Annotated in this window: 211 protein-coding genes, 28 tRNA genes, 6 rRNA genes, 4 pseudogenes and 1 riboswitch (1 of these 250 cut by a window edge); of the genes and pseudogenes, 184 read left to right on the top strand and 65 right to left on the bottom strand. The window is 37.2% G+C overall.

From position 1 onward, the window contains the following. The first annotated feature begins 71 nt into the window (after positions 1–71). From B5P37_RS02620 to fabZ, 25 genes are all read left to right on the top strand, one after another. Positions 72–1,505 (top strand): aldehyde dehydrogenase family protein, encoded by a 1,434-nt coding sequence (locus B5P37_RS02620; protein ID WP_085236776.1) that lies wholly within the window; start codon positions 72–74, stop codon positions 1,503–1,505. 282 nt (positions 1,506–1,787) lie between these two features. After that, complete coding sequence (gene rho, locus B5P37_RS02615; RefSeq protein WP_085236775.1) at positions 1,788–3,101, top strand: transcription termination factor Rho; 1,314 nt, start codon at positions 1,788–1,790, stop codon at positions 3,099–3,101. Positions 3,102–3,224: 123 nt separating this feature from the next. Further along, entirely contained in the window at positions 3,225–3,479 is a 255-nt protein-coding gene (locus B5P37_RS02610; protein WP_016426439.1) for a type B 50S ribosomal protein L31, read from the top strand. Between the two features lie 244 nt (positions 3,480–3,723). Then, complete coding sequence (locus tag B5P37_RS02605; RefSeq protein ID WP_085236774.1) at positions 3,724–4,326, top strand: thymidine kinase; 603 nt, start codon at positions 3,724–3,726, stop codon at positions 4,324–4,326. Beyond that, positions 4,326–5,402, top strand: coding sequence for a peptide chain release factor 1 (gene prfA, locus B5P37_RS02600; RefSeq protein ID WP_085236773.1), 1,077 nt, complete (start codon positions 4,326–4,328; stop codon positions 5,400–5,402). The genes B5P37_RS02605 and prfA overlap by 1 nt, the downstream gene beginning before the upstream one ends. Further along, positions 5,392–6,237 (top strand): peptide chain release factor N(5)-glutamine methyltransferase, encoded by an 846-nt coding sequence (gene prmC, locus B5P37_RS02595; protein WP_085236772.1) that lies wholly within the window; start codon positions 5,392–5,394, stop codon positions 6,235–6,237. Before prfA ends, prmC begins: the two co-directional genes overlap by 11 nt. A gap of 196 nt (positions 6,238–6,433) precedes the next feature. Further along, positions 6,434–7,486: an L-threonylcarbamoyladenylate synthase gene (locus B5P37_RS02590; RefSeq protein WP_085236771.1), complete on the top strand. Its 1,053-nt coding sequence runs from the start codon at positions 6,434–6,436 to the stop codon at positions 7,484–7,486. Further along, positions 7,483–7,908 (top strand): low molecular weight protein arginine phosphatase, encoded by a 426-nt coding sequence (locus B5P37_RS02585; protein WP_085236770.1) that lies wholly within the window; start codon positions 7,483–7,485, stop codon positions 7,906–7,908. Before B5P37_RS02590 ends, B5P37_RS02585 begins: the two co-directional genes overlap by 4 nt. Positions 7,909–8,025: 117 nt before the next feature. Beyond that, positions 8,026–8,553, top strand: a complete 528-nt coding sequence (locus B5P37_RS02580) for a TIGR01440 family protein (RefSeq protein WP_085236769.1) — start codon at positions 8,026–8,028, stop codon at positions 8,551–8,553. A gap of 20 nt (positions 8,554–8,573) precedes the next feature. Beyond that, entirely contained in the window at positions 8,574–9,809 is a 1,236-nt protein-coding gene (locus tag B5P37_RS02575; RefSeq protein WP_085236768.1) for a serine hydroxymethyltransferase, read from the top strand. A gap of 36 nt (positions 9,810–9,845) precedes the next feature. Beyond that, a complete protein-coding gene (upp, locus tag B5P37_RS02570; RefSeq protein WP_085236767.1) occupies positions 9,846–10,475 on the top strand; it encodes a uracil phosphoribosyltransferase in 630 nt (209 codons plus the stop codon). A gap of 22 nt (positions 10,476–10,497) precedes the next feature. Continuing rightward, a complete protein-coding gene (gene wecB / locus B5P37_RS02565; protein WP_085236766.1) occupies positions 10,498–11,637 on the top strand; it encodes a non-hydrolyzing UDP-N-acetylglucosamine 2-epimerase in 1,140 nt (379 codons plus the stop codon). Between the two features lie 165 nt (positions 11,638–11,802). Then, the gene (locus B5P37_RS02560; RefSeq protein WP_085236765.1) at positions 11,803–12,156 is read left to right on the top strand and encodes an ATP synthase subunit I; all 354 of its coding nucleotides are present in this window, start codon (positions 11,803–11,805) and stop codon (positions 12,154–12,156) included. A 36-nt stretch (positions 12,157–12,192) separates the two neighbouring features. Next, complete coding sequence (gene atpB / locus B5P37_RS02555) at positions 12,193–12,915, top strand: F0F1 ATP synthase subunit A (RefSeq protein WP_085236764.1); 723 nt, start codon at positions 12,193–12,195, stop codon at positions 12,913–12,915. Between the two features lie 41 nt (positions 12,916–12,956). Continuing rightward, positions 12,957–13,169, top strand: a complete 213-nt coding sequence (atpE, locus tag B5P37_RS02550; RefSeq protein ID WP_014613343.1) for a F0F1 ATP synthase subunit C — start codon at positions 12,957–12,959, stop codon at positions 13,167–13,169. Between the two features lie 166 nt (positions 13,170–13,335). After that, the gene (locus B5P37_RS02545; RefSeq protein ID WP_085236763.1) at positions 13,336–13,851 is read left to right on the top strand and encodes a F0F1 ATP synthase subunit B; all 516 of its coding nucleotides are present in this window, start codon (positions 13,336–13,338) and stop codon (positions 13,849–13,851) included. Further along, positions 13,851–14,390, top strand: coding sequence for a F0F1 ATP synthase subunit delta (locus tag B5P37_RS02540; RefSeq protein WP_085236762.1), 540 nt, complete (start codon positions 13,851–13,853; stop codon positions 14,388–14,390). Before B5P37_RS02545 ends, B5P37_RS02540 begins: the two co-directional genes overlap by 1 nt. A 26-nt stretch (positions 14,391–14,416) precedes the next feature. Then, positions 14,417–15,928 (top strand): F0F1 ATP synthase subunit alpha, encoded by a 1,512-nt coding sequence (gene atpA / locus B5P37_RS02535; RefSeq protein ID WP_085236761.1) that lies wholly within the window; start codon positions 14,417–14,419, stop codon positions 15,926–15,928. A gap of 37 nt (positions 15,929–15,965) precedes the next feature. Next, the gene (atpG, locus tag B5P37_RS02530) at positions 15,966–16,832 is read left to right on the top strand and encodes an ATP synthase F1 subunit gamma (protein WP_085238403.1); all 867 of its coding nucleotides are present in this window, start codon (positions 15,966–15,968) and stop codon (positions 16,830–16,832) included. A gap of 24 nt (positions 16,833–16,856) precedes the next feature. Then, entirely contained in the window at positions 16,857–18,269 is a 1,413-nt protein-coding gene (gene atpD / locus B5P37_RS02525; protein WP_085236760.1) for a F0F1 ATP synthase subunit beta, read from the top strand. Between the two features lie 22 nt (positions 18,270–18,291). Further along, positions 18,292–18,696 (top strand): F0F1 ATP synthase subunit epsilon, encoded by a 405-nt coding sequence (locus tag B5P37_RS02520; protein ID WP_085236759.1) that lies wholly within the window; start codon positions 18,292–18,294, stop codon positions 18,694–18,696. A gap of 371 nt (positions 18,697–19,067) precedes the next feature. Then, on the top strand, positions 19,068–19,298 hold the full coding sequence (locus B5P37_RS02515) for a DUF1146 family protein (RefSeq protein ID WP_085236758.1): 231 nt from the start codon (positions 19,068–19,070) through the stop codon (positions 19,296–19,298). A 111-nt stretch (positions 19,299–19,409) separates the two neighbouring features. Continuing rightward, positions 19,410–20,675 (top strand): UDP-N-acetylglucosamine 1-carboxyvinyltransferase, encoded by a 1,266-nt coding sequence (gene murA / locus B5P37_RS02510; RefSeq protein WP_085236757.1) that lies wholly within the window; start codon positions 19,410–19,412, stop codon positions 20,673–20,675. Continuing rightward, positions 20,668–20,865 (top strand): DNA-directed RNA polymerase subunit beta, encoded by a 198-nt coding sequence (locus B5P37_RS02505; RefSeq protein ID WP_240622349.1) that lies wholly within the window; start codon positions 20,668–20,670, stop codon positions 20,863–20,865. Before murA ends, B5P37_RS02505 begins: the two co-directional genes overlap by 8 nt. After that, positions 20,865–21,308 (top strand): 3-hydroxyacyl-ACP dehydratase FabZ, encoded by a 444-nt coding sequence (gene fabZ / locus B5P37_RS02500; protein WP_085236755.1) that lies wholly within the window; start codon positions 20,865–20,867, stop codon positions 21,306–21,308. The genes B5P37_RS02505 and fabZ overlap by 1 nt, the downstream gene beginning before the upstream one ends. Before the next feature lie 267 nt (positions 21,309–21,575). On the opposite strand, the gene B5P37_RS02495 is transcribed toward fabZ, so the two are convergent. After that, on the bottom strand, positions 21,576–22,010 hold the full coding sequence (locus tag B5P37_RS02495; protein WP_085236754.1) for a YwpF-like family protein: 435 nt from the start codon (positions 22,008–22,010) through the stop codon (positions 21,576–21,578). A gap of 188 nt (positions 22,011–22,198) precedes the next feature. Here B5P37_RS02495 and B5P37_RS02490 point away from each other — a divergent pair, with 188 nt between their 5' ends. From B5P37_RS02490 to yidC, 6 genes are all read left to right on the top strand, one after another. Beyond that, positions 22,199–22,549: a single-stranded DNA-binding protein gene (locus B5P37_RS02490; RefSeq protein ID WP_240622350.1), complete on the top strand. Its 351-nt coding sequence runs from the start codon at positions 22,199–22,201 to the stop codon at positions 22,547–22,549. Between the two features lie 510 nt (positions 22,550–23,059). Beyond that, a riboswitch (TPP riboswitch) is annotated at positions 23,060–23,162 on the top strand. 68 nt (positions 23,163–23,230) lie between these two features. After that, positions 23,231–23,917 (top strand): thiaminase II, encoded by a 687-nt coding sequence (tenA, locus tag B5P37_RS02485; RefSeq protein WP_085236753.1) that lies wholly within the window; start codon positions 23,231–23,233, stop codon positions 23,915–23,917. Further along, a complete protein-coding gene (gene thiD, locus B5P37_RS02480; RefSeq protein WP_085236752.1) occupies positions 23,914–24,720 on the top strand; it encodes a bifunctional hydroxymethylpyrimidine kinase/phosphomethylpyrimidine kinase in 807 nt (268 codons plus the stop codon). Before tenA ends, thiD begins: the two co-directional genes overlap by 4 nt. A 1-nt stretch (position 24,721) precedes the next feature. Further along, on the top strand, positions 24,722–25,525 hold the full coding sequence (gene thiM / locus B5P37_RS02475; protein ID WP_085236751.1) for a hydroxyethylthiazole kinase: 804 nt from the start codon (positions 24,722–24,724) through the stop codon (positions 25,523–25,525). Then, the gene (gene thiE / locus B5P37_RS02470; protein WP_085236750.1) at positions 25,515–26,153 is read left to right on the top strand and encodes a thiamine phosphate synthase; all 639 of its coding nucleotides are present in this window, start codon (positions 25,515–25,517) and stop codon (positions 26,151–26,153) included. The genes thiM and thiE overlap by 11 nt, the downstream gene beginning before the upstream one ends. An 88-nt stretch (positions 26,154–26,241) precedes the next feature. After that, on the top strand, positions 26,242–27,108 hold the full coding sequence (gene yidC, locus B5P37_RS02465; protein ID WP_085236749.1) for a membrane protein insertase YidC: 867 nt from the start codon (positions 26,242–26,244) through the stop codon (positions 27,106–27,108). 89 nt (positions 27,109–27,197) lie between these two features. Here the strand turns inward: yidC and B5P37_RS02460 are convergent, their stop codons facing one another. Then, the gene (locus B5P37_RS02460; protein ID WP_085236748.1) at positions 27,198–27,851 is read right to left on the bottom strand and encodes an HD domain-containing protein; all 654 of its coding nucleotides are present in this window, start codon (positions 27,849–27,851) and stop codon (positions 27,198–27,200) included. Between the two features lie 19 nt (positions 27,852–27,870). Further along, positions 27,871–29,361 (bottom strand): cardiolipin synthase, encoded by a 1,491-nt coding sequence (gene cls / locus B5P37_RS02455; protein WP_085236747.1) that lies wholly within the window; start codon positions 29,359–29,361, stop codon positions 27,871–27,873. 128 nt (positions 29,362–29,489) lie between these two features. Here cls and csoR point away from each other — a divergent pair, with 128 nt between their 5' ends. The 8 genes from csoR (at position 29,490) to B5P37_RS02420 (ending at position 35,734) form a co-directional block, all read left to right on the top strand. Next, a complete protein-coding gene (gene csoR / locus B5P37_RS02450) occupies positions 29,490–29,777 on the top strand; it encodes a copper-sensing transcriptional repressor CsoR (protein WP_085236746.1) in 288 nt (95 codons plus the stop codon). Positions 29,778–29,789: 12 nt separating this feature from the next. Then, positions 29,790–30,035: a putative copper chaperone CsoZ gene (gene csoZ / locus B5P37_RS02445; RefSeq protein ID WP_085236745.1), complete on the top strand. Its 246-nt coding sequence runs from the start codon at positions 29,790–29,792 to the stop codon at positions 30,033–30,035. After that, the gene (locus B5P37_RS02440; protein WP_085236744.1) at positions 30,016–30,222 is read left to right on the top strand and encodes a cation transporter; all 207 of its coding nucleotides are present in this window, start codon (positions 30,016–30,018) and stop codon (positions 30,220–30,222) included. Before csoZ ends, B5P37_RS02440 begins: the two co-directional genes overlap by 20 nt. 93 nt (positions 30,223–30,315) lie before the next feature. Then, entirely contained in the window at positions 30,316–32,499 is a 2,184-nt protein-coding gene (locus B5P37_RS02435) for a heavy metal translocating P-type ATPase (protein ID WP_085236743.1), read from the top strand. Positions 32,500–32,585: 86 nt separating this feature from the next. Next, entirely contained in the window at positions 32,586–32,732 is a 147-nt protein-coding gene (locus tag B5P37_RS11895) for an Lmo0850 family protein (RefSeq protein WP_169710763.1), read from the top strand. 874 nt (positions 32,733–33,606) lie between these two features. Further along, positions 33,607–33,912 (top strand): hypothetical protein, encoded by a 306-nt coding sequence (locus tag B5P37_RS02430; RefSeq protein ID WP_085236741.1) that lies wholly within the window; start codon positions 33,607–33,609, stop codon positions 33,910–33,912. Between the two features lie 44 nt (positions 33,913–33,956). Beyond that, complete coding sequence (locus tag B5P37_RS02425; RefSeq protein WP_085236739.1) at positions 33,957–34,982, top strand: trypsin-like serine peptidase; 1,026 nt, start codon at positions 33,957–33,959, stop codon at positions 34,980–34,982. Positions 34,983–35,002: 20 nt separating this feature from the next. Continuing rightward, positions 35,003–35,734 (top strand): LPXTG cell wall anchor domain-containing protein, encoded by a 732-nt coding sequence (locus B5P37_RS02420; RefSeq protein ID WP_085236737.1) that lies wholly within the window; start codon positions 35,003–35,005, stop codon positions 35,732–35,734. A 52-nt stretch (positions 35,735–35,786) separates the two neighbouring features. Here B5P37_RS02420 and B5P37_RS02415 read toward each other — a convergent pair whose 3' ends face one another. Continuing rightward, positions 35,787–36,992: an FtsW/RodA/SpoVE family cell cycle protein gene (locus B5P37_RS02415; RefSeq protein WP_085236735.1), complete on the bottom strand. Its 1,206-nt coding sequence runs from the start codon at positions 36,990–36,992 to the stop codon at positions 35,787–35,789. 153 nt (positions 36,993–37,145) lie between these two features. On the opposite strand from B5P37_RS02415, the gene B5P37_RS02410 reads away from it, so the two are divergent. The 3 genes from B5P37_RS02410 (at position 37,146) to cshA (ending at position 41,496) form a co-directional block, all read left to right on the top strand. Continuing rightward, positions 37,146–38,216, top strand: a complete 1,071-nt coding sequence (locus tag B5P37_RS02410) for a D-alanine--D-alanine ligase (protein ID WP_085236733.1) — start codon at positions 37,146–37,148, stop codon at positions 38,214–38,216. A gap of 11 nt (positions 38,217–38,227) precedes the next feature. Next, positions 38,228–39,595: a UDP-N-acetylmuramoyl-tripeptide--D-alanyl-D-alanine ligase gene (locus B5P37_RS02405; protein ID WP_085236731.1), complete on the top strand. Its 1,368-nt coding sequence runs from the start codon at positions 38,228–38,230 to the stop codon at positions 39,593–39,595. A 413-nt stretch (positions 39,596–40,008) separates the two neighbouring features. Beyond that, on the top strand, positions 40,009–41,496 hold the full coding sequence (cshA, locus tag B5P37_RS02400) for a degradosome RNA helicase CshA (RefSeq protein ID WP_085236728.1): 1,488 nt from the start codon (positions 40,009–40,011) through the stop codon (positions 41,494–41,496). A gap of 70 nt (positions 41,497–41,566) precedes the next feature. Here the strand turns inward: cshA and B5P37_RS02395 are convergent, their stop codons facing one another. After that, entirely contained in the window at positions 41,567–42,886 is a 1,320-nt protein-coding gene (locus B5P37_RS02395) for an ISL3 family transposase (protein WP_085238400.1), read from the bottom strand. A gap of 342 nt (positions 42,887–43,228) precedes the next feature. On the opposite strand from B5P37_RS02395, the gene B5P37_RS02390 reads away from it, so the two are divergent. The 11 genes from B5P37_RS02390 to sigB all read left to right on the top strand — a co-directional run bounded on the left by B5P37_RS02390 (position 43,229) and on the right by sigB (position 50,545). Continuing rightward, entirely contained in the window at positions 43,229–43,702 is a 474-nt protein-coding gene (locus B5P37_RS02390; RefSeq protein ID WP_085236725.1) for a PH domain-containing protein, read from the top strand. Further along, positions 43,668–45,197: a PH domain-containing protein gene (locus tag B5P37_RS02385; protein ID WP_244898629.1), complete on the top strand. Its 1,530-nt coding sequence runs from the start codon at positions 43,668–43,670 to the stop codon at positions 45,195–45,197. Before B5P37_RS02390 ends, B5P37_RS02385 begins: the two co-directional genes overlap by 35 nt. Beyond that, on the top strand, positions 45,194–45,712 hold the full coding sequence (locus tag B5P37_RS02380; RefSeq protein WP_085236719.1) for a PH domain-containing protein: 519 nt from the start codon (positions 45,194–45,196) through the stop codon (positions 45,710–45,712). The genes B5P37_RS02385 and B5P37_RS02380 overlap by 4 nt, the downstream gene beginning before the upstream one ends. Then, positions 45,709–46,059: a holo-ACP synthase gene (gene acpS / locus B5P37_RS02375; protein ID WP_085236717.1), complete on the top strand. Its 351-nt coding sequence runs from the start codon at positions 45,709–45,711 to the stop codon at positions 46,057–46,059. Before B5P37_RS02380 ends, acpS begins: the two co-directional genes overlap by 4 nt. 33 nt (positions 46,060–46,092) lie before the next feature. After that, positions 46,093–47,241 (top strand): alanine racemase, encoded by a 1,149-nt coding sequence (gene alr / locus B5P37_RS02370; RefSeq protein ID WP_085236715.1) that lies wholly within the window; start codon positions 46,093–46,095, stop codon positions 47,239–47,241. An 84-nt stretch (positions 47,242–47,325) separates the two neighbouring features. Next, entirely contained in the window at positions 47,326–47,496 is a 171-nt protein-coding gene (mazE, locus tag B5P37_RS02365; RefSeq protein WP_085236713.1) for a type II toxin-antitoxin system antitoxin MazE, read from the top strand. Next, positions 47,497–47,850 carry a type II toxin-antitoxin system PemK/MazF family toxin gene (locus B5P37_RS02360; protein WP_019169266.1) on the top strand — a complete coding sequence of 118 codons (354 nt, stop codon included), beginning with the start codon at positions 47,497–47,499 and terminating at the stop codon, positions 47,848–47,850. 56 nt (positions 47,851–47,906) lie between these two features. Beyond that, entirely contained in the window at positions 47,907–48,911 is a 1,005-nt protein-coding gene (locus B5P37_RS02355) for a SpoIIE family protein phosphatase (RefSeq protein ID WP_085236711.1), read from the top strand. Positions 48,912–48,989: 78 nt separating this feature from the next. Then, on the top strand, positions 48,990–49,316 hold the full coding sequence (locus B5P37_RS02350; protein WP_085236708.1) for an anti-sigma factor antagonist: 327 nt from the start codon (positions 48,990–48,992) through the stop codon (positions 49,314–49,316). A gap of 4 nt (positions 49,317–49,320) precedes the next feature. After that, complete coding sequence (rsbW, locus tag B5P37_RS02345) at positions 49,321–49,800, top strand: anti-sigma B factor RsbW (RefSeq protein WP_085238401.1); 480 nt, start codon at positions 49,321–49,323, stop codon at positions 49,798–49,800. Further along, positions 49,775–50,545, top strand: a complete 771-nt coding sequence (gene sigB, locus B5P37_RS02340; RefSeq protein WP_085236706.1) for an RNA polymerase sigma factor SigB — start codon at positions 49,775–49,777, stop codon at positions 50,543–50,545. The genes rsbW and sigB overlap by 26 nt, the downstream gene beginning before the upstream one ends. A gap of 50 nt (positions 50,546–50,595) precedes the next feature. On the opposite strand, the gene B5P37_RS02335 is transcribed toward sigB, so the two are convergent. Continuing rightward, a complete protein-coding gene (locus B5P37_RS02335; RefSeq protein WP_085238400.1) occupies positions 50,596–51,915 on the bottom strand; it encodes an ISL3 family transposase in 1,320 nt (439 codons plus the stop codon). Positions 51,916–52,250: 335 nt separating this feature from the next. Here B5P37_RS02335 and B5P37_RS02330 point away from each other — a divergent pair, with 335 nt between their 5' ends. From B5P37_RS02330 to rrf (B5P37_RS02300), 7 genes are all read left to right on the top strand, one after another. Then, entirely contained in the window at positions 52,251–54,401 is a 2,151-nt protein-coding gene (locus B5P37_RS02330) for a Tex family protein (RefSeq protein ID WP_085238399.1), read from the top strand. Further along, complete coding sequence (locus B5P37_RS02325; protein ID WP_085236704.1) at positions 54,394–54,852, top strand: SprT family protein; 459 nt, start codon at positions 54,394–54,396, stop codon at positions 54,850–54,852. Before B5P37_RS02330 ends, B5P37_RS02325 begins: the two co-directional genes overlap by 8 nt. A 754-nt stretch (positions 54,853–55,606) precedes the next feature. Then, positions 55,607–55,689, top strand: a tRNA-Leu gene (locus B5P37_RS02320). Positions 55,690–55,726: 37 nt separating this feature from the next. Further along, positions 55,727–55,800: transfer RNA gene (locus B5P37_RS02315), tRNA-Gly, on the top strand. 139 nt (positions 55,801–55,939) lie between these two features. Then, positions 55,940–57,491: ribosomal RNA gene (locus tag B5P37_RS02310) — 16S ribosomal RNA — on the top strand. Positions 57,492–57,718: 227 nt separating this feature from the next. Continuing rightward, positions 57,719–60,638, top strand: a 23S ribosomal RNA gene (locus B5P37_RS02305). Between the two features lie 79 nt (positions 60,639–60,717). Beyond that, positions 60,718–60,832 (top strand): 5S ribosomal RNA (rrf, locus tag B5P37_RS02300). Together the 16S, 23S and 5S rRNA genes with 2 tRNA genes alongside form the textbook arrangement of a ribosomal RNA operon. A 225-nt stretch (positions 60,833–61,057) precedes the next feature. On the opposite strand, the gene ilvA is transcribed toward rrf (B5P37_RS02300), so the two are convergent. The 9 genes from ilvA to ilvD are packed head-to-tail and all read right to left on the bottom strand — an operon-like array spanning position 61,058 to position 71,855. Beyond that, entirely contained in the window at positions 61,058–62,326 is a 1,269-nt protein-coding gene (gene ilvA / locus B5P37_RS02295) for a threonine ammonia-lyase IlvA (RefSeq protein WP_085236702.1), read from the bottom strand. Positions 62,327–62,338: 12 nt separating this feature from the next. Further along, positions 62,339–62,911: a 3-isopropylmalate dehydratase small subunit gene (gene leuD / locus B5P37_RS02290; protein WP_085236700.1), complete on the bottom strand. Its 573-nt coding sequence runs from the start codon at positions 62,909–62,911 to the stop codon at positions 62,339–62,341. Between the two features lie 2 nt (positions 62,912–62,913). Next, positions 62,914–64,284 (bottom strand): 3-isopropylmalate dehydratase large subunit, encoded by a 1,371-nt coding sequence (leuC, locus tag B5P37_RS02285; protein WP_085236698.1) that lies wholly within the window; start codon positions 64,282–64,284, stop codon positions 62,914–62,916. A gap of 3 nt (positions 64,285–64,287) precedes the next feature. Then, complete coding sequence (gene leuB / locus B5P37_RS02280) at positions 64,288–65,337, bottom strand: 3-isopropylmalate dehydrogenase (RefSeq protein WP_085236696.1); 1,050 nt, start codon at positions 65,335–65,337, stop codon at positions 64,288–64,290. Beyond that, a complete protein-coding gene (locus tag B5P37_RS02275; RefSeq protein ID WP_085236694.1) occupies positions 65,327–66,865 on the bottom strand; it encodes a 2-isopropylmalate synthase in 1,539 nt (512 codons plus the stop codon). The genes leuB and B5P37_RS02275 overlap by 11 nt, the downstream gene beginning before the upstream one ends. A gap of 20 nt (positions 66,866–66,885) precedes the next feature. Then, the gene (ilvC, locus tag B5P37_RS02270) at positions 66,886–67,890 is read right to left on the bottom strand and encodes a ketol-acid reductoisomerase (protein WP_085236692.1); all 1,005 of its coding nucleotides are present in this window, start codon (positions 67,888–67,890) and stop codon (positions 66,886–66,888) included. Positions 67,891–67,923: 33 nt separating this feature from the next. Then, positions 67,924–68,397, bottom strand: a complete 474-nt coding sequence (gene ilvN, locus B5P37_RS02265) for an acetolactate synthase small subunit (protein ID WP_085236690.1) — start codon at positions 68,395–68,397, stop codon at positions 67,924–67,926. Further along, entirely contained in the window at positions 68,394–70,148 is a 1,755-nt protein-coding gene (ilvB, locus tag B5P37_RS02260) for a biosynthetic-type acetolactate synthase large subunit (protein WP_085236688.1), read from the bottom strand. The genes ilvN and ilvB overlap by 4 nt, the downstream gene beginning before the upstream one ends. 18 nt (positions 70,149–70,166) lie before the next feature. After that, entirely contained in the window at positions 70,167–71,855 is a 1,689-nt protein-coding gene (ilvD, locus tag B5P37_RS02255; RefSeq protein ID WP_085236685.1) for a dihydroxy-acid dehydratase, read from the bottom strand. A gap of 522 nt (positions 71,856–72,377) precedes the next feature. Between ilvD and tsaE the strand changes: the two genes are divergently transcribed. Genes tsaE through tsaD form a run of 4 tightly spaced genes read left to right on the top strand, consistent with a single transcriptional unit; the run spans position 72,378 to position 74,937 of the window. Continuing rightward, complete coding sequence (tsaE, locus tag B5P37_RS02250) at positions 72,378–72,836, top strand: tRNA (adenosine(37)-N6)-threonylcarbamoyltransferase complex ATPase subunit type 1 TsaE (protein WP_085236683.1); 459 nt, start codon at positions 72,378–72,380, stop codon at positions 72,834–72,836. Further along, positions 72,817–73,473, top strand: a complete 657-nt coding sequence (tsaB, locus tag B5P37_RS02245; RefSeq protein ID WP_085236680.1) for a tRNA (adenosine(37)-N6)-threonylcarbamoyltransferase complex dimerization subunit type 1 TsaB — start codon at positions 72,817–72,819, stop codon at positions 73,471–73,473. Before tsaE ends, tsaB begins: the two co-directional genes overlap by 20 nt. 23 nt (positions 73,474–73,496) lie before the next feature. Beyond that, positions 73,497–73,922: a ribosomal protein S18-alanine N-acetyltransferase gene (gene rimI / locus B5P37_RS02240; protein WP_206168696.1), complete on the top strand. Its 426-nt coding sequence runs from the start codon at positions 73,497–73,499 to the stop codon at positions 73,920–73,922. Next, positions 73,915–74,937, top strand: a complete 1,023-nt coding sequence (gene tsaD, locus B5P37_RS02235) for a tRNA (adenosine(37)-N6)-threonylcarbamoyltransferase complex transferase subunit TsaD (protein WP_085236676.1) — start codon at positions 73,915–73,917, stop codon at positions 74,935–74,937. Before rimI ends, tsaD begins: the two co-directional genes overlap by 8 nt. Before the next feature lie 506 nt (positions 74,938–75,443). Here the strand turns inward: tsaD and B5P37_RS02230 are convergent. Then, complete coding sequence (locus tag B5P37_RS02230; protein ID WP_085236674.1) at positions 75,444–77,402, bottom strand: ABC-F family ATP-binding cassette domain-containing protein; 1,959 nt, start codon at positions 77,400–77,402, stop codon at positions 75,444–75,446. Positions 77,403–77,554: 152 nt separating this feature from the next. On the opposite strand from B5P37_RS02230, the gene B5P37_RS02225 reads away from it, so the two are divergent. Beyond that, positions 77,555–78,202 carry a redox-sensing transcriptional repressor Rex gene (locus B5P37_RS02225; RefSeq protein ID WP_085236672.1) on the top strand — a complete coding sequence of 216 codons (648 nt, stop codon included), beginning with the start codon at positions 77,555–77,557 and terminating at the stop codon, positions 78,200–78,202. A gap of 579 nt (positions 78,203–78,781) precedes the next feature. Then, a complete protein-coding gene (locus B5P37_RS02220) occupies positions 78,782–80,269 on the top strand; it encodes a sucrose-6-phosphate hydrolase (protein ID WP_085236670.1) in 1,488 nt (495 codons plus the stop codon). Positions 80,270–80,436: 167 nt separating this feature from the next. Here B5P37_RS02220 and agrA read toward each other — a convergent pair whose 3' ends face one another. The 4 genes from agrA to B5P37_RS02200 are packed head-to-tail and all read right to left on the bottom strand — an operon-like array spanning position 80,437 to position 83,190. Further along, positions 80,437–81,153 (bottom strand): quorum-sensing response regulator AgrA, encoded by a 717-nt coding sequence (agrA, locus tag B5P37_RS02215; RefSeq protein ID WP_085236668.1) that lies wholly within the window; start codon positions 81,151–81,153, stop codon positions 80,437–80,439. Continuing rightward, positions 81,134–82,459: a quorum-sensing sensor histidine kinase AgrC gene (gene agrC, locus B5P37_RS02210; RefSeq protein WP_085236666.1), complete on the bottom strand. Its 1,326-nt coding sequence runs from the start codon at positions 82,457–82,459 to the stop codon at positions 81,134–81,136. The genes agrA and agrC overlap by 20 nt, the downstream gene beginning before the upstream one ends. 28 nt (positions 82,460–82,487) lie before the next feature. Then, positions 82,488–82,622, bottom strand: coding sequence for an AgrD family cyclic lactone autoinducer peptide (locus tag B5P37_RS02205; RefSeq protein ID WP_085236664.1), 135 nt, complete (start codon positions 82,620–82,622; stop codon positions 82,488–82,490). A gap of 1 nt (position 82,623) precedes the next feature. After that, positions 82,624–83,190, bottom strand: coding sequence for an accessory gene regulator AgrB (locus tag B5P37_RS02200; protein WP_085236662.1), 567 nt, complete (start codon positions 83,188–83,190; stop codon positions 82,624–82,626). Positions 83,191–83,581: 391 nt separating this feature from the next. Between B5P37_RS02200 and B5P37_RS12315 the strand changes: the two genes are divergently transcribed. Beyond that, positions 83,582–83,662 (top strand): delta-lysin family phenol-soluble modulin, encoded by an 81-nt coding sequence (locus tag B5P37_RS12315; RefSeq protein ID WP_145951851.1) that lies wholly within the window; start codon positions 83,582–83,584, stop codon positions 83,660–83,662. 376 nt (positions 83,663–84,038) lie between these two features. Here B5P37_RS12315 and B5P37_RS02195 read toward each other — a convergent pair whose 3' ends face one another. Beyond that, positions 84,039–84,854, bottom strand: coding sequence for a carbon-nitrogen family hydrolase (locus B5P37_RS02195; protein WP_085236660.1), 816 nt, complete (start codon positions 84,852–84,854; stop codon positions 84,039–84,041). A 268-nt stretch (positions 84,855–85,122) separates the two neighbouring features. Here B5P37_RS02195 and B5P37_RS02190 point away from each other — a divergent pair, with 268 nt between their 5' ends. Continuing rightward, on the top strand, positions 85,123–86,310 hold the full coding sequence (locus B5P37_RS02190; protein WP_169710761.1) for an SdrH family protein: 1,188 nt from the start codon (positions 85,123–85,125) through the stop codon (positions 86,308–86,310). Positions 86,311–86,714: 404 nt separating this feature from the next. Here B5P37_RS02190 and mroQ read toward each other — a convergent pair whose 3' ends face one another. Continuing rightward, entirely contained in the window at positions 86,715–87,482 is a 768-nt protein-coding gene (gene mroQ, locus B5P37_RS02185) for an intramembrane glutamic endopeptidase MroQ (protein ID WP_085236656.1), read from the bottom strand. 168 nt (positions 87,483–87,650) lie between these two features. Here mroQ and groES point away from each other — a divergent pair, with 168 nt between their 5' ends. Together groES and groL are read left to right on the top strand one after the other, a co-directional pair. Next, entirely contained in the window at positions 87,651–87,938 is a 288-nt protein-coding gene (groES, locus tag B5P37_RS02180) for a co-chaperone GroES (protein ID WP_085236653.1), read from the top strand. Between the two features lie 46 nt (positions 87,939–87,984). Beyond that, positions 87,985–89,604, top strand: a complete 1,620-nt coding sequence (gene groL / locus B5P37_RS02175) for a chaperonin GroEL (RefSeq protein ID WP_085236651.1) — start codon at positions 87,985–87,987, stop codon at positions 89,602–89,604. A gap of 114 nt (positions 89,605–89,718) precedes the next feature. Here the strand turns inward: groL and B5P37_RS02170 are convergent. The 8 genes and pseudogenes from B5P37_RS02170 to B5P37_RS12100 form a co-directional block, all read right to left on the bottom strand. Further along, positions 89,719–90,360 (bottom strand): annotated as a pseudogene (locus B5P37_RS02170) (tyrosine-type recombinase/integrase); the annotation flags it as partial. A gap of 156 nt (positions 90,361–90,516) precedes the next feature. Beyond that, a complete protein-coding gene (locus B5P37_RS02165; RefSeq protein WP_085236649.1) occupies positions 90,517–90,942 on the bottom strand; it encodes a hypothetical protein in 426 nt (141 codons plus the stop codon). Continuing rightward, positions 90,943–91,728: pseudogene (locus tag B5P37_RS02160) on the bottom strand (SAR2788 family putative toxin). A gap of 81 nt (positions 91,729–91,809) precedes the next feature. Further along, a complete protein-coding gene (locus B5P37_RS02155; RefSeq protein WP_244898628.1) occupies positions 91,810–92,463 on the bottom strand; it encodes a S8 family peptidase in 654 nt (217 codons plus the stop codon). A 125-nt stretch (positions 92,464–92,588) separates the two neighbouring features. Then, a pseudogene (locus B5P37_RS11785) lies at positions 92,589–92,738 on the bottom strand (IS110 family transposase); the annotation flags it as partial. A gap of 12 nt (positions 92,739–92,750) precedes the next feature. After that, positions 92,751–93,880 (bottom strand): IS3 family transposase gene (locus B5P37_RS02150; protein WP_103322067.1). Its coding sequence is split into 2 segments (ribosomal slippage): positions 92,751–93,634 and positions 93,634–93,880, totalling 1,131 coding nucleotides; the frame shifts between segments, so codons are not numbered across the junction. A gap of 72 nt (positions 93,881–93,952) precedes the next feature. After that, positions 93,953–94,249, bottom strand: a complete 297-nt coding sequence (locus tag B5P37_RS12105; protein ID WP_244898627.1) for an IS110 family transposase — start codon at positions 94,247–94,249, stop codon at positions 93,953–93,955. 122 nt (positions 94,250–94,371) lie between these two features. Continuing rightward, entirely contained in the window at positions 94,372–94,935 is a 564-nt protein-coding gene (locus B5P37_RS12100) for an IS110 family transposase (protein WP_244898626.1), read from the bottom strand. Between the two features lie 224 nt (positions 94,936–95,159). On the opposite strand from B5P37_RS12100, the gene B5P37_RS02140 reads away from it, so the two are divergent. From B5P37_RS02140 to B5P37_RS02115, 6 genes are all read left to right on the top strand, one after another. Further along, on the top strand, positions 95,160–95,717 hold the full coding sequence (locus B5P37_RS02140) for a CPBP family intramembrane glutamic endopeptidase (RefSeq protein WP_085236647.1): 558 nt from the start codon (positions 95,160–95,162) through the stop codon (positions 95,715–95,717). A 13-nt stretch (positions 95,718–95,730) separates the two neighbouring features. Next, on the top strand, positions 95,731–96,171 hold the full coding sequence (locus B5P37_RS02135; protein WP_085236645.1) for a hypothetical protein: 441 nt from the start codon (positions 95,731–95,733) through the stop codon (positions 96,169–96,171). Beyond that, positions 96,161–97,390 carry a radical SAM/SPASM domain-containing protein gene (locus tag B5P37_RS02130; protein ID WP_085236643.1) on the top strand — a complete coding sequence of 410 codons (1,230 nt, stop codon included), beginning with the start codon at positions 96,161–96,163 and terminating at the stop codon, positions 97,388–97,390. Before B5P37_RS02135 ends, B5P37_RS02130 begins: the two co-directional genes overlap by 11 nt. 174 nt (positions 97,391–97,564) lie before the next feature. Continuing rightward, positions 97,565–98,386: an ABC transporter ATP-binding protein gene (locus tag B5P37_RS02125; RefSeq protein WP_085236641.1), complete on the top strand. Its 822-nt coding sequence runs from the start codon at positions 97,565–97,567 to the stop codon at positions 98,384–98,386. A 14-nt stretch (positions 98,387–98,400) separates the two neighbouring features. Further along, complete coding sequence (locus tag B5P37_RS02120; RefSeq protein WP_085236638.1) at positions 98,401–99,150, top strand: hypothetical protein; 750 nt, start codon at positions 98,401–98,403, stop codon at positions 99,148–99,150. A gap of 11 nt (positions 99,151–99,161) precedes the next feature. Then, positions 99,162–99,797 carry a Crp/Fnr family transcriptional regulator gene (locus tag B5P37_RS02115; protein ID WP_085236636.1) on the top strand — a complete coding sequence of 212 codons (636 nt, stop codon included), beginning with the start codon at positions 99,162–99,164 and terminating at the stop codon, positions 99,795–99,797. A gap of 494 nt (positions 99,798–100,291) precedes the next feature. On the opposite strand, the gene B5P37_RS02110 is transcribed toward B5P37_RS02115, so the two are convergent. From B5P37_RS02110 to B5P37_RS02100, 3 genes are all read right to left on the bottom strand, one after another. Continuing rightward, positions 100,292–101,524, bottom strand: a complete 1,233-nt coding sequence (locus B5P37_RS02110; RefSeq protein WP_085236634.1) for an acetylornithine deacetylase — start codon at positions 101,522–101,524, stop codon at positions 100,292–100,294. Continuing rightward, a complete protein-coding gene (locus tag B5P37_RS02105; protein ID WP_085236631.1) occupies positions 101,524–102,027 on the bottom strand; it encodes a methylated-DNA--[protein]-cysteine S-methyltransferase in 504 nt (167 codons plus the stop codon). Before B5P37_RS02105 ends, B5P37_RS02110 begins: the two co-directional genes overlap by 1 nt. A 174-nt stretch (positions 102,028–102,201) precedes the next feature. Further along, positions 102,202–103,491, bottom strand: a complete 1,290-nt coding sequence (locus B5P37_RS02100) for an aminotransferase class I/II-fold pyridoxal phosphate-dependent enzyme (protein ID WP_085236629.1) — start codon at positions 103,489–103,491, stop codon at positions 102,202–102,204. 213 nt (positions 103,492–103,704) lie between these two features. Here B5P37_RS02100 and B5P37_RS12095 point away from each other — a divergent pair, with 213 nt between their 5' ends. The 4 genes from B5P37_RS12095 (at position 103,705) to pmtD (ending at position 106,272) form a co-directional block, all read left to right on the top strand. Next, positions 103,705–103,836: a Trp-rich small protein gene (locus tag B5P37_RS12095; protein ID WP_420852983.1), complete on the top strand. Its 132-nt coding sequence runs from the start codon at positions 103,705–103,707 to the stop codon at positions 103,834–103,836. 220 nt (positions 103,837–104,056) lie between these two features. Further along, positions 104,057–104,233: an SE1626 family protein gene (locus tag B5P37_RS11890; protein ID WP_169710760.1), complete on the top strand. Its 177-nt coding sequence runs from the start codon at positions 104,057–104,059 to the stop codon at positions 104,231–104,233. A 438-nt stretch (positions 104,234–104,671) separates the two neighbouring features. Beyond that, the gene (gene pmtC / locus B5P37_RS02095; RefSeq protein ID WP_085236626.1) at positions 104,672–105,544 is read left to right on the top strand and encodes a phenol-soluble modulin export ABC transporter ATP-binding protein PmtC; all 873 of its coding nucleotides are present in this window, start codon (positions 104,672–104,674) and stop codon (positions 105,542–105,544) included. Next, positions 105,544–106,272 (top strand): phenol-soluble modulin export ABC transporter permease subunit PmtD, encoded by a 729-nt coding sequence (pmtD, locus tag B5P37_RS02090; protein WP_085236623.1) that lies wholly within the window; start codon positions 105,544–105,546, stop codon positions 106,270–106,272. The genes pmtC and pmtD overlap by 1 nt, the downstream gene beginning before the upstream one ends. A gap of 274 nt (positions 106,273–106,546) precedes the next feature. Here pmtD and B5P37_RS02085 read toward each other — a convergent pair whose 3' ends face one another. Further along, positions 106,547–107,104, bottom strand: coding sequence for a thioredoxin family protein (locus tag B5P37_RS02085; RefSeq protein ID WP_085236621.1), 558 nt, complete (start codon positions 107,102–107,104; stop codon positions 106,547–106,549). A gap of 171 nt (positions 107,105–107,275) precedes the next feature. On the opposite strand from B5P37_RS02085, the gene B5P37_RS02080 reads away from it, so the two are divergent. Together B5P37_RS02080 and B5P37_RS02075 are read left to right on the top strand one after the other, a co-directional pair. Next, on the top strand, positions 107,276–107,839 hold the full coding sequence (locus tag B5P37_RS02080) for an HAAS signaling domain-containing protein (RefSeq protein WP_085236619.1): 564 nt from the start codon (positions 107,276–107,278) through the stop codon (positions 107,837–107,839). Beyond that, positions 107,836–108,678 carry a DUF4097 family beta strand repeat-containing protein gene (locus B5P37_RS02075; RefSeq protein WP_085236617.1) on the top strand — a complete coding sequence of 281 codons (843 nt, stop codon included), beginning with the start codon at positions 107,836–107,838 and terminating at the stop codon, positions 108,676–108,678. Before B5P37_RS02080 ends, B5P37_RS02075 begins: the two co-directional genes overlap by 4 nt. Before the next feature lie 244 nt (positions 108,679–108,922). Here B5P37_RS02075 and B5P37_RS02070 read toward each other — a convergent pair whose 3' ends face one another. Beyond that, entirely contained in the window at positions 108,923–109,966 is a 1,044-nt protein-coding gene (locus B5P37_RS02070) for a C45 family autoproteolytic acyltransferase/hydrolase (RefSeq protein ID WP_085236615.1), read from the bottom strand. 690 nt (positions 109,967–110,656) lie between these two features. Beyond that, positions 110,657–111,043: a hypothetical protein gene (locus tag B5P37_RS02065; RefSeq protein ID WP_085236613.1), complete on the bottom strand. Its 387-nt coding sequence runs from the start codon at positions 111,041–111,043 to the stop codon at positions 110,657–110,659. A gap of 163 nt (positions 111,044–111,206) precedes the next feature. On the opposite strand from B5P37_RS02065, the gene B5P37_RS11885 reads away from it, so the two are divergent. Together B5P37_RS11885 and pglS are read left to right on the top strand one after the other, a co-directional pair. Further along, positions 111,207–111,383 (top strand): hypothetical protein, encoded by a 177-nt coding sequence (locus B5P37_RS11885; protein ID WP_169710749.1) that lies wholly within the window; start codon positions 111,207–111,209, stop codon positions 111,381–111,383. Between the two features lie 344 nt (positions 111,384–111,727). Further along, entirely contained in the window at positions 111,728–112,777 is a 1,050-nt protein-coding gene (pglS, locus tag B5P37_RS02060) for a 6-phosphogluconolactonase (RefSeq protein WP_085236610.1), read from the top strand. An 81-nt stretch (positions 112,778–112,858) separates the two neighbouring features. Here the strand turns inward: pglS and B5P37_RS02055 are convergent, their stop codons facing one another. The 4 genes from B5P37_RS02055 to B5P37_RS02040 form a co-directional block, all read right to left on the bottom strand. Then, on the bottom strand, positions 112,859–114,238 hold the full coding sequence (locus B5P37_RS02055) for an aldehyde dehydrogenase (protein ID WP_085236608.1): 1,380 nt from the start codon (positions 114,236–114,238) through the stop codon (positions 112,859–112,861). Positions 114,239–114,568: 330 nt separating this feature from the next. Then, on the bottom strand, positions 114,569–114,853 hold the full coding sequence (locus B5P37_RS02050) for a GNAT family N-acetyltransferase (protein ID WP_085236605.1): 285 nt from the start codon (positions 114,851–114,853) through the stop codon (positions 114,569–114,571). A gap of 30 nt (positions 114,854–114,883) precedes the next feature. Beyond that, positions 114,884–115,810 carry a manganese-dependent inorganic pyrophosphatase gene (locus tag B5P37_RS02045; protein WP_206168694.1) on the bottom strand — a complete coding sequence of 309 codons (927 nt, stop codon included), beginning with the start codon at positions 115,808–115,810 and terminating at the stop codon, positions 114,884–114,886. 57 nt (positions 115,811–115,867) lie between these two features. Next, positions 115,868–116,419 (bottom strand): cysteine hydrolase family protein, encoded by a 552-nt coding sequence (locus B5P37_RS02040; RefSeq protein ID WP_085236601.1) that lies wholly within the window; start codon positions 116,417–116,419, stop codon positions 115,868–115,870. An 80-nt stretch (positions 116,420–116,499) separates the two neighbouring features. Here B5P37_RS02040 and B5P37_RS02035 point away from each other — a divergent pair, with 80 nt between their 5' ends. Then, on the top strand, positions 116,500–117,606 hold the full coding sequence (locus tag B5P37_RS02035) for a glycosyl hydrolase family 28-related protein (protein WP_085236599.1): 1,107 nt from the start codon (positions 116,500–116,502) through the stop codon (positions 117,604–117,606). Between the two features lie 35 nt (positions 117,607–117,641). On the opposite strand, the gene B5P37_RS02030 is transcribed toward B5P37_RS02035, so the two are convergent. Then, positions 117,642–118,448 carry a prephenate dehydratase gene (locus B5P37_RS02030; protein WP_085236597.1) on the bottom strand — a complete coding sequence of 269 codons (807 nt, stop codon included), beginning with the start codon at positions 118,446–118,448 and terminating at the stop codon, positions 117,642–117,644. Positions 118,449–118,491: 43 nt separating this feature from the next. Further along, positions 118,492–119,562, bottom strand: a complete 1,071-nt coding sequence (locus B5P37_RS02025; RefSeq protein ID WP_085236595.1) for a nitric oxide synthase oxygenase — start codon at positions 119,560–119,562, stop codon at positions 118,492–118,494. A gap of 217 nt (positions 119,563–119,779) precedes the next feature. Between B5P37_RS02025 and B5P37_RS02020 the strand changes: the two genes are divergently transcribed. From B5P37_RS02020 to B5P37_RS01975, 10 genes are all read left to right on the top strand, one after another. Then, the gene (locus B5P37_RS02020; RefSeq protein ID WP_085236593.1) at positions 119,780–121,276 is read left to right on the top strand and encodes a nicotinate phosphoribosyltransferase; all 1,497 of its coding nucleotides are present in this window, start codon (positions 119,780–119,782) and stop codon (positions 121,274–121,276) included. Continuing rightward, entirely contained in the window at positions 121,248–122,078 is an 831-nt protein-coding gene (gene nadE / locus B5P37_RS02015; RefSeq protein WP_085238398.1) for an ammonia-dependent NAD(+) synthetase, read from the top strand. Before B5P37_RS02020 ends, nadE begins: the two co-directional genes overlap by 29 nt. A gap of 60 nt (positions 122,079–122,138) precedes the next feature. Beyond that, the gene (locus B5P37_RS02010) at positions 122,139–122,708 is read left to right on the top strand and encodes a DUF2179 domain-containing protein (RefSeq protein WP_085236591.1); all 570 of its coding nucleotides are present in this window, start codon (positions 122,139–122,141) and stop codon (positions 122,706–122,708) included. Next, positions 122,698–122,886: an NETI motif-containing protein gene (locus tag B5P37_RS02005; RefSeq protein ID WP_085236589.1), complete on the top strand. Its 189-nt coding sequence runs from the start codon at positions 122,698–122,700 to the stop codon at positions 122,884–122,886. Before B5P37_RS02010 ends, B5P37_RS02005 begins: the two co-directional genes overlap by 11 nt. 602 nt (positions 122,887–123,488) lie before the next feature. Then, on the top strand, positions 123,489–124,784 hold the full coding sequence (gene purB, locus B5P37_RS02000) for an adenylosuccinate lyase (RefSeq protein WP_085236586.1): 1,296 nt from the start codon (positions 123,489–123,491) through the stop codon (positions 124,782–124,784). A 67-nt stretch (positions 124,785–124,851) separates the two neighbouring features. After that, positions 124,852–125,154: a YerC/YecD family TrpR-related protein gene (locus B5P37_RS01995; RefSeq protein WP_085236584.1), complete on the top strand. Its 303-nt coding sequence runs from the start codon at positions 124,852–124,854 to the stop codon at positions 125,152–125,154. A gap of 228 nt (positions 125,155–125,382) precedes the next feature. Beyond that, positions 125,383–126,072: a heptaprenylglyceryl phosphate synthase gene (pcrB, locus tag B5P37_RS01990; RefSeq protein WP_085236582.1), complete on the top strand. Its 690-nt coding sequence runs from the start codon at positions 125,383–125,385 to the stop codon at positions 126,070–126,072. Next, positions 126,072–128,264, top strand: coding sequence for a DNA helicase PcrA (gene pcrA, locus B5P37_RS01985; protein WP_085236580.1), 2,193 nt, complete (start codon positions 126,072–126,074; stop codon positions 128,262–128,264). Before pcrB ends, pcrA begins: the two co-directional genes overlap by 1 nt. A 4-nt stretch (positions 128,265–128,268) precedes the next feature. Continuing rightward, entirely contained in the window at positions 128,269–130,272 is a 2,004-nt protein-coding gene (ligA, locus tag B5P37_RS01980) for an NAD-dependent DNA ligase LigA (RefSeq protein WP_085236579.1), read from the top strand. Positions 130,273–130,283: 11 nt separating this feature from the next. Beyond that, positions 130,284–131,486 (top strand): CamS family sex pheromone protein, encoded by a 1,203-nt coding sequence (locus tag B5P37_RS01975; protein ID WP_085236578.1) that lies wholly within the window; start codon positions 130,284–130,286, stop codon positions 131,484–131,486. Positions 131,487–131,572: 86 nt separating this feature from the next. Here the strand turns inward: B5P37_RS01975 and putP are convergent, their stop codons facing one another. Next, a complete protein-coding gene (putP, locus tag B5P37_RS01970; RefSeq protein WP_085236576.1) occupies positions 131,573–133,126 on the bottom strand; it encodes a sodium/proline symporter PutP in 1,554 nt (517 codons plus the stop codon). Positions 133,127–133,494: 368 nt separating this feature from the next. Between putP and gatC the strand changes: the two genes are divergently transcribed. The 11 genes from gatC to dinB all read left to right on the top strand — a co-directional run bounded on the left by gatC (position 133,495) and on the right by dinB (position 146,657). Then, complete coding sequence (gene gatC, locus B5P37_RS01965) at positions 133,495–133,797, top strand: Asp-tRNA(Asn)/Glu-tRNA(Gln) amidotransferase subunit GatC (protein ID WP_085236574.1); 303 nt, start codon at positions 133,495–133,497, stop codon at positions 133,795–133,797. Positions 133,798–133,799: 2 nt separating this feature from the next. Continuing rightward, positions 133,800–135,260, top strand: a complete 1,461-nt coding sequence (gene gatA, locus B5P37_RS01960; RefSeq protein ID WP_085236572.1) for an Asp-tRNA(Asn)/Glu-tRNA(Gln) amidotransferase subunit GatA — start codon at positions 133,800–133,802, stop codon at positions 135,258–135,260. Positions 135,261–135,273: 13 nt separating this feature from the next. Next, positions 135,274–136,701, top strand: a complete 1,428-nt coding sequence (gene gatB, locus B5P37_RS01955) for an Asp-tRNA(Asn)/Glu-tRNA(Gln) amidotransferase subunit GatB (protein WP_085236570.1) — start codon at positions 135,274–135,276, stop codon at positions 136,699–136,701. Positions 136,702–137,367: 666 nt separating this feature from the next. Then, positions 137,368–138,300 (top strand): diacylglycerol kinase, encoded by a 933-nt coding sequence (locus B5P37_RS01950; RefSeq protein WP_085236567.1) that lies wholly within the window; start codon positions 137,368–137,370, stop codon positions 138,298–138,300. A gap of 171 nt (positions 138,301–138,471) precedes the next feature. Continuing rightward, the gene (rlmD, locus tag B5P37_RS01945; protein ID WP_085236564.1) at positions 138,472–139,836 is read left to right on the top strand and encodes a 23S rRNA (uracil(1939)-C(5))-methyltransferase RlmD; all 1,365 of its coding nucleotides are present in this window, start codon (positions 138,472–138,474) and stop codon (positions 139,834–139,836) included. A gap of 284 nt (positions 139,837–140,120) precedes the next feature. Next, positions 140,121–140,870: a hypothetical protein gene (locus B5P37_RS01940; protein WP_085236550.1), complete on the top strand. Its 750-nt coding sequence runs from the start codon at positions 140,121–140,123 to the stop codon at positions 140,868–140,870. Positions 140,871–140,921: 51 nt separating this feature from the next. Further along, positions 140,922–141,965 carry a YcaO-like family protein gene (locus B5P37_RS01935; RefSeq protein WP_085236547.1) on the top strand — a complete coding sequence of 348 codons (1,044 nt, stop codon included), beginning with the start codon at positions 140,922–140,924 and terminating at the stop codon, positions 141,963–141,965. Positions 141,966–141,975: 10 nt separating this feature from the next. Then, positions 141,976–143,166 (top strand): MFS transporter, encoded by a 1,191-nt coding sequence (locus B5P37_RS01930; protein WP_085236544.1) that lies wholly within the window; start codon positions 141,976–141,978, stop codon positions 143,164–143,166. Positions 143,167–143,179: 13 nt separating this feature from the next. After that, positions 143,180–144,556: an ATP-binding cassette domain-containing protein gene (locus B5P37_RS01925; protein ID WP_169710759.1), complete on the top strand. Its 1,377-nt coding sequence runs from the start codon at positions 143,180–143,182 to the stop codon at positions 144,554–144,556. Between the two features lie 388 nt (positions 144,557–144,944). After that, entirely contained in the window at positions 144,945–145,484 is a 540-nt protein-coding gene (locus B5P37_RS01920; RefSeq protein ID WP_085236538.1) for a metalloprotease family protein, read from the top strand. A gap of 102 nt (positions 145,485–145,586) precedes the next feature. After that, positions 145,587–146,657: a DNA polymerase IV gene (dinB, locus tag B5P37_RS01915; RefSeq protein WP_085236535.1), complete on the top strand. Its 1,071-nt coding sequence runs from the start codon at positions 145,587–145,589 to the stop codon at positions 146,655–146,657. Here dinB and B5P37_RS01910 read toward each other — a convergent pair. Together B5P37_RS01910 and B5P37_RS01905 are read right to left on the bottom strand one after the other, a co-directional pair. Next, the gene (locus tag B5P37_RS01910; protein WP_085236532.1) at positions 146,652–147,209 is read right to left on the bottom strand and encodes a 3'-5' exonuclease; all 558 of its coding nucleotides are present in this window, start codon (positions 147,207–147,209) and stop codon (positions 146,652–146,654) included. The two genes, dinB and B5P37_RS01910, sit on opposite strands and share 6 nt — an antisense overlap. A 255-nt stretch (positions 147,210–147,464) precedes the next feature. Then, on the bottom strand, positions 147,465–147,968 hold the full coding sequence (locus B5P37_RS01905; protein WP_085236529.1) for a ferritin: 504 nt from the start codon (positions 147,966–147,968) through the stop codon (positions 147,465–147,467). A gap of 202 nt (positions 147,969–148,170) precedes the next feature. Here B5P37_RS01905 and murT point away from each other — a divergent pair, with 202 nt between their 5' ends. From murT to B5P37_RS01880, 5 genes are all read left to right on the top strand, one after another. Further along, entirely contained in the window at positions 148,171–149,481 is a 1,311-nt protein-coding gene (gene murT, locus B5P37_RS01900; RefSeq protein WP_085236526.1) for a lipid II isoglutaminyl synthase subunit MurT, read from the top strand. A gap of 1 nt (position 149,482) precedes the next feature. Then, the gene (gene gatD / locus B5P37_RS01895) at positions 149,483–150,211 is read left to right on the top strand and encodes a lipid II isoglutaminyl synthase subunit GatD (RefSeq protein WP_085236523.1); all 729 of its coding nucleotides are present in this window, start codon (positions 149,483–149,485) and stop codon (positions 150,209–150,211) included. Positions 150,212–150,885: 674 nt separating this feature from the next. Next, positions 150,886–152,007, top strand: coding sequence for a Gfo/Idh/MocA family protein (locus tag B5P37_RS01890; RefSeq protein ID WP_085236521.1), 1,122 nt, complete (start codon positions 150,886–150,888; stop codon positions 152,005–152,007). A 37-nt stretch (positions 152,008–152,044) separates the two neighbouring features. Beyond that, positions 152,045–153,493: an MFS transporter gene (locus tag B5P37_RS01885; RefSeq protein ID WP_085236514.1), complete on the top strand. Its 1,449-nt coding sequence runs from the start codon at positions 152,045–152,047 to the stop codon at positions 153,491–153,493. Then, the gene (locus B5P37_RS01880) at positions 153,490–154,995 is read left to right on the top strand and encodes a sialidase family protein (RefSeq protein ID WP_244898625.1); all 1,506 of its coding nucleotides are present in this window, start codon (positions 153,490–153,492) and stop codon (positions 154,993–154,995) included. Before B5P37_RS01885 ends, B5P37_RS01880 begins: the two co-directional genes overlap by 4 nt. A gap of 177 nt (positions 154,996–155,172) precedes the next feature. Here B5P37_RS01880 and B5P37_RS01875 read toward each other — a convergent pair whose 3' ends face one another. After that, entirely contained in the window at positions 155,173–156,171 is a 999-nt protein-coding gene (locus B5P37_RS01875; RefSeq protein WP_085236510.1) for an FUSC family protein, read from the bottom strand. Between the two features lie 95 nt (positions 156,172–156,266). Here B5P37_RS01875 and map point away from each other — a divergent pair, with 95 nt between their 5' ends. From map to vraR, 5 genes are all read left to right on the top strand, one after another. Then, the gene (map, locus tag B5P37_RS01870) at positions 156,267–157,031 is read left to right on the top strand and encodes a type I methionyl aminopeptidase (protein ID WP_085236508.1); all 765 of its coding nucleotides are present in this window, start codon (positions 156,267–156,269) and stop codon (positions 157,029–157,031) included. Positions 157,032–157,129: 98 nt separating this feature from the next. Then, positions 157,130–157,519 carry a hypothetical protein gene (locus B5P37_RS01865; RefSeq protein WP_085236506.1) on the top strand — a complete coding sequence of 130 codons (390 nt, stop codon included), beginning with the start codon at positions 157,130–157,132 and terminating at the stop codon, positions 157,517–157,519. Positions 157,520–157,531: 12 nt separating this feature from the next. Beyond that, the gene (vraT, locus tag B5P37_RS01860) at positions 157,532–158,233 is read left to right on the top strand and encodes a cell wall-active antibiotics response protein VraT (protein WP_085236504.1); all 702 of its coding nucleotides are present in this window, start codon (positions 157,532–157,534) and stop codon (positions 158,231–158,233) included. Beyond that, positions 158,230–159,273: a sensor histidine kinase gene (locus tag B5P37_RS01855; protein ID WP_085236502.1), complete on the top strand. Its 1,044-nt coding sequence runs from the start codon at positions 158,230–158,232 to the stop codon at positions 159,271–159,273. The genes vraT and B5P37_RS01855 overlap by 4 nt, the downstream gene beginning before the upstream one ends. Next, the gene (gene vraR / locus B5P37_RS01850) at positions 159,263–159,892 is read left to right on the top strand and encodes a response regulator transcription factor VraR (RefSeq protein WP_085236500.1); all 630 of its coding nucleotides are present in this window, start codon (positions 159,263–159,265) and stop codon (positions 159,890–159,892) included. The genes B5P37_RS01855 and vraR overlap by 11 nt, the downstream gene beginning before the upstream one ends. A gap of 242 nt (positions 159,893–160,134) precedes the next feature. On the opposite strand, the gene B5P37_RS01845 is transcribed toward vraR, so the two are convergent. From B5P37_RS01845 to B5P37_RS01830, 4 genes are all read right to left on the bottom strand, one after another. Next, a complete protein-coding gene (locus B5P37_RS01845; protein WP_085236498.1) occupies positions 160,135–160,716 on the bottom strand; it encodes a beta-class carbonic anhydrase in 582 nt (193 codons plus the stop codon). Positions 160,717–160,744: 28 nt separating this feature from the next. Beyond that, on the bottom strand, positions 160,745–162,067 hold the full coding sequence (locus B5P37_RS01840) for a YihY/virulence factor BrkB family protein (RefSeq protein ID WP_085236496.1): 1,323 nt from the start codon (positions 162,065–162,067) through the stop codon (positions 160,745–160,747). 216 nt (positions 162,068–162,283) lie between these two features. Continuing rightward, entirely contained in the window at positions 162,284–162,571 is a 288-nt protein-coding gene (locus tag B5P37_RS01835; protein ID WP_085236494.1) for a YtxH domain-containing protein, read from the bottom strand. A 7-nt stretch (positions 162,572–162,578) separates the two neighbouring features. After that, positions 162,579–163,037: a low molecular weight protein-tyrosine-phosphatase gene (locus tag B5P37_RS01830; protein ID WP_085236491.1), complete on the bottom strand. Its 459-nt coding sequence runs from the start codon at positions 163,035–163,037 to the stop codon at positions 162,579–162,581. Between the two features lie 132 nt (positions 163,038–163,169). Between B5P37_RS01830 and B5P37_RS01825 the strand changes: the two genes are divergently transcribed. From B5P37_RS01825 to B5P37_RS11880, 4 genes are all read left to right on the top strand, one after another. Then, complete coding sequence (locus B5P37_RS01825) at positions 163,170–163,373, top strand: DUF1128 family protein (protein WP_085238397.1); 204 nt, start codon at positions 163,170–163,172, stop codon at positions 163,371–163,373. 21 nt (positions 163,374–163,394) lie between these two features. Next, positions 163,395–164,627, top strand: a complete 1,233-nt coding sequence (locus B5P37_RS01820; protein WP_085236489.1) for an aminopeptidase — start codon at positions 163,395–163,397, stop codon at positions 164,625–164,627. A 39-nt stretch (positions 164,628–164,666) separates the two neighbouring features. Then, positions 164,667–165,164 carry an acyl-CoA thioesterase gene (locus tag B5P37_RS01815; protein WP_085238396.1) on the top strand — a complete coding sequence of 166 codons (498 nt, stop codon included), beginning with the start codon at positions 164,667–164,669 and terminating at the stop codon, positions 165,162–165,164. Between the two features lie 205 nt (positions 165,165–165,369). Further along, entirely contained in the window at positions 165,370–165,522 is a 153-nt protein-coding gene (locus tag B5P37_RS11880; protein WP_169710758.1) for a hypothetical protein, read from the top strand. Between the two features lie 4 nt (positions 165,523–165,526). Here B5P37_RS11880 and yfkAB read toward each other — a convergent pair whose 3' ends face one another. Next, positions 165,527–166,696: a radical SAM/CxCxxxxC motif protein YfkAB gene (gene yfkAB / locus B5P37_RS01810; RefSeq protein WP_085236487.1), complete on the bottom strand. Its 1,170-nt coding sequence runs from the start codon at positions 166,694–166,696 to the stop codon at positions 165,527–165,529. 114 nt (positions 166,697–166,810) lie between these two features. On the opposite strand from yfkAB, the gene B5P37_RS11875 reads away from it, so the two are divergent. Together B5P37_RS11875 and B5P37_RS01805 are read left to right on the top strand one after the other, a co-directional pair. Further along, positions 166,811–166,972 carry an SE1561 family protein gene (locus B5P37_RS11875; protein ID WP_169710757.1) on the top strand — a complete coding sequence of 54 codons (162 nt, stop codon included), beginning with the start codon at positions 166,811–166,813 and terminating at the stop codon, positions 166,970–166,972. A 73-nt stretch (positions 166,973–167,045) separates the two neighbouring features. After that, positions 167,046–167,558 (top strand): type 1 glutamine amidotransferase domain-containing protein, encoded by a 513-nt coding sequence (locus B5P37_RS01805; protein ID WP_085236485.1) that lies wholly within the window; start codon positions 167,046–167,048, stop codon positions 167,556–167,558. Between the two features lie 186 nt (positions 167,559–167,744). Here the strand turns inward: B5P37_RS01805 and B5P37_RS01800 are convergent, their stop codons facing one another. Further along, the gene (locus B5P37_RS01800) at positions 167,745–169,490 is read right to left on the bottom strand and encodes a pyruvate oxidase (RefSeq protein WP_085236483.1); all 1,746 of its coding nucleotides are present in this window, start codon (positions 169,488–169,490) and stop codon (positions 167,745–167,747) included. A gap of 189 nt (positions 169,491–169,679) precedes the next feature. Between B5P37_RS01800 and sgtB the strand changes: the two genes are divergently transcribed. From sgtB to B5P37_RS01775, 5 genes are all read left to right on the top strand, one after another. Then, positions 169,680–170,486 (top strand): monofunctional peptidoglycan glycosyltransferase SgtB, encoded by an 807-nt coding sequence (sgtB, locus tag B5P37_RS01795; RefSeq protein ID WP_085236481.1) that lies wholly within the window; start codon positions 169,680–169,682, stop codon positions 170,484–170,486. Positions 170,487–170,698: 212 nt separating this feature from the next. After that, positions 170,699–171,502, top strand: coding sequence for a recombination regulator RecX (recX, locus tag B5P37_RS01790; protein WP_085236479.1), 804 nt, complete (start codon positions 170,699–170,701; stop codon positions 171,500–171,502). Then, positions 171,495–171,809 carry a YfhH family protein gene (locus B5P37_RS01785; RefSeq protein ID WP_085236476.1) on the top strand — a complete coding sequence of 105 codons (315 nt, stop codon included), beginning with the start codon at positions 171,495–171,497 and terminating at the stop codon, positions 171,807–171,809. Before recX ends, B5P37_RS01785 begins: the two co-directional genes overlap by 8 nt. A gap of 15 nt (positions 171,810–171,824) precedes the next feature. After that, positions 171,825–173,354, top strand: a complete 1,530-nt coding sequence (locus B5P37_RS01780) for an ATP-binding cassette domain-containing protein (RefSeq protein ID WP_085236473.1) — start codon at positions 171,825–171,827, stop codon at positions 173,352–173,354. An 81-nt stretch (positions 173,355–173,435) separates the two neighbouring features. After that, positions 173,436–174,152 carry a teichoic acid translocation permease gene (locus B5P37_RS01775; protein ID WP_244898624.1) on the top strand — a complete coding sequence of 239 codons (717 nt, stop codon included), beginning with the start codon at positions 173,436–173,438 and terminating at the stop codon, positions 174,150–174,152. Between the two features lie 132 nt (positions 174,153–174,284). Here B5P37_RS01775 and B5P37_RS01770 read toward each other — a convergent pair whose 3' ends face one another. Then, positions 174,285–175,262, bottom strand: a complete 978-nt coding sequence (locus B5P37_RS01770) for a metal-dependent hydrolase (protein WP_085236469.1) — start codon at positions 175,260–175,262, stop codon at positions 174,285–174,287. A gap of 90 nt (positions 175,263–175,352) precedes the next feature. Between B5P37_RS01770 and mutY the strand changes: the two genes are divergently transcribed. The 4 genes from mutY (at position 175,353) to B5P37_RS01750 (ending at position 180,928) form a co-directional block, all read left to right on the top strand. Then, positions 175,353–176,405 (top strand): A/G-specific adenine glycosylase, encoded by a 1,053-nt coding sequence (mutY, locus tag B5P37_RS01765; protein WP_085236467.1) that lies wholly within the window; start codon positions 175,353–175,355, stop codon positions 176,403–176,405. Between the two features lie 61 nt (positions 176,406–176,466). Further along, positions 176,467–177,009 carry a nucleoside tri-diphosphate phosphatase gene (ntdP, locus tag B5P37_RS01760; RefSeq protein ID WP_085236464.1) on the top strand — a complete coding sequence of 181 codons (543 nt, stop codon included), beginning with the start codon at positions 176,467–176,469 and terminating at the stop codon, positions 177,007–177,009. 336 nt (positions 177,010–177,345) lie between these two features. Next, complete coding sequence (locus B5P37_RS01755) at positions 177,346–179,082, top strand: ABC transporter ATP-binding protein (RefSeq protein WP_085236462.1); 1,737 nt, start codon at positions 177,346–177,348, stop codon at positions 179,080–179,082. 253 nt (positions 179,083–179,335) lie between these two features. After that, positions 179,336–180,928, top strand: a complete 1,593-nt coding sequence (locus B5P37_RS01750) for an FMN-binding glutamate synthase family protein (protein WP_085236460.1) — start codon at positions 179,336–179,338, stop codon at positions 180,926–180,928. A 137-nt stretch (positions 180,929–181,065) separates the two neighbouring features. On the opposite strand, the gene B5P37_RS01745 is transcribed toward B5P37_RS01750, so the two are convergent. Both B5P37_RS01745 and B5P37_RS01740 read right to left on the bottom strand, forming a co-directional pair. Beyond that, entirely contained in the window at positions 181,066–182,160 is a 1,095-nt protein-coding gene (locus tag B5P37_RS01745) for an FUSC family protein (protein ID WP_085236458.1), read from the bottom strand. A gap of 93 nt (positions 182,161–182,253) precedes the next feature. Next, positions 182,254–183,540, bottom strand: a complete 1,287-nt coding sequence (locus B5P37_RS01740; protein WP_085236456.1) for a glutamate-1-semialdehyde 2,1-aminomutase — start codon at positions 183,538–183,540, stop codon at positions 182,254–182,256. A gap of 82 nt (positions 183,541–183,622) precedes the next feature. Between B5P37_RS01740 and bcp the strand changes: the two genes are divergently transcribed. From bcp to perR, 3 genes are all read left to right on the top strand, one after another. Further along, positions 183,623–184,081 (top strand): thioredoxin-dependent thiol peroxidase, encoded by a 459-nt coding sequence (gene bcp, locus B5P37_RS01735; protein WP_085236454.1) that lies wholly within the window; start codon positions 183,623–183,625, stop codon positions 184,079–184,081. Positions 184,082–184,087: 6 nt separating this feature from the next. Beyond that, positions 184,088–185,038 carry a phosphoglycerate dehydrogenase gene (locus tag B5P37_RS01730; RefSeq protein ID WP_085236452.1) on the top strand — a complete coding sequence of 317 codons (951 nt, stop codon included), beginning with the start codon at positions 184,088–184,090 and terminating at the stop codon, positions 185,036–185,038. Positions 185,039–185,119: 81 nt separating this feature from the next. Then, positions 185,120–185,578 (top strand): peroxide-responsive transcriptional repressor PerR, encoded by a 459-nt coding sequence (gene perR, locus B5P37_RS01725; RefSeq protein WP_085236449.1) that lies wholly within the window; start codon positions 185,120–185,122, stop codon positions 185,576–185,578. A gap of 44 nt (positions 185,579–185,622) precedes the next feature. On the opposite strand, the gene B5P37_RS01720 is transcribed toward perR, so the two are convergent. After that, on the bottom strand, positions 185,623–186,942 hold the full coding sequence (locus tag B5P37_RS01720; protein WP_085238395.1) for an ISL3 family transposase: 1,320 nt from the start codon (positions 186,940–186,942) through the stop codon (positions 185,623–185,625). An 872-nt stretch (positions 186,943–187,814) separates the two neighbouring features. Here B5P37_RS01720 and B5P37_RS01715 point away from each other — a divergent pair. The 29 genes from B5P37_RS01715 (at position 187,815) to B5P37_RS01575 (ending at position 195,050) form a co-directional block, all read left to right on the top strand. Beyond that, positions 187,815–189,366, top strand: a 16S ribosomal RNA gene (locus B5P37_RS01715). A 103-nt stretch (positions 189,367–189,469) separates the two neighbouring features. Next, positions 189,470–189,546 (top strand) — tRNA-Ile (locus B5P37_RS01710). Positions 189,547–189,567: 21 nt separating this feature from the next. After that, positions 189,568–189,643: transfer RNA gene (locus tag B5P37_RS01705), tRNA-Ala, on the top strand. 137 nt (positions 189,644–189,780) lie between these two features. Beyond that, a 23S ribosomal RNA gene (locus B5P37_RS01700) occupies positions 189,781–192,702 on the top strand. Between the two features lie 79 nt (positions 192,703–192,781). Continuing rightward, positions 192,782–192,896: ribosomal RNA gene (gene rrf, locus B5P37_RS01695) — 5S ribosomal RNA — on the top strand. Positions 192,897–192,908: 12 nt separating this feature from the next. After that, positions 192,909–192,984 (top strand) — tRNA-Val (locus B5P37_RS01690). A 21-nt stretch (positions 192,985–193,005) separates the two neighbouring features. Continuing rightward, positions 193,006–193,081, top strand: a tRNA-Thr gene (locus B5P37_RS01685). A gap of 5 nt (positions 193,082–193,086) precedes the next feature. After that, positions 193,087–193,162, top strand: a tRNA-Lys gene (locus B5P37_RS01680). A 1-nt stretch (position 193,163) separates the two neighbouring features. Further along, a tRNA-Leu gene (locus B5P37_RS01675) sits at positions 193,164–193,245 on the top strand. Positions 193,246–193,248: 3 nt separating this feature from the next. Further along, positions 193,249–193,323: transfer RNA gene (locus B5P37_RS01670), tRNA-Gly, on the top strand. A gap of 6 nt (positions 193,324–193,329) precedes the next feature. Further along, positions 193,330–193,418: transfer RNA gene (locus B5P37_RS01665), tRNA-Leu, on the top strand. An 11-nt stretch (positions 193,419–193,429) separates the two neighbouring features. After that, positions 193,430–193,503: transfer RNA gene (locus B5P37_RS01660), tRNA-Arg, on the top strand. A 13-nt stretch (positions 193,504–193,516) separates the two neighbouring features. Then, positions 193,517–193,590 (top strand) — tRNA-Pro (locus B5P37_RS01655). Between the two features lie 21 nt (positions 193,591–193,611). After that, positions 193,612–193,687: transfer RNA gene (locus B5P37_RS01650), tRNA-Ala, on the top strand. A gap of 27 nt (positions 193,688–193,714) precedes the next feature. Continuing rightward, a tRNA-Met gene (locus tag B5P37_RS01645) sits at positions 193,715–193,788 on the top strand. A gap of 24 nt (positions 193,789–193,812) precedes the next feature. Next, a tRNA-Ile gene (locus tag B5P37_RS01640) sits at positions 193,813–193,886 on the top strand. Positions 193,887–193,894: 8 nt separating this feature from the next. After that, positions 193,895–193,987: transfer RNA gene (locus tag B5P37_RS01635), tRNA-Ser, on the top strand. Positions 193,988–194,001: 14 nt separating this feature from the next. Further along, positions 194,002–194,075, top strand: a tRNA-Met gene (locus B5P37_RS01630). 11 nt (positions 194,076–194,086) lie between these two features. After that, positions 194,087–194,163, top strand: a tRNA-Asp gene (locus B5P37_RS01625). A 10-nt stretch (positions 194,164–194,173) separates the two neighbouring features. Then, positions 194,174–194,246: transfer RNA gene (locus tag B5P37_RS01620), tRNA-Phe, on the top strand. 8 nt (positions 194,247–194,254) lie between these two features. Then, positions 194,255–194,330 (top strand) — tRNA-Thr (locus tag B5P37_RS01615). Positions 194,331–194,336: 6 nt separating this feature from the next. Next, positions 194,337–194,420: transfer RNA gene (locus B5P37_RS01610), tRNA-Tyr, on the top strand. A 7-nt stretch (positions 194,421–194,427) separates the two neighbouring features. After that, positions 194,428–194,501: transfer RNA gene (locus B5P37_RS01605), tRNA-Trp, on the top strand. Between the two features lie 2 nt (positions 194,502–194,503). Next, positions 194,504–194,576: transfer RNA gene (locus tag B5P37_RS01600), tRNA-His, on the top strand. A gap of 15 nt (positions 194,577–194,591) precedes the next feature. Continuing rightward, a tRNA-Gln gene (locus B5P37_RS01595) sits at positions 194,592–194,663 on the top strand. Positions 194,664–194,671: 8 nt separating this feature from the next. Further along, a tRNA-Cys gene (locus tag B5P37_RS01590) sits at positions 194,672–194,746 on the top strand. Between the two features lie 13 nt (positions 194,747–194,759). Continuing rightward, a tRNA-Gly gene (locus tag B5P37_RS01585) sits at positions 194,760–194,834 on the top strand. A 24-nt stretch (positions 194,835–194,858) separates the two neighbouring features. Continuing rightward, positions 194,859–194,932 (top strand) — tRNA-Gly (locus tag B5P37_RS01580). A gap of 34 nt (positions 194,933–194,966) precedes the next feature. Next, positions 194,967–195,050, top strand: a tRNA-Leu gene (locus B5P37_RS01575). 104 nt (positions 195,051–195,154) lie between these two features. Here the strand turns inward: B5P37_RS01575 and B5P37_RS01570 are convergent. From B5P37_RS01570 to B5P37_RS01560, 3 genes and pseudogenes are all read right to left on the bottom strand, one after another. Continuing rightward, positions 195,155–196,495: an ISL3 family transposase gene (locus tag B5P37_RS01570; protein WP_085238394.1), complete on the bottom strand. Its 1,341-nt coding sequence runs from the start codon at positions 196,493–196,495 to the stop codon at positions 195,155–195,157. 103 nt (positions 196,496–196,598) lie between these two features. Next, complete coding sequence (locus B5P37_RS01565; RefSeq protein WP_085236447.1) at positions 196,599–198,146, bottom strand: SAP domain-containing protein; 1,548 nt, start codon at positions 198,144–198,146, stop codon at positions 196,599–196,601. Between the two features lie 259 nt (positions 198,147–198,405). Continuing rightward, a pseudogene (locus B5P37_RS01560) lies at positions 198,406–199,008 on the bottom strand (IS3 family transposase); the annotation flags it as partial. A gap of 77 nt (positions 199,009–199,085) precedes the next feature. Between B5P37_RS01560 and B5P37_RS01555 the strand changes: the two are divergent. Next, positions 199,086–200,215, top strand: a protein-coding gene (locus tag B5P37_RS01555) for an IS3 family transposase (RefSeq protein ID WP_103322067.1) whose coding sequence is annotated in 2 segments (ribosomal slippage) — positions 199,086–199,332 and positions 199,332–200,215 — 1,131 coding nt in all. Because the reading frame shifts where the segments join, the coding sequence is not laid out codon by codon here. On the opposite strand, the gene B5P37_RS11775 is transcribed toward B5P37_RS01555, so the two are convergent. Together B5P37_RS11775 and B5P37_RS01550 are read right to left on the bottom strand one after the other, a co-directional pair. After that, positions 200,187–200,438: an IS3 family transposase gene (locus tag B5P37_RS11775; RefSeq protein WP_142382186.1), complete on the bottom strand. Its 252-nt coding sequence runs from the start codon at positions 200,436–200,438 to the stop codon at positions 200,187–200,189. The genes B5P37_RS01555 and B5P37_RS11775 overlap by 29 nt on opposite strands. 47 nt (positions 200,439–200,485) lie before the next feature. Further along, positions 200,486–200,773, bottom strand: coding sequence for a transposase (locus tag B5P37_RS01550; protein ID WP_085236441.1), 288 nt, complete (start codon positions 200,771–200,773; stop codon positions 200,486–200,488). 1,802 nt (positions 200,774–202,575) lie between these two features. Between B5P37_RS01550 and B5P37_RS01540 the strand changes: the two genes are divergently transcribed. From B5P37_RS01540 to B5P37_RS11870, 8 genes are all read left to right on the top strand, one after another. Continuing rightward, positions 202,576–203,955, top strand: a complete 1,380-nt coding sequence (locus B5P37_RS01540) for an MAP domain-containing protein (protein WP_085236437.1) — start codon at positions 202,576–202,578, stop codon at positions 203,953–203,955. A gap of 232 nt (positions 203,956–204,187) precedes the next feature. Continuing rightward, positions 204,188–205,246, top strand: coding sequence for a PTS sugar transporter subunit IIC (locus B5P37_RS01535; RefSeq protein ID WP_085236436.1), 1,059 nt, complete (start codon positions 204,188–204,190; stop codon positions 205,244–205,246). A 205-nt stretch (positions 205,247–205,451) separates the two neighbouring features. After that, positions 205,452–206,912 (top strand): ABC transporter substrate-binding protein/permease, encoded by a 1,461-nt coding sequence (locus B5P37_RS01530; protein ID WP_085236435.1) that lies wholly within the window; start codon positions 205,452–205,454, stop codon positions 206,910–206,912. Next, positions 206,905–207,636, top strand: a complete 732-nt coding sequence (locus B5P37_RS01525; RefSeq protein ID WP_085236434.1) for an amino acid ABC transporter ATP-binding protein — start codon at positions 206,905–206,907, stop codon at positions 207,634–207,636. Before B5P37_RS01530 ends, B5P37_RS01525 begins: the two co-directional genes overlap by 8 nt. A 175-nt stretch (positions 207,637–207,811) precedes the next feature. Then, a complete protein-coding gene (gene queG, locus B5P37_RS01520) occupies positions 207,812–208,942 on the top strand; it encodes a tRNA epoxyqueuosine(34) reductase QueG (RefSeq protein WP_085236433.1) in 1,131 nt (376 codons plus the stop codon). After that, positions 208,942–209,412: a tRNA (uridine(34)/cytosine(34)/5-carboxymethylaminomethyluridine(34)-2'-O)-methyltransferase TrmL gene (gene trmL / locus B5P37_RS01515; protein ID WP_085236432.1), complete on the top strand. Its 471-nt coding sequence runs from the start codon at positions 208,942–208,944 to the stop codon at positions 209,410–209,412. Before queG ends, trmL begins: the two co-directional genes overlap by 1 nt. A 168-nt stretch (positions 209,413–209,580) precedes the next feature. Continuing rightward, positions 209,581–210,183 (top strand): 6-phosphogluconolactonase, encoded by a 603-nt coding sequence (locus tag B5P37_RS01510; RefSeq protein ID WP_085236431.1) that lies wholly within the window; start codon positions 209,581–209,583, stop codon positions 210,181–210,183. An 18-nt stretch (positions 210,184–210,201) separates the two neighbouring features. Next, the gene (locus tag B5P37_RS11870; RefSeq protein ID WP_169710756.1) at positions 210,202–210,366 is read left to right on the top strand and encodes an SAS053 family DNA gyrase inhibitor; all 165 of its coding nucleotides are present in this window, start codon (positions 210,202–210,204) and stop codon (positions 210,364–210,366) included. A gap of 235 nt (positions 210,367–210,601) precedes the next feature. Here B5P37_RS11870 and B5P37_RS12310 read toward each other — a convergent pair whose 3' ends face one another. Further along, positions 210,602–210,697, bottom strand: coding sequence for a hypothetical protein (locus tag B5P37_RS12310; protein ID WP_169710755.1), 96 nt, complete (start codon positions 210,695–210,697; stop codon positions 210,602–210,604). A 446-nt stretch (positions 210,698–211,143) separates the two neighbouring features. On the opposite strand from B5P37_RS12310, the gene B5P37_RS01505 reads away from it, so the two are divergent. The 4 genes from B5P37_RS01505 (at position 211,144) to B5P37_RS01490 (ending at position 217,060) form a co-directional block, all read left to right on the top strand. Next, complete coding sequence (locus tag B5P37_RS01505; protein WP_085236430.1) at positions 211,144–211,578, top strand: hypothetical protein; 435 nt, start codon at positions 211,144–211,146, stop codon at positions 211,576–211,578. A gap of 309 nt (positions 211,579–211,887) precedes the next feature. Then, entirely contained in the window at positions 211,888–213,273 is a 1,386-nt protein-coding gene (fumC, locus tag B5P37_RS01500; RefSeq protein WP_085236429.1) for a class II fumarate hydratase, read from the top strand. 21 nt (positions 213,274–213,294) lie between these two features. Next, a complete protein-coding gene (ppx, locus tag B5P37_RS01495) occupies positions 213,295–214,821 on the top strand; it encodes an exopolyphosphatase (protein ID WP_085236427.1) in 1,527 nt (508 codons plus the stop codon). 97 nt (positions 214,822–214,918) lie between these two features. After that, complete coding sequence (locus B5P37_RS01490; protein WP_085238393.1) at positions 214,919–217,060, top strand: RNA degradosome polyphosphate kinase; 2,142 nt, start codon at positions 214,919–214,921, stop codon at positions 217,058–217,060. A gap of 262 nt (positions 217,061–217,322) precedes the next feature. Here the strand turns inward: B5P37_RS01490 and B5P37_RS01485 are convergent, their stop codons facing one another. Then, positions 217,323–218,153 (bottom strand): RluA family pseudouridine synthase, encoded by an 831-nt coding sequence (locus B5P37_RS01485; protein WP_085236425.1) that lies wholly within the window; start codon positions 218,151–218,153, stop codon positions 217,323–217,325. Between the two features lie 142 nt (positions 218,154–218,295). Here B5P37_RS01485 and B5P37_RS01480 point away from each other — a divergent pair, with 142 nt between their 5' ends. Continuing rightward, entirely contained in the window at positions 218,296–219,444 is a 1,149-nt protein-coding gene (locus tag B5P37_RS01480) for a GAF domain-containing sensor histidine kinase (protein WP_085236423.1), read from the top strand. After that, complete coding sequence (locus B5P37_RS01475) at positions 219,419–220,045, top strand: response regulator (protein ID WP_085236421.1); 627 nt, start codon at positions 219,419–219,421, stop codon at positions 220,043–220,045. The genes B5P37_RS01480 and B5P37_RS01475 overlap by 26 nt, the downstream gene beginning before the upstream one ends. A 92-nt stretch (positions 220,046–220,137) precedes the next feature. Here the strand turns inward: B5P37_RS01475 and B5P37_RS01470 are convergent, their stop codons facing one another. Continuing rightward, on the bottom strand, positions 220,138–221,010 hold the full coding sequence (locus tag B5P37_RS01470) for a cation diffusion facilitator family transporter (protein WP_085236419.1): 873 nt from the start codon (positions 221,008–221,010) through the stop codon (positions 220,138–220,140). 389 nt (positions 221,011–221,399) lie between these two features. Continuing rightward, positions 221,400–222,689 (bottom strand): dicarboxylate/amino acid:cation symporter, encoded by a 1,290-nt coding sequence (locus B5P37_RS01465; protein ID WP_085236417.1) that lies wholly within the window; start codon positions 222,687–222,689, stop codon positions 221,400–221,402. Positions 222,690–223,631: 942 nt separating this feature from the next. Between B5P37_RS01465 and xdrA the strand changes: the two genes are divergently transcribed. From xdrA to yhaM, 6 genes are all read left to right on the top strand, one after another. After that, entirely contained in the window at positions 223,632–224,096 is a 465-nt protein-coding gene (gene xdrA / locus B5P37_RS01460; RefSeq protein ID WP_085236415.1) for an XRE family transcriptional regulator XdrA, read from the top strand. 178 nt (positions 224,097–224,274) lie between these two features. Then, a complete protein-coding gene (locus tag B5P37_RS01455; protein WP_085236412.1) occupies positions 224,275–225,405 on the top strand; it encodes a DUF445 domain-containing protein in 1,131 nt (376 codons plus the stop codon). 84 nt (positions 225,406–225,489) lie between these two features. Beyond that, positions 225,490–225,834 (top strand): YlbF/YmcA family competence regulator, encoded by a 345-nt coding sequence (locus B5P37_RS01450; RefSeq protein ID WP_085236409.1) that lies wholly within the window; start codon positions 225,490–225,492, stop codon positions 225,832–225,834. 186 nt (positions 225,835–226,020) lie between these two features. Beyond that, complete coding sequence (locus B5P37_RS01445; protein WP_085236407.1) at positions 226,021–227,208, top strand: metallophosphoesterase family protein; 1,188 nt, start codon at positions 226,021–226,023, stop codon at positions 227,206–227,208. A 3-nt stretch (positions 227,209–227,211) separates the two neighbouring features. Beyond that, positions 227,212–230,136, top strand: a complete 2,925-nt coding sequence (locus tag B5P37_RS01440; RefSeq protein ID WP_085236405.1) for an AAA family ATPase — start codon at positions 227,212–227,214, stop codon at positions 230,134–230,136. Between the two features lie 19 nt (positions 230,137–230,155). Then, positions 230,156–230,686 carry the 5' portion of a 3'-5' exoribonuclease YhaM gene (gene yhaM / locus B5P37_RS01435; protein ID WP_085236403.1) on the top strand. Its footprint extends 411 nt past the window's final position, so the window shows 531 of its 942 coding nt (coding positions 1–531); its start codon is at positions 230,156–230,158; the stop codon falls past the right edge of the window.

Genomic DNA, 230,686 nt, shown 5'->3' with positions numbered 1-230,686 from the left:
CGTCTGAGCGTTTAAAAAAATAATGAAGTGGTATGATAAGGGCAGGACATTAAATGAAGGAGTGTTGGTTTATGAGAGATCAAACAAAACAATTTATCAATGGGGAATGGGTTGAAAGTCATAGTGGAGAAACGATTGACGTGATTAATCCAGCCACAGAAGAAGTTATCGGTCGAATTGCAAAAGGTGATCAAGCGGACGTAGATCGTGCGGTTCAAGCGGCACATGATGTCTATCTTTCATTTCGTCACACTTCTGTTGAAACACGTCAAGCTTTACTAGACCGTATCGTAAAAGAATATGAAAATCGTAAAGCCGATTTAATAGAAGCCATTACTTTAGAACTTGGCGCACCAGTAACAAAATCTGAAATGGTTCATTATCAAATGGGATTGAAACATTTTCAGGCAGCACGTGATGCACTTAACGACATGCGTTTTGAAGAACGCCGTGGTAAAAATTTAATTTTGAAAGAAGCCATTGGTGTTGCAGGATTAGTCACACCGTGGAACTTCCCAACGAACCAAACATCATTAAAACTCGCAGCAGCATTTGCAGCGGGAAGTCCAGTTATACTCAAACCTTCTGAGATGACGCCATTTGCTGCCATCATATTAGCAGAGATATTTGAAAAAGCCGGTGTTCCTAAAGGTGTATTTAATTTAGTGAATGGTGACGGTGAAGGTGTAGGTACACCACTGAGCGAACATCCAGATGTACGTATGATGTCATTTACAGGTTCAGGCCCAACAGGTACAAAAATCATGGAGAAAGCGAGTCAAGATTTTAAAAAGGTTTCTCTTGAATTAGGTGGAAAATCGCCTTTCATCATATTAGAAGATGCTGATATTGAAGAAGCCGCGAAGGCAGCAGTCATGAAAGTGGTCAACAACACGGGACAAGTTTGTACTGCTGGTACACGGACATTGATACCTGAAAGCTTTAAGGATGCCTTTATTGCTGAAGCGAAAAAGCAAATGGCGCAAGTGAAAGTAGGAGACCCACAAAAGAGTGAGACACAAGTTGGACCGTTAGTAAGTGAGAAACAATTCAATCAAGTTCAATCCTATATTCAAAAAGGAATTGATGAAGGCGCAACGCTATACTATGGTGGACCAGGAAAACCTGAGGGTCTAGATAAAGGTTATTTTGCAAAACCTACAATTTTTGTCGATGTAGATAATGCAATGACGATTGCGCAAGAAGAGATTTTTGGTCCTGTTATGTCGGTTATCACTTACAAAGATTTAGATGAAGCCATTGCGATTGCTAATGATACAAAATATGGTCTGGCAGGCTATGTATTTGGAAAAAACAGAGACGATTTAATTCGTGTTGCACGCTCGGTTGAAGCCGGAACAATAGAGATTAATGAGGCAGGTCGAGCAGCGGATTTACCGTTCGGTGGTTACAAGCAATCTGGACTTGGTCGTGAATGGGGAGATTATGGAATTGAAGAATTTTTAGAAGTGAAATCTATAGCAGGTTACTATGAAGGTGAATAACCTCAACTGACCTGTGTGGATGATACTATAAAATGACAACGTGCATCAGTCATTCTTTCTTGTAAAAAAGCCGAGGACACCTCGGCTTTTTGTATGCAAAATCAATCAATCCGTTGTTGTAATGAACTAGAATCGTCTGCTGTTGAGGTTGCATTGTATACGAAATTTAAAATTTTGCCTAAAATTTTTATGATATTTTGTCATAACGCATAATATTTGATATAGTAAGGTTTAATCGTAACATTTGCGATTAAAGACTTTATAATGAAATGAGTGTTTAACATGACAAGGGAAAGAACATCTCCGCAATATGAATCTTTTCATGAATTATATAAGAATTATACAACAAAGGCCCTCACTGAAAAGGCAAAGTCTCTTAAACTTGTTAACTATAGTAAATTAAACAAAAAAGAACTTGTCCTTGCAATTATGGAAGCGCAAATGGAACAAGACGGCAATTATTATATGGAAGGCATTCTTGATGATATACAGCAAGACGGTTATGGCTTTTTAAGAACTGTTAACTTTTCAAAAGGGGAAAAAGATATCTATATATCCGCAAGCCAAATTCGTCGCTTCGAAATAAAATTAGGCGATAAGGTAACTGGTAAAGTACGGAAGCCTAAAGAAAACGAAAAATATTACGGATTACTTCAAGTTGACTTTGTTAATGATCACAATGCAGAAGAAGTCAAAAAACGTCCTCACTTTCAAGCGTTAACACCTTTATATCCAGATGAACGTATCCGATTAGAAACGGAACCCCATAACTATTCAACCCGTGTCATGGACTTAATCACGCCGATTGGATTAGGCCAACGTGGTTTGATTGTTGCACCACCTAAAGCAGGTAAAACCTCTTTACTCAAAGAAATTGCTAATGCGATTGTTATGAACAAACCCAACGCTAAACTTTTCATATTACTTATTGGAGAAAGACCGGAAGAAGTGACTGATATTGAACGCTCCGTTGATGAAGCAGAAGTGGTTCATTCCACATTTGACGAGCATCCAAAACATCATGTCAAAGTAGCAGAATTATTGCTCGAACGCGCCAAACGATTAGTCGAAATTGGCGAAGATGTGATTATTTTAATGGACTCCATAACGCGATTGGCACGTGCGTATAACCTTGTTGTGCCACCGAGTGGACGTACTTTATCAGGAGGATTAGACCCCGCATCTTTGCATGGACCAAAGACCTTTTTTGGTGCGGCAAGAAATATCGAAGCAGGCGGGAGTTTGACGATTTTAGCGACTGCATTGGTCGATACGGGTTCGCGTATGGATGATATGATATATGAAGAATTTAAAGGAACAGGGAATATGGAGTTACATCTCGATAGACGCCTTTCTGAAAGACGAATTTTCCCAGCGATTGATATTTCTAGAAGTTCTACGCGCAAAGAAGAACTATTAATTCCAAAAAGTGAACTCGATAGTCTATGGCAATTACGAAATATGTTTTCAAACTCACCTGACTTTACAGAACGATTCATCCGTAAATTAAAGAAAACGAAATCGAATGCAGAATTTTTCGAAGTTTTACAACAAAGTGCAGTAGAAAGCAGTAAAACAGGGAAACCTATTATTTAAATACGATGAATTTAAGATGTGGGGTTGCAATTTAACGTTATGCCCGCTATAATGTTTAAGTATTGGGTAAAAACTCACAAATAACTCTGTTCCAGATGGTTCAGGGCAAAGGAGCTGAAAATGATGAAACAAGGCATTCATCCGGAATACCGTAAAGTGATCTTTTTAGATACAACAACTGATTACAAATTTTTAAGCGGTTCAACTAAATTTTCTAATGAAACAATGAAATGGGAAGATGGTAATGAGTACCCAGTTATTCGTTTAGATATCTCATCTGACTCACATCCATTCTATACAGGACGTCAAAAATTTGCTGCGGCAGATGGGCGTGTTGAACGTTTCAACAAAAAATTTGGTCTTAAATCAAATAATTAAAAAACCGATTCAAGTGGGTGGTGAGACATCCACTTATTTTTTTGCGCAAATTATTAAAAAGTGTTATCCATATGTGTGTAAATGAAGGGATTGCATCCGGTTAAGTCAATGTTTTAAATTAAGTACAATTCATCAATATGTTCTAAAAATATAGACTTTCATGGACATGTGGATAACATCAACGAACCCTTCTATTTTATGATATAATGAAGTGATTTTGATTTGAAAAAAGGTGGAAAGAGTCATGTATGAAGCGTATCATTCAGGTTGGATAGAATGCATTACTGGAAGTATGTTTAGCGGTAAATCAGAAGAACTGATTAGACGTTTGCGTCGAGGCGTTTTTGCTAAACAAAAAGTGGTTGTATTTAAGCCGGTTATTGACGATCGCTACCACAAAGAGAAAGTTGTATCTCACAATGGTAATGAAATAGAAGCGATTAATATTTCAAAAGCGAGTGAAATATGGCAGCATGATTTGACAGGCGTTGACATTATCGGAATAGACGAAATTCAATTTTTTGATCAAGAAATTGTACACGTTGCTGAAATGCTTGCTGAAAAAGGTTATCGTGTGATTACTGCTGGACTTGATATGGATTTTAAAGGCGAACCTTTTCACCCTGTTCCTGAAATGCTCGCAGTGAGTGAACATATTACAAAGTTACAAGCCGTATGCGCAGTGTGTGGGGCTTCATCAAGTCGGACACAGCGTCTTATTGATGGTAAACCGGCTAAAGTAGACGATCCCATTATCTTGGTAGGTGCAGACGAACGCTATGAACCCCGTTGTCGGGCACATCACGTTGTTGCACCAAGTGAAAATAAAAAGGAGGCGTTAGAATAATGTTTGATCAGTTAGACATTGTTGAAGAGCGTTATGAACAGTTGAATGAATTGTTGAGTGATCCAGAAGTCGTCAGCGATTCTGATTTGCTTAGAAAATATTCCAAAGAACAATCGGAACTACAAAAAACTGTAGAAGTTTACAGACATTATAAACAAGTAAAAGAGGATGTTGAGGAAATCGAACTCATGCTATCAGAAACAAATGATGCGGATGAGGTTGAAATGTTAAAAGAGGAAGCTTCAACGCTAAAAACAGAAATTCCTGAACTTGAAGAAAAGCTCAAACTTTTATTAATTCCTAAAGATCCTAATGATGAGAAAGACGTTATCGTTGAAATTCGTGGTGCAGCAGGTGGCGATGAGGCTGCTATTTTTGCGGGTGATTTGTTCCGTATGTATGCTAAATTTGCAGAGTCTCATCAATTTAAACTTGAAGTTGTTGAAGCGACTGAAAGCGATCATGGTGGCTATAAGGAAATCAGTTTTTCGATTTCAGGTGATGGGGCCTATAGTAAATTGAAGTTTGAAAATGGTGCGCATCGTGTGCAACGTGTACCTGAAACTGAATCGGGAGGACGTATTCACACTTCCACTGCAACAGTGGCGGTATTACCTGAAGTAGAAGATGTAGAAATTGAAATTAGGAATGAAGACTTGAAAATCGATACATATCGATCAAGTGGTGCTGGGGGTCAGCATGTCAATACGACAGACTCAGCTGTAAGGATTACACACATCCCTACAGGGGTGATTGCAACATCATCTGAAAAATCACAAATTCAGAACCGTGAAAAAGCAATGAAAGTATTGAAAGCGCGACTTTATGATATGAAATTGCAAGAAGAATTACAAAAATATGCCGCGCAACGTAAGTCGGCAGTTGGGACTGGAGATCGTTCAGAACGGATTCGTACTTATAACTATCCACAAAGTCGTGTTACAGACCACCGAATTGGTTTAACATTACAAAAACTCGACCAAATTATGGAAGGGAAGTTGGATGAAATCGTTGATGCTTTGACGATGCATGAACAAACTGAAAAATTGAAAGAGCTTAATACTGGTGGATTATAAGACGTGGCGGCAACAAGCAGAACAACAGATGCAATGGAAGGGGTATGAGGCAACCTCTGTGAAATGGTTGATCATGGATACACTTCAGTGGTCAAGTGCGCAAGCAGTCATGCATGAAATGGATTCGATTCCAGAGAAGACGATGCGATTGCTTGATGAACGATTGCTACAACTGTTATCGGGTAGACCCGTACAATACGTTGTGGGACAAGCGGCGTTTTACGGTCGTCAATTTAAAGTAACCCCCGATGTATTAATCCCGCGTCCAGAAACTGAAGAGGTCGTACAATATTTCTTGAGCAAAATGAAGCAACCTGGGACAGTGGCTGACATTGGTGTAGGAAGTGGTGCCATTGCTGTAACTTTAAAAGCAGAAAATGAGGCGCTTGAAGTCATTGCGACGGATATCTCTGCTGAGGCTTTAGAAGTGGCACGGGACAACGCTCGCGCACACCAGCAGCACATCACTTTTTATGAAGGTGATGCTTTGCAACCGCTGATAAACAATGCCATTCGCTTAGATGGTTTGATTTCCAATCCGCCATATATTGGCGTGAATGAACGTGAATGGATGGATGCACATGTCATTGCCCATGAACCACATGTTGCGTTGTTTGCTGACAATGAAGGTTTTCAAGTTTATGAGTCGATTTTGCGAGATTTACCTAAAGTGATGCGTGAAGGGGCACCGGTTGTTTTTGAAATTGGTTTTCAACAAGGAAAGGCGTTGACGACATTAATGGCCTCATGGTATCCACACATTGCGACAGAAGTTTTGGAGGATATTAACGGTAACGCACGTATGTTTTATTTTAATTGGACGTCATCGTCGTAAGGCTACTTATTAAAGTATGATCGGAAGAACAGGTTAGACGATGGCTTAACATTGTAAGAAAATTACTTTAATGCAAGTGATTGCAAATCAATCCATAATGGGTGTAAGACGAGGTCAAAGTGTTACTCTGATGACTCAAGTCATACACCCATTTTTCACTTTGTAGTAAAATAAAAGAGAAGGAGAGGTGGATGTCATGCGAAATACACAAATTTGGGATGTTCGCGCATATACAACACGTTTAGCAGAATATCCGAAATTGGCTGAAATCATTCAAACGTTTCAAGAGGGTGGCGTGGTTGTGTTTCCAACAGAAACGGTCTATGGTTTAGGTGGAAATGCAACAGATGATACAGCGATAAATAAAATATACGAAGCAAAAGGACGTCCTTCTGATAATCCGTTGATTGTGCATATCCATGATACGGAGCAATTAAAAGATTTTGTTGAAGAGATTTCAGAATCTACACAAAAATTAATGGAGGCTTTTTGGCCAGGACCAATCACATTTATTTTGCCTCTAAAAAAAGGGGGATTGAGCAAACGCGTGACTGGAGATTTGAATTCAGTTGCAGTGCGTATGCCGAGTCATCCGGTGGCACTTGCATTGTTACAAGCAGTCAATCTTCCAATTGCCGCTCCAAGTGCAAACTTAAGCGGCCGCCCATCTCCAACCACTTTTGAGCATGCGTTTCAAGATTTAAATCAACGGGTCGACGGCATCATACAATCGACGCAAAGTGATGCGGGCTTAGAAAGTACTGTGGTCGACTGTACATCGTTTCCATTTCGTATTGCACGTCCAGGAACGATTACGCGACAAATGCTGAACGAAATTTTACCACAATCAGTAGAATCATATCACCAGGTTAATGATGAAAAACCCATCGCGCCCGGAATGAAATATCAACATTATGCACCGTCAACACCACTTAAAATGGTGCAACAATTAAATGGTCCCGTACGTCGTGATGCACATGAAGATTGGTCTAAAATTGCGTTCATCGTACCGGAAACTAAAGTCTCATTGCTACCGAAAGAGGCACAAGTGATTATCATCAGTCAGAGCGAGACAGACATTCAAGGTGCGAATTACAACTTGTATGCGGTGCTGCACGATCTTGATTATTTAGAGCAAATAGAAATGGCATATATTTATGGTTTTGAAGAGCATCATGATACCGAAGCTTTAAGAAATCGAATGCTCAAAGCGGTCAACCAACAAATTGTAAAGGATGAGGCGCTATGAGGATTATTTTTGTCTGTACAGGGAACACTTGTCGAAGCCCGCTAGCTGAAGGGATTGCACACCGTTTAATGCCAGATTTTGATATTCAATCTAAAGGACTGATGGCACAAACAGGACAACCGATTTCAACACATAGTCGTGAATTATTAGACCGCCATCAACTTTCAGGACCGGATACAGCGCGCCTCTTTGATGAAAGGGATGCTACGGCAGATTTGATTTTAACAATGACGTCGGCGCACCAACAAATGATTCAAGCCATGTATGGCACAAAGGTTAATGTGCATACATTAAATCAGTACGTCAATGAAACGGGGACCGTAGTGGATCCATATGGAAGTGGGTTTGAAACGTATGAAAAAGTATTTGATCAGTTGAGCCGGTTGATTGAAAAACTTAAGGAAAAATTAGTCATTGAATAATTGTATAATCAGTATAAGTTCATGAAAAAATGCGTTATAATAAAGGACGTATAGCATGTTTCGTAGTTCTTTGAATTTTGTTTTCTGATGCATGCGTATGTCAAGGGGGTTAACCATATGCAAGAATTAAATCAATTATTAAAAGAACTTAAAGCGCAATCGTTTTTTTTGCCGGGAGAGATATGTGTCATAGGATGTTCGACTTCAGAAGTTCAAGGAGAACAAATAGGAACGACTGGGTCAATGGCGGTTGCCCAAGTCATATTCGAAGCACTTGTACAATTGCAACAGGAGACAGGTGTTTCGTTTGCATTTCAAGGTTGTGAGCATATTAACCGTGCTATTACAATTGAACGCAAAGACTTTGACCCTTATCTCATGACTGAAGTGTCAGTCGTTCCAGACGTGCATGCAGGGGGATCCTTATCTACATATGCATATCGTCATATGACGCAACCCATGGTCATTGAACATATTCAAGCAGATAAAGGAATCGATATCGGTCAAACATTGATTGGTATGCACATCAAACACGTCGCGGTTCCTGTGCGCACGACAGTGAAACAAATTGGCCAAGCAATTGTAACTGTTGCGACATCTCGACCTAAAAAAATCGGTGGCGAACGTGCTAAATATCAACTTTAATAGAAAAGAGGGAATTGCCTATGTCATTTCTTGCAAAGCAAGATCAGTCTGTATTTGAAAGTATCCAGCAGGAATTTCATCGCCAAAATAATAACATTGAATTAATCGCATCAGAAAATTTTGTTTCGGAAGCAGTTATGGAAGCACAAGGTTCTGTCATGACAAACAAATATGCAGAAGGTTACCCTGGGCGACGTTACTACGGTGGATGTAAATTTGTAGACCAAACAGAACAACTTGCCATCGATAGAGCGAAAGCACTTTTTAATGCCGAGCATGTTAACGTTCAACCACATTCAGGTTCACAAGCCAACATGGCCGTTTATCTTGTTGCACTTGAGCATGGGGATACGGTTTTAGGTATGAATTTAAGTCATGGTGGCCATTTGACACATGGGGCACCTGTCAACTTTAGCGGCAAGTTTTATAACTTTGTCGAATACGGTGTATCAAAAGAAGAAGAGCGCATTGATTATGAAGAAGTGCGTCAGCTTGCGCAAAAGCATAAGCCTAAATTGATTGTTGCAGGTGCATCAGCATACTCTCGTGAAATCGATTTTAAAAAGTTTAAAGAAATCGCTGATGAAGTCGGTGCGAAATTGATGGTCGATATGGCACACATTGCGGGGCTTGTCGCAGCTGGACTTCATCAAAACCCAGTTGACTATGCAGACTTTGTAACGACGACAACACATAAAACGCTACGGGGTCCTCGTGGAGGAATGATTTTATGTAAAGAAGAATACAAAAAAGAGATAGATAAAACAATTTTCCCTGGTATTCAAGGTGGTCCACTTGAGCATGTGATTGCTGCGAAAGCCGTTGCGTTTGGCGAAGCGTTACAACCAGAATTTAAAACGTATCAGCAACAAGTGATTAAAAATGCACAAGTACTTGCAAAAACGTTACAAGACAATGGATTCAGAATCGTTTCAGGTGGAACAGATAACCATCTTGTTTCTGTAGACGTAAAAAAATCAGTGGGTATTACTGGTAAAGTTGCTGAAGAAACTTTGGATGAAATTGGAATTACATGTAATAAAAATACAATTCCATTTGATCAAGAAAAACCGTTTGTGACAAGTGGCGTACGTTTAGGTACACCGGCAGCCACAACACGTGGATTTGATGAACAAGCATTTGAAGAAGTCGGTCGCATTATTAGTGATGTACTTAAAAACCATGAAGATGAAAAAGTTTTAGCAGATGCGAAATTACGTGTGAAAAAATTGACTGAACAGTACCCTTTATACTAATAAATAGAACAATATAGAGCAAACGGAGGCAAGACTATGGGTAAAGTACATGTATTTGATCACCCTTTAATTCAACATAAGCTGAGCTATATTCGAGATGTAAATACTGGTACAAAAGCTTTTAGAGAGCTTGTGGATGAAGTAGGTATGCTGATGGCTTATGAAGTGACACGTAATTTAGAATTACAAGATGTTGAAATTGAAACACCTGTGACAAAAGCGATTGCCAAGCGTTTATCAGGTAAAAAGTTGGCATTTGTTCCTATTTTACGTGCAGGTTTAGGTATGACAACAGGTATTTTAAACCTCGTGCCTGCCGCGAGAATTGGTCATGTAGGTTTATATCGTGACCCTGAAACACTCGAAGCCATTGAATACTTTGTCAAGTTGCCACAAGATATTGAGGAACGTGATATCATTGTTGTGGATCCTATGTTAGCAACAGGCGCATCAGCGATTGAAGCCATCAACTCATTGAAAAAAAGAGGTGCAAAGCATATTCGGTTTATGTGTTTGATTGCTGCGCCTGAAGGGGTTGAAAAACTTCAAGCTGCACATGAAGATGTGGATATTTTTATTGCCGCATTAGATGAAAAATTAGATGAAAATGCCTATATCACTCCAGGTCTCGGTGATGCGGGAGACCGTCTATTCGGTACAAAATAATTCATACAAGGGGCGCATAGAGATGAAAAGGATTATGACGATTTTTGGTACTAGGCCTGAGGCAATCAAAATGGCACCGCTCGTATTACAACTTAAAAAAGAGACATTACTCGAGCCTATTGTTGTTGTCACTGCACAACATCGTGAAATGTTAGATTCTGTATTAGATACATTTGGTATTGAACCAGATTATGATTTAAATGTAATGAAGCAGGGCCAATCGCTCTCAGAAGTCACTTCGCGAGTGATTTTAGGGTTAGAGGATGTCATCCAACAGGCACAACCCGATATGATATTAGTACACGGAGATACAACGACGACTTTTGCCGGTAGTCTTGCTGCTTTTTATAATGAGATTAGTATTGGGCATGTCGAAGCGGGGTTACGAACTTGGAATAAGTATTCTCCTTTTCCAGAAGAAATAAATCGTCAAATGACCGGTATTATGGCTGATTTACATTTTGCTCCAACTGAACAGGCGCAAAAAAACTTGTTACAAGAAAATAAAGCGCCTGAGAAAGTTGTTATCACGGGTAATACAGCAATTGATGCCATGCATACGACGGTTGATCCTCAATACCATTCTGAAATTATTCAACGTCATAAAGGACAACGCATTATCTTGTTAACTGCACATCGAAGAGAAAATATTGGAACGCCAATGCACCATATTTTTAAGGCAGTGAGAAGAATTGTTGAAGAATTTGAAGATACAGTCATCGTCTATCCAATGCACAAAAATCCTAAAGTACGTGAAATCGCCTATCAACATTTAAGTGATCACGAACGCATTGAATTAATTGAACCGCTAGAAGTGGTGGATTTCCACAATTTCGCACATCAAGCACATTTTATTTTGACAGATTCTGGCGGCGTTCAAGAAGAGGCGCCATCACTTGGTAAGCCTGTGCTCGTATTAAGAGATACAACGGAGCGTCCTGAAGGGGTTGCAGCAGGCACATTGCGTCTTGTTGGTACAGCAGAAGTAGATGTATATGAAGCAACAAAAACGTTGTTAACAGATGAATCGCTGTACAATGCAATGAGCGTTGCGCAAAACCCTTATGGTGATGGTCATGCCTCGGAACGCATTTGTGAAAACATTAAATATTATTTTGGTTTAATTCAAGATAAACCAGATTCTTTTAAAGTGAAAAGTTAAAAAGTATAAAGTCGGGCTAAATGTGTCTAAATTGTGTCGGTATTAAAGACAAAAAACAACCCTTTTCACTGTGCAATTGACACACTTTTCGCCCTATATTATTATGAAAGTTGTATGTGTGGAACGGCTTTCAAATTGTGTCTTAAGGCAGAAAAGAGGCTCAATATGAATTGTTTTCGCAAAATGTTTCAGCCGTTTTTATCATATTACGCTACGATTTTAGCAGGGCTGTTAATCCTTTATTTTTTTGATGTACAGCAACGAATAGTACTCGGACTGATTATAGGAATGATTGCATCAATTATGAATACATGCATTTTTGAATATTATTTATGGCGTTCTAAACGTGACGATGAACATGTGATTTCAACAGGTAACGGTTGGCGCTATTTAGTTGCGATCATTGCATGTACCATTTGGGCATTTAATCAGTCTCACATCCATATTCTAGGTGTACTGATAGGATTAATGGTTTCATATGTGTTAATGGTTTTTAGGCCTTGGTTAAAAAAGGCGTAACAATGAATGTTATTTTGAAAAGAGGTGAAATCAAGAATGGATCACAAACATCCCGTGGTGACTTGGAAATTTCTTGGAGTAGATATTAATTTCAATTTATCTACTATTATGATGTTGTTGATTACAGCAGTAATAGTGTTTGTTATTGCAGTCTTATGTACACGCAATCTCCAGAAAAGACCTAAAGGGGCACAGAACTTCATCGAATGGGTTTTTGACTTTGTTCGTGGCATCATCGAAAGTAATATGGCGTGGTCAAAAGGTGGACAATTTCACTTCTTAGCTGTCACATTAATACTCTTTATTTTTGTGGCTAACATGCTAGGGCTTCCCTTACAATTTGTAAATGGTGAATATCTATGGTGGAAGTCACCAACAGCAGATGCACATGTCACATTGACTTTAGCAACGATGATGGTTCTTTTAACGCATTATTATGGTGTTAAAATCCGTGGTACAAAATCATACCTTAAGGCTTATGGAAAACCGTATCTCGCACTTTTGCCTATTAATATCTTTGAAGAGTTCGCATCGACATTGACATTAGGGTTACGTTTATACGGTAATATCTATGCCGGTGAGATTTTATTAGGTTTACTTGCATTAGTGACAACTCATGTTACTTTCGGTTTCCTAATCGGGATACCTGGACTTATCATTTGGCAAGGATTTTCAATTTTTGTTGGTTCAATCCAAGCTTATATTTTTATCATGTTAACAATGGTTTATATGTCACATAAAGTCGCTGACGACCATTAAAATAAAACGAAAAATTAACAATAATTAGGAGGATTTATAGAATGAATTTAATCGCAGCAGCAATCGCAATCGGTTTATCAGCATTAGGTGCAGGTATTGGTAATGGTTTAATCGTTTCTAGAACAGTTGAAGGTGTAGCACGTCAACCAGAAGCACGTACACAATTAATGTCAATCATGTTTATTGGTATTGGTTTAGTTGAGGCACTTCCTATCATCGGCGTCGTTATTACATTCATCGTATTATTCATTTAATACGCCTAACTCGGTAAGGAATTATGACGTAATCAAGACATTTGTTCTTTTCATATCTTTTACATACGAAAAACATTTGTCACGGCGAGGTCTAGTGTTGATAGGCTTTCGCCATTCGTTTTTATTGTTTGAATAGATGAAATGGTTGAAAGGAGTGTACAGCATAGTGACTGCTAATTTATTTACCTTTGCAGCAGGTAGTGGTGTAAATATTGGAGATATCGTTGTAACAATGGCAACTTTCCTCATTTTACTCGCACTGCTTAAGAAGTTTGCATGGGGCCCACTAAAAAAAGTCATGGACGATCGTGAGCGTTCAATTAATCAAGATATTGATGATGCTGAACGTGCAAAAATGAATGCTCAACGTTTAGAAGAAGAAAATAGACAAAAACTAAAAGAAACGCAAGATGAAGTTCATAAAATTCTTGAAGACGCGAAGTTACAAGCGATGCGTCAACAAGAAGAAATTATTCATGAAGCAAATAGACGTGCAAACGGTATGCTTGAAACAGCACAAAGTGAAATTAAGAGTGAAAAAGAACGTGCATTAGCAGAAATTAATAATCAAGTTTCTGAACTCTCAGTACTGATCGCATCAAAAGTATTGCGTAAAGAAATTTCTGAACAAGATCAAAAAGCGTTAGTTGAAAAGTACGTTAAAGAGGTAGGGGATAAGTAATGGCAAACGTTGCTCAAAAATATGCCCAAGCACTTTACGATGTCGTTTCGACACAAAACGTGTTGTCTGAAGTATATGAAGAATTCACTGAAATCAATGCTGCTGTAGCGCGTCAAATGAACGATTTGAAAAGCATCGATTACGAACCAAAGATTACGATGACGGCGAGACACCAAATCGTAGAAAATGTTTTTTCAGGTGTACAACCTTTTTTAATGAACACTTTAAAAATTGTTGCGGGACACCGCCATTTATATTTATTGCCTGAGATTTTTAAGGCATTTGAAGCGCAGTATTATGCTGATCAAAGTTTAGCAGATGCGTATCTTGAATCAGCTTCTGTATTGGATGAAGAAGAAGTGATGCAAGTGAAAGAAGCATTAATCAAACGTACAGGACTTAAAGATTTAATCATTCATGCTACAGTGAACGAATCACTTATCGGTGGCGTGCGCGTGAAAATCGGAACAAAAGTGTATGATGGCAGTATACAGAATGATTTAAATCAACTCGTTAAGAAATTTAACAGAGCACATTAATTAGATTAAATGGAGGAGTGACATAGATGGCCATAAAAGCTGAAGAAATTAGTGCATTACTTCGCTCACAAATTGAAAACTATGAGTCAGAAATGTCTGTAACGGATGTAGGTACAGTTATTCAAATTGGTGACGGTATTGCATTAGTTCACGGATTGAACGACGTTATGGCTGGTGAATTATTAGAATTCCATAACGGTGTACTTGGACTGGCACAAAACTTAGAAGAAACAAACGTAGGTGTCGTAATTTTAGGACCTTACGATGATATTACAGAGGGCGATGAAGTAAAACGTACAGGTCGTATTATGGAAGTCCCTGTAGGTGAAGAACTTATCGGTCGTGTTGTGAATGCTTTAGGACAACCTATTGATGGCCAAGGCCCATTGAACACAACAAAAACGCGACCTATCGAGAAAAAAGCAACAGGTGTGATGGCGCGTAAATCTGTTGATGAACCATTGCAAACAGGGATTAAAGCCATCGATGCGTTAGTTCCTATTGGACGTGGTCAACGTGAATTGATTATTGGTGACCGTCAAACAGGTAAAACAACAGTCGCTATCGATACAATTTTGAATCAAAAAGACCAAGATATGATTTGTATCTATGTTGCTATCGGTCAAAAAGAATCGACAGTACGTTCTGCTGTTGAAAAATTACGTCAAGCGGGTGCGTTGGATTACACAATTGTTGTTTCTGCATCAGCAGCGCAACCAGCACCTATGCTTTACATTGCACCTTATGCAGGTGTATCCATGGCTGAAGAGTTCATGTTCAATGGTAAACATGTCTTAATCGTATATGATGATTTAACGAAGCAAGCGGCTGCGTACCGTGAGCTCTCATTATTGTTACGTCGTCCACCAGGCCGTGAAGCTTACCCAGGTGATGTATTCTATCTACATAGTCGTTTGTTAGAACGTGCGGCTAAGTTGAATGACGATTTAGGTGGCGGTTCTATTACTGCTTTACCATTTGTTGAGACACAAGCAGGCGATATTTCAGCTTACGTGCCAACAAACGTTATTTCAATCACAGATGGACAAATCTTCTTACAATCTGATTTATTCTTCTCTGGTATCCGACCAGCAATCAACGCGGGACTTTCAGTATCACGTGTAGGAGGTTCGGCACAAATCAAAGCGATGAAAAAGGTTGCGGGGACGTTACGTCTTGACTTAGCTTCTTACCGTGAACTTGAATCATTCGCACAATTTGGATCAGATTTAGATGAAGCAACGGCGAGCAAACTTGAACGTGGTAAACGTACAGTTGAAGTTTTAAAACAAGATCAAAACAAACCACTTCCTGTTGAACACCAAGTATTGATTATTTATGCATTAACACGTGGCTATTTAGACGATATTCCAGTTGTAGATATTACACGTTTCGAATCAGAAATCATTGAATGGACAAAAGTGAATGCGAATGACATCTTCACTGAAATTCGTGAAACAGGCGGACTTCCTGCAGATGAGAAATTTGAAGCAGCGATTAATGAGTTCAAGAAAGGCTTCAAAGTTTCTGAAGCATAATAAAACAGACGATCAAAATAGATAAGGTGGTGAGATGGTGGCTTCATTAAAAGAAATTGATTCTCGTATTAAATCGACCAAGAAGACAAAGCAGATTACCAATGCGATGAACATGGTTTCGAGTTCTAAATTGCGCAAAGCCGAAAAAAATGCATTAACTTTTCGCCCATACATGGAGAAAATGAAAGATGCGATTACAGCAATTGCAGGTGCAAATAAAACGGCAACACACCCAATGCTTAATGAACGTCAGGTCAAACGTGTAGGTTATATGATCATTACTAGTGATCGTGGACTAGCCGGTGCGTATAGTGCAAATGTATTAAAGAAAATGATTCGTGACATTGAACAACGACATAACAGTCCCGAAGAATATAAATTAATTGTATTAGGACAAATCGGTGCGACTTTTTTGCGGAATAGAGGTTATAAGCTCGAAAACACATTAACTGACATTCCAGATCAGCCTTCGTTCAAAGCCGTTCAAGCGATTGGCAAACGAGCTGTCGATTTATACGTCGACGAACAAATCGATGAATTACACATCTATTATAGCCATTACTTGAGTGTAATCGAAAACAAGCCGAGCAGTAAAAAGTTGTTACCATTATCTCCAGAGGATTCAAGTTTAGGTCACGGTGCCATGTCATCATATGAATTTGAGCCGGATAAAGATGCGATATTAGAGGTGTTGTTACCTCAGTACATCGAAAGCTTGATTTATGGAACAATTCTTGATGCAAAAGCGAGTGAACACGCATCACGTATGAATGCGATGAAGAATGCCTCAGATAATGCAACAGAAATGATTGACGATTTATCATTACAATATAACAGAGCGCGACAAGCAGCCATTACCCAACAAATCACTGAAATTGTTGGTGGTTCAGCAGCGTTAGAATAATTTTTATTATAAGGAGGAAGAAACATGGGATTAGGCCGTGTAACTCAGGTCATGGGGCCAGTAATTGATGTGCGCTTTGAACATAATGAAATTCCAAATATTAACAACGCATTGACAATTGAAGTGCCAAGAGATGGTGAAACTGAGAGCTTAACTTTAGAAGTCGCACTTCATCTAGGCGACGATGTTGTACGTACAATTGCTATGGACTCTACTGATGGTGTGCAACGTGGTGCGGAAGTAACAGATACGGGAGCAGCAATTAGTGTGCCTGTAGGTGACGCAACATTAGGTCGTGTATTTAATGTATTAGGTGAACATATTGACTTGGAAGCACCGATTGATGCAACAGTACGTCGTGACCCTATTCATCGACAAGCGCCTCAATTTGATGAACTTTCTACAGAGGTAGAAATTTTAGAAACTGGGATTAAAGTTGTCGATTTATTAGCCCCTTACATTAAAGGTGGAAAAATTGGTTTATTCGGTGGTGCCGGTGTCGGTAAAACGGTATTAATCCAAGAATTAATCAATAATATTGCCCAAGAACATGGTGGTATTTCAGTTTTTGCCGGTGTCGGTGAACGGACACGTGAAGGTAACGACTTATACTATGAAATGAAAGACAGTGGCGTTATTGCTAAAACAGCAATGGTATTCGGACAAATGAACGAGCCACCTGGCGCACGTATGCGTGTTGCACTTTCAGGTTTAACAATGGCTGAATATTTCCGAGACGAACAAGGACAAGATGTATTGTTGTTCATCGATAATATTTTCCGCTTCACACAAGCAGGTTCTGAGGTATCTGCCCTATTAGGACGTATGCCTTCAGCCGTAGGTTATCAACCAACACTTGCGACTGAAATGGGTCAATTACAAGAACGTATTACATCAACAAACAAAGGTTCAGTTACGTCGATTCAGGCTGTTTTCGTACCTGCCGATGACTATACTGACCCAGCACCAGCTACTGCATTTGCGCACTTAGATGCAACAACAAACTTGGAACGTAAACTAAGTGAAATGGGGATTTATCCAGCGGTAGATCCATTAGCATCAACATCACGTGCATTAGAGCCTACGATTGTAGGACAAGAGCATTATGATGTGGCGCGTCAAGTTCAGTCAACATTACAAAAGTACCGTGAATTACAAGATATTATTGCCATCTTAGGTATGGACGAATTATCTGAAGAAGATAAGAAAACCGTTGAACGTGCGCGTCGTATTCAATTCTTCTTATCACAAAACTTCCACGTTGCAGAACAGTTTACAGGACAAAAAGGATCTTATGTCCCAGTTAAGCAAACAGTTCAAGACTTTAAAGCGATTTTAGAAGGCAAGTACGACCATATTCCGGAAGACGCATTCCGTTTAGTGGGCGGTATTGATGATGTGATTGCTAAAGCTAAAGACATGGGTGTAGAAGTTTAATTCTAATTAGGAGGCCTGGATAATGAACACATTAACCTTAGATATCGTCACTCCTAATGGTTCTGTTTACAAAGAAGACAATGTTGAAATTGTTGTCTTACAAACGACAGCAGGCGAGATGGGTGTGATGTACGGTCACATTCCGACGGTTACACCATTAAGAATTGGTCATATAAAAGTGACTAAAAATGGAAAATCGGATTATATAGCTGTAACAGAAGGGTTTGCTGAGATTCGCCATGAAAAAGTCAATATTCTTGCACAAGCTGCTGAATCAGCGGATGATATTGATTTGGAACGTGCTAAATCAGCAAAACAACGTGCAACATTTTATCTTGAAGGTGACAAAGCAGATACGGATTTAAAACGTGCGGAACGTGCATTAAAGCGCGCAGAAAATCGTATCGAAGTTGCTAAATTTAAATAATATATGTGAGTTAAAAGCTCGGTTTGTCGACACGACAGACCGAGCTTTTATTATGACAACTTCGAATTGAATTTTGCATTTTCTCATTAAACGATAACTTGTACGAGATACGTCACATTCTTCCCATGTTTTTCTTAAGGACTGTTATGAGCTTATAAAATGACTGAAAGGGATTAAACGTAACGGGCTTTTCTTCAATATGTTCATGTTTGATGATCATAATAATGGGATACATGTGGATGACTGTTAAAGGTATAGGCCTAGAAAAAACATATAATCAAAAATTGTATTATTTTAAGTCACTTATAGTATGATTTAACTTATAAATCATGTAAAATTAATAGAGAGATGATAAGTGAAGGAGCAATAAAATGGATTACATCGGACAATTTGCGATTGCAAATATTGTGATGCATGTAATATGTATTTGTACCGCATACTGGGGACTTAATGCAATCCGGTTGGACCAATTTTTTAAAAAAGGTTTTCCATTACAAGTACAAGTCATCATGATATTTTTGGCAATACTCATCGGTACAAGTGTGAGTCGTTTTATTATTGATTTATTACGATTTTCCACACAAATAAAATACTTATTTTAATACAAAAAATGTTTAGTTATCATAAAATAAGTTAATAGTCATGGGTAGACTGATTAAGTTTTTGAAGAGATAAAAAGAATAGAGCTGTAAACATAGTGGAGGATTAATGAGATGGATAGAATTATTGTTAAAGGTGGAAATACACTTAAAGGTGAAGTCGGCGTAGAAGGAGCAAAAAATGCAGTTTTACCCATATTAACAGCTTCTTTGTTAGCAAGTCATGGGAAAAGCGAATTAGTGAATGTGCCAGCTTTAAGTGATGTTGAAACAATTAATAATGTGTTAAGTGTATTAAATGCAAAAATTAAATATAGTGAAAAGCGTCAATCTGTGACAGTAGATGCATCAAAAAATTTAAAAGAAGAAGCGCCCTATGAATATGTGAGTAAAATGAGAGCGAGTATATTGGTCATGGGCCCATTGCTAGCACGTTTAGGCCGTGCAAAAGTGGCATTACCTGGAGGATGTGCAATTGGGTCTCGTCCAATTGAACAGCATTTAAAGGGATTAGAGGCACTCGGTGCGCACATTCATCAAGAAGCTGGTTTTATATTTGCGGAAGCCCCACAAGGCTTGGTTGGTAACGATATCCATTTTGATTTTCCGAGTGTCGGTGCAACGCAAAACGTCATGATGGCAGCATCATTAGCGAAAGGACGTACGGTTATTGAAAACGTGGCAAGAGAACCCGAAATTGTTGATTTAGCAAACTACATCAATGAAATGGGTGGCGATATCAAAGGTGCAGGGACAGACACGATTATTATTCATGGTGTGGACAATTTAAAAGGCGTTAAACATGCCATTATCCCTGATCGAATAGAAGCGGGGACGCTGATGATTGCCGCAGCGATTACACGTGGAGATGTGTTGGTCAAAGGTGCAATCAAAGAGCACATGACAAGCTTAGTATATAAATTAGAAGAAATGGGTGTGAATTTGGAATATACTGAAGAAGGTATACGTGTTACGGCGCCAGAGCAGCTTCAGCCCGTCGATATCAAAACATTACCGCACCCAGGTTTTCCAACTGACATGCAATCTCAAATGATGGCTTTACTTTTAACGGCAGAAGGGCATAAAGTGATAACAGAGACCGTTTTTGAAAATCGCTTTATGCATGTTGCAGAATTTAGACGTATGAATGCGAAAATATCTGTTGAAGGGCGTAGCGCAAAAATTGAAGGCAAAAGTGCTTTGCAAGGTGCACAAGTGAAAGCGACCGACTTACGTGCCGCCGCTGCATTAATATTGGCGGGACTTGTTGCGGACGGTGAAACAATTGTCACAGAATTAAAGCATCTTGACCGTGGTTATGTAAATTTTCATGGAAAGCTGAAGTCTTTGGGAGCGGCTATTGAAAGAATTAATGACTAAATGGAAACAACTTGTACAAACAATGATCGTTTCAGTGAGCTTTAAATTAACGCTTTTTGTACTGGTAACGATAATGATGTTTATCATAGGCGTCATGGTAGGTTTTATTATTAATCATGATAACGTGCTTAACGCGTTTAGTTTTAAGTTTTGGCATCGTATCATTGAAACAATTGGAGGCAATAATTAATGGAAACGATTTTTAATTACAATGAAATCAAAAATATTATCCCGCACCGACAACCTTTTTTGTTAATTGACAAAGTGGTTGAATATGAACCTGGCAAACGTTGTGTAGGGATTAAACAAGTATCTGGAAATGAACCGTTTTTCCAAGGTCATTTTCCAAATTATGCAGTTATGCCTGGGGTACTTATTACAGAAGCTTTAGCACAAACAGGTGCAGTAGCGATGTTGAACAGCGAAGCACACAAAGGAAAGTTAGCTTTGTTTGCAGGGATTGATAAATGTCGTTTTAAAAAGCAAGTCGTACCGGGTGATACATTAAAGTTAGAAGTAGAAATTACAAAAATTAAAGGGCCTATTGGTAAAGGAACGGCAGTGGCTACTGTAGATGGTCAAATCGCATGTAGTTGTGAGTTGACATTTGCACTCCAAGACCCCAATGCATAGGTACTGAGAATAAGGAAGTCAAGTGTTGTTTCATAGAGATGAAATGGCTTAAATGCCCCTAAAAACAGAAGTTTTTTAGGGGCATTTTGTATTGAATCGGGTTAGACGTGACAGGATTCAGTACTTGATGGCCAGCTTAGCTTTATGCGCACAACATTCAATGTAGTCCTCAATTGACTTTTCAAGGTGATGAGAAGGAAGAAAAGATACTGTTGATTCGACGTGATGTATGACAACGCGTGATAATCATTCAACACAGCCTATTGTTTATTGTCGTTCGTCTTTTAAACGTGGTTTAGATTTCATCATACGATTAAACGTCGTAATGAGTTGTTGACCTTGCAATCCTTCGTTAACAAGTTGTTCTAGTAAATTTTCTGCATAGACTTGTCGCAATGTGTATATATGACATTCAAAAACAACTGAAATGGCGTCAGTTAAAGGAGTAATATGTTTGATCGTTGCATCAAAAAGTGCAGGATCATTTGAAGGACGAGTGATAACGACACGAATATCCAGTAACGCCTCCGCTTCCATGTAAGTTTCCATTTGTTCCTGATGTATATCTGAAATCACAATTTCCAACAACCAACCCGTACCGCTATTTTCTTTATTGATAATCACACCATCTAAAAGTTCATATTCAGTAACGCTACTATGGTCTGATACAATTTGAAAACGCACTGCTTTAAAAGTTTTCATCAGCGTCGCCTCCTTCACATTAAAAACTTTACGAATCATTTTATGATATCCCTTATTATAGCGCAATTTTTAAAATAATTCTCGGATTGCATGATTTCCTGTGCGTGTCTAATGACGATTTTTTCATGATTGGTAGTTTGTTATTCTTTCTTGAAAGCGATATAGTATGCGTACAGGAGGTGAACCACATGAATCATTTTCAGATTGTCGGTCATATTCAGCGCCCGCCGAAGTTCTATGAAAATGAAGCGCGTTACTTTATTATTTTTACTGTCGCAGTCACTAGAAATGATTTAAGTAAAAGTCCAAAACCCATCACGGATTACTTAAATTGTAAAGCGTTCGGTAATATTGCGCTTCAAATTAACGAAACGATAACTGAAGGAATGACTGTAGCAATGAGCGGGCAAATACAATCAAGGCGTTTTTATCAAAATGACGAAAAACGCTATGCTACAGAATTGCTCGTTTCAGAAATTTCTCCTATTTTGGCATCATCACCCACAATAAGGATTGACACACATCCAACTCAAGAGTAAACGTGTGTCGAATAATTTATTATTGGATATCCCACCAATAATGCAAACCACCTTCTCTAAGTATATTCTCCAAATAAAATAATTTGATTTATCTCACATTATCCTTTTATTCTTCAAAATTTTTATCAATCATCACATTTTTAAAAGCGGCAATAGCCAAATGAAAAATTTAAATGATGCGGCATGTTAAAATGTTGGCGCAAGTTGTTCTTAAATATTGAAAAATATTTAAGGGCAACTGCCGCTTTTGATCGTTAATGTTTCCATCATAATGATGACTTTTATTCACCATTGATATTGAGAACTACGATACATAATTTTTGATTCATTTGAATAAGAATGCATCTATTTATAAAACCCGTCGACGCATGATTACGATAACAAAGGCCTCCTGTTCATACAGGTGAGATGCCATAAACAGATAATAGAGTTACCGATTCGCTTGCTAACAGACGTTCAGTTAATTGAACTTATGACTGGTTTTTGATACATTAAAAGTAAATATTAATGAAGGACTACTAGGGGTGCCAATATTGGCTGAGATGAATGTGAATTCAGACCCTCAGAACCTGATTTGGGTGAAACCAACGTAGGGAAGTAGCGTGTAACACGTGAGGCTTTTGATGTGTTGACTAGGCTGCTTTTGGGAGTAGTCTTTTTTCATATCAAAGGAGAATGATGATGCAGTTTACAGAACAATTAAAACAAGAAGCGAAACCATTAATTAATCAAATCTATCAAGATAAATTTATCCAAGGCATGTTGAGTGGGGAAATATCGAAAACGGCGATTTGCCATTATTTACGTGCAGATTCACGTTATTTAAATGAATTCGCTAAAATTTATGCTTTATTAATTCCAAAAGTGAACACAAAAGAAGAAATTCAATTTTTAACTGAACAAATTCAATTTGCCAGTTCGGGTGAGGTTGAAGCTCATCATATTTTGGCGCAATATGTAGGAAGTGATTACCAAGAGATTATTAAAGATGGAGATTGGTATCCTTCAGCAGACCATTACATTAAACATATGTATTATAATGCCTATGCTTATGATAACGTTGCATACACGATTGCGGCGATGGCACCGTGTCCATACGTGTATCAGCAAATTGGTAAAATGGCGATTGAAAATCATGACTTTCCAGCGCAGCATCCATTAAAAGATTGGTTTGCTTTTTATGCGAAAGAAATGGATACGCTCATGTCTTATATTGCACGTTGGCTCGATACGTATGCAAATAATAGCACACCAGAAGTTCGAGAAATACTTAAAAATAATTTTTTACAAAGTACAATTCATGAGAGACGCTTTTTTAATATGTCTTATCAATTAGAACAATGGGAATTTGGGGGAGAAAACAAATGAAGAAGCCAAAAATCGCTTTAACAATCGCTGGTACAGATCCGAGTGGTGGTGCAGGTGCCATGGCCGATTTAAAATCATTTCATTCTTGTGGGGTTTACGGGATGGCAGCAGTGACGAGCATTGTTGCACAAAATTCAATGGGTGTTCAACATATCCATAATTTAGAAGCAAGCTGGTTAGAGGAACAGTTAGAAAGTGTTTTTAGTGATGAGATGCCACATGCGATGAAAACGGGGATGATACCTACACCTGAAATGATGGCTGTCATTCGTCGTTTTTTAGAAAAAATCAACATACCTTATGTGATTGATCCGGTGATGGTTGCAAAAAGTGGTGATTCTTTAATGGATCAACAAGTGCGGAAACAGTTAAAAGAAACACTCTTACCATTTGCTGATGTTGCAACACCTAATATACCTGAAGCTGAAGAAATTACAGGTCTCGTCATCGATTCTAACGAAAAAATTCATCAAGCGGGTCAGTTTTTTATTAAAGAGATTGGTTCTAAGGGCGTTGTCATTAAAGGGGGCCACCTTGAAGGGGATGCAGTCGATCACTTATTTACGAGGGAAGCACATTATGAATTTAAAAGTGACCGCTACCCTACAAAACATACGCATGGGACAGGATGTACATTTTCAGCTGTTATTACTGCAGAATTGGCGAAAGGTAAAACAGTGTATGATGCTGTTGCGAAAGCGAAGCACTATATTTCATTAGCAATAAAAGAAACACCAGAAATTGGAAAAGGGCGCGGTCCGGTCAATCATTTTGCATATGAAAAATTAAAAGGATGGGATTAAGATGAGTTATTTGACTGAAGTAAGAAAACAACACCCGCTTGTTGTATGTTATACCAATGATGTTGTGAAAAATTTCACAGCAAATGGTTTACTCAGTTTAGGTGCAAGTCCAGCTATGAGTGAGGCACCTGAAGAAGCAGAAGATTTTTTTAAGATGACACAAGCGTTGTTAATCAATATTGGAACGTTGACAGTACAAAATAGTCGGGATATGCTTGCGATTGCAAAAACGGCCAATCGTATGAATGTTCCTATCGTGTTTGATCCTGTCGCAGTGGGGGCTTCACAATTCCGTAAAGATTTCTGTAAGCAATTTTTAGATGAAGTTGATGTGGCAGTCATTAAAGGTAATGCTTCAGAAATCATGACGTTGGTGGATGCAACAACAACTATGAAGGGAACGGATAGTGCGACGGATATGGATGCTGTGTCCATTGCGCAACAAGCGTATCAAAAGTATCAAACCGCAATTGTCATATCTGGCAAAGAAGATGTGGTGATACAAAACAATCAAATTACCGTCTTATCTAATGGAACGCCTTTATTAACACGAATTACAGGTGCAGGTTGTTTGCTTGGCGCTGTCATTGCAAGTTTTCTGTTAGGTGCACAACGACCAACGCTTGAGCAGCTTGTGGAGGCGGTATCGTTTTATAATATTGCTGCTGAACAAGCAGAAATGCGGGAGGGTGCTGATTTACCAGGAACATTTTTAATGGCATTTATCGATGCATTAAATCAAACATCAACGGAATCTTATTTATTAGAGATTAAAAAGAGAGAAGTGAGTCGAGATGGGTTTTGATAGAAAACAGTTACGTGTGTATTTTATTGCGGGTACACAAGATATCAAAAAAGGGGATTTAGAATCCATTTTAACAGCGGCTTTAGAGGCCGGTATTACAATGTATCAATTTCGTGAAAAGGGCCCTTCATCATTAAAGGGAGAAGATAAAAAAGCGATGGCGATACGTCTCAGAGATATTTGTCGTGCGTATCACGTGCCTTTTATAGTCAATGACGATATTGATTTAGCGATTGAAATTGATGCTGACGGGGTTCATGTGGGTCAAGATGATGCAAAGATTTCAAGTTTTAAGCATTTATTAAAAGGTAAAACGATAGGGCTTAGTGTTGGTAGTTTTGAAGAATATGATCAATCTGATTTAACTGATGTGGACTACATCGGCGTAGGCCCGGTATATGAAACGCGGTCTAAAAGTGATGCGAAAAGACCTGGTGGTATTCAATTAATTCGACGTATGCGTGAGTATGATGCGCATATTCCAATGGTTGCTATTGGAGGAATCACAGAAGAAAATGTTGCGTCCCTAATTAAAAATGGAGCGGATGGTATCGCAACGATTTCCTCCATTACACACAGTGCGAATATTGAAAACTCTGTGAAGCGTTATTTGCAGTATTTCAAATAATGTCATTTTTATGTTGGAATATATTTCCACCAAAAGGATTTGTATGTTAAAATATCATTTATGTGAATATGACATTAGAGGTGGAAAAATGAAGAACAAAGCGTTATTGACAATGCTTGTAGGTGTCGTCTTTCTTCTAGCTGGTTGTGATTATAGTAAACCGGAAAATCGGGATGGATTCTTTTTTAATACATTCGTTCAACCGATGGACAGATTAATACACTGGTTAGGGGATCATCTGAATAACAATTATGGTTTAGCGATTATCATCATCGTATTGGTTGTACGTATCGTGTTATTACCATTTATGTTATCAAACTATAAAAACATGCACATGATGCGTGAAAAAATGAAAATTGCAAAGCCTGAAATATCAGAAGCACAAGAAAAAGTGAAACGTGCACGTACGCAAGAAGATAAGATGGCAGCAAATCAAGAAATGATGCAAGTTTATAAAAAATATGATATGAATCCAATGGCAAGTATGTTAGGTTGTTTGCCACTTATCCTGCAAATGCCAATTGTTATGGGTCTATTCTTTGTCTTGAAATATCCTTCAGACGGAGGAATTACGAAATATTCGGATTTCATGTGGTTCCAACTTGATAAACCAGATATTTGGATCACAATCATTGCCGGTGTACTTTACTTTATCCAGGCTTATGTATCAAGTGCAAATATGCCTGAAGAACAACGTCAAATGGGTTACATGATGATGATTGTATCGCCAATCATGATTGTCTGGATTTCATTTAGTTCAGCGGCGGCACTAGGTTTATACTGGTCTGTTTCAGCGGCATTCCTTGTGGTTCAAACGTATTTAGCGAATGTGGTGTATGGTAAAAAAGCAAAAGAAGAAGTTGCACCATTAATCAAAAAGTTTGAAGCAGAAAAAAACGGCAAAAATACAGGCAAAAACACACAAGTTGTCAGTAAAAAGAATAAAAAGAAATAATTCAATGATGTTAAATTGACTTAAAACGAGAGGTGTGCCACTACAAAAGTGGTAGACCTCCCGTTTTTTAATTTGGATACTAGCTTGATTTAGGAAGAAGGGGATGAGGTGTCCCATTCGTCAAAAAATTGAAGTAAAAAATGTTCTAAAAAAGTATGACGCTGTTCAGCAACTTGTCGGGCTTCTGGTGTATTGATATGCGCCTTTAAGTGCAATAGCTTTTCAAAAAAGTGTTTGATTGCTGAAGGAGGAAGTGCATGCATATCCACAAGTTGTTGCATGTCATGAAGTGTATGTGTCCCGGTCCACATCGGTTCATTAAAATGGCCTGCAAATTGAAAGGTTCTTGCGATACCGATTGCACCTAAAGCATCTAAACGATCGGCATCTTGAACGATTTGCGCTTCAATCGTCTGCAAAGTTCCGACGTTTTGAGTTTTTCGATAACTGATATTTTCAATGATATATAAAATCGCTTGTTGATCATCAGGCGTTATTTGCTGTTTTTTGAAAAACGCAATTAATGCATTTCGTGCAGTGGTCATTTCTACTAATTTATCATCAATTGTGTCATGTAACAGGGCTGACATTTCAATGTGAAATAAGTTCGCATCGGGATAGTGTTGTGCGATGACTAGTGCCTGTTTTCTTACACGCAATACGTGTGCAATATCGTGTCCACTTTGGTCTTGTGCATGGCAATGTCGCATATATTGTTCAGCGGCCTTAATGTGTTGCTTCATTTAGTTTCCCTCTTTTCTATTATAAAATAGGTGCGAGCAATTGGCTGACTGCTTCTTTAAATTTAATCCATACCCCTCTTTGTGCATAACGGTCTTTTGTTAACTCCGAACATGCTTTTAAATCCTCTTCAAAGCTTTCACGTACTTCTTGAGCTAATTTTTCATTATAAACGAATGCATTGACTTCAAAATTTAAAGTAAAGCTGCGATGATCCATATTCGTTGTCCCTATGCTTGTAATTTCATCATCTATTGTTAAGGTTTTGGCATGTAAAAAGCCGTTATCGTATAAGTAGACATGTGCGCCTGCTTCAAGAAGGCTTGCAACGTTTTTAAAAGTGGCCCAGTACACAAATGGGTGATCTGGCTTTGATGGAATCATGATATTCACATGGACACCGCCTAATGCTGCAATTTTTAATGCATCCATAAAGGCATCATCAGGAACAAAATAAGGCGTTTGAATATAAATTTCTTTTTTGGCCATCGAAATCATTTTTAAATATCCATATTTCACTTGTTCCCAAAACTCGTCTGGTCCACTCGAAGCGATTTGAATCCCGATATTGCCAGCTTTATTTTCTTGATGACGTGGAAAATACTGACTACTGTAAGTGATATTGTCGCGATGTGCCTGTGAATTCCAATCTAAAATAAAGCGGAGTTGAAGCGCACTGACAGCCTGACCTTGAATACGTAAATGCGTATCTCGCCAATAACCGAACTTTTTAGATAAACCGAGATATTCATTTCCGACATTAAAGCCTCCTACATAACCGATATAACCATCGATGACAACAATTTTTCGGTGATTTCGGTTGTTCATCCGCAAATTAATGAGCGGCAACTTGGAAGGGAAAAAGGATTCGACATGTCCCCCTTTTTGTTTAAATCGTTTGAAATCACGTAATGTTAAACTTCGAGAGCCCATATCGTCATACAGCATTTTAACTTCTACACCTTGTTCGAGTTTCTCTTCTAATAATGCTAATATACTTTTTCCTAATGTATCATGTTTAAAAATATAATATTGGATGTGGATATAAGATTTTGCATTTCGAATATCTTCTTTGAGGCTGTTAAATTTTTGGTGTCCATCTGTAAAAAGCGTGATTTCATTGTTATTCGTGTAAAAAGCAGCGTTGTTATACAGTAGCATTTGAATCATACGGCTGTAATTTTGAATATGCGGATTGTCAGCTTCAAATTGATTGTTTTTAAGTGCATGTAGTTGTTCATTGACAATGGCTTCTAAGCCCATCTGATCACGTTGATTTAACTTAAAGATGGATTTTCGTTGGATTTGTCGACCGAATAATAAATACAAAATAAATCCAAGGAGTGGAAAGAGACCGAGTACAAATATCCACGCCCATATTGAACTGGCACTGCGTCTTTCCATAAAGATAATAGTAAAGATAAAAATTAGGTTTAATAAAAATGCACCTATAAATATGTAATTGAGTAATACATTTTGATTATAAAGAATGGAATATAAGAACTCGGGCATATGATATAACTCCTTCTTGTAAAGTGTTTTTATTGTATCATGATTAAGACTTTTAAGTGATTTTTAGACATTGACATATACCTGTATAGGGTATAATATGGAAGTATAGAATATGAGGGGGATGTGAAATGACAGAACATGCACATCATTCTGAAGAGATTAAGAGAAATTTGAAATCACGTTTAAATCGCATTGAAGGTCAAGTTAAAGCGATTAATCGTATGATTGATGAGGATGTCTATTGTGATGACATCTTAACACAAATTAGAGCTACACGTTCGGCATTAAATAGTGTTGCATCACGATTACTTGATCACCATATGAAAGGATGTATCATGCATAAAATTGAAGCAGGACATCAAACTGAGGCAATGGAAGAATTACTCGTGACATTTCAAAAACTGATGAAAGATTGAAGAGGTAAAGTGATGGAAATCGGTTACGTTAAAATTGATCAACTGACAACAGAGCACCAACAAAATGAATTGGAAACACGCTTGTTGACGTTGATTGGTGTTGAATCAGTAGTAGTTGATATTGCAGCACATCTAGTGAAACTCACTTTTCAAACACCAGCGAATCTCAACACAATAGAAAAAGAAATTTATGATGCAGGATTTCCTGTAATCGAATCATACAAAGGAGTGTCAAACGATGGTAAAACACACAATTAAAGTAGAAGGAATGACTTGTGATCATTGTAAAGCGGCAGTTGAAGATGCAGTCAAAGAAAATGCGCATGTGACACATGTAGAAGCTTTCCCTGCAAAAGATATAGTGGAAGTTGAAGTGAATGAAGATACAGCGTTAGATGATATTAAACAACGTATTTATGAGCAAGGGTACGATGTGGTGTCATAAGATAGCGAGTGGGCTTAAATTTCATGAAAGTGTGAGATTGAGCCCTCATTTTATAAAAAGAATATACCCTCTATAGGTATAGGAGATGAAAAGATGACACGAGAAGAAACTTTTAAAATTTCAGGTATGACATGTGCAGCTTGTTCTGCACGTATTGAAAAAGTACTTAATCGTCAAGAAGGTATTGATAATATCAGTGTGAACTTAGTCATGGAAAATGGCACGGTGAAGTACGACCCGTCGAAAATTACTATTGATGAAATATATGAACGTGTGGCAAAGATTGGATACGAAGCCTTTCCAATGGAGACACAAGCTGAAACTGAAAAACGTAAAAGTAGTGAATTAAAGCGGCAAAAGTATAAGTTTATTATTTCGCTGATACTTTCATTACCATTGTTGTATACGATGTTTGGTCATTTTGCATTTCTCAGTTTTATCCCGGTGCCTAATCTCTTCATGAATGGTTGGTTTCAATTTATTTTAGCTACACCTATTCAATTTGTATTAGGAGGGCAATTCTATGTCGGTGCGTATAAGTCGCTCTCCAACAAAAGCGCCAATATGGATGTACTTGTCGCGATGGGGACATCAGCTGCCTATTTTTACAGTATTTATTTAATGTTAACACACATTAATTCAACGCATCATGTTGCACTTTATTTTGAGACAAGTGCCGTATTAATTACTTTAATTTTGTTAGGTAAATATTTTGAGATGCGGGCGAAAGGACATGCCAGTGATGCAATTAGTAAATTAGCAGCACTACAAGTTAAAGATGCTGAAGTTGAACGCAATGGAGAGACAGAGCGGGTATCAATTGATGATGTACGGGTGGGAGATGTTCTGTGGGTGAGAAGTGGTCAACAAATCCCTTTAGATGGTGAAATTGTGGATGGTGCTACGACAATCAATGAAGCCATGTTAACTGGAGAAAGTATGCCTGTTGAAAAGAAAATAGGTGACACTGTTATTGGTAGTACATTGAATGAAACGAATTTTATTAAAGTTAAAGTGACTCAGGTTGGTGAAGACTTAGTATTAAATCAAATCATTAAAGTCGTTGAAGCGGCACAAAATGATAAACCACAAATACAAAGACTTGCTGATAAAATTTCAAATATTTTTGTACCCACTGTTGTGGCTTTGGCTCTAATTGCCTTTGCGGTATGGTATTTTATCATCAGTCCATTTCGATTTACAGAGAGCTTTGAAATTTTTATCTCAGTCATCGTGATTGCATGTCCATGTGCTTTAGGTTTAGCAACGCCAACGTCTATCATGGTCGGTTCAGGACGTGCAGCAGAAGCAGGGGTTTTGTTTAAAACAGCAGAATCACTCGAACAAGCACAAAATGTCGATACCATTGTCTTTGATAAGACAGGGACGATTACAAATGGCAAGCCGATCGTAGTCGATAAAATTTATTATAATGAAAACTGGCCGATTGGTGCTTATATTAAGAGTCTAGAACTTCACTCTGAACATCCTTTGTCTAAAGCGTTATTAGATGCATATGCACAAGAAGAGACTCTACCAGTAGAACAGTATGAGACACATATCGGTCACGGTATTTCAGGACGAATTAATGACCAGGTTGTTCGTATAGGCTCGGTTCGATTCATCACCGGAACAGATGCGCTATCATCTACACAACAACACAAAATTCATGACCTTGAACAACAGGGGGCTACGGTCATTGGAGTGGCCATTGACGACTGTTTTGTAGCAGTAATCGCTTTGCGTGACGAACCAAAAGTTGATGCCAAAGTGGTATTACAGCAATTAAAAAAAGACTATCGCCTAGTCATGTTAAGTGGTGACAGTGAACGTACAGCACAAGCGATTGGACAAGCACTTGGATTTACAACAGTGATATCAGAAGTCAAACCGGATGAAAAATCTGACGTCATTAGTGAATTACAGCAACAGGGTCACCGTGTCATGATGGTGGGTGATGGTGTGAATGATGCACCAGCATTGATGAAAAGTGATATGGGTGTGGCGATGGGTTCAGGATCTGATATTGCATTAGATTCTGCTGATATTGCGTTAGTCAATGGTCATTTGACAGGAGTTGTAGAGGCATTAAAGCTAAGTCGTTTAACAATAAAAAATATAAAACAAAATTTATTTTTTGCATTTTGTTATAATTTGATTGGAATCCCTATTGCAGCAGCAGGTCTTTTAGCGCCATGGGTTGCCGGTGCAGCAATGGCATTTAGTTCAGTTTCAGTTGTATTAAATGCATTACGATTAAAAAATGTGAAGAAATAATTTTTATGAAATGTCATTTTGATATAGTAAAGCACTGAACTTTAGGGTATGATAAGTGTAGTAGATAGCAGATACGGGGTGATTAAATGGCGAAAAAGAATGATAAGCTTCAAAATGTGGTCCAAATGTTATCTTCACTCGGTGTCAAAGTAAAAAAAACGAAGCCCCGAATAGATATCATGCGATCATTACCGAAACCTAACCCTGCAACTGAGAAACTCAAACCTTATTAAGTATGTTTGAGAAGCACTTAGATGTTGACTGATGTCACATCTAGGTGCTTTTTTCGGTTGTTAAACACTTCGTTGAGTATCTTCGATTTTGTAATCGGGGAAGTTATAGAAATATCATTGATTTTGTTGATTGCTCCTCTTTGGCCTTGCTTTCCTAGGGGACTTGCCTTAACTAAATTCGGCTTGATTGGAGTGAGCATTGGATGGAGGCCGAATTGGATTTTCGGCTGCGTCTAATCCCTCAGGAGTCTCGGCCAGTTCCGCAATCCAAAATCAACATATGTTTAAGAGAGAACCCGATCACAAAATCGAAGTGTACACAGTGGTGAAAATAACAAGGTAGATGTGGTAATATCAACATCAAAATTGCCTATTATATAAATTTATATGTGATTCGTATTTGATGACCTGTTCTATCAGTTTTATCTAAAGAGAAATACCGGGTGACAATAATAATTAATTTTAAGAAATATTGATTAGTTTTTAATAGGATAGAATTACTTACGAAGGCTACATAATAATGAAGATTATGTATATCTATCCCTATTGGTTTTTAAAGACTTAATTAGTAATATATAAAAATTATTAATTATTTATGATTATATTTAAATATAATTATAAAATATATGATTATTATTTTTGCGATGGTAAAAACGAATTATATTAATGCTAAAAACTAAATAATATATAATATTTAAATGTAATAAAAATAAATTGTAAAATACACAAAGCATTGTTGAACATAATTGGTTTTATTATGTATACTTGAATAAGATAGCTAAATCGTGTTTTGGAAATGCTTAGGCCACTGTGACTACTATAAAGAAAGGAGTAAAAATTGTAGTTCAGATTAAGATTAAGTGAGGGATAAAAATTGAAATTCAAATTTAGTTTAGTATTATTAAGCTCTGTTTTAATATTGTTTTCATTGATTAACTATAAATCTGTCGCTTTGGCCGAAGAAGCTTATATTGCTAGTGATGAAATAGTTGAAAATCAAGAATATCCTGAAATATCATCAATAAACTCAGAAATATTACCAATTGAATCGACAGAAGAACCTATTTCAGGTGATATAGAAATAGATCAAAGCAAAGTTATACCTATTGAATATTTGTATGGTAATATCAATGAAAGAATTTTTGGGAAAGATCAAAGAAAAGTAGTAGATAATTATTAGATAATTATTTATCTTCACCATATAAACAAGTTGTATTCTTAAATATGACATATTCTGATGGTAAGATTTATAGTGGTTCTGGAACGATGATTGGTGAAGATACTGTACTTACTGCAGCACATAATGTTTACTCTTCTAAATTAGGATGGGCTACTGAGGTTACTGTTTATGCAGGTAAAAAGGGACCAAAGTATACAATTGGTAAAGCTAAATCAAAGAAAATGTTAACCTTTAAAAAATGGAAGGATACATCTGATCAAGATTATGATTTAGCAATTATTAAATTAGATTCAAAATTAGGAAAGAAAACTGGAACATTGGGCCTAACATCAAAAGTAAGTAAAAATGAGGAAATTGAAACATCTGGCTTTCCTGGAGATAAATCAGGGGAGGTTCAGTACAAATCCATCGGGAATCTTAAAAAAATAACTGATAATATTTTGTATTATCAGTTAGATACATTTTTTGGACAAAGTGGTAGTAGTGTGCGAAATAAACAAAACAAGATCATTGCCGTTCATTCATTTGGTGCTTCGGATTATAACGGCGGAGTGAGACTTAATGCTTTAAAAATAGATTACATTAAACATTGGATGGGAACGCCTATTGCACATCATTTTGGAAAATTTGTACAAATAGATAAAAAAGATATTAAGCTTTGGTCTAATTTAGAATTTTCAATGAGTAAAGATACTAAAAGAATTAAAATAGGTGATGCATATCAAGCAAAGTATGTATATAATCATCCAAATGGTCAAAAATATTACTCATTATACAATTCTGAAAATAAATGGATTGGATACATTAACAGCAGATCTGTAACTTTTCTTAAAGTTCCAAATGCACACAAATACAATAAGAATATCGTCATTAATAAAGGTAAAATTGTTGTTTGGAAAAATTTAGACTTTAGTAAAAAAGCAGATATGAAAAACATTAAGGTTGGTAAGGAATACACTGCAAAGTACGAGTATTATCACCCAAATGGTCAAAAATATTATTCATTATACGACAATAAGGATAAATGGATGGGTTATATTAATACGCGCTCAGTTACAGTGAAAAAATAATTTTAAAGGGATGAATTCATATGTTAAAAAAATTAGTGGTTACAGGTTTAATTGTTACAGCGGCGACGCAAGTTTATGCGCATGACATACAAGCGGCGGAAAAGGATGCTGCGGATGCTCCGAAAGTAATGGTTAAGGATGAGGCGAAAAAAGATGCGACACCGACAATTCATAAACCTACGTACATTTATCCGCATTTAGAAGGTGAAGATGATGCTGCATATTTAAAACGTATGGCAACCAATCCACCAGAAGGCGCCGTTCCATACGCTGTGTTGCATAAAGATGGATCGATTACAGATGCGAATACGGATCCATACTTCGATATTTTAAAAGTTGAAGATCCAAATGCGATGAAAGATTTGGGTAATACATCGGCAGATGATCAAGATAAGGTAGCGAGTGATTTACAATTTGAACCGCCAGCATTGGTAGGACCAAGTGTTAAACACATTGATGCTACAGGAGATGCCAAATCTAGTGGTGACTCAAAAGCAACAAAATCTTCAAAAGCGTCAGCACAAGATATGAAGAAAAAAGATGTAACAGCGCAAACTGCACAACCAAAAGCAGATAAAAACATGGCGTTTACAAAAGTAACACCAGTGAAACAGCAAGATAAAGCAACAAAAATGTTGCCGGCAACAGGGGAATCACAAGTGAATGCAATCGGTCAAACAGCACTTGCACTTTCAATGATTGCATTAGGTGTCATCGCGTTCTTCACACGACGACGCAAAACAAATCAATAATAAAAAAAGAGGTTGGGGAAACGACATTGTTCCTCAGCCTCTTTTTCAATCATTATGTTGTACGTTTTTGTGTACGTGCTTCATCGTTATACTTTTTCGGTGTATGATAATGAATGCTCAAGATAACGCCGATACCTGCCATTAAACTCCACAACGCACTACCTCCGTAACTGATGAATGGCAATGGGATACCAGTAATCGGTAACAGTTGAATGGTCATCCCTATATTTTGGAAAATATGAAAGAGTAACAGGCTGACGTAACCAATAATAAAAGATTTATTAAATAAGTCGTCAGAAGCTGTTGCCATTCGGATGAAGTGAAGGAGTAATAATAAAAACAACCCTAATAATACTACAGAACCAAGGAAACCGAATTCTTCACCGATAACCGAAAAAATAAAATCGGTATGGTTTTCAGGGATATAAACTTCGCCGTTGTTCAACCCTTTTCCAATAAGTTGCCCAGAGCCAATGGCCTTTAATGATTCTGTTAAGTGAAAGCCATCTCCTGTGCTGTACGTATACGGGTCTAACCAGGAATTGATACGACCTAATTGATACGTTTTAATGCCGGCGACATTTTCAATTAAGGTCGGTTTATAAATAATTGAAAGGATAATTCCTCCACCCAATAAGATGGCGCTACCGAATAAGGGCGCAAGAATTTTCCACGTCACACCACTTACGATGACAATCCCAGCAATAATCGCTAAAAATACGAGTGTCGTTCCTAAATCATTTTGTAATAAAATGAGTACAATTGGGATGAAACTCACAACGGCAATCTTCAATAGTAACATCATATCGGTTTGTAATGACTTGTTGAATGTAAATCGATTGTGTTGTGCCACGACTTTCGATATGACGAGTATGAGTACAATTTTCATAAACTCTGAAGGTTGAATGCTAATTGGACCAAAGCGGTACCAACTTTTGGCACCATTAATCACTGGTGTAATTGAAGATTCTGGTAGGATGATGAGGCCTAATAATAAAACAATAAAAACAATATATATCACATAGGTGTAGTGTCGAATTTTTTTAGGTGAAAATAACATGATAATCAACGCAATGATGCCACCAAGTATGTAATAAAAAATTTGTCTTACCCCGAAATCAAGACTGTATTGACCGCCTCCCATTGCTGAGTGAATGGTAACCACGCTGATGAGACATAAAATAAATATAATGCTGAGAAGTGGCCAATCTAAGCGGCGCAAAAACGATTTTTGCGTTTGTTGTCGTGAAGATACCATGACAATCTCCTTTACAGATAAATTCTTTAATGTCATTATATACCGATTTTACATAAGTTGTAATCAAATTGCTAATATCTCAATAAAATAAATGCAATACAAATAACAGTCATGGTAATATGAAGAATAGATAAAAAACAGGGAGGCGGAGTTATGTCGAAAGAGGCATTATGTATCATTTATGGAGGTAAAAGTGCTGAGCATGACGTATCCATATTAACTGCCCAAAATGTGCTCAATGCAATTGATAAAACGCGATATTATGTAGACATCATTTATATTACCAATGAAGGTCAGTGGAAGAAAGTTGAGAATATTACCGATGAGATCAAGGATGTTGAAGCATTGCGTATCGATCAAGTAGAGGCTGGAGATATTTCAGTTTTGCTGTCACAAAGTGGTTTAGGAGCGCGCTACGATGCAGTGTTTCCGTTATTGCATGGGCCTAATGGAGAAGATGGCACGATTCAAGGTCTATTTGAAGTGTTGGATATCCCATACGTTGGGAATGGTGTGTTAGCGGCATCAAGTTCTATGGATAAACTCGTCATGAAACAATTATTTGCATACAGAGGCTTACCGCAATTACCGTATGTAAGCTTTTTAAGAAGTGAGTATGATAAGTATCGTAAAAACATTATCAAACTTGTAAATGATAAATTAGAGTTTCCAGTTTTCGTAAAACCAGCCAACTTAGGTTCAAGTGTAGGGATTAGTAAATGTGACAATGAAGCAGAGCTCATTCAAGGCATTGAAGAAGCATTTCAATTTGACCGTAAGCTCGTCATTGAACAAGGCATTGAAGCTCGAGAAATCGAAGTGGCCGTGTTAGGCAATGATTACCCAGAAACAACATGGCCGGGAGAAGTCGTTAAAGACGTCGCGTTTTATGATTATAAATCGAAATATAAAGACGGCAAAGTGCAACTTGCTATTCCCGCTGATCTTGATCAAGACGTTCAAATGACATTGCGTAACATGGCAGTAGAAGCATTTAAAGCAACGGACTGTTCTGGATTATTGCGTGCAGACTTTTTTGTAACAAATGATAATCAAATCTTCATTAATGAAACAAATGCGATGCCTGGATTTACAGCGTATAGCATGTATCCTAAGTTATGGGAAAATATGGGTGTTTCTTATTCGGAATTGATTACAAAATTGATTGATCTCGCAAAAGCGCGCTATGAAGATAAGCAAAAAAATAAACACCGACTTGATTAGGAGTTTTGACTATGATAAAAATAACGCTTAAACAATTAACAGAATGGATAGCGTGTGACATAGATCCTCAGTATTTAGATGTTGAAATTCATGGTGTAACGATTGATTCACGGAAAATTCAACCGGGACAATTGTTTATTCCGTTCAAAGGCGAAAACGTCGATGGTCATCAATATTGTGCGCAAGCGTTAAAGGATGGGGCAAATGCCACTTTCTTTCAACAGGATGCTGCTACAACGCCTCCCGAATCAGGTCCTGTGATTTATGTGAAAGATACATTGGTTGCCCTTCAACAGTTAGCTCAGGCGTATTTACAATATGTGGCACCAACTGTGATTGCTGTGACAGGTTCTAACGGTAAAACAACAACTAAAGATATGTTAGAAAATGTGTTATCTGCACAATATCGTGTTCAAAAGACACAAGGAAATTATAACAATGAAATCGGGATGCCACTGACGATTTTAGAACTTGATGTGAATACGGAAGTTTCAATTTTAGAAATGGGAATGTCGGGATTTCATGAAATTGAGTTGCTCACAAATATTGCACGACCAGATTTTGCAATTATTACAAATATTGGTGAATCACACATGCAAGATTTGGGATCAAGAGCAGGCATTGCACAAGCAAAATTTGAAATTGTGTCTGGTTTAAAAGACACAGGCTATTTGATTTATGATGGTGATGAACCTTTATTACAACCGCATGTTGCCACATTGGATACGACACATGTAATCAGTGTTGGCTTAGGCGCTGCAAATGACATGCAATGTAAAATGATTGCGCATGATGAAACAGGGATGACGTTTACAATCAATGATGAAGCCACTTATACCCTGCCTATTTTAGGTGAACATAATATACGTAATGCCACAATTGCGATCACTGTGGCACAATTGTTAGGACTCGATCAGGCGATAATCCAACAACAATTGTCACAACTCCAATTGACAGCCATGCGTATGCAAAAATTCACAACAGCCAATGGGGCGATAGTGATTAATGATGCGTATAACGCAAGTCCTACAAGTATGAAAGCAGCGATTGATACGCTTGAATTAATGCCTGGTGATAAAATCTTGGTACTCGGTGATGTCTTGGAATTAGGTGAACATTCTGAGCAACTCCATACAAGTATCGGTGCATATCTTGAAGGCAAAACAATTGACCAATTGTACACTTATGGAGATAATGCGAAAGCAATCCATGATAAAGGGAAGCGCTTTGTTCGTGAAGCCATTCATTTTGATACGAAACCGGACATGATTCGTCACCTCACATCTGTCGTAAAGGCAAATCATGCGGTGTTGGTTAAAGCATCTAGAGGGATGCGTCTAGAAGAAGTTGTTGATGCACTCGTACAATCGGAAGTATAGCGATATAAAATTAAGACGTTTCATCAATGATAAAAAGCCGAGATTCCTCGGCTTTTTATCATGTTTACTTTTAAGTCATGTCGTCTACGAAACACATTCAATTTTGCAAAACGAAAATATTTCATATTGTCAATTTTTTTATTTTTATATTTTTTTATTTTTTCATTAGTTGGCGTTGAGATATGTAAGATGAATCGGTATATCGTACGTTATCAGTACACTGGCTGTCGACAAAACATTCAAAGAAATATGTAACAAAATGATTTAAACTCATGGGAAATCTAAAAGTATTTGAATCATAATGAAATTTCGTTTATTGCGGTATTGTGACGAAAATGGTAATATGTAGAAGTTAGATTAAACTTATTTGACAAAAATATATAAGAATGATGATTCAAAAAAGGAGAATTACTTTGCAAAAATTTACAGATTTAGGCGTTTCAGAACGTACAGCTGAAACCCTAGAGGCAATGGGATTTGCGGAACCGACACCGATTCAAAAAGACAGTATCCCATCAGCACTCGAAAATAAAGATATACTTGGTCAAGCGCAGACCGGCACAGGAAAAACAGGTGCATTCGGCATTCCATTGATTGAAAAAGTCGTTGGACAAGAAGGCGTACGTGCGTTAATTTTAGCACCTACACGTGAATTAGCGATGCAGGTCGCTGAACAATTGAGAGAATTTAGTCGTGGTCAAAAAGTACAAGTGGTGACAGTATTTGGTGGGATGCCTATCGATCGTCAAATCAAATCATTAAAACGCGGTCCCCAAATTGTCGTAGGTACACCGGGACGTGTGATTGATCACCTTAATCGCCGAACATTAAAAACACATGACATCGAAACGCTTATTTTAGATGAAGCGGATGAAATGATGAACATGGGCTTTATTGATGATATGCGTTATATTATGGACAAACTCCCATCTGAAAATCGTCAAACGATGCTGTTTTCAGCAACGATGCCGAAAGCGATTCAAGAATTAGTACAAAAATTTATGAAGTCGCCTAGAATTATTAAAACGATGAATAATGAAATTTCAGATCCTCAAATTGACGAATATTATACGATTGTCAAAGAACTTGAGAAATTTGATACATTTACAAACTTCTTAGATGTACATCAACCAGAATTAGCCATTGTCTTTGGACGAACAAAACGTCGTGTCGACGAGTTGACAAGTGCACTATTGTCAAAAGGATATAAGGCAGAAGGTCTACATGGTGATATTACACAAGCAAAACGTTTAGAAGTATTGAAAAAATTTAAAAATGATCAAATCGACATTTTAGTTGCGACTGATGTTGCAGCGCGTGGTCTGGATATTTCTGGTGTGAGCCACGTTTATAACTTTGATATCCCACAAGATACGGAAAGTTATACGCACCGTATTGGTCGTACAGGTCGTGCAGGTAAACATGGTATCGCAGTGACATTTGTGAATCCAATAGAGATGGATTACATTCGTCAAATCGAACAAACCAACCGTCGTCAAATGCGTGCATTAAGACCACCGCATCGTAAAGAAGTATTAAAAGCGCGTGAAGAGGATATTAAGAGTAAAGTACAAAACTGGATGGATGCCGCTAAAGAGCCACGCGTTGAAAACATTGCTAAACAACTTTTAGAAACTTATGATGAGACAGAACTTGTGACAGCGTTATTACAAGAGTTGGTAGAATCAAATGACGAAGTGGAAGTACAATTAACATTTGAAAAACCGTTATCACGCAAAACAAGTCGTTCTCCAAAAGGAAACCGTAAAGGTGGCGGCAATAAGCGTCATTCAAAACCGGCACGTAATCATAAGCCTACTGGGAACAAAAAAGGAAACTTCAAACATAAAAGAGAAACGAAAGTGAAAAAGGGCCGTACTTTTGCGGATCATCAAAAGTAAGCCACATTTCATCGAATAAAGCAGTATCTTTAGGCTCTTTGTCAACGTCGGTTGGTGAAGAAATATCGTACTAAGTGGCAATTTTTTGTTGCTTAGTACGTTTTTTATATTCACTTACGTATAACCTTGAAATAATTAAAATCCTATTTCTAAAGTTATAAAAATTTCTATAACCATAAGAGACACGCTTAATAAGCTTTATTTTATTGTTAATACCTTCAATTGGACCATTGGTCAAATGAGGATTTTGAATCGTATTTGAAATATAAGGTATATATTTTATGAGTGTGTTAATAACACGTTTGAGTCCATTTGAAATATTTAAACTCTTCGAACGTTGTAATGCTTCCTCTAATTGTTCAATGTTATTTGATCTTAGGGTTTCTAGAATATGATGTCCTGCTTCATACGTTAATTGGAATTCTTCATCAAAAGTTAACAAGAATTGTACTAAACTATACTGACTATGCCATGTATTAAAAAGTCTGAACGAGTGATAATGGACTCTGTCTAATTCAATTGGAGATTTTAATAAAAGCTTCCAATACCGTTTTAATTTATTGTACTTGGGTTTTTCTTTAGTCTTAAAACTATTCATTGTTTTAACGCGACTGTGATTGATTTCACGGTTAACCGCTTGAACAATATGAAAACGGTCTAAGATAATATCTGCATTGGGAAATAATGATTGAATTAGCGACATGTATGGTGGATACATATCAATAGAAACACTTTTAACTCCTTCACGCTGCTTTCTTGAGAATCTTAAAAAGTATTCTTCCAACTTGAACTTACGTCGATCTGGCAAGATATCAATAATATCATGCGTGATACTATCACAGTATATAAAGCTCATAGAGCTGTCGACATCATTAGTTGACTTAAATTCATCAAAGGATAAATGTTGGGGCAATATATCACTAGGTTGTGTTTTTACTGCTTCCCCTAGGTCTTTCAAATACCGATGAACAGTTGAAGGTGAAACTAAAACACTATTCGCTATATCTTTTTCAGATATGACAGTGGCGAGCTTTCTCGTCACCATTAGTTTTACGTCATTAGAAATTGTACAACGCGGTTCTATATATGGTGTTTTAGCCGTAAAAGTTTGACCACAAGCTTTACAATAGAAGCGTTGCTTTTTTAACACAAGATAACTAGGCCTTTCAAGAATAAGCCCCATATACACTCTTGTACTGCGAAAGCCATTTTTAATAACTGTGTGTTGCTCATTCTTGATACCACAACACTCACAACCTTTAGGTTGATAAGTTAAAACCCCTTTATAAAACAATGATTGAACGTTCTTGAAGGTTTGAATACCTAAACATTCAGTGATTTTTAAATTTGATACTTTTATTCCAATCATTTCTGATATATCATTATACATAGGCACGAATATCTCTCCTTAATTTGTTGGTTTTGTCACTTACAATTATAGAGATATTTGTGCTATTTTTGTATTTAAAACAAAAATAACGGCCAGTGAAAAACTCACCAACCGTTAAAAGTATAGAACCTATCTTTATTAATATGAACCAATCATAAAAGCTAATTTCTATTTAATTGAATAGAGATTAGCTTTTTTCAATTTGTGTGCAGTGATAGATTCGCCATTAAACATGCTTTAATCGCACTTCAGTGTACAACTGAATACGGCTGTGAGATGCCGATTCAAGGGCTGAATTTATGGTATAATATTGCTAAATATACGAAGGGGTGATTGCTCACAATGCATAGTACGTTTCAACGAAGTCCAAAAGCAACATATGCATATTTAAAACAAGTGTACTTCCTAAAGTTGTTGTTCATTTTAGCTGTGCTCTCCGTTTTTACCATTGTGTGGCTCTATTTCGAATGGCCGATGTATGGCGTTTATTTTATGATCGGGATTGCGGTGATTGTGGTGCTTTACTGCTTTATTCATCCGATGCTCATTTATCATTTCTATCATTATTGTGTGACAACACATGTGATAGAAATTAAAAAGAATTGGTGGTTTAACAAACATGACGTGATTAAAATTGAACGGATTCAATATGTAGAACGTAAAACTGGGCTTTTGATGAGACGACATCGGCTGAGTCGATTGATTTGTTTTACAGCAGGACATAATATCGCATTTCCAGTCCTTTTTGAAGAAGAAGTACAATACATTGAAAGTCATTGTCTTGAACAGATTAAAGGCGGTGATAGTGATGTATGAGCCACAAAGGTTACATCCAATTTCTTACGTATTAAGTATTGTTGATACAATCAAAAGGAACTTTTTCTTTATTATCATATTTGTCTTTTTTCAATGGGATTCATTTGATTATACAAAGCCTTCAAATTTGATTTGGCCAGGATTTTTAACAATCGCTTTTGTCGTAGGTTTTGTTAATCGGACAATTGAAATTTATCGCACACGCTATTGGATAGAAAATGAGTATTTTGTGGTCACATCGGGGTTGTTTAATTTAGAGCGTAAAGAACTCAATATTCAACGTATTCAGTCTATGGATACGTTACAACCTATCGTTCATCTCCTTGTTGGTGGCGTTAGACTTGTTATTAAAACGCCGAGTGATGGTGTGACATTAGATATGGTGACGAAAAAACAAAGTCAATGGATTCAACAGGAGATAGAAAAGGCAAAAGTGATGCAGGCAGCAACGGATGCAATTGATGTTGGTGATCAACTGAATGAAGCGGCGTCTCATACGCATCAGGAGGTTGGCAATTCTGCACCGAAAGAAGTGATTTATCGAATGTCTATGAAACACCTGTTATTAATGGGGATGACGAGCGGCGCTTTATTTATTGTATTAGGTTCTTTCTGGTCATTATTAGGATCTTTTGCAGAATGGATTCCGTGGAATAAAATGTTTTCTCAGGTTGAAGGTTGGATTAAAGATGTCACTGTTTTAGTAGCTGTCATATTCGTCTTGGTACTGTTTATTTCCTATATTGTGGGAATCTGTATGACGATATTAAGATATTATGGCTTTACATTAACCCGAAATGGTGATTTTTTAAATGTTCGTTACGGTTTGTTCAAAGTGACAAACTTAACAGTACCTCTTCATAAATTACAGGCGATTGAAGAAAAGAAGTCCTTTTTTAGGCATTGGTTAGGCTATACGTCTTATCGGTTTGTAATCACAAGTGATATGGATGTGGATTTTGCAGATGACTTTGCGACGGGTAAAATTAACGTTTTGCCATTTGTTCAGCGGCGTCAAGGTCAAGAGATGATCAAGACGTTGGTGTCATTCAATACGTTGTCGACAACGGATATAGGACTTCCGTGGCGTGGGTTTCAGCGGCGCTTTTGGTTAATCGGTTTATTGTTGTTGGCTGTGGGTGGCGTGAGTCATTATTATGTTAGTAAATGGGTCTGGATTCCGATTGGGGTGGTATTGATATATCTTATTGTTCATAGTTTCATTGCAACACGATGGTCCGGGCGTACGTTTACGGACGAGGAAGCCGCCATACGTGTCGTGTCGCTATTTGGTTTTAAAACAATGACGTTTAAAAGAGATAAAATACTAGGATTTCAACAACGCGCACACCCATTGATGCGACGTGGCAACCTTTCTCATTTTCATTTTACAATTGCAAGAGGTAGCATATACGAAAACATAGGGATGCGGTTTGAAGATCATTCAAAAGTTGAAAATTATAAAAAATGGTATATAGAAGGAGGCGGACGATGAATAGGATGAGTTCAAAAGGTATTAAGGTGATGCGTGTCGCAGCGAGTCTAGTGATGTTCGCTTGCTGTCTATGTACCCTCATCATGGTGATTTTAGGTTATTTTTTTGATTGGCATGTATGGATGATAACGTTGATGATTGTATTTGGATTGGTCGCACTCGTTCAAGGGGTTTTATTTGTTTGGCTCAGACCTGTTTATTTATATCGAACTTTTCGTTATCGATGTGAGCCGCATTTAGTGACGGTAAGAAAAGGTTTTATCTTCATTAAGCAGCAACGCATACCTATGTTTAGAATACAAGGTGTAGATATTAATGAAGGTTGGCTGATGCGAAAATATCAACTGGCTTCATTAAAACTCCTCACTGCTGGAGGGAACACGACAATTACATTGATTGACAAAGCAATGGCGCAAGAAATGATGCGTTTTATTAAACAGCACAACAATTCGCAACCAACGATGGTGGACAAAGAAACATTGACGGAAGACGATAATAATGAGGGACAATTATGATATATGGTATTGGAATAGATTTAGTAGAGATTGATCGCATAACGACTACTGTTGCGCGTCAACCGCGATTTCCACAACGAATTTTATCAGAACAAGAATTTTTGCGATATCAAAATTATAAAACTGTGCAACGTCAAATGGAATTTTTAGCGGGTCGCTTTGCAGTGAAAGAAGCCTTTAGCAAAGCTATGGGGACTGGGATTGGCCAGGAAGTGACATTTCAACAAATCCATTGTGATAACAACGCGTTAGGTCAACCGACCATTTGTTGGGAAGGCTTTAAAGTACACGTTTCAATCACGCATACTGAACATTATGCGGTTGCACAAGTCATATTAGAACAATGAAGTTGCTAAGAGTGAACAAGGAGGAAGACTGTGATGTCAGAAAAATATTATCGCGCTACCGTCATGAGGGTGGACTTAGATGCAATCACACAAAATGTCGAGGCGCTATCGAAATTACAACCGAATAAAATGATGATGCCTGTCGTAAAGGCGAATGCATATGGTTTAGGAAGTGTACATGTGGCACAACACTTGAGTGAACTGGGGATGTCGTTTTTTTGTGTCGCCACTTTAGATGAGGCAATTGAATTGAGAATGCACGGTGTGAAAGAGAAATTATTAGTTTTATCGAGTATTCCACCAGAAGCGATTAATAAAGCAATTCAACATCGATTGGCGATTACTGTGACGTCTAAGGATTGGCTTGAAGCGGCTATAGCCGAAATGGATGATGACAATGAAAAGACACTCTGGTTACATATTAAAATTGACACAGGAATGAATCGTCTTGGTATCAAAGATATTCAAACTTATCATGAAATAATCTCCTTAATTCACGCTCAAAAACATCTTGTATTTGAAGGCGCATTTTCACATTTTCACTCTGCGGATGAAGAGAATGATTCAGCACAACTTCAATATGAACGTTTTGAAGAAATCATAGAAAGCACGACGCATCCAACATATATTCATATACAAAATTCAGCGGGGACGTTAAGGTTTAATCCTTCGTTATGTAATGCATATCGACCGGGCATTGCCGTATACGGATACTATCCATCGGCCTTTATTGAAACGTTAGCAACTGCGAAATTGAAGCCAGCTGTGACCCTTGTGACAGAGGTCATGCAAATCAAGTCATTGGTTAAAGGTGAGTCCATTGGGTATGGTCATACTTATACTGCGACTGAAGATATGACCATTGCATTACTCCCTATTGGTTATGCAGACGGCTATTTACGTGCCATGCAAGGGGCGTCGGTACGTATGGGACGTAATGAATGTGAAATCGTAGGACGCATTAGTATGGACCGAACAGCGATACGTGTATCGAAACATGCGCAGGTGGGTGACGAAGTTGTACTGATCGATCATCAAGGGCATACATCACAATCATTAGAAAGTGTGGCGAGACAACAGCAAACGATTAATTATGAAGTGTTATGTAATATCAGTAGAAGAGTGCCGCGTGTCTATCAAATACAACAAAAAAGTGAAATTTCTAACGAATTATTAAAATAGTATGGAGATTCGACTTTGTTTTTGTTATGATGAACTTAATAAAAATAATCATTGATATGTTGTATTGATATGGAGGTCCTATTTATGCTAGCATTCAATCAAATTAGGTATAAAAATATCGAACAATCATTAAAAGAAGGTTATGTTCAGATGGCAGATGTAAATCTCTCCCTAGCGACTGAAGCATACTCAGTTGAATGTGAAGCTTGCGATTGTAATGAATCACACTTGATATCTGACTATAAGGAAGACTAGATGAAGCGCGGAGATGTTTATTTAGCAGATTTATCACCAGTTCAAGGGTCCGAACAAGGGGGAGTAAGACCCGTAGTCATTATTCAAAATGATACTGGAAATAAATATAGTCCCACAGTGATTGTTGCCGCGATTACCGGACGGATTAATAAGGCAAAAATACCAACGCATGTCGAAATTGAAAAAAATAAATATAAGCTCGATAAAGATTCTGTTATATTACTTGAACAAATTCGGACAGTCGATAAAAAAAGGCTGAAAGAAAAGTTGACTTTTTTGTCTGATAAGAAGATGAAAGAAGTAAACAATGCAATTGGTATTAGTTTAGGACTGCACATGAATCATCATAAATAGGCTTTAGGATATGCTCCTAAAGCCTTTTATAGTTTTAAGTGGAAGGGGAACATTGAATGGCAAATCAGAATGAATCGCAATACTTTCAACTTGTTGATCAATTTTTAAGTAGTGAAAGTAAATCAAACGTTTTAAATCAGGCGCATTCTTTTTCTGAAAAATTATCTGATGATGCTTTAATACCAGAAGATTTTGTTGCGATACATAAAACCTATGTAGAAAGCCGTGATCTTTCACATACTGATATGATTGCATGTTTAGATGTTTTAAAAGCAGTCATTGGTAGTTTTGGATATGATTATGCGGATTATAAAGCATTAGTCAATCGAATGGAAAGACACGATAAGGAATTAGACGTGGCCTCACGATTACAACAAACGATGTTGAAAACAGATATACCTCAATTTGACAGTATTCAAATCGGTGTGATTTCTGTTGCTGCACGTCATGTCAGTGGAGATTATTTTAACTTAATCGATCATAAAGATGGAACGATGAGCTTTGCAGTAGCAGACGTCATTGGTAAAGGGATTCCAGCAGCCTTAGCGATGAGTATGATAAAGTTTGGAATGGATTCTTATGGTCATTCCCAATTGCCTAACGATGGTTTGAAACGATTGAATCGCGTTGTAGAAAAAAATATTAATCAAAATATGTTCGTAACGATGTTTTATGGACTTTATGAAGATATCAATCATATCCTTTACTGTAGTTCAGCTGGCCATGAACCTGGATATGTTTTTCGAGCGGCGTCCAATACGTTCGAGGAGATTGCTGTTCGTGGCCGTGTGTTAGGAGTCAGTCCTCATGTTAAGTATCAACAACAAGAATTGGCGATTAATATTGACGATATGATTATCGTTTTTACTGATGGCGTGACTGAAATCAGACAAGAAAATGGCGAATTTATTGATACACGTTATTTACTTGATTTCATACTTCAATATAAGCAGTTACATCCACAAGATATTGTACAACTTTTGTACGAAGAATTGCTCAGGTTACAAAGAACCGGTAAACGTGACGACTTGACCATTTTAATTATTAAACGTGTACATTAAAGTCAAATATAGAGATTATTTTGGGTTGAAATAGGGTAAAAAAGATAAGTAGAGAATAAAGTAGGAGTGTAATCAATCATGAACCTTAATATAGAAACGCAAGCGCATGAAACATATTATGATGTCGCAGTAGCGGGTGAGTTGGATGTTGCAACTGTTCCAGAGCTTGAAAAAGTATTAGTTCCTATTCGTCAAGCAGGCACACATGATATTTATGTCAATTTAGAAAAATTAACTTATATGGATTCTACAGGATTAGGGCTCTTTGTAGGGACATTAAAAGCATTAAACCAACATGAAAAGTCATTATACATTCTTGGTGTCAATGACCGTATTAAACGTCTTTTTGAAATTACTGGTTTGAACGACTTAATGCATGTCAATGAAGGAACGGAGGTTGAATGAAATTATGATGCAATCGAATGACTTCATTGAGATGCGCGTCCCAGCTTCAGCAGAATATGTGAGTTTAATTCGTTTAACGTTGTCGGGCGTTTTTACACGTGTAGGGGCACATTACGATGATATTGAAGATGCAAAGATTGCCGTAAGTGAAGCGGTCACAAATGCAGTAAAACATGCATATAAAGGAAAAAAAGAAAAAGGCTACATTCATGTTTGTTTTGAAGTTTCATCAAATCGTATTAAAATAGTGGTATCAGATCAAGGTGATAGTTTTAATTATCAGGAGACAAAACAAAATTTAGGACCTTATCAAGACAACGAGAATATTGATTTTTTAAGAGAGGGTGGCCTCGGTTTATTCTTAATAGAATCTTTAATGGATGAAGTGACGGTCGATAAAGAGGCGGGTGTTACAATAAGCATGATTAAGTATATCAAAAAAGAGCAGGTGCGAAATAATGACGAAAGAGTCGAAATCAGCTAGTGCTGTTTCACCTGAGCAAATCAACCAATGGATTCAAGCATATCAAGCAGATCAAAATAACGACGCACAAGAAAAACTTGTTAAACATTACGAGAAATTGATAGAATCCTTAGCTTATAAATACTCAAAAGGTCAATCACATCATGAAGATTTAGTACAGGTTGGTATGGTAGGACTGATTGGTGCAATTAATCGATTTGATATATCATTTGATAGGAAATTCGAAGCGTTTTTAGTCCCGACTGTTATAGGTGAAATCAAGCGATATTTACGGGATAAAACATGGAGTGTCCATGTGCCACGAAGAATTAAAGAAATAGGACCAAGAATTAAAAAAGTAAGTGATGCACTCACCAATGAATTAGAACGATCACCGACAATTAGTGAAATTGCGCAACGTTTGGAAGTGACAGACGAAGAAGTATTAGAAGCTATGGAGATGGGACAAAGTTATAACGCTTTAAGTGTAGATCACTCTATAGAAGCAGATAAAGACGGTTCGACTGTGACGCTTTTAGATATTATGGGTGAGCAGGATGATAATTATGAGTTAACAGAAAAGCGTATGATTTTAGAACGTATCCTTCCGATATTGAGTGATCGTGAACGAGAAATTATACAATGTACGTTTATCGATGGTTTGAGTCAAAAAGAAACAGGCGAACGAATTGGTTTAAGTCAAATGCATGTTTCAAGATTACAAAGAACAGCGATAAAAAAATTACAAGAAGCTGCGAAAAAATAAGTATAAAAGATTGGCTCTTTGTCAACGTCGGTTGGTGAAGAAATATCGTACTAAGTGGCAATTTTTTGTTGCTTAGTACGTTTTTTATATTCACTTACGTATAACCTTGAAATAATTAAAATCCTATTTCTAAAGTTATAAAAATTTCTATAACCATAAGAGACACGCTTAATAAGCTTTATTTTATTGTTAATACCTTCAATTGGACCATTGGTCAAATGAGGATTTTGAATCGTATTTGAAATATAAGGTATATATTTTATGAGTGTGTTAATAACACGTTTGAGTCCATTTGAAATATTTAAACTCTTCGAACGTTGTAATGCTTCCTCTAATTGTTCAATGTTATTTGATCTTAGGGTTTCTAGAATATGATGTCCTGCTTCATACGTTAATTGGAATTCTTCATCAAAAGTTAACAAGAATTGTACTAAACTATACTGACTATGCCATGTATTAAAAAGTCTGAACGAGTGATAATGGACTCTGTCTAATTCAATTGGAGATTTTAATAAAAGCTTCCAATACCGTTTTAATTTATTGTACTTGGGTTTTTCTTTAGTCTTAAAACTATTCATTGTTTTAACGCGACTGTGATTGATTTCACGGTTAACCGCTTGAACAATATGAAAACGGTCTAAGATAATATCTGCATTGGGAAATAATGATTGAATTAGCGACATGTATGGTGGATACATATCAATAGAAACACTTTTAACTCCTTCACGCTGCTTTCTTGAGAATCTTAAAAAGTATTCTTCCAACTTGAACTTACGTCGATCTGGCAAGATATCAATAATATCATGCGTGATACTATCACAGTATATAAAGCTCATAGAGCTGTCGACATCATTAGTTGACTTAAATTCATCAAAGGATAAATGTTGGGGCAATATATCACTAGGTTGTGTTTTTACTGCTTCCCCTAGGTCCTTCAAATATCTATGAACAGTTGAAGGTGAAACTAAAACACTATTCGCTATATCTTTTTCAGATATGACAGTGGCGAGCTTTCTCGTCACCATTAGTTTTACGTCATTAGAAATTGTACAACGCGGTTCTATATATGGTGTTTTAGCCGTAAAAGTTTGACCACAAGCTTTACAATAGAAGCGTTGCTTTTTTAAAACAAGATAACTAGGTCTTTCAAGAATAAGCCCCATATACACTCTTGTACTGCGAAAGCCATTTTTAATAACTGTGTGTTGCTCATTCTTGATACCACAACACTCACAACCTTTAGGTTGATAAGTTAAAACCCCTTTATAAAACAATGATTGAACGTTCTTGAAGGTTTGAATACCTAAACATTCAGTGATTTTTAAATTTGATACTTTTATTCCAATCATTTCTGATATATCATTATACATAGGCACGAATATCTCTCCTTAATTTGTTGGTTTTGTCACTTACAATTATAGAGATATTTGTGCTATTTTTGTATTTAAAACAAAAATAACGGCCAGTGAAAAACTCACCAACCGTTAAAAGTATAGAACCAAAAGATTGGGATGCTTCGGTCATCTCAGTCTTTTTTACGTGTCGACGTATTTTTGGAATTTTGTGTATAGGTCGCAATATTTCATGTAACAGAGCCGATAGATTTTAGACATATGAAAGGTGTCAGTGTATATTGAAAAGGAGACGTATCATGTGACAACTATGTTTATACGGTATTTAAAAGTATGAGAAAGCGGTGAAGATTTTGACAAACGATTTAGTGCAAGCAATACATAAGCAACATCATTATTCCGTTCAACATATTGAGGCGGTATTGAAATTATTGGAAGAGAAAAATACAGTCCCATTTATTGCACGTTATCGTAAAGAGGTAACCGGTGGATTAAATGAAGTAGAGATAAAACAAATTGCAGATGCTTATCACTATATGGAACAACTTCAAAAACGAAAAGATGAGGTGTTGCATCAGATTGACCAACAAGGGTTATTAACAGCTGAACTAAAAAAGGACATTTTGAGTCAAACTAAATTACAACGTGTGGAAGATTTATATCGCCCATACAAGCAGAAGAAAAAAACACGGGCAACCGAAGCAAAGCGAAAAGGGTTAGAACCATTAGCAGAATGGATTTATCAACAGCAACCCAATCAAAACCATGAAGATAAAGCAGCCACGTTTTTGAATGAATCAGTGGAGACAATATCAGATGCGATTCAAGGCGCACAAGACATTATTGCAGAAAAAATTGCCGATCATCCCCAGTACCGCCAGCTCGTATTAAAAATGGTGATGAAAGAAGGGCTGTTTGTCACTCAGAAAAAGAAAAATGCTGAAGATGAGAAAGCGGTTTTTGAAATGTATTATAATTATCAAGAGCCGATTCATCATATTGCGCATCATCGTATATTGGCGATGAATCGTGGTGAAAAAGAAAAAGTTTTACAAATAAAAATTGAGATGGATAAAACGGCATTAACACAGCCGATTAAAAAACAGGAATTACAAGGCCAACATGTACTTTCAAAAATAGTAGAACAAGCTATTGATGATGCGATGAAGCGACTTATTTTCCCTTCAATAGAAAGAGAAATACGAGCTGACTTAACAGAACGTGCCGAATCACAAGCCATCACTGTATTTAGCGAGAATTTAAAAAATTTACTTTTACAACCCCCATTAAAAGGGAAGCAAATTTTAAGTATTGATCCAGCGTTTAGAACTGGTTGTAAATTAGCAGTCATCAACCCGTACGGTACTTTTGTTGCCAAGTCAGTCATGTATCCTCATCCACCGATGAGCAAAGTAGCTGAGGCAGAACAATTGTTTTTGAAAATGGTGAAAACATATCAAATTAATCTTGTGGCCATTGGAAATGGAACAGCGAGTCGAGAAACAGAGCATTTTGTGGCACGCATGATTCAAACCCATCATCTGGACTTGCAATATTTGATTGTTAATGAAGCGGGTGCATCAGTCTATTCGGCATCAGACATTGCACGTTCTGAATTCCCAGATTTTCAAGTTGAAGAACGCAGTGCCGTATCTATTGGGCGACGTGTGCAAGATCCTCTAAGTGAATTGGTTAAAATTGAACCGAAGTCGATTGGGGTGGGACAATATCAACATGATGTGAATCAAAAAGCATTAAGCGATGCATTGAATTTTGTCGTTGAAACAGCGGTTAACCAAGTAGGAGTGGACGTCAATACTGCATCAAGCACATTGTTACAACATGTGGCAGGCTTAACACGTCAAATTGCAGATAATATTGTCAAGTATCGAGAAGCAAACGGTGTAATCCGTCATCATCGTCAATTAAGTGAAGTGAAACGACTAGGGGCGAAAACATTTGAACAAAGTATTGGTTTCCTACGTATTACTCAAGGAGAAGAGCCGCTTGATAATACGGCCATTCACCCTGAAAGTTATTCAGTCACGTACGAATTATTAAATCAACTGGGATTTGGCATTTCAGATATCGGGACTGCTCAACTTGCAACCACTTTATCCAAATTAGATTTAAAACAATACGCGGCAAAGCTCGCTGTAGGTATACCGACATTAGAGGATATTGTAAAGTCTTTAATTGCACCCAATCGTGATCCTCGCGATGATTATGAAACGCCACAATTGAAATCAGATGTCATTTCTATTGAGGACTTATCAGTAGGTATGAAATTGAATGGAACGGTCAGAAACGTTGTTGATTTTGGTGCGTTTATTGATATCGGCATTAAACAAGATGGGCTTGTACATATCTCTAAACTCGCCAAAAAATTTGTGAAACACCCAATGGATATTGTTAATGTGGGTGACATCGTGGAAGTATGGATTGAAAATATTGACGATGTGAAAGGAAAAGTCGCTTTAACAATGATAGATCCTCATGAATGATCAAATGTTACAGCAATTAACAGAAGAAATCGCCATAGCATCTTTTGGACAGCCGTTCAGACATCAAGCGTATTTTAATAAGCGTTTACGCACAACAGGTGGAAGATATTTGTTGCAATCACATGATATTGAAATCAATCCAAAGCAATTTGAACATTTTGGTGAGAAAGCGTTGATAGAGATTATTAAACACGAATTATGTCATTATTTTCTACATTTAAGCGGTAAAGGGTATCAACATAAAGATAGAGATTTTAAATTGTTATCCGAAAAAGTTCAAGCCCCTCGCTATTGTCAACCGATAGAAAAGTATGAGCAAAGAGCAAAATATGAATATGTTTGCCAATCCTGTGGCACATGTTATAGACGAATTAAACGCGTGAACGTCACACAAATGCGTTGCGGTCGATGTAGAGGGAAAATCGAACTGAAAAATCACAACGTAGACTGAAAATAATTTTGAATCAACAGATGATAAAATGGTATTACAACGATGAAAATCTGTATCAAAGGCGTCCAACTTTGCATTTGAGACGTCAAGTTAAGATGTGAATATAGGGATGAAGTATTCATCTTGTCCATGGAAAAGTTGAGATTTTGTCTCAGCTTTTTCTATGGGGGAGTGAAACACGGCACTTTACATTGGAACAAGAACATAATTAAAAGTGCGTTTAATTTGAGGAAGAAAGTTGCTTTAGACGGGTAAGTATTCGAGTTGAATATCGATTCACGTCATTTAGGTTGATCATGCAATCTTATGTCTGTACATATCAAAGCATCGGATAACTTCATCGAGGCGTATACAGACTTAGTGTTCTAAATCTATGAAAAAATGTCTTGAATGCAAAGAAACATGAGTGAATGGATTTGATTGAAAGACGTCATCATGATGTGAGCGTCAATGATAATTTGCGTCATTAATTTGTGCATTATAAAATGAGTCGTTTTGGAGTGTGCAAGAATGAATAAAAATATTGACAAGTTATATGAGACTAGATATAATAACAAAGTCGTCAAAACTTCGATTGCTTAGAAGTGATAAGATTTGACATTTAAAACGTTAGGGTGTATTCTAGAATACGTTCTGAAAATAAGAGTATTAAGTACTGGTTACAAACATTAAATTTATATTAAAAAAGTGTTGACAGTTTTAATCGCCTATAATATAATAAATATCGTTCTGAAAATACTTATGATTTATCCGAGCGGTCGTGGCGGAATGGCAGACGCGCTAGGTTGAGGGCCTAGTGGGAGAAATCCCGTGGAGGTTCAAATCCTCTCGGCCGCATCAACCATATATAATAAGAAAGAGAACGCTATCATACGCGGGTGTAGTTTAATGGCAAAACCTCAGCCTTCCAAGCTGATGTTGTGGGTTCGATTCCCATCACCCGCTCCATTAAATCCTGAAATAAATGTGAACATTGAAAACTGAATGACAATATGTCAACGTTAATTCCGATAATTTTGAGTACTTCAACAGTACTTTCGAGAGTGATTGACTTAAACAATCAATGAGCTATATCAAGCTTACTTCTTTTATGGAGAGTTTGATCCTGGCTCAGGATGAACGCTGGCGGCGTGCCTAATACATGCAAGTCGAGCGAACAGATGAGGAGCTTGCTCCTTTGACGTTAGCGGCGGACGGGTGAGTAACACGTGGGTAACCTACCTATAAGACTGGAATAACTCCGGGAAACCGGGGCTAATGCCGGATAATATGTTGAACCGCATGGTTCAACAGTGAAAGACGGTTCTGCTGTCACTTATAGATGGACCCGCGCCGTATTAGCTAGTTGGTGAGGTAACGGCTCACCAAGGCGACGATACGTAGCCGACCTGAGAGGGTGATCGGCCACACTGGAACTGAGACACGGTCCAGACTCCTACGGGAGGCAGCAGTAGGGAATCTTCCGCAATGGGCGAAAGCCTGACGGAGCAACGCCGCGTGAGTGATGAAGGTCTTCGGATCGTAAAGCTCTGTTGTTAGGGAAGAACACATGTGTAAGTCACTATGCACATCTTGACGGTACCTAACCAGAAAGCCACGGCTAACTACGTGCCAGCAGCCGCGGTAATACGTAGGTGGCAAGCGTTATCCGGAATTATTGGGCGTAAAGCGCGCGTAGGCGGTTTTTTAAGTCTGATGTGAAAGCCCACGGCTCAACCGTGGAGGGTCATTGGAAACTGGAAAACTTGAGTGCAGAAGAGGAAAGTGGAATTCCATGTGTAGCGGTGAAATGCGCAGAGATATGGAGGAACACCAGTGGCGAAGGCGGCTTTCTGGTCTGCAACTGACGCTGATGTGCGAAAGCGTGGGGATCAAACAGGATTAGATACCCTGGTAGTCCACGCCGTAAACGATGAGTGCTAAGTGTTAGGGGGTTTCCGCCCCTTAGTGCTGCAGCTAACGCATTAAGCACTCCGCCTGGGGAGTACGGTCGCAAGACTGAAACTCAAAGGAATTGACGGGGACCCGCACAAGCGGTGGAGCATGTGGTTTAATTCGAAGCAACGCGAAGAACCTTACCAAATCTTGACATCCTTTGACCGCTCTAGAGATAGAGTTTTCCTCTTCGGAGGACAAAGTGACAGGTGGTGCATGGTTGTCGTCAGCTCGTGTCGTGAGATGTTGGGTTAAGTCCCGCAACGAGCGCAACCCTTGAACTTAGTTGCCATCATTCAGTTGGGCACTCTAAGTTGACTGCCGGTGACAAACCGGAGGAAGGTGGGGATGACGTCAAATCATCATGCCCCTTATGATTTGGGCTACACACGTGCTACAATGGACAATACAAAGGGCAGCGAAACCGCGAGGTCAAGCAAATCCCATAAAGTTGTTCTCAGTTCGGATTGTAGTCTGCAACTCGACTACATGAAGCTGGAATCGCTAGTAATCGTAGATCAGCATGCTACGGTGAATACGTTCCCGGGTCTTGTACACACCGCCCGTCACACCACGAGAGTTTGTAACACCCGAAGCCGGTGGAGTAACCATTTTGGAGCTAGCCGTCGAAGGTGGGACAAATGATTGGGGTGAAGTCGTAACAAGGTAGCCGTATCGGAAGGTGCGGCTGGATCACCTCCTTTCTAAGGATAATTACGGAATATCACCAATAGGTGATAGCGGATTAACGTGACATATTGTATTCAGTTTTGAATGCTCATCCATTTGAGGATTCAGAATGATTTGTACATTGAAAACTAGATAAGTAAGTATTGATTTTACCAAGCAAAACCGAGTGACAAGCGTTTAAAAGCTTGAAACAAAAAATGAATCGCTAGTCGTTGAAAAACGACTCACATAATTAATAACAGATTAAGTTATTAAGGGCGCACGGTGGATGCCTTGGCACTAGAAGCCGATGAAGGACGTTACTAACGACGATATGCTTTGGGGAGCTGTAAGTAAGCGTTGATCCAGAGATTTCCGAATGGGGAAACCCAGCACGAGTTATGTCGTGTTATCTGCATGTGAATACATAGCATGCAAGAAGGCAGACCCGGAGAACTGAAACATCTTAGTACCCGGAGGAAGAGAAAGAAAAATCGATTCCCTGAGTAGCGGCGAGCGAAACGGGAAGAGCCCAAACCAACAAGCTTGCTTGTTGGGGTTGTAGGACACTCTATACGGAGTTACAAAAGAATTTGTTAGACGAATAACCTGGAAAGGTTAATCAGAGAAGGTAATAATCCTGTAGTCGAAAACAAATTCTCTCTTGAGTGGATCCTGAGTACGACGGAGCACGTGAAATTCCGTCGGAATCTGGGAGGACCATCTCCTAAGGCTAAATACTCTCTAGTGACCGATAGTGAACCAGTACCGTGAGGGAAAGGTGAAAAGTACCCCGGAAGGGGAGTGAAAGAGAACTTGAAACCGTGTGCTTACAAGTAGTCAGAGCCCGTTAATGGGTGATGGCGTGCCTTTTGTAGAATGAACCGGCGAGTTACGATCTGATGCAAGGTTAAGCAGAAAATGTGGAGCCGTAGCGAAAGCGAGTCTGAATAGGGCGAATGAGTATTTGGTCGTAGACCCGAAACCAGGTGATCTACCCTTGGTCAGGTTGAAGTTCAGGTAACACTGAATGGAGGACCGAACCGACTTACGTTGAAAAGTGAGCGGATGAACTGAGGGTAGCGGAGAAATTCCAATCGAACTTGGAGATAGCTGGTTCTCTCCGAAATAGCTTTAGGGCTAGCCTCAAGTGATGATTATTGGAGGTAGAGCACTGTTTGGACGAGGGGCCCCTCTCGGGTTACCGAATTCAGACAAACTCCGAATGCCAAATAATTTAACTTGGGAGTCAGAACGTGGGTGATAAGGTCCATGTTCGAAAGGGAAACAGCCCAGACCACCAGCTAAGGTCCCAAAATATATGTTAAGTGGAAAAGGATGTGGCGTTGCCCAGACAACTAGGATGTTGGCTTAGAAGCAGCCATCATTTAAAGAGTGCGTAATAGCTCACTAGTCGAGTGACACTGCGCCGAAAATGTACCGGGGCTAAACATATTACCGAAGCTGTGGATTGTCCTTTGGACAATGGTAGGAGAGCGTTCTAAGGGCGTCGAAGCATGATCGCAAGGACATGTGGAGCGCTTAGAAGTGAGAATGCCGGTGTGAGTAGCGAAAGACGGGTGAGAATCCCGTCCACCGATTGACTAAGGTTTCCAGAGGAAGGCTCGTCCGCTCTGGGTTAGTCGGGTCCTAAGCTGAGGCCGAAAGGCGTAGGCGATGGATAACAGGTTGATATTCCTGTACCACCATGATTCGCTTTAAGCGATGGGGGACGCAGTAGGATAGGCGAAGCGTGCTGTTGGAGTGCACGTCTAAGCAGTGAGATTGAGTGTTAGGCAAATCCGGCACTCTTAAGATTGAGCTGTGATGGGGAGAGGAACTTGTTCCTCGAGTCGTTGATTTCACACTGCCAAGAAAAGCCTCTAGCTAGAATCAGGGTGCCCGTACCGCAAACCGACACAGGTAGTCAAGATGAGAATTCTAAGGTGAGCGAGCGAACTCTCGTTAAGGAACTCGGCAAAATGACCCCGTAACTTCGGGAGAAGGGGTGCTCTTTGGGGTTCACGCTCTGAAGAGCCGCAGTGAATAGGCCCAAGCGACTGTTTATCAAAAACACAGGTCTCTGCTAAACCGTAAGGTGACGTATAGGGGCTGACGCCTGCCCGGTGCTGGAAGGTTAAGAGGAGTGGTTAGCATCTGCGAAGCTACGAATCGAAGCCCCAGTAAACGGCGGCCGTAACTATAACGGTCCTAAGGTAGCGAAATTCCTTGTCGGGTAAGTTCCGACCCGCACGAAAGGCGTAACGATTTGGGCACTGTCTCAACGAGAGACTCGGTGAAATCATAGTACCGGTGAAGATGCCGGTTACCCGCGACAGGACGGAAAGACCCCGTGGAGCTTTACTGTAGCCTGATATTGAAATTCGGTACAGTTTGTACAGGATAGGTAGGAGCCTGAGAGACGTGAGCGCTAGCTTACGTGGAGGCGTTGGTGGGATACTACCCTCATTGTATTGGATTTCTAACCCGCAGCACTTATCGTGCTGGGAGACAGTGTCAGGCGGGCAGTTTGACTGGGGCGGTCGCCTCCTAAAGAGTAACGGAGGCGCTCAAAGGTTCCCTCAGAATGGTTGGAAATCATTCATAGAGTGTAAAGGCATAAGGGAGCTTGACTGCGAGACCTACAAGTCGAGCAGGGTCGAAAGACGGACTTAGTGATCCGGTGGTTCCGCATGGAAGGGCCATCGCTCAACGGATAAAAGCTACCCCGGGGATAACAGGCTTATCTCCCCCAAGAGTTCACATCGACGGGGAGGTTTGGCACCTCGATGTCGGCTCATCGCATCCTGGGGCTGTAGTCGGTCCCAAGGGTTGGGCTGTTCGCCCATTAAAGCGGTACGCGAGCTGGGTTCAGAACGTCGTGAGACAGTTCGGTCCCTATCCGTCGTGGGCGTAGGAAATTTGAGAGGCGCTGTCCTTAGTACGAGAGGACCGGGATGGACATACCTCTGGTGTACCAGTTGTCGTGCCAACGGCATCGCTGGGTAGCTATGTATGGACGGGATAAGTGCTGAAAGCATCTAAGCATGAAGCCCCCTCGAGATGAGATTTCCCAACTTCGGTTATAAGATCCCTCAAAGATGATGAGGTGAATAGGTTCGATGTGGAAGCGTAGCGATACGTGGAGCTGACGAATACTAATCGATCGAAGACTTAATCAAAATGATGTTCATTAGGTTTTATTGATAAATACGATACTTACTATCTAGTTTTGAATGTATACACATTCAATATGATGAATCTGGTGCCAATGGCAAAGAGGTCACACCTGTTCCCATGCCGAACACAGAAGTTAAGCTCTTTAGCGCCGATGGTAGTCGGACTTACGTTCCGCGAGAGTAGGACGGTGCCAGGTTATCGAAAGCTCCAAAGTAATGGTTCAGGTTTACTATTACTTTGGAGCTTTTTTTTGATACAAAGCGATCCATAAAATTACATTTCCAGTGGGTACGCCATACTTTGCTACAAAGGGTAAAAAAGTGCTGTGAAGCAATGAATGTCGATTCATTGCTTCACAGCACTTTTAATCATAATATTGAAGTGTTCAATATGGGACATTGTATCCAAGTCCATGTTTCTTTTATATCAACAAGGAATACAGCATTTTATTCTCGTTAATATAGATGTTTTTGGGATCAAACTGATTGACATGTTTAATCAATTGCTTTAAATCGTTTCTATTCTGTAATTGAATGCCGATAATGACTGTACCTGTATTTTGAGAACTCTTTTTTAAATACTCAAATTTCGTGATGTCATCATGTGGACCGAGAACTTCATTTACAAATTGACGTAATGCCCCTGGACGTTGTGGAAAGTTTAGAATAAAATAATGTTTCATTTCTTCATAAAGCAGCGACCGTTCTTCTATTTCTTTCATCCGGTTGATGTCATTATTGCCGCCTGATACAATACAAACAACATTTTTCCCTTTAATTTGATCTTGATATTGCTCTAATGCACTGACACTCAATGCGCCAGCTGGCTCGGCAACAATGGCTTGTTTTGAATACATATCTAAAATGGTTGAACAAACGGCACCTTCATCCACCTGTATATAGTCGTGAAGCATACGCTGACATATGTTGTAAGTCAGTTCACCGACACGTGCAACAGACGCACCGTCGACAAATTTATCAATGTTTTCTAACGTCACAATATGACCGGCTTTAACGGATTGATACATACTGCTAGCGCCCAAAGGTTCTACACCAATCAGTTGAGTGGAAGGGGAGTGCGCTGCGAAATATGTTGCAACACCAGACATGAGACCTCCGCCTCCGATAGCGCCAAATACATAATCAAAAGCGACCTGTTCTGCGTTTGCACTTTCGATAATTTCCTTTGCAAGGGTACCTTGTCCTGCAATGGTATGGACGTTATCAAATGGATCAATAAAAGTCATATTTTGAGCTTCGGTAAATTGAAGTGCAGCTTTGAGGCAGTCATCAAAAGTGTCGCCTTGTAATTGAATATCAACATTATCTCCACCAAAAAACTGAACTTGATTAATTTTTTGTTTAGGCGTCGTCACTGGCATAAAAATAACGGCATGTAAATTGAGATGTTTCGCTGTGAATGCGACACCTTGCGCATGGTTTCCAGCGCTTGCACATGTAATGCCTTTGTTTCTTTTTTCTTCGGATAATACAGCGATGGCATTATAAGCGCCACGTAATTTAAACGAACGCACCCATTGTAAATCTTCTCGTTTTAAATACACGTTACAATCGTATTTCAACGATAAATAATGATCCTTTTCTAATGGTGTTTCTTTTACGAGATGATGGAGACGTAAAAAGGCGTCCTCCACATCTTGCACTTGAACTGGTGTCGTTAAATCAGACATACGTTCCACTCCTTAAATATGTTTAAGTTCATACGCTTTGATTTTCGCTTCATATTTCAATGTAATGGCAATATCATCTAACCCATGAACAAATTTATCTTTCCATGTTTTATCTATTTCAAAGTCATACGTTTTCTCAGGCGTTTGAACCGTTTGTTGTGGTAAATCAATCGTGATTTCATCATAGCGTGCAATTGCTTCACATACTTGACGGTCAAGTTGAATCGGCAACAGTGCATTTTTAGTACAATTCATATAAAAAATATCACTAAAACTTTCAGCAATGATCACTTGAAAACCAAAATCTTTTAATGCCCATGCCGCATGTTCACGACTTGAACCACAACCGAAATTATCTCCTGTAATCAAGATGGATGCCCCTTGATATTGAGGTTGGTTTAACACAAAGTCGGGATTGTCCGAACCATCTTCTAAATAACGCCATTCATCAAATAAAAATGGACCATAACCCGTTTTTGAAATTCGCTTTAAGTGAACTTTTGGAATAATTTGATCCGTATCGATGTTGTCATGAAATAGGGATACCGTCTTTCCCGTATATTGTGTAATAGGTTGGATTTTCATTGTCATTCAACCTCCTTTCTGACATCAATGAAGCGTCCGTGAATTGCGGCAGCCGCTGCCATTGCTGGAGATACGAGGTGGGTTCTTGCGCCTTTCCCTTGGCGACCTTCAAAGTTACGGTTACTTGTTGACGCACAGTGGACACCTGATGGGACTTGGTCAGGATTCATTCCAAGGCACATGCTACATCCCGGTTCACGCCATTCGAAACCTGCCTCTTTAAATATGACATCTAAACCTAATAATTCGGCTTCTTTTTTCACCTGTCGTGAGCCTGGAACGACAATAGCAGTAATCGCTTCATGAACTTGTTGGCCTTTTACAATTTGACTGGCTTCGATTAAATCTGATAGACGCGCATTTGTACAAGAACCTAAAAACACATAACCTAACGGAATATCGGATGCACGTTGTCCAGGTTTTAAATCCATATAACGATACGCACGTTCATCATTTTTATTTTGAATTTCTGGAAATGGTGTATTAAAGCTTACGCCCATCTCAGGACTCGTTCCCCAAGTCACTTGTGGTTCTAAAGTTGTGACATCGAGATGAATCACTTTATCAAAATGTGCATCTGGATCGCTGTATAGTTCACGCCATTGCGCTATTTTCTGTGTGATATCTTGCGCATATGGACGACCTTGAAGGTAACGAAAAGTCGTTTCATCAGGGCGAATTAATCCATATTTGGCACCAGCTTCAATCGCCATATTACAAATCGTCATTCGACCTTCCATTGATAATTGTGCAATCGTTTCGCCTGTGAATTCCAAAGCATAGCCAGTCCCAAAGTCTACTCCATATTGATTGATTAAATAGAGTATAATGTCCTTCGCATAGACCCCTTTAGAAAGCTGTCCGGTCACTTCAATTTTTAAATTTTTTGGTTTTGTTTGCCATAACGTTTGTGTTGCGAAAACATGTTCAACTTCACTTGTCCCAATTCCAAATGCAATGGCTCCGAATGCCCCATGCGTTGCAGTATGAGAATCACCACAGACAATTGTTTTTCCTGGTTGTGTTAACCCCATTTCAGGACCGACCATATGAACGATACCTTGTTCATCTGAGCCCATATCGAAGAGGGTGACATTGAAGTCTTTACAATTTTGTTGTAATGCTTGAATTTGTTTGTTGGCGATGTCGTCTTTAATGTTAAAAATATCAATCGTCGGTACATTATGATCCAACGTTGCAAAAGTGAGGTCAGGTCGTCTCAATGTTCGGTTTTGCATTCGTAATCCTTCAAAAGCTTGAGGTGAAGTGACTTCATGAATGAGATGCAAATCTATATATAATAGCTGAGGCTCACCTTGCTGTCCAGTAAGGGTATGTTGGTTCCATATTTTATCGAATAATGTTTGTCCCATCCGTTATGCCTCCTTAATTAAAGCTTTGAAATGATTAAAAATGTCAAGTGTACGATAATGCCCACCTAAATCTGCTGTTGTGATACCTTTTGCGATTAACGCATCCACTGTTCTTTCAATCACTTGTGCCATCTCTTCTTGATTTGCGGATTCCCGCAGACACATCGCAAGTGATAAAAGCATGCCAAATGGATTCGCCTTATTTTGACCAGCAATATCAGGTGCAGAACCGTGAATGGGCTCATAAAGTTTAGGGCCTTGATCACTAAAACTCGCAGAAGGGGATAGACCGAGCGAACCTGGTAACATGGAAGCTTCATCACTTAAAATGTCGCCGAATAAATTTTCAGTAATAATAACATCAAAATCGGTTGGCCGTTTGATTAAGTGCATACTACATGCGTCAACGAGCAGATGCTCGACTTCTACATCAGGATAATTTTGAGCGACTTCATTAACTGTACGACGCCACAATTGACTACTCGCTAATACGTTTTCTTTGTCGACGGAAGTCACCTTTTTTCGACGTGACTGTGCCAATTTAAATCCGACATGGGCGAGACGCGCAATTTCTTCCTTTGTGTAAGTGAGAGAATCAAGTGCGTCTGTTTCATGACAAAAACGAGGTTCTCCGAAATAAATTCCGCTTGTCAGTTCACGAACAATGACCAAATCTGTATGCTGGACAATCTCCGGCTTCAACGGTGATAAATGTGCCATATCCGCTGTTACACGTGTAGGGCGAATATTCGCGTATAAATTCAGTGATTTCCGTAATTTAAGTAAGCCTTGTTCCGGTCGACATTGTGGATCTTGCCATTGAGGTCCACCAATTGCGCCAAGTAAAATGGCATCTGCGTTTTGACACGCTTTTAATGTTGTATCGGGGAGGGGCTGACCGTAGTGGTCAATTGCACAGCCCCCGATGTCATAACTTTCAACACGATAATCGAACTGAAACTTTTGAGCGAGTTCAGTTAAACAACTTAATGTTCCGGATAATATTTCAGGACCGATACCATCGCCGGGTAAAGCAACAATTTTAAAGCTCATCAGATTCACCGCCTTTACTTTCTTGTTGAACGGCTTTGCCCACCGCTTCCACATAGGCTTTACAAGAAGCATAGAGAATATCATGATCAAATCCGATACCGACATAGGTACGTTGGTTGATTTGCACTTGAACGTGAACTTCTGCTTGTGCGTCAGACCCTTCAGTCACGGCGTCAATGCGATAGTCTAACAGCTCAGTGTCGACTTGGAAAATGCGATCTACTGCGTTATAAATAGCGACGATTGAGCCAGTGCCAATGGAGGAATCTTGGTAGCGATGGCCTGCTTTATCTTTAATGACGACTACCGCACTTTGCAAACCATTCGACACAAATTGAAGTTGTAACGTTTCGAGTTGATAACTCACATGTTTATCGTGTTCCGTACCTTGAATAAGCGCATGAATATCGCGGTCAGTCACTTGCTTCTTCTTATCAGCGATGGCTTTAAATGCTTTGAACAGTACTTTTTGTTCTTCTAAATCAATGTCATAACCCAATTGCTTTAGTTTATCTTGGAAGGCATGTTTTCCAGACAATTTTCCAAGTGGGAGTTCAGTTTTCTTCACACCTACGAGTTGAGGGGTCATGATTTCATAGGTTTCAGGATTTTTCAAAAAGCCATCTTGATGGATGCCAGATTCATGGCTGAAGGCATTTTTCCCTACAATTGCTTTATTGCGCGGCACTCTTAAACCAGCATAACGTGCAATCATATCAGATGTTTGTTTCGTGAGTTCGAGTTGAATTTTAGTTTGAAGCGGATAATGATCTTGGCGAACGTACAAACCGAGTGCGACCTCTTCTAATGCAGTATTGCCTGCACGTTCTCCAATACCATTAACAGTTCCTTCAATGCGAGTGGCACCATTTTCAATCGCAGCCATACTGTTTGCAACTGCTAACCCTAGATCATCATGACAATGTGCACTAAATGTAATCGGAACGTCTGAGTGAATTTCAGTTGTTAAAGTTCTAAAAATGTTGCCATATTCTGATGGATACGTATAGCCCACTGTATCCGGTATATTGATGATCGAAGCGCCGGCATCCACCGCAGCCTGCACACTTTTAATTAAGAAAGGGAGGGGGGTTCTCGTCGCATCTTCAGGTGAAAATTGCACGTTTTGAAACCGTGATTTTGCATAGCGCACGTGTGTTGTAATGGATTCTAGTACTTCCTCTTCTGTCATTTTTAATTTTGACTTTAAATGAATGGGACTTGTCGCAATAAAGACATGAATGGAAGGGGAAACCGCTTCTTTTGTAGCCTCATATACGGCATCAATATCAGACTTTAAACAACGTGCCAAACCTGTGACTGTCGTATGCTTTAACGTCCGTGCAATTGCTTGAACAGAGTCGAAACTACCTTGACTTGAAGCAGGGAATCCTGCTTCAATCACGTCAACGCCCCATTTTTCTAATTGTTTTGCAATTTTTAAGCGTTCTTCAAAAGAAAAGCTAACGCCAGGTGTTTGTTCGCCGTCTCTTAACGTAGTATCAAAAATTTGAATATGACTAGACATTTCATTCACTCCTTAGAAAATTACTTTTGAATGCTTTTTGATTTAATAAATGGCATCATATCACGCAAAGATTTCCCAACTTCTGTGATTTGATGACCTTGTTGTGCTTCACGCATTTCTTTAAATGATTTGAATCCTGCTTCATTGTCTTTAATAAATCGATTGCTGAATGTCCCATCTTGAATATCTTTTAATACGGCTTTCATATTGTTTTTTGTTTCGTCTGTAATTACACGTGGTCCTGAGACATAGTCACCAAATTCAGCTGTATTAGAAATAGAATAACGCATGTTTTCAAGTCCACCTTCATACATAAGGTCTACGATTAACTTCATCTCATGTAAGACTTCAAAATAAGCAATTTCAGGTTGATAGCCTGCTTCTACTAACACCTCAAAGCCACTTTGAATCAGACGAGTGACACCCCCACAAAGGACTGCTTGTTCACCGAATAAATCCGTTTCAGTTTCTTCTTTAAATGAAGTTTCTAATACGCCGGCACGTGTTGCTCCAATCCCTTTTGCATAACTGAGTGCGAGTTGATGTGCGTCACCCGTCGCATCTTGGTATACAGCAAATAAAGCAGGGACAGCTGACCCTTCTACAAACGTCCGTCTAACGAGGTGTCCTGGCCCTTTAGGTGCCACTAAAAATACATCAACATCAGCTGGAGGTTGAATCACATTGAAATGAATGTTGAACCCATGTGCGAATGCGAGTGCATTGCCTGCATCGAGATGTGGTGCAATTTCGTTTTGATAAACCGTACCTTGAATTTCATCAGGTAAGAGAACCATGATGACGTCGGCTTGTTTAACCGCTTCATCCACTGGGAACACATCAAATCCATCTTTTTCAGCTTGATTAAATGAGTTGCCCGGACGGATTCCGATAATCACATCATAGCCGTTGTCTTTTAGGTTTTGTGCGTGTGCATGTCCTTGAGAGCCATAGCCTACGACAGCGACTTTTTTTCCTTCTAATGCATCTTTTTCTACAGATTGGTCATAATAAACTTTTGTCATTTTAAAATTCCTCCAAATTGTTTTTTTGATTATTCAAATAATTGCGGCTGAACCAGTGCGTGAAACTTCTTCGATTTGAAATGATGATAGATCTTCTAAAAGATGATTTAAAGTATATTGTGGACCTGTCGCTTGTAAGTACAAGTATTGCCCATTTTCTTTTAGTACTGAAACCAGCGCATCATAAGGTTGGATTATTTTTTGAAAATCCTCCTGAACAATCGGCTTTTTTAACTTTATGAGTAACAGCTCGCGATTAAAGGTATTGATATTCGTTATATCTTCAACACTTAATGTGTTCACTTGTTTAATCAGTTGTTGCGTAATCGTACGCTTTTTTTCATTGTCTGGCACTTCAGCAACGAAAGTGATTTCAGTAATGCCTTCTTCTAATGTAGGTGAAGCATTTAAACTAATGATATTGATTTGGCGTCTCACAAATAAACTGGTTAAACGATTGAGTGTTCCGGCTTTGTCGAAAACGCGTAACTTGAATGTCCGTCTCATAATAGTCCCTCCATCTCATGATTCGCTTTACCACTAGGTACCATCGGCAATACGGCTTCTACAGGAGATATTCGAATTTCGATGAGGGCAGGACCTTGATGTAGAAAAGCCGCATCGATTTGTGACTCTAACTTTTTAGGATGATCTACTAAAAACCCTTTAACCCCATAAGCTTCACTCATTTTCATAAAATCAGGTTGATCATTAAATACGGAATGTGAGAATCGCTGATTGAAAAACTTGTCTTGCCATTGTTTCACCATGCCTAATGTGCCATTATTGATAAGGACAATTTTGATATTTAAATTGAATTCATTCAGTAATGCCATTTCTTGGTTCGTCATTTGAAAACCACCATCACCTACAAATGCAACGACGGTTGCTTTAGGGTGTGCAAATTGAGCACCGATTGCAGCGGGAATTCCAAATCCCATCGTCCCTAGACCACCACTCGTAATCAACTGACCGTATTTTTCGAAAGGATAAAATTGTGCCACCCACATTTGATGTTGTCCTACATCAGTGGCAATGTATGCTTTTCCATTTGTAATCTCACCGATATATTCAATGGCACGTTGTGGTTTACAAAAAGTTTGTGTGTCATCCTCTACATATTTGAAAGGGTGCTTTTCTTGATAAGCTTTCACAGTTTCGAGCCATTCTAGATGCTTCACTTTAGGTGGATCATATTTTAACAATGCTGTAAGGACATTCTTAACATCGGCGACGATGCCGAGGTCTGTTTTAATAATTTTGTCAATTTCAGATGGGTCAATATCGACATGAACAATGGTTGCATTTGGGGCAAATTCATCAGGATGACTTGCCAGACGATCGTCAAAACGTGAGCCGAAGTTGATTAATAAATCGCATTCAGTTAAAGCCATGTTACTTGCATAAGATCCATGCATTCCTCCCATACCTAAAAATAGGGGATGTCGATATGGAATTGCCCCGAGCCCATGTAACGTTGTGACGACAGGGATTTGATTTTGTTCTACCCATTTGAGCAATAAATCATTAGATTGTGAAAAATGAATCCCTGCGCCTGCTAAAATGACAGGACGTTTTGAAACTTGTAAATAATGATTAAGCTTTTGAACTTCATCAACATCAGGATGTGTATTGATGAAGTAGCCAGGTGTATTGACTGTATTATCTTTCGTTGTATCAGTGGCTAAGACGCCCATATCTTTAGGGAAGTCAATCACGACAGGGCCTTTACGTCCAGAATTAGCGACATGAAACGCTTCTTTTACAATACGTGGAATCTCCTTAATATCATTAATTTGATAATTATGTTTAGTAATGGGTGTGGTCATCGATAAAATGTCAGCCTCTTGAAACGCATCTTTACCGATACCCGGAGTGGCAACTTGACCCGTGATGACAACGAGAGGTAATGAATCGCTATAAGCATCCGCAATGCCTGTTATTGCATTTGTTGCACCTGGACCACTAGTGACAACGACAACACCTGTTTTACCACTGGCACGTGCATAACCTTCTGCAGCATGGGTTGCACCTTGTTCGTGTCGACAAAGAATGTGTTTGATTTGCCCGTTGTAGAATGTGTCATAAAGGGGCAATACTGCGCCACCTGGATAACCGAAAATATAGGTGACATCTTCTTCCAAAAACGCTTCGACTAACAATTCAGCACCTGATTTTAAAAGTTGTGGATCAGGCTGAAGTGATGCGTCAAGCAGTGTCTCTTGTTTCGAGACATCAGTGTGGTTTGTATGCGTCATTTTTAATCCCTCCATTAATTAAAGTAAATCTTCGGGTACTTGCATAACGCCTCCAGTATTTGCACTTGTTACAAGTGCCGTATAGCGTGCTAAATAACCGGATTTCACCTTAGCTTTAAAAGCTTTTTGATGTGCTTGTCGTTCAGAAAGTTCGCTCTCAGAGACATGAAGTGTTAACTCTCGATGGATTAAGTCAATTGTTATGCGGTCACCATCTTCAATTAGGCGAATTGGTCCACCTGCCGCAGCTTCAGGGGAAATGTGCCCCACTGCAATGCCTCTTGTTGCGCCAGAGAATCGTCCATCAGTAATCAATGCAACATCTTTTCCAAGTCCACGTCCGACAATTGAAGAAGTAGGGGCTAACATTTCTGGCATCCCCGGTCCACCTTTTGGTCCTTCATAGCGAATAACAACAACATGTCCCGCGCGTACGGTGTGATTATCAATGGCTGCAACAGCTTCATCATGACTATCAAAACAAATGGCTTTTCCTGTAAATTGTTTGATTTCTGGGTCGACGCCTCCGACTTTGATGACAGCGCCATCAGGTGCGATGTTTCCGTATAGAATAGAGAGACCGCCTTGGTGATCGTATGGATTTTGAAGGCGACGAATCACAGTATCGTTTGTAATTTCTTTACCTTGGTTATTTTCACGAAGGGTTTTTCCAGTTACAGTGATACGATCTGGGTGGAGCACGCCATCTTTTTTCATCAGTTCATTAATAATCGCAGGTACACCGCCAGCTTGATGCACATCCTCCATTGAATAAGAAGAGCTTGGTGCGATTTTTGACAAATATGGTGTTTTTTTAGCAATCTCATTAATACGCGTCAAATCGTAATCAATGCCCGCTTCATTTGCAATGGCTAAAGTATGTAGAACCGTATTCGTTGAGCCACCCATAGCCATATCCAGTGCAAAAGCGTCATCGATTGCTTCTTTTGTAATAATGTCACGCGGTTTTAAATCATTTTTGACATTTTCAACTAACTGTTTTGCTGCAGCGCGAATCATTTCACGACGTTGATCACTGACCGCCAGTGCTGTCCCATTGTATGGAAGTGCTAATCCTAAAACTTCCATTAAACAGTTCATGGAATTAGCAGTAAACATGCCTGAACAAGAGCCACATGTCGGACAAGCATTTTGTTCCATTTCAAGAAATGCTTCTTTTGTGATGGCCCCTTCTTTAAAAGCGCCGACTGCTTCAAACATTGAAGAGAGGGTGAGTGCTTTACCTTGAGAGGATAAACCGGCTTTCATTGGACCACCAGAGCAAAAGATGGCGGGGACATTTGTTCTTACTGCCGCTAACATCATACCGGGTGTAATTTTGTCACAGTTAGGAATGTAAAAGACGCCATCAAACCAGTGCGCATTAATGACTGTCTCAGCCGCATCGGCAATAATCTCACGGCTTGGTAACGAATAACGCATGCCAATGTGTCCCATCGCAATGCCATCATCAACGCCAATCGTATTAAATTCAAAAGGAATTGCACCCGCTTCTCGAATCGCTTCTTTCGCTATATCGCCTAATTCCCGAAGGTGTACATGTCCAGGGACAATATCAATATAGGAATTACAAATGGCTATAAAAGGTTTATTCATATCGGTAGGTGATTGAATTTGTCCGGTTGCATGGAGTAAACTTCTTGCCGGTGCTTGTTGATCTCCTTTTTTAATCATGTCACTTCTCATCTCAAATGCCTCCTCAATTTCAGAAAATAAAAAAGATACGCCCCAAATTGAATTCGGGACGTATCTTTTAAGTCCCATTCAATCAGAAATAGGACTTAAGCTTTTAGTCATGTTGCGACTAAAGCTCCAGTCCTAAGCGTAATAATAAAATGATAATATGATTTTGTTGTTGATGCGTTGCGACTGTATGGGTTTTCATCATTAATACGCTCCTTTTCTTCTTAGAATGGTGAACGGAAGACGAACGAATAGGTATCGCCATGTCTCCAGTTTATCGTTTATCAGTTCATTATAATCCTTAATGTTTGAATTGGAAGAATTATCTAAAAATTACATGACATTAATTTACCTTATAACTGAAAAGAAGTCAACAGAAATTAGTGAGTTTTCTGAAAAAATTTTCGAGTTTGTATATTGAGTTAGAATCATTATACAAATAATAGAAGTATAAGAATGAGTCAAGTCAAATCACTTAAAATTTGTTACAATAGATAAGAAAATCGAGTCAGGAGTGCGAATAGAATGAGAATAAAAAATAAAGCAGCGATGCAAGCATTCGCCAATGTCCTTGCAACGCACCTTACCGCACAAAACGTCATATTGTTAGACGGAGATTTAGGTGCAGGAAAAACGACATTAAGCCAGTTTATCGGTCGAGCGTTAGGCGTAAAGCGTCATATCAGTTCACCGACTTTTAATATTATTAAATCTTATCGCGGCGACACGCTTAAATTTCATCATATGGATTGTTATCGATTAGAACATTCTGATGAGGACTTAGGTTTTGATGAATTTTTTGATGATGATGCTGTCACAGTGATCGAGTGGAGTCAATTTATTCAAGACTATTTACCAGACCAATACTTGAAAATTACAATTCAAGTGATTAATGAAGAAGAAAGAGAACTTGTGCTTGAAGCAAGCGGTTTACATTATGAGAAAATAAAGGAGGTGCTTGACCATGTACAGTTTACTGATTGATAGTGCCAATCAACCATTATCTGTAGCTATCATGAAAGACGGTGAAGTGTTGCTCACTTATACGACAACGATAAAACGCAATCATTCAGTACAACTCATGCCGATGATTGAATGGTTAATGAAACAAGCTCAGCTCAAGCCACAAGACTTGAGCGAGGTCATTGTTGCAGAAGGACCAGGTTCTTATACAGGGCTACGTATTGGTGTGACCACAGCTAAAACATTGGCTTATACATTAGGTATTCGATTGTATGGGGTTTCTTCTCTAAAAGCGCTGGCCGTTCAAATACATTCACCGCACAGTTATATTATTCCGGTGATGGATGCGCGACGAAACCATGTATTTGCAGGTGTTTATCAATGGCAAGCCGATCGACTTGTTAATGTGATGGAGGATCAATATCTATCATTAGAAGCATTGATTGCACAATGGCAGACGGAAGACCATGTCATCTTTGTCGGGCATGATGTGACTCAATTTGAATCAGAACTTGCGTCATTGACATGTGTATCACAGCCACCTCGTGCAGACGTAATGTATCAACTTAAGGGAGAACCACGGGACGTTCATACTTTTATTCCACAATATCTAAAACTATCAGAGGCGGAACAAAATTGGTTAAACCAACAACAATAGACGATCAACTTCGAATTAGACGCATGGTCCTTGAAGATGTCCCGACCGTTTACCAACTTGAACAACAAAGCTTTAGTCAAAGTTCGTGGACGATAGATGCATTTTATTACGAATTAGAACAAAATCATTTTGCACATTATTTTGTACTGGAATTTGAAGCACAGATTATTGGTTATTTAGGAATATGGATTGTTGTCGATCAGGCACAAATCACGACGATTGCTGTCGATGAATCTTACCGTGGCCTTGGATTAGGACAACTATTACTGAAACATGGGCTCAATTTTGCGAAAGCTGTTGCAACAATCATGAGTTTAGAAGTACGGATTGATAATGTCGTGGCACAACATGTCTACCAAAAACTAGGGTTTCAATTTGGTGGCAAAAGAAAAAATTATTATGGTGATGGAGAGGATGCATTAGTCATGTGGGTGAATTTAAATGAATAAGCAAATAACGATTCTCGCGATTGAAACGAGTTGTGACGAGACAAGCGTCAGTGTCATTGAGAATGGAACAAAGATTTTAAGCAATTGTGTATTAAGTCAAATTGAGAGCCATCAACGTTTTGGGGGTGTCGTTCCTGAAGTCGCAAGTCGTCATCATGTCGAAAATATGACAATCATGATTGAGAAAGCTTTGCACGAGTCTCAAAAGAACATGGCTGATATTGATGCGATTGCTGTGACACAAGGCCCTGGACTTATCGGTGCACTTTTAGTCGGTGTCAATGCAGCGAAAGCGTTGGCATTTGCACATGACAAACCTTTAATTCCAGTCCATCATATTGCTGGCCATATTTACGCAAATCAACTGCAGAAGGGCTTTACGTTTCCGCTTATTGCATTAATTGTTTCAGGTGGCCATACGGAACTTGTTTATATGAAAGACCACTTGCAATTTGAAGTAATCGGTGAGACCCTTGACGATGCAGTCGGTGAAGCATACGATAAAGTTGCACGTAAAATTGGTTTACCCTATCCAGGTGGCCCTGCGGTAGATCGACTTGCAGCAGTAGGGGAAGAGACCTATGCGTTTCCACGCGTATGGTTAGAACGGGAACGTTATGATTTTAGTTTCAGCGGATTGAAAAGTGCGGTCATCAATCAATTACATCAGGCTAAACAAAAAGGTGAAACGATTGTCCCAGAAAATGTTGCAACCAGTTTCCAAAATAGTGTGGTCGAAGTCCTCGTTGGAAAAGCAATGCATGCATGTGAGGCGTATCAGGTTAAACAATTAATCGTTGCTGGCGGTGTGGCAAGTAATAAAGGGTTACGACAGGCACTAGAGATAGCAACAGCAGAAAAAGGCATTGAACTTGCCATTCCAGAACCACAACTTTGTACGGATAATGCGGCAATGATTGGTGCGGCTGCCTATGAAATTTATTTAAAAGGAATCCGTGGAGATATGGCAATGAACGGTCTAAGTAGTATGGATATTGAAATGTATAGAGATTGAATAAAATGGTGAGCACATGCGTATCACGTGGCTGTCGATAGAACGGCTTCGAGGCGCATGTGCTTCGTTGTTTTAGCGCTATCTTCAGGCCGAAATGATGATTAAAGTTCAAAAACAGATTTAAACAGGGAACCTATCACCAATCAATTTAAAATGAATGGAATCACTGGGGTTCAATCGCTGTTGTTACAAAGGTTTAATCAGAACGTTTCAAATGTGGAAATAGAAGAGAAGGATAAGTTCAGAAGTAGGGAAAAACCATTGGAAGGGTTAAATGTCAAGAGGGAACATGCGTACTTATGCACAAGTTGTTAAGAAGGTGTGTATAACTTTGATGATTAATGGTGGATAAAGTGTGGCATCATGTGAATAAATCAATGTTAGAACGGGGATATGCTTGTGGATATCGGGGATAACTTTGTGGATAGTTGATATGACTGTATTTGATATGTGGATGATTTGTATATAGATAGTGCATAATAAAAACACTGTAGTAGAAAATTCTACTACAGTTCTTGTGATTTTTCTTCATATAAAGCCAATTCAGATTGTAAATTTTCCCAATTTGCCATGATTTGTTCTAAAGATTGTTCGATAGTTAGGCGTTCTTCAGCAAGCATTTGTGTTTTTTCATAGTCGTGCATGACTTTTTCATCAGTCATTTCATAATCAATTGCTTCCAAACGTGCTTCGAGCTCAGTGATTTTTTGTTCTTCGCTTTCAATTTGTCGTTCAAGTTTTCGTTTTTCACGCTGTAGTTTTTTTTGATCTTGATATAAGTGTTGCGAAGTGGATTGCTCCGATTTATGCGCTACAGATTCATGCTGCTTTTCATATGCAGCGATGGCTTTTTGTTGTTCTAGTTTTTCTAGATAATATTGATAATCGCCGAGGTACAGTTGGCCGCCATGCGCGTTTAAATCAAAAATACGATTTGCTAATTGATTAATAAAGTAACGGTCATGCGACACAAAAATCAATGTCCCTGCAAAGTTTTTAAGCGCTTGTTCTAACATTTCTTTCGAATCGATGTCAAGATGGTTGGTCGGTTCGTCTAAAATTAAAACATTATTACGCTCAAGCATTAATAAGGCGAGTTGCAAACGTGCCTTTTCACCCCCGGAGAGATCGTTAATGATTTTAAGAACATCATTTTGTGTGAAGAGAAAGCGCCCCAGTACACCGCGAATATCTTTTTCAGGCATTTGTGGATATTGGTTCCAAACATAGTCTAAAAGAGATTGATTGGAGCGAAATTCAGCTTGTTTTTGATCATAGTAACCCACTTTTAGATTTGCGCCTTCGACAATTTGACCGGAAAGAGGGCGCAATCGTTGCGCTAATGTTTTAATCAGTGTGGATTTTCCAATACCGTTAGGACCAATCACACCGATATGATCGCCTTTGTTGATCTCAAAATGAATAGGCGCCGTTATGGCAGCATCATAACCAATGACTAAATCTTGAATGCGCATCACGTCGTTTCCAGTATTGCGGTCGAAATCAAATTGAATGTTCGCACTTCTCGCATCGAGCATAGGTTTTTCGATGCGCACCATTCTTTCTAACATTTTACGGCGACTTTTTGCCATGCCACTGGTCGAGGCACGGGTAATATTTTTCTCTACAAACGTTTCAAGTCGTTTGATTTCCCCTTGTTGACGTTCGTATTCACTGAGTCGTTTTTGATAGTATTGATCGCGTAACGTGATGAATTTAGCATAGTTTCCAACATAGTGCTTCACTTCACCGAGTGAAACATCATATATTTGTGTGACAATTTTATCTAAAAAGAAGCGGTCGTGGGAAATGATGACAATGGCCCCTTTAAAATATTTTAAATAGTCTTCAAGCCATTCGGTCGTTGCCATATCTAAATGGTTGGTCGGTTCATCGAGTAAAAGGATATCAGGCTCACTCAACAACATCTGCGCAAGTGCGAGACGTGTTTTCTGACCACCACTGAAATCTTGTATTGGGCGATGATAATCTGTTGTACTAAATCCGAGTCCATTCAGTACGGTTTTTATTTTGCTCTCATATTGGTAGCCGTCTTGTTGTTCAAATTGATTGGATAATTGCTCATATTTTGCGATATGGGCTTGATACGCATCAGATTCATAGTGATCTGCATGTGCTGCAAGCCAATCCGCTTCGTCTTGCATTCGTTGTCCAATTGTTTTTACTTCCTCAAAAGGGCGCGCCATTTCTTCTAAAACGCTATTTTGTGTGTTAAGTGTCATTTGCTGTGTTAGATAACCTATTTTTAGACCTTTTATTTTAGAAATATGGCCAGAGTCATAGGGTTCAACTTCGGCGATAATTTTCATAAGTGTAGATTTTCCAGCCCCGTTTCGACCAACAATGCCGATACGTTCACCCGTTTTTATTTCAAAATGAACCCCTTCAAAAATTGTTTCACCATCAAACGATTTTGTAATCTGACTTAATTGCATTAAAATCATAGGCACACTCCTTTCATCCTATTTATTGTACAATAAACCCCCATGCTATCAAACTGTTAAAGTTTTCATATGTATTAAATTAAGTTATAATAATGAGCATAAAGTGTGAACACCATCACATGTATTAGAAATGATTATCGGAGGACTTCATTATGGGAAAATCAATGAACAAAATTCCTAGAGCAACTTTAAAACGTCTCCCTTTGTACTATCGATTTGTGAACACTTTAAAAGCGAAAGGCGAAGATCGCGTTAATTCAAAGGCAATTAGTGAAGGCTTAAATATAGATTCAGCAACCATTCGCCGAGATTTTTCTTATTTTGGTGAGTTAGGTAAAAAAGGATACGGCTACAATATTGATAGTTTACTAGATTTTTTCAAATCAGAACTCAGTGATTCAGATGTCATTAAAATTGGTGTTGTTGGCGTTGGGCATTTAGGTACGGCCTTAATTTCATATAACTTCTCAATTCATGATGATATGACAATTACAGAGGCATTTGATATTAGCGAAGAGATTATAGGGACGACAGTAGGAGACGTGACGGTCAAATCAATGGATGAAATTAAAGCAACTGTAGCAGCAGGTGATTTAGAAGTCATAATCATTGCTACACCAGAATCTGCAGCCCAAGCCGTCACAGATCAGTTAGTAGAAGCGGGTATCAAAGGCATTCTTAACTTTACACCAAAACGCGTGAACGCCCCGCAAAATGTTCAAGTCCATCAGATAGATTTAGGGGTTGAATTGCAATCATTACTCTTTTTTATGAAGAACTACGGTACCATAAAGTCATAGTAGTCTATATGACGCTCAATCTCATCGTTTGTCTTCATATTTGAATCATGTAATATTTGAGTGAGATGCTTTTTCATCTTATTAAATACATCGATTTAAAGCGCTAATTTCTATCAAATTGGGTAGGAATTAGCTTTTTCTATTGTCAGTGAGATTGGCAAGACGATTGTTGTGAGATGATGACATGTTGAATAAGTTAGGAAAATGAGTGATGCATATAAGTTGGATAAATCTGCAGAACCCTATTTAAATGAAGTCTGTATGGCAAGTCATATGAAATGAATTTGTTGAGAATTTAAGGGTGAATTTATGATAAAATAGCGAGTGAGACTAAAAGAGGAATCTATACATATGAAGTCAGATGATGACGAAGCAAGACATGAAATCAAAAGCGTAATGATCATTTTGAGCCATGTTAAGTGATACATCAGTGATCAAATGACACATGCCGTTGAAATCGATATGAGGCCATGCGTGTGGTTTGATAACGAATGTGATATGTAAGCGGCTTGATGTTGACGCTACTTTTGAAAGTCATTAATGATGTATAGGATGGCCAATACATTAAGGAGGTACAATATGGAGCAATGGAGTAGAGAAAAGCGTTATCGTAAATATGAAGCAGCAAGTGAACAAGAAATACAAATATTAACAGACAAAGTCAATGCATCTCCATTTCGACAAACTTTTCATATTCAGCCACCAACAGGATTATTAAATCATCCCAATGGGCTTATTTTTTTTAACAATCACTATTATATTGCACATCAATGGTTTCCTTTAGGTGCGGTACATGGGTTGAAATATTGGCGATTATTGAAAGGTCAAAATCTCGTGCAACTTGAAGACCAAGGTATCGGATTGCGTCCAGACAATGAATATGATAGCCATGGTGTCAACAGTGGATCGGCATTTGTATTTAATGAAACATGCTATTACATGTATACAGCAATGCATCGTGATTCAGAGTGGCACGGTTATAGGAGTCAAATTGTGGCACGCGTAAATGAGGATGGGTCCGTTCAGAAAATATTACCTCCTGCCATTCCAACACCGCCTTCAGGTTATACACAGCAATTTCGAGATCCTAAAGTATTTGAAAAAGATGGCAAATTATATGCGATGATAGGGGCACAGCGTCATAATCAAACCGGTTGTATCGTATTATACGAGGCTGTTCAACCAGAAGGGCCTTGGCAATTTAAAGGTGAAATTAAAACAAACTTAGATCATTTTGGAGTAGTATGGGCATGTCCCGATTATTTTCAAATACATGGGAAAGATGTTCTCTTATTTTGCCCGAGAGGCGTCACATCAAAAGATGACAGATATCAAAATCAATATCTAAGTGGTTATATCATTGGACATTTAAACTTTGAAACATTAGTGTTTGAGCATGGTCCATTCATTGAATTGGATCAAGGGTTTGATTTTTATGCACCACAAACGATGTGTGATGAAGTGGGACGTCGTGTGATGATGGCGTGGATGGGACTTCCCAATACGAATTATCCTACCGATGATGAGGGATGGGCACATTGTTTAACCTTACCTAGAATCTTAACGATTGAGCATGATCGGCTAAAACAAAAACCACATATGGATTTGAGAAAATTACGTCAAAATGAGGAAGTCGCACTTGGCTATGCAAACAAATTTGTTAAGCAATTACACCCGTATGAAGGGGTACAATACGAACTTGTTGTTGACATTCTTGAAAATGAAGCGTCAGCGTTTGAATTACAATTGCGAGCATCGCGAGAAGAAGCAACGATTATTCGATATGAAACAGGAACGCGAATGCTGTCGCTTGAGCGTTTTGATAGTGGGGCGTTACCTTATCCCGTTGAAGGGACAATGAGGAAAGCACAATTGAACACTGAGCTCACGCGATTACGTATTTTTGTAGACACATCAAGCATTGAGATATTTTGTAACGATGGAGAAAGTGTGTTGTCCGCTAGAATTTTCCCACAGGTCAGCTCAAATAAAATTAAAGTTGTGACGGACTCTGGTCAAATTTATTTAAAAATGACGAAATATGATTTGATACCTGTGAATGAGTAATGAGACGTTAATCACTATCTAGAAAGAGCCTAAAAATGGAATAGGGATGAACGAATGATGTATGATTTGTGTCCCAAGTCAAATACACCCCAAAAGATGGTTTGAATCCAACTTTTGGGGTGTATAACGTGTGCTTGATTTTTAAAGAAATAGGATGAACAGTCAGCTTAAATTTTTTTGATATTTCTTACAGAGACGTAGCAAAACTCATCATTTTTAAAATAGACGATACGTTCTTTTGAGTCTATGCTACTAATATTTCTTCTGTTTAAAACAAAACTGTTGTGACATCTAAAGAAACGATCATCTAACTGTGCAAGCTCTTTAAGATTGCCATAAAACTCGATTTGTCGATTATCCAAATGAGCAATTAAGCGATGAGATTTAGGTGAGGATTCGAAAAACATGACGTCATCATAGCTCACGTAAACAGAGCTGCTCCCACGTTTTAATTCTAACGTCTCAACAGTATGATCTTTAGTCAACAAATCAAGCCGTTTTAAAGCCGTTTCTAGACAGTCAATAATCCGTGTTCTCAGTTCATCTGGATCATCTTTAAAAATAAAATCCATTGCAGCCACTTTGTAAACAAAAGTGAGATAAGTGAGTTCACTATGACTCGTGACAAAGATGATATTTCCAATTGGGTCGTGCTTGCGAATCTCACTACCGAGTTTAATCCCGTTGATGTCTGACTCTAATTGAATATCTAAAAAATAACAACCCACATCAGTCATATTTTTAGACGTTTCCAAAATGGCATACGGATCATCCGTGACGATTTCAATTTCCATAGGTTTTTCTTCAATCATGATGTAATTTTCAATGATAGAGACCATACGCTCACGCTGTTTTGGATCATCTTCACAAATCAAAATTTTCATTATTCACACTCCCTTGTTCCTCATCGTTCATAATTTCCAATTTTTGCACAAAATAATGATTTTCAATCGTCGTATCAAGGAATGCATTTTCAGTTTGATCAATAATTTCTTTCAAAGTGGTTAAACCAATACCCCGATTTTTCCCTTTAGTCGAAAATCCGTCTTGCATTAACGTATGGAGTTTGGGCATGTCTTTCGGTGCTTTGTTCATGATCACAATCAACACGGACGTGTCCGTTTTGATAAATGCGATTTGTATCATTGGATTGTCAATCGCATAAGAAGCTTCAATTGCGTTGTCTAAAATAATACCTAATGCCCGGCTTAAATTAATAGATTCCATATGGATTTCAGTAATTTCATCTGCGACTTCCACACTGATTTCAATATTTTTTTCTTGAGCTTGTAAAATTTTAGTCGTGATTAAACCTTTAATTTCTCGAACTTTTAAGTTTTCAACGCCATTGAGTTTAACCGAGTGTGATTCAAAGTCACTTTTAAGCGGACTAATATGTTCATGATAGTATTTTTTCAATCCTGGTAAGTCATCTTCGCGTAAGTACTCAGACATGGTCAACAGGATGTTAATATAATCATGACGGAATTTCCGCATTTTATTGTTAATCTTCTCTATTTGTAATGTATATTTGTAATAATCTTCTAATTCTTGTTTTTTTCGTCGATAATTCATTTCACGTTCAATCGTTAAAGTGGTTACAATAATCAACAATGCAAAGATTAAAAAGGAAATAAAATAAATAACACCTAAAGTTTTAAACTCATTCATGGTGTCGACGGACTTAGGCATTAAATAGAAAAAGACGTAGACACCCACAGCTAAGGCTAAAATTAAAAGTGTTAAATATAAACGATTTAAATGTAACCATGAGAGTTTGAATTTATTCAGGACGAATACAAGGATAAATGCTAAGAAATAGCAACAAAGCGCAAAGAATAACGTATACAAAACGATAGAGACATAATCATTCACATGAAGATTGATTAAGTATGTATAAACAATCACACCAAAAAAACTACTTATGGTCAAAATAAGTACTGTAATCAATACTGAAATAATCCCAAGCGCCTTCGCACGTTTGTAGTAAAAAACAAAAAAGGCTAGGATGAAATAAAAAAGACTATAGCGTTCAAAAATAAAATATAGAACAAGTCCAGGGATTACAATCCCGACAAGTATCAGGAAGTAATCCCTAGAAGTATATTTGTATTTCTGAATCATGCCTGTAATTGAGGCGAATAGAAAAGTTTGAAACAACACAGTTAATGTAGATAAAACAATTTCCAATTTTTATACACGCTTTCTAAAAATTATTTTATTCTTCTTCTAATAATTCTTCAGGAATTTCAGGTTCATCGAAAAATCCAAAGCTGAAAGGGATTTTCGCAAAGTTACCGATGGATTGGAAAAAATGAACAATAAAGTTAAGAATGCTATCGAAAAATTTCATGTTAAGTTTCCTCCTTAGACTTAAAAATAGGTAATAATGTTAAAGATTGTAATATGGCACCATACAAAATAAATTTGTTATACGGTTCAGAAACGATGAATGATGCGATGATGAGTAGCCCCATTGCAAAACAAGATCGAATTTTTAACCCTTTAATTCTTTTCTTTGCAATCGGTTTCTTCTTAGTCGCTGCGGGAGCATATCTCACAACAAGGAATGATCCCAATATAACCAATAATAACAAATATACAAACGGAATGTCATATCGCACTATTAACCATGGTACAAAAATAAAAAATAAAATGTTTTGAATATGGCAAAGTATTGAATTTTTTGCGTGCGCACCGTTTGAATAAAATCGTAAAACAAGAAAACTTATGTGAACAATTAGCGTGTATAAAAATAAGTGTAAAAGGAGTGCGAGCCCATAAGTAACGACAGCTTTAGAGAAATTAATGACAACTACTTGCATGCCTAAGCGTACTTTTAAAAATTCGATATGACTCAAATTTTGTTTTTGCTGTAGCTTAAGCGCTAATCTTTCGATGCCGTTATCAATGAATTTCATGACCTTCCTCCTTAATAACATTATAAGACACAATGTTTCAATTGATAGAAATTTTGCCTAACTGTTCAATAATTTTGCCTAACTGTTAAAAATAAGAATTATATTTAATACTAACATATTTTTTCCTACAGTTAAGCATAAAAAATGTTAAGTTACGCAATGAATGACACAAATTCAAAGAAACGTGTTCTAATATAGACATAATCACATTAAGTGATTGAGGTGAAGCGGTTTTGTAAAGCGTGTCTACCGCATGATTTACAAAACAAGCTGTATCAAGTTAAATTCAGATATTCTTAGTCATTGTATTCTTCGCTCAGCTTACATGGCTAAGGAAGCAACAATCTATTAAAGTCTTGATTTTATTTATACTTTAAGGAGGTGCGCGAACATGGCTGGAGATATCATTAGCACAATTGTTGATTTCGTTAAGCTTATCGCTGAAACAATCAAAAAGTTTATGAAAAACTAGATTTCACAAGCTTTACTGTTAAAATCTTTTTCCTTACTTAGACTAAAGTAAAATCAGGTTTCTGTATTGAAACCATTACAGCAATATTTAATAATCGGTAAATTCACTAAATTTTTTCATAATTAATAACATCCCCAATTAAATAGAATAACTGTAAATTAAAAACATTCCCTTAATATGAAAAACAGGCGAGTCCCTCCCAAGCTCGTCTGTTTCTTTTTTAATGTATTTTAGTTTTATCATAAATTGGACTGAAGGAAGTTCAACCATTTCCGCTTACAAAATGCCCTCTATTGTAAACAGCATAGCCACTTATCAGATGACAATGTGTTTGACATATAAATTGTGATAGAAAGTATGGCACAATCAATCAAGGTCATTCAGATAATCGCTTTACTTTCTGACCGTAGCGATACACGTCAGGTCGCATATTATCAAAAACAGGAATTGCTAAACGCTGCTCGTCCACTTGTTGAAGGTCGAGTTTAACTGTAATGACCGCTTCATCGGTGGAGGCTTCTGCGATGATTTCCCCATTAGGATCAATCACCATTGAATGACCGGCATAGGTTGTTTTACCATCATTGCCACTTCCATTGACAGCAACAACATACATATCATTTTCAATTGCTCGCGCTTGCAAAAGTTGGCGCCAATGGGACAAACGAACTTGAGGCCATTGGGCAACATAAAACATAATCTTTGCCCCTTGTGCTGCCGGATAGCGACTTAATTCTGGAAAACGTAAATCATAACAAATGATTTGTGAAACGGATGTTCCATCAGACAGCGAGAAAGGGTAAGGCACCGTCTCGCCTTGGGTTAAAAACTCAGGTTCATTTAACATTGGAACGAGGTGTATTTTATCATATTCAAAAATTTTTTCGCCTTGGCGATTCACCGCAAATGCCGTATTATAGATGCCCTCATTCTTTTTATTGGATACAGAACCAGCAATCACATCTACGTGATACTGTTTTGCTAATGTTTTTATAAAAGGATAACTTTGATTTAAATCCGTATCTGCTTTATTTTGCAATGCATCCAGTGCGTAACCGTTATTCCACATTTCAGGAAGAACAACGACATCGGTTTGATTATCTAAGTGATGTTCAAATAATGTTGAAATTTTTTGCATGTTTTGCTGTATATCACCATATGCCACATTAAATTGAAAAAGTTGAATTTGCATCGAATAGCCCCCTTATTGTCTCATTAATTCCAGTTTACTAAATTCTAAAAAGTTTAACAAAAATCCTAATTGAGGTCAACTGTATCAAGGTTAGGGTGGTATTCTGTGTTCGTTTTGTATATACTGGCTGTGATGAATTTTAAAATAACGAGAGGTGGATGGCGTGATAAAAAATAAAAATAGTCATGTGATCAAACGGCTAATGAAAGTGAATGTGTGTACAGTTGGCATGTTATGTGTTCTATCGCCTCTTAATTTTAATACCAGTTTGGCAAAGTCGATAGAAATGAACGCGGAGATGTCAGCCCATTCACTCAATGCGCAACAGAACTTCGAAACTTTTGTGCAAGCATATCCAAACCATACATTAGCAGAGCCACTTTACAATAAGACTTTGGAGTCAGAAGACAGTCATGAGGGGACAGTAGACATAGGCCATCAGCCGATGCCACCATTAAGGCCTCATACGAATTTAATACGGTTTTTAACAAGTGAAAATCAAAATGGAATGTCTCAAATGGGACGTGCTGACGCAAGCCCATCAACATCTAATTCAGAGCGTGATACTGACAATACCAATAAAGGCAAGAAAGATAACAATCCAGCAGAACCCTCTACTGATACAACGACTGACTCGCCGAACCATAAAGAGACGGATGAAGATCAAAAGAAACCTGAAGCGCCTGATCAAACCGATGACGCATCAAAACAACCTTCGCCAGATACACCTCAGACACCATCGAAGGATGATCAACCTTCACCGTCGCCATCACATGAAGAAAAGGATGATGGGGCGTCACACACGACAAATTCAGAAACATCGAATGGACATGCGCAAAAACAAGAAAGTGAAGGCCATGCACATCAACACAATCCAGTGCCGTCTACACCTTCTCCGGCGAAAGTGGAGCCGTCTAGCGGACATCAAGCTGAAACAGGGTATCAACAATATATTAACCGTGTGAACAATAGCTATAAGTACAATCCACTTTTATTAGAAGAGATTTTGCGTTTAAGTCGCACGGGTGTCATCCGAGAAGGCGATGTTCAAAATTTAGGACGTAAAGAAAATTTTGTAAACAATCAATATTTAGATGAATTACAACAAAGTACAGATTATTTTCGGTTTCAATACTTTAATCCCATCACCTCAGAACAATATTATGACCGTTTAGATAAACAAGTTTTAGCCTTGATTACAGGGCGTTTTGGTGCGATGCCAGATTTAAAAGCGAGTAGCCAAACAGACGTGGAAAGTAAAAATCAGCAAGATAAAGTAAAAAAGATTGAACAATATGGAGAAAATATAGATCATCAAAACATGAATCATGATGTGGAAAAAAAGCAGACCCCAATGAGTTATAAGCCAATGATTTATATCGGTTTAGTGATGGTCGGTTTTGTAGGTATGTTAAGCATGATTTTCTGGAAACGTCGAGATCAATCATGGAAATAATTGAAGCATGAAACGCAGAGTCAGAGTATATTAAACGTTTCATCATTTTGACCTTAAAGTTAAACATATCGAGTAAGACAGCGACATCTACAATAGATAGAAATGATGCTGTTCTGAAACATAATAGCGGACTTCATATATCCCCATATAAAAGCGCATGTATTTTAAGCTTTTATATGGGGTGATTATCATTTCATGCACAAGTGAACGATTATATCAGTATAAACCTATCATCGTTAACCGGATGAGGTGATTCCATATCGTGGTCATTTCCTCGCAAAAATGACAAAAACATGCGCATGATTGGCAGCTAGGTTAAAGTAATCAGCAACCGCAGTCGAATAAAAAAACTACGACGATACAATACTGTATGTCGCAGCGCGTGTTTATTCAAATGGGACGAACTAAAATGGGAAAACGGCTTGTAAAGTGTTTACAAACAAATGAATCATTGATGTGTGTTTCACAGCCTCTTCAACTACATTTTGAGGTAACATCAATTGAATAAGTGCGACAATTCCATTTTGAGCCATATGGATGCCCATTGCGACACTGAGTCGTTTCGTATAGACATAAAACCCAGAAAAAATAATGCCCATCACGAAATACGCTAAGAAATGTGAAAAATCCATGTGAGCAACTGCAAAAATAGTAGAACTGATTGTCGTCGCGATTGCAAATTTTATCCCTTTTCGTGCTCGAATCGCTTGATATAATTCACCAAATAAAACTTTTCGAAAAACAAATTCTTCTAATAGTGGTCCAACAATTGCAATTAAAACAATGAACACCGGCATTTGACGTGCAATTTTGATAATGCGTAATGTATTCTCACTTGCAGGACTGGCACCTAAAAAATGAACTGAGAACAAGTTGACAATGATTTGAGATAAAAAAACAATCCCCAATCCAACGAGGATATAAGGTAAAATATAGCGTTTTTTCTCTTTGGTTCCTTGCTCAAAACTGAGTTTATTTTTCACTGAAAATTGCATGATGACAATGATGAATGCAACGATGATAAACGCGATCACTTGTATTGTGATACTTTGTTGTAGCAATGCTTCTTGATTCGTCGTTTGTATCCATCCTATTGCGAGTGCAAAATAAGTTGAAAATTGAGCAAAAATATATAGTAAGACGGTTAATAGTGATACCCAAATTCTATTCATGATTTTCCTCCATTCACAGTTTTATATTTTAACTGAATTTTAGTAGAGAGACAAACCATCAAGCGTTTATGCTTGAAATTTTGACCAAATTTGATTATTATAAAGATAAATTAGCACTCAACAGACTGAAGTGCTAAATCTATGTTTACCACAAGGAGGCACAAAGCTATGCTTAGACCACTAGGAAACCGTGTAGTAATAGAGAAGAAAGAACAAGAACAAACAACAAAAAGCGGTATTGTTTTAACAGATTCAGCTAAAGAGAAATCAAATGAAGGTGAAATTGTTGCAGTTGGACCGGGAAAAATTTTAGACAACGGTGAACGTCTTAAACCAGAATTAAATGTAGGTGACCGTGTTGTATTTCAACAATATGCGGGAACTGAAGTTAAACGTAATGATACGCAATATTTAATTTTAACTGAAGATGAGATTTTAGCTGTTATCGAAAAATAATTCGAAATTGATAATAGATGAAGTATGAAATGACGGAGGTATTAAAATGGCAAAAGAATTAAAGTTTTCAGAAGATGCACGTCAAGCAATGTTACGTGGTGTAGATAAATTAGCGAATGCTGTGAAAGTAACCATTGGTCCAAAAGGGCGCAATGTTGTTCTAGATAAAGAATTTACAGCGCCATTAATTACGAACGATGGTGTAACAATCGCGAAAGAAATTGAACTTGAAGATCCATATGAAAATATGGGCGCAAAACTTGTACAAGAAGTTGCAAATAAAACGAATGAAATTGCAGGGGACGGTACAACAACTGCGACAGTATTGGCACAAGCGATGATTCAAGAAGGACTTAAAAACGTGACAAGCGGTGCAAACCCAGTGGGTATTCGTCAAGGTATCGATAAAGCTGTCGCTGTAGCGATTGAGTCATTACATCAGATTTCTCAAAAAGTAGAAAACAAAGAAGAAATCGAGCAAGTGGGTGCGATTTCTGCAGCGGATGAAGAAGTGGGGCGTTATATTTCTGAAGCTATGGAAAAAGTAGGTAACGACGGGGTCATTTCTATTGAAGAATCGAGCGGCTTTAATACAGAGCTTGAAGTGGTTGAAGGGATGCAATTTGACCGTGGCTATCAATCACCGTATATGGTCACAGACTCTGATAAAATGATTGCAGAATTAGAAAGACCTTATATTTTAATTACGGATAAAAAAATCTCGTCATTCCAAGATATTCTGCCATTATTAGAACAAATTGTGCAGTCAAATCGTCCGATTTTAATTGTTGCTGACGAAGTTGAAGGTGACGCATTAACAAACTTAGTGCTTAACCGCATGCGTGGTACATTTACAGCAGTTGCAGTAAAAGCACCAGGTTTTGGCGATCGTCGTAAAGCGATGTTAGAAGACTTAGCGATTTTAACTGGCGCACAAGTGATTACGGATGACTTAGGACTTGAATTAAAAGAAGCAACGATTGACATGTTAGGAACTGCAAACAAAGTTGAAGTCACAAAAGATCATACGACTGTGGTTGATGGCGATGGTGACTCTGCAAATATTGATGCACGCGTCGGTCAATTAAAAGCACAAATTGAAGAAACGGATTCTGATTTTGACCGTGAAAAACTGCAAGAACGCCTTGCTAAATTAGCAGGAGGTGTTGCAGTCATTAAAGTGGGTGCAGCAACAGAAACAGAATTGAAAGAACGTAAATTACGTATTGAGGATGCATTGAACTCAACACGTGCAGCGGTTGAAGAAGGTATCGTTGCAGGCGGGGGTACAGCATTGATGAATATCTATAAAGATGTTCAAGCAATCGAAGCTGAAGGTGATGTCGCTACGGGTGTGAATATCGTCTTAAAAGCATTACAAGCACCTGTTCGCCAAATTGCGGAAAATGCAGGACTTGAAGGTTCAGTCATTGTTGAAAGAATGAAAAATGCTGAACCAGGTGTCGGTTACAATGCAGCAACAGATGAATGGGTAAATATGTTAGAAGCTGGTATTGTTGACCCAACGAAAGTGACACGTTCAGCTTTACAACATGCGGCAAGTGTGGCTGCAATGTTCCTGACAACTGAAGCTGTAGTGGCAAACATTCCTGAAGAAAAAGGAAATGATATGCCACAAATGGGCGGCATGCCAGGAATGATGTAAAATAGCTTATAAATCTTGATTTTACAGCATTTTGAAATTTGTAATGGCATAATAATGACATAAAAATCCAAGAAAATAAAAATGTCCTTCAATTCAGATGAACTAAACGGACATTTAAAATAATTCTTTTGAGGCGTTTTCCATAAGTTGACCAAACTTTAGGGAAGCGTCATTTTTTGTATGAATTTGTGATTTTAGCGTAGATGTTCATAGTAGTATTAATATCTTTATGGCGTAATCTCTCCTGTATCTCTTTTATGTGTACACCTGTATATCTGAACGAGGGAGTACCAATATTCTTATCAATGTCTGTTTGGCTCATAATTGATTTAATCCATTGTGACAGCCTCTTTGTTAAGAGAGGATAACTGTTATTGTCTATGAATATGAAATTATTATCGACATACAATTCATCTTTCCATTTGTCTTGTATTGTACGTTTTCTTTATAATCTAGTAATAACTTAGTTACATTTGGATCAACAGAAATTGTACCTATTGATGATTTAGTTGTATGTGTGAGTATCTGATACTTCTCTTTGTTGTTATTAGGGTTGTAGTAAGTTTTAGTAATGCTTATTGTACATTCGTCCATATCTAAATCAGACCACTTCAATACTAATAGTTCACCAGCACACATACCTATATATGCTAAAGGCATAAATACTTCAAATCTATTGGCTGGATTGTGTTTATCATTAGCAATTTTCGAAAACGCAATCAATTCATCTTTTTCTAGGAACTTCTGTTTAATATCAATTTGCATTAAATTATATATTTGATATAAAAGTTCGACCTGAATTATTGAGAATAGTAAATGGTAGGCGTATTCTTATAATGGCTATTCTAAGAAGGGGCAAAACACATTTAAACGTATAATACTATCTAGTAGTACTTAGTATATTAAGTTTAATTATGATATAGCATATTTAATTGCTGTATCATTTTTAGGGTCTTTTTCAAGTACTTTATTTGCAACCATTTCAATATTCTCTTTACTGATTATATCAAAATCTGGTTCATCCAGAATCTCTAAAAATTCACTTAATAAACTTTGATCTTTAAATTGTGAAATCTCTAGCGATTGCCAATAATGATAATAAGCTAAAGCATAAGCATTATCCACATAATTAAAATGAAAATGATAGATGCTTGCGACCATTTCATGGTATTCAATCGTGTTAATTTGATTAGCAAGGTTTGATAAATAATATGCTAATTTTTCGTCTGAAATGTCATTTGACATAAAGTATGTTAAAACATTGTCCAATTCTTTGTTTTCTAACATTCTTTGCAATTTAGTTGGTAATAAATTTAATATAATGTTAGTACTTTTCATTTATTTGACCCACCAATTCGATACATATATTTTACCATTTTTTCGTGTATAGGTTACGACTACTGTCCTACCACTCATGGTAAGTGTTTTTTTATATGCAGTTTTCTTATATCTACTCTCATAACATGTGACATTACTTTAGAAACGTCACTCCAATTATTTTTAGTTACTTTGCTCCAATTATGTTTACTAGCAAGAATGTGTTTTCTTTTATTAGCTCCTAAATTGGCTATTGAAGGTAAAACTTTTAGTTTTAATAGCGTTTTGAGTTGTTTTCTTTCCGTATTTTTTTACAGCGTATTTCACACCATATCTAGCTACAGCTGCTAATATTATTAATGGTCATGCAGATGATTTAGCTTCAATTGAGTTGTATTTTATTACTTCATCAGTATCTTTGTCGATAAATGTAGCTTTATATTCTTCATTTTCAAGTTGGTCTATTAAAACATTATACTTCTTATTTATTGATTTACCATTTTCATCAATATAACTACCTTCAACATCCATTGTATCAGTATCCAAATCATATTGAATATTTGCCTTTAAATCAATATCTTCTTTAGCTAATTCAATTACTGGATCTGAATTGCTATTTGTTTTATCTATAATTTCTACTTCATTGGGATTTTGTAAATTATTTTATGTAAATCTTCTTGTGTGATTTCGTTGTTAGATGTTTCACTTGCATTAATGTTTTTTGCTTCAATTATTCCTGTTACAGAAGTAATGGTTAGTATTAAAATTAATATTAGAATAAAGTTTTTTTAAAATGTAATTTTTCATTTGTAATATCCCTTTGAGTTTTTTATTTTGAAATCTTTAAAGTTATTAGAGTAAGACATTAAGGTATATGAATTTAATCTCTTATTTGATTGTTTCATTTGTGGTTAAAGCAGTGGCAAAAGAATTTCCGCTAAATAGTTCTACCTCTCCCTGATTATTAATGGACTCTATATTTTCGCTTAAATTATATATGTCTATTTTTCCCGATGAACTATACTTTGATATTTTTAAATCTTTATCTAAGCCACCGACAGATACAATGTTTGACTTTGTTGCTGGGAAATCACCTTTACCACCTAAATTGTTTCCCGAGGATGCTATGACAATAGTTCCAGATTCAACTAATTCGTCTAATTTCTTAGAAAGTGTACGGTTATAATTAGTAAAGCCAAAACTTATATTTACAATATCTATGTTGTTCTCAATGCACCAATCAATAGCCCTTTCTACATTAGTAATTGTAGTTTCACCGTTATTATTCAATACTTTCAAATGATAGAAATTAGCTTTAGTTCCGTTCTGGGTTACTAAGTTACTGATTGCAGTTCCATGATTATGGTTATCTTTTGAATGCTTCTCAGTAGAAAAGTTTATTGTGGATATATTCTGTTTTATATACTCGGGACTTATGCCACTATCTAGAATTGCAACATTAATCTCTTCATCATTTTGGACAATTATAAAATACAAAGAGATAAAGGTTATTAAAATAAATGCGAAAATCCATTTCTTCAAATTCTCAACTCCTTTCCTACGATTTGTCAATGCTGTGTTAATTAAAATTGACATCATTGACACTATACCGTTCAATTTTCTTTTTTCGAATAAGGTGCTATGATGTATTTGATTATATGGTTTCGTTAGTGTGGTGCTTTCTGATAATCATATAATTTATCATTGACTATTAAATAGTGAATGGTCTTTAATAAGCGATTGATACTCGCTATTGTGGCAGTCTTGTGGGGTTTCCCATTAGGCTGCTCTCTTAATTTATAATAATAATCTGGAATGTCAACAGTTTCCTAGACACTTTTCATGTGTAGATCTTTAAACGCCACTGGTGTTAAATACTGTAATGAAGAATGTGGTCTAAAATTGTTGTACCAATTTACATAATCAAATAATTCTGTCTCTAACTGTTCTAGGTTTTCAAATTTCATCTGTTTTACAAATTCGGTTTTTAGTGCTTTCATCGTTGCTTCTGCAACTGCGTTATCATAAGGACAACCTTTAGTACTTAATGAACGTTCGATTTCAAAAGTCTTTAATACTTCATCTATCAATTTGTTATCAAATTCTTTACCTCTATCTGTATGAAATAGTGCGATTTGTTTTAGGTTATGATTAATTTTACTAATTGCTTTCACCACTAAATTTGCATCCTTATTTTTACCTGCACTGTAACCAACAATTTCTCTATTGAAGAGATCAATAAATAAACATATATAATGCCATCTATCTGCTACTTTTACATAGGTTAAATCACTTACCAATGCATCCATTGGTTGTTCTCTATTAAAAGTGCGATTTAAATGATTTTTAATTAGTTTTTCATTTGTTTCTTTTGGATGATTTTTATATTTAGCTTTCGTATAAACAGAAACTAGATTATATTTTTTCATGATACGACCAATCTTTCGTCTGGATACAGTGAGACCTTTGTCGTTTAATTTATTCTTAATTCGTCTTGTACCAAAGCTTTTTCTATTCGAATTAAACGTATCTATAATAATTTTTTCTAATTCTAAATCATCATCTTTTTGGCTTTGAGTATTTCTTTTTATTGATTCATAGTAAGTGCTTCTTGGTATTTTCAGGACTTTACACATTGCTGATACTGAATATTGATGCGCATTCTTTTGAATGATTTCTATTTTCGTCCCATGATCAGCGCTGCTTGCTTTAAAATATCATTCTCCATTTTTAAATGTTGAACTTCTTTGCGTAATTTAATCAGCTCTTTTTCATCATCTGATAAGTTATCTTGATGATGAAATGAACCGGTGTTTTGATGTTGTTTTATCCATTTTCCTAATGCCGAAGGTGTTAAATCATACTCGCGTACAATTTCATTCCTAGGTTTACCATTTTCATATAATCTAACCATTTGTAACTTAAACTCTGAACTAAATGTTCTTCTTTCTCTTGTCATAATATAATCGCCTACTTTCTTAATTTAACAATATCTATTCTCATAGAATTTGTCCAATTAAGTGTAGACGATTCAATCCACAATATGACTTTGATAATGATTTCTTCCCCTAAGAATATTCATAATGATTAGATACAATAAACGTCTTGCTTTTTTATTTCCTCTTTTGTTAATCGTATCTCGACTCTTTGAAGTTCCTGATTGATAACGTTTAATATCAATGCCTACAAACGCATTCAGTTGTTTATTTCTTTTAAATTCTCTAATATCACCAAGTTCCCCAATAAGCAATGCAGCTGTGAGTTCTCCGATGCCAGGAATTGAAATCATGTTTTCAAACTCAGTTGTATTTTTAGCTAAATCAATCATTTCCTGATCAAATACTTTCTTTTCTTCTATCGCAATAAGCAGTTTGTCACATAAGTATTGGACTTTTCGTACAAGAAAAGAAGATCTGCATGCACTTGGAAAACTATTATGCTTTATCTCAATTAATTTTTTGGCATACTTGTGCGCTTTTTTATTGAAATGCCTTTATCCGTTGAATGAAGTACTTTTTCTACCAATTCATCATGAGTCAAAATACGTACATAATCAGGATGAGGAAATGCTTTAGCTATATTTAATGCGATTTTTGAATATCTGTTAGTAAATAACCTTTCTAACCCTGGAAATGTTTGATGTAGAATTTCGACTAACTCAACTTTGAGACGATTTTGATTCATCTCCATTTCTAAGTGAAAGCGTGCACGTTCTCTCAGTTCAAAGTATACCTCTTTGAACTGACGTTGTACCTTTGAATCTTTCATTCTAAATGCAAGAAGTGCGAGTTTATGTGCGTCTGATTTATCTGTCTTCCATGATCTTAACGAGTTTGTTTTAAATTTGGCTTCTAAGGGGTTCATTTCTAAGTAATCTATTTTGTGAATTTCACAAAAGCGTTTCATGCCTCTTGAATAAACACCAGTTGATTCAAAAAGGATAAATAAAGAATCCAGATTTATTATATAATTTTTAAGATAATGATAGCCATTTTGATTATTTTGAATGACCAACTCTTTAACTAAAACTTCATCCTTATACCGCTATTTACATGCACTTAAATCAATATTATTTGTCTTTTTTGTGAAAAGAAAAATTAGTAACTGTGATGTAGCTCATTAAGTATCTAATTATCTCTCGCAAATTGTTAAAAACAACTAAAAATATTCATATTTTCGTGATGTAAATCACTGAAGTATATTTGAAGCAATGTAATAATGTATCTAGGTGATGAACAATGAAAAGTGGAAAAAAGGTAATTTTGGAAGTTATAACTATTTCATGTACAACTGTCTTTTTGTTTATTTTCTTTGCTATAGTGATTTCAATTTTGCTTGGTCAAAGACTTATGTATCTTTATAGTACTTCCATATCAATGTTATTTGTATTCTTGATATTACCGGCATTGTTATATAGAAAGTTTAATTTACCTATAAAATTTTTTAATAATGTGTTCGACTATAAATATTTAATAAGATTAATTATTTATATTTTGTTGATCATTTTGAATTATCAAAACATAGAATTACTGGTTGCTATGTTAGTGGTGGGTTTGACTGAGGAATTCTTTTACAGAAAGATTATCCTAGGTAGATTATTAGAAACTTTTAATGTGCCTGTTTCATTAATAATTTCTTCGCTTTTGTTCGCAGTTGTTTTACATAATTCAGAAAGTTTTGTTGTAAATATTACATTGCGTATGTTTTTAGGTTTAATATTAGGAGCTATTGCTTACAAAACAAAAGATATAAAAGACACAGTATTTATACATACGATATATGATTTACTAGTTTAAGGAGGAATTTAAAATGAATAAAAATAGAATAGTAGCTATGTATGTGATAATGATTATACTAATTATAATAAATGTTTCCATATTTTCTAGTTTAAATGTTTTTACATATCTGTTGATGTTAGTAATTATACCAATAGTAATTATTATAGTTTTTAATGTTTTAATTTTTAGTTCGAAAAGAATAAATCACATGGCTTTAATTGTAAATACAGTGATTTCAACAGCTTTGTTAAACCTTCCTAGTATTATAAAACATAATGATATAGCCAAAGTGATAGAAAACTCAAAAAATATACTTTCAGCTGATGTAAAGGTTACTAATCAGTCAGACTCACCATTCCAACTATTTTTTTCGTATTTAATTTTATTAGCGATTACTATTGGCATAACTTATTTCGCAATTAACATGCGCACAAAAAAGATAAGAAAGGGCGGGGAGTATCATGACTATTAAGCTAAATAAAAATGTTAAACTTCAAACGGTACATGAAATACCGATGCTTTTCAATTTAAATAATAGTTTAATAATAGGGCTTGATAACGAGGGGTATTCTTTTATAGAAGGAATGCCGTATGAAAAAGATAAGTTAAATGGGTTAAGTGATAATATTAATTTTTTGTTATCGTATATGGAAGGCAATGGTTTTCTTGATGATTATGAGTATGAAAATGATAATTCTATTGGTTCAGCTTATTTACATGTAACAAACAGATGCAATTTAAATTGTGTGGGCTGCTATTCAATGAATGACAGTAGGAATATTGCTAAGGATAAAAGCTTGGATTTCATTAAGAAAGAAATAGACGAATTAGTGAAACTTAATGTGAAAACAATTGTAATATCAGGCGGAGAAACTTTAATTAGAAAAGACATTGTAGATATTTGTAAGTATATAAAAGATAAAGAGGTCAAAGAGTTAATCCTGATTACAAACGGGACAATAGTTAATAATCATGTACTCAAAAATCTTAACAAATATGTTGACGAGATTTCAGTATCTATAGACACTTTTGATAACAAAACAAAAGGGTACATTCGTGACGATGGTATTCATGATAGGATAATTAAGAATATAAATAAATTCATAGACAATGGCTTTAAAGTTAATATACTTCCTACTATACATCAAAAAAATGTAAAGGATATGTATAAATTTAAAGAATTAGCAGACAAACTGGATGTGAGTATATCTTTTAGTATGATAACAACAGATAATACCGATCAATATAGTTCGTTGATTTTTGATAAAGAAGGATTGATTGAATTGTCTAATGGTTTGTCAGAACTTAATGGTACTACTTGCGATGTTAATGCTTATAAGAATTTAGAAGCTAACAGGTCTTGTGGTATCGGGGACGGAGTTATTTCAATTAGCTCAGAAGGAGATATTTATCCTTGTCACATGCTTATGTTGGAAGAGTTATGTTTGGGGAATTTGAGAGATATTTCTTTAGCTGAGGCAATTGAATCTTCTCAAAACTCTTTTTTTAAAAATTATATTGTTGATGATTTAGAAGGTTGTCAAAACTGTAATGTGAGGTATTTATGTGGTGGAGGCTGTAGAGCAAGAGCATACTTACATACAGGTGAAAAAGATGGTAAAGACCCTTATTGTGGTTTTTATTATAGATTTTATAACAACTTAGTTAAGGAGTTAGAAGAAGCATTATAGGAGGTGATACTATGTTATTTTGGACAGACTTATTTACAAATAAAAAAGGTTGTGTGTCTGGTGGTGTCTTAGGAGTTTGTATTTCTGCAGGTAAAAATATTAAATCGTGGAGTATTTAAAAGTTTAAAAGTGAGTGTGCTTTGTGCGCCTCACTTTTTTTAAGAGGTGAAAAAAATGTTGAAAATCACAAATTTGAGTGTTAGTTTTTCAAAAAAAAATATACTTAAAAATATAAATTTAAATGTGAAAAAAGGAGAAATAGTAGGTTTAATAGGGAACAATGGGACAGGAAAAACGACACTGATGAAAGCGATACTTGGCTTAATTAAATATAATGGTGAAATAGAATTCCAAGGAAGTACAACTTTTCAAAAAAATTCGTTTGAAATGCAACGAATTGGAATGTTGTTGCAAGAAGATACCTATTTAAATTTAAATGCACTACAAACTTTAACAATGATAGAAATATTAAATAACATGAGTTTTAAAGAAAACTATGTGAATATTTTAGATGGTTATAGTTTGCCGTATAAAAGAAAAGTTAAAGAGTTTTCTTTTGGAATGAAACAAAGATTAAGATTAGCTATAGTTCTAAATTACCCTTATGACTTACTGATTCTAGATGAACCATACGTAGGTTTAGACCCACTAGGAGTCTTAAAATTACAAGAAAAGCTGCTTGATTTAAAAAATAATGGTGTGTCAGTAATAATTTCAAGTCATCAATTATCAGAAATAGATGGTATGTGTGACAGGTTTGTCTACTTATCAGACGGGAAATTAACTGAAACAGAAAAATTAATTTCTAAAAAAATTATTTTGAACTTCGACTCGTTTGACAACCTAGAGCGAATAAAAAATGTAACAGGAGTTAATATTAATAACAAGGAACTGATATTAAATAATAACACCGAACTGTTGTATGACGTGTTGTCTATGTTTAAAAAAGAAGAAATGAAAAAAATTGAATTAAAAATTAATCAATACATAGAGTAGTAGGAGGTAATTATATGTTAAGGCTTGTACGTTTTGAACTCAAAAAAATGGAGCACAGTTTAACTACCATATTTTTAATTTTAATATTACTTTATCCTGTTGTCTGGGGGGGTCTTATAAAAAGTAATCCTAGTTGGTTACAAATAGGTGGGAAAGTAGGAATTACAACTTTTATTTTGATGATGATTCAACTACTTTTCACTTTCAAATTACACTATATATTTATTTTATTCGTATATTCACAGTTTGCTACTCATATTGTGGGGGGGCAAATCATTTATGAACTTGTACGCTTCCCCAATAGAGTTATAAGTATCACTGTGAAAACGGTTATATTTATAATGGTACCACTATTCTTTGTAATTATATTCAATTTTATATCCTTTTTAACGTACAAGATATTTATTAAAAATAGTGACATTTATTTAACTGATAAATTCAAAAAAGGTGACTTTTCAGAAATAATGATACAATCATTATTTATAATTTTATATTTAATTGTGTTAATGTTGCTCATGGTTTTAATATCATTATTTATAAAATCAATTAGTAGTGTTATAGTTGTTATAGTAATTGATGTAATTATGTCTGTTTCTCTTGGTATAAAGGATTTTAAAAAATTTTTACCTAATTTTGTAGCTCTGAGTGATGATATAAATGAAATAAGTCGTTTTAATTTGTATATGAACGGTGCAATTGTTATAGCAGTTATAGTATTATTATTTTTAATAATAGTATTGCGTTATAAAAAATTAAATGTCTAAGGGGGGGTTAAATGGGTGCTTTACTAGAGTTTATTGTAGATACTGGTGATACATTGAAATTAAACAGATCGCAAGAATTTAAATTTGATAATGATGTGATAATTGCTATAAATGAAGGAGTATTATTCATAAAACATTATTATAATAATGGTGAAGGTAGAATAATAAACGTTTTAAAATCTGGCTCAGTACAGTATATTGAAAGTTCTTATATGTCAATAAGAGCAAAAAGTAAAACGTGTATTAAATTTATCAGTAAAGACTTTTTCAACAAAAGTGCAAGAGATGAGATCAAAAAAGAATTAAGGTTGTTGATTACAATCCTATACTCACGAATGAATATGACGATAAGAGATACGTCGTTTCAAGAGAGAAGTTTAAACTTAATAGCTTGTTTGGTAAAACTTACTAATACATTTGGGGTAGAAAAAGAAAACGGAATATTAATAGATATTGAATTGACACACAAAGAATTAGCAGAACTTTCTATGCTGACTAGAGAAACAGTTAGTAGGAGTATGAAGAAATTGTATAATGACAGATTGCTAAGCTATAAAGGTAAAAAAATATTTATATTGAATTTAGAATGTTTGAGAAGCAAGATGAATTGTGAAAATTGTCCTAGTATGTACTGTGCTTATGGCTAAAAAGCAATGATCTATGGCAAGGAAATGGATACAGTAGAAAGAGATTTCTAGCGCGGTAGCGTATTTTGTTTCGTTTTTGTTCTAGAATTCTATGGGGCTCATATAATTCAACGTTGAATGTACTCTTTTGGAATTGGAAAACTATATTCCATAACAGATATCATTTTTCTGCTTATTATTTCATTACAATAATTTTCTAGTTAATTCTGATAATAAGGAAAGTAGTCACGAATATAAAGTTATTAAGTCATATAAAACAAATGTAAGTAGAGATGATCTTTTCAGGTCGACCAAGTAAAAATTTAATCCGTCCCATAAAGAAGGTAACAAAATGAACCTAGTTCTTTCAAAAATTTTACCACTCAAATAAATATTTATAATAGCGGTTTCTCCAAAGTATTTATTGAAATCATGATACACACAAAACCACTTTCCAATATGTTGTCATGACATTTGGAAAGTGTCTTTTTCACGTATTATGAAAATTAATTTTATTAACGCTGAGGTTTTTCATACCATGATTTTAAAAATGTATATAAGACCTCGGTAAAAAGATCCAAATCTTGAATGCGAATTTTTTCGTTTGTTCCGTGGGCTTCATCGAGTTCACCGGGTCCGTATAAAATGGTTGGGATGCCAAAGTCTGAGGTCCAACCGCCGTCTGTTACGGTTGTACTCATTGTTGATTGAAGGGGTGTCTGGTGTACGTGTTCATGTGCTTCAGCTAACATATGAAATCCAGGATGAGATGTCGGTAAAGTGAAGCTTGGGAAAATTTCACCTTTATCTTCTATCATGGACGTGCCACCCCATTCGAATTGAAGTGGATGTTGACTGAGCCATAAATCACTATCAGCAACTTTATTTAAATATGTTTCAATTTCTTCAATAATGGTGTCGTAATTTTCGTCAGGCAAATAATGCACGGTAATCCATAAGCGACATTGGTCAGCGATAAAAGCAGGATGACGCCCGCCTTCAATTACAGCTGGATTAATCGTATTGGCGCCTGGTGGCATGCCGGGATAAGATTTCGTGACAGCCCAATGCCGTTCGAGCTCTTGTAAGGCTTGTATGATTTTCACCATTTTTTCAATCGCACTCGCACCATGACGACTACCACCTGCATGAATGATGTGACTGCGCGCACCGTCATGAATGGTTTCCTCACTTTGAATCGTAATCCAACCTGTAATGACGCCGCCTTGACCCATCGCAATATTGTCACTCGTATCTAATACAAGTGCTAAATCAGCTTGTGGTGAATGTTCACAAGCGACTTTTGTACCTGCTTCGCCAACTTCTTCGCCGACCACGGATTGTACGATAATATCGCCTTTAGGTTGTTTACCTTCTTGATGCAAGCGTTCCAAATTATAAAAAAGTGCGGACATGCCACCTTTCATATCAGCGACGCCTCTACCAAATAGAAACCCATCTGCTTCAGTCAGTTGAAAGGGATTAAAGCGCCAAAATTGTTCATCCTCGACTTCAGCAACGTCGACATGACCATTGAGTATAAGACGGGGCGCGTCTGGATTTCGTCCTTTTAATGTTGCGACAACAATACTATCGTTTTCATAAAAGGGGAGGGTTTGAACATCAAAATTAATCGCTTGAAGCCACTTTGCAATTTGTTGTTGTAGTTTGAACGTATTACGTGCAGGCGGGCTGACGGTCGGATGTGCGATGAGTGTTTTAAGTATTTCCCAATGACGTGGATTCATTATAATCCCTCCTCTAATTTCAATAAATGCTTTTTGCGGTGAAGGCCACTATTGAAGCCGCCTAATTGGCCGTCTTTTCTTATGACACGATGACATGGGACAATGATAGAGAGTGGATTTTGACCAATAGCAGTAGCGACTGCTCGTACACTTTTAGGGCGTTCAATCATTTGGGCAACTTGACTATAGTGTGCGAGGTACCCATAGGGAAGTAACCGAAGTGCTTGCCACACTTGTTGTTGAAAAGGGGTGCCTACCACATATGAAATAGGTGTTTTAAAATCAAAAGCGTGTCCGTGAAAATAGGCTTCTAGCTCACCTGCAATTTGATCAATAACGGGGTGAGTTGAAATTTGAACGAGATGTGCACGTTGTTGAAAAGAGCGTTCTGTCATTGCGTTACCTTGTGCATCTGTAAACGATAAACCGATCAACGACGTCTCATTCACAACTGCAATCAATGTGCCTAATGGTGATTTAATATATTGATAGTAATAAGTCATAGTGTGTGTCCTCCTAATATGAAGTATGAGATGAAGAGGGACGTGTTTTGCATGGACGTGTCATTAAAAAACGCCCACTTTTTCTCGAATGATAATGAAAAGAGCAGGACAAAAATCTTAATGGTGTTAAAGATTTTATTGTCCCGCCCAAGTCATCGATTGCTAAAAAGCAACTTATGATTGTAATGATTGAATGGATGTCGCAATCGTCTTGAATACGTGTGGTAAGTCTTCTTTTTCGATACAACTAAAAGCGATACGAATATCAGTTTGATTAAGTGCGATGATACCAATTGAATGATGTTCAATCAAATGGAGACGGAGCGTTTCCGCATCTACATCTTTGACTTTAAGTGCCATAAAATAGCCGGAGTTAAAATCATAAGGTTGCCATAATGATTGATAATCTGCATTGTACACGATGGCTTTAGTCACTTCATAGCGTTCGCGTAATGTTTGGATGTTCTGTTTAATTTCGTCTTTAAATGTATGTTGCTGTTGTAATGCATGCTGAACAGCGGATTGGGAAGGTGTTGCGCCACTTGAAATATTACTGCGGATTAATCCTTTCATCTTCGCCTCTAATACATGCTTTGTCGTCTCATTTGATGTACCAAATGTTAAGAAACCAACGCGGAATCCCCAAGCAAAAAATTCTTTAGTTGCCCCATCCAATCGAATAGGGAATACCCGTTCATTGTTCAGTTTTGTAAGTGCTGTGAACATCGATTGCGTATAGACATCTTCATAGAACAAGCCATAATATGCATCATCGACAACTGCGATAACATTAACACCGCGTTGTGCAAGGGTATCAATGGCGTTGACAATCGTTGCAACTTCTTGGTGTGTCGGTGTATAACCTGTTGGATTATTTGGATAGTTTAATATCATGATGACTTTGTCTTCATTAATGTGCTGAACTGCCTCAAGAAGGTGATCTGTTGTGAAATGACCGTTCTCGTCAAAAATGTGGTAAGTTTGTAATTGCGCTTGATGACGGACACCAAATACTAAACGGTAATTGCCCCAATTGTGGGAAGGTAGGAGGACAGTATCACCAGGGTTTACAAACAAATCACCGACTAAAGATAGACCATGTGTCAGTGCATTTGTAACGATAGGTAAACTGATGTCGTTTGCTGATAAGTCAGGGTTTTCTGATAACATTTTTTGTTGCCATAGCGTACGCAATGTTTCGAGACCTTGTGGCGGGGCATATGAGAACACTTCATCTGTTGAGAGTTGATCAAACATTCCGTATAACGTTTCAGTATACATCTTGCCTTTTGAAGTCGTTGCCATACCTACTGTTGCATTGTATTGTGTTGATTTTGCTTCTGCAGATTGTGTCAAGATACCTTTTGGATAATACATGTGTGTTCCAAGGTCGGAAAGCATATCAAGGACGATAGGATTTTCTTCGTGTAACTGTTCATTTAAATTTTGGGCTAAAGGATTCATAGGATTCGACCTCTTTCTAAGTTTTCATCATATCTCTATCATACCGTGAAAAGTTAGAAATTTAAAGAATAGACTAGGATAAAATTCATTTAAAAAAAGTAAAAATAGAACACATGTTCGCTATTTTGTGATAGAATAAATATAGCCACCATCCCCTACATTAATCGGCGTAATGAAAGAAAACGTTTTCTTGAGAGTAGGAGGTGTTTAATCATGACGTGGACAGAATTTTTAATGTTATTAATCAATGGTGGCATTTTAATTGTTTTTAGATGCTGGGTTGAATCAAAATGGAAGCGGCGTGAACGACAAAAAGAAAGACAGACCCATTCAAAGCGTCCTTAAAACGCAGCAAGAAACCCCCAATCTTGCTGGAACAAGTTTGGGGGTGTTTAATCATGCGTGGATATGCCTTTATCCTATCATTTCTATGATTAAGAAGCAAACAATTAAGTGTCGTCAATGATATTTTGTAGATTCAGACGAATGGGTCTGCTGTATCATTGACATTAGAAGCCCAATTTTTTAAAGTTTTATCAGACATCTGAATTGAAAGGGTGATAATATGAAATACGCGACACAGACTTTTGTTATTATTGCGATAGCCAGTTTCGTAGTGGGGGTGGTGTTTCAATATTTAGATGAGGAATCATCAGCAGTTAAACTATTTATAGCGAGTATTCTGTTTATGGTTTGTGCATTTATCAATCGTCAACGGGAACGTAAAAACCAACATAAATAGAACACAATAGTAGAACAAATTGATATGACAAAATTAAAAAATATTAAATGCACATGTTGATGTTTGTAATTGAGTGCTACACTTGTTATGTTTATTGATGTACTGAGTCGTTATGAGAGGGATCATTTTAGAAATGGTTTTCGTGGGAGGTATCTTGTGAATCGGTTCAGGCAGCTTTATTTATGAAATGGAATGTTTGTTGTTATTTGCTTTGAAATAAGGTGATGGCCTTATGGGGAAATCTGCGCAATTTAAGTGTGTCAATTGAATTTGAAACATTAAAAATTGACAGGCCATAGATTCAACGTTGAGATGAATCATGAAATGGAATTTATCATTATTCTTTTAGCATTGTTTAAATCATGTTATGGTTGCTATGAAAACATATAATTGCTCTATTCAAATCATTTTTTAAAAACAGTGTAGGAGGATTCGTGAATGGAATTAAAGCAAATCACCAAACAATACGGCAACAATACTGTCATAGATCGAATCGATTTTTCGTTTAATGAGAGTAAAATTGTTGGACTCATTGGTAAAAATGGTGTGGGTAAAACCACTTTAATGAAAATTATGAACGGAAATATTATTGATTTTTCGGGAGATGTTCAAGTCTCTAAAAATGATCATATTGGTTATTTAATTGAACATCCGAAACTTTATGATAATAAATCAGGCTGGTATAACTTAAAACTTTTCGCACAAGTTTTAGGCCAAGGTTTTGACACGGATTACACGAATCGCATTGTCAAAGCGTTTGGTATGGAAACATATATTAAGAAAAAGGTGAAAAAGTATTCTATGGGGATGAAACAAAAGCTAGCGATTGCGGTTTCACTCATGAATAAGCCTAAGTATTTAATTTTAGACGAACCGACCAATGGGATGGATCCGGATGGGTCGATTGATGTTCTAAAAACGATTGAACGGCTCGTTAACCAATTCGATATGAAAATCTTAATTTCTAGTCACAAATTAGAAGATATCGAATTGATTTGTGATCGGGCAGTATTTTTAAGAGATGGGCATTTTGTACAAGATGTTAACATGACTGAAGGGCAATCCACAGATCAAACGATCATTAAAGTGGAACCGGCACATTTCGAACAGGCATTGTATTATCTCACTGATCATTTTAAAGTGGTACAATCACACAAGGAATCGGGAGAAATCATTTTGAATGGTCAAAATGATTACCGAAAATTCCTTAAAGGGTTGGCACAAAAAGACATTTACCCACTTTATATTGAAACGCGTAAAGTTTCATTGAGAGACACATACTTCAATATTAATCAACGAGGTGAACAATGATGAATATAATGCAATTGTTTAAGTTCGATATTGTCAGTGTTTTAAAGAGTCCTCTTACATATTTAGCAATGATACTTGGCGTCTCGCCAATAGTTGCGATAGTGTTCATTTTAATTGCTAATGATAAAGCTGTGAATGTCAACACGATGTTTAGTGTCGGGAAATGGTTTTTCTCATTGATTGGTTTATTGTTCGTTATTAAGACAATCACGCGTGATACTAGTCAGGGCACGATTCAACTGTTTTTAAATCAAAAACAAAGTCGCATCGGTTACTTTATTGCGAAGACGCTATCCATCATCTTTATTTCAATCTTTACAACGATTATCGTCATCGTCGTGTCTTACCTGATTCAATGGACAACAGAAGGTCCTCATTTAAAACAACACGAATCATGGAAGCTTTTGGTGTTTTACTTGATTTTATTTTTTGTATATGGATTATTACTCTTTTTAATCAATCTTATTGTACAAAAGCCGGCATTAGTTTATACGCTAGGTATTTTATTATTACTGATTCTACCAGTTGTTAAGCCGTTTATACCACTGATTCCTGTCGTTGGGGATAATATTCAAGAGTCATTGAAATACATCCCGTTTAGTTATCTTAGTGAAAAATCATTAGATAATGGCCTTAATTTTTCAAATTGGCAATGGGTGATTAACATTGCGACTATTGTCGTTTTATGGATTGCAAATCTCGTATTGATTGTTAAAAAAGACATTTAAGTTTTGCAATTGCTCAAGGGTGAAGGCCAAAACGACGTATGCCATATATGGCCTTTGAATGCTTAAATGAAAGCGTACCGCAGACGCGTGGAGTGTTGAAATCTTCTCTGGCATCTGCGGTATTTTAGATAGGGTTAGAAAGTGAACTGTGACGTTTTCAGGCGTACCTGCCCATCATGTGTGTTTAATGGGGGATTAAAAAGTTTGAGTCAAAATGCAAAAAAGCGTATGTCTCATGGCTTTGTCAAAAACCAAGACATACGCGTTAGATGATTTATACGAGTCGTGTCACAATGGACTCATAGACTTCAGTCCAAAATGTGGGATCCGTTAAATAGCGGTTCTTAATTTGTTGATGAATTTCATTTTGTTTTTCTTCAAAATGAGGATCTTGTTTATCAGGTAATTCGTTTTTGCGCAACCGTTCAACAAATTTTTGTACTGGCATCGCTCTCGGACCCCAAACGGCTTTTTGTTCGAATTTTTCATTCATAAAAATGTAAATAGGGATGGCACGAGACGTACCATTTGTTAAGTATTGATCGATTAAATCAGTGTTATCATCACGATAAAAAACGCGTACTTCGAGTTGTGCTGCCTCTGCTATATGTTTTAAAATAGGATTGTTCATCATTGCATCACCACACCAGTCTTCTGTGATAACGAGGACATGACGATATCCTTTATTCTTTATTTGTTCAATTCTTATGTCATCAGTGGGCATGGCGAAGCGTGCGTAGATATCGTAAAACTCCTGTTGATTATGTTCCATGTCTGCTATATACTGATTGAAAGATTTAGATTCTGCGTAATATGTTTTTAAATGTGCCATAATTTGACCCTCCTTTATTCATATTATACCAGTACTGTAATTTAATGAAAATTAATAAGATTATGACAAATTAAGATTATGACATTTAGAATACAAATGATCGATAAGTATTTAATTTTACATAGCAAAATTTTATAATCTGGGTATTAGAAGAGAAATGGGGGTCTTACGATGGATAAGATTACATTTTTAAACGAATTAGAATACCAATTACATCGTTTGCCCAATCATATCGTTGATGAAGTCATGAATGAATACGAAAATCATTTTTATGAGGAAGGGTTAAACGGTAAGTCTGATAGAGACATCGTTAAAGCGCTCGACACACCTAAACAAATTGCGAAACAACGCTATGCGAAATATGCTGTAAAAGATGCAGAAAACAAGCCAGATATGGCACATATTGCTCGAGCTGTCTTGGCCACAATTGGGATGAGTGTTGTGACGTTTTCATTTATTCTCATTCCTCTATTTTTTGTAGGTTTATTGATGTTACTTGGCACATTTGTCGCCTTAGGTATGTTACTCTCACCATTACTTTTATTGATAACGAATATCTGGTCAGGTCTATATCCATTTTCATTAAGTAATTATTTATTTAGCTTTGCTTATTTGGGACTGGGTACCATGTTTTTAGTGATTATTATTAAATTGGGGCTAACGATTCGTAAATGGCTGATTAAATATTTGAAGTGGAATGTTAATTTTATTAAAAAAGGAACGTCACATATATGAGAAAGCTATTTATATTTGGACTGAGTTGCTTTGTCATTGCATTTATTCTTGGAACGGTTGTATGGTTTTTGTTCGAGAAAAATCAGCAATCTATTGAACATATTGATAAATCTTTTGATAAAAATGAAGTGACACAGCTCGTCATTAACGTTGATGCAACGAATATTAAGCTCGTTGAAAGTGATCGTTTTCGCATTCGCTATAAAGGAAAACAAAAAATGAAACTCTCTAAGCAAAGTCAGGTATTGACGTTGGCTGAAATGAATCGCTCAAATATTCGAATGCCAAATCTTAATCCGTTCAATAATTTTGAAGGGCAGCTTGAAATCGGTATCCCATCCTCAAACTTAAAAGAGCTGAATGTGACTTCTAGTTTTGGTATGGTCGATATCAAAGGTGTAAAAATTGATAAAGCGACTTTTTGGAACGGTGAATCTGGAGAGATGGACATCGATGAGAGTGAACTGACACATTCTAAAATAAGCGCAAATGAATCACTAATTAATATTCGAAATAGCCGGATTGATCAAAGTGAAGTGAGCCTGGATAGTGGTAAAATTAATGGAGAGAAATCTTCATTAAAAAATAGCTTGTTTAAGCTCAATAAAGGCAGTATTCATTTGTCAGAGATGATGACGAATTGCGATTTTAAAAGTTCAGTTAAAGATGGAGACATTTATCTTGGATATGACCAAGTGCCTCAAAATGTCCTGTTAGCTCTTAATCCTGAGAATGGTCAAGCCGTTATCAACAATCGTCAAATTCATAAAGGGAAGAATGGTACGGGTGAACATAAAGTAGAACTTTATACAACACGAGGCGATATTACAGTGGAATAAGTCATGCAATGACTCGAATATCATGCGGTGCGTCCTTCAAAGAAGCCATGAACAATGGAACCTTTCGAAAGGCGCACCTTTTTTATGGCATGATTGTTTGTAGGTCCGGTCTCATTTCAGTCGTCAGTATTGTTTATTAAAATCGTGATAAGTAACTGGGCACATATATGTCGATTTCTGAAATTGCGACTGGTGCCTTAATAAAGATGATCTCTTTATGCTTGTTCACGACATCTTAACGTTTTCAGTGTGTGGCAAAATGGATGTTTGTATCCAGTTGCCCTTCTATTTGGTGGATGTTCAACGGATGCCCTTGTAACCATTGATTAAAATCTATTTTGACAGGTGATTGATTTTCTCCTAATGCGATCCATGCCCACAATTTTTGAGGTTCGTACATCGATGTATGAATCGTGCCGCTCCAACTTGAAAATAATTTGCTATAAATTTCAAATTCAGGGTGATTGAATCTTTTGAATATGTCAAAGCGGGTCTGATCTGACTGTTCAATTTGAGCGTGTACACGTGCCAAACGCGCTTCAGATTCTTTTGTATAATTGCGATTTTCATGTGTCAAAAGTTTAAAATGATTCGTGCAAGTTTGATCATACCGAATATCAATACTGCGTGGACTTACTTCAACAATAGCGTGTTGTCCTGTTTTATCTTGGACAATATAGCTAAATGAACTTCGATGAGGTAAGTGGCTTAAAAAGTGAATGGCTTCTTGAACATCTTTACAATATTCAAGTACCAGTCGACCAATCATATAGCATACAAATCCGTTAGCCGGCTTTTTACGATGCATAAAATTATAGGCCATGGCTAAGCCATGTTCATTCATACCATCCATACGTCCAGTTGTACGAGACATTGGACCGATTTGTGCATAGCCCCCGTCAGTAGGGTGAAATAATTGGTAACGTGCATCATAGGTTGCAGGATGATAATCATAATTCCTAATTAAATAATCAGGACCGACAAAGACGGAACAGCCACTATCAGGCAACTGCGTAAAACGATAGTGCGCAAAATTTAATATCGCTTGCTTTGTAGGAATTTTCAATACATCTTGAATCCCGATAATCTCGTCCCAAATTCGAGGGGCGAATTGTTGAAAAATGTGATAGGTTGATTCAATATCAATATCGAATCGAGGCACACGTTTTTTCCACTCACGTACTCTATTTTTCAACATCGCTGTTCGTAATAGCCACTCACCTGTCTGAACCCCGTAATCATAATGTGTGCCACGAAAAGTAAGTATATCTGATGACACATGTTGCATAAGCGCATCTTCCTTTCTGAAATATATGTAACATAATTTGTTAAAAGCTTGTAATCGTTCCTTAATGGTATTTACATCATTGCTTTATTATACTAATTTTATCATCTATCAATATAGCGACGATACAAGTCGAAGAGGGGGAATACTATGTGGGAATATTATTTTAGAGCGAAACGTTGGTTTATAAAAAACTATACGTCATAATCGGCAGCAGCAATTTGGAGTTGACGAAGCGGTAGTTCGACGTGGAAAATGGTAAAAAGCGAAAAAGCAGTCATTTACATCGAATCCATGCCGTCATGTGGATGTGTCATGTGGATTACAAATGTAACGAATGACAAGGTTTATTTTTATACGGGTGTAGTGGCTGCTTTTTATTTTGTTTCATGTCTCCGAGATAAGGAGAAAAATGAATGATTTTGTAGGGGTCAATGATTCATTTTAGTCTTTATAAGATATATTGTTGAATATGTAGGATCATCATTTTTGCTTGCCTCATTCAAATTGAAACGGGAGAGGCATGCGCTGCTTTATTGTGCCATCAATTTCCTCTGGGGACAGTGCGCGTTTTGATTGATAAGCGCGTATCTGCCCCATTGAAGAGATAAATGCTGTATTGATATCGAAGCATCCTCCAAATGTGACGACATCGGTTCACTTTAACATGTCGTGTTTAAAAAGCCATAAGGATTAGGCTTGGATTTCTGTTACATTCGTGGTGATATAAATCGTCTTGATTCGCGGGTTGTTGGAATGATTATGTCCAAATGTCATTGCAACCAATGTTTTTCTTGTTTTTTGGTAGTCTGGATTTTCTACAGAATAGACATAAAAAATAATCATTTGACCATCATGGACTTGTGCGCGATGAATCATTTCAAAATTCCATTGGAGGTCATCTGATTCAATAATTTGTGACATCCGACGACGCAACATTTGAATCAACACCGATTTTGTTATGGGTTGTGCTTCTCCTAATTCATTGATGTAGTATGCAGTGACGTGATCGTCAATCATATGTGCAATACTTTCGATATCATTATTTTTCCATGAACTGATTAATGATATATACGGCATGTTCAAAGACCTCTTTCGTAATTCGACATACTGATAATGTAACATATTACCTATCAAAATAGAATGGATTTCTGATTAGTAAAGTCAAGTTTGGGGTATAAATTTAAGGGTCGGTCATTTTATGATATGATGTGATTAATATCTATAAATTTAGAGGTGAAGTATGATGTGTAATTTTATTAAAGGATTATTTAAGTTTTTATTTGTTTCAACGATTATTGTAGTAGGTGCTGTAGGAGTAGGGCTAGCAGTACTCACATACGTCTTCAAAAAAGACTTTGAAGAAATCGAGAATAAAACTAAAGAGATTATTGCAGATATCGAATCCAACCAAGCATAACTGAATCAATCTGACATCTGTCAATGATGAGATAAAGTTTGGCTACTGTTTGTCGTGAGCAGTAATGGATGAAATCTATTTGGAGAGTGGGAGTGAAAATCTACAGGGTTAGATTTTTGCGCTCACTCTTTTATAATGGATTTTTTGATTTAATTACATTGTCTATTTTCAGGTAGGCGCTTTCAATGATATTAAAAAAGAAAGCGAGTGGTCGTCCGTTGTAAGAGAAGGATTCCTTATAATGAGGGTTAAATGGATGTGACATGATTGAGATGACGTTTTTAAGTGCGGTCCTGAGCCATTATTTGGTAAGATAGATGTAAGAAATGGAGGGATGACTTGCCATGGTAAAAGGCTACATTGGATCTTATACAAAATCAGAAGGGAAAGGGATTTATCGTTTCGAGTTAAATGAACAGTCTGGACGTATAGAAACGGTTGAAACGGGTTATGAACTGAATGCATCAACGTATCTCGCACAGTATCAAGATACACTGCTTGCTGTGACGAAAGAAGGAGACAAAGCTGGATTAGCTTCATTTAAAATTGATAAAGAAGGTCAGCTTGAAAAGACAGGTGCATCATTAACATCATTAAAAGGGTCAGGATGCTACGTGGCGATTTCACCGGATGGACAATATGCGTTTGAAGCTGTATATGGGGATGGTGTCGCACGTATTTATGCTTTAGATGCTGAAAACCAACGTATTACACGATTAATCGAAGAAGTGATGCATGACTATCCCCATGGGCCGAATGTTGCGCGACAAGAGAAATCGCACGTGCACTACTTAGATGTGACGCCTGAACAAAAGTATGTCGTTGCTGTTGACTTAGGCGCTGATTTACTAGTGACATATCATTATGGGGATCAAGGGTTAGAAGTCGCTCATCGCACAGCGTTAGAACCTGGTGATGGGCCAAGACATTTGGTCTATCATAAAACGGGCCGCTATGCTTATGTGGTCAATGAACTTTCGAATACGGTTGTAGTGATGACCTATGACGATGGGCGTTTTATCGAACAAGAACGTCATTTAACAATCCCTGAAGATTTTTTACACCCTACGAAATTAGCGGCAGTGAGAATTTCTCATGATCAACGCTTTTTATATGTCAGCAATCGCGGTCATGACAGTATTGCGATTTTTAAATTGTTAGACGACGGCGCACGTTTGGAACTTGTCGATATCGTGGCAAGTGGTGGCGCATTTCCGAGAGATTTCAATATCACAAATGATGATGCTTATTTAGTTGTGGCACATGAAACTGGGGCATCAGAAGTCGTTGTATTTCGCCGAGATGAAGCATCAGGGCAACTGACTTTGATTGATCATCAACAATCTGCACCAGAAGGCGTATGTGTGAAATTTTTGGATGTATCCCATTTGTAAATACAGCATCAAAATAAGACAGTGAAGCATCCGGTTTTCGAATGCCACTGTCTTATTTTTGGTTCTATTGTATAGCTTTCATTACTTTTTCATGAGTTTACGAACGTAACCGAGCTTGCCTTTATATGGCGGAAAGAGCAAACCGGTTTCTAACTTAGTCGTTTTAAAAATATATGGTTTCAGATGTGAAAAAGTGTCGAATGAATATTGGCCATGGTAACGACCGATACCCGAAGCGCCTACACCACCGAAAGGGAGTTTAGGATTCGCGAGTTGTAATAATGTATCATTAATGGCGCCACTACCAAATGATAATTCATTTAATATGCGGTTTGTCACATTTTCATCCTCACTGAATAAGTACAATGATAAAGGTTTAGGTTTTGATTGAACAATGGCAATGGCTTCATCTAAATCTTCATAGGTCAAAATAGGAAGAATTGGACCAAAAATTTCATCCTTCATAATGGGGTCATCAGTTTGAACGTGATCTAGAATAGTCGGTGCAATTTTACGTTCTTCAACAGACGTTTCGCCCCCATATATGATGTTTGATTGTTGGGCTTCAAGTAAATGATTTAACCGTTCAAAATGACGTGTGTTTACAATGCACCCTAAATCTTCACTTTGAATCGGAAAGGGACCGTAAAACTCACGAATTGTCGATTTGAGCACTTTGATAAAATCGTCTTTAACGCTTTTATCGATAAGGATATAATCCGGCGCAACACAAGTTTGCCCTGCATTAATAAATTTGCCAAAGCAGATACGTTCACTCGCTACTTTCAAATTAGCCGTGTGATCAATTATTGTGGGTGATTTTCCACCGAGTTCTAAAGTGACAGGTATGAGTTGTCGTGCAGCGGCTTCATAAACAATTTGACCTACTTTTTCACTTCCTGTAAAAAAGATATGATCAAACGGCAGTTGTAACAGTGATTGAATGGTTTCTGCACCGCCTTGAGCAACAGATACATAGTTTGGATCGAATGCATTTTGAATGATGGTTTCGACGACTGCAGCAACATTGGGTGTTAACTCTGATGGTTTAACAATGGCCGTGTTGCCTGCTGCGATAGCACCAATTAAAGGTTCGAAAACTAACTGTACTGGATAATTAAAAGGTGCGATGATAAGGATTGTACCTAGTGGCTCTTTCACAATAAAACTTTTTGCCGGAAACAGAATGATAGGCGTATCGACAGCTTGCTTTTTCGCCCATTTCGCCATCGATTTACGCGTATGGTGAATGCTTTTTAACGTGTAGCCTATTTCTGTTGCGTATGACTCCACCTCATTTTTGCCTAAATCTTTTTTTAATGCGTCCATCAATGCTTGCTCGTTTGACTTAATTTGCTCAGCTAACTGCTTCAAGGCTTTTTTACGTGCTTTGATGGGGCGTGTCGCATGTGTTTTAAAATAATTTTGTACTGCTTCAAATTGCGTTTGAAATGGGTTCAATCTTTTTGCTCCTTTCGTGTTATCCCATTCGAGATATAGCGATTCAATTAAGAATGCGCTGTAGTTGTAGAGTAACGACTGTTCATTATGATTGTAACACATAAAACCGTACACCCTTGGCGCCATGTCGTTACTTTCATTCTGTTTTTATCGTCTTAACGTTTTATCGCAAAGGCTATGTGAGATTTCATCTTATTAAAAAGAGTCACTTGGTGTATTGGCTTGTTAGTTTTGAATGGTACGAAAGAAACAAAAAGGATTGAAACGTATCGATTTCATACGTTTCAATCCTGCATTCATAGGAGCGCCAATGGGAAATTTCCCGTTGACTCAAGACTCAGCACGATAAGGTGCAAGCGCTGTGTCACGTTCAAATTGGTGTGCAACATAACTGCATGAAGGGATGATTTTTAATTCTTCTGTTTTCGCTTTATCCAATACAGCATTAAATAATTGTTGTGCAACACCGCCACCTCTTAAGGAAGGACTGACATAAGTACTATAGACATCAATAACATGCGTGTCATAATAAGAAAATAAAATCTGAGCATCGGGTTTGTTTTCACTTTCTCCAATATAAAACTTATTATGTCCTGGTTTCACTTGAATTGCCATGCGATCACACCCTTTGGTTAAATTTAGAATTTAAGATAATGCATCTGTAATCGGTGGTACAATTTGCTTTTTACGTGAGACGACACCTGGTAAAAAGGCAGTGTGGTTGTCCAATGTCGTATTGAATGCGGCAGCAACTTTTTCTTGTTCAGCACCAACAACGAGAATTTTTGAATTACTATTGATAATATCTGTTACAACCAATATAAACGTATCATAGTGATTTTCAGCGCTCGCTTTATTCATCGCATTTTCAAGCGCTTCTTGGCGTTCGAATACTTCTTCGATATCGACACTGTTGACTTGAGCAATACGCACAGTATAATTCCCCATACCAAACGATTTTGCATCAGTCGTCAAAAGTTGTTCCTCAGTTTTTTCAGCTGTTGAAGCACCGGCTTTTAACATTTGTAAACCATATTCTTCTAAGTCGACTTGCGCGATGTGAGCCAATTTTTTAGCTGCATCGATATCTTGTTGTGTACAAGTTGGGGATTTGAATAACAAACTGTCTGAAATGATGGCAGAAATCATTAATCCTGCAATTTCAGGACGGATTTCGTATTGGCGTTCATTATACATTTTATATAAAATTGTTGCCGTACAGCCAACAGGTTCAGAGCGATAGTATAACGGCCCCGCTGTTTCAAAGTTTGCAATTCTATGATGATCAATGACATGTCTAATGTGCGCTTTATCGATATTTTGCGCACTTTGTTGAAATTCGTTATGGTCAACTAAAATGACATCTTGTCCTGTTAAGTCATCTGTTAAGAATTCTGGAACATCTACGTTAAAATAGTCTAACGCGAATTGCGTTTCAGGACCTAATTCGCCGATGCGGAATGCTTTAGCTTCTTTATTTCCATGTTGTTGTTCGAAATCTGCCATTATAATTGCTGAAGATATGGCATCTGTATCTGGGTTTTGATGACCAAAAATATATGTTGTCATGATTCAATCTCCTTATTTAAATTCTTATTTTCAATGTTATTTTAGCATGGGATCGGTTGATTATTCTACCTGAGCGCCCAAAGTGTTTTTAAAATGTGATAGTGCCCATTGGTGACCGGTTTCATTAAAAGTGGCAACACCTTTTTCTGGGATGATAAGTCGATAGTTCAAGTTGTATGCGCTGATGGCTGTGTGTAAAACGCAAATATCCGTACATACACCAACAATTTCAAGCGTATCGACATGACGCTCGCGTAACAAACTGTCTAAAGGTGTGCCGTAGAATGAATCGTAACGACGTTTGTCTAAAAAATAGACATGGTCATCGTGTTGTATTGTATCGTATAGCGTTTTGACTTTACCGTACAATGCTCTCCCTTTTGTCCCTTCTATATTATGCGGTGGGAAACTTTGGGTTTCTGGATGATACGGGTCGTTTTCATAATGTAAATCCATCATAAAGAAAATATTATCCTGAGCTTTATGATAAGATTGAATACGATCAACAATAAATGATTCAATGGCTTGACCGGCTTCACCACAAGTCAGTTTACCATCATCGGCAACAAAATCATATGAATAATCAACGACAACTAAAGCTTGATTTGACATTACATTCTCTCCTAAAAGTAGTATAAAGTTTAAACAACAATATAAATAGTATAACTGAATCGAGAAAGGAAGGCACGTATATGAAGATAAATGTTTTGAACTTTGGTGCAGTTGGAGGCAATCGCTGGTTGGATACGATGGGCATTCAGCGTGCGCTCAATCAGGCAAAAAAGCATCCTGTAACCGTCTATATTCCAAGTGGCACATACCATATTGCAAAAGCATTGAAAATATATCAAGGGACAACGTTATTGTTAGCACCAGATGCGGAAATGTTAAGAGTAGGTAAAGATGCTTTGATTAAAAATGGAACGCGAATAAAGCGATACTATGGATACAATGGCAATGGGCATATCAAAATTGAAGGCGGTATTTGGAATATGAACGGTGTGCATTATCCATATAATAATACGGCGATGTGTTTAGGACATGCATGCGAAATTGAAGTGAGTCATTTAACAATTAAAAATGTTGTTGGAGGCCATGGCATTGATGCTTGTGGACTGGATGGTGTTTCCATTCATCATTGTAACTTTTTAGGTTTTTATGATGTTACGGGGAAGCGTGGTTTTTCAGAAGCCATTCAATTAGATTTGTTCGTTGAAGGCGCGTTTCCTAAATTTGGTGTCAATGACGGGACGATATCAAAAAATGTAGTCATTTCACATTGTTATTTTGGAAATTCACATGAAGGGCACATGCATAGTTGGAATCGTGCCATAGGTTCTCACGCCTCTCGATTACATCGCTTCTATGAAAATATAGTGATAGAACATAATATTTTCGAAGAGACTCAAGACTATGCTGTCACGCCGTTAAAAGGTAAAAATATTTTTATTTCTCAAAATTTGTTTTTAAATTGTGCTGGAGGTATTCGTTACTTAGGTGTATATCAAGGAAAAAATATGTATACATTAGAAGGGGATGAATACGGTCAACAAGGAGGAGAAGGGCTTTACATCCTGCATAATGCGTTTGTTCACGTTGACAAAAAAGACGTACTTCATATTCGCAGTCACCAGTGCGCACCACACACGCAAGTTTTCATTATCGGAAATGCATTTGATGGGGGTGCGCAAGTGAGCCAGTTCACCGCTATAAAAGGTTTGACGGTATTGAAAAATGAACATCTACCTGAAATGAAGCAACATCATGTGTCACAATGTATCATGGATGAAGCGCGTTAAAAGTCGATGTGTTTCACGAATGACGGGGGTGTATGTTATTTGTGGAAACGGCCTAAGTGTTTAATCTGAAAATCCAACGTTTCTAAAATCGTTAAAATTTTATTTAATACAGTTGTATCAGGGCATTCAGCTTGGACGAAGAAGCGGTATCTCCCAAGTTGTGTTTTCATAGGTCGAGATTCAATCCACTTTAAATTGACTTGAAATAGTGCGAACGTATTGAGTATGGCAGCAAGCAAGCCAGGCTTATCTTCTGTAGGCGTGATGATTAACAAACACTCTGTACCCGTTTGTTGTGTCACTTGGGAAGCGTGTTTCAAGACGAGAAATCGCGTCATATTGTGTGGATAATCTTCAATATGTGATTTTAATGCAACGTAGCCATACATTTCACCACTGCCAACTGGCGCAATTGCGGCCGAAGTTGCATCGATCTTATTGAGTGAAGCGACTGTACTAGGTGTGTAATCATAAGCAAATTGATAATGATGAATGAACTTTTGTGTTTGACTAATGGCGGGTCCGATAGAATAGACTTTTTGAATATCGTTAATAGATTGATGTGGCAAACCGTATAATGCAAATGCGATATCTAAAACGATTTCCTCTACAACGATAAAAGATTGTTCGACGAGTGCATCGGCAACGATATTAATCGTCCCTTCAATCGAATTTTCAATCGGGACAATCGCGCTTGCTGTGGGCATTTTTTGTAAAGATGACATCACTTCATATAAATTTGTACATTCGGTGAGTTGTTCTTGTTGATTGCGTTGGGATTGTAATTTTAATGCAGCCAAATATGAAAATGTACCTTTAGGTCCGAGGTAAAACAGTGTCATATCATCATTCCTTTCGTATGGATTGACACTATTTTACATGAAGTTAATGAAAAGGGCATCCCGAAGTCGTCTTTTTCTTATAAAAAAAGTTAGGTTCACGCGTGTCATTCGAGTAGCCGTGATGATAGTTAGAAGTTAGTGTTGGTGATAATGGTGGTGCAAGCCACGACCATTTTCCTGTCACTGTCCGTCCTTTACATTGCTCAGCTTGTTCGAATTTTTCAAATTGCTTCGCTGCGGTTAAATGATCGACCATGGAGACGCCTGCCTTTTTAAAAGATTGTAATACGGCATCGTTTATTTCGATTAAGACGCGATCTTTATTAAAGGTTGTGTTGCGTAAGTCGGTATAGCCCATTGCTGTTGCAAATGTTTCTAATAAATTATAACGATACGTATCAGTAAAGTTTCTTACGGCAATTTCATTTACCATGTACCAGCCGTTAAAGGGCGCAGTCGGATAAGTAATTCCGCCGATTTTTAAATCCATATTCGAAATAATAGGGACGGCATACCATTTGATCCCTAATTCAGCAACTTTGGGAAATTTCTCATGTGAAATAGGAACTTCTAAAATCCAGTCTTTAGGGTATTCAAAATATTGAATGGTTTGATGTGGCATTTGATAAATCAGTGGTAAAACATCAAAATTTGTATGTGCCCCGGACCAACCTAAATGGGTAGCAAGGCGGGTGATGTCTTTTTCAGATGGATCCCCTTTGTCCTCATAACCTGCATAACGTATGAGTTGATGATTCCAAATTTGAGGACCGGGTTCACCCGCTTGTGCGTAGATGGTGATGCAAGGCTTAATTCGACCGTGATTTGTGGCTGTTTTAATATGTGTTTCAACCGAAGAAAGAAAAGCTTCCTCCTCAGTGATATGGCGTGCATCAATGACTGTCAAACTTTCCCAAAACAGTCGGCCGATACAACGATTGGAATGACGCCAAGCCACACGTGCGCCATAAGTGAGCTCTTCTGTCGTATGGCGATACGTTCCTGTTGTTGCAATGGCATCTTCAACTTCTTTTAGACGTTGGTCACGTTCAGTTGTTGGTAAATCTAATTCGTCATACATTTGATTAATAAATGCTTGTGCTTTCTTTAGCATATTCCCCACCTCACCGTTATTATAATGAAATTAAGTGGACGATTGAAATATTTATCGTGATTGTCACAATATTGTTTGACTTCATTCACGATTTGGCTACCAGCGTCAATGTCTTTAGAATTTGTAAGCCGTGCTGTGAATAAGCTGAGAAACGTTGGACATTGTGTGATATGATAGCAATAATAAGAAAACTTTAAGGAGTAGTGGGAGAACAATCATGTATCAATATAAAGATGATAGTTTCATGTTGCATAATGACTTATACCAAATTAATATGGCAGAATCATATTGGTTTGATGGTATCCATGAGCGCCAAGCTGTTTTTGATTTATACTTTAGAAATATGCCTTTCGGGAGTGGTTATGCCGTTTTCAATGGGTTACGACGTGTCATTCAGTATGTTCAAAATCTCCATTTCTCTGAGACGGATATTGCTTACCTGAAGTCAGTGGGTTACCAGGATGATTTTTTGGATTATTTAGCAGATTTAAAATTCACGGGGAATATACGGTCGATGCAAGAAGGTGAACTGTGCTTTAACAATGAACCATTGATGCGAATTGAAGCGCCACTCATTCAAGCGCAGTTGATTGAAACAGCACTGTTAAATATTATTAACTTCCAAACTTTAATCGCGACGAAAGCAAGTTTAATTAAACAAGTGGCTGTAGATGATACCCTCATGGAGTTTGGTACCCGTCGCGCACATGAATTCGATGCGGCAGTATGGGGCGCACGTGCAGCAATCATTGGTGGCTTTGATTCTACGAGTAATGTGCGTGCAGGTAAATTGTTCAATATTCCAATATCTGGTACGCATGCGCATGCATTTGTTCAAACTTATGGGGATGAGTACACGGCTTTCAAAAAATATGCTGAACGGCATAAGAATTGTGTGTTTCTCGTCGATACTTTTCATACTTTGAAGTCGGGTGTGCCCAATGCGATTCGTGTGGCGAAAGAATTAGGAGAACGTATTAATTTTATTGGGATTCGTTTGGATTCTGGTGATATTGCTTATTTATCAAAGAAAGCACGGCAAATGTTGGATGAAGCCGGATTTAAAGATGCTAAGATTATTGCTTCCAATGATTTAGATGAACAAACGATTAGCAGTCTAAAAGCACAAGGCGCTGCAGTCGATTCATGGGGGGTAGGGACGAAATTAATTACAGCGTACCAACAACCTGCATTAGGTGCCGTTTATAAACTGGTTGCAGTTGAAAACGACGCAGGTCAACTTGTTGATCGAATTAAATTGTCTAATAATGCAGAAAAAGTAACGACACCAGGTAAAAAGAAAGTTTTCCGTATTATCAACACGAAAACGAATAAAGCAGAAGGGGACTATATTACGTTAGATCATGAAGACCCTAATGAGGCGGCTACACTCAAAATGTTTCATCCTATTCACACTTATAAAATGAAACATATCAAACATTTTAAAGCTGTCGATTTGCATCACGATATTTTCAAAAATGGCGTATTGGTGTATGACTGTCTGAGTGAAATGGAAGCGAAGGATCGTTTGCAACATAATTTGACGTATTTGTGGGAAGAAAATAAACGTTATTTAAATCCTGAAGAATACCCAGTTGATTTAAGTACATTATGTTGGGAAAATAAACAAAAACGTATTTTTGAAGTGGCTGAAAATGTAAAGGAGATGGAAGAATCGTATGACCATGAATCACTTGCAAGCGATGATTGTTGAAGAAATGAAAGTGACACCTGTCATTGATAGTGCAGAAACCGTAAAAGCAATCGAGCATTTTATCGCACAATATATTCGGGCACATGGTTTCATTAAAACGTTAGTGCTCGGTATTTCAGGCGGACAAGATTCAACATTAGCAGGAAAACTTGTTCAACGTGTCGTCGAAGATGTAAGAGCGACATCGAACAGAGAATTGCAGTTTATTGCAGTGAAACTTCCTTATGGTGTTCAAAAAGATGCCGCTGATGTTGAAGATGCTTTAGCGTTTATTCATCCTGACCGAATTATAACGGTCAATATCAAACCGGCAGTCGATCAGAGTATCGAGTCTTTAAAAGAAGCGGGAATTGACCTGACTGACTTTCAAAAAGGGAATGAAAAAGCACGTGAACGCATGAAAGTTCAATATGCGATTGCTGCAAATCAAAATGGTATCGTGGTTGGTACGGATCATTCAGCAGAGAATATCACTGGCTTTTTCACAAAACATGGCGATGGTGCTGCAGATATCGCTCCGTTATTCGGCTTGAACAAGCGTCAAGGCAGACAGTTGTTGAAATATCTGGGGGCCCCTGCACATCTTTATGAAAAAGTGCCGACTGCTGACTTGGAAGATGACAAGCCACAATTACCTGATGAGACTGCGCTTGGCGTAACGTATGAAGCGATTGATCAATATCTTGAAGGTCAAGCGGTGTCTCCAGCTGACGCGCAAACGATTGAACAACATTATTTAAGAAATGCACATAAACGTGAAATGGCCTATACACGCTTCTCTTGGCCGAAAACAGATAACTAATGACAAACTGGAAGGAACTTGATACAATGGGCTAGATTTGATAAAGAAGAGGGGTTGCCTATGAGTATCATCAACAATACGCCTTGGCTCATGCTCGTTGTCATTTTTATCATTAATGTCGCATATGTGACTGCGTTAACGATGCGTGTCATTTTAACTTTAAAAGGATATCGTTATGTTGCAGCAGCTGTGAGCTTTGTAGAGGTGTTGGTTTATGTTATTGGTCTCGGATTAGTCATGTCTAGTTTAGATCAGTTTCAAAATATTATTGCCTATGCGTTCGGTTTCTCTGTCGGAATTATTGTGGGTATGAAGATAGAAGAAAAATTAGCGCTCGGCTACTCAGTCGTCAATGTTACAACTGCAGATTATGAACTGGATTTACCGAGACGCTTACGCGCACTAGGTTACGGTGTGACTCATTTTGGGGCGCACGGACGAGATGGTGATCGTTTGGTCATGCAAATTTTGACGCCACGTCGTTATGAATTAAAGTTAATGGATACCATTAAACAGCTGGATCCTAAAGCGTTTATTATTGCTTATGAACCTCGGAATATACATGGCGGTTTCTGGGTTAAAGGTGTAAGAAGCAAAAAAGTAAAGGCGTACGATACAGATGAAATTTAAAGTTGCACCTGACGAGACGATTCAAGACTGTTTAACAAGAATGAAAGCTGCGGGCTACATGCCTGTCAAACGTTATGAGAAACCGGTTTTTAAAGAAAACGAACACGGTGAAGTTGAAGTATTGTATCAAGAAATTATTTTTACAGGTAAAAAAATAGCTGATACATTTGAATCATAAGGATGACAGTCATTAAGTAGCTTAAATATCATCAAACGAAATAGAAATGAAAAATGATGAACAAGACTGGGACATGTGTGAATGTAACCAGTCTTTTTATTTTAAGGGGAATGTCGGTCGCTTTTTAGTCATACTTTATAGCGAATTGGATTGTGTTTTGCATTTGTGACCGGATTTGAAGATCGGTTTTACATTGGGTTAATGATGGCGCCACGCGTTATAAAGGTCACCGCGCATCATCGTCATGACTATGAAAAAATATGTGAGATCGCGTGCATCATCCAATCAGGCAGAAAGGTAATAAATTCGAACATTTCTATATAATATGCTATAAACATTCGTATTTTAAAGGCGTATTTAATGACTGAAAATAAGTGGTTGCATGCTAATATCTACATAAGACATTAGATAAACAGCGTAATAACAAGGTTTGCTTTAGGAACCGGGATGAGAAAACCTGATGTACGCAATTTTGTGATATTTTCGGAATTCCGAAAGTTGGCACTTGATTACGAACGATAAATTTGATTGAATAAGAATGTACATCATTTATCGTTTTGTTACAATGAAACTAACATTTAGTAGATTGGAGTTTAATAAACATGATTGAACGTTATTCAAGAGAAGAAATGACTCGGATTTGGACGGATCAAAATCGTTATGAAGCTTGGTTAGAAGTTGAAATTCTTGCAAGTGAGGCATGGAGTGAACTCGGTTTTATACCTAAAGAGGATGTAAAAAAAATACGAGAACATGCGCGTGTAGACGTTGCACGTGCGAAAGAAATCGAGCAAGAAACGCGTCATGACGTGGTCGCTTTTACACGTCAAGTTTCAGAAACTTTAGGCGAAGAACGTAAATGGGTGCATTACGGATTAACTTCAACAGATGTAGTCGACACAGCATTAAGTTATCAAATTAAACAAGCGAACGATATTTTAGAACAAGATATTCAACGCTTCATCGATGTTTTAGCAGCTAAAGCGAAGGCATATAAAACCACTTTGATGATGGGTCGTACACATGGCGTGCACGCTGAACCAACGACATTTGGTTTAAAAATGGCTTTATGGTATGCAGAGATGGAACGTAATATGGCACGTTTTAAAAGTGTGAGAAAAGAAATCGAAGTCGGTAAAATGAGTGGCGCAGTGGGGACTTTCGCTAATATTCCTCCAGAAATTGAAGCTTACGTTTGCCAACATCTCGGTATTGGAACAGCGCCTATTTCAACGCAAACGTTACAACGTGATCGCCATGCTTACTACATTGCAACTTTAAGTTTAATCGCAACTTCTCTTGAAAAATTTGCTGTTGAAGTACGCAATTTGCAAAAAACGGAAACACGTGAAGTTGAAGAAGCATTCGCTAAAGGTCAAAAAGGTTCTTCAGCAATGCCTCATAAACGTAATCCAATTGGTTCAGAAAACATTACAGGGATTGCACGTGTCATTCGTGGTTACTTAACGACAGCATATGAAAATGTTGCTTTGTGGCACGAACGGGACATTTCACATTCTTCAGCTGAACGTATCATGTTACCAGATGTAACGATTGCATTAGATTATGCTTTAAACCGATTTACAAACATCATTGATCGCTTGACGGTTTATGAAGAAAATATGACGGAAAACATGAATAAAACGTTTGGACTTATCTATTCTCAACGCGTGTTGTTAGCATTGATTGATAAAGGAATGGTGCGCGAGGAAGCATACGATACCGTGCAACCGAAAGCGATGCAATCATGGGAGACACGAACACCATTTAGAACATTAGTTGAAGCAGATGCCACTATTACGGATAAATTATCTAAAGAAGAACTCGATGCTTGCTTTGATCCTAGACATCATCTCAATCAAGTTGATACAATATTTAAAAGAGTCGGTTTGGAATAATTTCACTACACTTTAATGTATTAATCCGTTAAAATAAAGATAGATTATATAAATAGGGGTTGTTTGCATGCAAATAGAGAAACTACGTGGAAAAGCATTGGATGAATTATTTGATGCTGTATTGACACTAGAAACGCGTGAGGAATGTTATCAATTTTTTGATGACTTGTGTACAGTCAATGAGTTACAGTCTTTATCGCAACGACTTCAAGTAGCTAAAATGATTAAGCAAGGTTTTACCTACGCAACGATTGAAAAAGAGTCGGGTGCTTCTACAGCAACGATTTCTCGAGTAAAACGCTCGTTGCAATGGGGCAATGATGCTTATACGATGATTTTAGACCGGATGAACATCGAAACGAAAAAGTAAGTCATCGGGATGATAGGACGCAGAGGCTTCCTTTAATATTGACTATTGTAGTAGGTCGATATTGAAGGAGGCTTTTCGTATACTCTGGACTTGAGAGATGTATTTTCATAGTGGTGAATGATGCATCGCTTAAAATAAAAAAGCGCTTGAAATTTAACACGAACTTTAGATATCACTATGCAAAAGTGATATAATATAACTTACGAAAATTAAAGGAGTCATCTGATCATGTATGATATCAAAAAATGGCGTCATCTTTTTAAACTTGATCCTGCAAAATCCATTTCAGACGCCGATTTAGAACGAATTTGTATGTCGAATACGGATGCGATTATGATTGGCGGGACGGACAATGTCACTGAAGATAATGTCATCCAGTTAATGAGTCGTGTGCGTCGCTATCCATTACCACTCGTATTAGAAATTTCAAATCTTGAGAGCACAATGCCAGGATTTGATTTTTATTTTGTACCGACAGTGTTAAATAGTACAGACGTGACCTATCATAATGGGCTATTACATCGGGCCTTAAAAGCGTATGGGCATATGATTGATTTTGAGGAAATGATTTTTGAAGGCTATCTCGTGCTCAATCCAGAAAGTAAAGTGAGTCAACATACGCAAGCGATGGCACAACTAGACGAAGACGATGTCGTTGCCTATGCACAAATGGCAGAGTCAATTTATCGTTTGCCTGTACTATACATAGAGTACAGTGGAAAATACGGAAATCCCGAAATCGTGCGTGCGGCAAAAGATGAATTAACACAGACACAATTATTTTATGGTGGCGGTATTCAGCATTTAGATCAAGCGATGGAAATGGCACGAATCGCGGATACGATTATTGTAGGGAATATTATATATGATGACATTAAAGCAGCACTTCAAACGACTAAGATAAAGGAGAGAGCATAATGAATCCACTCGTTAAAAACATGAATAAAGAACAGAGTGAAGCGGTACGTACGACTGAAGGACCGCTTTTAATTATGGCAGGTGCAGGTTCAGGAAAGACCCGAGTTTTGACACATCGCATTGCCTATTTACTAGATGAGAAACAGGTCTCTCCCTATCAAATTTTAGCAATTACTTTTACGAATAAAGCTGCAAAAGAAATGAAAGCACGTGTACAGGCATTGATAGGAGAAGCCGCGGATGTGATTTGGATGTCTACTTTCCATTCCATGTGCGTTAGAATTTTACGCCGTGACGTAGACCGCATCGGAATAGAACGAAACTTTACGATTATCGATCCCACTGATCAAAAATCAGTGCTAAAAGAGGTCTTAAAACAAAATAACATCGACTCAAAAAAATTTGAACCGAGAATGTTTATGGGGGCGATGAGTCAGCTGAAAAATGAGCTCAAAACACCCGAGCAAGCGATGAAAGAAGCGACTGATGCGCATAGTCGGATGGTGGCAACCGTATACGAAGGCTATCAAAAGCAGTTGTTACGCAATCAAGCGCTCGATTTCGACGACCTCATCATGACTACGATTCAATTGTTTAAGCGTGTCCCAGATGTATTATCGTATTATCAAAATAAATTTCAATATATTCATGTTGATGAATATCAAGATACCAATACTGCGCAATACACACTCGTTAACTTATTAGCACAGAAATTTAAAAACCTTTGTGTCGTTGGTGATTCTGATCAATCGATTTATGGTTGGCGTGGGGCGAATATCCAAAACATTTTATCATTTGAAGAAGATTACCCAAATGCACAGACCATCTTCTTAGAACAAAATTACCGTTCAACCAAAACGATTTTAACTGCGGCGAATGAAGTCATTCGACATAACAACGAACGTAAACCAAAAGGGTTATGGACAGCGAACCCCCAAGGTGAAAAAATTCGTTATTACGAAGCGACGAATGAAAAAGATGAAACGGAGTATGTCGTGCGTGAAATTTTTAATCAACTGAAAAAGGGAAAACGTTATAAAGACATTGCAGTACTGTATCGTACAAATGCACAGTCACGTGTATTGGAAGAGACGTTTTTGAAATCCAATATTCCTTACAAAATGTTCGGGGGCCTCAAATTCTATGATCGTAAAGAGATTAAAGACTTATTGAGCTATTTACGTTTAATCGCCAATAGCGCCGATGACATCAGTTTACAACGGATGATTAATGTACCAAAAAGAGGGATTGGGCCATCATCAGTTGAAAAAATTGCAACCTATGCTAGGGAAAACGGATTGTCTATGTTCGATGCATTGGCAGAAGTAGATTTTATCGGTTTATCTAAAAAGGTGACAGAAGCTGCGGCATCATTTTATCATTTGATGTCAAATCTGATGAAAGAACAAGAATTTTTAGAGATATCAGAGTTGGTTGACGAAGTCCTAGAGAAAACGGGGTATCGTCAAATGTTAAACAATGAACAAACATTAGAATCTCGAAGTCGACTAGAAAATATTGACGAGTTTATGTCTGTACCGAAAGATTATGAAGAAAGTACGCCTCTAGAGGAACAATCATTGATTAACTTTTTAACGGACTTATCTCTCGTTGCTGACGTAGATGAAGCGCATTTAGAAAATGGCGTGACATTGATGACGATGCACTCGGCGAAAGGATTAGAGTTTCCAGTTGTGTTTATTATTGGGATGGAAGAGTCTATATTTCCACATATTCGTGCGATTAAAAATGCGTCAGATCATGAAATGGAAGAAGAACGACGGATTAGTTATGTTGCGATTACACGTGCTGAAGAGGTGTTGTATCTTTCTCATGCCACTTCGCGTGTTTTATATGGACGCTCTCAAAGTAACCCACGTTCTCGTTTTATCAATGAGATTCCAGAATCATTGTTGGATGTTTCAGAGCGACAACAAGCGACGACAATAGGTTCAAAGCGTCAACCAGTGAAACGGGGCTACAGTCAACGAACAGTTAAGCATGCCACATCGACGACGGGCACGACGCAATGGAAAGTCGGTGACAAAGTGATTCACAAATCTTGGGGAGAAGGTATGGTATCACATGTAAATGACAAAAAAGGATCCATTGAATTGGATATTATTTTCAAATCAGAAGGTCCGAAACGCTTGCTTGCGCAGTTCGCACCTATTGAAAAAAAGGAGGATTAACCATATGGCATCAATAGAGGAACGTGTTGTAACGTTGCATCAGTTATTACATCAATACAACTATGAATACCATGTCAAAGATCAGCCCAGTGTACCTGATAGTGAATACGACAAGTTACTGCACGAGCTAATTGATATCGAATCGAAACATCCCGAACTGAAAACGCCAGACTCACCGACAGTCCGCGTTGGAGGAGAGGTACAGTCATCATTTGCGAAAGTTGATCATGATACACCGATGTTAAGTCTATCCAATGCATTTAACGAAGCAGATTTAAGAAAATTTGACCAGCGGGTTCGTGACGCGGTAGGTGAAGTGACGTATATGTGTGAGTTGAAAATTGATGGATTAGCGGTCTCACTTAAATACGTAGAAGGGAAGCTCGTTCAAGGGTTAACGCGTGGGAATGGAACGACAGGGGAAGATATTACCGAAAACTTAAAAACAATTTATGCGATTCCTTTAAAACTAAAAAAGAATATCTCTTTTGAAGTTAGAGGAGAAGCGTATATGCCACGCCAATCTTTTATAAAATTGAATGAACAAAAAGAGGCACGTGGGGAACAGCCTTTTGCCAATCCGAGAAATGCAGCAGCGGGCTCGTTGCGTCAGTTGGATGCGAAACTTGCAGCCGCACGTAAACTCGATATCTTTTTATACAGTATCAATGATTTTACCGAATTGGATGCGACAACACAAAGTGAAGCATTGGACGAGCTTGATCTTTTAGGGTTTAAAACGAATCCAGAACGTCAACAAGCAGATACGATAGAAGAAGTCCTTGAGTATATTAAAAAGTGGACGGCACAACGTGAACAACTGGCTTATGATATAGACGGTATCGTGATAAAAGTGAATGATCTCGAGCATCAAGAAGAAATGGGTTATACACAAAAATCTCCGAGATGGGCGATTGCATATAAATTTCCAGCAGAAGAAGTCATCACAAAATTGAAAGATATTGAATTAAGCATTGGTCGTACAGGTGTTGTCACTCCGACTGCGATTTTAGAACCGGTTCGCGTTGCAGGCACGACGGTTTCTCGCGCATCACTTCACAACGAAGATTTAATTCACGACAAGGATATCCGTATCGGGGACAGTGTTGTCATCAAAAAAGCGGGTGATATTATTCCCGAAGTCATTCGTGTTATTTTAGATCGCCGTCCAGAAAATACAGACGTTTATCACATGCCGACACATTGCCCAAGTTGCGGACATGAACTTGTCCGGATCGAAGGCGAGGTCGCATTGCGTTGTATCAATCCAAAATGTCAAGCACAACTCGTTGAAGGCTTGATTCATTTTGTCTCAAGACAAGCGATGAATATTGATGGATTAGGAACAAAAATCATCGAACAACTTTATACCCATGAATGTATTAAAGATGTGGCGGATATCTTTTATTTAACAAAAGATGACTTGCTTCCGTTAGAACGTATGGGAGAAAAGAAGGTCCAAAACCTGTTAGATGCCATTGAAGCGGCTAAAGGCCAATCATTGGAACATTTATTATTTGGATTAGGTATTCGTCATTTAGGGGTAAAAGCGAGTCAAGTTTTAGCTGAAAAATATGAATCCATGGATCGCCTACTGACTGTAACAGAAGCTGAATTAGTGGAGATATATGATGTGGGAGAAAAGCTTGCACAGTCATTAGTCACTTATTTGAAAAATGAGGACATTCGTGCGTTGATTGATAAATTAAAAGCTAAAAATGTTAATATGTATTTCAAAGGACAAAAGTTTTCCCAAGTTGAAGGGCATCCAGAATTTGCTGGTAAAACGATTGTGTTGACCGGAAAACTTCAACAAATGACACGTATAGAAGCAACAAATTGGTTGAAATTGCAAGGCGCGAAAGTAACAAGTAGCGTTACAAAATCAACGGATTTGGTCATTGCCGGAGAAGATGCGGGTTCAAAGTTAACAAAAGCACAATCACTTGGTACAATGATTTGGACGGAACAAGATTTGATTGATAGACAAAATGAAATTAATGCATAAGGGGGCAGGCGATGAAAAAGTCAATCGTATTGCTTTTAAGTTTATCACTTGTGTTAACAGCGTGTGCACCTTCAGATGATGCGAGCAAAGCGTCAAAAGAAAAAACAGCAACTCAACAGGATAAAAATAAAGTAAAAGAAATTGCCACAGATAAAAATGTACAGGGTACGGATTATCGTACGATTCTACCATTTAAAGAGAGTCAGGCGCGTGGTTTGATTCAAGAAAATATGGCCAATAGTTATAACGGTGAAGATTTTGAAGACGGTTTGCTCGATATTAGTAAGGAAGTCTTCCCAACAGATGACTTTCTTTATCAAGATGGTCAGTTTTTAGATAAAGATACAATACGTGCCTATCTCAAACCGAAATACTCGAAAAAAGAACTAGATAAAATGAGTGACAAAGAAAAAGCGGCCAAACATGCGACAGAAAATCTTGGCTTGAACCCTTCTGTGAATGGTGAAAAAGATGAAGAAAAAATCGCCAAAAACACACCTGCCTATCTGTCTAATATTTTAGAACAAGATTTTTATGCAAATGGAGATACGACGGGGAAACAAATAGAAGGGATGACCATTGGTTTAGCGATGAATAGCGTGTATTATTATCAAAAAGAGCAATACGGGGAAACCTATCATGTGAAGTTGAATGAAAAAGAAGTAAAAGAAAAAGGACGCCAAATGGCTGAAGAAATGTTGACACGCTTAAGAGAAAATGATGATTTGAAAGATATTCCTATCACATTTGCGATTTACATTCAGTCTGCTCAAGAAGACATCATTCCAGGATATTTCGATAGTTACGCGACATCAGATGAAAAGGGATCAAAATTATCTGATTGGCATCAATTGAATCAAAAAACAGTGTTATTACCATCGTCAGAAGTAGCAGATTTAAATGAAACGCTGAATGCGAACTTTAAGGATTTTAATAGCGCATTACAATCCTATTTTTCAAACTTTACGCAAGCTGTCGGAAAAGCAAAATTCAAAAATAAAAAAGTAAATGATTTAATCGTGGACGTACCGATTGACTACTATGGCAAGGCCGAACTCATTGGGATTACACAGTACGTCACACAATTGGCTGAAAAAGATTTTAAATCGATAGACCAGTATGAGATTCATATTAAAGACGGCAGTGAATCGAGAGCATTGATTCGAAAAACGAAAGATAATCGATCACCAGACGTTCATATTTATCAAAATTAGTGTGGCTGTTGGAAAAATAGACGATAAAACGAATTAAAAATGCAGAGTTGAGAACATGAGGATGTTCTCAATTCTGCATTTATCATTTAATGGTGTGATTTGGCTGATTTCAATTGTGCGACAACTTTATTGAGATCTTTGTCAACAAAATCACCAGGTTTTTGAGTCATTTTAGAAACAACGACAGTCACGATGAAGCTCATGATAAAGCCAGGTACAATTTCATATAAATTGAAGAAGTCATTCATCTCACCGTATGGATGTGCAAAGATAATCCATAAAATTACCGTCAAGGCACCGGCAACCATACCACTAATTGCGCCTGTACGAGATAACCCTTTCCAATACAATGAAAGAATCACTAAAGGTCCAAAAGATGCACCGAAACCTGCCCAAGCATTACCCACTAGGTTGAGAATGGTATCATTTGGTGTCCACGCAATTGCAATAGCTGCAATGGCAACGATGATAACGGAAATACGGCCAACCATGACGAACTCTTTTTCATGTTGTGCAGTGTTCGCTTGCTTTCCACGGATGAGCTTGTAAAAGTCTTCTGTCAATGAACTTGACGTTACAAGTAATTGTGAAGAAATCGTGCTCATAATCGCTGCTAAAATCGCTGCAAGTAAGAATCCACCAATTAGAGGATGGAAGATTAATTGGCTCATCAGTATGAAGAGTGTTTCTGGATCTTCAATTTGTACGCCTTGTGCAGGAACAAAAGCGATACCAAGCAATCCGATGAGTACGGCACCGATCAATCCGACAGACATCCAAGTAATACCGATACGTCTCGTTAATGGAAATAATTTAACTGAGCGAATAGACATGAAACGCACGAGAATATGAGGTTGTCCAAAATAACCTAATCCCCAAGCGAAAAATGAAATGATGCCGATGATTGTCGTTCCGCGAAACAAATCTAAATTTGTAGGTTTCATTTCAGCAATCGTATGAAATGTGTCGAGCCCGTTTAACTTTAACAATAATACGATAGGTACCATCACCATAGCCACTAACATAATTACCCCTTGAAAAAAGTCAGTGATTGATACTGCAAGATACCCACCAAAAAATGTATAAAGAATAACGATTGCAGCAATTAAAACTAAACCAAAATGATAATCTAAACCAAAAGCGCTATAAAATAATTTACCGCCAGAAACGAGTCCTGCGTGCGTATACAATGTGAAAAATACAACGATAATAAGGCCTGAGATAATTTTAATTAAATTCGTTTGATCGTTGAGTCTGTTTTTAAAGAAATCAGGTAATGTAATGGCATCACCTGCAATTTCAGTATGTGCACGTAATCTTGGTGCAACAACTAAGTAGTTAATGTACGCCCCAAGTGTCAAACCAATTGTGATCCATAATGCAGACAATCCTGTTGAATACACTTCACCTGGTAAGCCCATAATCATCCAACCGCTCATATCAGAAGCGCCGGCAGATAAGGCTGTAACCCAAGGCCCGATACTACGTCCTCCCAACATGTATTCACTAAGATTACTTGTTGCTTGCTTGTAACCATAATAACCAATACCTAGTAAGATAATAAAATAGATGGCAATCATAATATATGTCTGCCAATCGGTATTTACTTGACTAGATAAAGTCGTACCGAATAAAAACATATGAATCTCCCCTTTTCAATTGCATATGCTTATTATACAGAATTGTATACAAAATGAAAGGTATATTTAACAGTTAATGTGTAATATAACTTTCGAAAATGGCATAAAACCGCATAACAACAAGGATTTCAAGGTAAATTAAATATAAATAATTATTCATTTTTCTGTAATAAATATAAAAGCGGAAACGTATCCAATCTTATTTTCATAAGGAAGATGGTGAAAAAAGTAATGTTTTAAGTATATGAATCATACAGACAAATGTAGAATGCGTCGGGTCATATCCAGTTTGAAATAATTTAGATTTTTGTGCTGAAATTTGATACAATTTATAGATAAAAGAGTATTTTTAAGGAGGCTTTATCATCATGGCTGAGATTACTAAAGATCAAGTTGCTCACATTGCGAACCTTGCGCGTTTAAACGTGACGGAACAAGAATCTACAGATATGCAACATACTTTAGCAGGTATTTTAAATTTTTGTCATCAAATTGATTCTGTGGATACAGAACAAGTCAAACCGACAAACCATGTATTAGATTTACAAAATGTATTGCGCGATGATGTGGCTGTCGAAGGATTACCACAAGAGAAAGCGTTGATTAATGCAAAAGAAGTGGAAGCTGGACAATTTAAAGTACCAGCAGTTATGAACAGGGAGGACGCGTAAAGATGAGCATCCGCTACGAATCTATTGAAAATTTACAAAAGATGATTAAGGCGAATCAGATTAAACCTTCAGAAATCGTGAAAGATATTTATGATGCAATTGAAGAAATTGATCCGACAATCCAATCATTTTTAGCTTTAGATAAAGAAAATGCGATAAAAAAAGCTGAAGCCTTAGACGCATTACAGGCAAAAGGTGAAATGAATGGGAAGTTGTTTGGGATTCCTATGGGGATTAAAGATAACATCATCACTGAAGGTTTAGAGACAACATGTGCGAGTAAAATGTTAGAAGGTTTTGTACCTATTTATGAGTCAACGGTCATGAAGAAGCTACATAATGAAAACGGTATTTTGATTGGTAAAGTGAACCTTGATGAATTTGCAATGGGCGGTTCTACTGAAACGTCATATTTCAAAAAAACTGTGAACCCATTTGATCACAAAGCTGTACCGGGTGGATCTTCAGGTGGTTCTGCTGCGGCTGTTGCTGCAGGCTTAGTTCCTTTTGCGTTAGGTACGGACACAGGGGGTTCTATTCGTCAACCAGCGGCATATTGTGGTGTAGTGGGCTTAAAACCGACTTATGGACGTGTTTCAAGATTTGGACTTGTGGCATTTGCATCCTCACTTGATCAAATTGGCCCGATTACCCGCAACGTTAAAGATAACGCGCTCGTTTTAGAAGTGATTGCAGGTGAAGATGAAATGGATGCAACAAGTGCACCAAATGTAGCAGCCGATTTCACAGCAGATATTGGTAAAGATATTCAAGGCATGAAAATCGCACTTCCGAAAGAATATATCGGAGAAGGTGTGGATGAAGAAGTTAAAGCTGCAGTCATCAAAGCGGCTGAAACTTTAAAAGGTCTAGGTGCAATTGTAGAAGAAGTGTCATTACCGAGAACGTCATACGGCATTCCATCTTACTATGTGATTGCATCAGCTGAAGCGTCATCAAACTTAGCACGTTTTGATGGTATTCGTTATGGATATCATTCAAAAGATGCAGAAAGTCTTGAAGAACTTTACAAATTGTCCCGAAGTGAAGGATTCGGACAAGAAGTGAAGCGCCGTATTTTGTTGGGGACGTACGTATTAAGTTCAGGTTATTATGATGCATATTATAAAAAGGCGCAAAAAGTGCGTACTTTAATTAAAAATGACTTTGAAAACGTGTTTGAAAAATACGATGTCATTTTAGGACCGACAACGCCTACAGTCGCGTTCGACTTAGGTGCTGAAATCAATGATCCATTAACAATGTATGCCAATGACTTATTAACGACACCAGTCAACCTCGCTGGTTTACCAGGTATTTCTGTACCATGTGGTTTAGCAGAAAACGGTCGTCCAATTGGTTTGCAATTTATTGGTAAGCCATTTGATGAGAAAACGTTGTATCGCGTTGCACACCAGTACGAAACACAATTTAATTTACACGACCAATATCAAAAATTATAAGGAGTGGCAATCAATGCATTTTGAAACAATCATCGGACTTGAGGTCCACGTTGAGTTGAAAACAGACTCGAAAATGTTTTCAAATGCACCGGTAGCATACGGTGCAGAACCGAATACAAATACAAGCGTCATCGATTTAGCGTATCCGGGTGTATTACCTACTGTGAACCGTCGTGCAGTAGATTGGTCAATGCGTGCGGCAATGGCATTGAACATGGAAATTGCAACGGAATCTAAATTTGATCGAAAAAATTACTTTTATCCTGACAATCCAAAAGCCTATCAAATTTCACAATTGGATCAACCGATTGGTGAAAATGGTTATATCGATATCGAAGTGAACGGTGAAACGAAACGTATCGGCATCACACGTTTACACATGGAAGAAGATGCTGGGAAATCAACACATAAAGATGGTTACTCACTTGTAGATTTAAACCGTCAAGGGACACCATTAATTGAAATCGTCTCTGAACCAGACATTCGCTCACCAGAAGAAGCGTATGCCTATTTAGAAAAATTACGTTCAATCATTCAATATACAGGCGTATCTGACGGTAAAATGGAAGAAGGTTCATTGCGTTGTGATGCGAACGTATCTTTACGTCCATACGGCCAAAAAGAGTTTGGTACGAAAGCGGAACTTAAAAACTTAAACTCATTTAACAACGTGCGTAAAGGTTTAGAATATGAAGTGAAACGCCAAGAAGAAGTCTTATTGAATGGCGGAGAAATTTTACAAGAAACACGTCGTTTCGATGAGTCAACAGGTAAAACGATCTTAATGCGTGTTAAAGAAGCTTCTGATGACTATCGCTATTTCCCTGAACCCGATATCGTTCCTCTATATATTGATGAGGCGTGGAAAGCACGTGTCCGCGAATCTATTCCAGTATTACCGGATGCGCGTAAAGAAAAGTATGTCAAAGAATTTGGTTTACCTGCATACGACGCTCACGTGTTGACATTAACAAAAGAAATGTCTGATTTCTTTGAAGCGGCTGTTGAAGAAGGCGCCGATGTGAAAATGATTTCGAACTGGTTAATGGGTGGCGTAAACGAATATCTCAATAAAAATCAAATTGAGTTACAAGATACAGGCCTTACACCAGCAAACTTAGCAGGTATGATTAAATTAATTGAAGACGGCACTATGAGTAGTAAAATTGCGAAAAAAGTGTTCCCAGAATTAGCACAAAATGGTGGGGACGCGAAGCAAATTATGCAAGATAAAGGTCTTGTTCAAATTTCTGATGAAGGTGCTGTATTAGAATTTGTTCAACAAGCGATTGCCGAAAATCCACAATCTGTTGAGGATTATAAAAATGGTAAAGGCAAAGCGATGGGCTTCTTAGTAGGTCAAATTATGAAATTATCTAAAGGGCAAGCCAATCCGCAATTGGCAAATCAGTTGTTGAAGCAAGAGTTGGATAAGCAATAGGTTGTTTTGAATAGAGGCGAGTGGATGAAATGCAATAGTGATGATTGTATTTCACGCTCGTCTTTTTTTGTGACATTTTGTATTTTTGAGCATGATGAAAGATGGCACATTGATTGTGGCATCTTGCGATTGCAGAACTAGAACTCGCTTTCATCATAAAGTTATTTAATGATTGCCTTTTTTGGGCTTGCTTTCCTAGGGACTTGCCTCAACTAAATTCGGCTTGATTGAAGTGTACACTTGATTGAGGCCGAATTGGATTTTTGGCTGCGTCTTGTTCCCTTAGGAGTCGCGCCCAGTTTGGCAATCATTTGCGTAAATAGGAGTGAAAGGGAGTTTGTTCTAGCAATCTTAGTTGAGATGCTCAAACGATTTGAAATGTCGAATGAAACTGTTACAAAACAGATGAAGCATGTATCAATCATACACTTAAACTTCTTCTGCACGTGTTTTATTTAAGTATCTATTGCTTGATCTTAGGTGAGTGGGAGGATATAAAGAGGTGAACGAGACAGATTGTTGTCGCTATAGATTATATTTACGCTTTTGAAAACGATGTTGACGTTATTTTCTTATCATTTTTAAGAATTTGGTTGTTTTTAGCTTTCATTACATCTTTGTTTACTATAATATAAGTTGTGAGTACTGAAAAATTGAGGGATATAAATGAGAAAACGTGCGAGAATAATCTATAATCCTACATCAGGTAAAGAAGTGTTTAAACGTGCATTACCTGATGTACTAATCAAAATGGAACAAGCTGGTTATGAGACGAGTGCCTATGCGACCCAAAAAGTTGGCGATGCGACAGAAGAGGCGGCGCGTGCGATCGAGGCCCAATACGATTTGTTAATTGTCGCTGGTGGGGATGGTACATTGAACGAAGTCGTGAATGGTATTGCTGAAAAACCGAATCGACCTAAGTTAGGCTTAATTCCTATGGGGACGGTGAATGATTTCGGTCGGGCACTCCATCTTCCAACTGATATTTTTGATGCCGTGGATGTCATTTTAGATGGCAAAACCGTCCAAGTTGATATCGGTAAAATGAATAGCCGTTATTTTATTAATTTGGCTGGCGGTGGTAAAATTACGGAAGTTTCGTATGAAGCACCGAGCAAATTAAAATCGATTGTCGGACCTTTTGCCTACTATATTAAAGGTTTTGAAATGTTGCCACAAATGCATGCGGTCGATGTGAGAATTGAATTTGATTCGCAAGTCTTTGAAGGTGAAATCATGTTGTTCTTACTCGGTTTAACCAATTCAATGGCTGGTTTTGAGAAGTTAGTACCAGATGCGAAATTGGATGACGGGATGTTTACACTGCTAATTGTTGAAAAGGCAAATATTGCAGAATTGGGGCACATTATGACACTTGCCTCACGCGGTGAACATATTAAACATCCGAAAGTACATTATCATAAAGCGCAATCGGTGAATATTTCATCCTTTAGTGATATGCCGTTAAATGTAGATGGCGAATATGGGGGTCAATTGCCAGCGAACTTTTTAAATTTAGTGCGTCATATTGAAGTTTTTTCTCCGGCGCAAGAAGACAATGCGTTATTGATTGATGCGCCTACGCAATCTGAGTAACGATGCAAAGGTGTGCTGAAAATAAATAGGTAGTGTACGCGAAACCGCATGATGTAATGACGTTACTCTCGTGGGAGCGGGACGATGAAATTTGACTCAGATGTTAAGTTTTTGGTCCTGCTCCTTTCCCTTTGAAGTAGATTCTGTTTATAAAAAAGTGAGATGAAATTGATGGTTTTAGTAAAGAAAAATGAAGTGTATGAGGGAAAAGTGGTTGATTTGACACATGAAGGTCATGGTGTGATTAAACAGGATCGCTATCCGATATTTATCCCTCAAACGTTAATTGATGAAGAAGTACAATATAAAGTGATTAAAGTTAAAAAGAATTTCGCGATTGGTAAGCTGATGAGTGTGAAAACGGCGAGCCCAGATCGTGTGACACCGCCATGTGACTATTATCAACAGTGTGGGGGATGCCAACTTCAACATTTGTCCTATCGTGCGCAATTAGAGATGAAACGTAAACAAGTGATTAATTTGTTTCATCATAAAGGAAAAATGACAGAAGTGCCGATTCATGACACGATTGGTATGGATGATCCTTGGCGTTATCGAAATAAGTCCCAAATTCCGGTTGGGACGAATCATAATGGTCAATTACAAATGGGCTTTTATCGTCAACGTAGCCACGATATTATCGATATGGACCATTGTCTCATACAAAATGATGATCAAAACGACATGATGCATGTGATTAAAAGTTTACTAGAAAAATATCACATTCCAGCTTATAACGAACACAAACATCAAGGTCTCGTTCGCCATGTCGTGATTCGTAAAGGATATTATACGAATGAAGTAATGGTCATTTTTGTGCTCAACGGTAAAAAGTTACCGCATCAAAATGACATTGTGACCGCTTTAACGACACAGTTTCCGCAAATTGTGAGTATCAAGTTGAATTTCCAAACGAACAAAACGAATGTCATTATGGGGCATACGTCCAAAACCATTTACGGTAAAGACATTATCGAGGATACGTTAGATGATTTGACTTTCGAAATTGGTGATTTGTCGTTTTATCAAATCAATGTGACACAGACGCAAAAATTGTATCGTCAAGCGTTACAATATGCGAATTTAACGGGCAATGAAGTGGTGTTAGATGCGTATTGTGGCATTGGGACGATCAGTTTATTTATGGCACCGCATGCACAACATGTGTATGGTGTTGAAGTTGTGCCAGAAGCAATAGAAGATGCGAAAAGAAATGCTCATAATAATCATTTGAACAACACTACATTTGTCGCTGGTGCTGCTGAAGACATAATTTTAAAATGGCAACAAGAGGGGATTCAGCCAGATGTGGTAACAGTAGATCCACCACGCAAAGGCTGCGATGCGACATTTATTGAGACGTTGAACGCTTTAGCCCCAAAACGTATCGTCTATGTGTCATGTAATCCAAGTACACAATTGCGCGATATCGAAATGCTGAACGCGCAATATGAATTAAAAGAGATTACACCTGTCGATATGTTCCCGCATACGACACATGTCGAAACAGTAGCATTGTTAGAACGAAAATATTGATATAGGTTAAAGCGTAAAGGGTTCTAGGGACATTTTTTAGAATGTGACTGAGTGCCCTTTTTTGTTTTGGTGATATATATAGAATAGTACGCCGGAATTGATTTGATAAATAAGTTTGTCGTCAATAGACATTTGTAAAATTGTAAAAATATTGAGACACATTAGATATTTTGCGTTTATTAGAATCTTTCTAGAATTAATATTCAGAAAATTTTGAATAAAAAGTTTACTTTCGAACCTATATCTGTTATATTTAGGGTGTAATATTAAGAGGGGGTGCCATTATGGGTGGTATTAATTGTGGGCTTTCCAACAATAGAGTCGTAAAGAATGATATGTATCGCTTAGAATATGCTTCTTATACAAAATATTTGTTTAAATGTTTTGAAAATTTTTATAATGCAAACGCGTGGGTTGAAGAGTTTACCCTTTTAGAAATTGATGATAATGATAAAGCCCTAGTTGCTTATAAAAAAGCATTACTTGCCTTTCAGGAGGCGATTACTAATTTACAGAGTGCTAGAAATTCACTTATCAATAGTTACAATGAAATTGCGCCTTTGTTTAAATTTAGTCAATTAAAAAGTGGTTCAGTAAACCAATATAAAAAGTTTGATCATTCATTTGCGAAGGGGTTATTTGAAAAAGCAGGAGTTGTGACGAACGAGACGAAGGTTTGGGAGACTGTTATTCATTCTATGAAAAATGGAGGAGAAGTAGATTATTTAAATTATCAACAAAATGAGTTGATGGTATTTGAAAATGCTTTGCAAAATCTATTTGAGGAATATCAAAAATTAGAAAAATATATACGACAAGGTGTATCACATGTTGCAATAAGAGATATTGAAGTTGATATTACGCCGTTAACTGCAATGGCCTTGACTAAAATCAGTGAATTGACGAGTTCATTAACATACTTATGTTTAGTTGAATATTCAGCCCATACAAGTGTCACTGGTAAGACGATTGATGTATTGGATTTACTACCAAAGACAAACAAAAATAGTATACAGCATCTAAAAGCAAATTGATTTTTATATACTGTGTCTATACGATGCAGTTTTTTATGTAGGGGGATTAATATGTTAGAGAATGTTTCTGAACATGGGGTTTCAGGATTTTACACATATCACTTTACAGAGGGAAACTCATTTAGACCATGTGCTACAAGAATTATAGAAAAGGAAGCGATAAAAGCTACTAAAGATGAGTTTATGGAGTTAATGCTTATTTCAAGTAAATCTTTCCCATCTGTATTTTTCGGAGGGAAATCCTTAGGTGATTTTAAACTACCCATTCATCTTCATCCGTTTATGTGGCAAAAACGAACTATCCAAGATGTGAATTGGTATAATCGAAAGAATGTTGAGTATGTCCCTTTTTATAACTACAAAGACGGATCTTTGAAGTATATACCGAAAGAATTAAGTGTCTATTATGAAAAAACAAAAGGGATAGGGCTAACTTTTAGTCCTCAAGAGGGTTATTCTTATGCTCGAGATATTGCACTTGCTAAAGTCAAGGCGGCTATGGAATTAATAGAAAAGGATATTGTTACTTTGTGGTGGCATAGAGAAACATCAAGTAGAATTATTATGATTAATGAGAATATTGATGAGGATATAAAAATTATTAGAAATCAATTATTGAATCAAGGTATAGATATCACGCTATTAGATATTGAAAATGATTTAGGTGTTTATGTGGTTGTGTGTATCCTCAAGCAAGATGACTTTCCATCAATTACTTATGGGAGTGCAGCACATTTTGAAATTAAAGGTGCAGTTAAACATGCAATTTTTGAAGCGATTTCATGTATTGTGGGTTTAAGGTATGAGTTCATTCATTTTAAAAAAATCCGTACTAGTTTTAAGTATCCTGATTTTATTAGTGATAGTCCATTGAGTAATTTATCCGAATATAAAGAGATATTGAATTTGAAAACAGCCATTAATAAATATGATATATATTATTCTTGTATTTCTGCTGATAAAGGATACTTAGTGAAAGCGTACTGTTATGAATTACAACCGACCCTGTCTAGTGAAACGGTTCCTTTAACTAAACGATTCTTCAGAGTAAACAAGAAGGAAGTCAGGATTAAAGAAGATTTTCCGTTCATATAGAAGGTGAGTTATGAAAACTAACAGAATTATCGCATCAGATTTTTTAACAACGATGATGTCTTCAGCCTTAACCATTTATATATATTGGTTTGCTTATCAATATTTCTCTAGTCAAATCATCATTTCAATCATCGGTTTTGGACAATTAAGTGGCGTGTTTCTCTCAAGTCTTGGTGGTGGCATCTCAGACAGTATGAACAAGCTATTTTTCATCAAAGCTCTGAACTTCTTTAAAGTCGGATTACTTTTGATGGTGTTGGTATTAGAAAAGGTTGTGAACATGGAAATTTTGTTGCCACTGTTTATGTTTGGTTCAACAGTGATAGGAGGTTTACAGTCACCTACGTTAGAATCATTGGTTCCATTTTTAGCCAGCAGTGATGAGGAGCTTTTTCGTATTAACTCTGTGGTTTCGAGTTCAACACAGGTTGCATCCATTATGGCGATTGTTTTATCTGCAGTTTATATTTCATTTCTCTCTTTTACAATGATTGTTTTTGTGACATTTCTTATCACTGCCATCGCAACAATTTTACTTGTAGGACTGATGGTGGAAACGCCATTGCAGTCTACTTCAGTCCTTAATAATATGAAGCAGGGGGCGAGTTATATCTTTAAAACGCCTTACATTCGTAACCTTATTCCAGTTGCATTGGTTATGAATTTCTCGTTTTGGAGTATCTTTTTGCTCTTACCTAAAATTGCCAATGACAGTTTTTCATTTTTAGAAACCTCTTATAGTGGCATGGAGCTCTCCTTTGCCTTAGGAGGTGTCTTAGGTGGCATCATATTTGCGAAATACTTCTATGATGTTAAAGATAAATATCGTTTATTTAAGAGAACATTGTTTACACAGAGTTACGTCTTGTTGTTATTAGGACTTGTTTTACTTATTCCTAACAGTGCGCTTGCCTATACAGGAATGCTGTTGTGCTGGTTTTTGTATGCTTTGATCAACACGATTTTCTCTATTCTCTATTTTGGAAAGATTCAATTGAAAGTCCCTAGAGATATGATTGGCAGTGTTTTTGGGGCAATTTTAACGCTCTTTTCATTAGTCAATCCCGTGGCAGCCATCATGTCGGGATTTCTCGTTTCGCTTTTCACAATACCTCTGTTAATTATATTGTTGTCTTCACTCATGTTGCTAGCTACCTGGAGTATTCGCTTCCTAGCAGATGTTGAAACGGTATTTGATTAAAGGGGTGAGTGATATGTCTGTATTAACACTTAAAGACATCAGGTGTGAGATAGGTGGAAAATTATTATTTGAAGCGGATGATTTAACGATTGAGGAAGGCGATGTCATTGGCCTCATCGGAAAGAACGGGGCTGGAAAGACGTGTTTGTTAAAAATGTTATCAGGACAGTTAAGCGATTATACTGGCCATATTTCGGGCAATCTTCTGACTTATTTTAGTGAACTCTGTATAACGGAGGATACGACGCAAAGTGGTGGAGAATTAAGTATTTCAAATTTTCTCAACGCATTAAGACAGTCCGTGCCTCTCTATTTGTTGGATGAACCTACAACGTTTTTAGATCAACAGCATATTAAAAAAGTAGTGAGAACGATTAAGCGCTCCCCATCTTCTTTTTGTATAGCGAGCCATGATCGGGCTTTTTTAGATGCAGTTGCAACTAAAATTTGGTTGATAGAGCAAGGAAAAATAACAGAATATCATGGTTCTTTTTCAGATTATATGCGAGAACGTATGATTCAATTATCTCAATATGAACATGACTTGAAACAATATCAGAAGGAAAAGAAGAAAATAAAACAATCACTTCAAATGATGAAAGAAAAGCAAAATCAGAAAAAGGGAAAACCTAAGAAGATGAGTGGCTCAGAATATCGTATTGCTGGTGTCAAAACGAAGATCGGTGTGAAACAAAAGAAACACCAGAAAAGGATTACGCAACAACAAAATAGGTTAGAACAGTTAAAACAACCTGATCGTGTCGAAGATCAATATGATATTTCCTTTTTATCACAACTTCATCGTTTACCAAAAAGAAAAATCATCATTCCTAGTCACGAAGCGAAAATGGGTCATAAAAGCTTGTGGCATACCCCAACTATTCATTTAACTAGTGGTGATAAATTAGGAATTATCGGAAGAAATGGTGTAGGCAAAACCACTTATTTGAATGACTTGGTTTCAGTTTTACCGTCTACATATAAAATTTGTTATTTTCGACAAAATTATTTTCAGTACTTAGACCCAAAGATGACGGTATTTGAAACGATTGTCGAAGCGACGAATGGGCATTTAAGCGAACATCACATTAGAACTTTGTTGGCGTTGTTAGATTTTAAAAGAGACAAGGCATTTCGGTTAGTAGGAGATTTAAGCCAAGGGGAACGTGTGAAAGTTTCATTATTGTCGCTCTTAGTTGCTGAGTCTGATATTTTGATTTTAGATGAAATGACCAACTTTTTAGATATAAAAGCTATCGAAGCAGTAGAAAAGGTGCTTGCTGCATATTCAGGCATACTGATATTTGTGAGTCATGATCAGTATTTTGTGCAACATTTAGCGACTACAATTCTAGATATGGATACCTTTAAGAAATGTAGATTGTTATAGCGTTATGTAAATTTTTATAGACAATATCATTTGATGACAAGGCACTTATACTTATAGGTGTCTTTTTTTGTGATTCGTGAAGCGTAATATGATGTCAAATATATGCAAATCAATATTTATGAATGGTCCTGCGATATATAAGTGATATTTGGAGTTGAAGCAAAAATTAGTATATATCCTCTGTAAGATTGAAATATTTCAAAATCTGATGAAAAGTGCTAAACTAGTAGCTGAAATGTGTCTTCAACGCCTCATGAATATGGAAGTGAAATGTACAAAGTGATCAATGGGATAAATTTAGGGCTCAAGTCGCACAATTTGCTTGCATAGCTAAGGTATAATAAGAATGACCATGAAGCTAAACGATACATCATAAGAGGGTGAATGCGTGTATAAAATCGATCTTTTTCAAAACAAACAAATCATGAAACGATTTTTATTGCTTCAATTTATTGTTGTTCTTGCTTTTATCGTATTAAGCTATAAATGGTCAATGGCGATCATTTCGTTACAAGAACAGCACTTTTTAATGAATATTGTCATAGGCATTTTAGGATTTTTAGTTGTCGTGTTGTGTCATGAAGTGATTAAGATGATATTATTGAAACTCATCTCCGCTCAATCACGGACATATCAAATTAGAAATGGGGTTTTATTAACCTTTTTACCGCACTATTATTTTAATCGAATGACATTTTCAACGACGATGTTAATGCCTATCGCATTGGTAGGGATGCTGATATTCATTGTATTCATCAATGTCCCTTACACATCGATTATTTTTATGTTTGCGATTTATATGGGATATAGCTTATTGTCATTTTACTTAGTGTTTTTAGCGTTAAGAGATAAAAAAGCGCAGTATTTTGAAATGACTGAAGCAGGTTTAGTCGTTTATCGTAAAAAGCCGACGGAACATTCGGCTTAATTCCACAATGAATCTTCCACGTCATGATTTACGTGTGAAGGTTCTTTATTTTTGAAGTATGATGATTGTATAGCACGAAATTTTAAGGAAGGAGGAATCTCGGTGAAAGCGCGACGTATCATACACATTGATATGGATTACTTTTTTGCACAAGTTGAAGTGAGAGATAATCCGAACTTACGGGGTAAACCGGTTATCGTTGGAGGGAAAGCAAGTGGTCGAGGCGTCGTTTCTACTGCGTCATATGAAGCGCGTGCGATGGGGGTACATTCTGCAATGCCAATGGCGCGTGCATACCAATTGTGTCCGGATGGTTACTACATCACCCCGCGCTTTGAAGCATATAAGGCAGCTTCTCAAGATATTATGGACATTTTTAAAAGCTATACTGAGTGGGTAGAACCGCTTTCTTTAGATGAAGCTTACTTAGATATTACTGAACTTGTGCGCCCGGATCTTCCAGCCTCAAAAATTGCACAATATATTCGTCGTGACATATATTTAAAAACACAGCTGACAGCAAGCGCAGGTGTCTCGTATAATAAGTTTTTAGCGAAACTCGCGAGTGGTATGAATAAGCCGAATGGTTTAACGATTATAGATTATCAACATGTTCATGACATCTTAATGGCTCTAGATATCGGAGATTTTCCAGGTGTTGGGAAAGCTTCGAAAGAAAAAATGCATAAAAATGGCATTTACAATGGGCGTGATTTATATGAAAAATCGGAACGAGAATTGGTATATCTATTCGGTAAACGTGGGCACCATTTGTATGAACGGGTAAGGGGGCATGATGATAGAGAAGTAAAGTCAGAAAGGGTTCGTAAAAGTGTTGGGGCAGAACGGACCTTTTCACTTGATACAAATGATGATGAAGAAATACTGCAAAAAATTGAAATGCTGAGTCAGAAAATTGCGCAACGGCTTGAACAATTAAACAAGGCGGGTCGAACGGTTACCGTTAAAATTAAAACAGGACAGTTCGAAAACTTTTCAAAACAACAAAGTTTATTGACCCCCGTCAGAGATGCAGAGGAAATATATCAAATAGCTTTTGATTTGTATTATGAGTTGAAAGAGGCAGAAGTTCCTATACGACTCGTTGGTGTGACAGTGGGGGGCTTACAGGATGCTTTTTTTAGAAATATGACAATATATGATTTTTTATAGTTCGTCTTTATCGGTCAATTGTTTTCCATAAATTTGAAGCACATGGTCCAGACTCGGGTAATGTTTGAGCAGGCGATACGTAATCATTGCACAGGCTTGAGCATCATTTAACGCATCATGATGCCCATGAAAATCAAGTTTGAAATGATCCATCATGTGTTTAAGTCCATGACGCTCTGTCGCAATCGTACGCTTTGCCAATTGATACGAACAAAAGTAAGTCATACGAGGTGTGGCAAGTTGCGCAGCCTGAATACTGGCATGTAGGACGGACATATCAAAGGCAGCGTTATGTGCCACAACGGGAAGTGACCCAATAAATGACATCATATAGGGATAAACGGTTGTAAAATAAGGGGCATCTTGCACATCTGTAGGACGGATGCCATGGATTTCAATATGACGTGGAGAAAAGTAATCGTTCGGATTGACATGTGTATTAAATGTGGCCACGATTTCATGATCAACAACTTTGACCATCCCAATCGAACAAATGCTTGTCCGTTTTGCATTGGCCGTTTCGAAATCCAAGGCAACAAAATGGTTCGCCATCTCTTATCTCACATCCTTTCAAAATGTTAACTCTATACTAGCACAATGACGAAAGACATCACAACAAAGCAAGAAGATGAAAAGTGGAAGCGGGCAATGTGGCCAATTGATTTTGACATAAATCTTGGAAGACAAGTCCTTCTATGAATAATAACTACAAATTATAATGAAAAAGAGTGGAAAATTCCGATGCAATGCACACCGTCGTATTTCCACCCTTAATCTCAAACTAATGAAAAATATTCATTATCCAAATTATGCTTCAACTTGAAATTGACGCACACCCAACTCTTTTTCATAAAGGTAAAGCGCATTTGCGTCGTCACCAATTCGTTTTAAATAATCAATATGTTTTTCGAACATCGATTCTTCTTCGACTTGTTCATCTAAAAACCAATTTAAAAATGAAATTGTGGCGTAATCTTTATGTTCACGTGCAATCTCTGACAAGTCATAGAAGCGGCGTGTCACATCTTGTTCTTGTTTCAAACCATCTTCAAACGTTTCAACAATGCTATTGAAATCAACTTTTGGTGCATCAAGTTGGCTAAATAATGCTTTTTCTCCACGATCATTGATATAATCATATATTTTTTGACCATGAAAACGTTCTTCTTTAGCTTGTTGAAGATAGAAATTCGCAAAGCCCTCGTACGAATTTGAATCACAATAAGCGGCCATCGCCATATAGGCATGTGCGGCAAAGAATTCATGATTCATCTGGCGATTTAATGCCTGTAATAACTTTTCATTTAACATATCAGTCACCCCTCTAAATTGATGGTACAGTATTTATTTTACATAAAAGGCGGGAATATTCAAAGTGAATTCGCGTCAATCGAGTATCAAGTAGCGTTGTTTTATGGGGCATCGTATGGCTTTGAATCAAATTAATCTTTTCATTTGGTAATTTCAGTTGCCATGTTATAATATTGTAGGAAATCGGAGGAGAATGTTGAATATGAGACAATGGACAGCAATTAATTTGGCAAAATTGACTAGAAAAGCAAGTCGTTCAATCGGACGTAAAGGAACAGACTTACCAGGACAAGTCGCGCGAAAAGTGGATCAAAACATATTACGAAAATTGGCGAGTCGTGTAGACGAAGTGGTCTTTGTTAGTGGAACCAATGGTAAGACAACAACTTCCAATTTAATCGGTCATACATTAAAAGCAAATCATATTAATATTATTCACAATAATGAAGGGGCGAATATGGCGGCAGGTATTACGTCTGCATTTATCATTCAATCGACTGCTGATACAAAAATTGCGATTATTGAAATTGATGAAGGTTCAATTCCCCGTGTTTTAAATGAAATCACACCGACAAAAATGGTGTTGACTAACTTTTTTAGAGATCAAATGGACCGTTTTGGTGAAATTGATATAATGGTGAATCGTATCATTTCAGCCATTCAAAATAAAGGCATTCAGTTACTTTTGAATGCGGATGATCCTTTTGTGACACGTTTAAAAGTGGCCAGCGATAACGTTACATATTATGGAATGAAAGCGAATGCTTATGCATTTGAACAGTCAACAATGAATGAAAGTCGTTATTGTCCAAATTGTGGTGCGTTGTTAAATTACACACATATCCACTACAATCAATTGGGGCATTTTACATGTCAGTGCGGATTCAATCGTCAGACGCCACAGTATGAAATCTCATCATTTTCAGTTAATCCGTTTCTCACAATGTGCGTGAATGGGACAACCTTTGATATGAAAATTGCTGGAGATTTTAATGCTTATAATGCACTCGCAGCGTATACGGTATTAAGAGAACTCGGTTTAAATGATGAGGCGATACGTAAAGGCTTTGAAACGTATACTTCAGATAATGGACGTATGCAATATTTTGAAAAAGGACATAAAAAAGCATTGATCAATTTAGCGAAAAACCCTGCTGGGATGAATGCCTCGATTGCAATGGGTGAAAAGCTCACTGAATCAAAAATATATGTGTTTAGTTTGAATGATAATGCAGCAGATGGTAGAGATACGTCATGGATATACGATGCGGACTTTGAAAAATTAAATCAGCAGGAGATTGAAGCCATTATTGTGACAGGTACACGTGCTGAAGAGTTGCAACTCCGCTTAAAACTTGCTGAAGTGTCTGCACCGGTCATCGTCGAGAAAGATATTCACAAGGCGACAGCACGTACAATGGCATATGATAGCTTTACAGTCGCTATTCCTAACTATACCTCTTTAGCACCTATGCTAGAACAATTGAATCGCTCTTTTAAGGAGGCGGAATAAAATGAAAGAATTAACGGTGTATCACTTTATGCCAGATAAATTAAATTTGTATAGTGATATTGGGAACATTATCGCTATGAAATATCGTGCAAAACAACGTGGAATACAGTTACATGTTGTAGATGTTAATGATACAGAAAACGTTGATCTTTCCAAAGCGGATATTTTCTTTATTGGTGGGGGAAGTGACCGTGAACAAAGTTTAGCAACGGAATCGTTGCGGAAGATTAAAACAGAACTTAAAGCAGCGATTGAAGATGGATTGCCAGGATTAACAGTCTGTGGGGGGTATCAGTTTTTAGGTGAAAAGTATGTGACGCCGGATGGACAAGAATTGGAAGGGTTACATATTTTAGATTTTTACACAGAGTCCCGAACTGATCGTTTAACAGGGGATATTGTGATTGAAAGTGACACTTTTGGAACGATTGTCGGTTTCGAAAACCATGGAGGTCGTACATATCATCCTTATGATACATTAGGAAAAGTAACGTACGGATATGGAAATAATGATACAGATCGGCAAGAAGGCTTACATTATAAAAATCTATTAGGAACGTATTTACATGGACCTATCTTACCTAAAAATCATGAAGTGACAGATTATTTGCTTGCAGCAGCTGCAGAGCGCAAAGGCATTCCGTTCGAACCTTTGAATATTGAAAATACTGAAGAAGAACAAGCGAAACGTGTTTTAATTGAACGCGCACGCAAAAATAGTAAAGCATGATATTTAAGAAGGCCTCAATAGAGGATCAGCCGATACACAAGTCTCTTAAAATTTATGTATCTTTAAGTTGAGAATAACAGTTAGTCTGATTGCAAGTCGTGAAAAGCAAAGCATGGGATGTTAAATATGATAATGGTTACACCGTTGCTTTTAGCCAAATTAATCGATGAGAAAATAAGGATAAAATCAGGATGGATAATTATTCCATTGTGGTTTTATCCTCTTTTAATGATTCACCCGATTTTCTCTGATACAAGGAATAATAAAGATTTACGATTTTGAAAGGGTATGACATCATCACTACATTAATATACCAAAGTAATTGGAGGTTTGCAGGGCAATCAGCCACTGTCTTAGAATGTTAAATCATGCTGAAATATGAAAAATAAATTGCGAGACTATAGTGAAATAAATTTTCAAAAGGATACTATAATAACGTGAATATTCAGATTATTTAGAAAAAATAGCTGATACATATGACTTTAAACCCATATATTGTAACAAATATAAGAGAATATCCATGATTAGTAGGTATGAATTACCTTGATTTCTATAAAAATTCAGAAATAATATGCACTTTGAAATCTGTTTCATAATTTAATGTCATTGTAATTAAATAAATTTCAATATATAATTTGAAAAGGCTTACATAATGTTAGAAAGGGGTTTTTCAAATGTTAGAAAAAACGATAGGTTATGGGGTAGTGGGTACAGGATATTTTGGTGCAGAACTTGCCAGAGCAATGCAAGAAAACAAAGGCGCTAAAATTGTATCGGTCTATGATCCAGAAAATGGAGAAACAATTGCTACAGAATTAGGGTGTAAATGCGCAAAGAACTTACAAGAATTAGTTACGGATGAAGCGGTAGATTGTGTGATTGTGGCAACACCTAATCATTTACACAAAGAACCTGTGATTGAAGCAGCCAAAAATAAAAAACATGTTTTTTGTGAGAAGCCAATTGCATTAAATTATCAAGATTGTGTGGATATGGTAACGGCTTGTAAAGAAGCAGGCGTAACATTTATGGCGGGTCATATCATGAACTTTTTCAATGGGGTACATCATGCAAAAGAATTGATTCAAAAAGGTGTGATTGGGGACATCTTGTTTGTAAAATCAACTCGGAATGGTTGGGAAGAGGCACAACCTAGTATTTCTTGGAAGAAAATGAGAGATCAATCAGGGGGGCACTTATATCATCATATTCATGAATTAGATTGTGTTCAGTTCATCATGGGAGGATTACCTGAAAAAGTAACGATGACGGCCTCTGACATTGCACACCAAGGAGAAGCGTTTGGTGACGAAGATGATTTTATTATGATGAATTTAGAATTTTCAGGCAATCGCTATGCACATCTTGAATGGGGTTCAGCTTTTAGATGGGGTGAACACTATGTCCTAATCGAAGGAACTAAAGGTGCCATCATGTTAAATATGTATGATACGGGTGGAACTTTAAGAGTAGATGGAAAAGAAACACATTTCTTAATTCATGAAACACAAGAAGAAGACGATAATCGTACACAAATTTATCATGGTACAGAAATGGATGGGGCTATTCAATACGGTCATCCTGGTAAGCGGACGCCTTTATGGTTAAATACTTTAATTCAAAAAGAAATGAAGTTTTTTAACGAAGTGCTGCATGGTAAAGAGGTATCGGAAGAATATTTGAAACTTTTAGATGGTACGGCAGCAGAGGAAGCGATTGCCACAGCAGATGCGGCAACACTATCCAACGTAGAGGATAGAAAAGTTGCTTTAAGTGAAATTATTGACGCCAAATAGCATCAAAGAGGAATACATTAAAAAGGTGATGTAAGATATGAAACAAAAAGAAGGTGCAGTTTCAAACAGTCAAAATATGACTGCAATCAAAGTGAATGCAAAGCCATTTGGAATGAAAGATAAAATTGGTTATATGTTAGGTGACATTGGTAATGATGCGATTCTCGGCCTTGTGAACAGCTTTTTAATGATTTATTACACTAACGTATTAGGTATTGCAGGAAGTATTGTAGGGATTTTATTTTTAATTTCAAGAATTATTGATGCATTTGCCGATGTATCAGTAGGACGTATGATTGATGTAGCGGAATTAACGCCTGAAGGACGATTTAAACCGTGGATTAGACGTATGAAATATCCGTTTTGTATGATTTCATTATTGCTCTTTTTGCCTTTAGTTCACGATTGGAATGACGGTGCTAAAATTGCATACATTTTTGTCACTTATTTAATTTTTGGTGTAGTATTGTCTGCAATCAATATTCCATACGGTTCAATGGCAGCGGCAATCAGTGACCATCCAGATGATCGTGCAGCATTATCAACATTCAGAAGTGTGGGTGCGGCAATTGGGATGTCTTCAACAGGATTTTTAATTCCTATGTTTATCTACACAACAAATGCACACGGTGAAAAGACCATCTCTGGTATGCGTTTCTTTATTATCGCAATCATCAGTTGTTCGATTGCGTTTATTATATACAATATTATTCATCACATGTTAGTTGAACGTGTACAAATTAAGAAAAAAGAAAAAGTGACAGTGGGTAAACTATTAAAAGGACTATTTACTGACAGAGCGATTTTGATATTAATTATTGTGGACTTCTTTGTTGTATTAACACAAATTTTATACGGTACAACGACAACATATTTATTTAATGATTATTTCCACAATCCAAAAGCGATGTCTATTGCAATGTTATTTAACTGGGGGACTGTAGTCTTGGTAGCAGCACCTACAATCTATTTTGTAAGAAAATTCGGTAAAAAAGAAGTAACAATGGTTGCTCTGCCATTCTCATCAATTATGTTTTTTCTACTATTTTTCTTGCATACAACCAATGCATGGGTATATGTCACATTAATGTTTTTCGCAACAATTGGCTATTCAGTGTTTAACGTTATCGTATGGGCTTTAATCACAGATGTTATTGACGCACACCAATATAACACTGGATTACGTGAAGATGGTACAGTTTACGGTTTAAACTCTTTTGCAAGAAAAGTTGCTCAAGCATTTTCAGGAGGGATCGGAGGATTTATGCTTGCATTAATTGGCTACCAATCCTCTACAACTGGAGGTATACTTCAATCTGCAGCGGTTCAAGAGAGAATTTATATGATTTCTAACCTTTTACCGGCAGTATTATTCTTAGTAGCAGCATTGATATTAATCTTTGGTTACCCAATGAATAAAAAGACAACGGATAGAATTGCAAGAGAATTGAGAGAAGAACGTGAAAGGTTACAGGTTAATGCATGATGAAAAGGACTTTCAATGTTGTCCTCATACTTTTGCTTGCTGTGATGTTATCATTACTTTCGAATCAAAATGTGAAAGCTGCTAACACTGCGGTTGGAGACCAAGCCATTTTCAAATCAGGTGATGCTACAAATGCAAACTACTTTAGAATTCCAGTATTGTATACTTTAGATAATGGTAAGTTAATTGCAAGTGCTGATGCGCGATACGGTGGAACGCATGATGCAAAAAGTAAAATTAACATTGCCACTTCTATTAGTGAAGATGGAAATACATGGTCAACGCCTACTTTCGCATTACAATTTCATGACTACGACAATCAATTAATTGATTGGCCCAGAGATAATATTGGCAAAAATAAGCAAATCCAAGGCAGTGCTTCGTTTATTGATTCAGCAATTTTACAAGATAAAGTTACGCACAAAATATTTTTAATGGCTGATACGATGCCGGCTGGTGTAGGGAACAATAATGCGCTAAAAAATGATTCAGGATTCAAGCAAATAAATGGAAAATATTATTTGAAATTAAGATTAAACAATGAAAGAGATTACAACTATTCAATTAGAGAAGATGGTTTGATTTTTGATGATAAAAAACAGACTGCAACGGAATATAAAGTTGATCAAGATTATCATTTGCTTAAAAATAATGAATATTTGTACGTATCGCAGTATAGTGTAAAGTTTAACGGCACACAGCTACAAGAGTATCATAAAAATAAAAAAGTTAAGATGAATATTTTTTATAAAGATGCGCTCTTTAAAGTGACGCCTACAAACTACTTATCGTATACAACAAGTATGGACGGACAACATTGGGAGCATCCGACAATTTTACCACCACTTTTAGGTTTGAATCACAATGCGACATATTTAAGCCCAGGACAAGGTCTAGCCACATCAAATGGACGGCTCATCTTTTCCTCTTATATGAATCAAGGGCTCATCTTTATTTATAGTGATGATCATGGGCTGACGTGGCATTCCAAAAAAGCAACTTTGCCATTTGCGAATGCAACAGCTGAAGCACAAATGATTGAACTACAACCCAATGTAATAAGGGTCTTTTTAAGGACAACGACAGGTAAAATAGGCTACATGACGAGTTTAGATAATGGTAATACATGGGATAAAATTCAATATTTAAGTCAGATGAACCAAACAAGATATGGGACTCAGATTTCTGTAATCAAGTATTCGCAAAAGGTAGATGGAAAGGATATCATTATTCTAAGTACGCCAAACTCAATCAAAGGCCGTAATAATGGTCAAATTTGGATAGGTTGGGTTGATCATGAAACACTTGATATGAAATGGATTCATCATCATCAAGTGAATGGTGAAAATGTAGGCTATTCCTATTCAGCATTAACAGAGACGCCAAATCATAAGGTTGCATTATTATATGAAAAATATGATTCTTGGTCTCGGAATCAATTACATTTAAAAAATACGATGAAATATCGTGTATATGAAATTAATGATTTATTGTCATATTGAAGTCATTATTTTATAAAAATACGATGATGTAGGAAATCAGTATTTGAGAAGTGCTGATTTCCCTACATTTTTTATATATTATTGAATAATATAATAAAGTGAGGGATGTGACTTGAAGGAGTATCCTGATTGATGAAAAAAGAGCAAACCCTGATGGTCTTATGCGCATCAGGGTACTTATTTTACTTTATATCTTAAAAGTAAGATACGATAAATCAATAAAATTTCATAGATGGTATGCATTTTAACTTGATGATTATCGAACTCGTTTAATCCTTTAACTGAACTTTTTAATATTGATGCGGCTTGTTGATCGGGGATGAAGGTACCACAATTAATAATTTGATCAATTCTTTGTGATATCGAAATCATCGCAATTTTTTCTTCGTCATTAAAGAGCATCATGGCATCATTAGGAAGATAAATAATATTCGATAAATGTGTAATCATGAGTCGATTTTCATGAGCATGGTTGGTAAGTTTTCTTAGTCGCAACCATGCTTCTGATTGACTGCGATTTTTATGATAATTCAATTCATCTTTTTGATAGCCGATTAATGCTTCTATTTTTGTATTGAGTACGTGAAGTTTTTCCACTGCTTGATCACTTTTTTTCGAATGGAAGAGTCCTACGACTAACTCTTTCATACGCAAATCAAACAAATGATAGATTTCTTTTTCAGTTTTTGCGATAAGTAGATCGATTTGGTCATAATATTTCGGGGGTAATATAATAAAATTCACTAGGCCTGCTGTCCCCAAACCGATAAAAGCAGTGAGCAAACGTGAAAAGAAATTGAATACATAATGATCATGAATATCTGGAATCATGGCGAGTGCAGTTAAGGTTGCAACATTAATCCCTACATGTAAATTAAAGCGAATGCAGAGATAAATGGTGAGGGTTGCTGTCAAACCATATGTGAGTGCGGATTGGTCGCCTAAAAAATAAGTACATACAACGGCTATAAATGCCCCCATGACTGTAGCAGGCAGTCGCTTATATCCTTTACGAATGGAAGCTTTAATCGTCGGTTCAATTGTGACAACAGCGGATAAAATTGCGAAAATAGGATTAAGATTCAGTGATAGACAAAATAAAGCGGTCAAGAAAGTTGCAAGACCTGTTTTCAAAGTGCGGGCGCCGACTAAATTTTTATACCATTTCTCCTTCATAGTTCATAACTCCTATTTCATACTTCATGATTAGTATATCAAAATTTTTTTGTTATAATAAGGCTATACAAAATTTTAAAAGGAACGGGATAACAATGATAGTAAAAACAGAAGAAGAGTTACAAGCATTAAAAGAAATAGGTGCGATTTGTGCAGAAATACGTGATACAATGCGTGCTGCCACTCAACCTGGGGTGACAACGAAAGAATTAGATCAAATCGCCAAAGAAATGTTTGAAAAATCAGGGGCTATTTCTGCACCGATTCATGATGAAAATTTTCCTGGTCAAACGTGTATCAGTGTCAATGAAGAGGTTGCGCATGGCATCCCAAGTCAACGTGTTATACGTGAAGGAGATCTCGTGAACATTGACGTATCAGCACTTAAAAATGGCTACTATGCGGATACAGGGATTTCATTTGTCGTGGGTCAAACGGATGATCCGATGAAACAAAAAGTGTGTGATATTGCTGAGGAAGCGTTTGAAGCAGCGATGAAAAAAGTCAAACCGGGCACTAAATTAAGTCAAATCGGTAAAGCTGTTCATGCCGTTGCACGTAAAAATGACTTAAAAGTGATTAAAAATTTAACAGGACATGGCGTAGGGCAGTCATTACACGAAGCGCCTAAGCATATATTGAATTATTTTGATCCTCACGAAAAAACTTTGTTGAAAGAAGGGATGGTTTTAGCAGTTGAACCGTTTATTTCATCTAATGCAAGTTACGTTATCGAGGGGAAAAATGAATGGGCTTTTGAAACGAAGGATAAAAGCTATGTCGCTCAAATTGAACATACAGTTGTTGTGACGAAAGATGGCCCAATTTTAACAACCAAATTAGACGAGTGTGAAGGATAGAAGTTCGGACTTAAGTCTGAACAGCAAATGGTTCTGTAGCCTATTAAAATGGTTATAGAACCATTTTATAATAGTTGTAACATAGAGGTGATTCTGCAATGTTACAATTAATAAAAAAAGATCTTGAAACGTTTTTTCGTAACGTCTATCGTCAATGGTTAAGTCAATATTTAAATCACTTGGACATTCAAATTCGAAACATTGATTGTGCGATGACTTATATTCAACGTAAAAAATCTCAAATGAGAATGATGATTGACAGACGAACGATTGAACTGGAAAATAAATATATCGACTTAATGAATGATTACCATATTTCAAGTGCGAAAAATATTGAAAGTGGTGACATCAATTCGATAAAAAACGATTTGAATGAAATTGAAACAACGTATGCACAGTTAGAACATTACTTCCTTAAACTCAGTCAGGACAAAGGTAATATGAAAAAGGAATGTGATTTTGTTCAATCATTAATGTATGCATACTAGAAAGGTGGAAATATGACACAAAAATATATTTCGACTGAACTACTGATTATTTTTACTGCGCTGATGATTATTGCAAATCTGTATTATATCTTTTTTGAAAAGATAGGTTTTTTATTTGTATTGTTATTAGGCAGTATTTTAATGTATGTCGGTTATATTTATTTTCATAAAGTGCGTGGCTTGTTATGTTTTTGGATTGGCGCATTAATGATCTTATTCACATTATTATCAAATAAGTATACGCTGATGATTTTATTTATTTTTATGATTATCGTCGCATTTCGGTATATTAAGTATAAAAGACGTCCACTTGAAATTGTATCAATTGATGAAGATGTGCATACGCCCTCATTTATTAAACAAAAATGGTTTGGTGAACAAAAAACACCCGTGTATGTTTATAAATGGGAAGATTTACAAATTCAACACGGCATTGGGGATATCGTCGTTGATATGACGAAAGCTGCAAATTTAAAAATGCAAAACCATATCGTCATAAGACATATTGTAGGCAAGGTTCAAGTCATCGTTCCCCTTAATTATAATGTGAATTTAAATGTAGCCGCTTTTTATGGGAATGTGTCACTCGATCAGCAACATTTTAAAATTGAAAATAATAACATCCAAAAACAATCTCAGCATAAACCTGATAATTATACAGTGAATTTATTCATTTCAACATTTATTGGAGATGTTGAGGTGATTTATCGATGAATCATTACGTCCGAGCCATTGGATCGATGTTAATACTCGTTTACAGTATGTTAACGACGTTCTTTTTTATTGATAAAGTTTTTACTAACATTATTTATTTCCAGGGGATGTTTTATACACAAATTTTAGGGATACCGGTTTTCATATTTTTAAACTTAGTCGTTATCTTTTTGTGTATTATCGTTGGGAGTGTGCTTGCTTATAAAATTAATCAACAAAACGATTGGCTCAAACAACAAATTGAGCGCGCATTTGAAGGTGAGACGGTAGGGATTAATGACCAACAAATTGAACTCTATAATGAAACCATTGAACTTTATCAAGCATTGGTTCCTCTTAATCAGTCCCTTCATAAAATGCGAATTAAAACTCAAAATTTAACGAATGAATCATATAATTTAAATGATTTGAAGGTGAAAAAAATAATTGAAGATGAGCGACAAAGGCTCGCACGTGAATTGCATGACAGTGTCTCTCAACAGCTTTTTGCAGCTAGTATGATGTTGTCTGCGATTAAAGAAACGGAATTAGCGCCACCCCTTGATCAACAAATTCCAACACTTGAGAAAATGATTCAAGATTCACAGTTGGAGATGCGTGCGTTGTTGCTTCATTTGAGACCGATTGGATTAAAAAATAAATCACTCGGTGAGGGGATTAAATCGCTTGTGACAGATTTACAGCGGAAAGTTCCGATGAAAGTCGTTCAAGAAATTGATGAAATTGAAGTGCCAAAAGGGATTGAAGATCATTTGTTTAGAATTACACAAGAAGCGATTTCCAATACATTACGCCATGCGAAAGGGACTCAAGTGACGGTTGAATTATTAAAACTTAAAGATCATTTGTTGCTCCGTATTCAAGATGATGGGATTGGATTTAATGTGAATGATCAATTGGAACAAAGTTATGGTTTAAAAAATATGCAAGAGCGTGCCATTGAAATTGGAGCGACATTGCATATTGTGTCATTGCCCGATGCAGGAACAAGAATTGAAGTCAAAGCACCACTTGAAAAGGAGGCTAAACATGACAGTTAAAGTATTATTTGTAGATGATCATGAAATGGTTCGTATTGGTATTTCAAGTTATTTATCAACACAACCGGATATTGAAGTTGTAGGGGAAGGGGCTTCAGGTAAAGAAGCGATTGAAAAAGCTCATGCGCTTAAGCCGGATTTGATTTTAATGGACTTGTTGATGACCGATATGGACGGTGTAGAAGCAACAGCACAAATTAAGAAAGACTTACCTCAAATTAAGGTCGTTATGCTGACAAGTTACATCGAGGACAAGGAAGTTTATCGTGCGCTTGATGCTGGGGTAGATAGCTATATATTAAAAACGACGAGTGCAAATGATATCGCGGAAGCAGTCCGCAAAACCAATGCAGGGGAGTCCGTATTTGAAGCTGAAGTTTTAGTTAAAATGCGCAATCGTATGAAGCAACGTGCAGAATTATATGAGCTGTTAACAGAGCGGGAAATGGAAATATTATTATTGATTGCAAAAGGGTATTCAAATCAAGAGATTGCAAGCGCCTCCCACATTACCATTAAAACTGTAAAAACACATGTGAGTAATATATTGAGTAAGCTCGAAGTTCAAGATAGAACGCAGGCTGTTATTTATGCATTTCAACATGGCTTAATAGAGTAAGTGAATCCTATAAGAGAGGGGGATTGAAAAGGACGTTAAGATGCGCTAATTTAATAATAAAATCAGACGTCATCATCAATCGGACTGATGGAAAGGACAATCATCTGTGATATGCGCCCGTCAAAGTTTTCAATTTTAAATTGGTTACTTTGACGGGCGCATATCATAAATTTATGTGATTCGTCCGATTTTTTATTTTATCAACGCAATGGTGGAAAGCGTGTTGTTCATCTTTAACTCAGTTATTCATTGTTTTGATGTGCATGGGCATAGCCATCGTGAACGAGTTCCAATTCACCTGTATGTGGATCAATCACTAAACCGTGTACAGGGACTTGATTGTCAAAAAGTGGATGAGCATAAATCATAGCAATGTTTTGTTTGACATTGTCATATACATTGTCAAATCCTTTTAAAAAGTTGGACACGTCGATTCCAGAATGTTCAAGTATGTCAAAAACATGTGGCTGAACACCGCGCTGTTGCATCGTTGCTACCACCTGTTCAACATTAATTTGGCCCATGCCACAATCTTTGTGTCCCATGATAATGATTTCTTCTGCACCTAACGCATAGATACCTACGAGTAAACTCCTCATTGTTGATCCATATGGATGACTGATTGTTGCACCAGCATTTTTGACGACTTTTAAATCCCCATTATTAAAGCCAAGCGCTTTTGTGGATAAGTCCTGTAAACGCGTATCCATGCACGTTAAGAGTACTGCTTTTTTTGAAGGTGTTTTACTTGTCGCATAGGCTTCATAAGCTTTCTCAGCAACAAATTTTTTATTGAATTGTAATATGTGTTCTAATAAAGTCATACGACTTCCTCCCAATCATGTACAAACCTTATTGTTCATCTGTTGTTTTAATATGTTTTGACCGACCCGGGTTTGTTCGTTCGGCTTTTTCAGGTGATTGATATTGTGGCGCTCGGTCATCTGATGGCGCTGTTTCATCTTTTGATGACTGAGATGCTTGTTGTGTGCTAGACTGATGATCCGTTTGTTCAGTTGATGATTCATCTGTTTCCCCATAATTGTTATACGCTGGGACGAGATCTTCCTCGCCTTTAAATTCAAGTTCGTCATAAACTTGTTCCTCTGGTGTTTTTCCTTTAACCACTTTACGTTGGTGGACAATGGCATTGATTTCAGCCCCAATAATTAAAATAAAGCCTGTGATATACAGCCACAACATGAGGACGATAATGCCACCAATGCTTCCATACGTTTTAGAATAGTTCGCAAAATTTGACACGTAATAACCAAATGCCAATGAACCTAAAATCCAAACGACAGTGGCGAATATTGCGCCTGGGAATACCGATTTAAATTTAATTTTAACGTTTGGTGCAAACGTGTACATGATGATAAAGACGATGAAGACAGCAAGTATTGGTAAAGCCGTTCGTAATACGCTAAACACCCACCGGACTTGTTCATCTAAGCCTAACGGTCCAAATAATAAATTACCGATTTGTTGGCCAAAGGTAAATAATACGAGGGTTAAAGGCAAAGTGATGCCAATTAATAGCGTAAAAACGACAGCTAATAGTTTTGAAACGAAAAAGTTACGGCTATCCTCGATATCGTAAGCGACATTAAAAGCGTTCATGAGCGCTGTCATACCATTAGATGCCGTCCACAATGCTAAAATCAACCCGATAGATAAGAGACCGCCATTGGCATTTCCCATGACATCATCGATAATACCAGTAATGATCGAAGCGGTATCAGCAGGGGCATTGTTGGAAATTTGCGCTGTGATGACATCCCGGTCGATGTTGAAGTATGGGACGAGCGACAAAATAAAAATCAGCATCGGGAAAAGGGACAGCATAAAATAGTATGCCAGCTGTGCCGCCAAGCCTGAAGCATCATCCTTACCGATTCGATAAATTAAATAATTAAAGAAATTTGGACGATCTGTATATTTCACAGGTTTATTAATACGTGATACAAAGAAAGTTTGATTTTCTTTTGGCGCTTCTTTTGACTGAAAAGGCTGAGGTTTAACAAAATGGCGTTTTGCTTCTATCTCACCGTTCCCATCACCTTTTCGATCGGGTGCAGGCGCCGATTCTTTTGTATTTTGCTGGGCGTCATCATTTGGATTTTTGGTTTTAGAAGAATCAACCCCAGGCGCTTTTGGCGCTTCTTTTTTAGACATAATAAATCTCCTTCGCAATAAAATTAAAAAGGGCAATTCCGTGGCATCATAAGTATGCATTGAAATTGCCCTGATCAAGTTAGACGAATATCAAGCATATGAACGACATGGCGACCGACTACAATTTAAGTATTGCATCGATTTGAAATTGCATTCGCTGTCCATACCTTGCTGTTGCGACTTGTCATTCGTTTTAGGTGTCGTTATTTTCGAACATTATAATCCGATTTTTTTATTGTTTTTACGTGCCATTAATGTGTCTTTTGCATTTAATAAAGAACGTTCTAATTCTGGATTATTACGGCGGATTTCATCAATCGTATTTTTCCAGTACATGATTTCATCTTTGATTTGATTGAATTTAGAAGGTTGACTAGAACGTTCTCCCGTTTTGATTTGATGAAGTGTTGTTTGAACTGAACGGCGCGTATTTTTATCGATAAGCGCAATGGCACCACCCACTGTTGCACCAAGTAAAATTCCAGGAATTAATTTGTTTTGCATAATGATGTTACCCCTTTCGTGTCTCTTTCAAAATAAAGTTGATTAAATTGTCTATAGAAGATTGTATCATGTCAAATACCTCTTCAAAATTGTCTGTATAATATGGGTCGGGCACATCTGTTTCTGCCCTATCACTGAATTCCAACAGCTTAAATAGTTGTCCCTTAAGGTGAGGATGGATCTGTTTGATATTTGTGATGTTACTTTGATCCATTGCAATGACAAAATCAAAATGATCTTTGTCTGTCAATAATTCACTCTTCATCTCATCAAAAGGAATGTGATGTGCCTTCAGGATTTTTTGTGTGCCTTCATGAGGGGGTTCACCGAGGTTCCAGCGTCCTGTCCCTCTAGAGTATACTTCAATATCATCAATATTGCGATCCTTTAGGCGTTGACGCATTATCGCTTCAGCCATTGGGGAGCGACAGATATTGCCTAAACAGACAAAAGCAACTGTAGTCATGTCATTAACCTCCATATTGTAATCTATATGCCCATTTTATCTTTTTTTAAACGCATTCGAAAGAGATTATGACAAAAATTTTTCAAATATTCAACACTTTGATAAAATATGGAGGATGAAAGGATGGTATTCATGTCAAAATCAATAGAAGAAATGATTATTGAAATTCGTGACCGTTTGAATTTAGTGAATCCTGGCTTAATTGACCCAGATCATTATGAAGAAAAACACCGCGAAGATATTGAAGAAATACATGCATTTGTCACATCTAAGCGTGACTTTACACCAAGTGAAATGACAGGGATTACTGAAGCCCTTGGTCAAGCAAAAAAGTAATTTGAATGGGAGGCATTTTAAATGACATTAACGCAACGATTACAACAATATGCGACACTACTCGTTCGTTTTGGTATGAATGTTCAGAAAGGACAACCTGTTTTTATCCGCGCGTCAGTTGAGACGATAGAATTCACAAGAATGATTGTCAAGGAAGCATATGAAGCGGGGGCTTCTGATGTGAGAGTAGACTATAGCGACCCAATATTACAACGACTCGCCTATGAATATGAGCCGGTATCTTATTTTGAGCATGATCTTAAACCGTACGACGTTGAAGAACGCATGGACTATGTGCATCGTGGAGCGTGTCAATTGGCTTTGGTGTCAGCAGACCCGCATTTGTTAAACGATATTGCACCTGAAAAGATTAAAACGGCACAACTTCAATACGCTCAAGCGTTTAAACCATATATGATGGCAGCGCAAAAGAACAGTTTTCCGTGGCTGGTAGCAGCATATCCGACTCCAGCTTGGGCGCAGCGCGTTTATCCAGATTTGAATGAAGAAGAAGCGATGAGTCGATTTTTGGAAGATATTTTAAGCATTGTGAGAGTAGACGGGAACGATCCAATTAAAAATTGGGAGCAACATGTTCAAAATTTAAAAGTTCGTGCTAAACAGTTAAATGATAAGGCATACAAAGCGCTTCACTTTGTTTCAGAAGGAACAGATTTGCATATCGGACTACCTGAAGGGCATATTTGGGAAGAGCCTGCAAGTTACACTGAAAATGGGCAAGTCTTTGTCGCGAATATTCCAACAGAGGAAGTTTTTACTGCTCCGGACTGCCGACATGTGAACGGTTATGTAACGAATACACGCCCATTAAGTTATAACGGCGCAATTATTGACGGATTCAAATTGACATTTGAAGAAGGCAAAGTCGTTGCATTTGAAGCTGAAAAAGGTGAAACTGTATTAGCAGACTTGTTGAACACAGACGAAGGTGCGCGTCGTTTAGGTGAAGTCGCTTTAGTCCCTGTAGATTCTCCGATTTCAAATAAAAACATGATATTCTACAATACTTTGTTTGATGAAAATGCATCATGTCATATTGCTTTAGGTGCGGCATATGCCTTTAACCTTCAAAACGGTACGACAATGACATCTGAAGAACTACAGGCACACGGCTTGAATGATTCATTGACGCATGTTGACTTTATGATTGGCAGTCGTGATCTCAATATTTACGGTATTAAAGTGGATGGAACCGAAGAGCAAGTCTTTAAAAACGGAAATTGGTTGGATTGATAAAAAGGTGGTTTCAAATTGAAAATAAATCAAAAAGCAATGCAAGATTCTAAAGTTTTCAAATCTAGACAAGTCTTTCCTCAAGATACGAATCATTTGGGGACGTTATTTGGCGGTACAATGATGGCCAATATAGATGAAATTGCGGCGATATGTGCCAAAAAACATGCCAATCAAACGGTGGTTACAGCCTCAACGGATTCGGTTGACTTTTTAAAACCCATTCGCAAGGGCGATATTTTAACGTATATTGCAATGGTGTCGTATGCAGGGAATTCATCTATGGAAATTTGTGTTCAAATTTTGATTGAGGATATTCCAAACAATAGACAAGTGTTAGCAGCCCTGAGCTTTTTAACTTTTGTCGCTATAGATGAACAGGGGAAACCGACACAAATTCCGGCTGTTTATCCAGAGTCGGAAGCAGAAAAATGGTTTCATCAGACAGCTGAAGCACGTGTCGCGCGTCGAAAAGCACGTCGAAAAGAAAGTAAAGAGACGTTACAATTTATTTCTGAATTGGAATACAAGCAATAAAACACACTCGAATGAGAGGCGTTACACGTCAGTTGAGATGTGTAATGAGACGAATGAAAAAGGCTTGATAAAGCTCTTGCATCAATAGAAAACGTAAGAACGCCATTGACGATGATGGATGGCTAATGCGTTTCAGTCTGTTTGAACATAGATGAAACGACTGATTTGATTACAAATGATCTTTCAAGGCACGCTCCTTTTTACAATGGATGAAGTGATGATTCATCTTGTAGTGGGCGTGCTTTTTGCATGGATAAAGTCAACAATCGAGGCATTGATTTCATCTCACAATGGTTGTAAAAAAGAGAAAGAAAACATGGGACGACCCGCTATGGATTTGTCGTCTCATGTTTTTTGAATAGTTAGTATGCGTGTTCTGTGCCATTTGTAACGGTTTTTGTATGATTGAGGTGCATACGTGCTTCTTGTGTTTTGAAATCCACATTTGGATAATACATGTTTTTAACAAGGATATTAGGTCCTAAGCATTTAAAATGAGGACAGTGACAATTGATAGCTGAAGATAACGCACTTTCTAACCATCGTTGAAACACATCGGTCAATCGTGACGTACGAATATTTGCAATGGTGCCCGTTTCATCACCAAAGTCTGTCACAATCACATTTCCAGTAAAGACGTTAACATTGAGTCGACTACGTCCATCTGGATCATTTCGAGTTGTGACATTAGGCGCTTGTTGTAATTTTTGACGTAACTGCGCATCGAATTCGTCTTGTAAACATGGGAAAATAGGAAGTGTACCGAATAACATCCACGTATCTAAATCCCTGAAATCCAGCAATTCTGAAATTGCAGTTTTGATTGTTTTTAAATCCAGTACTTCAAGCTGACTTGCAAAATCAGCTGGATACATCGGATGAATCTCATGACGCCGACATTTCATATCATGAACGACTTCACGATGGATCTTTTTTAAGTGTGGGTACGTCCCGCGATTCAACATCGTCTCTGCTGAAACAAACAACCCTTGTTCGCTTAATGTACGGGCATTTGTTATCATTTGTTCATAAAGTTTTAATTTTGCTTTTAATGGGGGTTGTTGTGCCATCGCGCCGAAACCGACGTCTGTGAATGTTTCAATTGTTCCCCAGTTGTGTGAAATATGAAGTACATCAAGATATTCAGCAATATCTAAATAGCGTTCTAATGGCAAAGTCAAATTAGAATTTAATTGGACATAAATGCCACGTTGTTTAGCATATCGAAGTAACGGTTTGACGACTTCTCGTATGGATTTTTTCGAAAACATAGGTTCACCCCCAGTAATCGAAATCGTCCGTAAAGTTGGAATTTCTTCTAACCGTTGCAAAATTAAAGATATCGGTAATGGTTCGGGGTCTTTCGTTTGTAAAGTATAGCCTACAGCACAATGACTGCAACGCATATTACATAAATGAGTCGTAGTAAACTCTACATTGCTTAGTGTCAATTGACCGTTTTCTATTATGTCGGTATAGGGTTCCCATGGATCATTCATTATGGAAATCGGGTCCTTTTGGGTCGTTAACATTTTTCTAACTCCTCATCTTAAAAGTACATGAGATTTAATTTTTTACATTGAGTCCTATCAAATCCATGTTAATATAACTATGACTATTGCAATTATAAAGGAGAATCATAAAGTATGAAAGAGCCACAAACAATGAATCAAGTGAAAGAAAGACTCACGCAGTTTTTAAATGAAATTGAACATGTAGATCCGAATGATATTGATATTACTGATATTGATGAATGGATTCATTTGTTAGATCAATTAGAAGCGAAAGTGAATCAGTTACGACGTTAATTTTGGTCAACATGTTTGAACTATTTTTAAAAGGGTATCGTATCACTAGACAGACAAAGAAAGGTGATGCAAAATGGCAAAAGTTGCAGTATTATTAGCAAACGAATTTGAGGATATTGAATTTACAAGTCCTAAAGCAGCCCTTGAAGCGGCAGGTCATCAAACTGTGGTTATAGGGAATTCGACAGAGGAAGAAGTTGTCGGCAAACATGGTGAAAAAGTGAGTGTTGATGTATCCATTGCGGACGCTAAGCCAGAAGATTATGATGGTTTACTTTTACCAGGTGGTTTTTCACCCGATTTATTACGTGGTGACGCTGAACAACGATATGGTAAATTCGCGAAATATTTCTTACAAGAAGATTTACCAGCGTTTGCGATTTGTCATGGACCACAAATCTTAATTGATACAGATGAGTTGAAAGGCCGCACTGTGACAGCTGTATTGAATGTACGTAAAGATTTATCTAATGCAGGTGCAAATGTGGTAGATCAATCTGTCGTGGTGGATAAGAATATTGTCACAAGTCGTACACCAGATGACTTAGATGATTTTAATAGAGAAATTGTGAATCAACTTAAATAAATAGAATTGAAAGCGGGCATGGGCTAAGGCACATGTCCGTTTTCAATTTTTATCGTTGTATGTTGTTAATATAAACAATTTATTTAGGACTTTTAATCTTAGCAGTGAAGGGCATGATGAGAGACAGAAAGAAAAATGAGGCGTGTGAAATGATGGGTTGGATTCCACGCGCCTCATTGTTGATGATTATAAGAATCGTTTTACAGCAGTGGAGAGTGAGGGCATCTCTTTAAAGATAAATTTATGATCTTCTGTTAAGCTACGGTAAGCCCATTTTGCATAATTCAGTGCTTGCTCAGGTACAATTTTACCTGGAAGTGGCGCCGCATTTTTATCAACATATACATTGACAATCGTTGGACGATGTTGCTGAACGGCTGTTTGCACAATCCCATCAATATCTTTAGAATCTGTCAAAGTATATCCGATACCGCCACAACTCTCGGCAAATTTAGCAAAGTCAATATCACTAAAATCAATACCATATTCCAATTCACCGGCTTCTTGTTGTTCATACTTAATAAACGATAATTCACTATTGTTTAGTATGAAAAGGACCATTGGCAAGCGATACTGGACAGCTGTCGCAAAGTCTTGCATGACCATTTCGAATGCCCCGTCGCCGATAATGCCGATAACTTGGCGGCCAGGATAAGCGATACGTGATGCGATGGCTGTTGGTAAGGCACATCCCATTGTTCCTAACCAACTTGAGATGATGAAGTCATTTTTAATCCCTAGCTGCAAATAACGTGTTGACCAAACGGTTGAAGTTCCAACATCTGCAGCGATAATCGTATCTTCATGAATAACTTTATTGATGGCATCCATTAAGCGTTCAGGACGAATAGGATTGGCATCATTTTTCAAATCTTCAGCCATCCACTGTTGCCAAGTTTCTTTATGTGCTAACATTTCATCTAAAAAGTCACGTTTTGAAACAGGTTCAATCGCTTCGGTCAACGCTTGTAAGGCAAGTTTGCTATCTCCTACGATAGGGGCATCAATGTTGAAGCGGTGTCCAATCGCTTCTGGTGATGCGTCGATTTGAATGGCAGGGATATCTTTTTTAGGTAGATAATCCACATAAGGATAATTGGTCCCCGCTAAAATAAGTAAATCGGCGTTTTGCATCGCTTGGTAAGAAGGTTTAGAGCCAATTTTACCAATATTACCCAGTTGATTTGGATGGTGATCACCCACAATTGTTTTTGAGGGTAGTGTCACAATGGTTGGGATTTTCCCTTTTTCGATTAATTGACGTACTTCTGTTTTAGCATGAGCGGTCCCTTTTCCTACTAAAATGACGGGTTTTTTACTTTCATTGAACAGTTTTGCTGCTTTTTGAATTTCATGATTTAACGGTTGTTTGATTTCGGGTTGATAAGGCGGTACAGTAGTAGGGAAGTGATCATCGACTTTGGTGTTTAATATATTATTGGGTAAAGTTAAAACCGCAACGCCTTTTTTCTGATAAGCGGTACGAATGGCTTCATCAACAATTTCAAATAGTCGGTCTGCATCATTGTCTTTAAGTTGATAATTGTATACAGCCACATCTTCAAATAATTGAGGTAAATTCACTTCCTGAAATGCTTTTGTTCCAAGTTTGTGACTGTCTGCTTGGCCTGATAAAATCAATTGCGGAACATTGTCCATTTTTGCATCGTACATCCCATTTAACAAGTGAATGGCGCCAGGTCCACCTATGGCGAGTGCAACACCGATTTTCCCTGTTAATTTTGTATAAGCTGCAGCGGCTAGACTTGCCACTTCTTCATGGCGAACATGTATAAATCGAATCTTGTCTTCTACTGCTTTCAAACCATCTACAACGGCATCGATGGAATCACCTGGAATACCGTAGACGTGATCGATCTCCCACGCTTGCAATGCTTTAATTAAAGCCATATTTGCTTTTACTTTTCCCATAATTAAATTGCTCCTTCTATTTCTTTGATTTTCAGTCATATACCCATTTTTTCACGGGTCGTAACATTTTTTCAAAGTTCATGCTCATGCTACAGACTGATTTTTATGAAAACGTATAGCCAATTGAAGTGGGACTTGTTACACTCACATTAACAAGTGATTTGAAATTGAGAAAGTAGGTCATTATGAATGAAAAGGAAAGACCGAATGGTAAAACACGCGAATATACCGCCAAATAATGAACCCTATCATAACACGTATTATCGACCAGTAGGACAACCGCCTAAAAAGCAAAGACCACGTCGGATTTTTAGAACAATCTTGCTGTTGATGGTAATGGTTGTTGCCATATTTATCGGTTTAATGTATGTCATGGCGCAACGTGCAGATGTTAATGATTTGCAAAGCATCGAGAAAAAAGCAAGCTATGTCCCTGTTTCACAAATGCCAGATTATACGAAAGGGGCATTTATTGCTGTGGAAGATCGACGTTTTTATCAGCATTCAGGTGTTGATTATCGTGGGAGTTTACGTGCGATATTTGCTTCTTTGCGGGATAGAGATCGCTTACAAGGGGGCAGTACGATTACGCAGCAACTTGCTAAAAATTATTATTACGACAATCAACAAACCATTACACGTAAGCTAAAAGAAATGTTTGTAGCAAGGCGTATAGAGTCACATTATAATAAAGATCAAATTTTGAGTTATTATATGAATAACATTTACTACGGTGATAACCAATATACGATTGAATCGGCCGCGAATTATTATTTTGGAACGACAGTGAATCAGCAAAATTATGCATTGCCTCATATAACAGTGTTACAAAGTGCTATTTTAGCAAGTAAAGTCAATGCACCTTCCGTTTATCATGTGAATCAAATGTCACCAGCATTTATTAATCGAACGAAAATGACATTAGAAAAAATGAAACAACAAAAATATATCAATGAGCAACAGTATACAGAAGCACTGCAACAGCTTGGTGCTTAGCTTTAAAGTGTGGCATAATAGATTTAACCACAAGTCCAATCCTTTCTTATTTGTTTAAACAAAAGCAATGCGAATGGGATGTATGAAGCGGCTATCATTGTGTGTCAATGACTGTTGACGGTGCAATAAAAGAAGTGGGTAGCGCATAGATATCTAATCAACATGTTAGATCCGTGCACTACTCCTTTTGTTATTTTAGTGGGGGGAGATTCATGCCGAAAATCACAAAAATAGAAGTTCAGAAAAACAACCATGAGCGTTTTAATATCTATGTGGATGACGCATTTGCGTTAGGTATTTCAATGGATACGCTCGTTGCTTTTAATATAAAAAAAGGAGATACTATCGATTCAGGACAGCTTAAGGCACTGGGCGATCGGGAACATGTACAACAAGCAGTGAACCAAGCGATACAATATTTATCCTTCCGCAAAAGGACGCGAAAAGAAATTCATACACATTTATCGCGACAAGGATTTGAAGAGGACATTGTGTCAGTGGCGCTGGCTTATTGTGAACGCCATCGATTCATTGATCATAGAGATTACATGATCAGTTTGAAAAATACGATGTTGCGTACGACTGATAAAGGTCCAGAGCGATTTCGACAAAAGTTAGTACAAGCCGGTGTAGAACCTGCGTTAATTGGCGAGGGTGTTGCATTATATGAAGAAGAACAAGACTTTGACACCATTGTTCAACTTGCGCATAAAATAATGAATCAGAAGCAAGGACCGGCAGCTAAAGTCAAACTTAAAGTTCAACACGCTTTGCAGCAAAAAGGGTATCTACATGATACGATTTTTAAAGTGTTGGATGCACTGGATTTCACCTCAGATCCAGAAATGGTGGATAATTTATTGCAACGAGATTTAGAGAAAGTTTATAATAAATATCAGAAGAAATATGAAGGAAAGCCCTTATACATGAAAACGGTTGAAGCATTATTAAGAAAAGGGTATCAATATGATCATATCCAACGAAAAATGATGGAAAGTGGAATTGACTATGATTGAAAAACGTTTTAGCGAGATGGATAGACAAGAAATATTACAAGTGATTCAAACGAGTAAAGAAAAAATGCGTAAAGCTGAAATGAACGGAATTATGAATGAGTATGATGTTTATGCAAATAAAGTTGTGATCGCAGAAAGTTATTTAATTGATACAAATGAGATTGAAATGGGACAGGTATACAGACTTAAAGATGGCTCCGGTGATGACTTTAAGGTGGAACGTCTCAAAGGCGTGTTTGCTTGGGGATATCGCACCCATAGCACTCAGTCTGAAGAAGGTTTACCCATTTCATTATTACAAATATAGAAGGGATTTTAGCGCATGGGGAGTTCAATTGTCTTGAAGATGATTAATGTCACACATTATTATCGAAATCAAAAAAAGCAAAATGTGCTTAAACCTTTTAGTTATCAACCAGAAGATATTGAATTAAACAATATTTCTTTACATATATACGAAGGTGAAGCGTTAGGTATCATTGGTGAAGCTGAATCCTCAAAATCACTTGTAGGTGAAATATTAGCGGGTACTGTTGAACCGGATAAAGGAAGGATTGCGCGCACCACGTCATTGTTTTATGTCAATATGAACCAAAAAACAGTTGAAGACGTTGCAGTCGTAGATTATGTCAAAGATGTCATTCAATTGTTTCCTTATGATCCACCAGAACATAAAGTGACGCAAATTATAAAATATGCACACTTGGACGATGTACAAACCTCTCGTGTGAAGGATTTAACAGATGCGCAATATGCTCAACTGTTATTTAGTCTTGCGCGGGCATCAGAGGCGAAAATTGTCATCTTGAGTCATATTTTAAGTCGTTTAGATGCGGACTTTTTCGAAAAAGCGAAAGCGATGTATCAAGACTATGTTCAACGTGAATGGTCATGGATTACGATTGACAATGATGTCGATAAAATCAAGGCAGTGAGTAACTATTTGGCTTGGATCTCACATGGACAACTTAGAAAAGAGGGGTCGATTAATCAAGTCCTCCCATACTTCTTATCGCATCAGCGTGATATGGCTTCGTTAAAATCAACTGAAGAAATGCATCATTTTGATGAAGATTGGAAGCGCAACCGTACGCGTGTGCCTGAAATGACTTACAATTTTAGACGTATTGAACGTTATCAGCATGCGCAGCCACCTGTCTTTTTAGCACGTATTTGGACGGGATCCGCCTTGTTTTTTGTTGGTATGTGTATCGCGGGTTTATTCGTATTTAACAATATAGGGAAAGTGGCCAGTGCACCATTAGCCACGCAATCAACGATTTCTAAATCTAATACTGACCCATACACTGAGAAGTTGGCCTATGGTATTGTAAAAGATAAAGAAGTGACGTTAACTGCGATAGAAGGAAATCACGCTGCGATCCAATTACCACGTTATGCAGTGGCTTCTATTTTAGGAGAAAATAAAACGACATATAAAATAGAGGTAGACGATAAAAGTTATCAAGCGGATAAGGATGCATTCGAATATCTTAATCCTGCTGCATTGTATAAAGAAGTAGAACGTAAACAACTTGAACCATTTATGAAAAGTAATTACCTCACTTCTATAGATTATTTCAACAGTGCGCTCCATCACAACCATAAAAAAGTAAATGAAACACTTGTCCCTGAACATGAACAACGATTTGTAGAACCTATTGTAGAACAACCGATAGACATGTTGTTTGATGATCGAAATCGCTTAATCGGCTTTACATTTCCAATTGTGCAACAAGACAAGTTTAAAGATGAATTTAAAATTAAATCCGATCTATGGATTGGGAAAACAGATTCGGGTTATTGGGTGGCTGATCTTAAAAATTCCAAATGGATTTATATAGAATTGTAGGTGATTGCTGTGCTAGAAAAGTTCATTCATTTTTTTCATAATCGTGGAAGTATAATGAGGCATAGCATATATCGCCTCAATATGCATCGCAAATGGACTGCATTAACGTTGGCAGTGGGGATCTTGTTCATAGTACTCACAACGCTAACTTATAAGGTTTTTAAAATTGCTGAAGTGACTCAGGCCACGTTTGATTACCGATTAACAGGATTGTTAATCTTTGCAGTGATCTGGATTGCCATCTATATTCATTATCGTTTTTTTCCAAGAGATTACTATGTGACTCGACATTTTAACAGTAGCCCATTTTTTCATGTTTTGTTATCGAGCGTCATATACACAGGTGTGATTGTTATTATAATGATGGTCATGGCATTATTAAAACCACTTAATACACATACGACTTGGATTGGTGTAGGTTTTTACAGTGTAATGAGTCTATTATTTATTGTTATTTTGTCGAATTTACTCGGACTCATCTACGTATTATATCCTAAGTTGTCACGTATTTTTGCTATCGTCGTGATCATTACATTTTGTTTATTACCTATCCTTTACATTCCAACAAGCAATAATGGTTGGTTGACGCATTTGATGATGCTCAACCCAATGTATTACTTGGTCAATGGAATGCAACAATCAATCATTGTGGGAAGAGAAGCGATGAATCATTTAGGTTATCATTTTTACTTTATTTGTTTCATTGGTTTGATGACTGTGTTTTGTTTTGCATTAAAGGACTATGTATCTCAGCTTAGACCTAACGAGCACCATCAGCCAGACAAAGATGAATCATAATAAAATCAGCGCATGCATTTTGATTCATATGTAGGATATAAAATTGTATCCCCATATAAAAAGCCGAGATGACCTCGGCTTTTTATATGGGGATAGATTGCAGATAAGGTGACGGACATATTTCGAGGGGGATTAATGTGCAAGTAATTTCTTTTTTAATTTCTCTTCACTAAAGACCCAACCAGTATAAGAATGCATCACTTTCATATCTTGATCAAGATGTAAAATAGCAACAAATTGATAATGGCCATTTTTTAAATAACGTAAATCAATAAAACGTAATTCGATGGTTTGGTTATCGACATGAGCAACATGCCAACGATAGATTGATGAAAAGTTTAAAAAAGCTTTTACATTTGGATCGTATTGCGCATATTTCATAATTTCAGAACTAGGAAAAGGTTGGCGTTTGACTTTATCACTAAAGACAATATTACGTCCATAACTACGGCCCACATAATCATGTTCAGCAGTTTGAATGGCGATACGCCACTGCATAAAGCGCATTGTAGGCGCAATGAAAACTTTAATCGGTGTGCCTAAATGCTCAACTTGGTTTAATGCTTGTTTTTTCAGCCAACTGCGCATTCGGAAACGAATGAGATAGTAGCCAATTAAAATTATAACAATCGGGCTAAACGCGGCATAAGGATGTACACCTAACATCCACACGATAATCCCTACTAATAAAATGATGAATATAATGGGATCAAAAGTGTTGATCACACTTAATTGAATCCATTTGTTAGAAATAGGACGTAGGGCTTGTGTACCATAAGAGTTGAATATATCTACAAAAACATGGAGAAAAACAGCCAACTGTGCCCATAGCCAAACGTGTAGTGGATCCACATGTCTAAAAAAGACATAGACCAGTAACGTGATTAACAAAGGCCAAAATAATGTGAAAGGAATCGAATGGGTGATGCCTCGATGGTTGGCGATATATGTTGCATTATCTTTTAATTTTAGTACAGTATCACTATCAGGAATTAGCGAACCACCAATGAGTATTGTTGCTGTTGCCGCAAAGTTTCCACTCATTGTAGGATCTGTTGTTGCAAGGGCAGTCAATCCGACACCAATTGCAATATGTGTTGCAGTATCCATATTGTCTCACTCTTTTCAAAATAACTTAATATTATTATAGTCGATATTTAGATTGTACAAAAATTTTTCAAATGAATAAGGAGCATTTCAATGTTAAATGAAACGACCTTTAAATCGCATTTACTGACATGGTTTGAAGCAGCGCAACGACAAATGCCATGGAGAGAAACTAAAAATCCATACTATATTTGGATTAGTGAAGTGATGTTACAACAAACACAAGTGGATACAGTACGTGATTACTACTTGCGTTTTATAGAAGCTTATCCAACGATTCATGATTTGGCAAAAGCGAAGGAAGAGGAGGTATTAAAATTATGGGAAGGTCTAGGTTACTATAGTCGGGCACGTCATTTCCATACAGCAGCTAAAGAAGTTGTTGCGCAACATCAAGGGAAAATCCCTCAACAATCGGATACTTTTTTAGCATTAAAAGGTGTAGGGCCTTATACACAAGCAGCTGTAATGAGTATCGCCTTTGATTTACCGCTTGCCACAGTTGATGGAAATGTATTTCGTGTTTGGTCAAGATTAAATGATGATACTCGAGATACCGCGTTGCAGTCCACACGTAAAGCATACGAACAAGAATTGGTGCCATACGTCACCGAACAGGCCGGGGACTTTAACCAAGCAATGATGGAATTAGGCGCACTCGTCTGTACACCTAAAGCCCCCTTATGTTTGTTTTGTCCAGTGCAGATACATTGTGAATCATTTCAGCAAGGCACAGTATTAGAACGACCGGTGAAAACTAAAAAGCTCAAAAAGAAAACAGTGGTCTTTGATGTTTACGTCATTCAAAACCATTCAGGAGATTATTTAATAGAGCAACGAACGGTGTCATTATTAAAGGGAATGTGGCAATTCCCTATGTTTGAAAACGAAACCTCATATGAGGATAAATTAAATGTACTTGGTATAAAGCAACTGAACACGATACAAGAAAATGTGGTACAAATGAAGCATCAATTTACCCACCTAACTTGGATTTTAAATGTGCATCTTGCGAAAATTGACCCGTCAGAAGAAGCGGACATTGTTAAAGGAAGACAATGGATGGCAGCGGAGGATAAAACACAGTATTCTTTCCCTGTTTCGATGACGCAAATTTTTAATGCAGTGCGTCAAGCGGATAATTAAGTAACGTGTTAGGAATATGATATAATAACGAAGTGAATTTTTATCAAGGTGGTGTGAGAAGTTGGTCAAATCGTGTATACCGCGAGAGGGTGAAGCAATTAAAATTCAATCTTACAAACACGATGGCAATATCCACCGTGTCTGGTCGGAAACGACAATTTTAAAAGGGACTGCAGATGTCGTCATTGGCGGCAATGATCATACACTTGTGACGGAAAGCGATGGTCGAACTTGGGTTACGCGTGAACCAGCGATTGTTTATTTTCATTCAGAGTACTGGTTTAACGTGATTTGTATGTTTCGTGAAGATGGTGTGTATTATTATTGTAACTTATCATCCCCGTTTGTATGTGATGAAGAAGCATTAAAATATATTGATTATGATTTAGATATTAAAGTTTATCCTAATGGAAAGTATCATTTACTAGATGAAGACGAATATGAACAACATATGAACCAGATGAACTATCCTAAGGACATCGATATGATTTTAAGACGGAATGTTGATATTTTACAGCAGTGGATTGAACAGAAAAAAGGGCCATTTGCACCTGATTTTATTAAAGTTTGGCGTCAACGATTTCAAAAACTTAGTAAAGGATAGCATCGTCTGACATGCATGTGATTGAGCACAATAGATACGGTGGGAATGAAAGGCAAGCATAATGAATATTTGACCGAAATGTCTAAGCGACGTCATACGGGAGTGAGGCAGTCACATGTTCTTACTCCCGTTCAGTTCGTCCTATTTTAGAGTAGTGTTGATCTTTAAGTGGAGCATCAACGTCAAACATTCTAGTGTGAAGAAATAAAAGCAAACGTGTCATGTTTGTGACGAATAGTTGATAGACTGAAACAAGGCATAGACATGCATGACTCGCAATTCAAGTCGATTTGAAGTGCGCTTTGGAAAGCAGATATTTTTGGGGGACGGTTTTTTATGATAAAACGTTATTTAGAGTTTGTGAAGCCATATAAATGGCTGATTTTCGGTACTATAGTTGTTGGAATATTAAAATTTGGTATTCCTTTATTGATTCCGCTATTAATTAAATTTGTGATTGATGATGTTATTAATAATGCCGCATTAACAGTAGATGATAAATTAATGCGATTAGGTATAGCCATGCTAGTTGCTGCATTTATTTTTGTTATCGTTCGGCCGCCCATTGAATTTTTTAGACAGTATATGGCACAGTGGACGAGTAACAAAATTTTGTATGATATCCGAAAAAAATTGTATGATCACTTGCAAGCACTCAGTTCTAAATTTTATGCAAATCATAAATCTGGTGAAGTGATTTCACGTGTGATTAATGATGTTGAACAAACGAAAGACTTTATCATGACTGGATTGATGAATATTTGGTTGGATTGTATTACGATTATCATTGCACTATCGGTCATGTTCGTATTAGATGTTCAACTGACCCTTTCAGCGGTCATCGTATTACCTTTTTATATTTTAACAGTCTATTTTTTCTTTGGTCGATTGCGTGCATTGACACGTCAACGGTCACAAAAACTAGCTGAGGTTCAAGGTTTTTTACATGAACGTGTAAATGGGATGGCTGTTATTAAAAGTTTTGCGATTGAGGATAATGAAGCGAAAAATTTTGATAAACGTAATATCAATTTTTTAAATAGTGCGTTTAAACATACGAGATGGAACGCCTACTCTTTCTCCGCGATTAATACGGTGACAGACATTGGTCCATTAATCGTGATTGGTTATGGAACGTATTTAGCGATAACAGGGTCTGTCACTGTCGGGACTTTGGCGGCATTTGTAAGCTACCTTGAACAACTCTATGGTCCATTGCGTCGATTAGTCTCATCTTTTACGACATTGACACAAAGCTTTGCATCAATGGATCGTGTGTTCCAATTGATTGATGAGCCATATGACATAAAAAATACAACGGGTGCACAGCCTATTCCTATTCAACAAGGACATATTCAAATAAAAAATGTTTCGTTTAAATATCAATCAGATGCACATGACATTTTGAAGCAACTTAATTTAGACATTCATCGTGGTGAAACAGTTGCTTTTGTAGGGATGAGTGGCGGTGGTAAGTCAACGCTTATCAACTTAATTCCTCGTTTTTATGACGTTACAGAGGGTCAAATTTTAATTGATGGACACGACATCAAAGCGTTTGATCTCGGCAGCTTAAGACGTCAGATTGGTATGGTACAGCAGGATAACATTTTATTCTCTGATACAGTACGAGAAAATATTTTATTGGGACGACCGGATGCGACATTTGAAGAAGTCGTTGAAGCGGCTCAGCTAGCGAACGCCCATGAATTCATAATGTCACTGCCGAAAGGTTATGAAACTGAAGTAGGTGAGCGCGGCGTAAAACTTTCAGGAGGCCAAAAACAAAGACTTGCCATAGCGCGAATTTTCTTGAATGACCCGCCGATACTCATTTTGGATGAAGCAACCAGCGCTTTAGATTTAGAAAGTGAAGCCATCATTCAAGATGCATTGGATACATTAAGTCATGATCGGACGACAATTATCGTGGCACACCGACTTTCTACAATTACTCATGCAGATCAAATTGTCGTCATTGAAAATGGACAAATTGTAGAGCAAGGTTCACATGATGTTTTAATGCAACAAAAAGGGGCATATCACCGCTTATATTCTATTCAAAATGTCTAAAGTTATAAGTATGCAATAGTTTGCTGTGGATGAGAAATCTACAAATAACTATTGCTTTTTTTATTGACATGTTTAGGATGGGGTATCCATTTAGAATGATGTTTAGTAATAGTCGTTTCATCTGTGGTAAAATGGTTATTTTGGTCTTTTTTGACAAGACTATTTTAAAATCTTAACCATTTTAAATTATCATTTTTTTACTTAATTTTTCACTGCAAATTCTTGTATAATAAAATAAATGGGAGGGGAAAAGATGACATTCTTAACAGTATTACAACTTATTGTAACCATTTTACTTGTAGGATTTTTAATTTTTGTATTGATTGCAGTGATTGGGTTTTTAATATTTGATAAACGACAGAAACAACATAGTGTGTTACGTAATTATCCAGTGTTGGCCCACGTACGTTACTTTTTGGAACAAATCGGACCAGAATTACGTCAGTACTTATTTCTAAATGATAATGAAGATAAGCCATTTTCACGAATGGAATATCAAAATATTGTTTTAGCAGGTAAGTATAATTCACGAGGGACGAGCTTTGGAACACTAAAGCATTACGATAGTGGTTTTTTTATTAACAACGCGATGTTTCCGACCCAAAAAGATGCATTAATCGTCGACCAGTCTCAATTACTTTCAACGTTTATTTATCATATTAAAAATGAAACGTTAATTAACCGGTTTGAAAAAATTCAAGCTAAAAAGATTAAGCCGTTTTATTTGGCACCTGAACATTATGTGAAAATTGGCCATGATATCCAACATCCATTTTATGTGAAGCGACTTGTTGGCCAATCAGGAATGAGTTATGGGGCCCTTGGTAAAAACGCCATAACGGCCTTATCGAAAGGGTTAGGTAAAGCGAATACGTGGATGAACACAGGAGAAGGGGGATTGTCAGACCATCATCTTGCTGGAGATGTTGATATCATTTTTCAAATTGGACCGGGTCTATTCGGTGTGAGAGATGAAACAGGACAATTCGATACAACGCTGTTTAAAGAACTGGCTGCACGACCTCAAGTCAAAGCGTTTGAAATCAAACTTGCGCAAGGTGCAAAAACGCGTGGCGGTCATATTGAAGGGAAGAAAGTCACAGAAGAAATTGCAAAAATTCGCCATATTAAACCGTATGAAACTGTCGACTCACCAAATCGCTTCGAAATGATCAGTAATGCTGAAGATTTATTAAAATGGATTGATTCGATGCGAGAAATCAGTCAAAAACCTGTTGGCTTTAAAATGGTTTTAGGTCGTCAAGATGATTTTATACGGCTGCTTGATGCAATGAAATCTTTAAACATCTATCCTGACTTTATTACGATTGATGGTGGAGAAGGAGGAACAGGGGCGACATTCCAAGAATTGCAAGATGGTGTAGGTTTACCTTTATTCACAGCGTTACCGATCATTGATGGTTTGCTTAAAGCGTATGGTTTAAGAGATAGAGTTAAAATTTTCGCTTCTGGCAAATTAGTGACGCCTGATAAAATTGCGATTGCACTCGCATTGGGTGCAGATTTAGTTAATATTGCAAGAGGCATGATGATCAGTGTGGGTTGTATTATGAGTCGTCAATGCCATAAGAACACTTGTCCAGTAGGTGTTGCAACAACTGATCCTAAAAAAGAAGAAGCCCTTGTTGTTGATGAAAAACAATACCGTGTTATGAACTATATCACAAGTTTGCATGAAGGGTTATTTAATATTGCGGCGGCTGTAGGGGTGAAAAGCCCAACAGAAATTGGACCGGAGCATGTCACAATGAAACATAAGGACGGTCAAATTGAATCCATTCATGACTATCAATTAAAATTGATTCAATCGTCTTTAAAGGTGTAAATGATATCGGGTGATAAAAAATGGGAGTGGGGAAACGAATGTCCACTCCCAAAAATTTTGTTTAAGCATGAGTGCTGTACAATCTTAAGTGATTAAATACACGTTCATTTGTTGGCATAGCTGTTGAATCATTAGAATTATAGATCGAAGTCTTCTTCAACAATGTCAATCTCAGGATCATTGGCATGGTATTTGAAGTAACTGACACGGAGGCGATCTAAATGTTCTAAATTGTAGCGATATTCCTCCAAAGCGGAAATAATATGCATAATATTGGCATAAGAAAACCCGTCTGGGTGAGAATCGTTAACCACTTCTTCACGAAATGCAGTAATAATATCTTTTTTCAACGGATGTGGAACAAAGTGTTGGTCATGGGTGACATCAAATTTGGCCTTTTTCGTAATACTGATTAAAATTTGTTCGTGAAATTGTGTCAATTCATCAATTTCTAACTTGATTTGGAAGCGTAACGTTTGATTCAGATGAACTAAGTCGTTTTGATAGCGATTCATTCGTCTGAGCACATCATATGCATCACGAGTCGCAAGTACAATTTCTTTAAATAAAATTTTCTTTCTTGTTTGAGCAAAGATTTGCTTTTTTGTAAAGACACGTTCCTCTTTATAGAATTCGAGAAATTGTTCAAGTTTAACAATCCTTTGGCGTAAATTTTCCAAGTCTTGTTTGACATAATTGAACTCTGTGGCGTCATTGAGTACTAAGTTAAACCATTTAAAAATATCGGTTGAAATATTTAAAGAGTTATAATAAATTTTCGTTTCAAACTTGGGTGGTAAAAAGGTGAGGTTCACGATAAATGAACTGATTACACCAATCATCACAAGAGAAAAACGATAGAAAGCTGACGCATAAAATGAACCATTATGTTGACCCATAATGACCAAGGCTGTCACAGTCGCTAACGTTGCCACGTGTGCGATTTTCATTCTAAAAAGCAGTGCAATTAATAAAATCACAGTGGCGCCCATGATCAGGACGTTATTGCCAAAAACAGTCACCATCGATACTGCAAGGAGGGCGCCTATGATATTGCCTTGGAATTGATCAACAATGGTTTTGAATGTACGATAAACACTTGGTTGCATGGCCACGACTGCCGCAATACCGGCGACAGTCACTGTACCAGCATCATTAGGTAATAGTGAGGCAATAGAAACCGCAAGGACTATGGCAATACCTGTTTTCAAAATTCTAGCTCCCAGTTTCAAAACATCGCGCTCCTTTGATTATAATAAATCCACTGTAGTGAGTAGGTTTATTCAAGTTATACACTGTTGCACATTAAATTTCAATAGAGAACTTTACAATTGACTGAAAGCATAACGGACGGCTTCAATGGTTTTATCAATATCTGCTATCGTATGTTCAGTCGTTAAGAACCATGCTTCATATTTTGAAGGTGCTAAATTGATTCCTTGATGCAGCATAAGCTTGAAAAATTTTGCGAATAATGCGCTGTCAGATGCATCGGCTTGATTATAATGCGTAACTTTTTCATCGGTGAAATAAAGTGTTAAAGCGCCACGAACACGGTTAATCGTAGCTTTAATTTGATATTGTGCGATTGCATCTTGTAAACCAGCTTCTAATCTTGCACCAAGTTGATCCAATTTTTCATATACTCCGGGTTGTTCCAGAACTTCTAGCAGCGCAATACCTGCTTTCATAGATAATGGATTTCCAGCCATTGTTCCGGCTTGATAGGCAGGGCCAAGAGGGGCAACTTGCTCCATAATTTCTTGACGGCCCCCATAGCCTCCAATAGGTAAGCCACCTCCGATGATTTTACCAAAAGCAGTTAAGTCAGGATAAACACCTAATAAATCTTGTGCTGCACCATAATGAAAACGAAAAGCAGTGATGACTTCATCGTATATAACGAGACCTCCGTATTCATGCGTGATGCGATTAACTTCTTCTAAAAACCCAGGTACGGGTTCAACCATTCCGAAATTCCCAACAATGGGTTCAACTAATACAGCCGCAACTTGATCGCCCCAATATGACATAGCCTCTTTAAACGCTTCAATATGATTAAATGGCACAGTAATCACTTCTTGAGCGACACTTTTTGGGACACCCGCAGAGTCAGGTGAACCTAATTGAGAAGGACCACTTCCAGCCGCAACGAGGACTAAGTCAGAATGACCGTGGTAACAGCCGGCAAATTTTATAATTTTATCTCTTTTCGTATAAGCTCTCGCGACACGTATCGTTGTCATGACTGCTTCTGTCCCGGAATTTACAAAACGTATTTTTTCTAACGAAGGAATGGCATGTCTTAATTTGCGGGCAAAATCAATTTCAAGTTCTGTCGGTGTGCCAAATAATACCCCTTGTGCGGCTTGCTCTTGAATCGCTTGTGTAATGTGTGGGTGTGCATGTCCTGTGATAATTGGACCATAAGCTTGTAAATAGTCAATATATTGATTGCCATCGACATCATATAAATAAGCGCCCTTACCAGATTTCATTACGACAGGTGCACCACCTCCCACAGCCTTATATGAACGTGAAGGTGAGTTAACGCCACCTAAAATATATTCATTGGATAGTTTTTGTAATTGTTCGCTTTGACTGAAATTCATAAATCAACAACCTCTTTTAATTTTATATTTTCACATATTATCGTATCATAAAATGAGAAGATAATAGAAAGAAGGTTTTATGATGCTGAAAAAAGGAGACGTCTTTCCAGAATTTAAACTACAAAATCAAAACGGTAGTGAAATTACGAAAGCTTCATTAAAAGGGAAGAAAGCAATTCTTTATTTTTACCCACGTGACAACACGCCGACTTGTACGACTGAAGCGTGTGATTTTAGAGATCACATCAGTTATTTCAATGAACTTAATGTACAAGTTTACGGTATAAGTGCGGATTCTATGCGTAAACATCAAAACTTTATCGAGAAACATCAGCTTAATTTTGATTTACTTGTTGATGAGGATTACGAACTTTCTAAAGCAGTAGGGGTGTATCAACTTAAGAAAAGTTTTGGCAAAGAATCAATGGGGATTGTGCGTACAACTTTTGTCATAGATGAAGAGGGGCAAATTATCGAAGTGATTGAAAAAGTAAAAGTGAAGGAGCAAATGGCACAACTAAAAGAAATTTTGAAAGGATGAGATCAGATGTTAGTAGTAAGCTTAATGCGTTTAGACGAAGAAGAAACACGGTTAAAAGAAGCATTTCCTGAGGTGGATTTTAAGTTTTATAAACATCCGTCTGAATTACCCGTTGATTTACAAGAACAAATGGATGTGGTCATATCGTATCATCCAGAAGTAGATGCGCAATTTATCAAACAATCACCTCGTTTGAAATGGATTGCTTGGTATGCTACAGGAGTCAATAGCTTACCTTTTGAAACTTTAAAAGAGAAGGGGATTCAACTTACTAATGCTGGAGGTGTACACGCACAGCAATTAACTGAGTTTTTGTTTGCTTATATTCTTGATGATTACAAAGCATTGAAAGAAGCTTATGCAGAGCAACAGCAGAAAGTATACAATAACAAGCGAATCACCGCATCTTTAAACGAACAACGTATTTTGTTTTTAGGGACAGGTCGGATTCCACAACGCTCAGCACAAGTCGCACAGACATTTGGCATGAAAACAATTGGGTTAAACACAACAGGTCATCCAGCAGACTATTTTGATGAAACCTATCCATTATCAGAACGTCAGCAACATTTTGCTCAAGCAGATATCGTCGTGAATTTATTACCTGAAACTGAAGAAACGTATCATCTTTTATCTGAAATTGATTTTGAGGCAATGAATGATCATACACTTTTTGTCAATTTAGGAAGAGGGACAATTACACCTGAATCTGTGATTATTGATAGTCTAAAAAGTAAAAAAATTCGCAAAGCGTATTTAGATGTATTTGAAAAAGAACCATTAGACGAACAATCGGAACTTTACACTTTGGACAATGTTTATATGACGCCACATATTTCAGGAAATCGTTCAGACAACAAAAAAAGAGCGACTGACATATTCTCACGCAATTTAACATCCTTTCTCAAGGATAATAAGCTTGTTGAGAATGTCGTAAATGCGAACAAAGGATACTAACATATGTATTGACAATAATCGTGCTAACCGTATATATTATTAAGTAAGAATTATTATTAATAAGAAAGACGGGTGGAACGAATGACTACTGAATTGGAATCACATGATCATCAATTAAAAGAGTCGATAGCGTCTTTACGTGAAGCGGGCGTTCGTATTACACCTCAACGCCAAGCGATATTAAATTATTTAATCAAGGCAGATACACATCCAACTGCTGATGAAATTTATCAATCATTATCACCTGACTTCCCAAATATTAGCGTTGCAACGATTTATAATAACCTTAAAGTTTTTAAAAAAACGGGTATTGTAAAAGAGTTAACTTATGGAGATGCGTCAAGTCGTTTTGATTTTGAAACACATAATCATTATCATGTGATTTGTGAAAAGTGTGGAAAAATAGTTGATTTTCATTATCCTCTACTACATGAAGTTGAACAACTTGCACAGCATGTCACTGATTTTGATGTCACACATCACAGAATGGAGATTTATGGTGTTTGTCAATCCTGTAAAGAAGCTGAAAAAGAAGCATAAATAAATGGCTCTTTGTCAACGTCGGTTGGTGAAGAAATATCGTACTAAGTGGCAATTTTTTGTTGCTTAGTACGTTTTTTATATTCACTTACGTATAACCTTGAAATAATTAAAATCCTATTTCTAAAGTTATAAAAATTTCTATAACCATAAGAGACACGCTTAATAAGCTTTATTTTATTGTTAATACCTTCAATTGGACCATTGGTCAAATGAGGATTTTGAATCGTATTTGAAATATAAGGTATATATTTTATGAGTGTGTTAACAACACGTTTGAGTCCATTTGAAATATTTAAACTCTTCGAACGTTGTAATGCTTCCTCTAATTGTTCAATGTTATTTGATCTTAGGGTTTCTAGAATATGATGTCCTGCTTCATACGTTAATTGGAATTCTTCATCAAAAGTTAACAAGAATTGTACTAAACTATACTGACTATGCCATGTATTAAAAAGTCTGAACGAGTGATAATGGACTCTGTCTAATTCAATTGGAGATTTTAATAAAAGCTTCCAATACCGTTTTAATTTATTGTACTTGGGTTTTTCTTTAGTCTTAAAACTATTCATTGTTTTAACGCGACTGTGATTGATTTCACGGTTAACCGCTTGAACAATATGAAAACGGTCTAAGATAATATCTGCATTGGGAAATAATGATTGAATTAGCGACATGTATGGTGGATACATATCAATAGAAACACTTTTAACTCCTTCACGCTGCTTTCTTGAGAATCTTAAAAAGTATTCTTCCAACTTGAACTTACGTCGATCTGGCAAGATATCAATAATATCATGCGTGATACTATCACAGTATATAAAGCTCATAGAGCTGTCGACATCATTAGTTGACTTAAATTCATCAAAGGATAAATGTTGGGGCAATATATCACTAGGTTGTGTTTTTACTGCTTCCCCTAGGTCTTTCAAATACCGATGAACAGTTGAAGGTGAAACTAAAACACTATTCGCTATATCTTTTTCAGATATGACAGTGGCGAGCTTTCTCGTCACCATTAGTTTTACGTCATTAGAAATTGTACAACGCGGTTCTATATATGGTGTTTTAGCCGTAAAAGTTTGACCACAAGCTTTACAATAGAAGCGTTGCTTTTTTAACACAAGATAACTAGGCCTTTCAAGAATAAGCCCCATATACACTCTTGTACTGCGAAAGCCATTTTTAATAACTGTGTGTTGCTCATTCTTGATACCACAACACTCACAACCTTTAGGTTGATAAGTTAAAACCCCTTTATAAAACAATGATTGAACGTTCTTGAAGGTTTGAATACCTAAACATTCAGTGATTTTTAAATTTGATACTTTTATTCCAATCATTTCTGATATATCATTATACATAGGCACGAATATCTCTCCTTAATTTGTTGGTTTTGTCACTTACAATTATAGAGATATTTGTGCTATTTTTGTATTTAAAACAAAAATAACGGCCAGTGAAAAACTCACCAACCGTTAAAAGTATAGAACCAAATAAATGGTCCAATCAACATTCTTAAACGAGTTGATTGGGCTCTATTTTTTGATTTATGATTTGCACTATTGAAACAGATAAAAAAACATCTATGAACGCAAAGGAATGATTCATACCGTTAGGAACGAGTAAAACGCATGTTTATGAGAAAAGTAGACGCGAGTCGAAATGCGATTTCTAAAAAATTGGTAAGCATTTAGCGATGTTAATGACAATCACAACAATGAAGTCTGCGCTTTAAAAACGTTTTAAAATCCAAATGAAGTGACGTTCCAAACATTTATTCTTGTAAAAAGATTTAATTACGTGTTAGTTTGCAACAACATAGTAATTTTTATCGTAATTAAAGTGGGGATTTATGTTGACGATGAGGCAACTCCTTGGTAATATAAAAAAGTCGTTTCAAGGAGAACAAATACTAAATTCATTAATTGTTGAAAACGTGTAAATGAATTTTTAAAAGTGTAAAATTAACGCTTGAATGTTTCTTCCTAACGCTTTATGATAATAAATGTTGAATGAAACAACAACTTATCAACAAAGAATTAAAAAAACTTTAAAATAAATGTTGACACAATAATTTGTTTGAAGTATAATTGATTCTTGTAACAGCAAAAAATGAACATTGAAAACTGAATGACAATATGTCAACGTTAATTCCGATAATTTTGAGTACTTCAACAGTACTTTCAAGAATGATTGACTTAAACAATCAACGAGCTATATCAAGCTTACTTCTTTTATGGAGAGTTTGATCCTGGCTCAGGATGAACGCTGGCGGCGTGCCTAATACATGCAAGTCGAGCGAACAGATAAGGAGCTTGCTCCTTTGACGTTAGCGGCGGACGGGTGAGTAACACGTGGGTAACCTACCTATAAGACTGGAATAACTCCGGGAAACCGGGGCTAATGCCGGATAATATGTTGAACCGCATGATTCAACAGTGAAAGACGGTTTTGCTGTCACTTATAGATGGACCCGCGCCGTATTAGCTAGTTGGTGAGGTAACGGCTCACCAAGGCGACGATACGTAGCCGACCTGAGAGGGTGATCGGCCACACTGGAACTGAGACACGGTCCAGACTCCTACGGGAGGCAGCAGTAGGGAATCTTCCGCAATGGGCGAAAGCCTGACGGAGCAACGCCGCGTGAGTGATGAAGGTCTTCGGATCGTAAAGCTCTGTTGTTAGGGAAGAACACATGTGTAAGTCACTATGCACATCTTGACGGTACCTAACCAGAAAGCCACGGCTAACTACGTGCCAGCAGCCGCGGTAATACGTAGGTGGCAAGCGTTATCCGGAATTATTGGGCGTAAAGCGCGCGTAGGCGGTTTTTTAAGTCTGATGTGAAAGCCCACGGCTCAACCGTGGAGGGTCATTGGAAACTGGAAAACTTGAGTGCAGAAGAGGAAAGTGGAATTCCATGTGTAGCGGTGAAATGCGCAGAGATATGGAGGAACACCAGTGGCGAAGGCGGCTTTCTGGTCTGCAACTGACGCTGATGTGCGAAAGCGTGGGGATCAAACAGGATTAGATACCCTGGTAGTCCACGCCGTAAACGATGAGTGCTAAGTGTTAGGGGGTTTCCGCCCCTTAGTGCTGCAGCTAACGCATTAAGCACTCCGCCTGGGGAGTACGGTCGCAAGACTGAAACTCAAAGGAATTGACGGGGACCCGCACAAGCGGTGGAGCATGTGGTTTAATTCGAAGCAACGCGAAGAACCTTACCAAATCTTGACATCCTTTGACCGCTCTAGAGATAGAGTTTTCCTCTTCGGAGGACAAAGTGACAGGTGGTGCATGGTTGTCGTCAGCTCGTGTCGTGAGATGTTGGGTTAAGTCCCGCAACGAGCGCAACCCTTGAACTTAGTTGCCATCATTTAGTTGGGCACTCTAAGTTGACTGCCGGTGACAAACCGGAGGAAGGTGGGGATGACGTCAAATCATCATGCCCCTTATGATTTGGGCTACACACGTGCTACAATGGACAATACAAAGGGCAGCGAAACCGCGAGGTCAAGCAAATCCCATAAAGTTGTTCTCAGTTCGGATTGTAGTCTGCAACTCGACTACATGAAGCTGGAATCGCTAGTAATCGTAGATCAGCATGCTACGGTGAATACGTTCCCGGGTCTTGTACACACCGCCCGTCACACCACGAGAGTTTGTAACACCCGAAGCCGGTGGAGTAACCATTTTGGAGCTAGCCGTCGAAGGTGGGACAAATGATTGGGGTGAAGTCGTAACAAGGTAGCCGTATCGGAAGGTGCGGCTGGATCACCTCCTTTCTAAGGATAATTACGGAATATCACCAATAGGTGATAGCAGATTAACGTGACATATTGTATTCAGTTTTGAATGCTCATGCATTTGAGGATTTAAAATGTAGATGGGCCTATAGCTCAGCCGGTTAGAGCGCACGCCTGATAAGCGTGAGGTCGGTGGTTCGAGTCCACTTAGGCCCACCATTAAATTTAAAATATTGTTTTGGGGGCTTAGCTCAGCTGGGAGAGCGCCTGCTTTGCACGCAGGAGGTCAGCGGTTCGATCCCGCTAGTCTCCACCATTTATATTAATTGTACATTGAAAACTAGATAAGTAAGTATTGATTTTACCAAGCAAAACCGAGTGACAAGCGTTTAAAAGCTTGAAACAAAAAATGAATCGCTAGTCGTTGAAAAACGACTCACATAATTAATAACAGATTAAGTTATTAAGGGCGCACGGTGGATGCCTTGGCACTAGAAGCCGATGAAGGACGTTACTAACGACGATATGCTTTGGGGAGCTGTAAGTAAGCGTTGATCCAGAGATTTCCGAATGGGGAAACCCAACACGAGTTATGTCGTGTTATCTGCATGTGAATACATAGCATGCAAGAAGGCAGACCCGGAGAACTGAAACATCTTAGTACCCGGAGGAAGAGAAAGAAAAATCGATTCCCTGAGTAGCGGCGAGCGAAACGGGAAGAGCCCAAACCAACAAGCTTGCTTGTTGGGGTTGTAGGACACTCTATACGGAGTTACAAAAGAATTTGTTAGACGAATAACCTGGAAAGGTTAATCAGAGAAGGTAATAATCCTGTAGTCGAAAACAAATTCTCTCTTGAGTGGATCCTGAGTACGACGGAGCACGTGAAATTCCGTCGGAATCTGGGAGGACCATCTCCTAAGGCTAAATACTCTCTAGTGACCGATAGTGAACCAGTACCGTGAGGGAAAGGTGAAAAGTACCCCGGAAGGGGAGTGAAAGAGAACTTGAAACCGTGTGCTTACAAGTAGTCAGAGCCCGTTAATGGGTGATGGCGTGCCTTTTGTAGAATGAACCGGCGAGTTACGATCTGATGCAAGGTTAAGCAGAAAATGTGGAGCCGTAGCGAAAGCGAGTCTGAATAGGGCGAATGAGTATTTGGTCGTAGACCCGAAACCAGGTGATCTACCCTTGGTCAGGTTGAAGTTCAGGTAACACTGAATGGAGGACCGAACCGACTTACGTTGAAAAGTGAGCGGATGAACTGAGGGTAGCGGAGAAATTCCAATCGAACTTGGAGATAGCTGGTTCTCTCCGAAATAGCTTTAGGGCTAGCCTCAAGTGATGATTATTGGAGGTAGAGCACTGTTTGGACGAGGGGCCCCTCTCGGGTTACCGAATTCAGACAAACTCCGAATGCCAAATAATTTAACTTGGGAGTCAGAACGTGGGTGATAAGGTCCATGTTCGAAAGGGAAACAGCCCAGACCACCAGCTAAGGTCCCAAAATATATGTTAAGTGGAAAAGGATGTGGCGTTGCCCAGACAACTAGGATGTTGGCTTAGAAGCAGCCATCATTTAAAGAGTGCGTAATAGCTCACTAGTCGAGTGACACTGCGCCGAAAATGTACCGGGGCTAAACATATTACCGAAGCTGTGGATTGTCCTTTGGACAATGGTAGGAGAGCATTCTAAGGGCGTCGAAGCATGATCGCAAGGACATGTGGAGCGCTTAGAAGTGAGAATGCCGGTGTGAGTAGCGAAAGACGGGTGAGAATCCCGTCCACCGATTGACTAAGGTTTCCAGAGGAAGGCTCGTCCGCTCTGGGTTAGTCGGGTCCTAAGCTGAGGCCGAAAGGCGTAGGCGATGGATAACAGGTTGATATTCCTGTACCACCATGATTCGCTTTAAGCGATGGGGGGACGCAGTAGGATAGGCGAAGCGTGCTGTTGGAGTGCACGTCTAAGCAGTGAGATTGAGTGTTAGGCAAATCCGGCACTCTTAAGATTGAGCTGTGATGGGGAGAGGAACTTGTTCCTCGAGTCGTTGATTTCACACTGCCAAGAAAAGCCTCTAGCTAGAATCAGGGTGCCCGTACCGCAAACCGACACAGGTAGTCAAGATGAGAATTCTAAGGTGAGCGAGCGAACTCTCGTTAAGGAACTCGGCAAAATGACCCCGTAACTTCGGGAGAAGGGGTGCTCTTTGGGGTTCACGCTCTGAAGAGCCGCAGTGAATAGGCCCAAGCGACTGTTTATCAAAAACACAGGTCTCTGCTAAACCGTAAGGTGACGTATAGGGGCTGACGCCTGCCCGGTGCTGGAAGGTTAAGAGGAGTGGTTAGCATCTGCGAAGCTACGAATCGAAGCCCCAGTAAACGGCGGCCGTAACTATAACGGTCCTAAGGTAGCGAAATTCCTTGTCGGGTAAGTTCCGACCCGCACGAAAGGCGTAACGATTTGGGCACTGTCTCAACGAGAGACTCGGTGAAATCATAGTACCGGTGAAGATGCCGGTTACCCGCGACAGGACGGAAAGACCCCGTGGAGCTTTACTGTAGCCTGATATTGAAATTCGGTACAGTTTGTACAGGATAGGTAGGAGCCTGAGAGACGTGAGCGCTAGCTTACGTGGAGGCGTTGGTGGGATACTACCCTCATTGTATTGGATTTCTAACCCGCAGCACTTATCGTGCTGGGAGACAGTGTCAGGCGGGCAGTTTGACTGGGGCGGTCGCCTCCTAAAGAGTAACGGAGGCGCTCAAAGGTTCCCTCAGAATGGTTGGAAATCATTCATAGAGTGTAAAGGCATAAGGGAGCTTGACTGCGAGACCTACAAGTCGAGCAGGGTCGAAAGACGGACTTAGTGATCCGGTGGTTCCGCATGGAAGGGCCATCGCTCAACGGATAAAAGCTACCCCGGGGATAACAGGCTTATCTCCCCCAAGAGTTCACATCGACGGGGAGGTTTGGCACCTCGATGTCGGCTCATCGCATCCTGGGGCTGTAGTCGGTCCCAAGGGTTGGGCTGTTCGCCCATTAAAGAGGTACGCGAGCTGGGTTCAGAACGTCGTGAGACAGTTCGGTCCCTATCCGTCGTGGGCGTAGGAAATTTGAGAGGCGCTGTCCTTAGTACGAGAGGACCGGGATGGACATACCTCTGGTGTACCAGTTGTCGTGCCAACGGCATCGCTGGGTAGCTATGTATGGACGGGATAAGTGCTGAAAGCATCTAAGCATGAAGCCCCCCTCGAGATGAGATTTCCCAACTTCGGTTATAAGATCCCTCAAAGATGATGAGGTGAATAGGTTCGATGTGGAAGCGTAGCGATACGTGGAGCTGACGAATACTAATCGATCGAAGACTTAATCAAAATGATGTTCATTAGGTTTTATTGATAAATACGATACTTACTATCTAGTTTTGAATGTATACACATTCAATATGATGAATCTGGTGCCAATGGCAAAGAGGTCACACCTGTTCCCATGCCGAACACAGAAGTTAAGCTCTTTAGCGCCGATGGTAGTCGGACTTACGTTCCGCGAGAGTAGGACGGTGCCAGGTTGATTTTTTATTGGAGAATTAGCTCAGCTGGGAGAGCATCTGCCTTACAAGCAGAGGGTCGGCGGTTCGAACCCGTCATTCTCCACCATTTTAATGATAAGTTTCAATAGCCGGCCTAGCTCAATTGGTAGAGCAACTGACTTGTAATCAGTAGGTTGGGGGTTCAAGTCCTCTGGCCGGCACCATTGATGAGCCATTAGCTCAGTTGGTAGAGCATCTGACTTTTAATCAGAGGGTCAGAGGTTCAAATCCTCTATGGCTCACCATGCGGGTGTGGCGGAATTGGCAGACGCACTAGACTTAGGATCTAGCGCCTTACGGCGTGGGGGTTCGACTCCCTTCACCCGCATTTGCAGAAGTAGTTCAGTGGTAGAATACAACCTTGCCAAGGTTGGGGTCGCGGGTTCGAATCCCGTCTTCTGCTCCATTATTTGCCGGGGTGGCGGAACTGGCAGACGCACAGGACTTAAAATCCTGCGGTGAGAGATCACCGTACCGGTTCGATTCCGGTCCTCGGCACCATTATATGATATGCGCCCGTAGCTCAATTGGATAGAGCGTTTGACTACGGATCAAAAGGTTATGGGTTCGACTCCTATCGGGCGCGCTACACTACCTTACGGGAAGTAGCTCAGCTTGGTAGAGCACTTGGTTTGGGACCAAGGGGTCGCAGGTTCAAATCCTGTCTTCCCGATTACTTTAAAATGATTAACATGGGGGCTTAGCTCAGCTGGGAGAGCGCCTGCTTTGCACGCAGGAGGTCAGCGGTTCGATCCCGCTAGTCTCCACCATTTAATTTAATAACTAAAACTTTATAAGGCGGCGTAGCTCAGCTGGCTAGAGCGTACGGTTCATACCCGTGAGGTCGGGGGTTCGATCCCCTCCGCCGCCACTATTTTAGTTGAAAATATTATTAGGACCTTTAGCTCAGTTGGTTAGAGCTAACGGCTCATAACCGTTCGGTCGCAGGTTCGAGTCCTGCAAGGTCCATATAATTAGGAGGAATACCCAAGTCTGGCTGAAGGGATCGGTCTTGAAAACCGACAGGGGCTTAACGGCTCGCGGGGGTTCGAATCCCTCTTCCTCCGCCATTATTTTCTATTACCGCGGGATGGAGCAGTTCGGTAGCTCGTCGGGCTCATAACCCGAAGGTCGGTGGTTCAAATCCACCTCCCGCAATTTTTATAAGTGGTCCCGTAGTGGAGCGGTTTAACACGCCTGCCTGTCACGCAGGAGATCGCGGGTTCGATTCCCGTCGGGACCGCCATTTTTAAAATGGTTCAGTAGCTCAGTCGGTAGAGCAAAGGACTGAAAATCCTTGTGTCGGCGGTTCGATTCCGTCCTGAACCACTTTTTGTGCCGGCCTAGCTCAATTGGTAGAGCAACTGACTTGTAATCAGTAGGTTGGGGGTTCAAGTCCTCTGGCCGGCACCATGTTTTGGAGGGGTAGCGAAGTGGCTAAACGCGGCGGACTGTAAATCCGCTCCTTCGGGTTCGGCAGTTCGAATCTGCCCCCCTCCACCATATCAATAGGGGCATAGTTTAACGGTAGAATAGAGGTCTCCAAAACCTTTGATGTGGGTTCGATTCCTACTGCCCCTGCCATGGCGGTTGTGGCGAAGTGGTTAACGCATCGGATTGTGGTTCCGACATTCGTGGGTTCGATTCCCATCAACCGCCCTTGTTTAAAATTAATGGGCTATAGCCAAGCGGTAAGGCAACGGACTTTGACTCCGTCACTCGCTGGTTCGAATCCAGCTAGCCCAGTTCCTTTTGGCGGCATAGCCAAGTGGTAAGGCCGAGGTCTGCAAAACCTCTATTCACCGGTTCAAATCCGGTTGCCGCCTCCATTGATATGATTATGCGGGAGTAGTTCAATTTTTAGAACACTTTCCTTCCTGGAAAGGGGTATAGGTGCAAGTCCTATCTTCCGCTCCATTTTTAATAGAACATGTTTATCCTGCGGGAGTAGTTCAATTCTAGAACACTTTCCTTCCCGGAAAGAGGTATAGGTGCAAGTCCTATCTTCCGCTCCATTTTCCAATAAAAGGCTGGATTTTTTTATATCAAGCCGGTGTGGCGGAATTGGCAGACGCGCGGGACTCAAAATCCCGTGTCTTCACAGACGTGTCGGTTCGACCCCGACCACCGGTATAAATGGTTATTATTTACACATCATAACGTACTAGAAACCCTTAAATAACGGGTTTCTTTTATTTTGGCTCTTTGTCAACGTCGGTTGGTGAAGAAATATCGTACTAAGTGGCAATTTTTTGTTGCTTAGTACGTTTTTTATATTCACTTACGTATAACCTTGAAATAATTAAAATCCTATTTCTAAAGTTATAAAAATTTCTATAACCATAAGAGACACGCTTAATAAGCTTTATTTTATTGTTAATACCTTCAATTGGACCATTGGTCAAATGAGGATTTTGAATCGTATTTGAAATATAAGGTATATATTTTATGAGTGTGTTAATAACACGTTTGAGTCCATTTGAAATATTTAAACTCTTCGAACGTTGTAATGCTTCCTCTAATTGTTCAATGTTATTTGATCTTAGGGTTTCTAGAATATGATGTCCTGCTTCATACGTTAATTGGAATTCTTCATCAAAAGTTAACAAGAATTGTACTAAACTATACTGACTATGCCATGTATTAAAAAGTCTGAACGAGTGATAATGGACTCTGTCTAATTCAATTGGAGATTTTAATAAAAGCTTCCAATACCGTTTTAATTTATTGTACTTGGGTTTTTCTTTAGTCTTAAAACTATTCATTGTTTTAACGCGACTGTGATTGATTTCACGGTTAACCGCTTGAACAATATGAAAACGGTCTAAGATAATATCTGCATTGGGAAATAATGATTGAATTAGCGACATGTATGGTGGATACATATCAATAGAAACACTTTTAACTCCTTCACGCTGCTTTCTTGAGAATCTTAAAAAGTATTCTTCCAACTTGAACTTACGTCGATCTGGCAAGATATCAATAATATCATGCGTGATACTATCACAGTATATAAAGCTCATAGAGCTGTCGACATCATTAGTTGACTTAAATTCATCAAAGGATAAATGTTGGGGCAATATATCACTAGGTTGTGTTTTTACTGCTTCCCCTAGGTCTTTCAAATACCGATGAACAGTTGAAGGTGAAACTAAAACACTATTCGCTATATCTTTTTCAGATATGACAGTGGCGAGCTTTCTCGTCACCATTAGTTTTACGTCATTAGAAATTGTACAACGCGGTTCTATATATGGTGTTTTAGCCGTAAAAGTTTGACCACAAGCTTTACAATAGAAGCGTTGCTTTTTTAACACAAGATAACTAGGCCTTTCAAGAATAAGCCCCATATACACTCTTGTACTGCGAAAGCCATTTTTAATAACTGTGTGTTGCTCATTCTTGATACCACAACACTCACAACCTTTAGGTTGATAAGTTAAAACCCCTTTATAAAACAATGATTGAACGTTCTTGAAGGTTTGAATACCTAAACATTCAGTGATTTTTAAATTTGATACTTTTAGATTCAGCTTCTTTTTTAGTTCTGTAACCTGCCTTACGGTATCTTTTAGCATTATAGTGTATATTATATCCCCATTTACCGTCACGTTTATATAATCGCATTCTATCCCTCCTCAAAAAAGTAAAAAATAATAAGTGTACGGTGAGGTACGCAAGTTATTCAGATGAAATGTAATTTCTAATTGCTGGTAATTGATTAATAGAAATATTGGTATTTCTATTAACATGACAAAATAAGATGTCACAAAAATCATCACAGATATTCTTGTCTGCATATACAAACGAGGACACATCAGCGAAAAATAGTTTTTTTAACACATTTAAGTTAATATCTTCTACCAAAATCAAATCTTCGTAATATTCAAGACTTTCAGTATCGATGTAAAAAATTTCTAATAGGCTTCCTTTTATCGACCTATATTTTATGTTGAATTCGAAATGTTCAAGTCCTTGAATAAATTCTAAATATATTGCATAATTTGTAAATTTACGAATCACTGATTTGTCTTTCTTAATTGTTTTGTAATAGTGAGTTAATCTCTGAACAACACTTTTTAAACTATGTGAATCTTGTTTTTTATTTTCGATCAATTTTAAATAAATAAATTCAATTTTATCGTCAATGTTATACTGGTTTTTGACTAATTTATGTGCAACCGACAAGTTTATTATATAAGGTTGATAAAAAAAGTGAAGAACGTAATTTGTATTTTCAATTATCTTTTCACCCGCATGTGTAGCAATGTAAATTTTGGGTAAGTTTACGTCCTCTTCTTTAATATCTTCTTTAATCCGTTTCATTAGTTCAGGTTTATTGCCACTGACTTTAAGCCCGTTATCTTTCAATATAGATTTTAATTCGGGAACTTTTAAATAACTTAAAGAGTGGTTAAAATCAGACTTAATGGATAATACACCATTTTTTAGCAAATTTTCAATGTGAAACATTGTATCAATTTGCTTTTCTATTAATAAATAATGATTTGTTAACTCTTTTCCCACTATTCTCTTATTGTTTAAGTGAAGGATCAAAATATCATAAACATTTAGTTCAGTTTCTTGAGTTGAATCCGATTTTATTTCTACATGTTGGACATGCTCATTTTTGTTTGTGTTTGCTTCTTCAATTAATTCGTCCTCTTTTGTATGTACATCATCGATTTTTAATTCAGTTTTTGGAGTTGTTTTTTCTTTTTGAAGAGGTGTTTTTTGAATTTCATTTGGTTTGATTTCACTAACATTTCCTTTTTTTAATTCATTGTTAGTATAGTCTAGTTCGGATTTAATTCTGTTTAGATCTTTTTCTAAAAAGACGATTTCTTTTTCCTTGGAGTATAATAAATCATCATGTGCTTTTAACATCATTTTATGTTCATTAACTGCTCGAGATAAAACTTCTATAGCAGTCACAGACTCAACATTAGTGAATTTAAATGTTAAATTCTTAGATGAATCATCATAAGTTAAATAAATGTTATTAGTCATAAATGTTTTTTTGGAAGAAACAGAGTTTATATCCGACCATGGAATTACATATATAAAATTCTTTTTTTCACACACGAAAGCTATCTCTTCAAAAGAAGCTATAATTGAACCATTGTATTCTGTTCCTTGGTAATTTGTTGTTCCAGTTGTTTCTATGATGATTCTGCAATTAGGAAATTTATTCAAAAATAAATCTTTATCCCTTTGTTTAGCTTTCATAAACAATCCTCCTACAATATAATTTTTCCTGCTACTTTAACTATGACGCTTGACTAATCTGGTATTTTACTATAAATAATAGGGGTTACTTTATGTTCTCCACTTTTTTGTTCTTCGATCAGCAAATCAATATGGTCTAAATGGACTTGTGTCAAGAAATCGGACACAGTGAATTTATAATTTTACCTCGCTCTGCTCGGTTTCCTGTTCAAAAATAAACTTATTAAAATCATATAAGTTCATTTTTAAACAGGTCATTTTATGAAAACATTTTTTCAAATTCAAGTGGACTTAGATAATTTAGTGTTGAATGAATTCTTTTGGAATTATAGAATGTCACAATATATTCTATAATTCTAAACATTACCTCATTACGCGTTTGAAAATTACAATGATGAATGAGTTCTTTCTTTATTATACTGTGAAATGACTCTATACACGCATTGTCATAACATTTTCCCTTCCGACTCATACTCGTTATTATTTCGTTTTCTCTTAATATATTTTGATATTCTATTGAGGCATATTGACTTCCTCTATCAGAATGGTGTATTAATCCTGCTGTTGGCTGCTGTGCAGTAAATGCTCTTTCTAGTGCTGAAATCACTAAATCTTTCGTCATTCTGTTCGACATTGACCAACCTATTATTCTTCTCGAGAATAAATCCATCACTGTTGCGAGATACAGCCATCCTTCCCGTGTATAAATATAAGTAATATCCGATACCCATACTACACCTGGCTTTTCAACTTTAAATTGTTGGTTTAGTAAATTCGGATATATAGGTAGGTTGTGTTTAGAATCTGTTGTTGCTTTATATTTCTTCTTTGTGATTGATCTGATACCCATTTCTTTCATCAATATGAATCGTCTACACTTAATTGGACAAATTCTATGAGAATAGATATTGTTAAATTAAGAAAGTAGGCGATTATATTATGACAAGAGAAAGAAGAACATTTAGTTCAGAGTTTAAGTTACAAATGGTTAGATTATATGAAAATGGTAAACCTAGGAATGAAATTGTACGCGAGTATGATTTAACACCTTCGGCATTAGGAAAATGGATAAAACAACATCAAAACACCGGTTCATTTCATCATCAAGATAACTTATCAGATGATGAAAAAGAGCTGATTAAATTACGCAAAGAAGTTCAACATTTAAAAATGGAGAATGATATTTTAAAGCAAGCAGCGCTGATCATGGGACGAAAATAGAAATCATTCAAAAGAATGCGCATCAATATTCAGTATCAGCAATGTGTAAAGTCCTGAAAATACCAAGAAGCACTTACTATGAATCAATAAAAAGAAATACTCAAAGCCAAAAAGATGATGATTTAGAATTAGAAAAAATTATTATAGATACGTTTAATTCGAATAGAAAAAGCTTTGGTACAAGACGAATTAAGAATAAATTAAACGACAAAGGTCTCACTGTATCCAGACGAAAGATTGGTCGTATCATGAAAAAATATAATCTAGTTTCTGTTTATACGAAAGCTAAATATAAAAATCATCCAAAAGAAACAAATGAAAAACTAATTAAAAATCATTTAAATCGCACTTTTAATAGAGAACAACCAATGGATGCATTGGTAAGTGATTTAACCTATGTAAAAGTAGCAGATAGATGGCATTATATATGTTTATTTATTGATCTCTTCAATAGAGAAATTGTTGGTTACAGTGCAGGTAAAAATAAGGATGCAAATTTAGTGGTGAAAGCAATTAGTAAAATTAATCATAACCTAAAACAAATCGCACTATTTCATACAGATAGAGGTAAAGAATTTGATAACAAATTGATAGATGAAGTATTAAAGACTTTTGAAATCGAACGTTCATTAAGTACTAAAGGTTGTCCTTATGATAACGCAGTTGCAGAAGCAACGATGAAAGCACTAAAAACCGAATTTGTAAAACAGATGAAATTTGAAAACCTAGAACAGTTAGAGACAGAATTATTTGATTATGTAAATTGGTACAACAATTTTAGACCACATTCTTCATTACAGTATTTAACACCAGTGGCGTTTAAAGATCTACACATGAAAAGTGTCTAGGAAACTGTTGACATTCCAATATTGTTACTGTACGCTGTGAAACCTTTATTCCTTCTTTCATCAGTTCTTTTGTGATTTTTGGACTGCCGTACCTTTTTTGATTTCCAATATAAACTTTATAGATTTCCTTTTTTAATCTATCACGTCTCTTTTGTTGTGATGAAGTTGGACGTTTTTTCCAATCATAATATCCACTTTTTGAAACACCTAATACTTTGCACATCTTAGTCACACGAAATTCGTGTCGGTGTTGATATATAAATTCATAAATTATTTCTGGTCTTTGGCAAAGATGTGCATAGCCTTTTTTAATATTCGATTCTCTTCTTCAAGTTCCTTAAGTCGCTTTTGTAGTTCGACTTCCGTTTGTTTTACTGGTGTTAATTTACCGCTACCAACAAAAGATGCTTCGCCACCTTCACGATACTTACTCAGCCATTTTGTAAGTGTTTGTATCGGTATATCAAGGTCTCTTGAGACCTCAGTCACTTTTCTACCTGATTCAACCAGTTTTATTGCTTCCATCTTAAAGTAATGCTCATATCTTCTCTTAGTCATGACAGACACTCCCGTAAATTAATAATATTATTATAAACTATTTATTATCAATTCGCTGTGTCCGTTAATGAGTCTAACATCAATTATTATAAACTATTTATTATCAATTCGCTGTGTCCGTTAATGAGTCTAACATCAGTTTTTCAATCGCATGGAGTGTGTGATTATCATCTTTTAATGTTGAAAATTAAGCATAGTAAAAAGAAATAAAGCCTTTTTAGTATGCTAAACGCTCATACATGTCCAAAAGCAACTGTTGGTCGTTTCGTAGTTGATTTCTACTAAAGAGTTAATAGATTTAATTTCCGATAACAATGAGGTGAGAATTAAAATGAATGTGATTATAACAATAGTACTTTTTACAATTTCTTCAATTTGTTCAATATATTTAATTAAATCTAAAAACCTGTATATTATCGCTTCAATTGAACCTGAAAAAATTCCAGAACATTTAAAAAATAAAGTTGTGAAGTACTTTATTACTTCGCTTATGTTAACAACCATATTTATCTGTCTAGCAATCAATGTTTTAGAAATAAATTCTACCATAGGAATCATATTTATATTGATAAGTATTTTAATATGTTTGTCATTTTACGGGTATTATATGAAGATAAAAAATGACTCGAAATGATGTTGCTAGATGGACTGAAAAGGGATACCTTTTATTTGGTGGACCCGTCTTGAGGAAACAACTATACGCCCCAATTTTATATTGTAAATGATGTAGCGGCATGAATTGAAATAGCATTAAGGGGAATGAAAATTGAGATCTTGCAAAGCGGGATGTCTATCCTGAAATAATTGTTTAAATCATTAGTATGTTTAATTGTTTTGTTTATTTATGGTAACGCTTCCAACTTTTCGTTAAATTTTACATAGATTTAGTATATAATATTATTAAAATGATAAGTATAGAAAAACATTACAAACAGAATTACTAAAAGATAAAAAATAAGTGCTATAAAATGTGACTTGCTTTTAAACGTTCAAAATCTAGATTTAATGACTGGATGAACTGGAGTGTTCTAGGCTTAAATGATTTGATCAATATTAAAATGCCTCATCATTTTAGAGAATTATAGGTTATCGCCTAGGATTATACGTTATTGATCCTTCATATTATTATAGTTCTCCAGTCACGCATACGTTAGTGGGTCTGATGATGACACTAATTTTGTTTATCATTTTTTATGTGCTCTCATTTAAAGTAATGAAAGTGAAGTAGTGTGTCTTTATATTCTAGAAAGGAGTTTTATTATGGAAATGGTAACTTCAATATTGAGCATCCTACTCGTGTTATTCGCGATTATTACGATTGTTTTGCTACTTAAAGAAGTGATAACCTAAGGGCCTCAAAAAAGAAATTTTAAACCAACATACATTTTTGCTAGATTAACGGTACTTTGTTTGTTGATAATTTTAATACTAACTTATACGTTGATATAACTTAATATTTTTGCTTCTATTAATAAATCGGAGAGGGGTTCATTTCACTTCTCTGATTTTTCTTTTTAAATGCAGAAAAAGGAAACGTATAATGGCTGTCTTGTACGTATTAACAAAGCACTTTTCGTTTAGATGTACGATTACTTGTCGGATCGTAGTACGTTCATTTGATGGCGCGTTAAAAGTTGGAGCAAAAAAGTCATTTATAAAATTGAATAAAAATTTTAATTATTAGTAATAGCATTTAAGGTTTATTTTAAATGATTTAATAGGTCTTTAATTGTATATGCGTATATTTAGTGTATAGTTGTAAGTGTAACAAGCAAGAATAATTTGAAAAGGAGTAATTAAGTATGAATATGAAGAAAGTTATGGTCACAGGTTTAGCATTAGGTATATTAACATCAACAGCATCATTAACTGCGGGGAATAATGCAGATGCAGCATCACAATACCAACATAAAGTACAGTCTAAAACAGTGTCTTATACAACAACAATTGACGGTTCAACATCATATGTTCAATCTTACCTTAAATTATCAACAACGAGCACAAGTAACTTTTATCAGTTAAATGAAAAAGTTAAAACAACTTTAAAACATGAGTACAATGTGACTTCATTACAAATAAAAAAATCAAAAACAACACAATATACAGTGACATGGAAAAACGGTAAGAAACAAACAATCAATTTAAAACAGGGTTCTGTAACACCAACTCAAAAAATTAATGTGAATGACATTAAAAATATAGATATTAAAGTAGAAAATAAAAAGACGAACTACAAAGAGAATTCAGTTCCTTACACAGCTACGATTGATGGTGCGACAGCTTATGTTCAATCTTATCTTAAGTTAACTGAAAAAAATGCGAATAACTTTTATCAATTAAACCAAAATATTAAAGGTGTATTAGAGAAAGAATATAAATTGGGTGCATCACAAATTGAAAAATCTAAAGCTGCGGCTTACACTGTGACATGGAAAAACGGTCACAAACAAACAATTAGTTTAAAACAAGGTGCTGCTTTACCAACACAACTCATTAATATTTTTGATATTAAACGTATTGATATCGATGTAATGAGCAAACAAGAGAAACAAGTTGTAAAATCAGTACCATACACAACGACAATCGATGGTGCGACATCTTTTGTACAATCTTACCTTAAATTATCAAATAGTAATGCCAATAATTTTTATCAATTAAATCAAAACATTAAAGCGGCATTAGAAAATGAATACAAGTTAAGTGCTTCACAAGTTGAAAAATCAAAAACTGCAGAATATACTGTGACATGGAAAAACGGTCATAAACAAACAATCAGCTTAAAACAAGGCGCAATTTTACCAACAAACGTTATTAATGTTCAAGATATTAAAAGCATCGATGTTAACGTAAAAAAAGGTAAAGCGAAATCAGCTGTTAATGCAGTGCCTTATGCGGTGACTTTAAACGGTAACACTGTATTCGTACAATCATACCTTCATTTATCAAACTATAGTGCGAGTAACTTCCACCAATTAAATAACGAGGTTAAGAGTGTATTAAAACATGGGTATCGTGTCACTGATGCACAAATTGATTCAGCAAAAACAGCGCAATATACAGTAACATGGAAAAATGGTCAGAAACAAACTATTAGTTTAAAATCTGATGCCCCATTGACAGCTAATAAAATTGATATTCATCAAATTAAAAGTATCGATATTAACGTGAATGGCGTTAAATAATTATTAAATTCTCACGAAGTACAATAGAATCTCACGCAATGATTGCGTAGAAAAGAACTTGAGTGTGTTAGACGTATGATAGACGTGTAATGACTCAAGTTCTTTTTAATTTTCATTCATATTTGACACTTTAAAGGGATAAAATAAATCTAAAAAAATGACGAGATAGTGTTGTTCCGTTTAATAACTTATATTATGATTAAGCTATTCTAATGAGCGGAGGGTAACTGAGATGGTAACAAACCAAATCAATAAAAAACAATTTTTTAGCGTTATTTTAAACGCAGTTGGGGCAGGTGTCGTTATCGCATTATTGCCCAATGCATTACTTGGTGAATTACTAAAATTCTTTAAAGAAGGACGACCTTTTTTAGAAAGCATGTATCAGTTGGTACTTGTGATTCAATCATTTATGGCATTTATCATCGGGGCACTTGCGGCACATGCATTTAAATTCCCTGGTCCAGGGGTCGCGTTTGTTGGCACATCAGCTATGATTGGTTCTGGTGTGATTCAATTTAAAAATGGCGCATTTATGTTGCATGGTATAGGGGATATTATTAACGTGATTATCGTCGTCATGATTGCGAGCATATTATTCATTTTATTATCTGGAAAATTAGGATCGCTAGAAATCATCATTTTGCCTGCAGTCATTCCAGTCATCTCAGGTATGCTGGGACTGTTTACATTACCATACGTAAGCCAAGTCACGCAATCACTTGGAAAACTCATTCATACATTTACAGAACTTAATCCATTAGTGATGAGTATTTTAATTGCTATTACATATGCATTACTTATGGTCACACCGATTTCGGTTGTTGCGATCGCCACTGCTATTTCTTTAAGTGGACTTGGAAGCGGTGCAGCAAATATGGGGGTTGTTGCAGCGTGTGTCACATTTTTAATGGGATCATGGAAAGTCAACGGACTTGGCGTGAACATCGTATTGCTCGTCGGTGCCGCTAAAATGATGATTCCTGTTTATTTAAAAAACCCTATCATTATGATTCCTTTAACAATTAATGGTATTGTCTCTGGACTCATTGCATATACAATAGGAATACAGGGGACACCGATGTCTGCTGGTTTTGGTTACTCTGGATTTGTAGGACCTATTAATGCTTTTAATCGTATGGAAGGTAACCCAACGATCAATATTTTATTATTGATATTAGGTTACTTTATCATTCCGTTTGTCATTGGATGGGTGGTCCATCAGTTCAGCAAAAAATTATTGCCACGTTATAGCAATGATATTTTCCGTTTCGAGATTCCTAAAGAATAAAGCGGATTGATGACTATCTTCAAAATAAACGATTTTCTAGCTGTATGGCTAAACACCAAATGAGACATTGTTTGGTGTTTTTTTAAATATTTATAAAAGGCATGATACATCCTAAAAATAAAACTAGAAGAATTTCTGAATAATGTATTGCATAAATTTGCATATATATGTATAATAATCAATAATATTGAAAGGGGGTACTGTAATGAAGCATTTGAGGAAAGGTTTATCTATGCTTTTTATTGTATTGTTATTATTTACAGGTTTACCGATGACAAAAAAAGCAGAAGCAGCAAGTAAGGATCAATGGGAGGTTATTAAAGAACGGGGTGAATTAAAGGTCGGATTATCTGCTGATTATGCACCAATGGAATTTGAACATACTGTGAATGGGGAACGTGAGTATGCAGGAATTGATATCGAAATCGCTAAAAAAATTGCGAAAGATAACGGTGTCAAATTAAAAATAGTCAATATGTCTTTTGACAGTTTATTAGGGGCGTTAAAAACTGGGAAAATTGACATTATTATCTCAGGAATGACACCAACAGATGAGCGTAAAAAAGAGGTAGACTTTTCGGATAACTATATGACTGTGGGTCAAACAGCTGTTGTTCGTAAAAAAGATAAAGATAAATACAAAACGCTTAAAGATTTAGCGAACCATCGTATCGGTGTACAAAAACAAACGACACAAGAAGAATTAGCAAAAAAGGAAATTGAAGGTGCGGACATTCAATCATTAACACGTTTACCTGAAGTGATTTTGGCACTTAAAAGTAACAAGGTCGACGCTATCGTGATGGACAGTGCTGTGGGTAAAGCGTACTTAGCTCAAAACGAAGATTTAACGTTTTCAGATGCGACATTTGCTGATTCGGATAAACCTACTGCCATTGCGGTTCCAAAAGATTCACCGGAATTGTTATCACGTATTAATAAAACAATTGCTGAAGTCAATGATAAAAATCTAATTAAAGACTATGAAAAGATTGCTTATGATGCAATGAACGATGATGGCAACTTCTTCACTAAATATGGAACGTTCTTTATTACTGGATTGAAAAGTACAATTCTCATTTCAATTATTGGCGTTGTTTTAGGCGCAGTTTTAGGGGCAATGATTGCATTAATGAAAATTAGTAAGATACTACCTCTTAAATGGTTAGCATCAGCGTATATTGAGTTTTTAAGAGGAACGCCATTACTTGTACAAGTATTCTTAGTATTTTTTGGGACAACGGCAGTTTTAGGACTGGATATTTCAGCTTTCATTTGTGGTGCGATTGCTTTAGTGATTAACAGTTCAGCGTATATTGCAGAGATCATACGTGCAGGGATTAATGCGGTGGATAAAGGTCAAATGGAAGCCGCACGTAGTTTAGGTTTGGGTTATGGCCAAACAATGAAATCAGTCATTATGCCACAAGCGATTAAAAATATTTTACCGGCTTTAGGGAATGAATTTGTAACTGTAATCAAAGAATCGTCTATTGTTTCAGTTATAGGTGTGAGTGAAATTATGTTTAATGCTCAAGTTGTTCAAGGTGTTTCGTTTGATCCATTTACACCTTTACTAATTGCAGCAGTGCTTTACTTTATTTTAACTTTCACACTTTCACGTCTAATGAGCTTTATTGAAGGGAGAATGAGAGTCAGTGATTAAAATTAAAAAATTAAACAAATCGTTCGGATCAACTAAAGTTTTAACAGGTATTGATATGAAAATCGCTAAAGGTGAAGTTGTAGCCATTATTGGTCCGTCTGGTAGTGGTAAAAGTACTTTATTACGGTGCATGAATTTGTTAGAAGTGCCAACTTCTGGACAGGTGATTTTCGAAGGACGTGACTTAACAAGTAAGGGGACAAAAGTGGATGAGTTGCGTCAAAAAATGGGAATGGTTTTTCAAAACTTTAATTTATTCCCGCACAAAAAAGTGATTGATAATATTATGCTGGCACCCCAATTATTGAAAAAAGGGGATGCACAACAACTAAAAACGCGTGCGCTAGATTTATTAGATAAGGTAGGGTTAAAGGAAAAAGCAGAGGCTTACCCGAACCAATTATCAGGGGGACAAAAACAAAGGGTTGCGATTGCTCGTGCATTAGCAATGAATCCAGATGTATTATTATTTGATGAACCTACATCAGCTCTGGATCCTGAAGTTGTAGGAGAAGTTTTAACAGTAATGAAATCTTTAGCAAAAGAAGGTATGACAATGGTTGTCGTAACACATGAAATGGATTTCGCAAAAAATGTGAGTGATCGTGTCATTTTCATGGCAGATGGGGTAGTCGTTGAAGATGGGACACCACATGAAATTTTTGAAAATCCACAACATCAACGTACACAAAACTTTTTAAAACGTGTGCTTAACAATGTCTAATTCGTTAAAGGTTTAAATGAATCAATGACGTTTCAATCTGATTGAACCAAGGTTGAAACGTCATTTTTTGTATGCATTTTAGTTAAAATAAAATAAAAAAGTCTTCTATTGTTTAGCGCTCCGCAATGTAGGTAAATATGTTAAAATAAAATGGCGATTTTAATGAGGTGACAAGATGGATGTATTGGAATTAAAACAAGAGATCATAGATTATGCACAGACCATCGGCATCAATAGTATCGGCTTTACAACGGCAGATCCATTTGATGAACTTAAACAAAAATTAGTCGATTATCATGCGAAGGGATATGCTTCAGGATTTGAACATGATGACATCGCTTTACGTACTGAACCAAAGTTGTCGCTACCGACAGCACGTTCAATTATTGCCATTGCAGTTGGTTATCCTAATAAGATGAAAGGCGCGCCAAAAAGTGTTCGAGGAGATCGACGTGGCATTTTTGCACGTGCATCATGGGGACAGGATTATCATGTCATGATGAGACGACGGTTAAATGATCTTGCGCGTTTTATTCAAAGTAAGGTTCCTGATGTGGAGTGCCTATCCATGGTAGACACTGGTGTATTGTCCGATAGAGCCGTAGCTGAACGCGCAGGTTTAGGATTTGTAGGAAGAAATGGATTTGTCATTAACCCTGATTTAGGGACGTGGACCTATTTGGGTGAAATGTTAGTCAGCATTCCATTTCCACCTGACGACCCGTTACTCGACAGTTGTGGTGATTGCACGATTTGTGTAGATCGTTGTCCAACGAGTGCGCTTGTAGGGGATGGGCAACTGAACAGCCAAAAATGCATTAGTTTTTTGACGCAAACAAAAGGTTATTTAGCTGATGAATATCGTTATAAAATTGGGAATCGATTATACGGTTGTGATACGTGTCAACAAGTCTGTCCTAAAAATCGCGGCATTAACACTGAACAAGAGGATATTCATCTAGAACCTGACATTTTAAAACCACGACTTGTCCCTTTATTGACAATGAATAATAAAACATTTAAAAATACGTTTGGTCATCTTGCGGGTGCGTGGAGAGGTAAAAAGCCTATTCAAAGAAATGCAATCATTGCTTTAGCGCATTTCAAAGAAGAATCTGCAATCCCTACGTTGAAAGAGGTTGCTGAAACGGACGCGAGACCGATGATTAGAGCCACTGCGTTTTGGGCGATTGGACAAATTCTAGGTGATGCTGCAAAAGATTATATTATGTCACATTATGAGAACGAACTTGAAGAAGTACAAATAGAAATGATTAAAGGTTTAGAAACAAGGAGAGAAGAATAATGGCAATTCATGTTGTTTTATATCAGCCAGAAATACCGGCAAATACTGGGAATATTGCACGTACGTGTGCTGCGACAGATACGCATTTACATTTGATTCGACCGCTTGGCTTTAGTACGGATGATAAAATGTTACGACGTGCAGGTTTAGATTATTGGAAATATGTTTCAATTACATATTATGACAATATCGAAGCGTTTTTTGAACAAACTGAGGGAGAATATTTTCTGTTAACAAAGTTTGGATCCAAAAATCATACTTCCCAAGACTTTTCTGATTTAAATAAAGATTATTATTTTATTTTTGGAAAGGAAACGACGGGGCTGCCTGCTTGGGTGAAAGAAAAATACGATAATACTGCTTTACGTATCCCAATGAATGAAAATGTTCGTGCATTAAATCTATCGAATACAGCAGCAATACTTGTCTATGAAGCATTAAGACAACAAGGTTATCCACATTTACAATAATGTACTTCAACCGTTGCATAAGATGTATGTTTGAAGGATAATAGAACTAGCATCATTAAATGTGAACGATTATAAAAGACACGGACGTACATGTTTCAATGTATGTTCAAAACGGGTATATCAATATTATTATAATTGACGAGTAGGACAATAGAGGAGTGTACGATAATGGCAATGAATTTTAAAGTGTTTAAAAATCCAGAAACAGCAGCCGTTTTCACAGCGGATATTTTGAGAAAACAATTGAGCAGTAATCCGACATCTATTGTTGGAATTCACTTAAATGAAGAAGATGCACCGGTGTTAGATGCGCTTAAAAAAGATGTGGATCGCCATGGTGTTGATTTTAGCCAGATTCATATTTTGGATTACGATCAACAAGTGTCGTATTATCGCGCATTAGGTGTCCCTGAAAAACAAATTCATAATGTCACTGAAAATGATGATAAAATTGATGTGTTTATTGCGCATCATGCAAAAACTAAAGATAATAAAGGTAAACTAACGTTACAAGTCGCGACAATTAATGGAGAAGGTGAATTTGGACTTCCAGTGAATGATAGTCTTTTACCGGCTCGCGAAATCATTGTTGTGCTGACAGGTGCAGCAAAAGCAGAGTTAGTGAAACGTTTGTACGAAGAAAATGGGAATACAAGTTATATTCCATCTGCATTAAAAACGCATCGAATGGTAACCATCGTCTTGGATGAAGCGGCAGCACAAGGATTACCAGAAGATGTGCGTCATTACTTTACGTCATTGTACGCATAAAAAGAGGTGAGTTTACAGATGCAAGATGAACTAAAACAATCTGACAATACTATGGTTGACGGGTTTGAGGATGTCGTTGAACTTGGCAAAGAGATGGAACAAATTTCCGAACAAAATGACGACAGAGCATCGAATCAGTCACAGGATAAAACGGCTCATTCTAGTCAAACATCTCAATCGTAACAAAAGAATCGTATCAGTATGACGCAACAATCTCGTCACAAGCGGGAAGGTTGCGTCTTCTTTTTAAAATCCGTAAGTCTCTTCAGACCTACGGATTTTCGCCATGAAATGAGCATCTTGCTAGCAAGTTAAGCAAATAATAATTTTAAATGAGCGCTTAGACACTTACTTTTCAACTTTGCAGCAGAACTTACTATCTTCTGTTTTTTTGTCTTTTAATTTTAGTTGCAGACCATCACTTAAATTGTTTGTCCATATAAAATCCGAGAATAATCCCTAGTGGTACACCCAAAAAAGGTGTGATAAATATACTTAAAACAAAAGATGACACAATTGCCCTATAATTACGTTAGTGTTAATTGTTAATTCTGGAATTCTTGAAATAATTTCTTTAATCTTCATAAGTAACTCCTTTATTTTTAGTATGATTTTCAGTTTGTTATATATACCGAAAATAAGGATATACAAATAATTCTGCCTATGTAATGTATATAAGCCCAGTATACCTAAATTTTCTTGTCATACCTACTTATTATTTTTAGGACGTCTTCTTTAGAGAAACACGCTACACTTTAAAAATCAATAAAGTCGCTGATGTAACGTACCATTGGTGCAATCATTATAATGCAAGATTAAAGGGGCGACTTTAAAATAATTGTGAGTCGGCATTTAATATAGGAATCAGGACGCGATGAATAAGTAAAATTTCGTTCGTTTTCGATATGTTAAATGTGATAAAATGAAGGCGTGTTTAGAAAATAATGAAAGGTGACACGCATGAAATTATATGATAAATGGATAATGTTGATGATCATCTCAACGATAGTCAATTTAATCGCCATAAAAACGTTCCCGCTTGCTTTAGGGAGTTTGTATTTACCAGTGTTGTTTAAAGTCGTCCAATTGCAACTCAATTTATCTCGTGGATTAGGGGAGAATGCAGAAGCACATGTACATACATTTGTGAAAACAAATCAAAAAGGTGTCATTATCAGTATGATCTGTTGTATGGCCATAACAGTCGCTTTAACGAATTATTTAGCTGATTTTTATCGTCAGTTAGACGGCATATGGGGGGTTCTGATTCAATTCAGTCCATTTACGATGAGCTTAGGGTTCATTTTGTATGTATTAACAGCAATCGCGGTGATGCAGGCTGTGAAGCAAAAATTTATTGTATCTGCATCAGAAGAACAACCTAATATCAAATAAAGTCTAGGTCTATAGTGCTCAACTTCGAAGCATTGTAGACCGTTTTATTATTTTTATGCATTTGTTGGAAATGGATAGCGCTTATGCTATCTCTAATGGTGTGTCCATGAATAGACACGAGAATAACCGTCAACGTCCAAGGCTGTATGAATGGCTCTCTTCATCACTGAATGAATGAGGGCAATGGTCAAATTGGATTAACAATGTTGCATTAAAAACGCCTTGTGTAAACGACTGCACGTTGAATGCTGATTTCGATTAATGCTATAATTTAAGTGATAAAACTATTCTAAAAGGGGCGCGAAAGAGATGTCAGTAAGAATTGAACATGATACATTTGGTGAAATAGAAGTACCCGCAGATAAATACTGGGGAGCACAAACACAACGAAGCAAGCAAAATTTCCCAGTGGGCAAAGAAAAAATGCCGATTGAAGTTGTCTATGGTTTTGCTCAGCTTAAACGTGCAGCAGCATTAGCCAACCATGAGTTAGGTCAATTAAGTACTGCTAAGAAAGATGCGATTGTCTATGCATGTGACCGGATTTTATCAGGAGAATTAAATGAACATTTTCCACTTGTCATATGGCAAACAGGCAGTGGTACACAAAGCAATATGAATGTAAATGAAGTTGTTAGTTTTGTAGCAAATGAATATTTACAATCAAAAGGTCACGATGAAACCGTTCATCCAAACGATGATGTGAATAAATCACAAAGTTCAAATGATACATTTCCAACAGCAATGCATGTCGCACTATATAATGAGGTTGAAAAACGATTAGAACCAGCATTGAAAGGCTTACGTGATACGTTTTATAAAAAGGAGAACGAATTTAAAGACATTATTAAAATAGGCCGTACACACCTTCAAGATGCGACACCTATCACATTAGGACAAGAAATCAGTGGTTGGCGCTATATGCTAGATGTGTGTCACAAATTACTTACAGAATCGAAACGACACATTTTAAATCTTGCAATCGGTGGAACTGCAGTAGGGACAGGAATCAATGCGCATCCAGAATTCGGCACAAAAGTTGCAGGTTATATTGCTGAGAATACAGGATATCCATTTGTATCCTCTGAAAATAAGTTTCATGCATTAACGGCACATGATGAAGTTGTACAATTACACGGCTCATTAAAAGCATTGGCTGCAGATTTAATGAAAATTGCTAATGATATTCGATGGCTTGCTTCAGGACCACGTGCTGGACTCGCTGAAATTTCAATTCCAGAAAATGAACCAGGGTCTTCGATTATGCCTGGTAAAGTGAATCCGACACAGTGTGAAATGTTAACAATGGTTGCTGTTCAGGTCATGGGTAACGATACGGTTGTAGGCATTTCAAGCTCACAAGGTAATTTCGAATTAAATGTTTTCAAACCGGTTATTTTGCATAATACGTTACAATCTATTTATTTACTCGCAGATGGAATGGAAACGTTTAATAAAAACTGTGCTGTTGGCATCGAACCTATTCCAACGCATATCGATCAATATCTCAATCGTTCGCTCATGCTTGTTACCGCATTGAATCCACATATTGGTTATGAAAAAGCGGCAGCCATCGCCAAAAAAGCACATAAAGAAGGATTGACACTTAAGGAAGCAGCAATTCAATCAGGTTTTGTAACAGAAGCACAGTTTGACGCATGGATTAAGCCAGAAAATATGGTACATCCGAAATAAAATGGGGGATATTTTTCAAAGATGGAACGTAACGGTTTAATAGACATTGGTTCAAATACCATTCGCTTAGTTATTTTTGAATATCATTCACGTACCGGTTTAAATGAAATACAAAATATTAAAACCCCGGCAAGATTAAGCCAGTATTTAAATCATGACCGGATGATGACACAAGAGGGGATACATGTTCTGAAGACCGCATTAAGCAGTTTTAAAAAAGTGGCCGCAGCATTTGAGGTTCATCACTTATATCCCATTGCGACGGCAGCGATACGTCAGTCCACTAATCAGGAACAAATACTTCGAGAAATCAAAAAAGAGCTCGATCTTGACATTATGATTATTCCTGAAGAAGACGAGGCGTTCTACGGGGCATATGCGGTCACTCACACAACGCGTATTGAAAATGCCGTCACAGTGGATATTGGGGGCGGATCGACAGAACTGACACGTTTTAAAAATAAAAAAATTGAAGAAGCTATCAGTTTTCCATTTGGTGTTGTGACATTATCGCGCATGTTTTTTGAGAATAAAGAACATAATGATAAAGAAGCATTGAAAAAAATGGAAAAGTTTCTTAAAAATGAATTTAGCAAAGTACCATGGATTCAACAGCAACAAATTAATCTTGTTGGGATTGGGGGTTCTGCACGAAACTGTGCACGAATCCATCAATCTGCACATCAATATCCCATCGCAGGTATCGATGGGTATACGATGACCGAAAATGACTTGAAAGAAGTTTTGCAGCTACTTAAAAAGTCCACACGAGACGCATTAACAACGCTGGATGGTTTGAGTCGTGACCGTGCAGATATCATCTTACCGGCAGTGACAGTTTTTAATGTTTTGTTTGAAATGATTGAGGCGAAAGCGTTTGTATTTTCAAGAAAAGGGATTCGTGAAGGATTCATTATGAACCAAATTGCCAAAAAATATCCGTCAGAATTTAATAAAGCCCATGTTTTAAAAGATGCGTTGCGTCATCTTGCGAATGAATACAAAATTGATGGAACAGGTGCTAAACAACGTGTGAAATTAGCAGAATCTTTGTTAAAGCAACTAAAAAAAGAAAAAAAGCTGAACATTGATCCGCATCTTAAAGAAATCTTTCTTGAAGCAGCGTACCTCTATTATTTAGGCAAGTTTATAGATACGGATTCCAGTTCTCAACATACGTATTATATTATTGCCAATTCTAGCATCAATGGTTTGACACATAAAGACCGCGTGCGACTTGCTTTGCTCGCGAGTTTTAAAAATAAAACATTACTAAAGCTTTATAGTGATGAAACAAATTGGTTTACTGAAGCTGAACTTTCGGATATTCAATCGCTCGGTGGCATTATTAAGTTTGTTAATGCATTAAATGTTTCGAATACAAACAGTGTCAGTAAAGTGACATTACGACCCAATCAAACGACGTATGACTTACTCGTTAACTTTGAAGGCGAACCGATTGCTGAATCTTATCAATCCAATCGTCAAAAGAAACATATTGAAAAAATCCTTAAAACCAAAATAAATATCGTATTTACAAAATCTTAAATTTTAACCCTTTCTTTTTATGTTACGCTATGACATGTGTTAAGTTTTGTAGAATATTAATGGGGTGACGATCAAAGTGTCTATTGATAAAGCAAGTATGGACCTCAACCAACCAGAACACTATAATAATCGTGAAGTCAGTTGGTTGGATTTCAATTATAGAGTTTTGCAAGAAGCCTGTGACGAACAAAACCCACTGCTCGAACAACTTAAATTTTTAGCTATTGGCAGTTCTAATTTAGATGAATTTTTTATGGTACGTGTCGCTGGTTTAAAAGATCAAATGAAGATGGGATTTGATAAACCAGAGAATAAAACACAATTGACCCCTGAACAACAATTGAAAGCGATTGAAAAGAAAAATAGAGAAAATGTTGCGTTTCAATATCGTCGTTTTAATGAATTGGTCGAAATGTTGAGAACTTACGAAGTGTACTTGTGTAAACCTGAAGCGTTAAACGACCCCTTGTTACAACAGCTGGAAAATATTTTTCTGAGTGAGATTTTACCTACTTTAACGCCATTAGGGATTGATGCCTATCGACCATTTCCAAAACTGAATAATAAAACTTTGAACATATTTGTGGATATCGACACGGGGGATGAGATCAATTCCGCAATCGTTCAAATTCCAACGTTACTTAAACGTTTTACAACTATTAATGAAGGCAATCGACAATATATCATTTTAATAGAAGACATCATTTCTTTTTTCATGGGCTATCTGTTTAAAGGGTATGAAGTACTTCATACTTATACATTTAGAATTACTAGGAATGCTGATTTAACAATCCATGAAGACGGTGCAGAAGATTTATTAATCGAAATAGAACGTTTTCTAAAGGAGCGTAAAAGTGGTGTCGCGGTGAGATTGGAAATTGATCTTCAAAATCATCACAATATCAATTTGGATTGGCTGATTGAAACGTTAGAGTTAGAACCACAAGATGTCTATGATATCGAAGGGCCATTAGATTTAACGATGCTATTCGAATTAGTGAATCATTTGTCTCATAAGTTAAAACAACTGACATATGAACGTTATACGCCTCAAATTCCACAATCTTTAGGTAATGAAAACATTTATGAGTTAGCATTAAAGAGAGACATCTTCTTCCACCACCCATATGAATCATTTGACCCAATTGTTGATTTTATAAAAGAAGCAGCTGAAGACCCAGACACACTGGCAATTAAACAAACCTTATATCGCGTGAGTAGCGATTCTCCTATTATTGAAGCGTTAAAAAACGCGGCAGAAAATGGTAAACAGGTGACGGTTCTTGTTGAACTAAAAGCGCGTTTTGATGAAGAAAACAATGTGCAATGGGCAAAAATGTTAGAAGAAGCGGGCTGTCATGTGATGTATGGAATGACACATCTTAAAACGCACAGTAAAATCACGCTCGTCATCAAGCGCGTGAAAGGTAAACTCACACCCTTTGTCCATTTAGGAACAGGAAATTATAATGATAAAACAGCTAAACTTTATACGGATATGGGGATTATAACGACGGATAGACAAATTGGTGAAGATGCAATGAACTTTTTTAATTATTTAAGTGGTTATTCCATGAAACCGGATTATCAAAAACTCATTGTTGCACCTTATGAAATACGCGATTTATTTATTGAACGTATTGATGAGGAAATAGAGAGCCATCGACAATACGGTAATGGAAAAATGATGATGAAAATGAATTCATTGACAGATAAAGCATTAATTAAAAAGTTATACGAAGCGTCTCAAGCAGGTGTGGAAATCAAATTGATTATTCGCGGTATATGTTGCTTGAAACCAGGTATTCCTGGAATAAGCGATCACATTGAAGTGGTGAGTATAGTCGGACGTTTGTTAGAACATTCGCGCATTTACTATTTTTACAATAATGGCGAAGCAAAAATTTATTTATCATCTGCAGATATGATGACTCGAAATATGATTAAACGCGTGGAAATTTTGTTTCCTATTTTAGACGAACACATCGCTAAGCGTTTAGTTGACTTTATGCACCTACAACTTTCTGATAATCAAAAAGGACGTTACCAAGATGCGACAGGGGTTTATCACTATATTAAAAATGATTTAGCGCCACTCAATGCACAAGAATATTTAATGCGTGAAGCGGAGACATATGGTAAAGATTTCTCCAAACAAAGTTTGATTGAAGACGGGATGACTATGAACACTAAAAAGAATTGGGTCGCTCGCGTAAAAGGGCATTTAAAGCGAAAATAAAGCGACATTAAATTGTCACGATTATGTCTTGATCCACAAGCATTTCATGATTCTTATATTAATACGACAGTCAATAATAGAGGGCATATCAGTAAGAACAATATGAAGGTATGATGCGCTGAAATCAAAGCAAATCTGAGTAAAACCGTGGCGACCCCAAAAAAACCGAGGCGCCTCGGTTTTTTATGAGGTACGACCAATGTAGACCATGGATTCGGCAGGATTCGACCTGATTAACAACCAATCTATGGCAAGATAATCTTTATGAATCGAGATCATCAATTGTGACAGAAATCGGTTGTTGGGTGAACGGATGAATCAGGTCGATTTGATAACTTTCAAGTTGTAACTGTCGCAATTTTGAATCACTATATAATGGGTCACCAATGACAGGATAACCGATTTCGGCCAAGTGCACACGAATTTGATGTGTTCGTCCTGTATCCAATTTTAATAAGACTTCACATACACCTTCCTTTACCATTTGAGAAGAAAGGATATGCGTGACCGCGCGTTGTCCCGTTGGTGAAACACGGCGTTTATTTGGGTGGAATTTGTCTTTGCCAATCGGTAAGTCTATCGTTTGAGGCTTAATTGGCAATAAGCTTCTCACTTGTGCTTTATAAATACGATGAATATCATTATTTTCTAACATACGATCAAGAATCTTTTTAACGATAGGGTGCTTCGCTACAATCAGCAAGCCAACAGTTTCTTGATCAAGGCGATGAATGGGTTCCACGTAAGGACAATTTAAAGTATAGATGACGTGATTCATCAATGTATTGCTTTCCTTTAAATCATTTGGATGCGTTTTAACCCCTTTTGGTTTGTAAACAATAGCGAAATAATCATCTTCATAAGCAATCTGCGCATAACGGAAGCTCGGTATATATTGACTTTTTACATCTTCGTCAGGAAGTGAGACTTCATCTCCCGTGAAGACCGTCGTGTGTAAATTTGCAGGCGCACCGTTCACCGTAATGGCTTTAGACATATTCAACATGTGCAGCTCTTTTTTGGGTAAATGTAAGGTTTTACAAATCTCTCTAATGGATTGGTTATTAAATGTATCGGCAACTTTAAATTTCATAAAATCCTCCTTAAGTGCTTTAATCATAACATAGAATCAACATGTATTGATGGTTTTATTTGGACGAGTTACGTGTATAATAAAGTTAAAATGATTGAACTCATATTGATGAGTTGAGAAAATTTAAGGGTGGAGTGAGCGTATGGAAAAACCAACGCGATTAGCATTACTTAAAGAAATTGCTGAATTCTTGAATGAAGAAACGGAATTACAGTCCATGCTTGATGGCGCGCTAAATTTTTTAATAAAAGGGAGCGATTTTACCACAGGTTGGATCTTTTTTATTGATGAAGAAGGACAGCATACGCTTGAATCCCATCACGCCTTACCAAGTGCATTGACCAATCGAAATTGTCATTATATGAATAATGGACGCTGTTGGTGTGTTCAATCTTATCACCGGCACAAACTGACTAAAGCCTCGAATATTATTAACTGTTCTCGCATTAACTTAGCAAGTCGAGAATTCGTTACAGAGACTGATGATATTACGCATCATGCAACGGTTCCTTTACGTTCGGGAAATGAACAATTTGGCTTACTCAACGTTGCGACGCCATTTACGACACATTATAGTGATGAAGATCTTGAATTGTTAGAATCCGTAGCATTTCAAATTGGTTCCGCCATAAAACGCATTGACCTGAATCAACAAGAAAAAGAAGCCGCACGAATCAATGAGCGGAATCGGTTAGCACGTGATTTGCATGATTCGGTGAACCAGATGTTATTTTCCTTAAAACTGACTGCACATGCGGCAGGGCAAATCACACAAGAGGAGACATCAAAACGAGCCTTTGCTCAAATTGAGGAGACCAGTCAAAATGCGGTAAACGAAATGCGTGCGTTAATTTGGCAATTAAAACCAGTCGGCCTAGAAAAAGGACTTGTTCATGCACTCAAAAATTATGCAAAACTGATTGATATTGAAATTGATATCACGATACATGGATTGATTGATTTAGAGAACACGATTGAAACACATCTTTATCGAGTGATACAAGAAGCAATGAACAACACTAAAAAGCATGCTCAAACGCATCGAATGATGGTCACACTCAATCAAACGGAGAGTCATTTAATTGTGAACTTAATTGATGAGGGGATCGGCTTTGATGTGACAACGATTCATCAGGATGATCGCCATGGATTATCGAATATGCGACAGCGGATTAAAGTGTTAAAAGGGACAATGGATATGAATAGTGAACAAGGGACCCAAATTCATATTTGCATCCCATTACAACAGCCTAGGGGGGACAGACGTGACTCAAATCGCACTCGTAGATGACCATTTTATTGTGAGACAAGGGTTAGAATTTTTGTTGTCAACACAACCCAACATTGAAGTTGTAGGAAGTTATGGAAATGGCCAGGCACTATTAGATGACTTAGCCATTGCGACCATTGAGCCTGAATTGATTTTGGTCGATCTTGTCATGCCAGAAATGAATGGAATTACATTAATTGAAAAGATAAAAGCACAGCACAAAAAAATTAAAGTATTAGTCTTAACCAGCTATGTAGATGAAGAGCATGTGATGTCAGCCATGCAATCTGGTGCGGATGGCTATGAGATGAAAGATGTCGATCCTGAAGCGTTAATGCGCTCAATAGAACAAGTTTTACGCGGTGAAAAAGTGATTCATAAAGATGCACAACATGTGATGGAGACAGTCATTACGAAACCACATATGTTAAATAAGTTATCCAAGCGAGAAACGGAAGTATTAAAGGAAATGGCGAAAGGAAAGACAAACAAAGAAATCGCTGATACGCTTTATGTATCCGAGAAAACAATTAAAACCCATGTCAGTCATATCTTTACTAAATTAGGTGTGACAGATCGGACTCAAGCGGCGATTTACGCAATGGAAAATCATCTGATTTAGGATTAAAACTTAAAAATCATACGCAACCGACACGTAAATGACAACGTGTGCCGTTGCGTATGATTTTTTCGATTCTAGATGAAGTGACGAAATCAAGCTGCAAAATAAGGTTCAATATGTACAATCGTTTCCACTTCACCTAATCGTGATTGTAGTCGTGATTCGATATAATCGGAAATTGCATGGCTTTCAATAACATTCAAAGTCGGCTCAACTGCAATTGTCACATCTATAAATGAAATCACACCGTGGCTTCGTGCTTTAATATCACGGATTTCTTTAATGCCTGGAACAGATGCAATAATGTCTCGAATTTGATCTAGCTCATCCTCATCATAGCCATCCGTTAAAGTAATGGCTGTTTCTTTGAAAATATCAATACTTGCTTTCATAATCAGTATACCAATAACGATAGCCGCAATTGTATCCAGCATTGGGACCCCCATATAAACTCCTAATATCCCAATAACAGTTCCGATTGACACGAGTGCATCGGAAAGATTATCGTAACTCGCAGCCTTTAATGCACTACTATTCACTTTTTTTGCAAGATTTCGATTATATACAAAAACAATAAACATAATGACACTTGAAAGTATACCGACAATGACTGCTGAAGGATTCGGCTGTAGAAATTGACCTTGATAGAAGTGTTGGACTCCTGTAACAATCACTTGAATACTCACGGCAAACATGATGAATGAAGCAATGAGAGAAGCAATGAATTCTGAACGGTAGTGGCCATAAGGATGATTTTTATCAACAGGCTTCATTGAGATTTGAAGTGCAACCAAGATTGCCACAGAACTAATAACGTCTGTCGCATTGTTAATACCGTCTGCAATTAAACCTTGACTGCTCGCAAACCAACCGTAAACAATTTTTAGTAAAGTCAAAAAGGTATACGTTAAGATGCTCAATGTTGCCCCTTTTTTTGCTTGGGAGATTTTATTTTCTAATTGCAACGATAACACCTCTTTTTTTAATGACATTCGGAGCCAGTTGAATGTGATGAAGCGGCAATGCCATAATTACCCACTGGCATGAACGGTTTCGACTTGCCATCATAAAATAATAACGTATTCATATAAAATAGTTTTCAGTCTCTAGTTTTGATGTGAGGAAAGTTGTCGAATGATACGCTACAGTCGCTTTCTTACTTAACGTTACTATTATCCTATGAACGTTTATAGAAATCTAGTGTTTAAATTGATATTTTCGTATTATTAATTTTCAGATAATAATAGTGATGATATGCGTTTTATTTTATAGTGATTAACGTTAGCTTCAAACATGAAAAAGGAGGGTGAACCGTAATGGTCCAACCCCCAAAATATATCATCTATGCGCTATGTTATTTTGTGACGTGCATTTGCCCTTTAAGTTTCTTACCTTCATGTTCTGACAAGATTAAAGCACATGCGGCATCACCTGTAATATTCACTGCAGTACGTGTCATATCAAGTAATCGGTCAATTCCGAGTATAATACCAATCGCAGCAGGATTAAGACCGACTGCTGTTAATACCATGGCTAACATAATCAAACCGACTCCCGGAACACCGGCTGTACCTACTGATGCAATGACTGCAACTGCAACGACTGTGATCAGTTGTAAGAGTGTTAAATCTGCACCCATTAATTGGGCAATGAAAATTGTTGCGACACCTTGCATAATTGCTGTACCGTCCATATTGATCGTTGCACCAAGTGGTTGCACAAAAGAAGCAATTTCAGGCTTAACCCCCATTTTTTTCGTACATTCCATAGAAACAGGTAAGGCAGCATTCGAACTAGATCCACCAAAACCAACCGTAATCGCAGGGAAAAAGTTTTTGAAAAATTCAATAGGACTACGTTTAGCTAAGAATTTTACTGCGCCACCATAGACGACAAAGAAATGGATGAGTAAAGCGGCAAGGACGACAATAAAGTATAATCCTAATTGTCGAATTGCACTAAATCCTGCACCAGTAAACGCGTGTGCAACGAGTCCAAATGTTCCAATCGGTGCAAAAATGTTCATAATCATTGAAATAATATACATCAGTACTTCATTAAATTGATCAAAAAATTGATGCACTATACGGCCTTTTTCGCCAACCATCATAATCCCAATACCAATAAAAATTGCGAAAGTAATGATTTGAAGCATATTTCCGCCACTCATTGCTTCGATAGGGTTTTTCGGGAAGAAATTGATCACCGTTTGATCAAAAGTCTGATTGACTGGTGAGTTGTTCGTTGCTTTCTGACTGTCTAGTTTCTTTTGATAGGCAGTGACTTCTTCGCTTTTCAATAAATCAGAATGGCCTGCACCAGGTTTAACAATGAGTGCTAAACACATTGCGAGTGTAATGGCAATAGCTGTCGTACTTAAAAAGAAGACAATCGTTTTTAAACCAATGCCGCCTAACAGTTTAGGATCACCGACACCAATGACACCAAGTACGATAGATACAAAAACAACAGGAACAACTAACATAAAAATAAGATTTAAAAAGACTTGCCCTATAACATTGAAAATATATTGATCTGTAAAGCTCACAAATTTTGCACCTTCATAAAAATTAAAAATTGAACCTATACTAATACCTAAAATAAGTGCAATGATAATTTTAATCGTAAGCCCTTTAAACTTCATTCACAACATCCCCTTTATATCATTTACAATATTATAATCTGTAAAATCACTATATGGCAATATTAATTTCAATCAAAAAATCGTCAAATGATATGATAGATAGAAATTCATCGGTCTTCTCAATGCTTGTTTATTAAAAAATGTACCTCGTAACTTGAATTTATTCAGAAAATTAAACGATCAATATAAAAGGGGGATTAGAAGTTACTCATCCCGAAAGAAAAGAGTTACGTAACGCATCACTATGAGAAATTTTGGGGCCTTTCTTAAGGGGAACAAATTTTAGCGTGAAAGCGGTTTTTAGAAATTTCACTGTTTCTCAATGAATGAAATGCGTCATCGCCAGTGCGATTCACGTCTCTCTCTATCTGAAAATGACTAGGCAGTATGAGTATGTTATGACAATAGTATCGCACCATAGCGATCAAATGTTGAACTTTAATTTGATATTTTTGACAGCAAAAGTTTTCTTTAAAACGGTCTAAGTAATTGCTATGAGGATGAGGAATTTATGGTATAATATAATTCTTAAAAACATATTGATGATATTAGGGTGGATTGATGATCGTCATCAATCTGTGCATGGTTTATAAAAATGTAATAAAAATACATAAATCGTTTTTAATATAGCATAGTTATGGAGAGAATGTGTTGTAACGATTGTAAATGATGCAAGATTCAACCTGTGAGATGGAAATTGACACCTCATTGTTCATTCATTACAAAGTCTGGAATATAAAGAGTCGCGCTGCAATTCATTCGATAAAAATAGGACGATTTTCAGTATAATTTAGTATAGTTCTAGTTTTGTATTGTTTTTTAAAATGACACTTTTCATTTCTCGTATTTTGTATTAATATGTAATTTGTGTTTCAAGAATTGTGTAGAATTGCAATGCTTGTGTGCGGATAAATTTTTATTTAAGAAAGGTAGTAATATTCAATGGATAGACAAAGTTTTACAGATTTAATTCAAAGTAAGTTTAAGATGGTTCGTATTGAGGCAGGTTACACACAGGATACAATGGCCCAAACAATTGGACTATCTAAAAAAACATTAGTTCAAATCGAAAAAGAGCGTGTATTGCCGAATTGGACAACATGTGTGTCAATTTGTGCTTTGTTTAGAGATTCCGAAGTCCTAAACAGTACATTTGGATGCGACCCACTTGAAATTGTTCAAACAATATCAAGAAATCAAGCAGCATATCCTAAGTATTCAACAGTCAGTGATATTTATTGGGAAACGGTTGATGCAAAAGGAGACTACATTTTACAGTCTAACAAAGTCAGCCAACTTTATCGCATTCTTGATATGGACAAACAGCCTATCTTTGCAACACCAAAACTAAGAGAAGCTGAAACCTATTTTCAACGTAACGTTAAAGAAGAGCTTATTCGTGCATAATTAAAAATAAATGAATGAAATGGAGCATCGACAAAAATCTTGTTGCATGCTCTTTTTTCATCAGTTGTATTATCATAAAGATGTTTAACGAGGACGTAATTCGGTCATACTATACTGTTACAAAGCGGAGAGGGAGAATGATGCGCCGCTCCAGCCTATATTTTAAGGAGGAAAGCCTATGCAAGCGACACTTGTCGTATTGTTTATGATCGTCATTGGTGCGGTGATTGGGGGCGTTACGAATATGATTGCCGTCAAAATGTTATTTCACCCCTTTAAGCCGTATTATATTTTTGGCAAACGTGTGCCATTTACCCCTGGACTGATACCGAAACGTAGAGGGGAAATTGCTGAGAAGATTGGACAAGTCGTTGAAGACCATTTATTAACGGAGGCTTTGATCAGGGAAAAAATAACAACGCCCGAAATAAGAATGACGGTTCAACGTGCATTGAGCGAACAAGTTGAGCGGTTATCAAAAGATCACGTCACAATTCAGTCGCTTTTACAACAATTTGAGATTGATGTTGTCAAAGAAGGTGAAACATGGTTAACACGAATGACGCAACAGCAATTACGCCAAAAATATGAAAGCCATCAAAATGAAACGATGACCGAACTCTTGCCATCACAGCTATTAACGCAACTTGATCAAAAAGTTGAAGTGTTGGATGTGTTCATTATGACTAAAGCTAAAGATTACTTAAGTTCAGCTAAAGGATATGACGATATTTTAGAAATGTTAGAGACGTTTTTTCTGGAAAAAGGTAAAATGATCTCGATGTTACAAATGTTTATGACAAAGGAAGCCATTGCTGAACGGATACAAAAAGAATTGATACGTCTTACATCGCATTCTAAAGCGCAAAATATTTTGTCTGCACAAATACAGGCAGAATATGAAAAGTTAAAAACAAGAACGCTTCAAGAATGGGTGACACCTGAACAATGGGCGACACTCGAAGTTCAATTCACCGAACAAATTGTACAGCAAATGGATATAAAGCGACATGCCCACACGCCACTCAATACCCTCGTTCCTCAATTATTTGAGATGTTAAAGCATAGGGGGATTACACAGTTGACGGATTTGATTTTAGACACATTAGCACGTCGTTTATCGACGATTTTGAAACAAGTCAATATTCGAGGGTTGATTGAAGAACAGATTAACCGATTTGAGCTGGATTATATTGAGCAATTGATATTCGAAATTGCGAATAAAGAACTGAAACTGATTATGTTATTAGGGTTCATTTTAGGAGGAGTGATTGGATTTTTCCAAGGGCTCATAGCAATTTTTGTATAACGCTTTAAAATATGGTATCGTAAGCAAGGAAAGAGATTGGAAGCGCGCGTCCAATCTTAATAAACAACTCAAGGAGAGATTTAAATGGCTGTAAATTTATATGATTACGCAAACAAATTGGAGCAAGCATTACGTGAAAGTGACGAGTATCAAGCAATTAAAACGGCTTATGCGAAAGTAGAAGCTGACGAAAACTCAAAAAAATTATTTGATACGTTCCGTGAAACACAAATGAACTTCCAACAAAAGCAAATGCAAGGTGAGGAAATTAGTGAAGACGATTTGAAAAAAGCGCAAGAACAAGCGCAACAAATCGAAAAAGATAGCAATATTTCTGAATTGATGAATGCAGAACAAAGAATGAGTCAAGTGTTCCAAGAAATCAATCAAATTATTGTAAAACCATTAGATGAAATTTATGCTGGCTAATTAACATGATATGCATCAATGAACGAGACGATTGAGGAGTCCTATCTTCAATCGTTTTTTTATAAAAAAAGCAACCGTACATAGAATCCTCAAATGATCTCCTCCTTATATAAGTAAAATATGATAAAATAAATAGTAAACATGTCAAATATAGATGAAATTTGATGATAAAAGGAGAATGCGTGAATGGTTAAGTTTTTGCATTGTGCAGATTTACATCTCGATAGTCCATTTGCCTCTAAGCGTTATTTAAATCCCGTCATTTTAAAGGATGTTGAGAATAGTGCTTATGAAAGCTTTAAAAATATAATCGATCTTGCATTAAGAGAAGAAGTTGATTTTATGCTGATCAGTGGTGATTTATTTGATCAACATAATCGAACGTTGAAAGCTGAAGTGTTTTTGAAATTACAGTTTGAACGCTTGCAAAAGGAACAAATTTTTGTCTACATAGTCCACGGAAACCATGACCCTTTATCAGATGAAATAAAAACAAAATGGCCAGAAAATGTGACCGTTTTTTCAAATCGTGTTGAAACGTATCAAGCGATTACAAAAACAGGGGAAACGGTGCATATTCACGGTTTTAGCTACGAAAATAGAGAAAGTTACGAAAACAAAATTGATGCCTATCCGACAAATGAAGATCGGAATGTTGTACATATCGGTATGTTGCATGGGACATATAGTAAATCCACGACGTCAGATCGCTATACGGAGTTTCGCATAGAGGATTTGAATGCAAAACTATATCATTATTGGGCGTTAGGTCATATTCACTTGAGACAACAATTAAGTGATTTACCTGAAATCCATTATCCTGGTAATATTCAAGGACGTCATTTCAAAGAACAAGGAGAAAAAGGATGTCTCATCGTTGAAGGCGATCACGTGGGACTTAAGACGCGATTTGTTCCAACACAATTTATTCGCTTTGAAACAGCGACAATTGAAACAGATGATGTCAGTCAACAGGGATTATATGAAAAAATTCAAGCCTTTAAAGAAAGTGTCCGCCCTCAAGGACGTGCTTTTTATCGATTAAAACTCCATGTTCATGGGGATGAAACGATTTCAAAACAAGTATTAGAGCAACTTAAAGTATTGACTTCGGAATATGAAGAGAATGAGCGCCATTTTATATTGATTGACGAATGGGAAATTCGTTATTTGGATATGCGTCAAAAGTCAATCATTCAGGAATTCTCTCCAGAGTTATTAGCGCAAGATGATGTGTATGAGCGTGCAGTGAAGGATTTATACCTTAATCCAAAAGCCTCAAAATATTTAGATCCTTATTTTGAACATGATAGAAAAGCATTAATCGCACGTGCAGAGGCCATGATAGAAGCTGAATTGAAAGGGGATCATTAACCCATGAAAATTAAATCTGTTGAAATATATGGTTATGGCCAGTTTGTCCAACGTCAAGTTGCATTTGATTCACGATTTACCGAGATATATGGAGAAAATGAAGCGGGGAAGTCGACGTTACAAGCGTTTATCCATTCGATTTTATTTGGTTTTCCTACAAAAAAAGAAAATGAACCGCGTTTAGAACCGCGCATGGGTAATCATTATGGTGGGCGTGTGACGCTTATTTTCGATGATGGCATGGAAGTCGATGTTGAACGTGTTAAAGGTAGTGCTCAAGGTGATGTCAAGGTGATGTTGCCGAACGGTACGATTAAAGATGAAAAATGGTTAAATGAACAGTTGAATTATATAGATAAAAAGACATATCAAGCGATTTTTTCATTCAGTGTATTAGGACTTCAAGATATACACAAACATATGAGTGAGGCACAATTACAAAACTTTTTGATGCAAGCAGGTGCGCTAGGGTCAACCGAGTTTATTGGCATGCGTGAATTAATTCATCAGAAGAAGCAAGAACTTTATAAAAAATCAGGTCAAAATCCAGAGATTAATCAAAAAATAGAAGAGATTAGAAGCTTAGCGTACCAAATTAGAGAAGAAGCTACGAAATTGGAGACCTATCAACAATTAACAGAAGATCATGACAAAGCTTCAAGACGTCTAGCCACTCTGAAGACGAATTTAAGTCAACTTACTGCTTTATTTGAAGAGAAGCAAAAAGAAGTTGCATTGATTGATCAAGTGCAAGAATGGAAAAGTTTAGAAGCGGATTTAAATATAGAACCGTTAGAATTTCCTGAACAAGGTATCGATCGTTATGAAGCAGCAAAGATTCAAGTTGAACACCTCGAACGTGACTTGGGGTTACGTCTTGAAAAGAAAAATCAATTAGAACATGAGGCGGAAAAACTTTTTGTACCGGATCAAACGCTATATCAAAGTTTTGAATCTGTTTCTAAGCAAGAGGATATGATCAAGCAACAAGAGATGGACTTGAAGCAAATTGAAAGAGAAGCAAGTCATCATCAAATGGAAATTGAAGGCCTCAAATCCAACATTGGTTGGGAAGACATTGATGAAACGGTTGATTCAAGTGAAATTCAAAAGAGTTACGCCAGTGAAACTTTAAAACAAAAGCAAGCGCATATGCATTCATTAGAACAATTGAAAAAACAACAAGATGATTATCAGATTGAAAATGTAACATATGAAGAAGAATTACAACAATTAAATCTTCAATTAGTGGATGATGAAAGTTTTGAAAAGAAAAAAGTTTATGATCAAAAACTGCTTGAATTAAAGGAAAAACGGCATGTGTTTGATAAAATGAAAGCCACTTTCGAAAAAGAAGCGCATCAAAAACAGCAACAGCAACAACGTGTTCGAGTAGCGTCACTGATATTAACATTGGTGACAGGGGCATTTGCGGTATGGATGTTCGTTTCACAAATGATGCTTCCAGGGATTATTTTAACAGTGATTGCGGCTATCTTTTTCATTGCCATGTTCTTATTGCGTTCAAAACCAATGGGCTATGACGAACAATTTTCTGAAGAATTGGTGCAACTAGAGCAAAAAGTACAGGCGTTAGAAGAGGCATATGATTTAGATTTTGATTTAGCAGCGCAATATCAGTTACGTGATCAAATCGCACAACGTCAACAAAATTTGGCGATTTTAAAGACAAAGTCACTGCATACGGCGAAACAATATGACGATGTACAAGAGGCTTTAACATCCGTGACGACTCAATTGCAAAAGTTAAAATCAGCACTACACCTTTCCAAGAATTTATCCGATGATTTACTTGTAGACGCGATTCAAACGATTCAAAAAATCAAAGATCATCAACAATACTTCACTCAATTGCAAGAAACGCAAAATTCAATTGAGAAAAAGTTGGATGATTTTTACACACAAGCACTTGAAAAACTTGCGAGTGCATTATCGCAATTTAGTATTGAGACGTTGTTTCATGATGTAAGAGAATGGTTAAAAGCCGCGAATCAAGGGATGACACGTTATGAACATAATCGCGAGCAACTGAGCTTAATAGAAAATGAAATTAAACATTTGAAACATCGCTTGAGCGAAAATAAACAAGTGATTCAGACATTGTTTAGTGCTATAGGAGCACTGGATGAGGAAAGTTATTACAAACACCATGAACGTTATCAATGGTACCATCAGCGATTAGCACGTTTTCATGATTTAACACATTTTCTCGAAAATCAAAATTATGGATATGAGAAAAGTTCTAAGCTAAGTGAAAAAACATCAGCACAACTTGAAGCTGAATATCAAAAATTGTCTGAGCAAATCGATAATTATAATGCGCGTTATCTCACTGTTCAAAGTGAAGTGAGTGATTTATTAGCAAAAATGAACCACTTAGAAACGGATGATACATTGAGACATCTACGTCATCAATATCAAATATTACGCAATCAATTAAATGATAAGGCTGAAGATTGGGCTGCGCTCAGTTATTTAGAGGCTTTAGTTGATGAACATATCAAACAAATTAAGGGCAAGCGATTGCCACAAGTTGTAAATATTGCGACAGATATTTATAATGATTTAACGAGCGGAGAATATGTGCAAGTGACATACGCAAATGAGCAAGTGATGGTACGTCATCAAAGCGGTCAAATGTATCATCCTGTGGAATTAAGTCAATCAACAAAAGAATTGCTCTATATTGCGCTTCGTTTAAGTTTGATTCAAACATTAAAACCCTATTATTCATTGCCTATTATTATTGATGATGCATTTGTTCATTTTGATGCTGAACGTAGAATGAAAATGATGAAATATTTGAGATCGATGTCTGATAAATTTCAAATTCTTTATTTTACATGTTCACGTGATACGAATATTCCTGCGAAACAGCTCGTCACGTTAAATAAGATAGAAAAATAGAATAGGAAGGCGTTAAATCATGAGAAATATAGAACAACTACAGCCTGGAGATGCTGTGGATCATTTTTTCCTAGTGCACCGAGCAACACAAGGTGTAACAGCACAAGGTAAAGATTATATGACACTTCACTTACAAGATAAAAGTGGAGAAATTGAAGCGAAAGTTTGGACGATTACTAAAGAAGGAATGAGTCTATTAAAGCCAGAACGTATTATTCATGTTAAAGGTGATGTGATTAATTATCGTGGTCGAAAACAAATGAAAGTCAATCAATTTCGACTTGCAACTGATGAAGATGGAATGCGTACGCAAGACTTTATTGATGGCGCACCAATGACACCAGAAGAAATCAAAGATGCCATGCAAGAATATATCTTTGAAATTGAAAACGCACCGCTACAACGTGTTACACGTTATTTATTGAACAAATACGAATCGCGTTACTTTGTTTATCCAGCAGCAAGTTCGCATCATCACAATTTTGTAAGTGGCTTAAGTTATCATGTTTTGACAATGTTAGAAATTGCACGTCAATTGTGTATCATATAT

This window comes from Staphylococcus lutrae (genome assembly GCF_002101335.1).
In the GTDB taxonomy this organism is placed as follows: Bacteria; Bacillota; Bacilli; order Staphylococcales; family Staphylococcaceae; genus Staphylococcus; species Staphylococcus lutrae.
This window is presented reverse-complemented; position numbering and strand designations above follow the sequence as displayed.

What these genes read in the sequence shown, in the direction of transcription:
- B5P37_RS02620 (WP_085236776.1), top strand. Translation starts at nt 72, where the DNA reads ATGAGAGATCAAACAAAACAATTTATCAATGGGGAATGGGTTGAAAGT.
- rho (WP_085236775.1), top strand. Translation starts at nt 1,788, where the DNA reads ATGACAAGGGAAAGAACATCTCCGCAATATGAATCTTTTCATGAATTA.
- B5P37_RS02610 (WP_016426439.1), top strand. Translation starts at nt 3,225, where the DNA reads ATGAAACAAGGCATTCATCCGGAATACCGTAAAGTGATCTTTTTAGAT.
- B5P37_RS02605 (WP_085236774.1), top strand. Translation starts at nt 3,724, where the DNA reads ATGTATGAAGCGTATCATTCAGGTTGGATAGAATGCATTACTGGAAGT.
- prfA (WP_085236773.1), top strand. Translation starts at nt 4,326, where the DNA reads ATGTTTGATCAGTTAGACATTGTTGAAGAGCGTTATGAACAGTTGAAT.
- B5P37_RS02590 (WP_085236771.1), top strand. Translation starts at nt 6,434, where the DNA reads ATGCGAAATACACAAATTTGGGATGTTCGCGCATATACAACACGTTTA.
- B5P37_RS02585 (WP_085236770.1), top strand. Translation starts at nt 7,483, where the DNA reads ATGAGGATTATTTTTGTCTGTACAGGGAACACTTGTCGAAGCCCGCTA.
- B5P37_RS02580 (WP_085236769.1), top strand. Translation starts at nt 8,026, where the DNA reads ATGCAAGAATTAAATCAATTATTAAAAGAACTTAAAGCGCAATCGTTT.
- B5P37_RS02575 (WP_085236768.1), top strand. Translation starts at nt 8,574, where the DNA reads ATGTCATTTCTTGCAAAGCAAGATCAGTCTGTATTTGAAAGTATCCAG.
- upp (WP_085236767.1), top strand. Translation starts at nt 9,846, where the DNA reads ATGGGTAAAGTACATGTATTTGATCACCCTTTAATTCAACATAAGCTG.
- wecB (WP_085236766.1), top strand. Translation starts at nt 10,498, where the DNA reads ATGAAAAGGATTATGACGATTTTTGGTACTAGGCCTGAGGCAATCAAA.
- B5P37_RS02560 (WP_085236765.1), top strand. Translation starts at nt 11,803, where the DNA reads ATGAATTGTTTTCGCAAAATGTTTCAGCCGTTTTTATCATATTACGCT.
- atpB (WP_085236764.1), top strand. Translation starts at nt 12,193, where the DNA reads ATGGATCACAAACATCCCGTGGTGACTTGGAAATTTCTTGGAGTAGAT.
- atpE (WP_014613343.1), top strand. Translation starts at nt 12,957, where the DNA reads ATGAATTTAATCGCAGCAGCAATCGCAATCGGTTTATCAGCATTAGGT.
- B5P37_RS02540 (WP_085236762.1), top strand. Translation starts at nt 13,851, where the DNA reads ATGGCAAACGTTGCTCAAAAATATGCCCAAGCACTTTACGATGTCGTT.
- atpA (WP_085236761.1), top strand. Translation starts at nt 14,417, where the DNA reads ATGGCCATAAAAGCTGAAGAAATTAGTGCATTACTTCGCTCACAAATT.
- atpD (WP_085236760.1), top strand. Translation starts at nt 16,857, where the DNA reads ATGGGATTAGGCCGTGTAACTCAGGTCATGGGGCCAGTAATTGATGTG.
- B5P37_RS02520 (WP_085236759.1), top strand. Translation starts at nt 18,292, where the DNA reads ATGAACACATTAACCTTAGATATCGTCACTCCTAATGGTTCTGTTTAC.
- B5P37_RS02515 (WP_085236758.1), top strand. Translation starts at nt 19,068, where the DNA reads ATGGATTACATCGGACAATTTGCGATTGCAAATATTGTGATGCATGTA.
- murA (WP_085236757.1), top strand. Translation starts at nt 19,410, where the DNA reads ATGGATAGAATTATTGTTAAAGGTGGAAATACACTTAAAGGTGAAGTC.
- B5P37_RS02505 (WP_240622349.1), top strand. Translation starts at nt 20,668, where the DNA reads ATGACTAAATGGAAACAACTTGTACAAACAATGATCGTTTCAGTGAGC.
- fabZ (WP_085236755.1), top strand. Translation starts at nt 20,865, where the DNA reads ATGGAAACGATTTTTAATTACAATGAAATCAAAAATATTATCCCGCAC.
- B5P37_RS02495 (WP_085236754.1), bottom strand. Translation starts at nt 22,010, where the DNA reads ATGAAAACTTTTAAAGCAGTGCGTTTTCAAATTGTATCAGACCATAGT.
- B5P37_RS02490 (WP_240622350.1), top strand. Translation starts at nt 22,199, where the DNA reads ATGAATCATTTTCAGATTGTCGGTCATATTCAGCGCCCGCCGAAGTTC.
- tenA (WP_085236753.1), top strand. Translation starts at nt 23,231, where the DNA reads ATGCAGTTTACAGAACAATTAAAACAAGAAGCGAAACCATTAATTAAT.
- thiD (WP_085236752.1), top strand. Translation starts at nt 23,914, where the DNA reads ATGAAGAAGCCAAAAATCGCTTTAACAATCGCTGGTACAGATCCGAGT.
- thiM (WP_085236751.1), top strand. Translation starts at nt 24,722, where the DNA reads ATGAGTTATTTGACTGAAGTAAGAAAACAACACCCGCTTGTTGTATGT.
- thiE (WP_085236750.1), top strand. Translation starts at nt 25,515, where the DNA reads ATGGGTTTTGATAGAAAACAGTTACGTGTGTATTTTATTGCGGGTACA.
- yidC (WP_085236749.1), top strand. Translation starts at nt 26,242, where the DNA reads ATGAAGAACAAAGCGTTATTGACAATGCTTGTAGGTGTCGTCTTTCTT.
- B5P37_RS02460 (WP_085236748.1), bottom strand. Translation starts at nt 27,851, where the DNA reads ATGAAGCAACACATTAAGGCCGCTGAACAATATATGCGACATTGCCAT.
- cls (WP_085236747.1), bottom strand. Translation starts at nt 29,361, where the DNA reads ATGCCCGAGTTCTTATATTCCATTCTTTATAATCAAAATGTATTACTC.
- csoR (WP_085236746.1), top strand. Translation starts at nt 29,490, where the DNA reads ATGACAGAACATGCACATCATTCTGAAGAGATTAAGAGAAATTTGAAA.
- csoZ (WP_085236745.1), top strand. Translation starts at nt 29,790, where the DNA reads ATGGAAATCGGTTACGTTAAAATTGATCAACTGACAACAGAGCACCAA.
- B5P37_RS02440 (WP_085236744.1), top strand. Translation starts at nt 30,016, where the DNA reads ATGGTAAAACACACAATTAAAGTAGAAGGAATGACTTGTGATCATTGT.
- B5P37_RS02435 (WP_085236743.1), top strand. Translation starts at nt 30,316, where the DNA reads ATGACACGAGAAGAAACTTTTAAAATTTCAGGTATGACATGTGCAGCT.
- B5P37_RS11895 (WP_169710763.1), top strand. Translation starts at nt 32,586, where the DNA reads ATGGCGAAAAAGAATGATAAGCTTCAAAATGTGGTCCAAATGTTATCT.
- B5P37_RS02425 (WP_085236739.1), top strand. Translation starts at nt 33,957, where the DNA reads ATGACATATTCTGATGGTAAGATTTATAGTGGTTCTGGAACGATGATT.
- B5P37_RS02420 (WP_085236737.1), top strand. Translation starts at nt 35,003, where the DNA reads ATGTTAAAAAAATTAGTGGTTACAGGTTTAATTGTTACAGCGGCGACG.
- B5P37_RS02415 (WP_085236735.1), bottom strand. Translation starts at nt 36,992, where the DNA reads ATGGTATCTTCACGACAACAAACGCAAAAATCGTTTTTGCGCCGCTTA.
- B5P37_RS02410 (WP_085236733.1), top strand. Translation starts at nt 37,146, where the DNA reads ATGTCGAAAGAGGCATTATGTATCATTTATGGAGGTAAAAGTGCTGAG.
- B5P37_RS02405 (WP_085236731.1), top strand. Translation starts at nt 38,228, where the DNA reads ATGATAAAAATAACGCTTAAACAATTAACAGAATGGATAGCGTGTGAC.
- B5P37_RS02395 (WP_085238400.1), bottom strand. Translation starts at nt 42,886, where the DNA reads ATGTATAATGATATATCAGAAATGATTGGAATAAAAGTATCAAATTTA.
- B5P37_RS02390 (WP_085236725.1), top strand. Translation starts at nt 43,229, where the DNA reads ATGCATAGTACGTTTCAACGAAGTCCAAAAGCAACATATGCATATTTA.
- B5P37_RS02380 (WP_085236719.1), top strand. Translation starts at nt 45,194, where the DNA reads ATGAATAGGATGAGTTCAAAAGGTATTAAGGTGATGCGTGTCGCAGCG.
- acpS (WP_085236717.1), top strand. Translation starts at nt 45,709, where the DNA reads ATGATATATGGTATTGGAATAGATTTAGTAGAGATTGATCGCATAACG.
- alr (WP_085236715.1), top strand. Translation starts at nt 46,093, where the DNA reads ATGTCAGAAAAATATTATCGCGCTACCGTCATGAGGGTGGACTTAGAT.
- mazE (WP_085236713.1), top strand. Translation starts at nt 47,326, where the DNA reads ATGCTAGCATTCAATCAAATTAGGTATAAAAATATCGAACAATCATTA.
- B5P37_RS02360 (WP_019169266.1), top strand. Translation starts at nt 47,497, where the DNA reads ATGAAGCGCGGAGATGTTTATTTAGCAGATTTATCACCAGTTCAAGGG.
- B5P37_RS02355 (WP_085236711.1), top strand. Translation starts at nt 47,907, where the DNA reads ATGGCAAATCAGAATGAATCGCAATACTTTCAACTTGTTGATCAATTT.
- B5P37_RS02350 (WP_085236708.1), top strand. Translation starts at nt 48,990, where the DNA reads ATGAACCTTAATATAGAAACGCAAGCGCATGAAACATATTATGATGTC.
- rsbW (WP_085238401.1), top strand. Translation starts at nt 49,321, where the DNA reads ATGATGCAATCGAATGACTTCATTGAGATGCGCGTCCCAGCTTCAGCA.
- sigB (WP_085236706.1), top strand. Translation starts at nt 49,775, where the DNA reads ATGACGAAAGAGTCGAAATCAGCTAGTGCTGTTTCACCTGAGCAAATC.
- B5P37_RS02335 (WP_085238400.1), bottom strand. Translation starts at nt 51,915, where the DNA reads ATGTATAATGATATATCAGAAATGATTGGAATAAAAGTATCAAATTTA.
- B5P37_RS02325 (WP_085236704.1), top strand. Translation starts at nt 54,394, where the DNA reads ATGAATGATCAAATGTTACAGCAATTAACAGAAGAAATCGCCATAGCA.
- ilvA (WP_085236702.1), bottom strand. Translation starts at nt 62,326, where the DNA reads ATGTCTGATTTAACGACACCAGTTCAAGTGCAAGATGTGGAGGACGCC.
- leuD (WP_085236700.1), bottom strand. Translation starts at nt 62,911, where the DNA reads ATGAAAATCCAACCTATTACACAATATACGGGAAAGACGGTATCCCTA.
- leuC (WP_085236698.1), bottom strand. Translation starts at nt 64,284, where the DNA reads ATGGGACAAACATTATTCGATAAAATATGGAACCAACATACCCTTACT.
- leuB (WP_085236696.1), bottom strand. Translation starts at nt 65,337, where the DNA reads ATGAGCTTTAAAATTGTTGCTTTACCCGGCGATGGTATCGGTCCTGAA.
- B5P37_RS02275 (WP_085236694.1), bottom strand. Translation starts at nt 66,865, where the DNA reads ATGTCTAGTCATATTCAAATTTTTGATACTACGTTAAGAGACGGCGAA.
- ilvC (WP_085236692.1), bottom strand. Translation starts at nt 67,890, where the DNA reads ATGACAAAAGTTTATTATGACCAATCTGTAGAAAAAGATGCATTAGAA.
- ilvN (WP_085236690.1), bottom strand. Translation starts at nt 68,397, where the DNA reads ATGAGACGGACATTCAAGTTACGCGTTTTCGACAAAGCCGGAACACTC.
- ilvB (WP_085236688.1), bottom strand. Translation starts at nt 70,148, where the DNA reads ATGACGCATACAAACCACACTGATGTCTCGAAACAAGAGACACTGCTT.
- ilvD (WP_085236685.1), bottom strand. Translation starts at nt 71,855, where the DNA reads ATGAGAAGTGACATGATTAAAAAAGGAGATCAACAAGCACCGGCAAGA.
- tsaE (WP_085236683.1), top strand. Translation starts at nt 72,378, where the DNA reads ATGAGAATAAAAAATAAAGCAGCGATGCAAGCATTCGCCAATGTCCTT.
- tsaB (WP_085236680.1), top strand. Translation starts at nt 72,817, where the DNA reads ATGTACAGTTTACTGATTGATAGTGCCAATCAACCATTATCTGTAGCT.
- rimI (WP_206168696.1), top strand. Translation starts at nt 73,497, where the DNA reads ATGGTCCTTGAAGATGTCCCGACCGTTTACCAACTTGAACAACAAAGC.
- tsaD (WP_085236676.1), top strand. Translation starts at nt 73,915, where the DNA reads ATGAATAAGCAAATAACGATTCTCGCGATTGAAACGAGTTGTGACGAG.
- B5P37_RS02230 (WP_085236674.1), bottom strand. Translation starts at nt 77,402, where the DNA reads ATGATTTTAATGCAATTAAGTCAGATTACAAAATCGTTTGATGGTGAA.
- B5P37_RS02225 (WP_085236672.1), top strand. Translation starts at nt 77,555, where the DNA reads ATGGGAAAATCAATGAACAAAATTCCTAGAGCAACTTTAAAACGTCTC.
- B5P37_RS02220 (WP_085236670.1), top strand. Translation starts at nt 78,782, where the DNA reads ATGGAGCAATGGAGTAGAGAAAAGCGTTATCGTAAATATGAAGCAGCA.
- agrA (WP_085236668.1), bottom strand. Translation starts at nt 81,153, where the DNA reads ATGAAAATTTTGATTTGTGAAGATGATCCAAAACAGCGTGAGCGTATG.
- B5P37_RS02205 (WP_085236664.1), bottom strand. Translation starts at nt 82,622, where the DNA reads ATGAAATTTTTCGATAGCATTCTTAACTTTATTGTTCATTTTTTCCAA.
- B5P37_RS02200 (WP_085236662.1), bottom strand. Translation starts at nt 83,190, where the DNA reads ATGAAATTCATTGATAACGGCATCGAAAGATTAGCGCTTAAGCTACAG.
- B5P37_RS12315 (WP_145951851.1), top strand. Translation starts at nt 83,582, where the DNA reads ATGGCTGGAGATATCATTAGCACAATTGTTGATTTCGTTAAGCTTATC.
- B5P37_RS02195 (WP_085236660.1), bottom strand. Translation starts at nt 84,854, where the DNA reads ATGCAAATTCAACTTTTTCAATTTAATGTGGCATATGGTGATATACAG.
- mroQ (WP_085236656.1), bottom strand. Translation starts at nt 87,482, where the DNA reads ATGAATAGAATTTGGGTATCACTATTAACCGTCTTACTATATATTTTT.
- groES (WP_085236653.1), top strand. Translation starts at nt 87,651, where the DNA reads ATGCTTAGACCACTAGGAAACCGTGTAGTAATAGAGAAGAAAGAACAA.
- groL (WP_085236651.1), top strand. Translation starts at nt 87,985, where the DNA reads ATGGCAAAAGAATTAAAGTTTTCAGAAGATGCACGTCAAGCAATGTTA.
- B5P37_RS02165 (WP_085236649.1), bottom strand. Translation starts at nt 90,942, where the DNA reads ATGAAAAGTACTAACATTATATTAAATTTATTACCAACTAAATTGCAA.
- B5P37_RS12105 (WP_244898627.1), bottom strand. Translation starts at nt 94,249, where the DNA reads ATGATTGATTTAGCTAAAAATACAACTGAGTTTGAAAACATGATTTCA.
- B5P37_RS02140 (WP_085236647.1), top strand. Translation starts at nt 95,160, where the DNA reads ATGAAAAGTGGAAAAAAGGTAATTTTGGAAGTTATAACTATTTCATGT.
- B5P37_RS02135 (WP_085236645.1), top strand. Translation starts at nt 95,731, where the DNA reads ATGAATAAAAATAGAATAGTAGCTATGTATGTGATAATGATTATACTA.
- B5P37_RS02130 (WP_085236643.1), top strand. Translation starts at nt 96,161, where the DNA reads ATGACTATTAAGCTAAATAAAAATGTTAAACTTCAAACGGTACATGAA.
- B5P37_RS02125 (WP_085236641.1), top strand. Translation starts at nt 97,565, where the DNA reads ATGTTGAAAATCACAAATTTGAGTGTTAGTTTTTCAAAAAAAAATATA.
- B5P37_RS02120 (WP_085236638.1), top strand. Translation starts at nt 98,401, where the DNA reads ATGTTAAGGCTTGTACGTTTTGAACTCAAAAAAATGGAGCACAGTTTA.
- B5P37_RS02115 (WP_085236636.1), top strand. Translation starts at nt 99,162, where the DNA reads ATGGGTGCTTTACTAGAGTTTATTGTAGATACTGGTGATACATTGAAA.
- B5P37_RS02110 (WP_085236634.1), bottom strand. Translation starts at nt 101,524, where the DNA reads ATGAATCCACGTCATTGGGAAATACTTAAAACACTCATCGCACATCCG.
- B5P37_RS02105 (WP_085236631.1), bottom strand. Translation starts at nt 102,027, where the DNA reads ATGACTTATTACTATCAATATATTAAATCACCATTAGGCACATTGATT.
- B5P37_RS02100 (WP_085236629.1), bottom strand. Translation starts at nt 103,491, where the DNA reads ATGAATCCTTTAGCCCAAAATTTAAATGAACAGTTACACGAAGAAAAT.
- B5P37_RS12095 (WP_420852983.1), top strand. Translation starts at nt 103,705, where the DNA reads ATGACGTGGACAGAATTTTTAATGTTATTAATCAATGGTGGCATTTTA.
- B5P37_RS11890 (WP_169710760.1), top strand. Translation starts at nt 104,057, where the DNA reads ATGAAATACGCGACACAGACTTTTGTTATTATTGCGATAGCCAGTTTC.
- pmtC (WP_085236626.1), top strand. Translation starts at nt 104,672, where the DNA reads ATGGAATTAAAGCAAATCACCAAACAATACGGCAACAATACTGTCATA.
- pmtD (WP_085236623.1), top strand. Translation starts at nt 105,544, where the DNA reads ATGAATATAATGCAATTGTTTAAGTTCGATATTGTCAGTGTTTTAAAG.
- B5P37_RS02085 (WP_085236621.1), bottom strand. Translation starts at nt 107,104, where the DNA reads ATGGCACATTTAAAAACATATTACGCAGAATCTAAATCTTTCAATCAG.
- B5P37_RS02080 (WP_085236619.1), top strand. Translation starts at nt 107,276, where the DNA reads ATGGATAAGATTACATTTTTAAACGAATTAGAATACCAATTACATCGT.
- B5P37_RS02075 (WP_085236617.1), top strand. Translation starts at nt 107,836, where the DNA reads ATGAGAAAGCTATTTATATTTGGACTGAGTTGCTTTGTCATTGCATTT.
- B5P37_RS02070 (WP_085236615.1), bottom strand. Translation starts at nt 109,966, where the DNA reads ATGCAACATGTGTCATCAGATATACTTACTTTTCGTGGCACACATTAT.
- B5P37_RS02065 (WP_085236613.1), bottom strand. Translation starts at nt 111,043, where the DNA reads ATGCCGTATATATCATTAATCAGTTCATGGAAAAATAATGATATCGAA.
- B5P37_RS11885 (WP_169710749.1), top strand. Translation starts at nt 111,207, where the DNA reads ATGATGTGTAATTTTATTAAAGGATTATTTAAGTTTTTATTTGTTTCA.
- pglS (WP_085236610.1), top strand. Translation starts at nt 111,728, where the DNA reads ATGGTAAAAGGCTACATTGGATCTTATACAAAATCAGAAGGGAAAGGG.
- B5P37_RS02050 (WP_085236605.1), bottom strand. Translation starts at nt 114,853, where the DNA reads ATGGCAATTCAAGTGAAACCAGGACATAATAAGTTTTATATTGGAGAA.
- B5P37_RS02040 (WP_085236601.1), bottom strand. Translation starts at nt 116,419, where the DNA reads ATGTCAAATCAAGCTTTAGTTGTCGTTGATTATTCATATGATTTTGTT.
- B5P37_RS02035 (WP_085236599.1), top strand. Translation starts at nt 116,500, where the DNA reads ATGAAGATAAATGTTTTGAACTTTGGTGCAGTTGGAGGCAATCGCTGG.
- B5P37_RS02030 (WP_085236597.1), bottom strand. Translation starts at nt 118,448, where the DNA reads ATGACACTGTTTTACCTCGGACCTAAAGGTACATTTTCATATTTGGCT.
- B5P37_RS02025 (WP_085236595.1), bottom strand. Translation starts at nt 119,562, where the DNA reads ATGCTAAAGAAAGCACAAGCATTTATTAATCAAATGTATGACGAATTA.
- B5P37_RS02020 (WP_085236593.1), top strand. Translation starts at nt 119,780, where the DNA reads ATGTATCAATATAAAGATGATAGTTTCATGTTGCATAATGACTTATAC.
- nadE (WP_085238398.1), top strand. Translation starts at nt 121,248, where the DNA reads ATGAATCACTTGCAAGCGATGATTGTTGAAGAAATGAAAGTGACACCT.
- B5P37_RS02010 (WP_085236591.1), top strand. Translation starts at nt 122,139, where the DNA reads ATGAGTATCATCAACAATACGCCTTGGCTCATGCTCGTTGTCATTTTT.
- B5P37_RS02005 (WP_085236589.1), top strand. Translation starts at nt 122,698, where the DNA reads ATGAAATTTAAAGTTGCACCTGACGAGACGATTCAAGACTGTTTAACA.
- purB (WP_085236586.1), top strand. Translation starts at nt 123,489, where the DNA reads ATGATTGAACGTTATTCAAGAGAAGAAATGACTCGGATTTGGACGGAT.
- B5P37_RS01995 (WP_085236584.1), top strand. Translation starts at nt 124,852, where the DNA reads ATGCAAATAGAGAAACTACGTGGAAAAGCATTGGATGAATTATTTGAT.
- pcrB (WP_085236582.1), top strand. Translation starts at nt 125,383, where the DNA reads ATGTATGATATCAAAAAATGGCGTCATCTTTTTAAACTTGATCCTGCA.
- pcrA (WP_085236580.1), top strand. Translation starts at nt 126,072, where the DNA reads ATGAATCCACTCGTTAAAAACATGAATAAAGAACAGAGTGAAGCGGTA.
- ligA (WP_085236579.1), top strand. Translation starts at nt 128,269, where the DNA reads ATGGCATCAATAGAGGAACGTGTTGTAACGTTGCATCAGTTATTACAT.
- B5P37_RS01975 (WP_085236578.1), top strand. Translation starts at nt 130,284, where the DNA reads ATGAAAAAGTCAATCGTATTGCTTTTAAGTTTATCACTTGTGTTAACA.
- putP (WP_085236576.1), bottom strand. Translation starts at nt 133,126, where the DNA reads ATGTTTTTATTCGGTACGACTTTATCTAGTCAAGTAAATACCGATTGG.
- gatC (WP_085236574.1), top strand. Translation starts at nt 133,495, where the DNA reads ATGGCTGAGATTACTAAAGATCAAGTTGCTCACATTGCGAACCTTGCG.
- gatA (WP_085236572.1), top strand. Translation starts at nt 133,800, where the DNA reads ATGAGCATCCGCTACGAATCTATTGAAAATTTACAAAAGATGATTAAG.
- gatB (WP_085236570.1), top strand. Translation starts at nt 135,274, where the DNA reads ATGCATTTTGAAACAATCATCGGACTTGAGGTCCACGTTGAGTTGAAA.
- B5P37_RS01950 (WP_085236567.1), top strand. Translation starts at nt 137,368, where the DNA reads ATGAGAAAACGTGCGAGAATAATCTATAATCCTACATCAGGTAAAGAA.
- rlmD (WP_085236564.1), top strand. Translation starts at nt 138,472, where the DNA reads ATGGTTTTAGTAAAGAAAAATGAAGTGTATGAGGGAAAAGTGGTTGAT.
- B5P37_RS01940 (WP_085236550.1), top strand. Translation starts at nt 140,121, where the DNA reads ATGGGTGGTATTAATTGTGGGCTTTCCAACAATAGAGTCGTAAAGAAT.
- B5P37_RS01935 (WP_085236547.1), top strand. Translation starts at nt 140,922, where the DNA reads ATGTTAGAGAATGTTTCTGAACATGGGGTTTCAGGATTTTACACATAT.
- B5P37_RS01930 (WP_085236544.1), top strand. Translation starts at nt 141,976, where the DNA reads ATGAAAACTAACAGAATTATCGCATCAGATTTTTTAACAACGATGATG.
- B5P37_RS01925 (WP_169710759.1), top strand. Translation starts at nt 143,180, where the DNA reads ATGTCTGTATTAACACTTAAAGACATCAGGTGTGAGATAGGTGGAAAA.
- B5P37_RS01910 (WP_085236532.1), bottom strand. Translation starts at nt 147,209, where the DNA reads ATGGCGAACCATTTTGTTGCCTTGGATTTCGAAACGGCCAATGCAAAA.
- B5P37_RS01905 (WP_085236529.1), bottom strand. Translation starts at nt 147,968, where the DNA reads ATGTTAAATGAAAAGTTATTACAGGCATTAAATCGCCAGATGAATCAT.
- murT (WP_085236526.1), top strand. Translation starts at nt 148,171, where the DNA reads ATGAGACAATGGACAGCAATTAATTTGGCAAAATTGACTAGAAAAGCA.
- gatD (WP_085236523.1), top strand. Translation starts at nt 149,483, where the DNA reads ATGAAAGAATTAACGGTGTATCACTTTATGCCAGATAAATTAAATTTG.
- B5P37_RS01890 (WP_085236521.1), top strand. Translation starts at nt 150,886, where the DNA reads ATGTTAGAAAAAACGATAGGTTATGGGGTAGTGGGTACAGGATATTTT.
- B5P37_RS01885 (WP_085236514.1), top strand. Translation starts at nt 152,045, where the DNA reads ATGAAACAAAAAGAAGGTGCAGTTTCAAACAGTCAAAATATGACTGCA.
- B5P37_RS01880 (WP_244898625.1), top strand. Translation starts at nt 153,490, where the DNA reads ATGATGAAAAGGACTTTCAATGTTGTCCTCATACTTTTGCTTGCTGTG.
- B5P37_RS01875 (WP_085236510.1), bottom strand. Translation starts at nt 156,171, where the DNA reads ATGAAGGAGAAATGGTATAAAAATTTAGTCGGCGCCCGCACTTTGAAA.
- map (WP_085236508.1), top strand. Translation starts at nt 156,267, where the DNA reads ATGATAGTAAAAACAGAAGAAGAGTTACAAGCATTAAAAGAAATAGGT.
- B5P37_RS01865 (WP_085236506.1), top strand. Translation starts at nt 157,130, where the DNA reads ATGTTACAATTAATAAAAAAAGATCTTGAAACGTTTTTTCGTAACGTC.
- vraT (WP_085236504.1), top strand. Translation starts at nt 157,532, where the DNA reads ATGACACAAAAATATATTTCGACTGAACTACTGATTATTTTTACTGCG.
- B5P37_RS01855 (WP_085236502.1), top strand. Translation starts at nt 158,230, where the DNA reads ATGAATCATTACGTCCGAGCCATTGGATCGATGTTAATACTCGTTTAC.
- vraR (WP_085236500.1), top strand. Translation starts at nt 159,263, where the DNA reads ATGACAGTTAAAGTATTATTTGTAGATGATCATGAAATGGTTCGTATT.
- B5P37_RS01845 (WP_085236498.1), bottom strand. Translation starts at nt 160,716, where the DNA reads ATGACTTTATTAGAACACATATTACAATTCAATAAAAAATTTGTTGCT.
- B5P37_RS01840 (WP_085236496.1), bottom strand. Translation starts at nt 162,067, where the DNA reads ATGTCTAAAAAAGAAGCGCCAAAAGCGCCTGGGGTTGATTCTTCTAAA.
- B5P37_RS01835 (WP_085236494.1), bottom strand. Translation starts at nt 162,571, where the DNA reads ATGCAAAACAAATTAATTCCTGGAATTTTACTTGGTGCAACAGTGGGT.
- B5P37_RS01830 (WP_085236491.1), bottom strand. Translation starts at nt 163,037, where the DNA reads ATGACTACAGTTGCTTTTGTCTGTTTAGGCAATATCTGTCGCTCCCCA.
- B5P37_RS01825 (WP_085238397.1), top strand. Translation starts at nt 163,170, where the DNA reads ATGTCAAAATCAATAGAAGAAATGATTATTGAAATTCGTGACCGTTTG.
- B5P37_RS01820 (WP_085236489.1), top strand. Translation starts at nt 163,395, where the DNA reads ATGACATTAACGCAACGATTACAACAATATGCGACACTACTCGTTCGT.
- B5P37_RS01815 (WP_085238396.1), top strand. Translation starts at nt 164,667, where the DNA reads ATGCAAGATTCTAAAGTTTTCAAATCTAGACAAGTCTTTCCTCAAGAT.
- B5P37_RS11880 (WP_169710758.1), top strand. Translation starts at nt 165,370, where the DNA reads ATGGATGAAGTGATGATTCATCTTGTAGTGGGCGTGCTTTTTGCATGG.
- yfkAB (WP_085236487.1), bottom strand. Translation starts at nt 166,696, where the DNA reads ATGTTAACGACCCAAAAGGACCCGATTTCCATAATGAATGATCCATGG.
- B5P37_RS11875 (WP_169710757.1), top strand. Translation starts at nt 166,811, where the DNA reads ATGAAAGAGCCACAAACAATGAATCAAGTGAAAGAAAGACTCACGCAG.
- B5P37_RS01805 (WP_085236485.1), top strand. Translation starts at nt 167,046, where the DNA reads ATGGCAAAAGTTGCAGTATTATTAGCAAACGAATTTGAGGATATTGAA.
- B5P37_RS01800 (WP_085236483.1), bottom strand. Translation starts at nt 169,490, where the DNA reads ATGGGAAAAGTAAAAGCAAATATGGCTTTAATTAAAGCATTGCAAGCG.
- sgtB (WP_085236481.1), top strand. Translation starts at nt 169,680, where the DNA reads ATGAAAAGGAAAGACCGAATGGTAAAACACGCGAATATACCGCCAAAT.
- recX (WP_085236479.1), top strand. Translation starts at nt 170,699, where the DNA reads ATGCCGAAAATCACAAAAATAGAAGTTCAGAAAAACAACCATGAGCGT.
- B5P37_RS01785 (WP_085236476.1), top strand. Translation starts at nt 171,495, where the DNA reads ATGATTGAAAAACGTTTTAGCGAGATGGATAGACAAGAAATATTACAA.
- B5P37_RS01780 (WP_085236473.1), top strand. Translation starts at nt 171,825, where the DNA reads ATGGGGAGTTCAATTGTCTTGAAGATGATTAATGTCACACATTATTAT.
- B5P37_RS01775 (WP_244898624.1), top strand. Translation starts at nt 173,436, where the DNA reads ATGCATCGCAAATGGACTGCATTAACGTTGGCAGTGGGGATCTTGTTC.
- B5P37_RS01770 (WP_085236469.1), bottom strand. Translation starts at nt 175,262, where the DNA reads ATGGATACTGCAACACATATTGCAATTGGTGTCGGATTGACTGCCCTT.
- mutY (WP_085236467.1), top strand. Translation starts at nt 175,353, where the DNA reads ATGTTAAATGAAACGACCTTTAAATCGCATTTACTGACATGGTTTGAA.
- B5P37_RS01755 (WP_085236462.1), top strand. Translation starts at nt 177,346, where the DNA reads ATGATAAAACGTTATTTAGAGTTTGTGAAGCCATATAAATGGCTGATT.
- B5P37_RS01750 (WP_085236460.1), top strand. Translation starts at nt 179,336, where the DNA reads ATGACATTCTTAACAGTATTACAACTTATTGTAACCATTTTACTTGTA.
- B5P37_RS01740 (WP_085236456.1), bottom strand. Translation starts at nt 183,540, where the DNA reads ATGAATTTCAGTCAAAGCGAACAATTACAAAAACTATCCAATGAATAT.
- bcp (WP_085236454.1), top strand. Translation starts at nt 183,623, where the DNA reads ATGCTGAAAAAAGGAGACGTCTTTCCAGAATTTAAACTACAAAATCAA.
- B5P37_RS01730 (WP_085236452.1), top strand. Translation starts at nt 184,088, where the DNA reads ATGTTAGTAGTAAGCTTAATGCGTTTAGACGAAGAAGAAACACGGTTA.
- perR (WP_085236449.1), top strand. Translation starts at nt 185,120, where the DNA reads ATGACTACTGAATTGGAATCACATGATCATCAATTAAAAGAGTCGATA.
- B5P37_RS01720 (WP_085238395.1), bottom strand. Translation starts at nt 186,942, where the DNA reads ATGTATAATGATATATCAGAAATGATTGGAATAAAAGTATCAAATTTA.
- B5P37_RS01570 (WP_085238394.1), bottom strand. Translation starts at nt 196,495, where the DNA reads ATGCTAAAAGATACCGTAAGGCAGGTTACAGAACTAAAAAAGAAGCTG.
- B5P37_RS01565 (WP_085236447.1), bottom strand. Translation starts at nt 198,146, where the DNA reads ATGAAAGCTAAACAAAGGGATAAAGATTTATTTTTGAATAAATTTCCT.
- B5P37_RS11775 (WP_142382186.1), bottom strand. Translation starts at nt 200,438, where the DNA reads ATGTGCAAAGTATTAGGTGTTTCAAAAAGTGGATATTATGATTGGAAA.
- B5P37_RS01550 (WP_085236441.1), bottom strand. Translation starts at nt 200,773, where the DNA reads ATGACTAAGAGAAGATATGAGCATTACTTTAAGATGGAAGCAATAAAA.
- B5P37_RS01540 (WP_085236437.1), top strand. Translation starts at nt 202,576, where the DNA reads ATGAATATGAAGAAAGTTATGGTCACAGGTTTAGCATTAGGTATATTA.
- B5P37_RS01535 (WP_085236436.1), top strand. Translation starts at nt 204,188, where the DNA reads ATGGTAACAAACCAAATCAATAAAAAACAATTTTTTAGCGTTATTTTA.
- B5P37_RS01530 (WP_085236435.1), top strand. Translation starts at nt 205,452, where the DNA reads ATGAAGCATTTGAGGAAAGGTTTATCTATGCTTTTTATTGTATTGTTA.
- queG (WP_085236433.1), top strand. Translation starts at nt 207,812, where the DNA reads ATGGATGTATTGGAATTAAAACAAGAGATCATAGATTATGCACAGACC.
- trmL (WP_085236432.1), top strand. Translation starts at nt 208,942, where the DNA reads ATGGCAATTCATGTTGTTTTATATCAGCCAGAAATACCGGCAAATACT.
- B5P37_RS01510 (WP_085236431.1), top strand. Translation starts at nt 209,581, where the DNA reads ATGGCAATGAATTTTAAAGTGTTTAAAAATCCAGAAACAGCAGCCGTT.
- B5P37_RS11870 (WP_169710756.1), top strand. Translation starts at nt 210,202, where the DNA reads ATGCAAGATGAACTAAAACAATCTGACAATACTATGGTTGACGGGTTT.
- B5P37_RS01505 (WP_085236430.1), top strand. Translation starts at nt 211,144, where the DNA reads ATGAAATTATATGATAAATGGATAATGTTGATGATCATCTCAACGATA.
- fumC (WP_085236429.1), top strand. Translation starts at nt 211,888, where the DNA reads ATGTCAGTAAGAATTGAACATGATACATTTGGTGAAATAGAAGTACCC.
- ppx (WP_085236427.1), top strand. Translation starts at nt 213,295, where the DNA reads ATGGAACGTAACGGTTTAATAGACATTGGTTCAAATACCATTCGCTTA.
- B5P37_RS01490 (WP_085238393.1), top strand. Translation starts at nt 214,919, where the DNA reads ATGGACCTCAACCAACCAGAACACTATAATAATCGTGAAGTCAGTTGG.
- B5P37_RS01485 (WP_085236425.1), bottom strand. Translation starts at nt 218,153, where the DNA reads ATGAAATTTAAAGTTGCCGATACATTTAATAACCAATCCATTAGAGAG.
- B5P37_RS01480 (WP_085236423.1), top strand. Translation starts at nt 218,296, where the DNA reads ATGGAAAAACCAACGCGATTAGCATTACTTAAAGAAATTGCTGAATTC.
- B5P37_RS01465 (WP_085236417.1), bottom strand. Translation starts at nt 222,689, where the DNA reads ATGAAGTTTAAAGGGCTTACGATTAAAATTATCATTGCACTTATTTTA.
- xdrA (WP_085236415.1), top strand. Translation starts at nt 223,632, where the DNA reads ATGGATAGACAAAGTTTTACAGATTTAATTCAAAGTAAGTTTAAGATG.
- B5P37_RS01455 (WP_085236412.1), top strand. Translation starts at nt 224,275, where the DNA reads ATGCAAGCGACACTTGTCGTATTGTTTATGATCGTCATTGGTGCGGTG.
- B5P37_RS01450 (WP_085236409.1), top strand. Translation starts at nt 225,490, where the DNA reads ATGGCTGTAAATTTATATGATTACGCAAACAAATTGGAGCAAGCATTA.
- B5P37_RS01445 (WP_085236407.1), top strand. Translation starts at nt 226,021, where the DNA reads ATGGTTAAGTTTTTGCATTGTGCAGATTTACATCTCGATAGTCCATTT.
- B5P37_RS01440 (WP_085236405.1), top strand. Translation starts at nt 227,212, where the DNA reads ATGAAAATTAAATCTGTTGAAATATATGGTTATGGCCAGTTTGTCCAA.